The organism is Paenibacillus sp. BR1-192 (assembly GCF_029542445.1).
GTDB lineage: Bacteria > Bacillota > Bacilli > Paenibacillales > Paenibacillaceae > Paenibacillus_AQ > Paenibacillus_AQ lautus_A.
The window spans coordinates 4,785,904-5,016,589 of record NZ_CP120718.1; the positions used below are offsets into that span (position 1 = coordinate 4,785,904).

A 230,686-nucleotide genomic window follows, 5' to 3' on the forward strand; every position below is an offset into this window, starting at 1 on the left:
AAGGAGATGCCGGTTTCCTCTTTTAAGTACTTATAAATCGGCCAATTCTCCTTGTACGGCCAATTCGTATGGGAAAAGGTCATCATCTCTAACGTGATTTCCTTCCCAGTATCAGCGCTTTCATGATTCCCCTCGTTTGCCGCGTTATCTTTCGAGCAGCCGCTCAACAATGCGCCGGTCATGACGGCAGCCAATGCCGCCAGCCCCAGCTTTCGGTTCCAAATTTTCACGCAACCCTCTCCCTTATGTATGATTATGTAACGCTCGACGCTCAACCCGTCTTGACGTTTACGGATTTGATTGTACCTGCCGGAGCCGCTCATTGACCATTCACAATCCTTCCCGTTATTGGCCAGACCTCAGAATCTGAAAAAGTGGCAATCATCTGAAATACGGTACATTCATCGCCGAAACTCCGCATCCTGTCCAGGTTTCTGCCTGTAAGACGGGGCTTTTAGTATATGATCGCGAATTGACAGACAGGAGGGAAACTTTTACAATACGGACTAGAATCACCCAGCGAAAATGAGGAAGCACCCTTTTCGAATCTTGGATGTTCGTTCTTGTTACAATCCACTGATATCTGAAAAGAGGTGCTTTTCTTATGTACGGAAAACTTCATAGCGCCTGCTTGCACGGCATTGACGGCGTCATCATTCAAGTGGAGGTGGACCTCGCTAACGGGCTGCCGCAAACCGCCATCATCGGGCTGCCCGATTCCTCCATCCGCGAATCCGTCGAGCGAGTACGGGCGGCGATTAAAAACTGCGGTTTTACTTATCCACTGAAACGGGTGACCGTCAATCTTGCCCCTGCTGACCTGCGCAAGGAAGGTTCCTCCTTCGATCTGGCGATCGCCGTCGGCATTTTGCTGACAAGCGAGCAGTGGGCCTTCTCGAATGCCGATCGAATATTGATCATCGGCGAGCTTGCACTCGATGGCACGCTCAGGCCCGTGACGGGAGTTCTTCCGATGGTGGAGCAAGCCCAAAAAGAAGGGTATGCCGGCGTTCTTCTTCCGCGGGAAAACGCGGCGGAAGCTGCTTTAATCGGAGGAATCGAGGTCTATGGGCTCGGTCATTTGAATGAGCTCGTCCCGAATCCACCAGCAGAAACCACTCGCCGTAGTGATGCAGCAGGAGATGGCACTGTTACCGTTTCGCTCTCACAGCTCCGGTACGACCGATCGATGAATGCAAGCAGATCGCAAGAAAGCAGCGATCAGGGCAAACAGCTTGAAGACTATAGGGACGTGATCGGGCAGCAGCATATCAAACGCGCCCTGACCATCGCCGCGGCCGGCATGCACAATATCCTTCTCATCGGGCCCCCCGGTACCGGTAAAACGATGCTGATGAAGCGCCTTCCCACCATACTTCCGCCGCTGGCCGACCAAGAAGCGTTGACGACGACGAAAATATTCAGCGCTGCCGGGAAGCTAAAACCATCCGATGGGCTGATGAAAAGACGTCCCTTCCGGTCTCCCCATCATACCATCTCAGCCGGCGGCCTCATCGGAGGAGGAACCATTCCGAAGCCGGGAGAGGTCAGTCTGGCCCATAAAGGCATTCTGTTCCTGGATGAGCTTCCCGAGTTCTCAAGGCATGTGCTGGAGGTGCTGCGTCAGCCTCTGGAGGATCGTGAAGTGACCATAAGCAGAGCACGGGCGGTTTTTACCTTCCCGGCGCATTTCATGCTGGCTTGTTCGATGAATCCCTGTCCGTGCGGTTACTACGGCAGCGACCATCCTCATCAGCGATGCACCTGCAGCGTTTCGCGGATCGCCCAATACCGGGCGAAAATCTCGGGCCCCTTGATGGATCGGATCGACCTTCAAGTGGACGTGCCTCGCCCCAAGGAATGGCCGGGAAGCACGCCGCCCCTATCCTCCGAACACATGCGGGATCAGGTCTATGCGGCACAAGCAATTCAATTGAAACGCTATGACGGGCTGCCATTCGGCTGGAACAGCGAACTGTTCGGCAGCTTTCTGAGAAAACATGCGAGCCTGGACAAGGAGTCGGCAGAGCTCCTGCAAGCAACCATCGATACGCTGGGCCTGAGCATGCGCGCATATGACCGAATCCTGAAGCTGGCCCGAACCATCGCCGATCTCGAGGCATCCGACGGCATTCAAAGCCGGCATGTCGCCGAAGCGATTCAATACCGACAACTGGATCGCCAATATATAGCAACCGAAGAAACCCACCGTTTATGAAATGGAGTCGATACCCTATGATGATCAGACAGATGACCAATGAAGATCTAAATGTCCTTATCGAAATATGGCTGGCCGCTTCCAAAGAGGCGCATCATTTTATACCCGCCGAGTATTGGGAATCCAAGCAGGAGGACATGCGGGAGGTATACCTCCCGATGGCCGAAACTTATCTATTGGAGGAATCAGGTCAAGTCCGGGGCTTTGTCTCCCTTGTAGGCGAGGATTTAGCGGCATTGTTCATCGATCCAAGCCGCCAAAATCAAGGATGGGGGAAAGCCCTTCTTCGCTATGCCATGGACCTTCGAGATACGTTGAAGCTTCGGGTATATGCGAATAACCAAAGGGCACTCCGCTTCTACGCGAAGAACGGTTTTGAACGCCTTGAAGAAACCGTGGATCCCGATACAGGGCAACAAGAGCATATTATGATTTGGAGCAAGAAAAAAGCCGAGAGGAAGGATAGCATGAGCGTTTCCATATTTCAGCATATCGACACCGTCTTTGTCCCCACGAGGAATATAAAAGCTGCTAAAGAATGGTACACAGGCGTTCTTGGGGGCAGAATCGGCTGGGAGAGCGAGCAAGGGGAGTATCAATGCATTCTGTTCGGACAAACCTCCCTTACCCTTTTCTCAACAGAAGAAGAGAGATACTTTGAGCGCCGGCATGCCCTGTTTAATTTTTTCGTTCCGAACGTGGAGGACGCATATCGGCATCTGAGGAAACAAAACGTACGGGTCGATACCATCCTGGAATACGGCGCAACCTATTTTACATTCTATGACCTGGACGACAATTGTCTGGAAGTATGCTCGTATTAAAGAGAACGGCCATTATGCAGAAACAGGTGAGGGATCAAGGGGCCCTCACCTGTTTCTATGGTTATTCTTATCGATTCGGATCAGATCCAACTTAAAATGCATTCTCGATATGATCCATCGAATCTGCCGTCATGTCTTCCCGGAGCATAACCGAAATGACGTCGAAACGTATCGTCCGTTCGTAATAACGCTTCTGGTGAACATACTGCTGGGCCGTGTTACGGACCTGCATCACTTTGCGGGCGTTCACGGACTCGGAGGGCGTGCCGAAGCGGGTCGTACCGCTTCGGCTCCTTACCTCGATCACCACAAGAGTCTCCCCTGTTTCCGCCACGATGTCCAATTCTCCAAAACGGCAGCGCCAGTTCCGGTCCAGAATCCGGTATCCTTTTTTAATCAGGGCGGCGGCCGCCAATTCTTCGGCAGCCGCTCCTTTTTGCTTGCGGTTGTCCTTTTTTCCGGATGGCGAGGTCATGGCGGCATCATCCCTCCGTCCTTCGCTTGACGATCCGCACGATAAACATACGTCAGCACTTCCGCAACCAGCTGGTACAGCTCCTCCGGAATCTGCTGATCCAGATCCAGCTTGGAGAGAATCTCCACCAAGGCAGCATCTTCCTGCACGGGAACGCCATGCTCTTTGGCTTTATCCAATATAGACTCCGCCAGTTTGCCTTGTCCCTTGGCAACCACGACCGGCGCTTCGCTTTCGCCGGGCGTATATTTAAGCGCAACCGCCTTTTTCATGGCGGTGATTGACCCTTCCTCTTTCTCTAGCTTGCTCATATCCGCATGTCCACCCCTTTATAAACCTGAGGGGTGTATTCGGCTGCCGTTCCCTGCACGGAATCTTCTGCTGCCGGCAGCGAATCCAGGGGCAGCGGTTCTGTTTTGACGCTGAGCAATTGGTAGCCGATCGACGAAACGGCTTGTGCCAACTCCTGCTTGGTCCCTTCGAACAGCTCCGCGGCAAATGGCTGATCATTCCGAAAGTTAAGGCTGACGATCCGGTCAACAACCTGCACATCGATCAGGGTCTGCCCCAGAAACTTCATATCCAGGTCGAACAACAGCCTGCAGTTGGTTGCATCCAGCTCGCCTTTACGGCCTCTGCGGGATTGAATATGTACGGACGCGGTCTGTTCCCCGTCGGCGCCATGCAAAGGTATGAACAGCGTGATCTGAGCGAACGGCGCCGTTCGATCGGTATTCAGCAAGAGCTGCTGGCCCGTTAAATGCTGAATGACCTGCTGGGCCGCTTCCTTCAGCGCCGGAGGCGCATCCTGGCTGGACAGCACCTGAAGCAGCACCCCTTTCAGCGTATCCTGCAGGGCAAGCGACGAATCCCCCGATGGCCCTGAAGCCATAGCGGCCGGATGCACGCCTTGGGTTATTTGCTGCTGTACGGTTGGCGTTACCTGGTGCGTCAAGCCCGGCTGATTCGCGGCGCCGGTCTGAGCATTCGGAATACCCGGCGCCTGCTGGTTCGCGTTTGCCGCATTCCCTGGCGTGGCGGAGGCTCCTGGCATATTCGCTGCTGCGCCCCCGCTGCCAGAGGCAGGAGTGGCGGGCAGGGAAGCTTGGGCTGCCGCAGCAGCGGTTGGCTGCGCTGCGGCCGGAGCCGGTGCAGCCGCGCCTGCTGCCGTTGGAGCAGCTGCCGATGCGGTCACGGCCGCATTCGCTCCGGGCGCGGCGGCGCCGTGAGCCGTGCCCGCGGCCGTGCCGCTTCCGGGCGTCGCGGCAGGCTGCCCTGCTGGCGCTGCCGGCGCGGTGCTGCCACTGCGCGCCGCTTCACCCGCGGGGCCCGTCCCGGCCCCGCGCAGGGCCTGCTGCTCGTGCTCCGCACCGAGCAGCTTCAAGAGCCGCCCCACCCACGGCTCCGCGCCGGGGGTGGGCGGCTTTGGCGAAGGGCCTGCGGCCCCTTCGCCAAGAGCTGCCGCCGGCCCTGTGGGCACGGCGGCGGGTTGTCCGGCGGCAGGCGCTGCCGTGCCGCCGCTGGCCCATGGCTGCGCGAGCTCGCCGCGCAGCTGCTGCAGCAGGCCCTGCAGCTTGGTCAGCAGCGCCTGCTGACCTGAGCCGGCCTGCGCGGTACCTCCAGCAGTATGGTTCGCCGCTACTGCTTGCTGCTGCGCAGCAGCGGTGCCCTCTGCGCCAGCAGCCGTCGGAGGCGCAGCGGACGCTGCATTTTTCCCGGCAGCCGCTGCGCCTCCGATACCGTTGCTTAGAACGGACGTCAGCTGCTGCTCCAGCGACTGCAACAGCTGATGCAGCTGGGGTCCGAATACGGCCTGATGCAGTCCCTTTACGCTTTCAGGGCTAATCGGCAGTCCGCGGTGAAACGCGATCGCAGCCGACTCCGCCCATTCCGCGGCCGGGATCTGAGGAGGCTTTACGGCCAAAGCCTCTCGGAACATGGCAATATTGTCCTTCGTCAGGGGAACTCCCGCGTTCTGCATGCCCCGGATCATTTCGCGGTTTTCCTTCGTATCCGGTAGACCCGCAAAATCCAGCACCTCAGCCATGGATGAAGGGGACAACGGCTGTCCCGGCGTTTGGCTGAGAGGCTTAAGCACGGCTGTCCCTCCCTCTCCCGGCGGCTGAACCTGCAGCAGAGCCGTTTCCCCGGCTCGGAGCGGCGTTTCCAGCTTCGCTTTCACTTGAACGCCCTGGATCTGCACCACCGCTTCCTGCCCGTCCTCCGATACGTTCATAACGACACCGCGAACGACTTGACCCGGCTTAAGTTCCAACGTCTTGGCGTCTCCCGGCTTCTGCTCGCCCAGGAGTCCGCGAATCAACGATCCGATGTTCACGATAGTTCCTCCCACACCTTCTGTTTACCTTATATATCGGCAGCAGCCCGCCTTTTGACGAGGGCGGGCTGCATCGAAATCTAGAACAAGGACAATTGCTCAATCTCCATATTTTTCAAAAAGCTTCTTCTATGCATGGCGGTAGGTCCGTGCAGCTGCAGCTGTTCCCGGTGAAACTTGGTAGCATAGCCTTTATGTACGGCGATTCCGTATTCCGGATAACGCGCCTCCCATTCCCCCTCGCACAGCCTATCGCGGGTGACCTTGGCTATAATGGAAGCTGCCCCAATGGACTGGCTGTTGGCGTCCCCTTTAATGATGGCACGCTGGGGAATATCGCAATCCACCTTCTCGGCATCAACAAGCAGAAACTGTGGGGGAACCGCCAACTGCTCGATCGCCTTCTTCATCGCAAGTCTTGCCGCTTGTTTAATGTTAATGCGGTCAATCGTTTCCGCATCCACCAAACCGACGCCGACCGCCAGCGCCTGCTCCATGATAAGGTCGTATAGGGTTTCCCGCTTCTTGGCACTGAGTTTCTTCGAATCGTTAATTCCTTCAATGACCAGCCCCTCCGGCATAATGACCGCCGCAGCGACCACATCGCCGAACAAACAACCGCGGCCGACCTCGTCGATGCCTGCAATATGTATATAACGGCTCCAATACTCTCGCTCGTACATTAATAAATCTGTCATAGGTTTAACCCCTTTGGTTCCGAATTACCGTTTGTTGCCTATTCGTTCACACGGTGTATCGCATCTATTCTATCAATCTAGTAACTCTTCTAGAGTATCATACTCGCCAGGGAGCGTCACCCTTTTATCCCGTTCCGCATCCCGGCAGGAATGGGTTCGTCCATCGGCGAACCATCGGTTATACTCCCCGAAAAAAAGAGCCGCCGACAGCGGCAGCTCTTCCCTTTATTCGATTTATCGATCCTTGGCTTCAAAGCCCAAGCCGCCATCGCTGACGATCCGAAGCGGCATCCGGCTCATTCAATTCCAGCCCCGAACCGTCAGCCTTTACGGCAAGCGCCCGTCCATCGTGGACGGATCGGATGGTTACCGTATCATCTTCCTGACGTTCTACTCTCCACCGCTGATTGTTATAACCGAGATACGTGTATAACTGAATCCGGTTCAGCCCGGTATCCACATCCAAAGCCTTCCCTTCCGGCGTGCGAATGGAATACGTGCCTTCTTCTCCTGTCGGTACCCATACCCATAGCAGGTTGCCCGTACCCGTTGATTCCTTCACGGTAACGGGTTCGCCGTTTACGGATTTCTCGGTATGGATCGCCTTGTTCACGGCTTCGTTCGTGATGCTGGTTTTCGTCAGTCGAGCTTCGGACGAATGACGGACGTAGACATTTTGATAGGAAGCCTGTCCGCCGAACACATTGACCCCAAAATGTCCTTCGGCAAATGTCCCGTCCATCACATCGATTACCGTCTTCCCGTCCACGCCGACTTGAATATGCGGACCTTTCGCTTCAATCCTCAGGTGATAGGCTCTTCCCCCTTGGATAAAGCCGGGGACGCTGGCCAGGACTTGACGTTCCTCGAATCGACCTTCGACCATGTAGAAGAGCCGAATCGACTTCAAACCAGGATCCAAATTCAGATAATATCCGCTGCGGCCGTCCCCGCTTGCCCGAAACAGCATGGATCCGGCACCGCCTGCTTCCCCAAGCCGCATGTCTCCCTCGAACGTGAAGTCTCCTGCCCTCTCTTGCGCCATATAATTAGCATCACTCGAATGGCTGCCCCGGATTCCATGCTCGGTAAGGACCCACTTCGAGGCCTTAAGATCCGGTTTCCATCCCGTCAGATTCGTTTTGAATGTTCCGCTCGAGACCAACACGCGGGTGCTCGCCGATATTTTTCCGTTTGGGGTTGAGGCCGTAATGACGGCTTCTCCCGCATTCGCCGCTTTCAATACGGCATGGGTCTCATCGGATGAAATAATCCGGACCGTATCGGGATGACTGGATGTCCATACCAAAGGTTTCTTCCCGTTGCCCGGGACACGATCCATGGCAGCGTACAAAGATTCGGTCTGTCCCCGGGACAGGTCCAGCTCGTATGAATCCAACAGGATGCGGGAAGCAGGCTCCGATGGATCAAGAGGCCTCCACACAGAATCCAGCTCATGCACCTTCAGGGATTTCAGCTTTACTTGGCCGCCTAGAGTGTAAAAGCTCATCCCCCGTCTGGCCCGATCCGGAAAAATAACGTCCGAGAACACAATGTTTCCGTCATTGCCGAACACCTCGACGGAAGATTCATCGACATAAATACGCAGCTTGACAACTCCATCTACGGGGTGCAGCAAAGCTTTGTGTTCGGTCGAGAACAGGCTGGAGAAATCCGTGGTTCCCGATGCCGAACGGTCAATGAACATGTGATGCGCGGAGTTGTTATAACCGACCACCGTCTGTTGTCCGCCGCCTTCCCGCAGCCGGAAGCCGAATTCCAGCTCGCTGCTGTCTGTCGGAATCTCGACTTCCGCCTCGATTTCAAACGCGCCGGCCTGAATCCCCTTTAACACATTCTGCGAGGTCTCCGTCACTTGCCTGTTATTCACATGGATTACCGTATTCCGGAGGGTCTCTAGCTCAGAGATTGGAGACTGGTGCAGACGTATCCCCTCACTCGTCGTTCTGAGCGACAGCTCTCTAGGGATGGTCAGCTGACCTTTCCAGCCCGAAGTCGGAAAACTGAAGGGGTAATCCCAGTTCGTCATCCATGCCAGCATGATTCTTCGATTGTCCGGCAGGTCGGAGAAAGACATGGAGGCGTAGAATTCCTTGCCCCAATCCGTTCTCAGCACGGTCCCCGCCGTATGATCATTCATAAATTTGCCGTCTGGCGTCACATCGCCGATAAAATATTCCGCATCGGAGCCTTGGGTGTTCGGATTAGCGCCGCTGCTGATCATCAACACCCATTTGCGCTGACCGGAGCCGTCCACGGCAAGCTGAAACAGATCCGGGCATTCCCACACGCCTCCACGGATATATTCCCCATACCCGAAACGGTCCGTTAAGGTCCAATCGACCAGATTGTCGGAGGTAAAGAAACGGATATGATCTCCCCCTGATACCACCATGATCCAGCGGTTGTTGGCTTCATCCCGTACCACTTTAGGATCGCGAAAATCCCATCCTCCCGGATCCTCGCCCTGTTTGCCCGGGTTCTCGATGAGGATCGGCCGTTCTTTCGAATACGTCCAGGTCCGTCCGTGATCGGTGCTGTAAGCAAATCCGATCTTCTGATTCCCGCCCGGCCGATCAGGATTGAAGGATGTGTAGTAGGCAATGAGCCCTTTGCCTCCAGAATCCCCGAACAGGCCTGAAGCGTTCGTTGTATCGGCTACGGCAGAACCCGACCAGACATGTCCGAGATCGTTCCAAGGCAGTGCGATCGGCAGCCGGTTCCAATGCACCAGATCCCGGCTGACCGCATGCGCCCACTGGCCTCCGTCCTGATGGAAGAGATGATATTCCCCCTCAAAATAGACCAATCCGTTCGGATCGCTTGCCGAGCCTCGGATTGGGCTATAGTGATACTGCGGGCGATATTCCTCTGTATAATAATCCGCCATCGGGGTTACGTAAACGTCCTGAAAGTAAGCCGTTCCGGACTTTACCTTCATCCCGATCGATCCGCCCGCGTAACTTCCGTCGGATACGCGGATCGCAGCGGGTTCGTAACCATCTACAACCATTTGAATACTGTCTCCGGAGACGCGGATCTCCACATGATGCGCACTTGTTGGCAGGCTTGGATAGGTACGGCTCGATGCGCCAATCACCTTTCCATCCGAGGTTTCCAGCGTTACCCGGACCTGATCATCCTCTCTCCTGAATACGGCTTCGTATCCCTCCGTTCCTTGATCGTTCCCTCTCCAATAGAACCCGGCTTCAGCCTGTCCCCCTAAGGTGATATTGCCTTCCAGCACATAATCCGCAGCCGCATTCTTATAGATCCTGTAGGCTTCGAGCCCCTTCGATGCCGATCCCTTAAGCCCTTTGATGTCAGGCTGCCAGTCCCCGCTCGTATTTGCCGGTCCGAACAGGTTGCCTTTCCACTCGCTCACCTTGATATTTTGAAACAGGGCGGAACCGTCCCACACATGAAGACCCAGGTATCCTGTGGAATAAGCCGTATCATCGACTTCAATCATCGGTTCATATTGGCTTCCCCAATATACCTTGATATTGCTGCCTACCACCTTGACCTTAAGGTGAACGATGTCCCCCCGACTCAACGCGACCGCTTTTTCCACCTTCAATCTTCCATTCCCTTCGCGGGCATCCTTGAGGCGTACCAAGCCTGCGCTGGGCACGATTTGCAGCATATACGATGACCAGCCGTCAACGCTTGAACGAAAGACCAGCGAAGCATCTGCTTGCATATCCGTAATCATCACATCGGCTTCATAGACAAAATCATCCGCTCTGGTTGCGGAGATCGCCGCTGCGTTCTCACTTGAATCGGAACTAAGCCGTAAACCTTCTGCCGTTTGTTCCATCCTGCCGTTGCCCTTCAACTCCCACCCCTCGAGGTTGGTATTTACATTGGATGCGCTTTCAAAAATGTCGTTTTCTCCTTTCCCCTTCAAAGCTGCATTCTCTTCATGGATCGCTGACGCCGCCCATGCCGAATCCGGAACGACGCTTGTCGCCAGCAACAAGGTCATCGTGATCGTAGACATCGTGCGCAGCAACTTTGTATGTACACCTTGCGGTAATTTCATATATCCACCTCTTTTCGATTCTTTACCCCACGTTATATAGGTAGGAAGGAACAGCCCGAACAATCGGGCTGATCTCCTGATGACAGACCTGTTTAGGATTGCGAATCTTGCCATGCCCGGATTCCCAGAGCCAATGCTCCGCATAACCCGGACTGAGTGCCTAATACTGGGGGAACTATATAATGTTCGATATCATGTACAATTTCGTCGGCAAGCACATATCCGTTCAAATTGCGCCTCACCTCTGAACGAATGAGGGGATACAGCTGAGCCTGCTGCATAACGCCGCCGCCCAGTATGATCTTCTCCGGGGAATTCGTCAGAATCAGTCCGGTGATGGACTGCGCTATATAATAGGCTTCGATTTCCCAAGCGGGATGGTCGGCCGGCAGCAGATGTCCTTTCAACCCCCATCGGGCTTCAAGCGCCGGTCCAGCTGCCAATCCTTCCAAGCAATCGCCATGGTAAGGACAGGTTCCTCCAAAGGCATCTTCGGGATGGCGTTTCACGGGAACATGCCCGCCCTCCGGATGTACCAATCCATGAACCAGCCGGCCTTCGGAATAAAGGCCGATCCCAATACCTGTACCCACCGTATAATAAGCGCAGCTGTTCAGCCCCTTGGCCGCTCCCCAAGTCGCCTCGCCCAAAGCAGCTGCATTGACATCCGTATCCCAGCCAAAGGGAATATCCATATGCGACTTCATGTTACCGAGGACATTGATCTGCGACCAACCATGTTTCGGTGTTGACGTTACATACCCGTATGTCGGGCTCTCCGGCTTCAGATCGATGGGTCCAAACGATCCGATGCCAATGGCTTCCACCTCATGATCCTGGAAATAGGAAATGGCTCTGGATAATGTGCCCTCCGGCGGTCCTGTCGGAAAGCTGATGCGATCCTCGACGATTCCGTTTTCATTCCCGATACCGCAGACAAATTTGGTGCCGCCCGCTTCCACTGCTCCAATACGCATAACGCCGAATCTCCTTATTACTCATTCATCGTACTTTTACTGGCCACTAGATGAAGAAAACTCATAGACTTGCAGGGACTCTATCACCTTCCGGCCATCATCGGCAAATACGGTTATTCCCGTTGAAGCAGGATCAGGATAAATCAAATCCGTGATCACCGCCTGCCCGCGATCCGCGAACAGTTCCACGGACGAACGATCCACGAAAATCCGCATCTCCAGAATAGAGCCCGATGTCTGCAGCGGTGCCGAATGCTTGCCCGGGAAATCCTTATGGAAATCCGCCTGCCCTGAACGGCTGCGATCCACGTAAACCTCGGCAGCTCTTGCATCCCAGCCAACCAAGGTCTCTTGCCCTAATCCTGTCCTTACTTTCAAACCAAGCGAAAATGCAGCATCAAAGCGGACAAGGATCTCGCTGCTCTCCAACTGCAGATCGGCTAACCGGACAGCGGCTTCATCCACAGCGATACCATGCAAGGAAAGCAACTCGGTGCGGTGCGCTTCCATTTCTCGAACCGGCTGCTGCGTTAGCATGACTTCGCCTTCCAGCGTCTCCAGCTTGAGTTCCCGGACCAAGGTCATGGCTCCCCTCCAACCATCCGTTGGCGTCAGGTTTGCGTATTTCCAATTGCTCATCCAGCCGATGAACAGCCTTCTGCCATCCGCTGCCGGAATGTCCGACCAGCTGACCCCGGCATAATTATCTCTGCCGTAATCCAGCCACCGCACTTCACTTTTGGAGCGTTCATCCGGCATAAACGTTGTCCCGTCAAAATCTCCAATGAAATATTGCGTCCTGGAGCCCTCGACGAAGGCCGGATCATCCCCAATGCTGACAAGCATGACCCATCGCACTCCACTGTCTTCCGTTGCAAGGGGGAACAGGTCCGGACATTCCCAGACCCCATCATGAAATCCGATGCCCTCTCCAAACTCGCTGGCAAATACCCATTCCTTTAAGTTTGAAGATCGATAGAGACATACCGTCTGCCCGCATGCCACAATCATCACCCACTGCGACGACGGCTCATGCCAGAACACTTTGGGATCCCGAAAATCAACATAGCTGTCATGGCTAAGGACCGGATTGCCGTCATACTTCGTCCACGTTCTTCCTTCGTCCTTGCTGTACGCCAGGCTTTGGTACTGCATCATTTGCTGAGCGCCCGGCACATCATGATGGTGCGTGAAGATCGCCACAAGCCCGGGCTCTTCGTCGAAAAATCCGCTGGTATTGTCCCAGTCCACAACCGCACTGCCTGAGAAGATCGTGCCATGCTCATCCGGCGCTAACGCAATGGGGAGCTCTTTCCAGGAAACCAGATCCTTGCTGACCGCATGTCCCCAGTGCATGGGTCCCCATGTGGTGCCAAATGGGTGATGCTGATAAAACAAATGGTATTCCCCATTAAAATAGACCATGCCGTTAGGATCATTCATCCAGTTCTTCTGAGGTGAAAAATGGTAGGCATTCCGATAGTTTTGCTGTTCCGTGTTCGTCATTTGTGATCTCCTTCATTATCGTTATCATGGATTTACGACCGTACTTCAACGATATGCAGGAACGGCCGCTCGATTCCACTCGGTTACTTCATGTTTCTGTCGTATCCCGTTTGTTTGATCGTCAGCCACTCCTGAAGCCCAAGTCGATCCAATTCCTTCAGATAAGCATCCCATTCCTGATCTACTTTTCCATTCTGATACCATTCGGTGCGCATTCTTTCCACGTAAGGGAACAAGTCCGCTTCAATCGTGGATAAGCGATCCAACTCGTCGATGGAGAAGAATACTTTCGGGTATGTATTCTCCGCTTTCATGTGCGGTACCATGACGTCTTTCATGAGTTTGAGCCTCCACGCCGCATCATCCGGCATCGTGGTGTATTTTCCATAATACTCGTCTAGGATCGCAAGCGGCCCCGCGATGCTTGTTTTTTGTCTAAGCTCTACCGGAGCCGTGCCTTCAAGCGGAAGGTGCTTCAGCATCCCTTTGGCTTCATCCAGCTCAAAAATATTCTGCTGGGTATCGTCGCCGTAAGTTCCCCAGTTGTTCTGAACCGATTGGAGCGGTTCATACATGGCATCTATCCATTTTGCCGTTTCTTCCAGCTTCTTGTTGCTGCTGGTAATGACCAATCTTCCCCGGTCCAGTCCGATTCCGTTCGTCCTCGTTACATTGATCTCGCCGGTTGGCCCTGCAAGTGGCGGCATCAGATCATACGTATCATTCATGCCCGTGATGTTGGCTTTATCCCACGTAAAATACATGCCGTACCGATGGTCTTTTCCCTTGGCCAGGTAGGTATTCCAATCCTGCTGGAATGCTTCGATGTCGATTAATCCCTCTTCATACAATTCGTGAATGAATGCTATGGCTTCCTTATATCCTTCCTCTGCGGCGGTGAACACCACCTTGCCGTCATCCGTAACAACGGTGTGATCCCAGTTCTCGCCCAAGCCGAATGAAGCAAACAGGAATGTCAGATCTTCGCCGCCCGGCTTATTAATGAAGGAAAGCGGTATTTCGTCAGCCTGCCCGTTGCCGTTCGGATCTTGGGTTTTGAACGCCTTTAATACGGTTTTCAGCTCTTCCGTCGTAGTTGGCATATCCAACCCCAGGGCGTCGAGCCACTCCACGTTAATCCATGGGAAGTTATCCACCGATTGAATCCGCTCTTTCCCTGAGCCCAACTCCTCGATCCATGGAAAGGAATAAATATGCCCATCCGGCGCCGTAATCATGTTGACGTATTCCGGTGCTTCCTCCAGCACTTTTTTCAGATTGGGCATATGCTGTTCGATTAAATCCTCCACGGGAATGATGACTCCGTCCTTTGCCAGCTTCAGCAGATCGTAATCTCCGTACCCCGCATCGAAGATGGCATCGGGCAAATCTCCGCTCGCTACGGCCAGATTGCGTTTTTCCGCAAATACATCGCTTGTATAATTCTTCCACTGGATGTGAATGCCCGTTTTCTCCTCTAGGCGCTTGTTGATCAGCTTCTCGTTAGGGTCGGCAGGAGCCAGCGGCGAACTTTGCGTCAGGACGTTCAAGGTGACTTTACCGTCCGGCGACTCATTTGAGGCTTCCCCGCCCTTGCCGCACCCGGACAAGAGCAGCACGGCTGCCAGAGCTGTCAGGGTTACCGCTTTTTTACGGTTATGTTTCTTGGATCTCTTCGTATTCATATCAATGACCTCCCGAATCCTGTATTTGGATAACTATGTTGAAGCGGCCCGCTATTTGAGAGAGCCTACCATAACACCTTTCTCGAAGTACTTTTGGAAGAACGGATACATAATCAATAGCGGAAGGCTGGAGATCACGATCGCCGAATATTTAATCATTTCCGAGAGCCGTTTCAGTTCCGCCATCGCAAGCTGGTCGCTGATCATGCCCGGCGCAGCCTGGTTTTGAATGAGAATCGATCGTAGAACGAGCTGCAGCGGGTGCAGCTTGGGATCGTCCAGATAGATCATGGCATCGAAGAATGCGTTCCACTGGCCCACGAAGGCATACAGCGCGAGCACAAAGATAATGGGTTTGGATAGCGGCAGTACGATCCGGACAAAGATTTTCATATCGGAAGCCCCATCCACATTGGCGGCCTCTTTCAATTCATTCGGCACTCCTTTGAAGAAGGTTCGTGACAAAATGATGTTCCACACATTCACCGCGCCGGGGATGATCACGGCCCATACCGTATTGAGCATGCCAAGCTCCCTTACAAGCAAATACGTAGGGATTAGTCCGCCTCCGAAAAAAATGGTGATAATGAACAACGTCATGAAAAAATGGCGTCCGGCCAGCCGGTTCTCCGAAAGCGCGTATCCCGCACAGACCGAAACCGTTACCGTGAGAAGCGCAAATGCCGTCGAATACAAAACGGCATTGCCAAATCCGCGGAGCATCGCGGGATTGGACAGAATCATCTGATATCCTTCCAGGCTCCAATCGGAGATTTTAAAAGATAGTCCTTGATTCAGCAGCACGGTGGGATCCATGAACGAGGCCACCACAATGTAAACCAAGGGAACGACAACGACCAGTACGGCAAGCGTTAAAAAGATCGCGTTTAATGACAACAGAAAGCGGTCGAAGCGAGAATGTTTGACGGCCATGAGTATGACTCCTTTCCTAGTAGAGGCCTTCGCCTTCATTGAGTTTTCTGACAATAAAGTTCACCGTTACGAGCAAAATGACATTGATGACGGAGTTGAATAAACCAACGGCTGCCGAGTACGCATAATCGCCTGACTGTAAGCCGACCTTGTACACATAGGTAGCGATAATCTCCGAAGTAGGAAGATTCATCGAGGTTTGCATCAGATACGCCTTTTCAAAGCCTATGGACATAATGCCACCCGCCGCCAGTATGAAGACGATCGCCATAATCGGCCTAATCGTAGGCAGATCGATATGTCGGATGCGCTGGAGAAGGTTAGCTCCGTCCAGGCTGGCCGCGTTATGCAGCTCGGGGTCCACATTCGCAAGAGCAGCTACATAGATGATGGAGGCCCATCCGGCACCCTGCCATATATCTGATAGAATATAAATCCACCTGAAGTATTCCGGCTGCGACATAAACATCAGCGGACTTCCCGTCATCCAAATGACCAATTGATTGATCGGCCCCGTCGGGGACAAGAAGATAAACAGCATCCCGACAATGACGACCACCGAGATGAAATTGGGCGCGTACAGGAACAATTGAATATTTTTCTTGACTGCCGCTTTGCGAACCTGGTTTAACATGAGCGCAAGCAGGATCGGCACCGGAAAGCTAAAGATAAGACCAAAAAAACTCAATTTAAGCGTATTCATAAAAATGACGTCAAAATTTGGCGAGGCGATAAATTTTTCAAAATGCTTGAGCCCGACCCACTCGCTCCCGAGGATTCCTTTAATCGGGCTGAAATCCTTAAATGCGATAACGGCACCGTACATCGGAACGTACTTGAAAATAAGGGTCAATATAAGCGCCGGGGCCAGCAGTATGTACAGAAAATAGTTTTTCTTGATGAAAGTGAGCGTTCGACCTGCGGAGCTCCGTCCCCTGATTACCCCTGCCCCCTGATTGGCTGGTTCCACTGAATGTCTCAAACCTGTTCCCCCGTTCTTTCTAGAGAAGTTTACATATTGCTTACAGAAAAGGCTTTCATTTTTCACTTATGTTGAATGTCGCTTTTACAATTTATCAAATGATGTAACATCAGTCAATAGTATTTGTAAAATTTAATTTGTGCAATTGACAACATTATTTGTTCATTTATTTCCTCTTCCATTCATAAAAATGAGCAACAGAAGCTCTTTTCCTTATAAAGTTGGAAGGATTTATTATTTTTTTCCTTGTTAGATGATGTTTCAGCCAATATAAATAAATGGCAACCAGGAAAATGACAAAACCTCTTCTGTTTAAATGTTAAATAGATTGTGCATTTGTAAAGTCAAGGTTGCTATTTGGGCTAATCTATTATACATTTGATTTAAGATATTCAGAGGTCATAAGCGACTGGAAGAAACAGCGGACCTTCGCATGAACTTGATCATTTGAGGTGAAATCAGATACATGACGAAAGAAAAAGTCACAATTCAAGATATTGCCGATGCACTGGGGATCTCCAGAAACACGGCATCCAAGGCTCTGAACGGAAGCGAAAGTATTCCGGACGAGACGCGCAGCAAGGTTATCCGAAAAGCGATTGAACTGAAATACAAACAGTTTGCTTTTATGGAGACGGACAATCTGCTGACCAAAAACCCGGGAAACATCGCTCTTCTGACGGCGAATCTCCCAAGCACCTCCCATTTTGGCTCGCGATTAATCAGCGGGCTTGAGAAACGAATCAGCGCGGAAGGATATAACCTGTCCATTCATATTGTCCGTGACATCGATCGAAGCTCTCGGACGCTGCCTAACAATTTTGAATCCTCCAAAGTGGATGGCATCATATGTATCGAGTTATTTGATATGGACTACAGCAAGGAGCTCACAAGCCTGGGCCTGCCTACCGTATTTATCGATTGTGCCGCTGACATGTTCTACCCGGACTTGCAGGCGGATTTGCTTCTGATGGAGAATGAACACAGCACCTGTCATATGACCAAGCAGCTCATCGAGCAGGGCAACGCATCTTTGGGATTCATCGGGGACATCCGGCATTGCAAGAGCTTTAACGAACGCTGGGTGGGATTTAATCGGGCTTTGACCGAGATGGGGGTCCGGCTGGATCCGGAACAGTGTGTCCTAAACCCGGATCGTGAGTTTTTCTCCGAGTCCGACTGGATGGAGAAGCGGCTGAAACAGATGAAACAGTTGCCGTCCGCTTTTGTATGCGCCAATGATTTTATTGCGGTCAATGTGATGAAAGCCTTGAAGAATAGCCATATCGCCATCCCCGGCGACATTGCCGTATGCGGCTTTGATAATGCGCCTGAATCGCGCATCGTTGAACCCCATTTATCAACGGTACATATCTATAGCGATGAAATGGGAATTGCTGCGGCTAATATGCTGTTGTCCCGGGTGAAAGAACCGGCGCTGCCCTATCAAGTCACCCATATCCAAACCAAGCCGATCTTCAGGGCATCGACCGAAAAAACAGACTAGTTTTATCCTTTTTAAGAAAAAAGAACCGTTCTGCCGGTATTCGGCTGAACGGTTCTTTCGGTTTAATGGGGTGGGAGAGACAGTGCATTCTCCCTTAAACGAATCAATAAGGCGATTCCATGGAATACCGCCCAAGCTTCCCTGCGCGAAGCTCACGCAGGAATAAGCTTGAGGCTTTTTCCAGATCGACTCTTCCGCCGCTTACGATGCAGCCGCGTTTTCTTCCGATCGCCTCCATGACCGCGACGATTTCATCCGGGTTGTCCAGATCCGTCGGGCGCTCCTTCAGGTCAAAGCGCTCGCTCATCGTTTCCCAGTAATAGTTGGCGAAATATTTGATCGCAAAAAAGGCAATATCCTCTACGTTCAATATTTCCTCTTTGATGGCACCGGTTACCGCTAAGCGGTATCCTACATTCTGATCCTCGAACTTCGGCCACAGAATACCGGGGGTATCCAGCAATTCCATCTCACCGCCGGCCACCTTGATCCACTGCTGCCCTTTCGTGACGCCCGGACGGTCTCCCGTCTCCGCGATGTTACGACCGGCAAGCCGGTTAATCAGCGTGGATTTTCCAACATTCGGTATGCCGACAATCAACACGCGCATCGCTCGCGGGTTCATGCCCTTGGCGATTTGTTTGTCGATCTTCTCTTTCAGCAGCAGCTTAATCTGGTTCGGAATATCCTTAACGCCTGTCCCCGTGGATGCATCGACGGGAAAAGCCGTCAGTCCGTTTTCTTTAAAATAGGCCTGCCATTGCCTTGTAACCTCAGGATCGGCCAAATCGGCTTTATTCATAATAACGAGCCGCGGCTTGCCCTGCAAAATCTCGTCGATCATCGGATTTCGGCTTGAGAGCGGAAGCCTCGCATCGATCAGTTCTATAACGGCATCGATCAGCTTCAGCTTCTCCTGAATTTGACGGCGCGCTTTGGTCATATGTCCAGGAAACCATTGTATTGTCAAACGTCGTCACCTCTACTTTGCTCTGCAAACTTTCATCGTTTCTATAGCGCCATGCGGCTGGCTAATGGTTGATGAGCCCTATGTCTTTAATCGGCCAGAAAATCAAGTCTGCTCGACCGATAATATCCCCCAAAGGAACATATCCTATCATTCGGGAGTCGGTACTGTTGGAGCGGTTATCCCCCATCACGAACACATGGCCCTCAGGGACAACGCCGTCCTGAACAAACGAGTTCGGAAAATCCGTGTTATTGTATAATCGATTTTCAGCATGGGCTTGATCAATTGCTTCCTGTATGTAGGTTTCATTCACAGGTTCCCCGTTGACAAGCACTTTATCGCCTTCCACTTTAACCGTATCACCGGCAACCGCGATCACGCGTTTAATGAAATCCCTGCCCTCGTCAGGAACATGGAACACGATAACTTCGCCACGCTCGGGTTTGCGGATATCATATAAAATCTCGTTGACGATCAGCTTCTGATTCGAAACAAAGTTAGGTTCCATCGATGGTCCCTGCACAATAAACGGTTTAAAGAGAAGCCAGCGAATGAGAACGACGAGAACCAGCGCAATGAGAAGAGCCTTCAACCATTCTACAAGCTCGTTCTTAGCCTTTTTGGCCGGTTTCCCCACGTTGGTTTCAATGGCCTCCTGGTGTTGATCTTTCTCCATAATCCACCGTCCTTCCCTATAGATCGCTTTCGCATGATAACGATTTTTGGATATACAAAAGGGGCTTGTATATACGCACAAGCCCCTTTTACCGCCTTGTAATTAACGACGAATTTCTTTAATTCTCGCTGCTTTACCGCGCAGTTCACGAAGATAATAAAGCTTCGCACGACGCACTTTACCACGGCGAGCCACTTCGATTTTATCGATTTTAGGCGAGTTGATTGGGAAAGTTCTTTCCACACCAACACCGTAAGAAATTTTACGAACGGTAAAAGTCTCACTGATTCCGCCACCGCGACGTTTAATTACTACACCTTCAAACAACTGGATACGCTCACGAGTTCCCTCGATAACCTTAACGTGTACTTTTAAAGTATCACCAGGACGAAAGCTCGGAATATCTTTACGAAGTTGTTCTTGAGTAATCGCTTGAACGATATTCATCTAGGACTCCCTCCTCTCACACAGGTGTTCTTGCATCTTCCGGAAACTCTATGTATTTCCTTCATTATCCGCAGCGGACCACCGTATTCACAACAAAAGAAATAGTAACATATTTTGCTGACTGAATCAAGTATTTTATCTTTACACCCTCTCTGTAAATCCGATTAACGCTCACTGGTCTTGAAAAAACCACTTCCAGCATGAAGATCATGCCGGAAGCGGTTAGGCTGAACTTAATTTACGTTTTCTTTCGAGTCGTGCAAGCCTTTGTGACGCTTGCCATAGTACTCAAGAATGTCGTCTACCGTTTGGAATTGGACTTCTGTATGGTTTGTTTCTTCTATTTTTGCTTCCTGTTGTTGTCGATGTTCTGTCATGACAAGATGCCTCCCAGTCTCTCAAGTGTTTCTCCAGATACATATTACCCACCGAAGGCGACGATGCATCAACCATATTAAAAAAATTGACACTAAAGTATACAATACTGGGCTATGAGCCAATTCTAAAGATAGAAATTCTTGCACCGGTCTGAGGAGCTGTGATCGACTTGGTTGTTGGTGATAAATTATAAAGCCCAACGGTATTACCTGCACTTAAATTGATGACGGCAGATCCTGAAACTTCGGCGTTGGTTGAATTGGAGTTCATGTTCGCCGTATTTGTCGTATTACCGTTAACAACAATTCCGAAAGTATTAGGCGCCGTCGAACCCGTTTCAAGCGATATCTGCCAGTCAAAGTAGTAGAAGCCAGCTGTCACGATGGTCAGCGTCGTGGTACCGTTAAAGGTTACACCTTGAAGTGTGCTTGTTGAAAAAGTAACCGGTGAATTGGTAGCCACATTTTGAGCGACTCCATTGCTGGCATAGATCACACTACCTCCCACAAGGGTTGTGGAGCCGGTTGGACCCGTCGGGCCTGCCGGACCTGTTGCACCGGTTGCTCCCGTTGCTCCTGTTGCTCCTGTTACTCCCGTTACCCCCGTTGCTCCTGTTGCCCCTCTTTCTCCTGTTGCTCCTGTGGCTCCGGTTGCCCCTGTTACTCCCGTTGCTCCCGTTGCCCCAGTTACTCCTGTTGCTCCCGTGGCCCCCGTTGCTCCTCTTTCTCCTGTTACTCCTGTTGCTCCCGTTGCCCCTGATGCTCCTGTTACCCCCGTTGCTCCTGTTACCCCTGTTACTCCCGTGGCTCCGGTTGCTCCTCTTTCTCCTGTTGCTCCTGTGGCTCCGGTTGCCCCTGTTACTCCCGTTGCTCCCGTTGCTCCTGTGACTCCCGTTGCCCCCGTTGCTCCTGTTGCCCCTGATGCTCCTGTTACCCCCGTTGCTCCTGTTACCCCTGTTACTCCCGTGGCTCCGGTTACTTCTCTTTCTCCTGTTGCTCCGGTTGCACCCGTTGCACCAGTTACTCCTGTTGCTCCTGTTGCTCCGGTGGCTCCTGTTACCCCGGTTGCCCCTGTTACTCCAGTTGCACCTGTCGCTCCTGTTACCCCAGTTGCTCCTGTTGCTCCTGTTACTCCTGTTGCTCCTGTTGTTCCTGTTGTTCCTGTTGTTCCTGTTGTTCCTGTTGTTCCTGTTGCACCAGTTATTCCTGTTGCCCCGGTTGCCCCTGTTGCCCCGGTTGCCCCTGTTACTCCTGTGGCTCCCGTTGCTCCTGTTACCCCTGTTACTCCCGTGGCTCCGGTTACTCCTCTTTCTCCTGTTATTCCTGTGGCTCCGGTTGCCCCTGTTACTCCCGTTGCTCCCGTTGCCCCCGTTGCTCCTCTTTCTCCTGTTGCTCCCGTTGCTCCTGTTGCTCCCGTTGCTCCTGTTGCTCCCGTTGCTCCTCTTTCTCCTGTTGCTCCCGTTGCTCCTGTTGCTCCCGTTGCTCCTGTTGCTCCCGTTGCTCCTCTTTCTCCTGTTGCTCCCGTTGCTCCCGTTGCACCAGTTACTCCTGTTGCTCCGGTTCCTCCTGTTACCCCGGTTGCCCCTATTACTCCTGTTGCTCCCGTTGCTCCCGTTGCCCCTGTTACTCCAGTTGCTCCCGTTACCCCCGTTGCTCCGGTCGCCCCTGTTACTCCAGTTGCTCCCGTTACCCCCGTTGCTCCGGTCGCCCCTGTTACTCCTGTTGCTCCTGTTACCCCTGTTACTCCCGTGGCTCCGGTTGCTCCTGTTACCCCTGTTACTCCCGTGGCTCCGGTTGCTCCTGTTACTCCTGTTGCTCCTGTTGCACCCGTTTCTCCTGTTGTTCCGGTTGCTCCGGTTACCCCGGCTGCTCCTGTTGCACCAGTTTCTCCTGTTGCCCCTGTTACTCCTGTTGCTCCCGTTGCTCCGGTTGCGCCAGTTACTCCTGTTCCTCCGGTGGCTCCTGTGACTCCCGTTGCTCCTCTTTCTCCTGTGGCTCCTGTTGCACCAGTTATTCCTGTTGCCCCTGTTGCTCCGGTTTCACCAGTTACCCCAGTTGCTCCTGTCGCTCCTGTTGCTCCCGTGGCTCCTGTCTCTCCAGTTGCCCCCGTTACACCTGTCGCTCCCGTTTCACCTGTAGCTCCGGTAGCACCGGTTGCCCCTGTTCCCCCCGTTACTCCCGTTGCCCCAGTTTCTCCTGTTGCCCCTGTTACTCCTGTCGCTCCTGTAGCTCCTGTTGCTCCTGTCGCTCCTGTCGCTCCAGTTACCCCAGTTACTCCTGTATCTCCGGTTGCTCCCGTTGCACCCGTTGCTCCTGTTGTTCCTGTTGCTCCTGTTGCACCCGTTGCACCCGTTGCACCTATTGCACCCGTTGCTCCCGTAGCTCCTGTTACTCCTGCCATTCCTGTGGCTCCTGTTACCCCAGTTGCTCCCGTGGCTCCCGTTGCACCAGTTACTCCTGTCGCTCCTGTTACCCCAGTTGCTCCTGTCTCTCCGGTGGCTCCTGTTGCGCCAGTTTCTCCTGTTGCCCCCGTTGCTCCCGTGGCTCCGGTCGCTCCCGTTACACCGGTTGCTCCTGTTGCTCCGGTGGCTCCTGTCTCTCCGGTGGCTCCCGTTGCTCCTGCTGCACCAGTTTCTCCTGTTGCCCCTGTTGCCCCTGTTTCTCCCGTGGCTCCGGTTGCTCCCGTGGCTCCTGTTACTCCAGTTGCTCCCGTTGCTCCGGTTCCACCAGTTACTCCTGTTGCTCCTCTTTCTCCTGTTGCTCCTGCTGCTCCGGTTGCTCCTGTTACCCCCGTTGCACCTGTTGCACCAGTTTCACCTGTAGCTCCGGTTGCTCCCGTGGCTCCTGTCTCTCCGGTTGCTCCCGTGGCTCCTGTCTCTCCGGTTGCCCCCGTTTCTCCTGTCGCTCCCGTTTCACCTGTAGCTCCGGTAGCACCGGTTGCCCCTGTTCCCCCCGTTACTCCCGTGGCTCCCGTTGCCCCAGTTGCTCCGGTTGCCCCTGTTACTCCTGTCGCTCCTGTTGTTCCGGTTGCTCCTGTTGCCCCTGTTGCTCCTGTTACTCCTGTAGCTCCTGTTGCACCGGCTGCTCCCGTGACTCCTGTTACCCCCGTTGCTCCTGTTGCTCCCGTGGCTCCTGTCTCTCCGGTTGCCCCAGTTACACCTGTCGCTCCCGTTTCACCTGTAGCTCCGGTTGCTCCGGTTGCCCCTGTTGCCCCTGTTCCCCCTGTTACTCCTGCCGCTCCAGTTGCTCCGGTTGCCCCCGTTTCTCCTGTGGCTCCTGTTGCACCAGTTGCTCCGGTTGCTCCTGTTACCCCAGTTGCTCCAGTTGCTCCAGTTGCTCCTGTTGCACCCGTTGCACCTGTTGCACCAGTTTCACCTGTAGCTCCTGTTACTCCTGTAGCTCCTGTAGCTCCTGTTGCTCCTGTTGCTCCAGTTGCTCCTGTTACACCCGTTGCACCTGTTACTCCTGTCGCTCCCGTTTCACCTGTAGCTCCGGTTGCACCGGTTGCCCCTGTCGCCCCCGTTACACCCGTTGCTCCTGTTGTTCCGGTTGCTCCGGTTGCTCCCGTAGCTCCTGTTACTCCTGCCGCTCCTGTGGCTCCTGTCTCTCCGGTGACTCCCGTTGCACCCGTGGCTCCTGTTGCACCAGTTTCTCCGGTTGCTCCCGTGGCTCCTGTCGCTCCTGTTACCCCAGTTGCTCCTGTCTCTCCGGTGGCTCCTGTTGCGCCAGTTTCTCCTGTTGCTCCTGTGGCTCCGGTAGCACCGGTTGCCCCTGTCGCCCCCGTTACACCCGTTGCTCCTGTAGCTCCTGTAGCTCCTGTTGCTCCTGTTGCTCCTGTTGCTCCTGTTGCCCCTGTTACTCCTGCCGCTCCCGTTATTCCTGTCGCTCCTGTTACTCCTGTGGCTCCCGTTGCTCCGGTTGCACCAGTTACTCCTGTTACTCCGGTTGCCCCTGTTACTCCTGTTACTCCCGTCGCTCCTCTTTCCCCAGTTACACCTGTTGCTCCCGTGGCCCCCGTTGCTCCTCTTTCTCCTGTTGCTCCCGTTGCTCCTGTGGCTCCTGTCTCTCCGGTGACTCCCGTTGCACCCGTGGCTCCTGCCGCTCCCGTTGCTCCTGTCGCTCCTGTTACTCCTGTTGCCCCTGATGCTCCTGTTACCCCCGTTGCTCCTGTTACCCCTGTTACTCCCGTGGCTCCTGTTGCTCCCGTTGCTCCCGTTGCTCCCGTTGCTCCTCTTTCTCCTGTTGCTCCTGTGGCTCCGGTTGCTCCTGTTACTCCGGCTTCTCCTGTTGCCCCTGTTACTCCTGTGGCTCCCTTTTCACCTGTAGCTCCTGTTGCCCCTGTTACTCCTGCCGCTCCCGTGGCTCCTGTTTCACCAGTAGCTCCTGTTGCACCCGTTGCTCCTGCTGCACCAGTTTCTCCGGTTGCCCCTGTTGCTCCTGTTGCACCAGTTTCTCCTGTTGCACCAGTTTCTCCTGTTGCTCCCGTGGCTCCTGTTGCACCCGTGGCTCCGGTTGCTCCCTGTTGCTCCTGTTGTTCCGGTTGCTCCTCTTTCTCCCGTTGCCCCCGTTGCTCCTGTTGCACCGGCTGCTCCCGTTGACCCTCTTGCTCCTGCTGCCCCCGTCGCTCCTCTTGCGCCTGCTGCACCCGCCGCTCCTCTTGCACCTACCGCTCCTCTTGCTCCTCTTGCTCCTCTTGCTCCTCCTGCACCCGTCGCCCCTCTTTCTCCCGTCGCTCCCGTTGACCCCGCTGCCCCAGGGACACCCGGTACTCCTTGGGCACCTGTAGCTCCAGATTCGCCCGTCGGTCCCGTTAGATCTTGTACATTTTCAACGAAATCCTGCATCATCATACTTTGAACGCTCTCGGCACTTATTCTTGAAACAGATAACAAAGAAAACAACAACCCATTCCGATCAGTTGTCGGTATATCCAAAGTTGTTACCGTTTCTCCAAGCATATTGGTATAATTCATCAATCGATCATTCACTTGCATCGGAGACGCGCCTTCCACCAGTGATGCTATTACGTTCTGGGACGCTGTCTGCAGAGCTTCCCGCTGCGCTGCAGAAGCGCCCAAACGGGATACTTGTTGATTGATATCTTCAAAAACAACTCCTAATCTATTCGCGGATTCCATCCCTGGATTCGTCACTGCTTCCGCAATATATAACGGGAGATTATCGACCAAGTTGTGTAATGGGATCAAATCCATTCTTTCTTGTGCATAACCCCATCTGTTGAGCGAACTGCTAATTTCAAGAATGGATGATCTAATCAATCTTCCTATTCCGATGCGCTCGGCATAAGAAAGGATAAGTACTGCAAAAAAGTTTATTCGATCTATAATTTCTCTGCTATTGTTCATATTAGAAATAACTAATACTTGCTCAGCGGCCGTTCGGATAAATCGCTTTTCGCTTTTAGATAGTGACATATTGGAAGACAACAACATTTTTTGGATCCGTCGAACTTGTCTTTTTAGACGAATGAAGTTTTCATGTACCGGTTGCTCAATGAATATGCGGACAAGTGCTCTCAATTGGCGAAACGACCAAACCAGGCGACTCAACCAAAGCTCTCTTAACCTCGTTCGCCTGGGCGCTATTTTTCGTGAAGGCGTGCACTTCAATTTGCCGCGATTTCCTCTCCGTGGGGAATCCAATATGCTTCACTCCTCGTTCTGCTTCTCTACGACTCAGCAAACACCCATATCTGCAGATTATTCACTGGGCGAACAATAGGTTCGAAATCTTACAGTTGAGCCGCAACAAAAAAAGAGAAGGCCCATTTAAGAGAAGCCCTCTCTTTTCGTCATCCAAGTTATTAGTTTCATTTTGCCTTGCCGCTTTGGGCACGTAATTTCTCAAGATACGCCGTATCCTGTTTCGAAAGCTCCAGTCCCTCCAATAATTCAGGGCGTCTTTCCCATGTTCGTTTGAGCGCTTGTTCACGGCGCCATACATCGATATTCGCATGATGACCGCTTAGCAAAATATCCGGCACTTTCCAGCCGCGGAACTCCGCCGGACGTGTATAGTGCGGGTATTCCAGCAGGCCCGTACTGAATGAATCCGTCACCGCCGAGGTTTCATTCCCAAGTACACCCGGCAGCAATCGGACGACGGAATCGATGACCACCATGGCCGGCAGCTCTCCGCCGGTAAGCACGTAATCTCCGATGGATAACTCATCCGTCACGAGAAACTCGCGGATTCGTTCATCGTAACCTTCGTAATGCCCGCATATAAACACCAGATGCTCTTCTTGAGACAGCTCTTCCGCCTTCTTCTGCGTAAAAGTCTCTCCTTGCGGGCACATCAGAATGACTCGCGGAGGCTTGGCTGGGCCGGTGATATCAGCCGAAATCTCTCCGGCAGGATGAACTCCCTCCCCATGATTCGAAATCTCATTCGGATCCGAAGCGAGGATGTCCTCTACCGCAGCAAAAATCGGGTCCGGTTTTAACACCATTCCGCCACCCCCTCCATATGGAGTATCGTCGACCTGCCCATGCTTGTTCCCGGCATACTGGCGGAAGTTGATGGCATTCAGGTTCACGATTTCTTTCTCGGCCGCTTTACCCAGAATACTCGAATGGAACACGCCATCAAACATTTCGGGAAACAGCGTCAACACATCAATCCGCATGGACTATAACAACCCTTCCATAAGATGCACGCGGACAAGCTTCGATTCCTTGTCGACATCCAGTACGACATCCGGTATGGCCGGGAGTAGAATTTCTTTTCCCTTAGGCGTTTTGACAACCCATACGTCATTGGCGCCCGGCGTCAAAATCTCGGAAATCGTGCCAAGCTCCTCAGCCGGTTCCTCATCCGTTATCACCTTGCAACCAATGATCTCGTGGAAATAGTACTCGTTCTCCGGAAGCTCCTCCTGAAGATCCTCGGTAATTTTCAGCAGCGAGCCCTTATATTTTTCAGCCTCGTTAATCCCATGAAGCTCCTTGAATTTCAGGACATACATGTTTTTATGAAAGCGGGATGTTTCGACCGTTACTTCAATCTTATTCCCTTTGTCGGGAACGATATACAGCTTGCTCTTCGCGGCAAAACGCTGGTCGGCAAAATCCGTATGCGGCATGACCTTAACTTCGCCGCGAATGCCGTGCGTGTTCACGATTTTGCCTACGGTATACAACTTTTCAGACATGGTCTTCCTCCTGCATCACTTAATGAACGTTCTAAGCTGGTATGACCGGCTGATTTCTTCAGCATGTACGAAAAAGGGCTAGGACATGCATCCTAACCCCCTTTCGTATATTTTAAGAAATGATATCAACGGTCACCCGTTTATCCATTTTAACTGCCGCCGATGTAACGACTGTACGCAATGATTTGGCGATACGCCCTTGTTTGCCTATGACCTTCCCGACATCGTCAGGATGCACGTACAGTTCATATACAATCAAGTGCTCCTTCTCAACGGTTTTCACAGTCACATCTTCTGGATGATCCACTAAAGCCTTAGCAATAACGCGAACTAATTCTTCCATAGATAACCCTCGCGATCAGTCTTATTTCTGATGCTTCAGCTCATGAAACTTCTTCATTACGCCCGCTTTGCTAAGCAAGTTGCGAACCGTGTCAGATGCTTGCGCACCATTTTGAAGCCAGTTCAGTGCTTTCTCTTCATCGATCTTAACTTCAGCCGGTTGAGCAACCGGATTGTAATAACCGATTTCCTCGATAAAACGGCCGTCACGTGGGGAACGGGAATCAGAAACCACCACGCGGTAGAAAGGAGCCTTGTGAGCACCCATGCGTTTCAGACGAATACGTACTGCCATTTGAAAATTCACCTCCTTCAAAAAATGTCCATTCGATATAACCGGGGCTTAACGGAACGGAAACTTCATGCCTTTTCCGCCGGTCAGGCCCTTCAGCTGCTTCAAGGCCTTGTTCTTGCCGCCTTTAGGACCCATCATATCCGAGAACTGTTTCATCACGCGGCGCATTTCGTCAAACTGCTTGATGAGCCGGTTCACTTCAGCCAGCGAGGTTCCGCTGCCGGCCGCAATCCGTTTACGACGGTTGTGATTGATAATGTCAGGCTGCTGCTTCTCCGCCGTTGTCATGGAGTGGACGATAGCCTCGATGCGTCCCATCTGCTTCTCGTCAACCTTGAGATCCTTGGCTTGCTTCATCTTGCCCATGCCTGGAATCATATCCATCAGCTGATCCAGAGGACCGAGCTTCTTCACTTGATCCATTTGCTCCAAGAAATCCTCAAACGTAAATTCGGCATTGCGCATTTTACGTTCCATTTCCTTGGCCTTGTCCGCATCAATGTTCGATTGTGCTTTCTCGATAAGAGACAGCATATCGCCCATGCCGAGGATCCGCGATGCCATCCGTTCCGGATGGAACGGCTCGAGCGCATCAATCTTCTCCCCGAGCGCCGCAAATTTAATCGGACATCCGGTAACGGCCTTAACCGAGAGGGCAGCACCGCCTCGGGTGTCACCGTCCAGCTTTGTCAGCACGACGCCCGTGAGCGTCAGCTGCTGGTTGAAGCTTTCCGCGACATTCACCGCATCCTGACCCGTCATCGCATCAACGACAAGCAGGACTTCATCAGGATTCACCACGCTGTGGATCTGCTTCAATTCTTCCATCAGCTCTTCATCGACATGCAGCCGGCCGGCGGTATCGATAATGACATAATCGTGGCCGTTATCTTTGGCATGCTGCAGGCCCTGCTTCGCGATTTCAACCGGGCTTGTCTTGTCTCCTAAGGAGAATACCGGCACATTGATCTGATTGCCGAGCACTTCGAGCTGCTTGATCGCAGCGGGGCGATAGATGTCGCCTGCCACGAGCAGCGGTCGGCTGTTCTGCTTCTGAAGCAGCTTAGCCAGCTTGCCCGAGGTCGTTGTCTTACCGGCACCTTGCAAACCGGCCATCATAATGACCGTCGGCGGCTTATTGCTCTTCGCCAGCTTGGCTTGGCTTCCCCCATCAACTCCGTCAGCTCTTTGTTAACGATGTCGATGATCACCATGCCGGGCGTAAAGCTGTCCATCACTTCCTTGCCGATGGCCTTCTCTTTTACTTTGGATACGAAATCCTTAACCACTTTGAAGTTAACGTCGGCTTCCAGAAGCGCGAGTCTAACTTCACGCATGGCGGCTGTTACATCTTCTTCGGACACCTTGCCTTTACCACGAAGCTTGCTGAACACATTCTGTAGTCTGCTGGTCAATCCTTCAAACGCCATATCCGCCACCTCCGTTCATACTTAATCCCATACTTTTAATCGTTCGACCATATCGGTCATTACATGCTTATCTTGTTCGTCCAGGTCGCTAGTCTCCACCATTTCCCGGAACTTATCCAGCTCTCGGACACGCGCCTCATGCTTGCTCAGGAGTCCCAGCTTCTCTTCATAAGACTCGAGCACCTGCTCTGCGCGCTTAATATGCTCATAGACGGCCTGACGACTAATCTCAAATTCGCCGGCGATTTCGCCCAGGGAAAAATCGTCATGGAAATAATATTTCAAAAAGGTCTGCTGTTTCTCTGTCAGCAGCTGCTCATAGAAATCGAACAGCAAATTGATCCGGTTCGTCTTCTCGAGCCGATTCTCCTGACTCATTTAAGGGCACCCCCCTCGTCAAGGAAAAACACTTTACAGTTCGCTTAACGAACCTTATCATACAAAAAACGAAGAAGGATGTCAAGCCATTTCCCTTGTCATCCTTCATCATGCGCAGAAAGCCGTCTTCCCAGCGGTTCAACCGATAGGCAGAAGGTATATCAGTATCGCAAAAAAGTGGAGAATCGAGCCCGCCAGCACAAACAAATGCCAGATGGCATGATGGTACGGGAAGCCTCTCCATACATAGAAAATGGTACCCAGCGTGTACAGCACGCCGCCAAGAACTAGCAAATTCATGCCTTGAGGCGCGACTACCGCCGTTAACGGATTCCAGGCAATGACGATCAGCCAGCCCATCGCAATGTAGAAAATCGTGGAGAGGAACAGAAACTTTTTGACAAAAAACGCTTTAAATACGACGCCGAACAGCGCAATGCCCCATACGATTCCGAAGAGACTCCAGCCCAGCGGCCCCCGGATGGCGACCAACAGGAACGGCGTATAGGTCCCCGCGATAAACAAATAAATGGAAGAGTGGTCCATAAACTCAAAGAAATCCTTGGCTTTCCCGTCCCTCAAGCCGTGAACGAGCGTTGAGCTCAAGTATAGAAGAAGCATCGTGGATCCGTAGATCGTAAAGCTCACAACATGCCAGGCTGTGCCCTTCAAGCTTGAAAAAACGATCAGGAGCACCAGCGCGGCAACGCTTAGCGCCGCTCCTATGCCATGCGTTATTGCGTTCGCTATCTCTTCTCTGCGCGGATAAGTGTAAGTATTGGCCATAACAGGTATCCTTTCGCTCTGAAATCTTATAGAGGTTGTTCAAAAAGTCATCTTTTGATCACGCAGCAGCACATGAAGCGACTTTTTGAACCCAACTTATACTTCATTATAAGCTCTGCCTGCATGCAAAATCCAGCGGACGCCCATATCAGCTTCTTTGCGGTAGGAACGAGCTCCGAACGCAACAAGTACCTTCTTGGAATTCGCGAACCTTCACTCTCCCTCGTTTTATATGAAAAGACAGGACCGAAACGTCATATTGAAGGCAATATATGGAATTTAATAGATTCGTTCCGGCCAGGGGAAAGCCTGTAGAAATCAACCATTTTTCAGCGATTCGGCGCATTCGTCCAATTCTATGAAGCTAGCATTGCATATATTATCCGGAGTACAAAGAAAGGAGGAAACCTCTTGGCTGTCATCATTTATCCGAGAACGATGAACTGGTCGTACATGAAACAGAGACCGCAGCAGCTTATGGCGCAATTGGGCTCGCTTGGTCATCAGGTTTTCTTCGAAAACCTGGCCCCGCTCGATAAGGAGTTCAAAGAAATTGAACCGAATGTGTATCTGTTCACCGATACCAAAACGTTTCTGCACAAAAAGCTGCCTGCCCTCCGCAAAGAACATCCCATTGTCGTTTGGACCACCTGGTCTAAGCTCCGGACGCGCATTTCCACGCTTTTCAAGCCCGATATTACGATCTACGACTGCTGTGACGAATTTCCGCATTGGGCTAAATATGAACCGAAAATGATTGATGAGGCGGACCATGTCGTGTGTACCGCAGAGGTGATCCACACCCGGTTGTCCTTGGCTTATCCGGATAAACCGCTCACCCTGATCCCGAATGGAGCTGACTCTTCATTTTTTCATATTCCATTCAGCGAAAGACCCGCCGATCTCCCTCCGGGTCCTGTTGTTGCTTATATCGGAGCCTGGGCATATTGGGTGGACCATGAGCTGTTCGCTAAGGCCGCCCTTCGGTTTCCGAACGTCCAATTCGTTTCCATTGGTGCTCCTTACGGCAGCTCCGGCGATTATTCGAAGCTACCGAACGTGCATATTCTCGGGGAAAAGCCGCACCAGGAGCTGAAGCGTTACCTTACTCATATCGACGTTGCGTTGATTCCTTCCAATACCATCCGATTACGCTCGCTACCAATCCGGTCAAAGCATACGAGTATATGGCTTCCGGCGTCCGGGTGCTGTCGACGGCGCTGCCGGAATGCATAGCCATGGAGCCGCACGTCACCACAGCGACGACCCATGATGATTTCTTGGGCAAGCTGGCAGCCATGCTGGATCGCCCCGATTCAGCAGAGCACAAGCTCGCCCGCATAGCCTACGCCAGAGAGAACCGCTGGGTTGAACGCGGATTGAAAGCCGATCAAGTCATCCGGCAAGCCATCATGGACAAAAGCATGAATGCCCAGTGATCCCTTACGCCACGATCCGTACGCAGCCGTTCGGCTATAGGTCCACCGATGCCGCATCTTATCGTGAGCGGGTCATTCAGGAAGTATCAGGGACAGACCGCGAGTGGATTTTATGGAGCTGCAGCTTGTCGTTTACCCATCGGGGAACGTCGGCTCTGGTCCCAATGCCGCTTCATATACCGGACCATGTCGTCTGTATATGTAGGAGCGGTGCCCCGATCTATTGGAGAAGAGCCTGGCTGCTTGCCGCCCTCGCCCGCTGGAATGACAAGCTTCCCGCTGCCAGATTTCTGCCTTATGATCTCCTGCCAGTCGATTCCAGCCTAACGTTACATCTGAAAGCTGCGCATTACCCACCGTATCAGAAGGAGCTGGAGTATATTCTCCCCGTTCTGTCTGCAACACGGAGGCAAGATAGCGCCGCTGGCCCCGAAGGGGCTTTATCTTCCAAACCGCCTCAGCAGCCAGAAGTCTCCATTCTCATGAGCATTTATAACATGAAGGACACTTTAGGCTGGAGCATTCGTTCCGTATTGGCGCAAACGAACGAAAACTGGGAGCTCTTAATCGGCGATGACGGCTCGGAGGACGAAAGTCTGAAGGAAGCCTGCGCTTTTCATGACGGTCGAATAAGGGTGATAACACAATCGCGTAACCGAGGAAAGGCGATCATGATGAATCGCCTGCTTACGGAAGCAAAAGGTCACTATATTCTGGAATTGGATGGGGATGATTGGCTGGCACCCGAAACGGTTGCTCTCCTATCCGAGGCGCTTGACAAAAATCCGGACGGGCTGATCGCCACGGGCAGATACGGATGCTGGGAACGAACCCGGCAGCTCGGTCCGTTATGGAGAAGGAATGTTGACTCCGGCAAGCTATATTCGATATACTCTCCGTCCTTCAATCGATCGCATGAACACGACCACCCGCTCGTTCCCCGAATGTACCGCAAATCTTCCCTGGTCGCCGTTGACGGCTGGTGGAATCGCGAGGATCGTTTCGGACGCATCTTCGAAGATATCGATGTGACCGCACGCGTTCTTAAACAAAGTTCGCCGATCTGTGTGGATGCGCTGTTGTATCATCGCGTCGTTTATGGCGGCAGCACCAGCCAACGAAGCCGCAGCCTCTACGAAGCCTGGTATCAGCAAACCATGCAGGGTTAGCGATTGAAAAGGAGGTGATACGTCATGCATATTGCCGCTTCCGGCTACTATGGAATGGGAAACTTCGGCGATGATTTGTTTCTTCACACCCTTCGACAAGTATTCCACGAACACCACGTCTATCCTTGGAATTCCCGACTGGATCCCCGTCAGACGGATGCCTTTATCATCGGCGGTGGCGATTTGATTACACCTTACTCGTTCAATTCGTATTACTTCCCTCCGCAGCTCAAAGGACAGCCTACCTGGGTTTACGGCGTCGGCATCGTCGATGCCTACCCGGAACACACCTGGCCTGAAGAGCAGGTATCCGCCTACCGGGAGATGATCTCCCAGGCAAAACGCGCGGTGTTTCGGGATGAACGATCGTCGGCCATCGCCAAGCGGGCTGGCTTTCACCGAAACGTCGAAACGGCCCCAGATATGGTATTCGGCTACCGTCAGCCCGACATCCCGGTAAAACGATTCTCGAAGCGTCCAACGATTGGCGTTGTTGTGTTTTCCTATGAATCGTTCCCGATGGATAATATGACCAAATTGCTGGGTCATCTTGTCGCAGCAGGCTATCATGCCGTCCTAATTCCGGTCATTCATCATCCGGGGAACGCGTATTCCGATTACAGCACATGCCTCCAGTTACAGCAGAAGGTAAGGGAGCTAACGCCCGGCGCTTCCATTGAAACGCTGCCGTTTCTCATGGATATTGAGCTCACCTACAGTTTCATACAATCCGTGGACTATCTGATCTCGTTCAAGCTTCATCCTTCGCTGGCCGCTTTACGCGGAGGCAAACCCGTACTGGCGCTCAGCACCATGGGCAAAGTGCACAGCCTGCTGAGCTCTTTTCATCTCGGCCAATACTTTACGGATTACCGTCAGCCGCTTGATGCGCTGGTGGATAGAACCGAGAGCTTCCTTAAATACGGCCCTGGTCACGTGCAGCAGATGATGCCGCTGATCCGGGCAGCCGAGAAAAAAAGCACAGCCTCGCTCCTCGATTTAAAGAATCACATCGAAGAGCACAACCGTTGGTAATACAGAAAGGAGAATGAGTATGTGTTGCTTCCTGTTCTGCAGAAAGCTTGCCGGACGAGTAAAAAAACTAACGCGGCAGGTCGAGCTTCTAAGCCAGGAAACCAGTCAATTAACCGTTAGGGTGGAATCGCTGGAGAGCCAGGTGCTCACGGGGCTAACCATTAATCCGGAACTGACTCAGTATTTCGAAGTCCGCACCGGTCAACAGGTTAGAGTAAGCACAACGTTTGTCACCTTGGAGGGGATCGTTTTGGCCACCGCCGAAGACGGCGTTCAGCTTCGTGAAGCATCCGGTGACCTTGTGCTGATTCCATTCGCCAATATTACTTCCGTTCAGTAATCCCGCTTAGGGATGCTGAAGATCAGCTCCAAACATTCATTTACGGCAAGGAGGTTAACCGATATGCGCTACGTGGATTGGCTTCAAGGATTTATCGGCTCGGAAACCGAAGTAACCGTGTCGGGAGATGTCATCATCGGCACGCTGAACAAAGTGGGCGAGGGAACCATCACCTTAAAAGTACCGCCGATCATCTATGGCCCGCCAACCGATACCGCCATCATCCCGCTTCGCTCGATTGAATTCGTTCGAATCGTTTCTTCGTAAGAATAAGTATGCATGGCTCTTGGACCGAACTGAACACAAAAAAGGACCGAAAGTAAATCTTTCGGTCCTTTTTTTGTATACCTGCTCGTTTTCGCTAGACAAGGGTCTAGTCTTGTTGTTCTTCAGCATTCTCTTCTTCTTTAATCAAACCCGCAAAGAGAGCATGCACAAACTGCTCCGAATCGAAGGTCTGCAGATCACCCATCTTCTCCCCCAAGCCCACCAGCTTCACCGGCAAATTCAGCTCTTGACGGATCGCGATGACGATTCCGCCCTTAGCCGTACCATCGAGCTTGGTTAACACGAGGCCGGTCACGCCGCTCTTCTCGCCGAACAGCTTCGCCTGGCTCAGCGCATTCTGTCCCGTCGTCGCGTCAAGGACCATCAGCACCTCGTGCGGGGCACTTGGAATTTCGCGTTGAATGACGCGGAAGATTTTGTTCAGCTCTTCCATCAGATTCGTTTTGTTCTGAAGGCGTCCCGCCGTATCGCAGAGCAGGACATCCGCCTGCCGCTGCTTGGCGGCTTGAACCGCATCAAACATGACGGCTGCCGGGTCTGAGCCGGGCTGCTGTTTAATGACTTCAACGCCAACCCGCTCCCCCCATACCTCCAGCTGCTCGATCGCACCGGCCCGGAAGGTGTCTCCCGCTGCGAGCAAAACCTTCTTGCCCTCCTGCTTGTAACGATGCGCCAGCTTGCCAATCGTTGTTGTTTTGCCGACTCCGTTAACGCCCACGAACAAGATGACCGTAATCCCGTCCGGATTCTCCCGCAGCTCGTTGCTGCTGTCATCACGGAGAAGTCCCATCAGCTTCTCGGACAATACCGGCTGCAAATCGGCAGCGTCCTCGATCCGCCGTTTTTTCACCTCGGCACGAAGATCGTCCATCAGATCCATCACCGTATTGACGCCGACGTCAGCGCCAATCAGAATCTCTTCCAATTCCTCGTAGAACTCCTCATCGATCTTTTTCCGGCGAATCACCAGGTCCGATACTTTCTCGATAAACCCCTTCCGGGTTTTCTCCAATCCGTCGCGGAACTGTTTTGTTACGTTTTCCGTTTTGCTGGAAATGCTCTCTTTTAACCTCTTAAAAAAGCTCATACGTACCCTCCATGTCGTTATGTTAAATTAGGCAATCTCCGCTTCCTCATTCTCAAGCTTGACGGATACCAGCTTCGACACGCCGCCTTCCTCCATCGTGACGCCGTACAGCACGTCCGCCTCTTCCATCGTTCCTTTGCGGTGGGTGACCACAATAAACTGCGTTTGTTCAGAGAATTCGCGCAGATACTGGGCAAATCGTACCACGTTCGCTTCATCTAGCGCCGCTTCGACTTCATCAAGCACGCAGAACGGAACCGGCTTCACCTGCAAAATGGCAAACAGCAGCGCCATAGCCGTTAATGCACGTTCTCCGCCGGAGAGCAGCTGCAGATTCTGCAGCTTCTTGCCTGGAGGCTGGGCGACGATATCGATCCCCGTCTCAAGCAATCGTTCCGGATCGATCAGGATCAGGTCGGCTCGTCCTCCTCCGAACAGCTTCGTAAACACCGTGCCGAACTCGCGCCGGATGGCATCGAAGGTCTGCTTGAAGCGCTTGGACATTTCATCGTCCATTTCCTTAATGACTTGGTAGAGCGTCGTTTTCGCTTCTACCAGGTCCGCCTTCTGCTCGCTCAGGAAGAGGTATCTCTCATTGACGCGCTGGTATTCTTCAATGGCCCCGAGATTGACGTCCCCCAGGGAAGTGATGGACCGTTTCAAATCACGAACTTCGTTCTGAGCGGCCGTGATGTCTTCCGGAATCGGATACCGCTGCTTGGCAAGCTCGTAGCTCAGCTCATAGTCCTCGCTTAACTTCTTTAATATATTTTCAAGCTCGACATCGAGCCGGTTTACCCCAATCTCGGTCTGGCGCAGCTGATCATCCACGGACCGCAGCTGGGTGCGCTGTTCCTTGGTTTCGCTCTCTTCCAGCTCCAGCTTCCGGCTTAGCGCGCTGCGTGCCGCCCGTTTGAATTCGAGCTGCTGCGTGGCTTCTTCCTTCTTCAGCTTGTACTGGTTCAGATCCTCGATCTGCTTGACGCTCTCGCTTTCGTTCTGACTTAGGTCCGCTTGAACGGAGGCCAGCATCGTGCGGTTCTGCTTCTGTTCCTTCTCATGGTTGTCAACATCCGATTGCAGGCGTTTCAGCTGCTCCTCAAGCGAGAAGGTTTCCTGATCCAGCTTTCCTTCGCGAACCTTGAGGGTTGTCAGCTGGCTCTGAAGCTCTTCCTTGGCCGATTCATTTGCTTTTCGGGCAAACTCTGCCGCTTGGATGGCCAGATGGGTGGACTTCTCTTCTTCCTCCAGCTCAGACAGCAGCTTCTGCGCGCGTTCACGGCTTTGCTGAATTTCCTTGGCTTCCTTCTCTTGACTGCTCTTCTCTTCGCCTGCCAGCTCGGCTTGCTCGAGGACGTGCCGCAGCTCATGCTCAAGCTGCTTGCGGTCGCCCGCAGCCTGCTGTTCCTCGATCCGTTTGTCGTCTCCGGCTTTGCGAAGCTCGTCCAGCTTATCTTGAGATTCAATCATTTGATTCCGAACGCCTTCTATGCCCTGCTGGAGCTTCTCCAGCTGCTTCTCGGTTTCCGAAATTTCCTGATCGAGCTGCTCCAGCTGCCGTTTGCGTCCCAGCAGGCTGCTTGTCTTTTTATGCTGACTGCCGCCTGTCATGGAGCCGCCTGCATTGACGACGTCTCCCTCTAGGGTGACAACGCGGAATCGATAGGAGAATCGCGCCGCGATTTTATTCGCTTGCTCCAGGGTCTCGGCGATAACGACATTGCCAAGTAGACTGCCAACGATGTTGCTGTATCTGGAATCATACTTCACCAGCTCGGAGCCAAACCCTACGAACCCGGCCTCCCCTTCCGCCAAGTGCCGGTCGGATGCCGATACGTTCCTTGGACGAATAACGTCCAAAGGCAGAAATGTCGCACGGCCTAACTGGCGCTGTTTCAGGAAGGAAATCGCCTGCCTCGACACGGATTCGTTCTCCATGACGATATGCTGAACCGACGCGCCAAGGGCGGTCTCCATCGCAAGCTCTAGCTTTTCCGGCACGCGAATAAGCTCGGCCACCGCACCATGGACGCCATGGAGCACGGATTTGCGCGAAGCCTTCAACACTTCCTTAACGCCCAGCATAAATCCGTCAAAATCGTCCTGAAGCTCTTTCATGGTATCGCGACGGGATATTTGCGCTTCCCGCTTCTGCTCCCATTTCCGAAGGGCTCCCTGCGTCTCCTCCTGCAGTTTCTGCAAGGACTGATACCGCTCGCTTTCGCTGATGTAACCGCTGCGAAGGTCCGCAATTTCTTTGCCGAAACGTTCAATGCTTCGATCGATGCTATCTTTGCGACGAAGCAGATCTTCTTTCAGGGCTTCCCATTTGCCGGATTCCTCCTGCGCCCGGTTCATCCGCCGGTCGAGCGCTTCCTGCTGCTGGTCCGCATACCGGATTTCATTCCGCGCCTGCGCCATTTGGTTCATAAGCTCCAGCAAATTCCCCTTCAAGCTCTCTTCCTGCTGCTGGCTGATACCGCCGGTTACGCCAACCAGCTTCGCTTCTTCCGCCGACAGCTGATCCCGAACCAGGGTAAGCTCCTGCTGCAGATCCTGCAGCTTGCTCTTCATTCTCGCGAGCTCGCCTACACGCTCTTCCAGACGATGATCGCCCGAGTGCAAGCTTTCTTCCAGCTGCTCGCGCGTACGTTCCAGGTTGCGGCGGCGTTCCTTGAGCACCTCGCCATAACCCTCGCTCTTCTCGAACAGCTCACTGAATTGAAGCAGCTGACTTTGCAGATCCTCAACTTCCTGCTCCAGCTGGCGAAGGGCCGATCGGTCACTCTCCAGCTTGGCATCATGCGCGGATACTACGGTGGATAAGGCAAGCTGCTCTTCCTTCAGCTGTTCAAGCTTGGCATTAGCCTCGCTCCATGAGGTATGTATCTGTTCGATCTGATACACATACAGCGAAATTTCCTTGTGCTTCAGCTCCTCCCGGAGCTCCTTGTAGCGAATCGCCTTCTCGGACTGCTCTTTGAGCGGTCCGATCTGATCCTCCAGCTCGGTGACCAAATCATGGATGCGAAGCAGATTTTGCTCCGTTTCATCCAGCTTGCGCACAGACTCTTTTTTACGAGACTTATATTTAACGATCCCGGAAGCTTCCTCAAAAATCCCCCGGCGATCTTCTGATCGTGTACTCAGAATTTCTTCAATGCGGCCTTGTCCAATGATGGAATAGGCTTCTTTGCCGATCCCGGTGTCCATGAACAGCTCCGTAATATCCTTCAACCGGCAGGACTGCCTGTTAATGAAATACTCACTGTCCCCGCTGCGGTGCACCCGTCTGGTTACGGTCACCTCGTTAAAATCCAGCGGCAGCACATGGTCCTCATTGTCCAGCGTAAGGGAAACCTCCCCATAATTGACCGCTTTACGCGCATCGCTTCCGGCAAAGATAATGTCCTCCATCTTGCCTCCGCGGAGGGATTTAGCGCTTTGCTCGCCAAGCACCCAGCGGATCCCGTCGGAAATATTGCTCTTGCCGCTGCCATTCGGACCTACAACGGCCGTGATTCCCCGGACAAACTCCATCTCCGTCTTGTCGGCAAACGATTTAAATCCTGCTAACTCGATCCGTTTCAAAAACATATTCGAACTATCACCTCTCCTGCTATTGTACCACAAGTAGAATCGGCTTCACCGCCGTCTTTGGACGAGGCCCATCAACGTTATAAGCAGCTGTCCCCTTTAACAAAAGACAGACAACGAAAAGAGCAAAAAACAGTCATCCTATCCGGGTCCGGTTATCCGCTTGACTGCTCTTTGCTCTTTGTTTGTCATCACATCAGCGAAGCTTTAGGCATCCGCACGTTTCAGCTGCTTTAAGGCTACCGCCGCTGCCTGCTGCTCGGCTTCTTTCTTGGATCTGCCGCTTCCGCGTCCAAGACATTCGCTTCCCATGTATACCTCCGAGACAAACTCCCGCTCATGCGCCGGTCCTCGCTCTTCTACGATACGATATTCCAGTGCGCCCATGCCGTGATGCTGGGTCAGTTCCTGAAGCTCGGTCTTATAATCGCTCATCTGCGGTCGACCGTTGACGGTCACCGTAGGGAAGACGTGGTCGCTCAAAAACCGGCGAACCGCTTCCAATCCCTGATCCAAATAAAGCGCCCCCACAAATGATTCGAATACGTCCGCAAGAAGTGCCGGGCGGGTTCGACCGCCCGTCATTTCCTCTCCTTTGCCTAGCAGAACGTATCGTCCAAAGTCCAGACTTACAGCAAATTGCACCAGGGAGGGCTCGCATACGATAGCGGCCCGCAGCTTGGTTAATTCGCCTTCCGGACGGTCCGGAAAAAGGTTGTACAAGAATTCGCTGACCGTCAGTTCCAGAACGGCGTCTCCGAGAAATTCAAGTCGCTCGTTGTCCTGGCTCTGACTGAAGCGATGCTCGTTTACATAAGATGCGTGGGTAAAGGCCTGCTTCAGCAGCATTGCATTGCGAAACTGGATTTGAAGTTTATGCTGTAACTGCTTCAGATCTCCACTCAACACACTGTCCCCTTACTCGGCGTATTTTTTCAGGATAATCGTGGCATTATGCCCGCCAAACCCGAACGAATTGGACATCACGACATCCAAATCGGCTTTACGCGGGTGATTCGGCACGTAATCCAGATCGCACTCCGGATCCTGATCCTCCAGGTTAATCGTCGGTGCAATGGTCTGGTTCTTCAAGCTCAATCCGCAGATAACCGCCTCGACACCGCCGGCGGCCCCAAGCAAGTGACCTGTCATCGACTTGGTCGAGCTCACGGCCACTTTGTATGCATGGTCGCCAAGAGCCATCTTGACGGCCTTCGTTTCCGAGCGGTCACCCACCGGCGTAGATGTCCCGTGTGCATTAATGTAATCCACGTCTTCCGGCGCAATGCCTGCGTCGCGGATCGCCATCTTCATGCAGCGGGCTGCCCCGTCCGGATCCGGCTCGGTAATGTGATGGGCATCGGCGCTAAGGCCGTAACCAACCACCTCGGCGTAGATCTTGGCTCCGCGTTTCAACGCGTGCTCAAGGGATTCGATGACGAGCACGCCGGCACCTTCACCCATGACAAAACCGTCGCGGCCGGTATCGAATGGCCGGCTGGCCTTCTCCGGCTCGTCATTGCGGGTCGACATTGCGCGCATAGCGCAGAAACCAGCCATCCCCGTCGGACGAATGGTCGCCTCCGCCCCGCCGCAGATCATGACGTCGGCATCGCCGCGCTGAATCAGGCGATAGGAATCGCCGATCGAATGCGTTCCGGTAGCACAAGCCGTCACTTGGGTGGTGTTCGGCCCTTTGGCTCCCAGATTGATGGACATTTGGCCTGAGGCCATGTTGGCGATCATCATCGGAATAAAGAAGGGGCTTACACGTTTCGGGCCTTTTTCCAGCAGGATGTTATGCTGATCCTCCCAGGTTCCCAAACCGCCGATACCCGATCCGATGGAAACGCCGACCCGCTCTGCATCGGCATTTACGCCGATATCAAGACCGCTATCCTCCAGCGCCTTCGAACCAGCCGCCACAGCTAGCTGCACAAATCGGTCCATCTTGCGGGCTTCCTTGCGGTCCATGTAATCCTCCGGGTTGAAATCCTTCATGGACGCAGCGATCTGCGTGGTGTAATCACTCACGTCAAACGCTTCGATTCGGGATACGCCGGACTTGCCTTCCATCAAACTGTTCCAGAATGTATCAAGATCTTGACCAAGCGAGGTCATGACTCCCATTCCTGTTACAACGACTCTTTGTTTCAAACAGACTCACCTCTATGTGGACTGCCCGTCCATCTATGAAACCGCAAGGACTCAAAATGAACCAAGGCAGTAATAATCTATCACTTGTTAGAACTAAAGCTTTGATTGAATGTGGAGAAGTCCCGCCTTGCTAAAGAACGGGACTTAACTGTAATGACTTAGGTATGAGATTGTATGTAGTTTACAACTTCACCTACGGTCGTAATTTTCTCCGCATCTTCATCAGAGATCTCCATATCAAACTCATCTTCCAACTCCATCACCAATTCAACTACATCGAGAGAATCAGCTCCAAGGTCGTCTTTGAAAGATGCTTCTAATGTTACGTCGGCTTCGTCAACACCCAGGCGGTCGATAACGATGCGTTTTACGCGTTCCAATACATCGGACATCCGGCTCACCTCCTCTTGGTCATTATACGAGATATGACTTCAAATTGCCATAGAAGGCATTTGAAAACGATTTAGCGCCCGGCGCGTCAAGCGCCGGAACAGCAGCGGCTCTACATGTACATGCCGCCATCCACATGCAGCACCTGTCCAGTCATATAAGACGCGCTGGAAGATGCTAGAAAAGTCACCACGCCGGCAATCTCTTCCGGCTGGCCAAGACGGGCCAGCGGAATTCCGCCAAGCAGGCCTTCGCGCATGTCCTCGGGAAGTTCACGGGTCATGTCGGTATCGATAAATCCTGGCGCTACCGCATTTACCGTAATGCCACGGGAAGCCAGCTCCCTCGCGGCTGATTTGGTCAGACCGATGACGCCGGCTTTGGCCGCGACATAATTGGCCTGTCCCGGATTGCCAAGCGCTCCGACAACGGAGGATATGTTGATAATGCGTCCATAGCGCTGCTTCATCATGGGACGCGTCACCGCTTTGAGGCAATTGAATACCCCTTTCAGATTCGTTTCGATCACCTGATCGAACTCCTCTTCCTTCATGCGCATGATTAGATTATCTCTAGTAATCCCCGCATTATTCACCAAGATATCAATTCGACCAAAAGTCTCTAACACCTGCTTAACCATCGCATCGGCTTCCTCGGTCCGTCCGACGTTGGATTTAACCGCGATCGCCGAAACGCCCTTTGCGCGTATCGCCTCCACAACCTCGGTTGCGGCCGCTTCGCTTCCTGCATAATTGACAGCAACGTTCGCGCCCAGATCGGCAAGTGCGAGGGCAATGCTCCGGCCGATTCCTCGGGAAGCACCCGTAACAAGCGCAGTCTGTCCTTTTAGAGCTTCACTCATACCTGTTCCTCCTTTCCAGAGTGATCCGGTTGGCATCAAAAGCTGTTTAAACAACCGTCTCCAAACTATTGACGCTCTCCAGACTATTCACATTCATGACTTTGACGGATTTATCAATTTTCTTGATCAAACCGCTGAGAACGCTGCCGGGACCAATCTCAACGAAGGTGTCCACGCCTTGAGCGATCATCCACTCCACGCTGTCATGCCACAGCACAGGGGAATAGACCTGCTCCACCAGCAAACCGCGGATGGCAGCCGCATCTTCCACCGGACGCGCCGTCACGTTGGCAACCACCGGTACGGAAGGTGCGTTGAATGAAGCCTGCTCCAGTTTGCCGGCCAGACGCTCAGCCGCCTCCTTCATTAAGGAAGAATGGAAGGGGCCGCTGACTTCCAGCGGGATGGCCCGCTTGCCGCCGGCTTCCTTGACTCTTTCTGCAGCAGCTGCAACGCCTTGAGCCGAACCGGAAATGACGATTTGCCCCGGGCAGTTCATGTTCGCAAGCTCTACGACATGCCCCTCTGCCGATATGCCCTTGCACAGCTCGGCCAGGGCCTCCCGGTCTGCGCCGAGAACGGCTGCCATGGCGCCTTGTCCTCCGGGAACAGCAGCTTCCATGTATTCGCCGCGTGCTCTAACGATCGACACGGCTTCTTCGAACGAGAGCACGCCTGCGCACACAAGCGCACTGTACTCGCCCAGGGAATGGCCAGCAACGTAATCCGGCACGATTCCTTTGCCGCGAACGGCTTCCAGATAAGCCATGCTGGTTGCGAGCAGAGCCGGCTGCGTGTTGACGGTTTGCTTCAAATCTTCATCAGGGCCATTAAAAATAATGGAGCTGAGCGGAAATCCAAGCTGAGTATCCGCGGTTATAAATAAATCGCGTGCGGAAGGAACCGCATCATAGGCGTCTTTTCCCATTCCGACGGACTGAGCGCCCTGACCCGGAAATATAAATGCTGTTTTACCCAAAATCGTTGGCTCCCTTCTCTTCTTTCACTAGTCCTGTTAAATCCATTCGGTTTACCAGATGAGTACGGAGGAACCCCATGTCAATCCGCCGCCAAAACCAACCATCAGCACCTTGTCCCCTTCTTTCAGGCGGCCGGACTCCTGGGCTTCCACAAGCGCCAGCGGCACGGAAGCGGCCGAGGTGTTGGCATACTTGTCAACATTGATGACGACCTTCTCCTCCGGAAGCTCCAATCGCTCCATGGCCGACTTGATAATCCGGATGTTCGCTTGATGAGGAACGAATAAATCAATATCTTTCTTGTCGATGCCTGCTTTGGATAAGACGGCTTCCGTGGCAGTGCCCATGACCCGCACCGCAAACTTGAACACTTCGCGGCCGTTCATGTAAATGTAGTGTTTGTTGGTGTTAATCGTTTCAGCGGACGCCGGCAATCTCGAGCCGCCTGCCTCGATATACAGATGGGCCCCGCCCGCGCCTTCCGCGCCCAGATCAAACGCCTGGAAGCCGCGGCCTTCCGGCACTTCGCCGACGATCGCCGCTCCGGCGCCGTCACCGAACAGGACGCAGGTGTTGCGGTCGGTATAGTCGGTAATCCGGGACAAGCAGTCCACCCCGATGACCAGGGCGTTGTTGTACATGCCCGTTTTCACGAAGTTGGTGGCAGTGGCCAGGCCGTATACAAATCCCGAGCAGGCCGCGGACAGGTCAAATGCCGCTGCTTTCTTGGCTCCAAGCCGATCCTGGAGCAAACAAGCGGTCGATGGAAAGAACATATCCGGCGTAATGGTCGCCACAATAATCAATTCCAGATCCTCAGCCTGCATGCCGGCGGATTTCAACGCATTCACAGCAGCGTGATAAGCCAAATCCGAAGTCGCTTCGTTCGGCGCGGCAATATGCCGCTCGCGGATTCCCGTCATCGAGACGATCCATTCGTCGCTAGTATCTACCATTTTCTCTAAATCGCTATTGGATAAAATCTTTTCAGGCACGTATTTGCCTGTGCCAATAATACCGACCGGACGCAAATTGTTCATTTCCTCACTCACTTCCCGCTGATTTCATTCGAAATACTCTCTACCAACCGGTTCTGCAGCGCCGTACGCGCTTGACGAACCCCATTCTTGATGGCGTTCGCATCCGACGAACCGTGGCTCTTGACAACCAGGCCGCCCAGACCAAGCAGCGGCGCACCGCCGTGCTCCTTATAATCGAGCGTCGATTTCAAGCTGCGAAGCTCCGGCATCATCAGCGCGGCCGCCATCTTGGTCTTAAGGGACTTGCCGAACTGCTCCTTCAACAGCGAAAAGAGTGCACCGGCTGTTCCTTCAATCGATTTTAACAGAATATTGCCCGAGAACCCGTCGCAAACGAGCACGTCGCAAACGCCGTTCATGACATCGCGCGACTCCACATTGCCAACAAAATGAATAGGCAATTCCTCAAGCAACGGGTATGCGTGCTTCGTCAATTCATTGCCCTTGCCCGGCTCGGTACCGACATTTAACAGCCCGACGCGAGGTTTGGCGATACCGTGCACTTTCTCGCGATACAGGCTGCCCATCAGCGCATACTGCTGTAAATGCTCCGGCTTCGAGTCCATATTCGCTCCGAGGTCCAAGGCGAGCATCCCCTTGCCGTCGAGCGTCGGAATCATAGGGGCCAGCGCGGGGCGCTCAATCCCTTTCATCCTGCCCACGACGAGCAATCCCGTCGTCATGAGCGCTCCCGTGTTGCCCGCCGAGATCATGGCATCCGCTTCGCCTTCCCGAATCATCCGTCCCGCCACGACCATCGACGCATCCTTCTTCCGGCGCACGGCCTTAACGGGCTCATCCTCCGCTTCGATGACTTCGCTCGCATGAACCACCTTCAGATTGGACGGCTTGTCCTTCAGAAGGGCTCCAATCCGGGCCTCATCCCCGACGAGGATGATCTCGGTGTCGCTCCATTCCCGTGCGGCAATCAGCGCGCCGTCGACGTTGCTCTGGGGGGCATTGTCCCCGCCCATCGCATCAACCACAATTCTCATGCCAAATTTCCCCCTTCACTTATGTCATTCTCCTGCAGATCGGTAGATTACGAAATTTCCCTGAAACACCATTTCATCAGCGACATAAGTAAACACTTCCACCTTGGCCTTCCCCTTCTGGCCGGCAATGGACCTGACGTAGGCTTTGGCAATGCATTTCTCGCCGAGGCGCACCTGTCTCAAAAACCGTATATCCGCTGAAGACGTCAAAGCGATTTCTTCATTGATCACGGCAATGGCAAGCGAATTGGCCTGAGCGAACACATAATGTCCGCGGGCAATCCGCGTTTTGCTGAAAACATGTTCCTCACGGATTTCAAATATCGATATTCCGCTCTTGTCCAACTGCAGGTCAACGACATCCCCGATCACCTCTTCAAGCGACAAGGAACGAACCTGGTCATAGGAATGCTCCGCCATCTGCTTCATTCGCTCACGGAGCTCCGGGATGCCCAGTTCCATACGGTCGAGGCGTATCGTTTGAATGCTTACTTTAAGCTGGCGAGTCAACTCGCGGTCCGTAACAAAGGGATTCTCGTCGATCAGCTGAATCAGCCGCTGGTGACGGTCTTTCTTGGATAAACGATCGATGACGAAACAACTCCTTCTGCCGCTATGGTAGCCGCCAATCTTCAAACATACTTATATGTAAATTAGTCGCAAATATTAGAACCTGGTACTAATGTTAAGTATAAATCATGTCACGTTAAAAAGAAAGAGGGACTTGAGACAAAAAAAATAGCACCTCACCAAAGATGAAGTACTACTTATTTAGAAACTATTGTTTGATGATCTCTCTTGCTTTATACGTTCCGCACACTTTACATACGCGATGAGCAAGCTTCAATTCACCACATTGCTCGCATTTCACCATGCCTGGCACAGCCAGCTTAAAATGAGTACGACGCTTGTCACGACGTGTTTTGGACGTTCTACGTTGAGGTACTGCCATGTTCCCACCTCCTTATCAATTCAACCCGCTGAACACGGGTGCCATATCCATCATCATTTAAAGAAGTCCTTCAGTCCGGCTAGCCTAGGATCGATCACTTCCGTATCGCAGTCGCAGGCGCCTTCATTCAGGTCCTTGCCGCAATTCGGGCAGAGTCCCTTGCAGTCGGCTTTGCAAACCGGAGCTAGCGGCAGGTGGAGCAGAAATGCTTCTTCTACATAGGGAGTGAGATCCACACTCTCACCCTGCACGTATGTAGTATCGTCATCCTCATCCTGAACCACAGATTCAGGATCTTCCACCGGCTGGAACACTTCATGAAAAGGGATGTGCACGTGCTCGCTGATCGGCTTCAGGCAGCGGGAGCAATTCATCTCCAGCTCGCCTTCTAATCGTCCGCGAACATCCACCGAACCGGTAACCGACGGAGTTGCTTTCAAATCCACGTCTAATGGCTTAACCGCAACAATATCCTTCCGGTCCTTAATGGCATTGCTTACATCCACGGTTTGATGGAACTGTAACGGTTGATCGCTGGTTGTCAATTTACGAAATTGAATTAGCATATCCATCACTCCAAACAAACAAAGATTATTATACCGATTCCCAGAGAGTTTTGTCAACAGGATAACCCTAACAACCTCTATATTGTTACCCGATATTTCTCTTCATACTACCAGAATTATAACACTCCCGGGAGGGGCGCTTATGGTTGCAGGAACGTCATGCAATTATGTTATATTCTAATCAAGGAGTTGAAACGAATGAAAACGGTTGGCATAGTCGTTGAATATAATCCCTTACATAACGGTCATGTACTGCATTATCGCAGTTCCAAAGAAGTTTCGGAGGCAGATGCCGTCGTCGCGGTGATGAGCGGTCCGTTTCTCCAGCGAGGCGAACCTGCCATCGCTAGCAAGCGCGCTCGGGCGGAAATGGCCCTTGCCATGGGCGTTGACCTGTGCCTCGAGCTGCCGGTAACCTATGCCGTGCAGCCTGCGGAATGGTTCGCGTTCGGTGCGGTAGCCATTCTGGAAGCTACGGGGGTCGTGGATTGCCTTTCCTTCGGATCCGAAAGCGGGACGCTGGAGCAAATCCTGCCGTTGTCCCGTTCGCTCGCAAACGAATCCGGCGAGCTTCGATCCGAAATCGAAAAGCGCCTCCGGGAAGGCATGAACTTCCCATCTGCCTACGGCGCTGCCGCCGCTGTCCTTTTCGGTGAATCCGGTCCTGCAACGGCAACGACAGAGCTGCAAGAGCTGCTCACGCAGCCGAACAACTCCCTGGGGCTGCACTATCTGATCGCACTCCAGCGCCTCGGCAGCCGCATTACGCCCTATACCATTCCAAGAGTAAGCGCACATTACCACGATCCGCTGCCGGGAACGTCATCCATTGCCAGCGCAACCGCCATCCGGAACATTATTCTGTCACAAGGCTTGGAAGCGGCCAGACCCTATATGCCGGAATTCACGTACGACATCATGGAACGGGAAATCAAGAGCGGACTAGCTCCGGTCCATTGGGAGCAGTTTCGCCAGCCGCTGTTCCAAGCCCTGCTCACGCATACACCCGCTGAGCTTGAAAGCTTCCTCGAAGTAACCGAGGGCTTGGAGCATCGTGTTCAGCGCTCGCTATCGCAGCTGGAACAGCCGACGGTTGACGCCCTTCTGGAAGCCTTGAAGACCAAGCGCTATACGCGTACCAAGCTTCAACGCATGCTGATGCACATCATGCTGAATCATGACAAGGCATCGATGAATCGTGAAGAGCTCGCCAAAGGTCCGGGATATATCCGGGTCCTCGGCTTCAGCGAGACGGGGCGTTCGCTGCTGAAACGAATGAAGCGAAGCGCTTCACTCCCCGTCATTCATCAGCCGGCTAAGCTGGAGCATCCTCAGCTGGAGCGTGACCTGGCGGCAGCCGCCGTCTATGCTAACGGGCAACCTAGGCCCCAAATCGGAAACTACTACAGCGATTACCTGCTGCCGCCGCTCACCCCTTAGGCGGCAGCTCCTCCAAATAATCCACGGCATCCTGCAGGTCATCGACCGGGATCAGCTTCATATCCGTTTTAATCCGGTCCGCGCGCTTTTTGGCCTCATCGTAATTTTTTTGAGGCACAAAAAAGATATCGGCTTCCTTCCGGTCGGCAGCCACGATCTTGTGCTTCACGCCGCCAATGGGGCCTACGGCGCCTGATTTATCGATGGTACCCGTTCCGGCTACCCGGTAACCCTTGCTTAAATCCCCTTCGGTAAGCTGATTATAAATCTCAAGGGTGAAGATCAGTCCGGCTGACGGTCCTCCGATGTTGGTATTCGCAAAGTGAATGGTGTGATCGGGATCAGCCGGCTCCACGTTCTGCATCGTGGCAATCATGACGCCTAATCCCGGACGCTCCGCGCCGGTCTTCTCATCCTTTATACTTACAAGCTTCACCTGTTCCTTCACGGTTTTCCCCTTGCGTTCAAGCTCCACGGAAACCTCTTCTCCGATGCTTTTCCCGCTTAACAGGCTGGCAATCTTCTCATTATCCTCTGCAGGCTGACCATCGATCTTGATCAATTTATCGCCAGGCCGAAAATGCTCGGCATTGGCCGAATTCTCGGAGATCGACATCACGAAGACGTAAGCGGGCTCGATGCTGTAATCGATTCCGGCCTCCTGATAAGCGGCTTCCATCGCGGAAGACTGTGAAGAATTCATATAATACACTTGCGTGGCCGCATACTCGTCCTTGCTCTGATCGCCCATTTTTTCGGCCTTCTTCACGACCTCTGCATTAGGATTAAACGCGGACAGCATTAACAAAGCCATATTGGCATAGCTTGCCGACACGGTAGTCATCATGAACGTACCCTCTTCCGCCGGATCGCCCTTCTCGACATTGATCATGGGACGAACCTCTTCGGCACTCCCGGGCTGGTATACAAGATAAGGGGTCGGCATATAAACGACAACGTACAGCATGACCCCGACCAGCAACAAATACAGCGCAATTTTTAAGCCATTCGGTTTTACGGACTTCTTCATGGTTTTCCTTCCCTCCGCCTCATATATCCAGCCTTCCACCAAGTTTGGTCTGACGGTTGTCTCCTCTGCATAAAGTTGTACTAGCCATGTTTACGCCGAAAGGAGATTCCTTATGAATAAAGACAACGCCGTCAAGTCATCCAACGGACTGTGGAACACCATTCTTCTCGGTGCCGCCGCGTTCCTGCTTGTACTGGCCGTCGTCAGCGCGCCCGAACCCGCCTTCCAAGCCACCCTGCAAGCACTCAAGCTGTGGTGGAATATCGTATTTCCATCTTTGCTGCCTTTTCTCGTGCTGGTTGAAATACTCATCGCTTACGGCTGGGCCCACGGGGTTGGCGTACTGCTGGACCCTATGATGAAAAAAATATTCAAACTCCCCGGTACTGGCGGCTGGGTTCTTATAACAGGAATGACAGCCGGGTTCCCGGCAGGCGCTCAGGCCGCGGCCGGCATGCATAAACAAGGCGAGCTCCGTGCCGTTGACGCCGGCAGGCTTGCCGCTTTGGCCCATTTTTGCAATCCGATGACCATCCTCGTTGTCATCGGAACCGGCCTGCTGCATAAACCGGAAGCCGGTTATCTGCTGCTGATCGTCCACTGGATATCCGGCCTGCTGGCCGCATGGACATTCAGTCTATTCAGCAAATCGCCCTCTGCAGAAGCCGGGAAGCAGGGCGCACCCGTCGATAATGACCGGATGAACGAATGGGCGAAGCGTCCGATTCTTCGACGGGCAGCCTCCGCCGCGCTGGACGCCCATCGACGGGATGGGCGAAGCTTCGGCAAACTCCTTGGCGAATCCGTTACCCGTTCGGTGCAGACCTTAATGATGACGGGCGGCTTTATCTTGTTCTTCGCCGTTCTTACTAGAGTATTGACCGGCCAGCTGCTGCCCCAGCTTCCATCCTATCTTGTGCCAGGGATATTGGAAGCCCATCTGGCCGCCCAATCGATCAGCTCCTCGGTGTTTCAAGCAGGGGCTCTGCAGCTGGCAGTCCTGTCCGCCGCACTGGCATGGAGCGGAATCAGCGCCCATCTGCAAAGCCTGTCGCTGATGCGGGAAGCCGGTCTCTCCTGGCGTTACTTTATGGCAAAGCGATTCCTGCATTCGATACTCGCCTTTGTCATTACATTGGCCATATGGAAACCGGTCAGCACCCTTTCCGCTGGCATCGTGCCGGCATTCCGAACGGAACCGATCGATCATGCCGATACGGAACAATTCTTCAATTTTTGGAGCGGACTGCCTTCTTTCCTGCAGGTTCAAGGCATGATCTGCTTGTTATTAATAGCGGCTTTCTGGCTGTGCTCCCGTTTTATCGGGCGTGATCCCCGCTGAATTTGCGGCGCAACGCCGCATCGACCTCGGGGCTGACCAAATCAGTAGTGTCGCCGTTAAAATGCGCGATTTCCTTCACAAGACTGGAACTCAAGAACGAATATTTCGGATGCGTCATCATAAAGATGGTCTCCGCATCCGGATTCAGCTTATGGTTGGTGGATGCCAGCTGAAGCTCATATTCAAAGTCGGTCACGGTCCGGATCCCGCGTACGATGACCTGGGCGTTCTTCTGACGGATATAGTTCGCCAAAAGGTCGCGGAAGCTGTCGATTTCCACATTCGGCAGATGCGCGGTCGCCTGTCTCAGAAGGTCCTTACGCTCGTCCACCGTGAAGAGCGGGTTCTTGCTTAAATTATTGAGAACGGCCACGATCAGCAGATCAAACTGCTTCGAAGCACGTGTGATGATGTCCATGTGTCCCATGGTGACCGGATCAAAACTTCCCGGGTATACGGCAACGCGGTATGTACTAGTATTCTCATTTGTCATCGTGTAATTCCTCCTCATCAAGCTCCGTCGCTTGATCTTGCGCTGTGTCATAACGGTATATCGATATGGCGGTTTCGCCGTATTTCGCGGTTCGGATACAATGAAAATCGCCAAATTCCTCAGCATAATTGTAACTTGATTCGTATTCCAATACCACCAAGGCTGAATCCTGCAGCAGCCCTCGCTCGGCCATATCCAGCATCAGTTCATCGCCGTTCTTGAACCTGTACGGCGGGTCCAAGAAGACCAGATCGAAGCCATAGCCTCGCTTTTCAAGCGCTTTAAGCGCCCGTGCCGCATCGTTGCGATATACCTCTGCGCTTTCCTCAAGCCGGGCCGCTTTCAAATTATCCTTGATCGTGCTAATGCTTTTCGGTTCCACATCAACAAAAACAGCACGATCCATCCCCCGGCTTAACGCCTCAATGCCAAGGCCTCCCGTGCCTGCGAACAGGTCAAGCGCGATTCCTCCCTCAAAGTAAGGGCCGATCATACTGAATATGGATTCTTTCACTTTATCCGTCGTCGGACGGGTGCTTGTACCCGGCACGCTTTTGAGCGGCCGGCCTTTTGCACTTCCGGATACTACTCTCACTGCTTCATTCACCCGTTTCATTATCTATAAATTAGATGCCCAGACAACGCCATGGACAGTGATTATCGTAACACAATCATCCCATATATGAAAAATGAAACGTAACAGCTCCCAACTTTTTTTCAGAGCAAGGTATATTTCTGCACCAGCCGGGCATCCTTGAAATATCGACATCAATGAATGTCGTAGACAACCGCGGAGAAGACTTACGTTTCCCCATAAGCTCTTCGTCCGGTTTCTCCTCTCCCATGAGGGAGTCACTTCGGTGGCTCCCGAACAAAAGCCCTGTAATATCAACATTCTGTTACGGGGCTTTTGTTCTTTTTTTTATGTTCAGCCGCCAACCAAGTTGAGTGGCATTGTGTCATGTCAATCTGTTCCTTCCAGTCAGACGATGCACTTACCTGTGTAAAAAGCATAACCAATCCCTCTCAGCGAACGTTCTAACAATAAAGGGCATGGTGGGGGGAACACGTGATGAACCTGTTTTTATATGCAGGATTGGCTTGCCTGGCGATTGCAGGGCTTCTATCCGGAGCGTTTATTACTACGGATTACCAACAAAGAGACTACTTCTTTACTGAACCCCAGGACGACCGCGCATCCAGGGAGAAAGTATCCATGTGGTTCTTACTAGCGGGTTTCGTATTTCTTGCGGTCGCCGGTATTGTGTATTTGTTCCGCTAAGTTGACATTGTGAACATTTACTGCACTCTCAGTAAAGGCACAGAAGCATCTGTCTCTAGGGGAGGTTCTGATTCATGAATTTTTTTGTTAGCCATGATGATACAGGAGTAGAACGAACGAAAATGAAATATGCCTTGATCGCTTTAATCTCGGTTCTTACGTTCAGGAAACTCGCCAAAATCGAAACGTTGAAGAATGATTTATATGCGGCTCTATTGCTGTTGAAGGGAACTGATCTTACTTAATCTGGTTTCTGCCACCTATATTCCCCTCCGTAGCTCCCTTAACTAAACACCATTAGGTCGAGACAGTTCATCGAACTATCGCGAATTCAACCGGACAAGACGTCCCCGGATATCGGTGGGCGTTTTTTTGTTCCTTTTTAATCAACGCTCCCCTAAATCTTGCAGGAATAACGCCTATTTTGTCGAAAACAATGAGGTTGTTTGAAAATTATTCCTATTTGTACAGTGAAGAGAGGTCATGTAAGTGAAAAGAACGTTGTATGTTCTCCTGTTGTTCAGCATGCTGGCAGGGCTTGGTTTTGCGGGGACGACGCAAGACATCGCTTCTGCCGACGGGGCCGAGCTCCGGATCCAAGACATTGCCGGAAGAAACACCTATCTGATGAGCGACGGCTCCATGTGGTCCCTGATTGACGGGCGCCACGCCATTCGAACACCAGGTAACGTCGCAGCCATCAGCGGTTATGAATACGGCGGCATCGGCATGACGCAGGAGGGCCGCTTAGTAGAGTGGGACATCGGCAAGGGGCCCCAGGTCGTTCCGGGAACAAGCGGCGTGAAGCAGATAGCCGGTTCCTACTGGCTGAAGTCGGACGGTACCGTATGGGCCGGCGATGAAAAAGCGAAGAACCTCAGCGGCATATCGCTGATCTCCAATGCGGATCAGGAATTCGCTGCATTATCCTCCAATGGAGAGCTGCTGCTCCAGGATAACTACAAAAAGGGGCAGTTCAAAAAGCTCGGGATCGTGGAAAACCCGGCAGCCGTCAAATCCATGACGGTACACAGCGGACGCGTTGCCCTGCTGCATGACAACGGCGACGTTGTCGTGTACGAAACGTCCAACTTCGACGATAACGGGCGGATCATACCGGTTACCGTGGCCCAGAATGCAGCTCATATCGTCTATGCATCGAGTGAGCCGACGGATCTTCTCATTGTAACGCTCCAGGACGGAAGCGTATGGACTACCGGCGAGTATAAAGACCGCTGGAAACTCAAAGAGCAGATTACCGGACTTAGCGGGATCGTAAAAACATCCATCTATGGGGATGCAAAGGATTTGTCGGAAGGCTTTTATGCGCAGCGGAGTGATGGGAGCTGGGTACATCATAAGGAGGGACAGAATAAGAACATCGATGTACCGGTAGTCAAGAATTTGTCCGTTGCCATATCCGTTGCGACGCCTTATGTAGGAGAATCGCTGGAAGTGAGCATCCAGGAAACCTATACGAACGGGGCGAAAATCAAGGTACCGGTTAAAGACGCCGTCATCGATATCGAGAAGCCGTATTTGTTGAGTATGCAGAAGAATGGGATGCTGAAATCTGCCGGCGTTGGCAAAACGCAGATTACGGTAACCTCCGGAGGCCAGTCCAAATCGGTGACGGTATCGTCCAGCCTGCGCAACAATTTGAAATATGCAAAACAGGTCAACGGCAACGTCATGGTACCGGCTAAATCCGTCATCCAGGCACTGGGCGGCACCTACTCGGCTAAAAACGGAAGCGTGGAGGCGAAGTTCGGCCAGACCCTGCTTTCGTTCAAAGCAGGCAGCAACCAGGCCAAGCTGAATGAAAGCACCATCCGACTCAAAGCCGCACCCGTGAACGACAAGGGCGAGCTGCTCATTCCGGCCTCCGTGTTATCCGATGCTCTGGGAGCTAAAACCACCTGGGATGCCAAGTGGAAGCAAGCGCAAATCTCCCTCGGCGCGGATGCGGCCATGACCGTCGTCTCCAACGAAACGGCTGGATTGATCAAAAAAGCGATGCAGGGCAATTTGGTTAAGTATATCGGCCGAACGTATTGGGTGAACGAATTCGAAGATTTGGAACGCTTCTCGAAATTGACCGTTACCGACATTTTGCCTGACGACAAGGGCGAATTCAACGTAATCTTCAAATCGGCAACGGGGAAAACTATAAAAAGTTATCCCATGCGGTCTTCGGAAGTGACGCAGCTGTTTGCGGACCGTTCCTCGTTACTAACTTACGATCCCTATAAAAAACACAAATGGTCCGCTTCCGTCTGGAAGCAGATCAAAGCCGGGCAGGTTTCCCTCGGCATGACGAAAGAGCAGGTACAGCTTTCATGGGGGAACCCGGCTGCCAAAGACATTACCTCCGGCGGCGGAAAAACCATTGAAACTTGGGGGTACTCCAATTTCAATATCGTATCTTTCGTAAACGGGAAAGCCATATTGATCATGATGTAGCATGAAGGAGACACAAATTAATAAAGCTCGTTATTCATAAAAAAGACCGTCCTAAGAAGCAGCAATGCCTCTTAGGGACGGTCTTTCCTTGTGACTGCTCGTGGTGCCTGGTATTCACTTATTGATTCATTGGTTTTGTTCGCTCAAAAGATGGATTAGATAAATGCGCGAGTAATGATCACCAACAAGATGAACAATACCAAAATAGCACCTACAGAAGAGCCATATCCATAGCCGCCGCCGTAGCCTTCTCCTACTCCGCTCACAACAATCCCTCCTTTTTTGAACATACCACATGTTATGTCGTTTCCGCTAAAATGAACTGGGCTGCCGCCTGTTCGCGATAAGAATAGTGAACCCGCCCAAATGCGCGCATCTGCGGGTATCTATACGCCGATGTTCCATGATTCCCATATGAAAGAGGCGTGGTGGAACCGTCGTTCAACCACGCCTCACTATAATTACTGTATTTTCTGCAGCTGTGGAACCTGTACTTTCTCATTCCGTTCGTTGTCATGGTCTGGATGCACGATTCGTCTGCGGCGATCGACCAAGCCTTCTTCTCCCAGCTCCCGATATTTGCGCATCCACACTTTCAGCCGTCCGATGTCTGATATTTGTAAGGCGGATGCCACTTCTTTCTTCGTCATGCCTTCCAGCCGCATGGCGACTGCCTTTTTCTTTGTTTCGAAACTGTAATGATGGAATGTCTGTCCCTTTTTCGCCATGATTATCACCTCTTTACTACCTATATCGGTTATCACCTGGCTACTTTCAATACCTGCGACCTATTCCGACATGCGCATCCTTTTAAGGTCTATAGAACCGACTGCATTTCCCCCTAAATAAATCCATGATATGGTATAATTTGGGCTAATACATTACAAGGAAATAGAGGGATTTATTTGTTTAAACTCATTGTTTTCGGATTTTTGTTTTACATTTTCGGCAATCCGATAACGGCGATTCTAGTGCTGCTTCTTATCGTGTACGTGCTGGATCGCCGTTTTGTCGGGGTATTTCCCAGTGTGACGAAGCCGTTCAAGCGTGCAAGGGCTATATCCAAGCTGCGCAGACAGATTGCGGTCAGCCCCAGCGACGTATCATCCCGGCACGAGCTTGCCCGATTGCTGCTGGAGCGTCGCAAGTATGGAGAGGCCCTAAAGCTCCTGGAAACCATGGAATCCAGTTTAGAGGATTCCGCCGAATTCTGGGACGATATCGGAAGCGCGCGTCTGCATACCGGCAGCATCGCTCAGGGAGAGGCGGATATCGTCCGGGCCCTTCAAATCAATCCGAGGGTCAAATATGGCCGGCCTTACCTTAGGCTTGCCGAGGCGTTTCGGGATTCGGATCGTGAGAAGGCACTCCACTATTTGGAGCAGTTCCATGCCATCCACTCTTCCTCCAGCGAAGCCTTTTATTTGCTGGGGTATATGTATCAATCGCTGGGAAGGACCGAAGATGCCAAGAAATCCTATCAGGAATCGATGGACGTGTATCGCTCGCTGCCCAAATACAAAAAACGGCAGGAACGCAAATGGGCGGTTCGAAGTTGGTTCAGGAACTTATTCTAAGCGTTAATAATGGTTTAAACCAAAAGGACGTCCGTTAGAGGTCATGGGACCCGGGGACGTCCTTTTTTCATGAGAATTTCCGTTTCTTATGCAAGTGGCTTGTACCCAAGCCGGTTTAACTGTTCCGCGATCACCCGGTACCCTCGGCCATTCGGGTGTAAACCGTCCACCGACATCAGTTCCTTCTCTCGGCCAGAAAATTGTGCGTAAATATCCGCAACGCGAAAATAGCCGTCGCTGAGCCCCATCAAATGCCGATTGAACCGAATCACGTATTCCGTTGCCTCCGTCCAGGCCGGATATGGATTATACAGACCGATAGCGCGAATAAAATAAGGCTTGCTGGCCGGTGACTTTATTTTGCGGATATGTTTGACGATATTAGCCACATGGTTCTGGCATCGATACAAGGCGGTGTCCAGCACCTCCCGATTCGGTCGACCTCCCGTGGACTTCACCGCACGAATCAGGTCATTGCCGCCGATCGACATCGTGATAATCTGGGCCTGCTGCAAATGATAGCGATACGTTGGAAGCTGAACGACCCGATCGTATAATTCATCCGAGGTTAATCCATTGACCCCGAGATTCTCATGGGCCACGAATTGGCGAAGCTTCTCCTCCGCCATCCGACGGTATAACGGAACAAAACCGCTGCCAGGCATCGCCCCAAACCCAAAGGTCAAGGAATCGCCGACAGCGGTATAATGGTACACCAACATGTTCACCCCCTGCCCCGCTCGTTACGACATTATATGAGGAATGCCTCCGGTGCGAAACGGGTATATGAACTTGAATGGCAATTTTAATTCCAATCGGAGACGCAACATGCATCCATAGGAATGACTATTCTTCGGATTCCTCCACCTCATAAATGCAGCGGAATCTTTCAACGCCCGGGTACTTCTCTCCCAGGCTGTAAACCTCGAAACCGATACTGCGGTAGAAGTTCACGGCCTCTTCGTCCGTTTCCGCAATGACTCGTTCCGGTTTAGGCTGCACCTCGAGGAGCAGCTCCAAAATCAACCCGCGTCCGTATCCCTTCCCCCGATTCTCCGGCAGGACCGCTAAATGCCGGATGATAAGCTCGTCCTCCATCACATCAAAACCGATGACTCCCAGAAGAAGTCCGTCCTCCTCGTAGCCGAACAACCGGCTGTCGCCGCCCTGATAAAATGCAGCTGCCTCGTCCACCGCCTCCGGATCAGGGAAAACCGAGTAACTGAGTAGCTCCTTGATTTCGGGCTGCGACGCTTGCATCGTTATATCTTTAAGCATACCTATCTCCAATCTAAACTCATGTAGGACTACAGCATCTTCTCTGCGCTGATCCCCAGCTTGCGCAGCAGCATGGCCGCCTGCGCTCTTTCCTCGTCAGACAATCCGCTAAGCACCTTCACCATCAATTCCTGATGCTGAGGAAAGATGGCCTCGAAAAATTCCTTCCCCTCTGCGGTCAGCTCGGCATAGATCACGCGGCGGTCCTCAGCGGAAGCCCGGCGAACAAGCAGGTTTTTCTTCTGAAGCTTATCGACCACGTATGTAATGTTACCGCTGGAGATAAGCACCTTCTCCCCTATTTTTTGCAGCGGCTGCGGACCTTTGTGGTACAGCACATCCAATACCCCAAATTCGGTGGAATTCAAACCGTGGCTGTTGATGCTTCGATGCGAATGCGTCATCACTGCGTTATAAGCTCTGGCCAGGACTACCAGCAAATGCAGCGGGTAATCCTCGTGTTCTTGAAAATCCGACATACTTCACCCTCCGAAAGATATCATGTATTTAAGGTTAATGAACGCCGGATCAACTGTCAAATGTATTCTTGGCCTGCATGCTCGCGGAATGCAATATCCGTACCGAACCGTCCCGGCAGCCGATAATCGCTTGGTCGGCCATGCCGATGAACAGACCATGTTCAACCACGCCGGGTACAGTGCCTAAACGGGAGCTCAATTCCTCCGGCCCCGAGATTTCCTGGAACCGGCAATCAGCAATATAATTCCCGTTATCCGTTACATACAACCCTTCATCCGGCTGACGGCGCAATTGGACCGAACAACCAAGCTGTGCCAGGGACCGAATCGTCCACTCATAGGCAAAGGGGACAATCTCAACCGGCAGCGGAAAAGCACCCAATTGTGCTACCGCTTTTGCCTCATCCGCCACAATCACGAGCCGTTCGCTGTGATAAGCCGTGATCTTCTCGCGAAGAAGGGCTCCGCCTCCTCCCTTGATTAACCGCAGCTGATCATCCAGCTCGTCAGCCCCGTCGATCGTCAAATCCAGGCGATCGATCTGGTGTACGGGCGTCAGGGGTATTCCTTGTTCCATCGCCAGCTTCTCCGAAGCCTCAGAGGTAGCCACGGCCTGGATCGAGAGACCGGACCTGACCAGCTCCCCGATTTTGAGAATGGCGTAATAGGCGGTGGAGCCTGTGCCCAGACCGATCTTCATCCCGTCCTGAACATACTTGGCGGCATGCTCAGCCGCTATTTTCTTCATATTCATTTCACTCGTCATAGGACCCGCTCCTTCGTCTTAAGCTGAATCAAATGTTATAATATGGGGTACAGTGATCATTTTCATGCCAAAGGAAAGGATTATACCATGCGAACAGAGAACCAGATCAAATCCAAAATCAATGAACTTTCGATGCAAAAGAAAAAACTGCAAACCCGACTGGCAGCTCTCGAAGAGAACAGCCCTGAGCGCGCTTCCCTTCTCAATCAGGATGCCCGTCTTGACGACATGATTACCATGCTGGAATGGGTGCTGTTTGAACCAAGCGGTTCCTATCATATGTAATAAACGGCGAATAAACGGCAGGGGCGCACATTTGCGCCCCTGCTTTTTATTAAGGTTATAGAATACACCACCTTCCTGATATCGCAAGAAAAACGTCCTATACATGCGGTCTGTCTTCTCAGAATGTACGTCGATAGAGGTTTTTCTTTAGATCTCAGAAAGTATGAACTTCGAAGCGTGGGCCTTCCTGATATCGCAAGAAAAACGTCGTATACATGCGGTCTGTCTTCTCAGAATGTACGTCGATAGAGGTTTTTCTTATACTTGCGCCTCCTTCTCCTGCGTGAACCGCTCCAGCCAACGGACATAGAGCTCTTCATTCTCGGGAGAAAAGCAAACGAAATCAACCCGCTCCAGCCGGTTATCCGGCAGATCTTCCTCAAGAAGCTTCGTCACCGCCTTTAACGCCACGTCACATGCCGGAGCTTTAGGATACTCGTAGATACCCGTGCTTATATTAGGAAAGGCGATGCTTTTGGCACCGACCTCGATTGCAAGCAGGAGACTGTTGCGGTAGCATTCCGCCAGCGTATGCTCCTCGCGCCTTCCGCCGCCCTCCCAGATCGGGCCGACGGTATGAATGATATGCTGGGCAGGCAGCCGGCCTGCTCCTGTAATCACGGCGTTGCCTGGCGGGCAGCCGCCTTGCTGCTTGCGAATTTCCATGCACTGCTCCATGATCTCCGGCCCTCCGGCGCTATGAATCGCGCCATCCACGCCTTTTCCGCCCAGCAGTCCCGAATTTGCAGCATTGACGATAATGTCGCCCGTCCATGTCGTTATATCGCCTATAAAGACGGAGACCGATGTCCTTCCGATTTTAAATGTTTTCATTTCGGAAAATCTCCTTTCGGTCTTTTATTTCTCTATTACCCCGCAGGAGGGTGGATTGACCCGGTTCGACCTATTCTGTCCTCGCCTTTTTTTTCGCGGCTGCAGACAGACGGTCGGTTAAGCTCTTCTCCTCCGGCCCATTCAGCGCTTCCTCCAGGGTCCGATAAAACATCAGCGTGCCGGTGTCCCTGGCCTTGGTCAGATGATGAAGAAACACGTTGCCGGCTTGCTCCAGCTTCAAGTCTTCGGATTCATTTCTGACCCGGCAAAGATATACCTTCATCAAGCCTTGCGGATCGCGAAATTCCATGACGCCGATCGGACTCAGCGTCCTTTTGTCTTCCTCGGTGAATTGAGGCGTCATATAAACGGTATATTCCGAAGCAGGCGGAGGAATGTATGCTTCCCGCTTTTTATCCGCAATTAATTTGGAATTCATAAACGCGATGTAACCCGCTGCCGCGAACAATAGGATGCAGGCAGCGATTGCGATATTCTGCATGAATGTCTCTCCTTGTACATAATCAGTCCGTGAGGCATCAACCTAAAAATCTTCTGTTATATAAACACCCGCAATACGGCAATAGCCAGTAAATGCAGCGGATAAAACGAACGCCATACCCAGCGGCTCACACGGACGGACTCCAGTTTTCTCCATACATGAGGGCCATAAGCTATCACGGCCGTCGGGATCACGCTCCACATCTGCAGCTCCCAATCATTAAGGAACCAGAACAGCAGGTTCAATAACATATGAAGCGGAACGAGCCAGCCGGCCTGAGCATATCGGAAAATCAAGATCAACAGCAAGCCGTAGGCTCCGTAATCAAACGGAAACTCACTCATCAACGCACAGGCTGCAACAACCACCATCCATGATAGCAGCCGGGAATCCGATCGTTCCAGCACATAAAGAACCAAGGCTCCGGCCAACAAGGTTACGACCACGTTCAGCCCTTCGGGATCCAGCGCAAGCTGGTACGGAATTTGGGAGACCGCTGCAATAACGGCCAGCCGTGCGATATACTTGGGTCTCGATGAAGTGTAGCGGTGTCCCTGCACGAGAGCGTAAACATAGATTGGAAATGCGATGCGACCGATGATTCTCCACATCTCCTGATGCGGAAAAAACACAAGCCCGATATGATCAATCAGCATCGTCAGCATGGCGATCCACTGCATGATAACCCCCTCCTCGCACGGTAAGATGAACATTCGTTATGTATGTGGAATCGATATATCTATTATGGGTTGCAAACAGGGGACTTGCAAGCGGAGAAAAGATGAAGAATTGGGTATCCGGCATCCATGTCCGTTATCCTATATAATAAGAACAAAGGCAGCTTGAGGACGAAGGAAACGCTGGTTTGAATCCTAGTATCAACATCTTCTCAGATGGAGGTGACTGCCCGATGGAAAAGAAAAAAAACAACATGGCCTTAGGCATATGCATGGGGATCGGCGTGGGCGTGGCGATTGGAGTGGCAATGAATAATATTGCTATTGGCATAGCAATCGGTGTTGCCATCGGCATATCGTTCGGCTCCACCATGACAAACAAGAACAAAAGGCCGCCCCAAGAATAAACGAAAACGCCAAAGAACAAGGAATAGACCACCCGGCTAGAATCGGGTGGTCTATTCGGTTTCCGTCAAACTTACCTCATGACTGCAAGAATGGACCGGATGTTTCCGTTACGGACTTCATGGGCCCACTTGCCCGTAAGGAGGGGGCCATCAACCTCGAAGGTGTCTCCTCCCGCCGTCGTCAAGGTGAACCGCTGAATCGCAACGCCGTCCTGTCCGAACGTATTTGCCGCGCGCTCGCTGCGATACGTTACCTTGACGGAACCGAGGAAGGTGAACGACACCTCCTGCCGCTCGTCAAACAGCCAAGCCGGAAGCACCGGGTTCAGATGAAGCTGAAGCTCGTTGTCCTCATAACGGAATACTCTTTTTCCGGCCATCATCATAATCCACATGCTTAAGAATTCGGCCGTCGATCCGCTCAGCCTTGCCACAAAACCGCGTCCGTGCACATGGGGATCCGGATTGACGCTGCTGGCGATGAACGATGAATTTTCCAGGGTGCTGCGTCCATAAACGGCCGGGTCCAGAAATGGGATAAGCGATGTTTTGATTTCCGAGAAAAACTCGTCGTACAGTCCCGCTTTTAATAAGGAAAGCAAGTATTTATAGGTCATATGCAAAAATACGGATTCCCGCTCCAGCCAGCCGGCCGTGAATGCGCGGATGCGTCCGATTTCATCGCCTTCTCCTTCCAGGCTGACGGATGTCTTATACATCCCCAGCGCGGCATCATATAAATCGGAAGCCTTGATCCGATCATACATCGCTCTTGCCTGGCCTTCATTGGCGAGCTTCATTCCACGGGCCGGGGCTTCGAGAAAATGCGGAAGCGCATATGCTTTGAATTCCAACACTTTGGCGGCAGGCAAGCCATAGCGGGTGATGACCGGGCTGCCCTCCGCATCCCGGATTTCTTCGAACCGCTCCGCTTCAAAGCGGAAGTACGTTGGAACGATTCCGCCTCCCAGCTGCTCGGCACGCTGAATCCCTTCTTCAATCTTGTCCAGGAAAGCCGCGTATATCCTCTTTACGTGTTTCACCGGAATCTCGACCTCCAGGCCGCTGATGCCGTATCGGACGGATGCCCGATAAGACTCGCGCTGCCCAGCTACCCGATCCCAATATCGGAAGGAGTCCAAAACGCCGGTTTGATATTGCTGCACGGCATCATATACGCCCTCTAAATAAGAGGCGATTTCCTCCGGCACCATCACCGTATGATGACCGAACCGCTCGGCAGCCTCCACAATGAATGCCACCATACGCTTCAATTCCATCGTTTCGCTCATCCCGGAGCCGAACAGACCCGGCAATCCGTTCATCGCGTCATTCCAGCCCGGCTTGTTTGCCTCCATCTCAACGCCCATCCCGTAAGGATCGAGCGCTGCCATTTTATTGAGGGATAACGAGATCATTTTGACAAACAGATTCGTACGGTAAATGTCGCATTGTCCGCCATTCACCCGCAGCCATTCCGCCGCGTTCCGCTTTCTGCCGAGCTTATTCAGCTTCTCCTCGTCCTCCAGCAGCGCGCCGTACTGGCGAACCTTGCCCCGGCTGATCACGACCTTCTCGCTCCGTGGGAGCACATATACCGGGCTGTCAAAGAATGTATAGGCATTCTCGCCAAACAGCAGCTCTTCATATCGGTCGGGATAAATATCCAGGAAACCATCAACCAAGTCCATGTTATAGGTCCAGTGGTCCGACCAGAAGCCTTCGCCGAACGAAGCCGCAAAATGCTGTTCGGATATCGTCAGCAATCCCGATAAGAACCGTTCCTCGTCGATCGCCAGCCGAATGCCTTGATCCGATATCGCGTTAATGATTTTCCCCGGGGTGAAATCCCCGGCGCATGCCTTCGCGAGCTTATCGTAATCCTCCCGAGCCGCGGAGGCTTGCAGCAGCTCCTCCAATTCCCCCTCCATGCCTGGGGCTACTCGAAACCTCGTGCCTTCTACGCTAAGGGGATTATAACCGTCGGCTTGAATGAGGCTGAAGAACATCCGGATGTTGAACGTGCCCACCTTCGGATTGAAAAACACATCATTTCGGCGGTTCTGATTCATGTCCCGGAAATTGCCGTTCCCTTGTGAATAATATTCCGGGGCCAGCGAGAAAAAAGTTATAGTCCCGCTCCGGATCCCCATGCTTGCGGGAATAGAGGTGGACGACCGCGCCTTCTTTCCCGTTATCGAATATGAACGGATAACCGCCCCGCAGGAAATTGTCCAAATAGGACTGCCGGCTGTATTCATCAAATACAGGCAACCCTGTTTGGGTAGCTACGTCATCGGTTAATTCCCGGGTCAATGCCGATGCCTCCTTGCGTTTATCGAGGATATAGGCAGGCGAACACAAATCTTTCGAGCGTTTGTTGATTTTGCCGATATCGTTCACATGACCAACCAGCGTATACACCGTTGCCGTCTCCCCAGGCTCAAGCCGCGCCGATAATCCGCTGAAGCCGCATGGCACTTTGTTCACAGGATACGGCGTGGCTTGCGCCAAGGATTCGATCGAACCCGCGGCAAATCGATCGGGGTGGATCAATGAAGTGTTTCCGCCGAATATCAGCTCAAAATCTACGATCGGTTTGATCAAATTCCCGTGCTGATCAAACGACAGATAGAAATGGCCGTTCGTAACTTCGGTAACCTCCGCCTCATCATGCGTACTGGAGCGAACCTTATAGAATGGTATGCCCCGGTCCAGATTCTTCACTTCCATCCAGCTTCGCAGCAGATTGCCGACCTCCTTGTACCCGCTGTTCTCGACGCCGTAAGGCAGAATCTCCGGCATACCGTCCAGCAGTTCAAGCGATTCCGTCCGGGCCCCGATATTCGTCACGCTGACCTGGCGGACGAGCGCGGCAAAATCTTCACCGGGCAGCTGGAAATACGACACCGATGTTCGAAGCCCTTTATCTGCATGCTCCTCCTCGATGACCAGCTCATTCTGACGAATCAGCATCGTTCTCCGTGCCTTCGTGTCCGGCTGAAAGGATTGGAACGGCTCATATACGGCCGGCGTCCCGGCCATCTTGATAAACGTGCGGAAGCCGGTGGCGGATACGTTCTTATACGAGATATTGGCCGGCGAGAATTCCATGATCGGCGAATTCTTGTCGCGTATGCCGAAACTGCTTATCCCTTGGCCCCGATTGACGTAAAAGGTCCACATCGGTATCCCCTTCAATCCGGCAATCCCCGGCAGGAAGCTGGAAAACGGCTTGGCGAGATCATACTGCTCGATAACAAAGGCATCCTTCTCAAAACGATAATTGGACATGTTCAAATCCTCCTTAAATGAGTGCATCATTCGCTGAAATCAAGAAGCCGCCCATTTCGAAACCGGTTTCGAAACGGGTTAAAAATGAACCCTGCTCTTTAGGTTCACCTTAGGTGACCGGGCGGCAGGACTCCCGGATCATTAATTCGACTGGCAGCATAACCGACTTCACGGCGGTATCCCGCTCTTCGATTGAAGAAAGAAGGATCTCCGCGGCAACCTTGCCAAGCTGCTCCGTATCCTGGCGGACCGTCGTTAATGCAGGGGTAATGTAGCGGGACATTTCAATATCGTCAAAGCCGATGACCGACACGTCTCCCGGCACGCTCAGGCCATGGTCCAGCACGGCTCGAATCGCTCCAAGCGCGAGCAAATCCCCAGCGGCGTAAACGGCTGTCGGCCGATCCGCGAGCGCAAGCAGCCTCTTCATGGCTTCGTATCCGCTCTCGGTGGAGTAAAAATCGCTGCCGGTTATGTACTCTTCCCTTAAGTTCAGATCCAGCTCACGCAGCGCTGTTTCATAGCCATGTTGGCGCTGCTCGCCTGCAAACGTATTCAATCCGCCCGAAATATGGGCAATGCTGCGATGGCCAAGCGAGTGCAAATACCGGATTGCCAGCATGCTGCCTCCGATATTGTCGGAGTAAACCGAATGCACGTGCTCCGGTGACGAATCCAGAATGACGCACGGAATGCCGCTATCCAGCAGCTCCTGGAAATCGGGATCATCGTTGCTCGACAGGATGACCACAACGCCGTCGACGCCCCTGATTTTGCAATGCTCCACGTAACTGCTTCTTCGGCCGCCGACATCCTTGGAAATGAACATCAGGTCATACCCTTTGGATACGGAGATTTTCTTAAAGCTTTCGATGACGGCTCCAAAATAGGGATGCCGAATTCCGGCTCCCGTGGCTTCAACAAAAAGAATGCCGATAGTCCAGGATCGCTTGGTCGTAAGTGACCTGGCATTGGCGTTTGGAAGATACCCCATTTCCTTCGCGGTTTCCAGGATCTTGACCCTCGTCTTTTCCCGGACGTCCGGATAATTGTTGAAGACTTTGGATACCGTCGTAGGCGAATAACCTGTTTTCTTCGCAATATCGTAAATCGTTGTCAACCTTGGAATCAGCTCCTGCCCTTCGCCGACATAATCTAAAACCATCTCTCTGGTATTAAATTCTACCTGTGCCGGCAGGCACTCGTCAATGTTATTCCGCACATCCGGGCAGGAGCTAAAACTCCCGGTTTTCCGAATGACAACGGCTAGGACAAGCTGGCGGAGGCGTTCTGCGCTTTAGCGGAATGATCCGTTTCCTGATGACGAATCATCAGCATGCAGATCAGCGCAAGCAGCATGCTGCCGGCGGCGCAATAAAACAGGATCGAATACCCCATTCCGTCAATAAGCTTGCCCAGCAGAGGCGGCGACGATATCGCCGCCAGCGAAGATACCAAATAGTACATTCCTGTCCGCGTTCCGATGCTGTCCTCCGATCCGGTCGATACGATGAAAGGGTAAGAATTGATATTGATGCAGGCCCAAAACAATCCGCCAACGGTCAGCAGTACGCGAAGCAGCAGCAGCGATTCTACCCATGGGACGAGCGCAAAGACAATCAGCAGCCCGCTGACGCCGATCAGGATCAGCCGTTTCTTCCCGAATTTACCGCCAAGCCATCCGCTGGGAATCGCAAACAGAACGAAGGCGAGCGAAAAAAACGTCAAGGAAAAGGACGCCTGCGATTCCGTCAGCCCCATCTCATTCTTCCCGTACAGCGTAAACAGCGTCTCCACCCCTTGGTACGCCACGAACCAGAAGAATATGGCCGCCAGCAGCAGCACCGTCGTTCGATTGATTTGGCTTTTAAAGGAAATTTTGGCCCTGGCGGCCGTCTGGGCTTGATAGCCCGGAGCGTCGCGTTTCTCTTGGATGAACGTCTTCAGAATGAACAAAGAGACAAGCGTTACGCCGGCAGCTGCAATGAAAGGCAGCGACGCATGGGCGCTGTACAGCACCGAGCCCACGCCGAATGCCAATATGGACCCCAAGCCGCCCATGAAGTTGATGATGCCGTTGGCTCTGGTGCGCCGCTTCTCTTCCGTTATATCCGGCATCAATGAAACGGTTGGCGAACGGTACAGGCTCATGGCCAGGTTCATGAGGACCATGAACAGCAACAACGTCGCCATTCCGTTATGAAACGGAATCATGGCCGTAAACAAAGCGCCTAGCGGCATTCCGATAAGCAGGTAAGGCATTCTTCTGCCGTACCGGGTGTGGGTACGGTCGCTTCGGCTTCCAATCCATGGCTGCAAGAACAAGGCAAAGTAATTGTCGATCGTCATAAAAAAACCGATCCATGCGACACTGGATATGTAATCCTCCAGAAAGTAGGGCACAAACGCATTGTACAGCGCCCAGGTAATGCTAATGCTGAAAAAGCCGAATCCCAGCAGCCATGTTTTCCTCACAAAGTCACGCTCCCTTGGTTTGCAGCAGTCCGTTCAGCACATCCGGATAATCCGTAATGATGCCCGCAACGCCCGCATCCATCAACTCTTTCATCCGTCCCTCGTCATTCACGGTCCACGGATGATAGGCGACGCCATGCTGCTTCGCTTCCGTTACCCACTCCGGCAGAACCGCCCGATGGTATGCGTGCAGGGCATCCGCTTTAGCCAATTTGGCGTATTCCCACGGCTGGTACAGCCCTTCGCCGTACAGCAGCCCGGTACGAATTTCTGGATCAATAAGTTTGCATTCCACCAGGGAATAATGATTGAAGCTCGAAATGACGATTTGCTCCGCCATGTTGTAATGCCTTACAGCCTCAATCACGCGCTTTTCCAGCTCGGGATATTGGATCGTTCCGTTCTTCAGCTCGATATTAACAATCGTGCCGCGGTTTTGGGTCAATTCCAGCAGCTCTTCCAGCAGCGGAATCCGTTCGCCTTGGAAATCGGCACCAAACCATGAGCCTGCGTCCAGCTTGGCCAGCTCGTCGTATGTATAATCCTTGACAAGCCCCTCGGCCCCCGTCGTGCGGGCGACGCTCTCGTCATGGATCAATACCAGCTTTCCGTCCTTCGTCATTTGGACGTCGGTTTCGATCCCGGTAGCTCCCTGCTCCAAGCCTTTGGCAAAGGCAGCCATCGTATTCTCGGGGCATATGGCCGATGACCCGCGGTGCGCGAAATTGATCAATTGTGACATTTGTACTTCCTCCTGAGTGATTAAGTTTTGGTTTTGTACTATAAATATAGCTCGCAAATGTTAGAGCTATGTTATCATTCCATTTTTCATATTCCACATCGGTTGATGAAACCCTGTCATGTCCTAATTAATTTTTCAAATGATTGACCAATTTGCATGTCAGGCATATAATTGTTTAGACAAGTATTTTTGAAAACCTGAAATGAAAGGTGTGACTTTTTCTTGAAAATACCTAAACGCAACCCTTCCATCGGTTTTCATCTGGGTTACACCTATCGGCGCGCATCCCAATTGTTTGCCAATGCCCTGAAGCCCTATGACATCACCCCCGAGCAATGGCTGGTTCTGTACCACATCGGCGAGCACGAGGGCCTGAATCAGAAGGAAGTTGCCGCCAAAGCGGACAAAGACCAACCCACGACAACCCGTATTCTGGACCTGCTCGAGAAAAAAGGATACACTCGCAAAGCCGTATCGGTTAACGACCGGAGAGCTTTTCAGCTCTTTTTGACAGATACAGGCAAGGAACTGATTGAAGCGACCACAGCCATCGAAAGTCAATGCGGAAGCCAATTAATCGAGGGCATTGACGAGAAGCAATTGGAGATGTTCTGGGACACACTCTCGCGCATCAATGCCAACATACACAACTTACACAACAACAGGAGAGATGTTCCACATGAATGATATCAACACGAAACAACCGCTATGGACCAAAGAATTCATCACGTTGATGGTCAGCAACCTTTTTCTGTTCCTGACCCTGCAGATGATGCTGACCACGCTGCCCGCATACGCCAAGGAGGCGTTCACGGCAAGCCCCTTGCAGGTGAGCCTCATAACCAGCCTGTTCGCCTTCAGTGCGATCGCGTCCCGCTTCGTATCAAGCAAAGCGCTGGAAAAAGGAAAGCTGAGGCTGCTGCTGTACGTCGGGCTGCTGATTTCCCTGGCAGCCACGCTCGGTTATTACTGGGCGAGCGGCATAGCCTTCCTGCTGCTGATGCGCATATTGTTCGGCATCGGCTTTGGGATGACAAGCACCTCGTTTCCAACCATGGCATCGGATGTCATTCCAATCAAACGCTTGGGCGAGGGCATGGGGTATTTTGGGCTATCCACTACGCTTGCCATGTCGATCGGTCCCATGATCGGCTTGACGCTGCTGCAAAGCGGCGGTTTCACTCCGCTCGTGTTCATCACGGTCTTCATCAACCTTCTGATCTTCCCTCTCGCCTACCTCCTGACATCAAGAGCGGCTAAACGGAACGCGGAGCGCCCTGCAGCGGTTCAACCCCGAGTTGAGGATAAACCGAAGGGCTCCTTCAACAAAAAGCTGATCCTTCCCAGCGTCCTCAACTTTTTGATGTCGATTACGTACGGCGGATTGCTGAGCTTCATGGCATTGTTCGGAGCGGAGGCTCACCTCCGGAATCCCCAGTATTTTTTCTTGTTCAACGCCATTGCCATCATTCTCGTACGGCCGTTCTCCGGCAGAATTTATGACCGGTACGGACATAAGGCGCTTGTTATACCCTCTGCGATTCTGATGGTATCCGGCTTGCTCCTGCTTACCTTCGCCACATCGACGGGATCCATGCTGTTATCGGCACTTTGCTACGGCATAGGCTTTGGGGCGATGCAGCCGTCCATCCAGACCTGGATGATTCAGGAGGTTCATCCGCTGCAGCGCGGCATGGCCAACGGCATGTTCTTCAACTCCCTGGATTTCGGCGTGGCCATCGGCTCGATCGCGCTCGGCGCCATCGCCAAATCCACATCCTATGCCATCATGTACCGATACTCGGCGATTGCGCTCGTGCTGTTGATCCTGATTTATATCATCATGCAGGCAGCCGGCAAGTCGCGTTCCCAATCCACCACGGCAGTCGAGGACACCGAGGCTACCGCGGCAGGTTAACGAACAAAGCGATAACGAAAAAGCTTCGTCAGCCGGAATGCACGAAAACCGGGATGATGCTTGGCCACAAGGAAAGGGATCGGCCATCCAAACTGACCCGGCATATGAGAAAAGGTCTTGTCCATTATTTATGGACAAGACCTTTCTTTTTCAATCCTTGCGGTTTCTTGAAATCGACCCGGTATGAATTCCCTCCGGAATCGTCCTCTTTTGCCTCCGGCTTCACCGCGAACAACGTAAGCAGGCCGCCTACAGCCGCCACGGCTGCCAGCGTGCCAAACATCACCCAGTGGTTCGCGCCCAGCAGGAGAGAAACGACCGGCGGCCCCAGCGATACCCCGATAAAACGCATGCTGCTGTAAAGCGAGGTGATGGTGCCGCGCTGCTCCTTCTCCACGCCTTCCGTCAGCAGCGTATCCATGCACGGCAGCACCATGCCGATTCCGATACCGCCAAGCGTCATCATTCCGACGACAAAATAGATCTGTTCGTTAAAGCCGGTGACGATCAGGGAAGCCGTCAAAATAACCATGCCGGCGAAACCGGTCCACTTCTTTGCCGCTTTGTTTTTGCCCGTAAATTTACCGGCTAAATAAGAAGATAGGCATAATAAAGCCAGTGGAATTGCAAGCACCAATCCTTTTACTACGCCATGTAATTTGTAAGTGCTTTCCAGCGTCTCCGACAAATAAAAAAGAACGCCGAATACGCCAAACATTGCGATGCCGCCGATGGCGAATATCGCATACAACCATCTTCCCTTCTCATGCAAAACCCCCTTGGTCGTTTTCAAAAACTCACGCAGAGATTGTTTATCATTGTTATTCGACTTTGGCGTCTTCACGAGAAAAATGACGAGCACGAGTGAAATCAGGCATAGAACCGGAATCGATATGAAGGGCAAGAACCAGATGAAGCTTCCCAGCAGCGCACCCAATATCGGACTGACAACCTTACCGAACGTGTTGGAGGTTTCGATGATTCCCAGGCTTTTGCTAACCTCTTCTTCCTCTTTGAACATGTCGCCGACAAGCGGGATGACGATCGGGAAAGCCCCCGCTGCGCCGATTCCCTGTAGAAACCGGCCGGCTAATATGACATAATACGCCCCTGTCCCGCTTAGCAGCCAGGCAGCTACCGCGGACACAGCTCCGCATAACGCCGCAATAATCAAGCTCGGGATGATGATCTTCTTTCTTCCATACCGATCCGACAAATACCCGGCGATCGGAATCAGCAAGATGGCTACAACGGCATACACCGTTATCAGCATACTCACTTTAAAGGAGCTGATCCCTAAAACTTTGGAAATTTGCGGCAAAATGGGAATCAGCATGGAATTGCCTAACGTCATGATGAGTGGTATGGATGCTAGGGCAACCAGATCCCATTTCTTGTTTTCCATGAGAGAAGACCACCTTTGCGTTATCTGTCATCCATATTGTAGGTTCTTTCGCCCAGAATATGCATGACGGCAAGGTGGCCGTTTTTTCCCATATGCAATTTTTCCTTAATTATACTTTAAATCCGGACATCAACTGACGAAGCTTGCCAGACATCACGTTAAGATCTTCAACGGAATTTGTGATTTCTTCCATGGACGCCAGCTGCTCTTCCGTTGCGGCACTGACGCTTTGCGTACCGCCTGCCGTCGTCTCCGTGACCTCCTGGATTCGACGGATCGCGTGAACGAGCTCCCCGGCTCCCGAATTCATCTGTTCGGTTGCAGCGGTGACGCTTTGAATCTGCCCGTTCAATTCGCCGACCGACTGCTCGATTTCCTTAAAGGCTCGCTCGGCTCCTTGCGCCACGTTCATGCCTTCGGTTACTTCGCGGGTTCCCTGTTCCATCACGCCGGCCAGATTCACGATGTCTTGCTGCAGCTCGTGAACGAACTGTCTGATTTCGACGGAGGAGTTCGATGCCTGATCAGCCAAATTCCGGACCTCTGCGGCGACGACCGCAAAACCTCTGCCATGCTCGCCAGCCCGAGCGGCCTCAATGGAGGCATTCAAGGCAAGCAGTGAGGTCTGCTCCGCAATTTCGATGATGATCTGTCCCATCGCCCCGATGTTGGAGGCCTTCTCTCCGAGCGCACGCACGGATTGCGCAGATTGGTCCACGCTGGTACGGATGCCTTCCATCTGGGTTAGCGTATGTACAAGTGCCTGTTCCCCTTCAGCCGCAAGCTTGTTCGCCGCTGCCGCCAGCCCGGAAACGTCTTGGGCTGCAAGCGCGATATGCTTCATGCCTTCCGCCATATCCGTAACGGTCGCCGTCGTTTCCTCCGTATCCTGCAGCTGGTTCTCTACCCCGGCAGCCAGCTCTTCCATAATCCCGGACGTTTGGTGGGAGGCTTGACGGATTTCCTCTGTCGTCGAATGCAGCGTCGAAGCAGCGATACCCACTTTACCTGCAGTATCCTGCACTTGGACGACCAGCTCCCTGAAGCCATCGACCAATTTATTATAAGCATCGGCTACATCCCTGATTTCATCTTTCGTTGTAATGTGTAATCGGGTAACCAGATCACCCCCGCCTTCGGCAATCTTCAGAAGCTGACTGCTCATCTGGTTCAACGGACGGATCGAACGGGTCAGGAGATAGCCCTGTATGGCAAAATAAACGACGGCGGCCGCTCCGATCAGCATGATGGTCAAATTCTGAAACCGGCTGCTGGCCGCAATCTGATCAGCCTGCTTCGCCAGGGTTTCATTTTTATGTACCGTAAACTTTGCGATCAGCTCGCTAAATGACTTGCGCACTTCCCGCTCCTTGTTAAAGGCAGCTTCGTACACCCGGAAAGGGACCGCCTTGTAAAAACCGGTGTCATACCCCAATTTGTTCAATACCTCGGCAATGGCCTCGGAGTATACGACATAACCGGCTTCAATCTCGTTAAATACCTTCTGGTCTTCTTCTGCCGTCATTAAGCCTTTGGTTTCGGCCATGAGTTTGACGACGGACTCCTGTTTCGATTTCAATGAATCTGCAAAGGTCGAATCCCCGGTCAATAAGTAGCCCCGCTCATCATTGGAAACGCCAGTCAACAGGGTCTCCAATTGCGTCAGGTTATAAATGACCTTCTGGTCCTCTTCAATAATCTTGCTGAACCTCTTCTCCGTCATATTCGATGTGATAAACGCAATGATTACGATAACCGCCGTAACCGTCGCAAGTATCGTAGACGAAAGAATTAATTTTGTTTTTATCTTCATCCGCAAGCACCCGACCTTTGATATAAGTAATATACCCCCATTCCTTTTTTCGTCAAATTTGTGTCAAGAGTGAATAGGCAGGACTACCGTGAAATCGCTTAACTCGAAAATAATTGAAAAAAATTTATTAATCACCGGTCAAATGTTGATAAATTTTGGATAACTCCCTCCTTATGGTATAACAAATGCCATAAATTACTTACAATACTACATTCCATTTTTTACCTCCGCTATGAAAACGGGTTTGACTTTCATATAGTCATCATGCAAAAAAGAGGCCCGCCTGAGACGGGCTCAGGCAGACCTTTTTCCTTTAAGCTTGATCGGAGATAAAGTGACTCTTCTCCCCGATATGATAGACATGCAGTTTATGCATGGCACGAGTACATGCCGTGTAGAACAGCTTACGATCGCTTTCCCGGTGGTACACGTCCTCGGCGCCGTTATAGATAATCACCGCGTCAAACTCCACGCCTTTGGCCAAGTAGGCGGGAACCACCAGCGTTCCCTTTTCAAAGGCCGGCGTGGTTTTGGTGATTAAGCGGGCGGAGATATCCGCCGACAGCTGCTGATGTACGCGCCTGCTCTCCTCTTCTGTCCGGCAGATCACCGCAACGTATTGGAATCCCTGCTCATGAAGCTCGCGGATATCGGATACGATCGCGCCATGAAGTTCTTCTTCATCGTTCACCCGAACGACTCGAGGAGCTTCGCCTTGCCGGTTGAAAGGAACGATCCGCTCCCCGCCCGGTATCATTTGTCGCGTGAAGTTAACGATTTCATACGTCGACCGGTAGCTTTGGGTCAGATTAATGACCTCCGTATCCTCTTCGCCATACAGACTCACCAGATTCTCCAAGCTTCCGAGTGCCTCTCCATGAGCATAAATGGCTTGGTTGAGGTCCCCCAGCACCGTCATTTTGGCCCGCGGGAACAAACGCTTCAGGAACTCCAGCTGAAATGCGGAATAATCCTGAACTTCATCGACAATGACATGGCGTATCGACGTATTCGTACGGAACCCTTGCAGCAGTTCCTTCAAATAGAGAAACGGCGTGGCGTCTTCGTAAAGCAATGCTTTGTCGTCCAGGGACGCAACGGTAAGATTGCATATTTCATCCCAATGTTCAGGGAGCGTCTCCAAATTTCCCGCCGCCCGGCGGAATAAGGATTCGTCCGTGTACAATTTACGGTACATACCCTTGACGTCCACATACCGGAACCGCTTGATCCAACGTCGAAGCGGCTTGAGCCGGCTGCTGACCACCATTTTCGCAAGGACGTCTTTTTCCTTATCGAAATCGTCAAACGTGTCTGCCTTCCGGTTTTGCTTGCGTCTCATCGTTTGAAAGGCCCGTTGGTAATCTTCCGTATCCAGCAGCTGGATCTGCTCCTCTACCCACGAGGCATCTTTCTCGGTCTGGGCAAACTCCGACAGGCGCTTAAGCATCCATTCCTTCATCAGATCAATGCGGCCAGCGAGCTTAACCGCCGAATCATAGCCATAGAACTGCGATGCCATCTCCTCCGAGCTGACAATCACCTTCCCCTGGAATACGACCGGCTTAAAGAGCATGCCTCCCTTTTCCAGCAGCTCCTTGTATCGTCTGATGGTGTCCAGATAAGCCCCCGAGGATTTATACGATATGCTCTCCAAGCGTGCCCGGTAACGCGGCGAATCATCCGCGTTCAACAGGGTTTCCGTCTGAGTGAACACATCTTCGAGATCAAACTCCTTACCGAGCCGGTGCTCCAGATAGGACTGGAAGGTCGTCTGCTGCATATTGTCCTCGCCGAGCTCGGGAAGCACCGTGGACACATAGCTGTTGAACAGCGGATTCGGGGAGAACAGGATCATCTGGTCGGCCCGGAGCGTCTCCCGGTACTTGTACAGCAGATAAGCCACCCTTTGCAGTGCAGCCGAGGTCTTTCCGCTTCCGGCAGCCCCCTGCACAATCAGCATGCGGGTTTTGTCATTTCGGATGACCGCGTTTTGTTCCTTCTGAATCGTAGCCACGATACTCTTCATGCGGTCATCCGCGCTATGGCTGAGCACCTGCTGCAGCAGTTCATCTCCGATGGTCACGCCGGTATCGAACAGCACCTTGATCTCGCCGTTATGGATGACGAATTGGCGCTTAAGCAGCATTTCGCCCTTGACCGTACCCGAAGGCGTCTCATATTGGGCAGGGCCCGGCGCACCGTCGTAATACAGGCTAGAGATGGGTGCGCGCCAGTCGTAAACCAGAAACGTCTCCATCTTTTCGTCCAAAAAAGAACCTGTTCCCAAATAAATGGTTTCGGTCTCCGCAGTTCCATCCTCCTGAAAGTCAATGCGTCCGAAGTATGGGGATTCCACCAGCTTCCTGTACTTTTTAAGCAGCTTGCTGGACTGCAGATGAGCATGCTCGCGTTCGGCGAGCACCTGCGACTGCTGTCTCAGGTTGGTGGACGTTTCGCCCAAATCGTCCGGGTTGCTGAAGTTTACCGTAACTTCGTCCCAGAAGTCCTTCCGCATGTCAATGACGACTTCACGGATATCGCCGACGCTCGCTTCCAGCTGGGATATTTTATTTCCGATTTTTGCTGTTACTTCCGTTACCCGCGCCTGTTCCTCTTTCCAATCTTGATCGCTGATAGCCATTTGTTCATCCCCCTAATATACCGGTTGACAGCGTTAGTTAATCGTGATAAAATACAATTGTGATATTCTAACCACATATCAATAATTTAATGACAAAGCATTGTTAATTATAGCAAGCTGCCGTACATAATTCAACATGGAATTTCAGTAACCGACCCGCCGGGGCGGTTTTTTTTATGTTCATATACCATACCATTCCCGAGCCTCAAATGCCAAACTTGCTGCTTGCTGAGTAGTATAAAAACAGCCGATCAAATGTGAAATCTTGATCGGCATCCTCATGGCGAGCTCCCTTATTTTCGCAGCCACGAGAACATGGCATCCTCTTGCTCCTTATCATCCACGACTCGGCTGATTTGATCCGCCACCCGATTCAACCGGTCAAGCTGATAGCCGTAGTCGTACATGGAGGCGGCGACCACCGCCAGCCGAAGTCCGCCGGGATTTGAGCCGGGCCCGCACATCACCTGCTCCATGAAAGCTTCATTGTTCTCCGCCATGGTCTCGGCCTCATCCTCGTTCGGCTTAAGTTTATCTTCGAATTTCCACAAAATATGCTCATGGTACTTCATTAACCGCTCCAGATTGTGATCAAACTGTTCGTCGATTTCATCGGATCGATCCGCCTGGAAATAGTGGTTCTCCACCGCATCCAGCACTTCATACCCCTTGCGAAGGGATTGGAGCAGCTGCTTATACACCACGAGCTGTCTTGCTTGACTGTATTTCGCCCGCTTCAGCTTCTTCTGCTCTTCCTCAAACAAATTGTATTTGTCGGACAACGATTTGATGGCCGATTCCAGTTCTTTCTTCTCCGCACGGTAGACCGAATCCTTCATTTCATGGGAGATCGCCGTGCGCAGCAGCAGCGACATTTTGCCAAATACAATATGAATCCGCGTGATGTACTGTTCCTTCGGTTTCGGTGGAAACACAAGAATATTGATGAGGAATGCAGATATGATGCCGATAATCGTCAGAATAAAGCGATTGAGGGCAAAGTCCCATTGTCCGGAAGCTTCCATCACGGATATGACCGTAACAAGCGTAAGTCCGATGGTCTCGCCCATTTTCAGCTTCATGCAAATCATGATCACTAGAATACAGACCAAACCGACGGAAATCGGTTGATTCGATAAAAAATACCCTCCGAGCATGGCCAGAATCGCACCGAGCGTACTGGTCTGCAGCTGGTCCAGAAAATATCTCCACGACCTGTATATCGATGGCTGCATCGCGAAAATCGCGGCGATGGCGGCTACGACAGGTGATTTAAAGTCAAACAGCATGGCTAAATAAAGAGCCAGCGTCACGGCTAGGCCGGTTTTGAACATTCTTGCTCCAAACGCCACGGACAGCCCTCCTTACGCAACCCAATTTCACGTCTATGCCTACACACCATGATACATACTCCTCCGTTTGAACCGCTATTACATGAATTACCCTTACGCTTCCAATGTTATGCAGTCTCTTCATTGACATCATCCGGGTTGGCCCGCTTCCCCATCCTTTTCTCGTAAGATCGGATCATGAACCCAAGCCAAGCGCAAGAAGCCAGGTATCCGCCAACGATGTCGCTCGGGTAATGGACGCCGAGATAGATCCGACTAAGTCCGATGCTTAGAATCATCGCGATGGAAACGGCAATCAACGTCCCTCTCCCCGCTCTGCTGTCAATATGTCTCCACAACAAGTAAGCGAGCACGCTGTAGAACGAGAAGGCTCCCATCGAATGGCCGCTGGGATAGCTGTATCCCGTTATTTCGATCAGGCGGTTGATGTCCGGCCTTGCACGTTGAAACACCCATTTTAATAATAAATTCAGAATAGATGAACCGAAGACGACCACAATAAGGAGAAGAATCTCCTTGCGGTGGCCCAGAATCCAATATAGCACGGCGATCACGATCAGGCTTAACACGATCACCGGTCCGATGGAGCCTATGAATGACAGCCCGATGGCAATATCCGTAAGCAGCGGATGTTCAAGGGCTTGTACCGTCGTAATGATCGCCAAATCAAGCGCTGCCAGGCTTTCCCGCTTTACCAGCGCCGCCAGAATGACAAATCCGATGAAGCTGATCATCGAAATGAGGAATATCCAGCGTTGTCTTCCTGAAGCAGGGTATATCTTCTCTCCGCTCAACTCTCTGTTCTCCTTTGACCTTGTTTCGAAACCGTGCGATTTGGTGAAAACAAGATAATATCATTTTCCTGTCATAAAGGAAAGTCCCAAAGGGATTACATGACAAATATCCCGTAGTCTATGTCAAAATCGCAGGGATTACTCTTTACGAGAATATATACCCAAAAGAAAAGGAGCATGTCATGATGAAGGTCCTAGTGGCCGGCGCGAACGGCCAGATTGGCAAACAGCTTACGTTTCTCCTGCATGAGCATGATGCCTATAGCGTAAAAGCCATGGTTCGGAGGGAGGAGCAGGCAGCCTATTATCGAGAAGCGGGAATAGAGTGCGTTATCGCGAATTTGGAAGGATCGGTCAAGGAACTGGCGGAAGCAGCACGAGATTGCCAGGCAGTGGTATTCGCGGCTGGTTCTGGCGGAGCAACCGGATACGACAAAACGCTGCTGATCGATCTGGACGGAGCCGTCAAGATGGTGGAAGCTGCCGAAGAGGCGAAGGTCCCGCGCTTTGTGATGGTTAGCGCGATTGGGGCCCATCATCGAGAATCTTGGAACGGGGACATCAAACCGTATTATGCCGCCAAGCATTACGCGGATCGAATGCTTCGTCACAGCAGCCTCTCCTATACGATCATTCGTCCGGGAGGACTTTTGAATGAGCCTGGTACCGGCCGCATTACGGCTGCGGAGAATATCAAGGGCGGCTCGATTCCGCGCGAGGATGTGGCGAAAACGATCTTGTTGGCGCTGGACGAAGAACATACCTTCCGGCGTTCCTTCGACCTGATTTCAGGCGAAACGCCTATCTCGGAAGCTCTATCGTCACTCTAAGAGCATTTCATATTCAAAAGCAAAATCGCCCCTCAAGCAAAAGCGATACCTTCGTATCTGCTAATGCTTAAGGGGCGATCTATCGTTCTATTCGAATCAGGACCGGATCGCAAAATAAAGAGAAGACATAGTGGAACTCCTTCTCGTTACGCACTCAACCGATCCTGGCATTTACGCGCCTGTCTTGTGCAGCATTCGGCTTCGCAGTATGTCTTTTACGGCATCCACCGCTTCTTCTACCCGATCTACCGCCACAACGATAGGAGCGTTGTCCTCATATTGACTGAAGGAGTAATTATATTTGGGATCATAATAATGCTCAAGCAGCAGCTGTATTCCCTGAGCATACCTTCCCTCCTCCAAAGACTTGCCAATTTCCGCGGCGATCGGAGTGTGGATTCGGTTCTTGATTAATTGAAAGGCCGCCAAATATTGCTCTTTATAAGCCGCAGGGTTGTAATCCTCCAGTATCTGGCGAACACGCTCCGCCATCGGCAATTCCAATACGATGGCTGCCCCCGACTCCTTCTTCTTCATCAGGAAATCGGGAACGACGATTTTGCCGATCCGTTTGCTCTCGGCCTCAAATAACAAATAAGGCGAATTTTCCAATTGCTTCAGCCGTTCAACCAACTCCGCATCGAAAGTCTTCTGATTGTTGGACGGCAGTCCGATATGCCCGAAGATCGAGCCGCGGTGGCCTGCGAGCCCTTCCAGGTCCACGACGGGGTAGCCTTCCTGCTGAAGCTGCCTTAGCACTGCCGTCTTGCCCGTACCCGTCAATCCGTGAAGGACAAACGCTTCCGCATCCAGACTCTTCTGCTCAAGCGTATCCAGCACATACTTCCGGTAAGCCTTAATCCCGCCCGTAATCCGATTGACATGGATATCCATCAGGGACAGCACCGTTGCAGCCGTTCGGCTGCGCATGCCGCCGCGCCAGCAATAGACCGCCTTATCTCCTTCGATCTCTTTGAACTGCTTCACGAAGCTGGGTAGCTTGGCCGACATGATGGCGAGCCCCCGCTCTTTGGCCGCATCCACGCTCACCTGCTTGTAAATCGTCCCGATCTCCGCCCGTTCTTCATCATTGAAGACCGGAATGTTCAGACTCCCCGGAATGGTGGAGTCCTTGTATTCCGAAGGGGAACGGACATCAATCAAAGTAATCTTCTTGCTGTTTTGCAGTTCCAATAATTCTTTTACGGTGATGTCTTGAAACATGTCTGTTCGCTCCTTTATGGTTACACAAACAAAACCCGGCTCATGTTACGCCTCAACGACAATGCGATTCGGATGGTCATGTACGACTTCTCCGATTCTGCCGGCTTCCAGCCCGGCTTGGCGAAGCTCTGCCAGTAATGGTTCGGCCTGCGAGCCGTCAACGGCAATGAGGAGTCCCCCTGACGTCACGGCATCGCACAATATCCATTTATCGATCTGGTCCATGCCATCCGGGAAATCCACGTCGTCTTTCACGTGTTCATAATTGTTTTTGGTGCCGCCCGGAATGACGCCCCCGTCGGCCATTTCCCGAACCCGTTCCAGAACGGGAACGGAAGGCTTTGAAATCCGGATGCCCGTGCCGCTGCCTTTGGCCATTTCGAGCGCATGGCCAAGGAGACCGAACCCCGTCACGTCGGTGCAGGCATGCACATCGTAAGGCTCCATCGTCTCGGCAGCCGTTTTGTTCAGTGCCGCCATGACGGCAGTAACGCGGCGAATCTCATCTTCAGTTAACAGATCCTTCTTAATGGAGCTCGTCAGGATGCCCACGCCAATCGGCTTCGTCAGAATCAAGGCATCGCCCGGCTTGGCTCCGGCATTGGTTCTTACCCGGTCCGGGTGAACGGTCCCCGTTACGGCAAGGCCGAACTTCGGCTCTTTGTCATCGATGGAGTGTCCGCCAACCAGGGTAACCCCCGCTTCCTTCAATTTATCTCCTGCACCTCTCAAAATATCCGTCAAGACCTGCTTGTCCAGCGTCGAAATCGGGAATGCTACGATATTCAAGGCGGTCAGCGGTTTGCCGCCCATGGCATAGATATCGCTGATGGCATTCGCCGCGGCCACCTGACCGAAATCATAAGGGTCATCCACGATCGGCGTAAAGAAATCGACGGTCTGCACCATGGCCAGATCATCCGTGAGACGGTATACGCCCGCATCATCGCTGGTATCCAGACCAACCAATAAATTAGGATTCGGCTCGGCTTGCGGAAGCTTGCGGATGACCTGCGCCAGATCGGCAGGTCCGATCTTGCAGCCGCAGCCACCTTTGGAGGAATACGAGGTTAGTTTTATTTTGTCCGATTGACTCATCACGGATCTTCCCTTCGTCTTAAGAGTGATTTTAGGCAAAGCACATGCAACAACCCCGGCGTGGATGCTTGGATAACGTCTCATCTACACCGGGGATCATCTGATATTCATCCGTTTAGCTAACACTTGTTCAAGCACACAATATCTATATTATATGGAATCGGCTGCTTCAAGTCTAACGGTCTTCCTATTTCTTGCAATTACCGGGAATATCTTTCTGCAATCTGCCGACAATGTGATATACTGTTTGATTGGATATGTAAATAATTTCACGATACATCGGGGGAGTACAGATTATGAATCACTCAAGCGACGGTGGAAGGGCCTTGAATCATACGGATCGCAGAAGAACCGTCTGGCTCATCACCATCTTCATCATCATAGCAGCAACAGGCCTTACCTATGTGAAGTGGTGGCCTTACTACGATAAAGCGCTCAAAGCTATTATGGAACACAGCATCGGCTCTTCCATATTAGGCATGGATCCGGCCGATGCCGCCCCTTCTTGGCAGGCAGCCTGGAATTATGCGCTCACCTATTTTAAAGCGGTTTGGAAAGCGGCGGTGCTCGGCATTCTGCTCGGGACTCTGGTCCAGTCGCTGCTGCCATCCCAATGGCTGCTTCGGGTCCTTGGCAAAACGACCTTCGGCAGCACGGCGATTGGAGGAATCGCCTCCATTCCGGGCATGATGTGCTCCTGCTGCGCCGCACCGATCGCGATCGGTCTGCGCAAGAAAAAGGTGTCGGTCGGCTCTGCTCTCGCGTTCTGGATCGGCAATCCAACCATCAATCCGGCAACGCTCGTCTTCATGACGTTTGTTTTATCATGGAAATTCACCGTGCTGCGATTGATCTTCGGCATCCTGCTAACCTTCGGCATCAGCTACCTGGCAAACCGCTTCGCCAAGGAAGCGGATCCCGTGGAGATCGATGCGCCTCAGAGCACGGATCAAACCGATGAGCGTCCGCTGTGGAAACGCTGGTTAACCAGCATCGGGCAGATGCTGGTTCGGGTGGTCCCGGCTTACTTTATAGCCGTTCTGCTCCTTGGCGCCATGCAGGCATGGATGTTCCCGCATTTGGGAGCGGCAGCGGGGAACACGCTCTTGGCCGTCATCTTCTTCTCCGTGATGGGAATGCTGTTCGTCATTCCGACCGCGGCGGAAATCCCGATCATCCAGGCCTTTATGGCAGCGGGCCTGGGGGCGGGTCCGGCCGCGGCGCTGCTTCTGACGCTGCCGGCTGTCAGTCTTCCGTCTCTGCTTATGGTGAGGCGTTCATTCCCTAAAAGAGTTTTGTGGTTTGTTACTGCCTCCGTCGTCCTGCTTGGGATTCTTTGCGGCGTGGCGGGAATGCTGATTCTGTAGGCAGGAACCACTTTTCCGTTTATATTTTCAATTTTTATTTTTTCTTAAGGTAAACCATAGGCTTATCTGGTAAAGTGATAAAAGAATGAACAACTCATTATTATATGCAGTCGAAGGGAGTCAATCATTACATGAAAGATAACGATTTGCAGCCAAACCATCCGGGACAGCCCGAGGATGATCAGGGACAAGCCCAAGAGAAAGAGAATAACCAACAAGATCAAGGCGGCTTGCCTCATGAAGAAGAAAGAATAGATTCCACCTATCCGGAGTCCGACGAGCTGTACAAGGATGAGAACGAACACCCAGCCGTTATGCATTCGGGAGATCAACCGCATTACGATGAACAGCCACCTGCAGATGGCGGCGGCAACGGAAGCAAAGGTTGGATGATCGCGTCGCTGGTTTTGGCGGCTGCCTTAATCGTCGTCCTGATCGTACCTCCGTTTGCCAAGGGATCCGGCAATGAAGCTATAGCTAAAGTCAACGACGTTAACATTACCAAGGATAATCTGTACGATGAGCTTGTCAGCGTAGGCGGCAAACAAACGCTGAATTCCATGATCACAGAGGAATTGATCCAGCAGGAACTGAAGAACAAGTCCATTACGGTGACCGATGCCGATGTGAATAAAGAAGTGGATGCGCTGAAGGCCTCCTTCCCTTCCGAGGAACAATTCAATATGGCTCTGCAGCAAAACGGCATGACGCTCGACAACCTGAAGGAGCAGACCAAAACCCAGGTTGAGCTTAAAAAGCTGATGGCCGACAAAATCAAGGTAACCGACGAAGAAGTCAAAGAAGTGTATGACCAAAACAAAGAAAGCTTCACAACGCCTGAGCAGGTTCGCGCTTCCCACATCCTGGTTGAGACCAAGGAAGAAGCCGAAGCCATCGTGAAGCAGCTGAAGGAAGGCGCTGACTTCGCAACGATTGCTAAAGAGAAAAACCAGGATGCAACCAAGGATACCGGCGGCGACCTGAATTTCTTCGGACGCGGCGAAATGGACCCCGCATTTGAAGAAGTGGCGTTCAAACTGAAGAAAGATGAAATCAGCGAACCGGTGAAGAGCTCCTTCGGATACCACATCATCAAGGTTACCGATCGTAAGGAAGCAACGAATCCTACCTTGGAAGACAAGAAGGAAGAAATCCGCAGCCAGCTTGAGAACCAGAAGGTCTATGCCGAATCCACAGCCTACATTCAAGAGCTGAAGGATAAAGCTACCATCACGAATACCCTGGAAGAAGCTCCTGCTGAAGCTCCAGCAGAAGCACCGGCTGATGCTACAGAGACACCTTAACACCTGCTGCGCCTTGAACACCAGGCAAAGCCCCTACCCTCGCGGTACGGGGCTTTTTTTTCATGCAAAATAAAAAGTTCTTTAAACCCCAAGCAAAACATGTTAGAATGTAAGCGTTATCAAAAGTTGATCTTGGAAAAGGGGGAATCAGAATGATGAAGCACGTATCGGAATCCCGCAACATGTATGAGGACTTCGTGGTGGAGACAGACATTCTGTTCTTTAAAACCGGATCGCACGGTTTGGTCAGCTTTCACGGCAGGAACTATAATATTAAAAAGAGAATGACTGCCGAAAAAATCGCATCCCTGCTGTCCGGTAAACAGTTCTATCATGTCGGCGGCAACTGCTACGTCAACGTAGACAAAATAACTACGGTAGAGCAAGGCATCGTTTATTTCGGGGAAAAGGCGCCTTCCGCTAAACATCTTCGCATTCCCAGATGGAAGCAGGAATCGCTGAAGCGCCTGGTTGCTGAAGTCAAACAGCCGGTTTGAGCGAGCAGCGGCGTATACCTTGAATCTGGCGCAGGACAAGAGAAGATCCCGTATCCTTTACATTCGGAGGTGGGATCTTCTTGCGTTGGCATGATTTTAGCAGCCTTTTTGTTCTTGGCGTCTGTTCTACATAGATACGTTAGCGACGCGGACGATTTCCTTCCCCAACGCGCTTCGGGTATATATGAATAACCCACATTATGGTAATATCGAATGAAATCTTATGTACATTCAAAAAGGAGTGGTCATGCATCGAATCCTATTTTGATCCGCAATACCCGGAAGCGTTTGCTGCCTTTTCCGTTGAACATTGGATAGCCATTGGCATATGCATCATCCTTGGCCTGCTGCTGTACCTGTTCAGGACTGCCATCGCCTCCAAGCCTTCTCTGCAAAAGACCGTAAGATGGGGCTTGCTCGCTGCCCTTGCGTTGCCAGAAGCTTCCCTTCATGTCTGGTATGTGTCAACCGGAATATGGGATCCAGCCACTTCGCTTCCCTTGGAGTTGTGCAGTCTGACCCTGTTCCTCTCCATCGCCATCCTGCTTACGGATAAACGCCGCTTATACCCGCTGGTTTACTTTGCGGGAATCGGCGGAGCCCTGCAAGCTGTATTAACCCCTAATTTGGGATACCCTTTTCCGCACTTCCGGTTCTTTCATTTCTTTGTTGTCCATATCGCGATCATCATGACGGCATTGTATATGACATGGGTTCGGGGGTACCGTCCCACCTGGAAATCCATCGCCTGGACGATGGTCTTTCTTAACGTGTCCGCACTTTTAGTCGGTCTGGTCAACCTCGCTGTCGGTTCGAACTATATGTTCCTGATGCGCAAGCCGGATACGGCTTCGCTGCTCGATCTGCTGGGGCCGCATCCCGTTTATATTGTTGTAGAGGAACTTATCGCGCTATCGCTGTTTATCCTCATGCATCTCGCCTTCTTCGTCATCCCGGATCGGATGAGGCGCAGCCGCCGACGCAAACACGAGCGGGCTTCCTTGTCTTCGACAGGCGGTTGAACAAGGCATCATACAAACATAAAGCGTATGGATCGTTAACACCCCTGTCGTTTCGGGTGCTTCCATCCATACGCTTTTTTAAGCAAGGGGTCCTTCCCCTAATTCTTAAGATACAAACGGGAGCTTGCCTCCCAAATCTCGCCCGGCGCCAAGCCGAACAAACCGATCTCGTCCGCAGGCAAGTCCGTGTTCGGTGCATTAACCAGGTTGATCTGCGGTTCAGGACAGAAAAATTTGCGGGACGCTTTGCTGTTCCATACCATCCACTGCTTATACGAGTTGCCGACATCGTAAACGAATGTTTTGCCTAGCTTGGTATCCGTCAGCTCCATGCGGTTTCTGCCGTTTTGCGGAACGGCCGTATAATGGTTGTCCATCGAATCGAAATAGGGATTCACGCCGCTCGTGCGAAGCAGCTTTTCCTCTGCCGTCAGCGCTTGGAACTTGCCGGTCGGCAGCATCCGGTCGCTCATCTCCCACCGCTCGCCAATGGTGATTCTCACGACGCAATCATCCGCCGTGCTTTCCGGGGCAAAGGGAGCATTGATCGCCGTATGGAAGGCTAGCAGGCACGGCATGCTGCTGGTACCCTGATTCCGTATAAACACATGCTGAGCCAAGCCGTCCTGATTCAGCGTGTAGCGAAGCCGGAAGGTGAAGCGATGCGGAAGCATGGCGTACACCGGATGATGCTCGTCAACCGTGACGGAGACCACCACATAACTCTCGGTCTCGCTGCTGCCATAATCCTCGACACTCCAAGGGGTCGTATGTAAAAAACCATGGAGGTGATTGCCCGTCTCTTCTTCATTTACCGGGAATTGATAGGTTTGTCCGTTCCAAGGAAACCGTCCGTCCTCATATCGGTTAGGCGGAAACAGAACAGGAATGCCGTGAACGCCCGGACTGGCTTTGAACGCTTCCATTTCGTTCTCTTCCGGCTCGCGCAGGAACCGGTAACCGCTTACGTTATCCCTGAAAGCGATGAGATTGCCTCCGATTTCAGGCAATATCGCCGCTTCATAAGGGCCATGCTGGAGCCAAACCGCACGCTCTCCCTGATACGATCCTTCATACGCTTTGTGGTTCATCGGGTGATCTCTCCTCTCAAGTGTGAACGTATATAGATTATCATACCAGTGCCCTTACTTCTATATGTTCGGGGTAGATGGGCTGACCCATCCCCCTCTCACGGCCGGCCGGTTAAGACGAAAGTTTGGCCTTTGGAGCGTTTGGCGGAATCGGTGCCTGGGCCGGCGGTTCGTTAGCGGCCGGCTGCGCGGCCGAAGCCAGCTCCTCATCCAGTTCCCTGGTGTACTCGGTTCTCTGCTGTTCGCTCCAGCCCAGTACGGTAGCCATATAATTGATCACGGGTATCTTCCATTTTCTCGTCCAGTCGATATGAAACAAGAGAGACCCCGTGCGGCGGATAAAAAAGTCGGCCGGCTTCGATGCCATCTCATGCTCAATGGCATACATCAGCGGAACCAATACCGACACCGGAAGCGCCGATGCCTCCGCCTGATCGGAGCCTTCCTTGGCCAAGCGGAACAATTCCGCTGCGTTTGAGCCGTACATTCGCGCCCAGTGCTCGGCAAGCTTACGGTCAATTCCTTGCGCCGTGCCGAGCTCCGTCTGCTTGCGGACAAAATCCGGGAATTGGCTGGAACCGCCAACCTGACCGCCGGAAATCGGCAGATTTTTCGTTACGCTGGCGCCATATGCCTTCCCGCCGCTTTCTTGAATCCGTTTCGCTACCAGGTCAACGACGGTGTCCGCCATTTTCCGATACCCGGTCAGCTTCCCTCCCGCAATGGTGATCAGGCCGGAGGGGGATTCCCAAATTTCATCCTTGCGGGAAATTTCGGACGGGCTCTTGCCTTCCTCCAGAATCAGGGGCCGGACCCCGGCCCATCCCGATTCAACGTCTGCCGGACTTAGCTTTACGCCCGGAAACATGTAATGGATGGCCTTCAAAATATAATCCCGGTCTTCCACCGTGATCAAGGGACGTACGGGATCCGCCTTATAAACCGTGTCGGTTGTGCCGACATAGGTTTTCCCGTCCCGGGGAATGGCAAACACCATCCTGCCGTCGGGCGTATCGAAGTAGACCGCCTGGCGAAGCGGGAACCTGGATTGGTCGATGACCAGATGAACCCCTTTGGTCAGCTGAAGCATTTTTCCCTTCCTGGACTTATCCATTTCGCGCACTTGGTCCACCCAAGGCCCGGCCGCATTTACGATTTTGGTGCCGGAGACGGACTTCACAGCACCGCCGAGCATATCCCGTACCGTAACCCCGGTAATCCGCCCATTCGCATCATAATTCAGCGACTCCGCCTTGGCGTAGTTAAACAGAACCGCCCCTCTGGCGGCCGCCTCCTTCATGACCTCCAGCGTCAGCCTGGCGTCGTCCGTCCGGTATTCCACGTAATAGCCGCCGCCCTTCAGGCCCTCCTGCTTCAGAAGCGGCTCCCGTTTTAACGTCTCGGAGGCGGACAGCATGGATCGCCGTTCTCCCCGCTTCACGCCGGCCAGGAAATCATACACCATCAAACCGATGGAGGTACTAAACTTCCCGAAGGTGCCGCCCTGGTGTATCGGCAGCAGCATCCATTCCGGGGTCGTTACGTGCGGCCCGTTCTCGTACACCACGGCCCGTTCTTTGCCTACCTCGGCCACCATGCCGACTTCAAACTGCTTCAAATACCGCAGCCCGCCATGCACCAGCTTGGTGGAACGGCTGCTCGTTCCCGCGGCAAAATCCTGCATTTCCACCAGCAGCACCGACATGCCGCGCGTGACCGCATCCAGTGCAATCCCCGCTCCGGTGATTCCGCCGCCGATCACGATCAAATCGTAGGTGTCCTCTGCTATTCTTTGAAATCGATGCCCGCGGTCCAAACTTGAAAACGACTGTGACTGCTCCACATTGAATCCCTCCCAGTATGCTTTACCCTGTTTTTATCTATCGTTACCTTTCCCATGAAAAAAGACAGCAAAAAAGAGACCACGAAACACGCGGTAACAACCCCATAACATGAGGTATCCGCGCCTAGTGGTCTCTCCAAGTCTCCAGACATCTATTCACTTATTGATCATTATACCATATAAAATGCTAATGAAAAGCCATTGCCGCATAAACGGCTTTTTTCCAGCCGCTGTATAATTGCTCCCTTGCGCTTTCCTCCATGGTTGGTTTGAAGCTTTGCCCCATGCTCCACTTGCTGCATATCTCCTCCTGATCCTTCCAGAAGCCGACTGCGAGCCCTGCCAGGTAAGCTGCACCGAGCGCCGTTGTCTCCGTAATGTCCGGCACTTCCACCGGGACGTTCAGGATGTCGCTTTGGAATTCCATAAGAAAGGTGTTGGACACCGCTCCTCCGTCCACCCGCAGGGATTCGATATGAAAGCCCGAATCCTCTTCCATCACGGAGAGCACATCGCGCGTTTGATATGCAAGCGACTCGAGGGTTGCACGGATGAAATGCTCCTTCGACGTGCCTCGCGTCAGGCCGAAGACCGCCCCCCGCACATCGCTGTTCCAATACGGACTGCCAAGACCGACAAAAGCCGGCACCACATAGACGCCTTCGGTGGATTGGACCCGTCTTGCATAGGGCTCGCTGTCCTTGGCTTCGCGGAACATTCGAAGCCCGTCGCGCAGCCACTGTATCGCGGAGCCCGCCACGAAGACGCTGCCCTCAAGCGCGTATTGTACGCGGCCATCCAGTCCCCAGGCGATCGTGGTGATCAGCCCATGCTCGGATTGAACCGGCTTATCGCCGGTATTCATCAGCATAAAGCTGCCTGTTCCGTAGGTCGTCTTCACCATGCCTTCGGAGAAGCAGGTCTGGCCGAACAGCGCCGCTTGCTGATCGCCGGCCGCTCCGGCAATCGGAACCTCTCGCCCGAAGAAGTGATAGGATGCCGTATTGGAATATATTTCGGATGACGGCCTGACCTCAGGCAGCATGGCCTTGGGGATGTCCAGCAGCTGCAGCAGCTCCTCATCCCATTTCAATTCGTGGATGTTATAGAGCATCGTACGCGATGCGTTGGAATAATCGGTTACATGCACCTGGCCGCCCGACAGCTTCCAGATCAGCCAGGTGTCGATGGTCCCGAATATAATCTCTCCTCGCTTGGCCCGTTCGCGCGCACCGTCCACATGATCGAGGATCCATTTGATCTTCGTTCCCGAGAAATAGGGATCGATCAGAAGTCCCGTCTTCTCCCTAACCGTGGCGTCATGGCCTGCTGCAATGAGCTCCTCGCATATGCCGGCCGTCTGGCGAGATTGCCATACGATGGCGGGATAGATCGGTTCACCGCTCTTGCGGTCCCATACCACCGCGGTCTCCCGCTGATTCGTAATTCCGATGCCGGCAATCTGCTCCGTCTTCACGCCCGCTTCGGATAAGCAAGTCGCAATGACCGCCAGAATCGAGCCCCATATTTCGTTGGCATTCTGCTCCACCCAACCGGGCTTCGGAAAATACTGCGGAAATTCCCTTTGAGCGGAGTGAACGATTTGCCCTTCGCGGTTAAACAGGATCGCGCGCGAGCTTGTCGTTCCTTGGTCAAGCGCCAGAATGTACTTCTCCAAGCATCTTCTCCCCTTTCTGCTTATGCATTTAACCAAAGATAACGTGCAGATGGAAACGTTGTCAAATCCATTATTCCATCAAAGAGAAGCCCAGCAGGTCCTGCAGCAGGACCGAAGCCGCACCCATCAGCTTGTCCTCCTCGCCCAGGGAAGCCAAGCCGAAAACCATGTCTTCCTTCAGAATCGGCATCGCATGCCGGTCGATATATGCGCTGACCATGTCCAGCAATTCCGGATTACCATGCGCCAAATCCCCGCCTAATATCAACGCCTCGGGATTAAACATGTTCACCAGGTTGACGATGGCCGCCCCCAAGTGTTCGGCCACTTCTTCATTCAGATCCCTTGCCAGCTTGTCCCCCTTGCGAAGGGCTTCCTTGAATACGGACGGAACAATTTTACTGTAATCCCCTCCGCTCAGCTCCTGGATCAGCGTCGGCCTTCCCGTTGCGATTGCCGTAATAATGCGGGAATACACGGCAATCCAGCTGATATAGCTGTCGAGGCAGCCTGCATTGCCGCATTCGCAGCGGATTCCGCTGCGATTCACGCTCGTATGCCCGAACTCCCCGGCACCGCCATGCTTGCCTCTTAGGAGATGATCGTTAATCAATATACCGGAACCAAGCCCGTCCCCGATGGATATATAGATCAGATTCGCGAACGCGTAATCGCCGAACCGGCGTTCGGCAAGCACAACGGAATTCATGTCATTCTCAACCCAGGTCCGCATTCCGTAGCGGTCTTCAAATATCCGTTTCAATGGAACATTCGTCATCCGCAGTTTCGTGTTATAGTGCACGACGCCCTGGCTGTCGCTCACAATGCCGGGGACGTTAATGGAAATACCGACGCACCGTTCCAGATCCTCTTGACCTGCCATGAAATCATCCATCAGCTGCAGCAGCCGTTCGATAACCGCTTCTCCCTGGAGTCCGGCTATAGGGTGCGTTTCCTTCGCGAGCACCTTCGCCTCCAGATTCATCCGGGCCAGGATCATGACCGAATTCGTTATGCTTACGGCTAACAGGAAGTGATTATCCGGATTGAATTTAAGCAGTATGGGTTTTCTACCGCCGCTGGAGGAGCCTGTTCCAATTTCCGAAACGTAGCCTTCCCTGATCAGTTCTTGAACGGCCGATGCCACCGTGGAGGGACTCAGCTTGTTTTTTTTGGCCAGTTCGATTCTGGATATAGGGCCTTCCGTACGGATCTTGTTCAGCACCTTGGACCGGTTTAGCGCCTGGATCAGCTTGTGATTGCCTTTTTTCATATTGTTCAAGCAAGTTCAACCTTTCTATGGGTTCTTCATTGTAGTGCGACTTTCTGTATCGGAAAAATGAGGTTAGAACCACTATAACATTTTCAACAAGCGGTTATAAACTTATTCCATCTATCGAAATAACATACGGCGTAAGATTTGATAATGACTCTCTCATATTGTGAAAAAAAGAATTTAAAAGGATTTGAAATCGCTATCTTGAAAAATAAACAAGGTAATTATATAATCTTTCGCAATAGAAGCTGGTTATTCTGTCAAGATAGATAGCATATGGATGTTAACTTTTTTCGACGATTGGAATAACTATCGCTTTTTATACTCAAACACAAAGGGGGCGCTTTGGGGGATCGATTCACTTCGAACAAGCCACACGACCATCAACGCTTGATCAAAAACCATGTGAATTCAAGGAGGGTTATTTGATGAAAAAAAGAATGTCTGTCCTGATTTCGGTACTGTTCGTGTTCTCCGCCCTGCTGTCCGCCTGCGGGGGCGGCAATGCCTCCGGAGGAGATAATGGCAAGAAGGTCATCAACGTTGCCCTGTGGGACGAAAATGTGCGGGACACGCTGGACAAATCCATCAAAATTTTCAATGAGAAGCACCCCAATGTACAGGTGAAGGTGACCTACACCCCATGGGCGGATTATTGGACCAAGCTGAAAACCAGCCTCGCCGGCAACAGCGGTCCCGACGTCTACTGGATGAACGGACCCAACTTTCACTCGTATGCCTCCTCCGGTCTGATCAAAGACCTGTCCCCCCTGATCGAGCAAAGCGGGCTCGACACCTCGGTTTATACCGAAGCGCTCGTCGATATGTATACCTATCAAGGCAAGCTTCACGGACTTCCTTACTTCCAGGATTCCGTAGGACTATTCTACAACAAAGAATTGTTTGACAAGGCCGGGCTGCCCTATCCGGACGATACCTGGACCTGGGAAACGGTAGAAGAGAACGCAGCCAAGCTGACGGATAAATCGAACGGAATCTACGGCTACATTACGCCGATCGACAGTCAAATCGGTTATTACAACTATATTGCCCAGGCCGGCGGATTCGTGATATCCGACGATAAAAAAACGTCCGGTTACGATACGCCGGAAGCTCTTTCGGCATTCAAATGGCAGCAGAGCCTGATTGAAAAAGGCTACTCTCCGAATGCGCAGCAGCAGCTTGAAACCAAGTCGCGCCAGCTGTTCGGATCGGGCAAAGCCGCCATGTTCCCGGGAATCTCCGTCAACTCTCCGGAACTGCACAAGCTGCTTGGCGACAAGCTGGGCGTCGCGGTTCTGCCCGCCGGAAAGGAAAAGGCGTCCATCGTCCATGGGCTCAGCTGGGCCATCAACGGCAAAACCAAGGTCGAGCAGGAGTCCTGGGAATTGATTCAGATTCTATCCGGCAAGGAAGGACAGGAATTGCTGGCCGACTCGGGCTTCTCGATGCCTGCTTACAAAGGCACGGAGGGAGGATGGCTGAAATCCATTCCTTCGCTTGATCTGCAAGTGTTCGTCGACAGCCTGGAGTTTGCCGTCCCGTATCCCGTATCACAAAAAACCGCAGAGTGGCAGGACGCGGAAGTGAAGGAAATCCAGGCCGCTTTCCTCGGCAAGAAAACGTTTGAAGAGGCGTTGAAAAATGCGGGTGAGCAGATGAATGCCATCCTTGCGACGGAAACCAATTAACGAACAGCCCCTTCCAATACGGAACCTAAGAAAGGACGGTGCAGCCTGTGAGCTCTCCCATCACTGTGACCACGAAACCTCCTGAAACGACGGCCAAGCGAAAGGTCGGGAAACTTGCCTTTCACGAAGCCATGTGGGGATACATCTTCATTCTGCCTGTCGTGCTGGGCCTCGGTCTGTTCTACATGGCACCTTCCGCCGCCTCCCTGTTTCTGTCGTTCACTTCCTGGGACGGATTGACTGCCCCCCAATTCATCGGGCTCGATAACTTCGCGAATTTGATGAAGGACGACAAATTCACCGGCTCCATGCTGAACACGATGCTGTATACCATCGGTACGGTACCGTTATCCGTTGCACTGGCAACGGTGCTGGCGGTGCTGCTGAACCAGAAGATCAAGGGTATGGTCTTCTACCGCACGTTCTATTTCATTCCCGTCATCACCATGCCGATCGCGGTCGGCATGGTGTGGAAATGGTTGTACAATTCCGAATTCGGATTAATCAACCATGTGCTGGGCGTCATGAACCTGCCGCAGCCCAACTGGCTGTTTGACGAGAAATTCGCCTTGTTCTCCATCGTGCTTGTCAGCGTGTGGAGCAGCATCGGTTATAACGCCGTCATTCTGCTCTCGGGTCTGCAGGGCATCTCCGGCAGCTACTATGAAGCGGCTTCGCTTGACGGAGCGGGGACGCTGTATAAGTTCTTCCGGATTACGCTGCCTCTGCTCACGCCCAGTTTGTTCTTTGTTTTGGTCATGTCCTTCATCAATTCGTTCCAGGTGTTTGACCTGATCTTCATCATGATGGATCAGCAGACCACGATGCTCGAGTCCACCCGGACGGTGGTATACAGCATCTGGGAAGACGGATTCAAATACTTCAACATGGGGTACGCTTCGGCGCAAGCCTTCATTCTCTTCGTGGTCATTCTGATCATCACCATGGTTCAGATGTACATTCAGAAGCGCTGGGTCCATTACCAATAACAGGAGGTGCGTAGACGTGACTACTTCAACCCAAGCTGAAAAAGCAAGCCGCCTGGCGGTACACATCCTGTTAGCCGTCGGGGCGCTGCTCATGATCATGCCGTTTCTGTGGATGATCTCGACATCCTTCAAGTCCTTTGCCGACTCCATGTCCGTTCCGCCGAAATGGCTGCCTGTGGAATGGCATCCGGACAACTACCTTCGTGTCATCCAAACCATTGATTTCGGCACTTATTATTTGAACACCGTCATCGTGACGGTGGGTCGCACCGCGGGCCAGCTCATTCTGTGCTCGCTGGCAGCCTACGCATTCGCCAGCTTGAGGTTCCCGTTCAAGAATGCCATTTTTCTCGCCCTCCTGGCCGTATTGATGGTACCTTCCCAAGTCGTTATGATTCCGAGCTTTGTCATCATGCGCGAGTTCAACTGGCTCGACACGTTTTACGTGCTCATCGTACCCGGCATATTCAGCGCCTTCGGCACGTTCTTGCTAAGACAGTTCTTCATGACGCTGCCGAAGGATCTGGAGGAGGCTGCCAAAATCGACGGCTGCAGTTATTTCCGAATTTACTGGAATATCTACTTGCCGTTATCCAAGGCCGCACTCGTCTCGTTGGCGATTTTCACCATCTTAGCTTCATGGAACGATCTGCTGTGGCCGCTCATTATGACGAGCTCCGAGGAGATGCGCGTCCTTTCGATCGGGATATCCAGCTTCCAGGGGCAGCATTCCACCGATTATCCGCTGCTTATGGCCGGGGCCTTGATGGCCACCCTTCCCATCATCATCCTGTTCATCTTCCTTCAGCGGTATTTCATTGAAGGCATAGCCATGAATGGGATCAAAGGATAACGGCTGAATCAGCCCACCAAGTAAAAAAGGAGTGTACGATAAATGTTACACGTGTTAGTCGTTGGGGCAGGCGCCATGGGAAAAACCCATGCCGCCGCCTATGCTTCGATGCCGGGAGTGAAGCTTGCCGGCATCGCCGATATCCGGCTGGAGAAAGCGAGGCAGCTTGCGGACGAATATGAAGCAGGCGCCTATCGTTCGTTCGAAGCCGCGGTAGAGGATTTGGGTGCAGGGCAGATTGATGTCATCGACGTCTGCCTGCCAACACCGCTTCACAAGGACTACGTTGTCAAAGCGGCGGACATCGGCAAGCATGTCATATGCGAGAAACCGCTGGCAAGAACCGAAGAAGACGCGCGATTCATGATCAACTACTGCCGTGATAAGGGCGTGCGCTTGTTTGTCGGTCATGTGCTGCGCTTCTTCCCGGAATACGTGAAGGCCAAGTCGCTGCTCGATCAAGGCAGCATCGGGAAGCCTGCCGTCATCCGGGCTGGCCGCGGCGGCGGTTATCCGATCGGCTGGAACCATTGGTACAGCGATTTTGGAGCGAGCGGCGGCATTACGCTGGATGCGATGATCCATGATTTTGATTACCTGCGCTGGTGCTTCGGAGAAGTTGAGCGCGTCTATGCCAAGGGGCTGAACGGCCGCCTCCAGGCTCAGCTGGATTATTCGCTGGTGACCCTTCGCTTCCGCAGCGGCGTCATCGCTCATGTGGAGGGCACCTGGGCCCATGACGGCTTCTCCATGAATTTGGAGATGGCGGGCACCAGTGGCATCATTGACTACGATAGTGCCAAGGACAGCCCGCTTCTCTTCAAATCGCGGAGCAGTGCCGCGACGATTCCCGGCGTCGCCGTTCCGGAAAGTCCGCTTGAACGAAGTCCCTATTACCGGGAACTGGAACACTTTATGTCGTGCATCCGCGACGGCAGCGAACCGCTGGTTTCCGCCGAAGACGCATATGAAGCGCTTCGCATCGCACTTGCCGCTCTAGCCTCCATGGCTGCAGGCGAGCCGGTGGTTGTCGGGGACGCTGCGCTTACCCTCGCCTCGACATGAAATAAACGCGATCGATGTATTATCTGGAGAGCCCGCATCCTGCAGATTTTGTTGCTGGATAAGGAGGGCAAGCCTCTGCGGGATATACTTTCATATCACTAAACAAGGAGAGAAAGCCATGAAATTGGGAGTGATCAGCTTTGCGCATATGCATGCGTTCAGTTATGCCAAAGCCCTTCTCGGGATTGAAGGCGTGGAGCTTGCCGGCATCGCCGACCCTGTAGAGGAGCGCGGCCGGAAATACGCCGAGCATTTCGAAACCGCCTATTATCGGGATTATCGCGAGCTGCTGGACCAAGGCTTGGACGGCGTCATCGTGACGTCCGAGAACGCGCATCATAAGGAGCACGTGCTGGCCGCCGCTGCGGCCGGGGTTCATGTGCTCTGCGAAAAACCGCTCTCGACCAACATACAGGATGCACAGGACATGATTGATGCCTGCAAAGCAAACGGCGTGCTGCTGCAAACGGCGTTCCCGGTGCGTTACAATACGACGGTCGTGCGGGCCAAGCAGATGATCGATGAGGGAAAACTAGGCCGCATTCTGGCCATGAAGGGAACCAACCGCGGACGCAATCCCGGCGGTTGGTTCATCGATCCGGAGCTCTCCGGCGGAGGAGCCGTCATTGACCATACCGTGCACGTCGCCGATATTATGCGCTGGATCACCGGTGCCGAGGTCAAGGAAGTGTACGCCGAGGTCGACCATCTCATCTCGGAAGCTCCGATTGATGACAGCGGCATCCTGACCATGGAATTCGACAATGGCGTATTTGCTACGCTGGATTGCAGCTGGTCCCGCAACAAGGAGTTCCCGACCTGGGGCGACGTCACCTTGGAAATCGTCGGTTCCGCCGGGACCCTTAGCGTCAATGCCACCAGTCAGAAGCTGCACGTATACACCGATGAATCCGGATACCGCCATCAGGCTTGGGGTGACAGCATGGATGCCAGCCTGATCAGGGATTTCGTGGATGCCATCTCCTCCGGCGCCGCGGAGGCATCCGTTACCGGCGAGGACGGGCTTCATGCGCTGGCCGTGGCCGTAGCCGCCTACCGATCGTCCGCGGACAAGCGGACGATCGCGATGTCGGAGCTGTGATTCGATAACCGGCACAGAAGTCGTTTTCTCGTCGTATACGAGAAGGCCTTCTGTGCTTTTTCTCATAGCGGATCCGTGAATCCGGGCCCAAATGAATGCTTGAATAATATGGATGGCGGGGCTATAATCACGTGTGAGTAATCGAGTTACCGGAACTTGGAGCCAACATTTATACGATCGGGAGTGAAGCAATCTATGATTAAAGCAGGCGTGATGGGAGCGGGCGGCATGGGCGCCGTCCACATTAAAAATCTTCACGGGAACGAACATGTCCAGCTGGCCGCGATATGCGATACGAATGAAGCGTTAGCCAAACAGCAGGCCGAGCTTTACGGTGCGGCCTATTATACGGACGGCAGCACGATGCTGGAGCAGGAGCCGCTCGATGTGCTGTATGTCTGCATCCCGCCCTTCTGCCATGGCGACATTGAAGAGCAGGCAGCTGCCAAGGGCATTCACCTGATGGTGGAGAAGCCGCTGGGACTGGACGTCGAGTCCGTTCGCCATAAAGCCAAAGTCATTGCTGAAAGCGGAATCATCGCCGCCTCCGGTTACTGCCTGCGGTACCTGGATACGGTGGCGATCGCCAAGGATTTTCTCAAGGACAAAAAAATCGGCATGGTCCGCGCCCACTACATCACAACGCCTGTGCCGACTCCATGGTGGCGCAAAAAGGCATTGTCCGGCGGGCAGCTGGTTGAGCAATCCACGCATACCATGGACTTGGTCCGTTACCTGTGCGGCGACATCACCCGCCTGTATGCCGATATGAAACTGCTGCTGGTCAATGACATCCCGGATCTGGACATTCCGGATGTGGGCGCCATCCAATTCGTCCTGGATTCCGGAGCCGTCGGCCATATGCAAACCGGGTTTATCCAGTTCGATCACCGCAGCGGCATCGAGATTATGGGCCGGGATTTCCGGGTCGTCCTGGACGGAACCACGCTCTCCATCGTAGACAAGGAGAAGGAAGTGGTGTACCGCAGCAAGACGGACTTTTACAAAAATCTTACCAATGCCTTTATTGACGCCATTCGGAGCAATGACCCGAGCCTGGTGCTGGCATCCTACGAAGACGGCTTCAAGACGCTGGAAGTGACGCTGGCGGCCAATGAATCCGCCGAGACCGGCCAACCTGTAACGATTCAGCCATAATGCAATAAGGGCGTTCTCGCGGTCTGCAGACTTTGAGGACGCCCTTTTACTTTTCGTTTAACAACAAGTTTCGTTCTGTTCATGCAGCGCAGTAAGCTGCCGCTTCCCTGTCAGAGGCTTCTTTCCGCTTGCGCTATCACTGGGAGCGTGAAGATGCCGGGTTCCACTCTTATAATCCAAGCGAAATGTATTTTACCTCCAGGAACTCCTCCATTCCGTAATGTCCGCCTTCCCGGCCGAGCCCGCTCTCCTTAAAGCCGCCGAACGGCGCTTGCGCTGTCGAAGGCACCGGATCATTCACGCCTACAATCCCGTAATCCAACGATTCGGCAATGCGTACCGCTTCACCCAGATTTTGCGTAAATACATAGGCGGCCAAGCCATACGGACTGTTATTGGCACGCTGCACGGCTTCGTCTATCGTTTCGAAAGTGGTAATCGGCGCAAGGGGGCCGAAGGTCTCCTCGTTCATGCACTCCATGTCGTCCGTAGCGTTCATGATGACCGTGGGCTCCACATAATTGCGGCCGAGCTCGGGCAGGGCTTGACCGCCTGCCAAGACGATGCCGCCTTTCTCTTTCGCATCCTTGATCTGTCGTACGACTTTATCCACGGCTTCCCGATTAATCAAGGGACCGATATCGACCCCCTCCTCCATTCCGCTGCCCACCTTCAATTGCTTGACAAGCTCAGTAAACTTCGCAGCGAATTTCTCCGCGATCCCTGCCTGAACATAAACCCGGTTGGCACATACGCAGGTCTGTCCCCCGTTGCGGAACTTGGAAGAAATCAATCCCGCAGCCGCATGATCCAGGTCCGCCTGATCGGTCACGATAAACGGGGCATGGCCGCCAAGCTCCAGCGATATTTTCTTGACGTTGGCCGACGCGCCGGCCATCAGCTGCTTCCCTACTTCGGTGGATCCCGTAAAAGACAGCTTTCTAACCCGGCAGTCCTCTTGCCACACGCCGGAAATGTCGCTTGAAGACCCGGTTACGATGTTAATGACCCCGGCTGGAATGCCGGCTTGATCCGCTAGCTCCACCAGCTTGATCGCCGTGAACGGCGTCTCGCCGGATGGTTTGATCACCACGGTGCACCCCGCCGCCAAGGCCGGCGCTACCTTACGTGTAATCATGGAGGCCGGGAAATTCCATGGCGTGATGGCGGCAACGACGCCAACAGGCTGCTTCGTTACAATGATGCGCTGGCGGCTGGATGATCCGGGGATGGTCTCGCCGTAGATTCGCTTGCCTTCTTCCGCGTACCATGCCACGAAACTGTTGGCATATTGAATCTCGCCCGCCGCTTCCTTCAGCGGTTTCCCCTGCTCCGTGGTCATAATCCTTGCCAATTCGTCCGTATGTTCCGCGATCAGCTCATGCCAGCGGCGCAGCAGCTCTCCCCGCTCGTTCGCCGTTCTGCGGGACCATGCCGGAAAAGCATCGGCGGCCGCATCGACGGCAAGCCGGGCTTCCTTCTTCCCGCCTTTGGATACGGTACCGATAACCGTGCCGTCCGCCGGGTTATATACATCCATCTGCTCCTCGGTCTGAATCCATTTTCCAGCGATATAGATTTGATTTTGAAACATAAGAATGACCTCCTAATCGATTCTTCTAAGCTGCGATTATTCGATATCATGATTGACTAACATCTATTTAACGTTAGGGTCTGTCAGCCTATTATCCGATATCCACTTACCCTAATGCAAAAAAATAAAACACCGGAGCTTCGTCAAGAAACTCCAGTGCTTCCATATTCATAGCTTAGCGCCCGCCTATTTAACGGCTGCGTCTACTTCCGTGATCATTTCGGATACGGATGTCAATCCGCCGCCGGACAGATACCAGAAGTCAGGGTTCAAATACACGATGTTGCCCTCTTTCGCGGCATTGGTTGTGTTTACAAGTTCGTTCTCGACAACCGCTTTGGCGCCTGATTCTCCTTCACCCGTGGCTACCGCTGCACCGCGGTCCACAACAAAGAGATAATCCGGGTTCATCTCAACGATGTATTCATTGGAAATATCTTTACCATGCGTACTCACTTCAATGTTAGGATCGACGGCACCGAAACCGAACACGTCATGCAGAATGCCGAAACGGGAGCCTGGGCCGTATGCGCTGATTTTGCCTTCGTTCGCCAGAATGATCAGGGCTTTCTTGCCGGTTGCAGTAGCTTTCTCATTCAAAGCCTTGATGTTTTCGTCGATCGTGGCAAGCTCTTTTTCAACTTCGGCTTCTTTACCGAAAATTTGACCCAGCGTATTCATGTTCTCTTTGAAGGATTCCATGTATTTGCTTGTGTCCACGCCCAGGAAGATCGTCGGGGCAATTTTGCTGAGTTCCTCGTATGCATCCTGCTGTCTGCCGGAAATAATGATCAGATCCGGATCGATGCTGTTGATTTTCTCAAAGTCAGGCTCTTTCAGGCTGCCCACATTCTCATATTTCTTGTCTTCGAATTTGGACAGGTATGCCGGGATATTCGCTTGCGGAACGCCCAAAACCTCAACGCCCAATTTATCCACGGAATCCAGAATGCCAAAATCGAATACGACGACGCGGGAAGGATTTTTCTTGACAGGCGTTTCGCCCAGCTTATGGGTAATCGTGATTTCTTCGGACGAAGGCGGCGTTTCTCCCGCAGCGTCGCCTCCACCCGCACCGCTAGTTTTATCGTCCTGCCCACAAGCCGCGAGCACAAGCGTGAACATTGCTACCATAAATAAAGCCAACCATTTTTTCATTCCTAACACCCCATTTTTTATATTTAAAATCTTTATGATTCAACATATATTTGAATTTATGGTTGAATATGTAATTCAATTTGGACAGAGGAAACCATGCCGTCCTTTGACCAAGGCGGCCTAGTCCTTGTGCAGGGAGAAGCTCGCACGCTTCACCAGCATCTCCCGGAGTCCATATCATATTTTCGGATCTCGCTTATCGATTAACCGTAGTATACGCACACCCGATTGTCGTTAATCTCTTCGATCTCGATGTCCATGTCGTAGATGCCCCGAAGAACATTGCTCTGAATGATGTTCTCGGTTTTCCCTTCGCTTTCAATCGCTCCGTCCTTCAATGCCACGATGTAATCCGAATAGAAGGAAGCGAAGTTGATGTCATGAATCACGATCACGATCGTTTTGTTCAGGTCGGCGACAAGCTTTCGGAGAATCTTCATAATCTGTACGGAGTGTTTCATGTCCAGATTGTTCAGAGGTTCATCCAGCAGGATATACTCCGTGTTCTGGGCGATGACCATCGCGATATAAGCACGCTGGGTCTGACCGCCGCTGAGCTGATGAAGATATTTATGCTGCATATCCTCAAGCTCCATATAGGAGATGGCTTCATCCACGAATTTCTCGTCTTCCGCGTTCAATCGGCCTTGGGAGTATGGAAAACGCCCGAAGGATACAAGCTCGCGCACCGTCAGGCGGAGGCTGATATGGTTCGATTGCTTCAGAATCGAAACCTTCTTCGCCAGGTCCCCGCTTTTCCATTGGCTGACCTCTTTGCCGTCCACCGTAATTTGACCGCTGTCCTTGCCCGTTAGTCTGCTTATCATGGACAGCAAAGTACTCTTACCGGCGCCGTTCGGGCCGATAAAGGACGTAATTTGACCTTTCGGGATCGTAACCGACACGTTATCAACGACTTTTTTGCCGCCATAGACTTTCGATACGTTCGTAACCTGGATCATGCTTTACTCTCCTTTAGTAGCAGGTATATGAAGTAAACGCCGCCGATGAAGTTGATGATGACGCTTAGCGTAGTAGAGAACGTAAACACCCGCTCTACCACCAGTTGACCGCCCACCAAGGCGATAATGCTAATCAGAATGGACGCCGTGATTAAGTGTGAATGCCGGTATGTTTTCATGAATTCATAAGCGACGTTCACCACAAGCAGTCCAAGGAACGTGATCGGTCCTACCAATGCGGTGGCCACCGAAATGAGAACCGCGACAACGATCAGAAGCCTCTTCACAACGTTATCATAGTTTACGCCAAGGTTGATCGCCTGATCACGACCCAGCGACAGCACGTTCAAGTACTTGGCAAACCGGGCAAAATACAGCAGGGTCAGCGCAACGACAATGACGGACAGGATGAGAAGCTCGGTCTTCACATTGTTGAAGCTGGCAAACATCTTGTCGGACACGTACTGGAACTCGTTCGGATCGATCAGCACTTCCATAAAGGAAGACATGCTGGAGAACAGGGTTCCAAATATCATGCCGATCAGCAGCAGGAAGTAAATATTGTTTCCTTCCCTCTGAAACAAAATCTTATATAGGATCCCGGCGAACAGGATCATCGCGCCGACATTGATCAAAAAGTTAACATTGCTGCCCAGTTTATACAGCGTGAAGGAGCCGAAGACAAAGATCACGGTCGTCTGGATCAGGATGTACAAGGAATCCAATCCCATCACGCTTGGCGTCAGTATCCGGTTATTCGTGACCGTTTGAAACACCGTGGTAGACAGAGCGATCGCCCCGCCGGTCAGAATAATGGCAAGAACCTTCTTGATTCGTCTTGGAAGGGCGTAATCCCAATTGCCGCCAAGATCAATGAACAGAAAGACTGCCACCAGGATGATTGCCGCCGCGGCCAACAGGCCGAGTTTGGCTTTATAAGTCATAAGCCTTTCTCCTCATCAGTAAGAAAATGAATATACCGCTTCCGAGTACGCCCACGGTCAGACTAATCGGAATTTCATAGGGATAAATGATGATCCGGCCAAGGATGTCACAGAACAGTACGAACCCGGCCCCCAGCAGCGCGGTATGCGAAAGGCTTTTTTTCAAGTGGTCCCCTAAGTACAGACTGACAATATTAGGTATGATCAGACCAAGGAACGGAATCACGCCGACGGTCAGCACAACGGAAGCCGTAACCAGCGCAACGATGACCAATCCCAGGTTCACGACTCGCCGATAATGAAGTCCCAGGTTGGTTGCGAATTCCTCTCCCATTCCGGCTACCGTAAACTTGTTGGCAAACAGGTAAGCCAGAATCACAAGCGGGATACTGAGATACAGCATTTCATATTGGCCCTTCATGATCATGGAGAAATCGCCCTGCAGCCAAGCCGACATATTCTGTATAAGATCATATTTGTAGGCAAAGAAGGTCGCGACCGAGCTGACGATATTACCGAACATAAGCCCTACCAGCGGGATGAAGATCGCGTCCTTGTACTTGATCCGATCCAGTATCTTCATGAAGATAAAGGTTCCTGCCAGTGCGAATACGAATGCCACGAGCATTTTGATAAGCGGGCCGCTTGTCGTAAAGACGAGCATGGCAACCAAGATCCCCAATCTGGCGGAGTCCATAGTGCCCGCCGTCGTCGGCGATACGAACTTGTTGCGGCTGAGCTGCTGCATGATCAATCCGCAGATACTCATGCTGACTCCAGCCAAGATGAGGCTGACAAGCCGTGGAATCCGGCTTACAAGCATAATATGCTGTTGTTGTTCTGTCATCGAGAACAGTTCCAGTGGCGAGATATCTTTAACTCCAATAAATAACGAGATTATGGAGAGTACCACAACGGCTGCGAATAAGTATCTAATCTTCATGGTTCTTCCTTCTATGGCGTATGTCTGTCGAAACTCCGGCAGTCAGCAATTCCCCAACCATTCTCATTGAGATTGATTATCAATTGCGTTCTGATATGGATTATATCATTCTCATTCTCAGTCGACAAGTATAATTGAGAATCAAAATCATTTAATTTGTTCATCCAAGTATCATTTGTTCATGATTTGTTCATAATATGGAGTTTCGCAGAGATAAACTTTATATCACCGAGGCTGAGCCGCTTGGATTCGCGGTTCCCGAAATACATACGTATGTAGAAGCTGATTTAATTCTCAGTAACCGGGTATAAAAAATATAAATTAACTTTCCTTCGAAGCGTTGACAATCCCTCTAAGTTATATTAATATGCTAACATAATTATTATTTCTAACTAAACGTAAGTTAATGTGGAATGATAATTCAACGACAGCAATTCAACTCAACATGCATATTTGCTTGAATTAAAGGACATCTTTGTTATCAGGCTTATGCAAACATGATTACATCAGGAGGTTTTTTTCAATGTCTAAAGATTTTTCAGCAGCACTTAAGCATCGCCGTTCCCATTATGCCATCAGCAAAGACCCGGTCATTTCCGACGAACGCATCCAGGAGATAGTTAATGAAGCCGTTAAATATACTCCGTCTTCTTTCAACTCCCAAAGCGCACGCGTCGTTGTACTGCTTGGCGAACAGCATGACAAACTGTGGAACCTGACCGAAGGCATTCTGAAAGAGGTTGTCGGAGACGAAGAGGCTTTCAAATCCACAGCTGAAAAAATGGGTGCATTCCGCGCTGGATACGGCACTGTTCTCTTCTTCGAGGACAATAACGTAGTTGCCGACCTGCAGCAAAAGTTCGCGCTGTATGCCGACAATTTCCCGGTTTGGTCGAACCAATCCAACGGCATGCTGCAATTCGTGGTATGGACGTCCCTCGAGGCAGAAGGCCTGGGCGCATCCCTCCAGCATTACAACCCGTTGATCGACGAGAAAGTGAAGTCCGAATGGAACATTCCGGAAAACTGGAAGCTGATCGCTCAAATGCCTTTCGGCAAACCGGTTGCAGATCCGGGCGAAAAAGAATTTGCGCCGCTTGAAGATCGCGTGAAGGTATACAAGTAAGCCATAGCCGGCCTAAGCCGCCTACCCAAGCCCTGAGGATTGGAATAGGCGGCTTTTTTATGGTGCCCTGCCATTGAAAACCTGCCGGCAAAACGATACAATAACACAGGAAGCAGGCCTTCCGCCTTCTGATCTTCGGAAGTTCTTGGAGCCGGCTTGATACCAACTGCATATTTGATGTTTGGCTGTACTAGGGGTGCCATGTGCTGAGAGACGGCGGACCGCCGTTAACCCTTATCACCCGATCTAGATCATACTAGCGTGGGGAAGTGTAGCATTTATGTTTATTTCTTTGCGTAGGCATAACTGCACTTCTTCATGGGGTGCGGTTTTTTTGCGTGGACTTATACAATGGGGAGGAAAAAATTTATGAATGAGCTTGTATGCGGAACCAGCCGGATCGTGGGTTGCCGGTTCTCGGTATTTCCCATGACGGATCGGTTCGTTGAAGTGATCACGGAAGCGCTTCGTTCCGTGGATTCGGATAAGGTCTGGATCCAAACGGATGATGTAAGCACTTGTATTCGCGGCCGTGCGGAGCATGTGTTTGATGTGACGAGAGCAATATTCGCTTATGCCGCGGCTAGCGGCGTGCACACGGTGTTTAACGGTACTTATTCTATCGGCTGCCCAGGCGATACGGATGCCGATGCGTATATGAATGAGGATTCGACCCGCTTAAACCACGATATCGGGGAACGCGCCGATATCGAAACGGCCTGCCAATTCGCGCTTTACCCGATGGGTAGCGCCAATTACATGGATGTCATTTACGCAGAAGTGGATCGTGCGAAGGCAGCGGGCACATTCGGTGGAAGCGTACATTACGCCAGCCGATTGGACGGGGCGTTGTCCCGGGTGTTCGGATCACTCGAAGACGCGTTCCAACATGCGATTCAATCCGACAGCAGCCATCTGGTCATGACCGCGGTGGTTTCGGCCCACAGCCCATCCCCCAAAGCCAAAGCTTAAGGTCCTTTCCAACAGATAAAGGCCCGGCACGCGCCGGGCCTTTATCAATTGCAGGCAAGAATTTGACGGTGTTTAAACCCAAGCACTCAAGATGATTACGAGCAGGATAAAGAGAACCAATATAGTTCCTACTGAATTGCCCCATGCGCCGCCGTATGCTCCGCTCATGAAGATCCCTCCTGGATTTAAAAGAATGACGTGAGTTAATCACGTTATTATCTTATTGCTTATGGCGGGCGAGCGTCACGGCTAATGTACCCCCCTCTTTTTTATGCAGGGCTTATTTATTCCTCATAACCGACCAGCAGCCTGCCTCCGTACGGCCTGAGCGCTTCCTCCGTCACTGCAATAAGGTCCGCAGGATCGTCCTCCCGATAAATCGCCAGAAGCGCTGCCTCCAGTCGATCCCCCATAGCTGGGCTATAGCGGTTGAATAAACGAAACAGCATCTTCCCTTCACCCGTCCACTCCCGGTTTGCCCTCAGCACGAATTCGCATAGAGTCGACGCTATTTTGTGTACAGTAAACCATTTTTCGCCTTCCCTGCGGGGACTTGTCAAGTCCAGCAAAAACTCGGTCAGGATGTAGCGGTATTCGGCAATATCGCTCGACGACAAGGGCATGGGGCCGTAAATCAAATCATTCCGGGCATCCGCCCGCACCTCTTCTCCCTCAGGCAACGAACGCAGCACCGTACCTTCGGCGACCATCCGCTGCAAAGACGGATTCGCCGCCAGCACTCCCTCGTCGAAATATTCGCGATAGGAGGATAAAGACAATATGAATATTTCCGCGATCCAGCCATGCGCCTCGATCGTCTTCCTGCTGAAGTCATATCCGTCCCGTTCAATGACGATGATGTCCAGATCGGATTGTTCATTATATTCACCACTGCTCGCGCTGCCGCCAAGTACGGCAAGCAAGCAGTCGGGATAATTTCGTTGCATGACGCGTATCGCTGCCTCCGTCGGTTCCAGTCTCATGGCCGTTTTCCTCCAGTAATTCTCTCATCCGCCACAAAAAAGGGCTCAAAATATTAAATTCAACGAAAACCCCAAACGTACCTGAATCATATGGTAAATAAACGATTACCCGCATTGACGATAAGGAAGAAGGGATAGATGAGATGAATTACATTCACATGCTCTCCAGATTAGGCATGGGCAGTGCCCACCCGGGAGGATTCGAGGCAACCCTCAGAATGCTGAAGAATTATCCCATTCAACCGGGCAGCCGCATTTTGGAGGTAGGGTGCGGAACCGGCAGAACCGCCTGTCATCTTTCGGAGATGGGTTATCAAGTAACCGCCATTGACCTGAACGAAAATATGATCAAAAAAAGCCCGCGCAAGAGCCGAAGCCATGGGTATGGACGTGGAGTTCCTGCAGGCGGATGTATGCGCGCTGCCTTTTGAAGACAACCGGTTTGATCTGATCATGGCCGAGTCCGTCACCGTATTTACGGATACCTCGAAATCGCTGCCCGAATATTACCGCGTTCTGGATCGCGGAGGCGTCCTGCTGGACAGGGAACTGCTGCTGGATAAGCCGATGCCGGAGCCGAAGCTTAAGGAGCTGCTCGAATTCTTCGGCATTCCTAATCTGATGATGAGGGAAGAATGGGCGGGGTCCCTTTTGTCTTGCGGTTTTAAGCAGGCTGAATTTTTGGAGTACAACCACTTCAACGAGCAATTAAAGGAAGAGCAAACCCGTCATCTGGATGCGTTTGAGCAGCGCGATAAAGGACTCCTGTTCGATGCTGCGCTCTGGGAAACGCTGTTCAAGCATGACCGCATGATTCTGGATAATACGGATTATCTCGCTTCCGTCTTATTTCGTGCAGTGAAATAATCCGGCCTCATCTCTATGCATCAAGAGGGGATCTGCATATGGCTATGCTTCCCCTCACTCCCATCACACTCAGTTCTTTCGACCTAATTCAACACTTTTTGTCAATTCGTTATATCTAGTTTAGCCCGTCGATGCTATAATCATGGTAAATATATCCTATGTTGTTGAGGAGGACTCATTCTTATGGCATGGTTCAACAGACTCCCTATGTCTCAAAAAATCACCGCAGCCTGTTATCTCATTGCCGCTTTGTTTGCGGTACCCATGCTGCTTGCGTTTATTCTGATGGGTAAAGCAATCATTGGCGTGGTCATCGTCGTGGTACTAACCGGGCTTACTTTTCCTCTTTCTCGCCTCATTGAGAAAACGCTTACGAACTCCTTCGCGGAAATCTCCAGCGTTTCCGCCAAAATCGCCAAAGGCGACTTCACCTTCCAGGTGGAGGAGGTGGGAGGCATGAACGATCTGAGCAGAACCTTCAACAGCATGGTGGACAAGCTTCGCAAAATATTGCAGGAAACCTCGGATATCACCCGTCAGGTGATGACGTCAAGCTCAAGCATCTCGATTAAAAACCAGGAGCTTATTCAAGTGATGAATCAAGTCTCCCTTTCCTCCAACGAGCTGGCCGTCGGCGCCAACGAAATTTCGGAAGACGTATCCGAAATGACGCATTCCATCCGTGAGATCGAAGAGAAGGTCAGCAATTATACGCATTCGACTCAGGAAATGAATACCCGCTCGATCGAAACGCTGGGACTGGTTGAACAAGGAAGGGATTCGGTAGCCAAGCAGTCAGCAGGGATGCAGCGAAACATTGAAGCGACAGCCAAGGTTTCGGAATCCATCGATGCGTTGGCCCAAAGCGCCAGGGGAATCACGAAGATTACGGAGACGATCTCCGAGCTTGCCGATCAGACCAACCTGTTGTCCCTGAACGCATCCATCGAAGCGGCCAGAGCTGGCGAGCATGGCGCAGGCTTTGCCGTTGTCGCCCAGGAGGTGCGTAAACTGGCCGAAGAATCTACGTCTTCAACCCGGGAAGTATTCAATCTCGTTCGGAGCATCGAATCGGACATCAAACACGCGTCCCAAAACATCAAAATCAATGAGGAGGTCGTCAGGCAGCAGACCGAAATGATCCGCGAAGCAGAGCTTGTGTTTATGGAGATCGTAAACAGCGTGCAGTATATTTCGGAACAGATCGCCGCTTTCTCCAAGGAAAGCCAGTCCATGCTGGATAGCGCGCAGAGCATTTCTTCCGCGATTCAGAATATATCCGCGATCACGCAGCAATCCGCTGCCGGAACGGAGCAAGTGTCGGCCTCCATGAACGAAGGCATCTCGTCGATCCAGAAGATGGCCGAAGAAGCGGAAGCGATGAATAACGCCGTTTTCCGGCTGCAGAAAACCATCAATATTTTCAAATTTTAAGCAGCGAAGCAGTCTACATAAGCTCGCATTTATAGTAACTAAACTTAAAGGCCAAGAATCTATCGAGATTCTTGGCCTTTTTATCACCTTTCCTCTTGATGCTCGCTCCATAACCGCGCGAGGTTCACAAGCCGCCCTTCCTCAAATTCGGCGCGGTAAATATCAGGCAATGTGGTTCCCAGCCAAAAATGATAATCGAAGCGCTCATCATAATGCTGGAGCATGAGTGTCATGATATCGCCGTGCGTCCCGATCGCTACCCGCTTGCCTCCATATGCATTCAAAATTATCTCGAAGGCCCGGATCGCACGGCTTTGCGCGGCTTTACCGGATTCTCCTCCGGGGAAGGAGAAGGCCGAATCCTGGAACAGTTTCTTTTTGGCATCAAGGAAGGAATGTCCCTGCAAATCGCCGGCCATCCGTTCTCTTAAGTCCTCCTGCTCCGCAATCGGTAATCCTAAAGCGTCCGCCAATGGTTGGACCGTGTCCTTCGCTCGCTGATAAGGGCTCGACAGGATCGCGTCAATCCCTTCATCCAGCAGCATCTCTTTCACTCGCTCCGCAGCATGAGATCCCTGCGCCGACAATTCACGAGACCGTTCCTTCCCCTCGATAAATGGGGATTCCGCATGTCTCACAAAATATATCATCGTCATTCTTCGATCCCCGCTTCTGGATTCGTCTCTAATTCGGGCTCCATCATCATCTCGACAAACGGCGTTAACGGCAGCAATCCCAGTGTGTCAATCGGAATCCATTTGGCTCCCAAGGAGTCTTGACCGTCACCGTCCGTTTGGATTCTAGCTTGATCATCCAGCAGCTCGACATCATAAATAATGCCGATATGATGCAGCTCTTCCATCTGATTCGCTTCATACTGATACACGATCGTATAAGAGACGGCCGTCCGAATGCTTCCCTTTATTGAACCAAGTCCGGTCTCCTCCATAAATTCGCGCTGAAGGGTATGCTCCGGCTCTTCGCCGAATTCGATCGAGCCGCCCGGTAAATCCCACTTCCCCTTATGCGGCCCTCTCGCTTTCTGGATCAACAGGATATGATCATGCTGAACCAGTATTCCATAAACGCCGAGATGCGTATGTTTCACCATGGTCCATCCCCTCCCTTTCTCGCAGTGAAGGTCATCCATTGACTTCGGAAAAGAATGTCTCTCCCCTCCTTCACTTCTTGAATATCCTGCTGCACCTGCCGCCTCGTTAAGATTTCCCATTCCGAATACAGCTCATCAAGGATGGAAAAGGCCCTTTCGGTCGACAGATTCAACTCGATTAACCCCTTTTCCTCCAAACCAGTCTTCCGATCGATTTCCTTCACTTCCGTACTCATCATGATGCAGTGAATGCCCTGGTCCACGGTTCCAGCCTGCATTTGTTTGACCTTACATACGAAGGCTTCTTCCGAGCTCAAATGCTCCAGGCAGGAACAGGCAATAATGTAGTGATAAGTCGCCTCGGCAATTTCGTAATGCTCTACGTCTGCTGCAAGTGCCTCGATGCTTGAGCTTACGCCGTACAACGCGGCATACTGCACCAGCTTGTCGATAGCCGATGGCAGCAAATCCACGCAGATGACCTGCCCGTTCCCCGATTGGATCCGCTGCGCAACCGGGATACTGTTACGCCCGACGCCACATCCCAGATCCAGTACCCGCAGATCCGGAAACGGCAATAAGTCCAAAAAATCCAGAACGGTCTGAACGGGCTTGGCTAACCAGCTCCCAGGTTCAAACAATACGGCTTCTTCATACAATTTCTCGTGATACGACTTTTCCTTTTCACGCGCTCGGTCGAATATGTTCAATGTTATAACCCCTTGTTTCTGCCGTTATCAGCCGCTTTCTAACAAATTCCACATAAGAATGCCTAAATCCTTGCCGATCGTATCTCTTACTCGGCAAACTCTAATCTAATCCTCGATGATCGCTAAACGCGGCCACTGATCCTTCCATTGTTTCTTGCGTACCCGTTCCAAGTAATAGCCCCGTTTATCAAAGTTAGGACTTCTTCGAACCCGAAGCGCGAATAAATCATCCAATCCGTAAGGACAGCAAAGCTCAAGCTCCCCTGCGACGTTCAGTCTGGCCCCGACCGCGGTGGCCGTCTCCGGCCAATGGGTTAGCGCTGCATGGGTTGAATGATAGGGCTCGTCTCCATTCTTGGCATGCATTCTGGCCTGATTCTTGACCGACCATTTCGGGTTCGCCGTCGAGGTCCTTAAGTGCAACTCCAGGGCAGCATCCCGTTCTTCGGACACATCATCCGGATCGAAGTAAACGACATCGATATCGGTATGCCGGTCCGTCCCGTCTAATCCATGCAGGATGTCCCATACATAATTTCGAATGTAACCCGCGGCAATATAACATTGCGGCAGGGCTAAATCCCGAACGATGCCCAAATCCGCCATCAATGGCTTGTGCTGCCTTATGTATTCCTTTAACCGTTCCTCTAACATGCCTTCACCGCCCATGAATGGTTGATATGAATCCCAGCTTGCTTGTAATCGCGTCGTCTCCAGGTCCCTCACGTTTACGAACCCCGCCGAACATGCGCGAGTATGCCCCAGAGAACCTTGATCCGTGTAAAAAAGCATAGACCGCTTCACGAGGAAACCGGCCTATGCACGCTTAGATAAAACTATTATATTCCAAATAATCCCTGACTTCTAGTCCTTCCTTGGTATCGGGAAGCTGCTTACACAGCCGCATCCACCCGCTCCTGCGATGCCCCGTCGCAGCGCTTGCACACTTTCAGGGCAGTTCCGTCCGATTTGGTCCGAGGATACAACAGTTTGGTCCGGGTACTCTTGCACACCGGGCATGTGCCGCGCGCGCGAGTCGGTAAGTGCCATAAGGATTTGCCTCTTTTTTGTTTTGCCATTTGCCAGATCCCCCATTCCATAGATTCATTATCGTCACTCTTACATATATGAAAGGGTTCGGCATAACATGTCGGCAGCTCCCATGGAATCTTGCATTATACAACAAAAAGAGAAGGCATCCGTAAACGCCCTCTCTTTAGCAGCATGATTCATGTATTCATAAACGCCACAATCTCTTCCTTAGCCGGTATGGAGGATTGAGCACCCGGACGGGTCACCGTCAATGCAGCAGCTGCGGTCGCAAACCGCAGCGCTGCTTCCGTATCCAGCCCCTCCGTGCAAGCTGCCGCATAAGCACCGATGAAGGTATCCCCTGCCGCCGTGGTATCCACGGGTTTGACGCGGAAAGCCGGAACGTTAAAACGCTCTCCGCGCGCATTCCCATAGAAGCACCCTAACTCGCCAAGGGTGATGATCACGTTGGAGGTGCCTCTTCCGATGATCGATGCTGAAGCTGCCTCGGCCGAAGCTGCGTCCTCCACCCTCAGCCCGCTAACCACGCTTGCTTCCGTTTCGTTTACAATCAATGTATCCAGCAGCGGAAACACCTCGTGCGGAATCGTTCGCGCGGGGGCCGGATTCAGCCAGACGCGAACGCCTGCCTTGCTGGCCGATCGGATGACATGCTGTGTCGTCTGCCACGGAATTTCATTCTGCAGCAGCACCGCATATACGCCGTCCCAGTTCACTTCGGCGGCAACATCCTCTTCGGTCAGCCGCCCATTGGCTCCTTCCGAGAGCACGATATAGTTCTCGCCTTCTTCGTTGACCGTGATGATCGCGATTCCGGATGTGCCTGCCTTGGTGAGAACGGACGAGACGCCAACGCCGCGCTCCTCCAAGGAAGCAACCAAAGTGCTTCCAAAAGGATCCAGGCCCACGGCGCCGACCATGCTGCAATCGGCACCTGCCAAGGCTGCGGCCACAGCCTGATTCGCCCCTTTGCCTCCGGGAAAAAACTGTGCGTCCCTGCTGTGAATCGTTTCCCCCGGCTGGGGAAACTGCGCTACATTACTCACAACATCCATATTGATGCTTCCAATGACAACCAGCTTGCGCAAAGTTAACCCGCTCCCTTCTGTTAAACCGGCTTCGGCTCGAATGTACGGACGCGAACTTCCTTGATCTCGTTCTCGCCATCCTCCAGACAACCAAAACCGAACATGCCGTGAGCATAGGCGGTTTCCTTGCATTCCAGCACATTCTCTCCATTAATATACAAGATGAACCTGTCCTTCTCGGACACCAGCTTCAGGCGGTATTCTTTACCCAATGCCCAATCGTATTTTGCCGTAATCAAACGCTTGATCCCGAAATCCTGTTTGATAAACGATACGGAGTTCGGGCCGTCGAAGCCGGCCAGATAATGACGCATGACGCCTTGCGCCCTTGCAATAACACAATGGCTGGTACCGGATATCGGTTTGATGGTCGCCTCAATCTCCATATCTCCGGCATAATAATTGCCGGAAAAGGAGGAGGAATCCCCTTCTGAGGAACAATGCAGGGCACCGTCACGCAGCTCCCATTTCCCTCGATGATGCGAGAATGGGGTGACGGAAGCGAACTCTTTGGCCTGCTTGGCAAAATCGATCGTATAGTCTGAAGCCCCCGTGATGCGGAATTGCCCGATGAACAAACTTCCGATAGCACGGTTCAAGAGCGGCGACGGGCTCTCGAGTATCCAGCCGATCTCATCGATCATGGCACCATCCGTATCCGGGATGACGAATTGCACCGCGTTCCACTCTCCGCACATGGGAGTCAACGCAGCCAAACGCACGTCCTCCTGCGTATAGGTATTGCGCACATACGGAGTCAAGGTAACCGGTTCGCCTTCCCACTGATCCACATAAATGCGGGCGGATACGGTTTGTCCGCTATACGCCTGCGGCGCAAAGGTCGGCTTATACTTCTCATCGTTGAACTCGGCGCGCCGGTAGAACGGTTTGTAATAGATTTTGCTGCTGTCGCCTTCAACCAGTCTGTCAAAAACCACTTCCAGCGATCCTCTGCTGTCATAAACCTGTTTCGTCGAATGGCGAACGACCGGGGTTTTGAAGGAATGGCTCGTCCGGAAGCCATGCGTAGATCCCGGCAGGTCGAAATCGAAATACACCTCGCCCTGCTTCACCCGACGGAACAGCTCTTCAGGTGCTTTCTCTCCGTTAAGGCGATAGCCTAGCAGTGCAAGCTCTTTGGCGAATGTCGGAAAATCGACCAGATTCAAATAGCCGGACACGCTGGAAGCCACGATGAAGTCATTAATCGGCTTGCGGTAATGTTCCGGGATTCCCGCCAGACCTCTGTAAACACCGAGGATCGTTCCCACATTACCTGCGTTGCAATCGGTGTCCCAGCCGCACATCGAAGCGATCTCGACCGTGCGCGCATAATCTCCCTCGCCATACAGAAGGGCAAGCACGCACACACCCGCATTCGGGATAATGTGGCATACGCCCGTATATTTATCGTATCCCCAGTGGTCCTCCAAATACTGGCGGCAAGCGCGGAAATCGGAAGGCTGCTCCCGGTGGAAGTCCGTCACCGCATGGACTACGCGCGCATAGGTGGAGTCATCCGGAATCATGCGCAGGCCTTCCGCGATAATCTCATCCATGGATGAAGCATTAAAGGCTTTGGCTATGCAAGCAGCCATGAAGCGGGCGCCATATAGCCCGTTGCCGTCATGGGAGACGCTGGCCGCTTTTTCCGCGTAATCCGCCGCTTTCTCCGCTTGCCCCGGGAACAGCAGGCCCCAGGAATCGATGAAGATCTGGCCGCCGATCTGCTCCGCCATCTCCGTGCCGTTGACCTCGATCGAACCGGAACGAGGAGCCGGGATGCCTTTGCGCAGATTCACATAGGCGCGGTGCTCGGTACTGATATCCTCGCCGCCCCACCAGAACATGCCGATCCCTTCCCTAGCGTAATTGAGCCATGCCTTGCCCACGTCCTCCGGCGAAAGCTCACGGTCCGTCGCATCGTCATACAGCGCGCGAATAAAGAAAACCGGACCGTTTGCGTCATCGTCCGCGGCAAAGGTTTTGTACGGCTTCACGTAATCCCGGATATCGCCGTATACGTCCCGAATGCGTTCATACGTCCAAGCTACCGGTTCGATGGGAGCACCGAGCCTTATGCCAATGTTCATGCCGATGAATCCCGCATATACCGTCTCTACATAATGTTTAGGTATCATTTGCTCTCCCTCCTGTATCAACCATTCCTCTACATCCGCTGGGTTCCAATAGCTTGCAAAAAACTATGGGCTCACAATATTCTTCCGAGATTCATTGATGCGAAGATCCTCTTCGATGATCTTCGCGGCAATGCCGCTAAACCGGTCGGCGATGGCACACAGGTCCAAACGATTCACCTTATTCAGCTGCTTAATATCTTCCTTGCGGATGACCTCGCTGCCGTACATGGCGCCCAGGATCACCCCGGCCATGACGCCGATCGAGTCCGTATCCCGCCCGGAGTTAACCCCGTCCAGAATCGAACGGTAGTACTCTCCGTCATTGAGCACGATGAACGCCAGTGCCATCGGCAGCTCCTCAATCGACCATAAACGGCTTGGCGTATAATGGTTGCTCGGGATGCCGACCTTGTCGATATGGCGGCTCACGTCATCGCCCATCGGCGAATATTTAAGCATGATCGCTTGCAAGACCTCGATCACTTTGTCCATGTCATCCCGCTCCTGCCGCAGATCGCGCGCGGCTTGCGTCATCTCCACAATGGCAGCTTTCGTGCCGTCTTTCGCCAGGCTGATGGCGGTGCGGACAATATCGTCCACACTCACCCCTGGCTCAAAGGCCTTCGCCACGCAAGCGGCGAGCACGCCCGCGGCTTCCAGGCCGTAGCTGCTCTGATGACCCATCGCAAACAGGATGGCTTCATCATAGGCCGCCTTGGGATTGCCCGCATTGACGATCCCGATCGGGGCGATGTACATTGCCGCCCCGCAGTTCACCATATTCCCGATGCCGCCTTCTCTCGGATCGCAATTGGCCAGCACATGACGCATGAAGATGTATTTTTCCGGATAGAACAATCGGTCAATAATCAGCGTCTCCTCATTCAGCTCAGGGACAAACGTCTTGCGGAACGCAATCTCCTTCACGAACTCGTTGCCCATATCATAGGCATCCAGATGCCTGCCCTCGGTAAGATACACGTTCATGAGCGCAATGGTCATCAGCGTATCGTCCGTGACAATGCCATCGCCCCTTACCCGGCCAAGCCGGACGTCGGGGGGCAGGTCCATCTTATGCCATCTTGTCATGAGGGATTCCACGCGTCCGTACTTGGACTTGATCTCCCCGTACGTCAATTTCTCGATTGGAGCTCCCATTGCGTCTCCGAGCGCGGTGGATATCACCACGCCCCTCACCCGGTCACGAAACGAAGTCATAGTTATAGGCTCCTTACTTGATGTTTTCGTTGGCGTATTTCGTTATCTCTGCTCCGCCTGCAGCATTCCATGCTTCAACGAATTGGTCGAATTGGGACAAATCCTTCTTGCCTGTAATAAAGTCCGTCGAATATTCCTTGTACAGATTGTTCATCGCATCCCAGTTCGCAATGAATTGCTCAGGGATGATGAAATTATTGTCTTCCGTGTAGAAATCGCCAGCCATTTTCAACGATTCGGTTCCAGGCTCACCCAATAGCGGCGTTTTCAAAGGCGTTTCGGATTTGATCTCGGTCGGCTCCCAGAAACGCGCATACCATTCGCTGTAATATTTCTCATTCAGCTCGATCTCGCCGTCAACGACTTTATAATGCTCGCCTTCGAAACCGAGACGGTCCAGCATTTGCCCCTTCGGACTTGCAAGGTAATCAAAGACCTTGAACGCCACCTCTTTATTCGGTGACTGGGAAGAGATCGCAAGTCCTCTGGATTCCTTCGTTACATCGGTTGCCCCGAAGCCTTGAGCTTCACCCTTGGCAGGCGGCAGCACGATCAGGTTAGCGTCTTCTCCGCCAAGCTCCTGCATTCTTCCGTCATACAAATCGATGATTTTGCCGGCTGTGCCCGTAATAACGGCAGCTTCCCCTTTATAGAAGGCATCTTCCTTGGTATCCCACTGCTTCGTAATGAATTGCGGGTCCAGCAGCCCTTCCTTGTAGAGCTTGTTGTAGAACGTCAGCTTTTCTTTTTCATTCTGGGAAACCTTGGAGTACTCATAAGTGCCGTCTTCCTTCTTAAGCCAAGTCGTATCCAAACCGAAAGCCGTATTGAAAATGAAATTGATCTCGGCAATATCGCCTGCTGCCGTCAGCGCGTAGCTCGGCTTGCCTTCACCCGGCTTCTTCTCCACCAATTCCTTAAAGAAGGCGTAATAATTGTCGACGGTCGGATTCTCCATCAAGGCCTTGGAGCTATCCATGGCATTAAACCAGTCGGCCCGGATGACCGGTGTCTTCGGTGCGAGCGGTTTGATCCACAGCAGATACGGATAGCTTGCCATCCGCGTTTGGTTATGCGGCTCGATGATATCTTTAATGTAAGTGGATTTTTCAATGTAAGGCGTCAGATCCTCCAGCAGGCCTTGTTCGGCAATTTGCTGGTCGCCGCCTTGGAAGTAGATGATATCCGGAATGGTTCCGCCCAACAGCAGCAGATTCAGGTTCTCGGCATAACTGCCCTGTGCCAGATCCACTAGCTCGAATTTCACGTTTAAGCCTTCGTCTTCGGCCAGGGATTTCTCCAAGGTCTCGAAGAATTTAACGGAAACGGGATTCGCCGTTCCTTCATCCTTGTACACGATCTTCAGCGTAACCGGATCACCGCTTCCTTCAGGCTGCGCGGTCCCGGGCTCGGTCTGGCCCGCTCCCGGCGTCTTCGAATTCGATGTACATGCCGACATGACCATAACCAGCATGGCAACGATTAATAACAGGCTTAATTTTTTCATGTTCATCTTTCTCCCCTTTTTTGAATTTGAACATTCATGCCTTAAGTTAAGCTGCCTTCCTTAGCTTAATCCTTGACTCCGCCCTCCAGTTCGCCTTTGGCGTAATATTTCAAAATGAACGGATATAGGAATAACAGCGGCACAATCGCGATCATGATCGTACCTGCCTGCAGGGAAGCGAAATCAAAATTGATCGAGCTGTCGAACATGTTCTGGTTCCCGATCAGGGACGTATTGTCCTTACGGACAACAAACTGCCTGAGCACGACCTGCAGCGGCCATTTGGTCGGGTCCGAAATATAGAGCGTCGCCCGGAAATATTCATTCCAGTGATACACCCCGTAGAACAAGCCCAAGGTCGCCAGCCCCGGTTTGGAGAGCGGCAGGATGATGCGGCTGTACAAGCGGAAATGGCCTGCGCCGTCGATTCGGGATGCCTCCAAAATCTCCTCCGGAATGTCCTGAATGAACCGCATGAGAATAAAGAGATAGTATACGTTGATCGCTTTGTACAGGATCAGCGAAGTTAACGTATTCATCAGTCCGAGATCCTTCACGAGCAGGTATTCGGGAATCATGCCCGGCTCGAATACCATAATGACGATCAGGAAAAACAACACGACCTTTTTCCCGATAAACTCGGTTCTGGCCAGCACGTACGCTGCCATGGAGGTCAGCAGCAGATTCAGGAATGTGCCTGCCACGGTAATCCATACCGAATTCAGAATACTGCCCGTGATCAAGGGATTGGACAACAACAGCTGGTAGTTGATCGTTGAGAATCCCTTCGGTATGATGTCCAGACCGCCCATCAGATGGGCTTTGCCGGGGTCGGTCAGAGACAGCGCCAGCAGATTCAGGAGAGGAACCAAGACCATGAGCGTAAATACAAACAACATCAGATAAATGACGATTTTGGAAATTTCAAGCCGTCTCATCGTAAATCCCTCCTTTACCAGACGCCCTTGCCCGAGAAGCGCTTCGATATGAAATGCGTGCCCAGGATGAGAATGATGCCGATCACGCCCTTGAAGAGGCTCGCTGCGGTTGCATAAGCAAACTGCCCGTTTCCGATACCGATCCGGTACACATACGTGTCCAGAATATCGACCACGCTGATGATGGAATCGTTCATAAAGTTAAACACCTGATCGAAACCAGCATTCATGAAGAAGCCCAGATTCAGAATGAAGACGGTTACAACTGTGCTGTATAAATGAGGAAGCGTGATGTACCTCATCTGCTGCAGCCGGGTCGCCCCGTCGATCTTGGCTGCTTCATACAATCCTGGGCTGATCTTCATGATGGCTGCCAGATAAATGATTGAATCCCAACCCGCGCTTCGCCAGATTTCGGAGAATACGAGCACCCAGCGGATATGCTCCTTACTGGTCATGTAATCTACGGATGGCAGTTGGAAGAAATTCGCAATCAGATTGACTCCGCCTTCGGCTGGGTTCAAGAGACTAATCCAGATCCCGGCAATCACGACCCAAGATAGGAAATGCGGCAGATAAACCACGGATTGCACATATTTGCGGTATTTCGAGCTCCGAACTTCATTAATCAGAAGCGACAGCATGATCGGAATCGGAAACACGAATACGATTTTCATCAAACTGATGATGATGGTATTCTGCAGCACGCTCGTGAAGGCGGGGGAGCTGAACAACGTCTTGAAGTGCTTCCACCCGACCCACACATGATCCCCGAGAATCCGGTAATCCTGAAAGGCGAGTTTCATGCCGTACAGCGGAATGATGTGAAAAACAAAAAAGTAGAGCAGAGGCAGCGACAGCATCGCGTATAATACCCAATCCTGCCTTAAGCGTCTTAACACCTTCATGGCTTACCCCTCCTCCCCATGTTCGATGGATAACTTCATGAGGGGAGCATGCTGCTGGGCACCATACACGTCGCGGTCGCCGACGCTGCCCGACGATATGTCCCGCGACATCGTGATCTTGAAACCCAGCGCCTGGTCGAAAAACACCAGATGATGAATCTGCTCCTCCCGTATCTGATACAGCTCGCATATGGTCCGTTTCGATATGATGCCGGACTGTTTCACTCTGTCATATTGCTCCTTGGAATCAAACAACACGTCTAATGTAATTTCGAAGGGGCCCGAGTTTTTGCTTCGCAGCACCTTCGCCAAATCGCCGAGTTGAGTCATGGTTTGATCCTCCTTATCGATGCTCTATACGAAAAGCATTATTTTTCATTTCCATCAGGTGGTAGACGGAGAATTCATACACAGGACCGAACTCGATGTCGCTTGGCGCGAATGGAAAAGCGAGATTGCCCGCCGTTGATTTCCGGCCTTCGTAGCCATAGTGCAGGAAGGTGGAACGCACCGTCGCGCAAATGCTGTTTGCCAACTCCTGCGTTTTGGCCACCACTTCGAACATGACGCCGATCTCGTGCCCGTCGAACGACTCGGGCTCCTTGCTTCCGAGAACGCCGTTCTTGCCGTAGTTGTAGAATTGAATCCGATAATCCGATTCCGGAATTTCCCGGTAATATTCCCGCGCCTGGTTGCGCACATATTCTTCAACCTCTTCCAGCTTCCCGATCAGGATCGGGTCCCGGATCCCTGCGACCACAAAGGTCCGATACGCGACGCGTCTTGCGCCTTCCAGCTTGATGAAATATTTCTCCGCCGGAAGGAATCGGCTGCCCGTCACGCGAACGACGCCTTTTTCCACTTCCTCGAATCGGCAGTTCTCCAAATCAAGCGTGAATCCGGGACCATGCAGAATATACGGATGTTCCTTCTCATAGAAGGTATGGGCGGCAACGCTGGTCGGGCTGCACGTCCGGTTCGGGTTAAGCGATTGAACGGTAAACGAATCATCGCTTATCGTGCCAAGAATGCTGTCCTTGGTTGTGCCAGGTTCGGCGCACAGTGCGCCGCATTCCAATATTTTTCCCAGATGATAGGATAGCCCCGGGTCCTTGCCATGATAGATCCCGATGGCCGCGAATGGGGACGGATCATAAGCCCGGCCGCATACGATAATGTCCCCGCCTTGTTTAAGCGCTTCCACAATAGGCTCGTGTCCCATCTGAGCAACGATGCTGTTCGTGGAATCAATCCGCTCGCGGGTCAGTGGCGGAATGTTCGGGCTCAGTCCCTTGATTCTCCCTTCTTCGCTTGCCAAATGGATTTCCTCCTGCGTAAAATCCGCCCAGATAACGGACACCTTGGCCTGAAGACCCCGCTCATCCAAAATCTCATCAATGATATCCAGCGTCCAGTTCACATGGGTCCTTGCTCCCGAGCCGCCGGCCGATCCGATGATAATCGGAATTTTCCGAGGCAAACCCTGGGTGATCATGATGTCCAGGTCTTTCTTAACCGCGCGCTTGCTGACGATCGATACGCCGGCGCCCAGCTTATGCGGTCCGCCATCCGTAGATCCTGCATCCACGACGATGCCGTGCAGTTCAAACTCCAGTCCGTTCATAAAGGATTGTTCAGGAAAGCCATATCCCAGCATGCCGCAGGGTGATAGAATTCGAATGTCTGTATTCATCTGCAGTCCCTCTCTACCCACATATTCACCCATGACCATTGGATAATTGGATTATCCAATTTGTGCTAAAAGGGGTGCATTTTCCCCCCTCTTAAACATGAATGTGGTTTTTCTGTATGTTTTCTTTGACCCGGCTAAGATGGTTCAGCAAAGCCAGCTTCGCTTTTACCGGATCCCGTTCCTTAATGGCTTGCATAATAAGTAAATGTTCTTCGTAGACCTCGCTCTTTCGCCCCGGAATCTGCGCTGTTTTGCTCAGCGTCCGCTGAAGCAAATCCATATGCAGTTCAATCATATTGACAAGGACCACGTTATGCGTGGCTTTGGCGATCGACAGGTGAAATGCCTGATCCGGCTTCGAGCGATCCTCCGCGTTCTGATCGATCTCCCCCCACGTTGCGAAGGCTGCCTCAATCTCGGCAATATCTTCATCGGTTGCCCGCTTCGCCGCCAGTTCCACGATTCCCGTCTCGAACAATTCACGCGCCTCTAACAACTCGATGATGGTAGCGCGTTCAATGTTGTCCAGAATTCGGCTGCGATCCTCGGCAACGTCCAGGGCCTTGCTCAGGAAACGTCCGCCGCCCGGTCTGGCTTCAATCAATCCTTCGCGCTCCAGAATACGAAAGGCTTCCCGCAACGTTCCGCGGCTAATGCCGAAGGACTGGGCCAACTCCCGTTCTGTCGGCAGGACATCACCCGGAGCCAGATTCCCTTCCAGAATCAGATTCTTGATCTGTTCGATAACATCCTCGTACACCCGATGATATTTAATCTTCTTAATGGTCATATGACTACCCTCTCTATCCCTACTTGCGCAAACGATAATTGGGTGATCCAATTAACCGCACGTTTAGCATAAACGCATCTGAATAGGCTGTCAAGCATAAAAATAGCGCTTTCATCGATAAAATTACGGTAGTTTTGACCTATAAGGCAGTGGAAACCGGATAATTGGGTCATCCAATCATCCGATATATTGGGCGATTGAGCGCCTCTAGACGGCGATCCATGGAACGAAATAAATAACCCTGCCGTGGACGAAAATCCATGACAGGGTTTGTGCTCTAAGACTTCAAATTTATGACTGCGATCTCCGTTTGGTCCATTGCCATCTTATGTAACCATATAAGCCGCCCAATAGAACGAAGCCTCCGATCGCTGCTGCTGTTTGCCACCCGCTGCTCCGCTCCATCATTCCAAACGTTACCTGGGGCTGCAGGGTTTCCATCCGTTCATATTGCTTGGCCAGATCCAGATCCTGCGCATGTCTTTTTGTTAGCACCATCCCTTGCAGCATCATAAATGCAAAATAGCCTATATAGATCGCTGCGGCAAACAGCACGGATTCCATCGCCAGACGTTTACGCGTCATCATGATCCCCCTCCTCTCTCGTTCTTGTTTTCTAACCAATACCACCGTCTTTATATCCATTTCACAATCTCACTGATGACGTAAGCCGCCGGAATAATCACGAGCTGGGCCAGCATCGTTCCGAAAAACCGCGAAACCATCAGCATCGTATACACCTTGCCCAGCTGTTCCCTCGCTTCCTCATTACGGGTGGCTTTGTCCGTAATCAAACCAAGCTGGGGATCGATAAATATCGTTAAGATAATCGTTGCAATCCCGTTGATCAGTCCGGATGCTTGGGAGGCCATCGTGCTGTACTGGGGAACGAGATGCGCGGCATACAGGGATGCCAGGACACCTACCGTGTAAAAAGCCGTAACCACGATATTCAGCAAAATGAACCGTTTAGGTACGCCTAAGTAGCGAAACTGGCTCCACTTCAGATTCGGCTTCCTGATGTAATGCCGCGTATTCTTGAGCTGACCGATGGTCACGCTTGATACAAGCTTCGGAATGGATCCGGCGACCTCCAGTTTACTGATAATGCGGCTGAACAGATTGACGAAGGTAGGAAACAATGCAATCGCGACAATCGTTCCGATCGATGCAGCCAGCAATATCGCCCTGAAATAAGAGAGCACGTCAAACGAAGGATCCACTTTTGCATAATCCACGAATTTGCCCGTCAGCGGAGCTTGAACCAGGTTGGACGTCCGGGAAACCAGCACAATGATTCCGGTCAAGGATAACGCCACCGCAATTTTGTTCAATTTCACTCCGGCATATCTCGCAGAGTATGACAACGTCTCCGCCGTATGAATAATCATCGTCAGGACAAACACAACAATCAAGCTCTGTATCATAGAGGGTTCCTCCCCACCTGAGGTGCAGGCTAAGTCGTACCATATCATGTCACCGATTGAATCTGCAGTCTGTTTCTCCCTATATGTCTATCGCATTTACGGCCGGATTAGTACGTGCCCTCCCTGCTCTTGAAGCATGAATGCCGTCCGGTCATAGATATTCTGTAATTGCTGCCGAGTGATCAGGCTCGCGTTATGTTCAAACGTCACATGGAACCGTGAATTACGGGCGGCAACGTATTGCAAATAGGCATAGGCTTCGCCATAGTTCGCATCATGATCATGCTCCGGCAGCACCGGCAGATGATGCGTGAACTTGTCCTTCTCGTACCATACGTTACTGTAATGGACCAAATAAATCCGGGATGCCATCCGATCGAGAAATGGGTATGGGTCAAAACCTTGAAAGGCCCTGCGAGCAATATCAAGCCTGGCCGTATCCAGCACAAACCCGATGTCGGGATAAGCGTGAAAGCTATCGATCAGCACATCCCCGTAATCTCCAAAGAAATCATGCTCTAGCACAATGCGCTGCCCATAGCGAAGCTGGAGTTCACAGAGAAACTCAAATAACCGCTTCGACATTTCCCGGAATCTTTCTTTGCTCAATTGGCTGTAACTGTAACGCTCCTCGGGGCTAGGAAGTCTCGGGTACGGCGTGAAAGGCTCCTGAAAGACCGGATAAAACGGATAATGAAACAGCATATAATCTGCCCCCATACTGGAGGCTAACCGAACCTCGGCCGAGATTTGTTCAAGCGCTTCCCGAAAGACCTTGGGTTCGGGTGCATTGACTTGTGGCAACCGATATCCCGCTTCACGAAGAATCGGGGCATGAACACCGAACGCGATCCGCCGGTTACGGCAAAAATCGCTGACTTCAACCAACGCCTCCCGATTCGGAAAGCTGCATATTTCCATCCCGCTGATATGTTTGTCCGCAAGCCGTTCCCATCGCTCTTCCGTAAACTGATCCCACATGCCTATCTGTAAACGGCTTTGAGTCATGTGCTCAGCTTCTTTCGAATAAGACGAATTTGCCCGCGATGGTTGATCTCGTCCTCAAAGACGTGGAACCACATAAAATAGTAATTTGCGTGCCATCACCTTCGTTTCTTAGTTATGTACTTTCCTTACCGGGGCCGGCACGGAAATCACGACTCAGCCTTTATTCGCCCAAACTTATTTTAACATTATTTCCCTCCTGCGTATCCAGCAGCAACGGGTCTAGTAAGATTTTTTCGATGTTCCGAGCACTTGGCATAGTGATTCGAAGAATCATTCGTCCGTTTTGTAAAAAGATACGCAACCTTTTCCAGCTTTGCGGCGTTCCTTACATATAAGGAGCGATGCATATGAAAAAATACTTAACCGCCATTATTGTGCTGCCTCTATTCCTGCTTGCGGTCGGATGTACGCCAAGATACGAGGAGCCCGTCGACGGATACAAGCCTTCGTCCGTGGATGACTACTTTCCAATCCCGGAAAGTGCAGCGCTAATGCAGTCCATTCCGGAACCTCAGAACCCTAATATTGATAACGGCGCTAAATACGAGGTGAAGGGCATCGGCGGTGAACAGGGCTTGGCCACGCCTAAGCGCTACTTCGAAGAGATACAAGCCGCAGGCTGGACCCAATTGGAAGAAAAACAAATGGGCCATGTTCACTTTTTCCAAAAGGACGATACCGTGGTCGCACTGGAAGTTCGTGAGGATTCCCTGACTGTCTACGAAATGATCAAAGATGCCAAATTTTAAATCCCGTATAACCAACATGCAAAAAGGACCGTCCCGCGGTCCCTTTTTCGTCTATCGCCCTATATTCTTCTTCATCCCAATGGTGAATCGCTGAAAGCCCAGTTTCTCGTAATACGGTTCTAGTCCTTCCTCACACATCAGTTGCGGGAAGACACGGGACTTCTCGCAATGTTCAACCAATCGACCGAGGATCCGTCGGCCTATCCCTCTGGACTGATAATCCGGATGTACGCCTAATCCGCAAATAACGCCGGTGATCACCCCGTCGGAAATCACACGTCCCATGCCCACTAATTTCTGTCCTTCAAACGCATAGACGGCATACCAGCTATTCAAGCACATCATGTTCAATTCGGTAACGGATAGATGGATAGAATTCCAACCAAGCGAAGCGTACAAAGCCTCCAGTTGCTGAAAATCCTCTGGGTAAACACGGATTTGGTCCCTTCCGGACCCAGTCGGTTAAAATACTCCAGACTCAGCGCCGCCAAATCGACCAAGGGCACCTGCTCCTCCGCGGCCAGCTCCCGAACGGCCGTAATATAATCGCCATGCGTGTCCTCCAGCCTTCCCTTACCATCAAAGCAACGGCGGTGAACAGGGGTAACCAGGATCGGAGTTGCCTGTTTCTCCCGGCAAACGTCCACGTACCGTCTTAAAAACTCCCTGTATGTCGAGTTAGGTTCCGTATACCTCCCCTCGTCGCGCTTCTGATCGTTATGGCCAAACTGAATCAGCATATAATCATGGGGTTTCATCTTCTCCCGGATTTGCTCCAGGATTCCCTCCGCAATAAAGCTCTTGGAGCTTCGGCCGGAACGTGCATAATTGCTCACGGCCGCATCCGCTTTTATGAATGCGGGCAGCATTTGCCCCCACCCGGCATAGGGATAGCCGTCCGCAGGCTGGTTTGTTACCGTCGAATCCCCAGCCAGGAACACCTGGCACGCATGCGGTGCAGGCAGCACTTCCAGTGCGTTAATTCGGGGAGCCCGCCCAGAAAAGTACAATACGATTCTCCCTTGAACCGCTGGCACCGTCATACTGTAACGTTCAAAGTGGCCTGCCGGGATGAGTTTTCCTTCCAGCAGCATCTGTCCTTCCGTCCCCCGAATGGAGGTTTCCGTATCAAACCAGGCATCGCCCATCAACAAATGCAAAGTGTACAGGCCATCCGCCACATCGACCTGATACTCAGCATTCAGCGGTATGATAAAATCACCCGTTAATGCCTCTTCCCCCGCCCGATTCACGGCGGAGACGCTGGATAGGGAATGGAATCCGTAGCCAAGCTCAGGACTATATAAGGTCTCAGCGGTTATTTTGATATGTTCATGGCCTGGCGCTTCCGTACCGAAATCGAATTTATACATGGTTTGCAACGACCTTCACCTCTCCCGGTCGAAATTCATCTAAGTCCATTATGGAACGGTAACCGCCGAACATACATTCAAATAACCGTCCTCCATGTTCAAATAACCGACTAAATAAAGAAGAGCCGCACCGATTATCCCGGGTATTGGAATAACCTCGCATGTATTGACAGCGTTTACAACCCGGTACATAATGTGTACACAACATTTTAGGACCCGTGCAAGGAGACGTTGCCGTGCAAAAATGGATGACGATCTATAAAAATATGAAAATTAAAAATAAACTTTCCCTTCTTATCAGCCTAATCGTTGCCATGGCATTTGCGTTCGCCGTCATCGTCCAGCAGTATGCCTTCTCCATCTACGACGAGCAGCTGTACCTCAAATCATCCCAGGTCCTTCACCTGTCTTCCTCCGCGATTGAGTCAGAGCTCGAGCGGGTCGAACAGTTATCCTTTAATATCATTACGGATACCCAGATCCAGAATATATTGCGTTCCATCGCCGGGAGCGAATCCGATTATGACAGGCTCATCCTCCGGCAGCATTTGGTAGACCGCCTCCTGAATTATGTCGGTTCCGAGCCCATGCTCTACTCCATTCACCTGATCGATTCATATGACCATCAACAGGACGTCGGCAGCGTCGTCCCGATTGATCCTGCCAAGAAGGAACGGATTCTTCAGCTTGCCGGGGACGCGGATGGAGAAGAACGCTGGATATACCCGGACGAAAGTGATTCGGCCCTTCTACTTTCCCGGGAAATAAGATCCTATTCCGGCACATTATTCGATCTTAACTACTTGGGCACCATCATCATTCGCATCAATATAGACAAAATCGTCCGGAAATCCGCCGGCGGGGAAGGCGACCTGATCGTGACCTCGGGTGCGGATGTGATCTATCCCGCAACGCCGCACTTCGATCCGGCGGTCATTCAATCCTCCCTGTCAACCGGAAACGGGTACCTTACCCGGGAAATCGATGGCCACACCTACTTCATTGCACATAACCGATCGGGCAACACGGGCTGGACATACCTGAATGTCACGCCCTTTAACCAAACCTTCAAGCAAATCATATTCATTAAAGAGCTTGTCATCATCGTATTTACCGTTATTTTCGCGGTTGCGATTCTGCTCGGCATCAGGTTCAGCCGGGGGCTGACACGTCCTATCGAAGGTCTCATCACCCGGATGAAACTCGCGGAAAAAGGAAACTTCGCGGAAGCCAACGTGCTACCTCAGGACGCAGCCCCCGTCGCCATGAACGAGCTGGGACTGCTGCATCGCACATTCCGTCTCATGATCGAGCGAATCAACGCCCTCATTACCGAGAACTATTCAAACCGGCTGTTGATCAAAGAGACCGAGTTTAAAGCGCTGCAAGCGCAAATCAATCCTCACTTTCTGTATAACACGCTGGAATCCGTGAACTGGCTGGCGAAGATGAACAAACAGTCCCAAATCTCCGACATGGTGCAGGCATTAGCCTTCCTTCTCCGAAACTCCGTCAGTTTGAAAGAGCCCATTCTGACATTGGGGGAAGAATTGGAGATCGTCCGAAACTACGTCATCATACAAAAATTCCGGTTCGAAGACCGCTTACAATTTACGCTGGATGTACAAGAGCAGGATCTGCACCGCAAAATACCCAAGCTGTCCCTTCAGCCCCTGCTCGAAAACGCAATTCATTACGCACTGGAGCCATCCGTTGACCCTTGTCGAATTACGTTGTCCTGCAAGGAGACGCCTTCCGCATTCTGCGTCATCGTCGAGGATGACGGTCCCGGCATGGCGCCGGATACCCTGACACGTCTGCGAAGCGGCGATTTGGCCACCGGCGGTAACGGAATCGGACTGTTAAACATCGAAGAACGGATCAAGCTGGCTTTTGGCGACCATTACGGTTTATCCATCGACAGCGGACCGGGTCTTGGAACCCGCGTGATTCTGTCTTTACCCAAATAACGGAGGGATTCGAATGTACAAAGTACTTCTTGTGGACGATGAACGGATTATTCTGGACGGCATATCTCAGATGGTGGACTGGTCGGCATACCGAACCGAGCTGGCGGGTACCGCCCAGAACGGAATTCAAGCGTATGAAAAAATCGTCAGGGAGAGCCCGGATATCGTCGTGTGCGACATTCGCATGCCCGGACTCGACGGTCTGGAGCTCGTTGCCAAGACCCACGCCTCCCATCCTCATATCAAATTCGTGCTACTGTCCGGCTTCGGCGAATTCGAGTATGCTAACCGCGCCATGCAATACGGCGTGAAGCATTACCTGCTGAAGCCGACCGACGAGGACAAGATCGGTGGAGCGCTGAAAGAGGTCATCGACGAGCTGATCCAGAACCGGAACAAGGAAACGTTTGTCCAGGAGATGAAGGACCGGCTCCGGAAGGTGCTGCCCCATGTCAAAGAACAGGTGCTCAAGGAGTTCGTCACCAACAAGACCTATGGGCGCCATGATCTGGAGGAGTACCGGAGCCTGTTCGAATACGATTTCGATCAGCCTGTGCGTCTTCTGCTGTTCCAGCTGGAAGGCTCCGTCGAATTCGAGCATCAATTCGCCGTGAAGAACATCGCCGAGGATCTGCTGGACACGACGCTGCTGAGCACGACCATCGGGCAGCAGGTCCTGGTGCTGATCGAGGACCGTAACGATCAGCAGCGGCTTCATCAGCAGCTCCAGGATATCCGCTGCATTTTTAAGCAGTATTACAAAATGGACGTCACGATCGCGATCAGCGATCCCGGGCCTGTTACCCAGGCGCGGAGGCTGTACCGGGATACGCTGCAGTGCCTGAACTACCGATTCTACTTGGACGAAAGCGGAATGATCACAACCGAGGATACGCTGCACGGCAGCGGTATGGAAGGAAGCTTCGTCCTTGATGAGGAGCGGCTGTGCATGCCCGTCCGATCAGGCCATCGAAACGAAGCGGAGCATGCCCTGACCGAGTTCGTTCAGGAACTGAAGCGTGCGCAGCTGAGCATCGAGATGACCAAATCCTATATCATTCAGCAATACGTATCCCTCATCCGGCTGACCGATCCGGACCAGATGCAGGAACGTTACGCGCGAATCCCGGAAATCGCCGAGATGAGCACGCTCCAAGCGATTCAAGGCGTACTGGAAGAAACGGTTCGGGAAATCACGCTGCGAAACTTTGAACGGAACAAGGTCAAATACAACGCCATCGTGCGCAAGGTGGTGGAGATCATCGAGAACCAGCTGGGCAACTCGGAGCTTACCCTCAACCTGGTCGCAAACGACATGCTGTATATGAACGCCGACTATCTTGGCAAGCTGTTCAAAAAGGAGACCGGCGAGAAGTTCTCCAATTACGTGATGAAGCTTCGGATGAAACGCGCAACCGAAATGATGCTGAGCGATCCCGATATCAAAATTTTTGAAATGGCGGAGCGGCTCGGTTTTGGCGACAATCCTCAATATTTCAGCCAAGTGTTCAAGAAACAGATCGGCTGCACGCCCTCCGAATATATGAAAAAGAGCGATTAACTTGTACGTACATCTCTGCTTTTTAAACAAACTGCACGGTTTTTTTCCTTACTCTTTCTCCTCGAAAACTAGATAATTGGGAATGTAAGCACTAACATTTGAAACGATGATTCGTGGTCCATCAACAAAGGGGAGGAAATGGAATGAAAAAAGTGTTTAACGCGGTCCTGATGTTTTCCCTGATCGGAAGCTTGATCGGCTGTTCGGGCGGAGGCGCTGCCGAACAGCCGGCAAACGGCGGAACCGGAACGGAAACGCTGCCGGCTGCTGCAAGCGATAGCAAGGATCCGGTCAAGCTCCGCATTGCGTGGTGGGGCGGTCAGTCCCGGCATGATTATACCTTGAAGGTCATCGAAATGTATGAGTCCCAGAATCCGCATGTCACCATTGAACCGGAATATGCCCCATTCGATGACTATTGGAAGAAGCTTGCTCCCCAAGCGGTGGCCGGCGGACTTCCGGACATTATCCAAATGGACATCTCTTACCTGAATCAATATGCAGGCCGGAATCAGCTGGCGGATTTGAAGCCGTTCACCGAGAGCGGCGAGCTGGATGTCGCCGACGTCAGCGAGAATGCGCTGAGCGGCGGTGAGGTCAACGGCAAGCTGGTTGCCATGAACCTCGGCGTGAACGCACTCCAAACCACGTTTGACGTCGAGACGATGAAGAAGAACGGCATCGATATTCCGTCCAAGGAATGGACCTGGGACGACATGGACAAAATGGGGGCCCAAGCCAAAGAAAAAGGCCTGCAAATCGGAGGTTTTGCTTACCGGCATGACGTCTTCTTCCCGTACTATTTAAGAACCATCGGCCAGAAAATGTACAGCGCTGACGGCAAAACGATCGGGTACAGCGACGACCAGCCCTTTATCGATTACTTCACCCGCTACCAGAAATGGTACGACAACGGATATATCCTGTCTCTCGACAAGGAAGCCCAGAAGAAAGGCGTAGCGGAGGAGGATGAAATCGTCCTTGGCAATTCCATCTCGGGCACCGGCTGGTCCAACCAGTTCCTTGCCGTGGCCAATCTGGTAACCGACCGTTCGTTGGAGTTGAATCCGATGCCGGGTCCCGGAACGAAGGACGGTCTCTTCCTGAAACCTTCGATGTATTTCTCGGTCACCGAAACCTCGAAGCACAAGGAAGAAGCCGCCAAATTCATCAGCTTCTTCATCAACGACATCGAGGCCAACAAGCTGATCAAGGGCGAACGCGGCGTTCCCGTATCCGCCAAGGTAAAGGAAGCGCTGAAGCCGCTCCTCTCCGAGAACGAAGCCAAAATTTTCGACTATGTCACTTGGGCTGAGGCCAACAGCACGCCAGGAGATCCGCCTAACCCGATCGGTGCGGTAGAGATCGAGAAGCTGCTGCGAGATCTCAGCGAACGCATCCTGTTCAAGAAAATCTCGATCGAAGATGCCGCGGCCGAGTTCCGCAAGGAAGCGAATGCCATCTTGGCCAGATCTCAGCAATAACCAGGATACGGCTAGACAAGGCATCTCCCGCACGTCTTTCCCGTGCAAGAGATGCCTTTTTACATCAGTGACCCCTGCACGGGGCGCAACCAAATCTGAATCGTAGGGGTTGAAGTCTATGAAGAGGCTCCGCGAGAACGAGCACATCACCGGTTACGTGTTTTCAGCGCCGTTCGTTCTTGGTTTTCTCATCTTTACCTTATATCCAATCCTGTCGTCCCTGTATTATTCGTTCACCAATTACAATCTGATGGAAGCGCCGAGATGGCTGGGCCTCGGGAATTATGAGCGGTTGTTTCTGGAGGACGACAAGATCGGCAAGTCCTTTCAGGTCACATTCACCTATGTATTCGCCAGCGTTCCCCTGCGCCTCATTTTCGCCCTCTTCGTTGCCATGATTCTGAATACCGCAACCAAAGCCGTAGGGCTGTACCGCTCCGCCTTTTACCTGCCTTCCCTCATCGGGGGAAGCGTGGCCGTGGCCATCATGTGGCAGCAGATCTTCGGCGACAAGGGGCTCGTGAACTCTGCCCTGTCCCTCTTCGGAATCCATTCCACGACCTCTTGGATCGGGAATCCCAGCACGGCGCTTTGGACGCTCATCGCATTGTCCATCTGGCAGTTCGGCTCCTCGATGATCATTTTTCTGGCCGGCTTGAAAAATATACCGAAGGATTACTACGAAGCCGCCAGCGTGGACGGTGCCAATGCGGTCCATCGCTTTTTCAAGATTACGCTGCCTATGCTCAGTCCGATCATTCTCTTCAATCTGACGCTCCAGACGATCTCGGCGTTCCTGACCTTCACCCCCGCCTACATTATTTCGCGCGGCGAAGGCGGCCCGCTGGATCAAACGCTGCTTTATTCGCTCTATTTATACCGCAAGGCGTTCTCGCATTTTGAAATGGGTTACGCGTCGGCTCTTGCCTGGATCATGCTCATTATCGTCGGTGTCCTGACCTTGCTCATCTTCAGATCATCCACCCGCTGGGTTCATTACGAGACGAAAGGAGATTGACGGTTATGACCACATCCAGACGTGTTCTCTACCATACCCTGGTCGGATTGTTCGCCCTCGGTATGACCTATCCGATTCTGTGGCTGGTCGCCAGCTCGCTTAAGCCCAATCATGAAATATTCACGACGGCTTACAGCCTGATTCCGAGTCGGCTGGAATTCTCGAATTATGCTACAGGCTGGAAGGGTTTTGCCGGGACCACCTTCGGCACCTTCTTCAAGAACTCGTTCATCATTGTCATCATCTCCACCATCGGGGCCGTCGCCTCCTCGGCGCTTGTCGCCTTCGGATTGGCTCGGACCAAGTTCTTCGGACAGCAGTTCTGGTTCGCCTGCATGATGATTACGATGATGCTGCCTCATGATGTCGTGATCGTTCCGCAGTATGTGATGTTCGCCAAATTCGGCTGGCTGTCTTCCTTCAAGCCGTTAATCGTTCCCCAATTCTTCGGCATTCCGTTCTTCATCTTTCTGATCATGCAGTTCATCCGCACGATTCCGAAGGAACTGGACGAAGCCGCCAAGATTGACGGATGCAGCAAGTACGGGATTTTCTTCCGGGTCGTTGTGCCGCTGATCGTGCCCGCGCTCATTACATGTTCGATTTTCTCCTTCTACTGGAGATGGGACGATTTCATCAATCCGCTCATTTATTTGAATAATCCTGAGAAATATCCCGTGTCACTTGCCTTGAAGTTGTTCCTTGACGGGGAGTCGCTTAATAACTGGGGCGGCATGTTTGCCATGGCTACCTTATCGCTGCTGCCGGTCGTCATTGTCTTCTTTATCTTCCAGAAATACATCGTGGAAGGGATCAGCACGACGGGATTGAAAGGGTAATCCATACACTCAATTGAATATGAAGGGAGTTTCTCATCATGCCAGCACTTGTATTTGATGATCAACAAATTGAGAATGTCATAGACCGGGTGGTCGACCGGACCTTTCGCATGGATTTCAGCTGGGATTGGCCGGGCGGGGTCGCCTTTTACGGGGTATGCGAAGCCTACAAGGCCACCGGCAAAAAGGAATATCTGGAACAGCTGAAAGCCTGGGTCGACGAAAATATGGAAGAGGGGCTGCCGAAGCTGTCCGTCAACGGCGTCTCCATCGGCCACTCCCTCCTGACGTTGTACGAGGTTTATGAGGATGAGCGGTATATCGAAACGGCCAAGGAAATGGCCGAGTATCTTACTCATGATGCACTGCGTTTCGGCAACGGCATCTTTCAGCATACGGTGAACTCCGAAACGTATAACTTTCCGGAGCAGGCGTGGGTCGATACGATGTTCATGGCAGGCTACTTCCTGCTTCGGATCGGCGTGATGCTGGACCGGGAGGATTACTTCGAGGATGGTTTGAAGCAGTATCACGGCCATGAGGATTGCCTGCAGGATCCCGTCACGAATCTGTATTACCACGGCTGGGACAACATCGCCGGCAACCATATGTCAGGCGTCTTCTGGTGCCGGGGCAATGCCTGGGCCGCCATCACGATGGCTCGTGCCCTGGAGCTTGTGCCGGTCACGCATCCGTCCTTCATGATCATCGAAGGCTCGCTGCGCGACCAGCTCAGCGCCCTGGTCCGGCTGCAGCATGAATCCGGCCTGTGGCATACGATTACGACCGATCCGCAATCCCCGCTGGAAACGTCCGGCTCGGCCGGCATCGCCGCCGCCCTGTTGACCAAAGGACGCATCTATAATAAATACACGCAGAAATCGATTGACGGCATCTTGGCCAAAATCACCGAGGATGGTACCGTAACCGGCGTATCTGCAGGTACGGCCGTCATGAAGGACGCCGCAGGTTACAGAGGCGTGCCCGATAAGCGAATCCAGGGCTGGGGCCAAGGCCTAGCCTTGACCTTTCTCGCAGAAGTGCTGAAGATCAGGAGCAATCCTTATTGATTAAATAAGATACAAAAAAGGCAGGATGGAGAGGATCAAGTTCGCCTCTACAGCCTGCCTTTTCGTTATATGCGTTTCCACAAGCGAATGGTATTGATTAATAATGATGAACATGAACCGACTGCACCCGATATACTTTCATCCCATATCATTGGTTTAGTCTCCCCGTCTCCCATCGCTAATCTTCACGATTCCCCGTCTACGCTGTTTATTCATTGTCCCCTGTCTCGTCTTCTCCGTTATCCTTAGCTTGATCTTCGGTTTTCTTCGGATGCGGCGTTCCGTCAAGCCCGTAGATTTCGTCATAAGCGTCGAATATCTTCCTCGCAATCGGCGCGGCGCTTTGCGAGCCGAAGCCGCCTTCCGGTACAACGACGGCCACCGCCAGCTTCGGGTTGTCGCGCGGAGCGAAGGCGATGAAGACGCCGTTATCAATCTTCTGCCACTTCCCATTCACTTTAGCTTCCTGCTCGGAGGTTCCCGTTTTGCGGGCGAAGTCATATTTAAAATCATCAAAGGCTGCGAGACTCTGCGTATTCATCCCCCGCTTAATGGTCTGCCAGTACGTTTTGGGGAATTCGACCTCATTCAGGATCTCGCGCCCGAATTCCTTGACCACGTTGCCATCCTGGTCCGTGATTTTGCTGACCAGCTGCGGCTTGATGCGCTTGCCTTCATTCGCCAGCATGACGGTGTATTGAGCAAGCTGTAGAGGGGTGTATTTCCCCTGCTGACCGAAGGAAGCGTAGGCTAAAGCCGCCAGATTACTTCCCGCTGCTTTGGTATCGGTATAATTTTTCAGTCCTTTATGCTCGTTGGGCAAGCCGCTCCCCGTTACGACGCCAAGACCAAACTTCTCCATATACTGATCCCAGACCGTAACGCCCTTCTCCCCGCCATACTTGCTGACTAGCCTTTTGCCGATCATATCAATCATAAAAGCATTCGAGGATTGCTGAATCGCTAACTGCGGCTTGATGGGTCCGTTTCGATGACCGCTCGAGTTGGAAATTCTCGTTTCGCTTCCTTCCCGACCAATGGTGGCGTACCCTTGATCAGGATAAGTGTCATTAATGCCAAATAACCCCTCATTAAGCCCGATCAGCACCGTCAGCGGTTTAATGACGGAACCGAGAAAAATCATGGATTCAAAGCCGTTTCCCGATCTGCCCGATCCGTAGATCGTAATCGTGCCGTTTCCCGACGCGTCCACGACATCCTGCGTAATTTTGCCTCCGCTTTCCCATACATTCGGGTCGTAATCCGGCATGCTGGCCATCGCGACCACATGACCGGTATCCACCTCCATGGCCACGGCGTATCCGGTTACGGCATTCTTATGAAGCTTGCCCGATACCGGATGAGTATGGAGATATTGGAGCTGATCCATGATGGCCTGCTCCGTGGCAAGCTGAATGTCTTTATGAATCGTGGTGTGAATATTATGGCCTTTTTCAGGGGCGACCATCGTCGGTACGCCGTCCACCATATTCTGCGGATTGATTGGAATGCTGAGATACCCGCTCTTGCCGCGCAGTTCTTCCTGATACATCCGCTCCAATCCGTCATACCCCACCGATTCTTCTTCCGTGTAGATCATGCCGGGATTATCCTGATCCTTGTTGCTCTGATCAATTTCCTCATAAACTTTTACGGATTTAGAACCTTTGAACTTCCTTAAGTATCCGATCGTCTGAACAGCCACCGTATCCGGATCATAGTGCCTTACATTCTCCTCCACGATCTGGATGCCGGGAAACTTGGCGCGGTTCTCCATGAAATAAGCGATCTCTTCCTTTGTCAAATCGGATTTGATGCGTCTGGGCTCATAACCATGCTGCTTGATATACTCCAGGTCCAAGGCCTCAATCACTTTTTTTACGGTCATCGGTTCCAGGTTCGGATCCCCATACTTGTTAAACGCCTGGACAAGCCGCTTGGCCATCTCCTCCGCTTCCGGCCGGTTTTCTTTTCCTTTGTCCGTCTTCTTGCTGTAATCCTTCATGAGCGTGATATATAAAGAATTTGAAGCCGTAGAGTATGCAAGCTTGGTGCCGGACGCATCGATGATGGACCCCCGGATCGGCTGCAGCGGGAAATGCTTCTGCTCCCCCCCGGTTTCCTGGCTTGCCAGCTCCGGTCCCTCTACGAACTGTAATATGGCAAGGCGAACGATAATGACGCAAAAGATTAAAAATGCGCTGAAAAAGAAAATATTGATCCGTCCATGGAATTTACGCCTGGTTTCTGATTCATCCGGTACGTCTTTATAAGGTTTAAAGCCGATCACATTGTCTACGCTCCTTTGTTATATGGTTTAATCCAGCCAAGTCGGCAAATGCGGGTTGTTCTCGAATTCGAATATTCTCTTCAGCTGCTCCTTGGTATTCCGTTCTTCGGACAACGGCGGCAGTTCGTCCTGAGGGAAAAAACCGACCGCGGACGTTTCGGTGCCTACGCCTGCGGCTCCGCCCGTAATGTCGCACTGAATAAACATTTTGTACACGTGGAAGGCCGAAGGCGGATGGTTATGAAATTTCTTGTCCAATACGGCCAGCAGCCTCCCTGCACGCACGTCGTAACCGGCCTCTTCCTTCACTTCCTTCACCACGACCTCCGCAGGGGATAAGCCGATGTCCGCCCATCCTCCCGGCAGCGCCCAGGCCCCGTCGGCCTTTTCCTTCACCAGCAGCAGCTTTCCGTCTTGAAAAATAACGCCGCGGACATCCACCTTCGGCGTCTGGTATCCGGTTTCACTCGCAAACAGCGTACGGATCTTCTCTTCGCCTGCTTCGGTATACTCCTGCATGATCTGGATGCTGAGCTCCCTCAGCTGCTCAAACCGTTCTTTGTCGTAAACGTCCCTCGTATACTCCAGTCCGGCCTGGCTGATGGCCTGCATCTCCTTGGCCCACGCTAACCATTTTATTGTCATAGGTTTCATCCTCTTCAAAGAATCTCATAATATCTAACGCCTGTTATCCGTGATTGGTTTATAATGGAAGTGCTTGATTTCAAAATTATAACATATTTTCTAGCAAGTTATGAGACAAAGGATATAAAGGGGGGACAGCTGGACATGAAAAAAATGCGGCCGGTGTTATACATTGTTCTTCTAATCATGGTGTTCGGTACCGGGTACTACATCGGATCCAGGTCCGAGAACGTAACGCCGATCTCGAAGGAAAATGCCCGCAAAGCCGTTCAGACCCTGTGGGTGAAGGCCGCCGAACCTCCGCTGCCCAAGGTCAGCATTGACGGCACCGAGATCAATCTCCAACGTGGCGGTTATTCGTGGTGCAACGGGGATAACTGCGCGACGATGGATGCGGCCCGTCCCAGGCTCGAGGATATGACGCCGGTTGCGGTCCAAGGCGGTGCCGACATTCAATCGAAGCCGCCCGAAGGAATACAAGGCTTCACCATCCTCAACCTGACGGATTCAGGTAACGATGGATATACCGTGCCAGCGAAAGCCGGCTCGTACCTGTACGAAATTCACTGCACATGGCCTCTGGATCAAGGTGAAGCCCGCTTTTATTTTGCGGTGAAGGTTGAATAGACCTGCTCTGGATCGATTAACCAAGCATTTCCGCATTCGAAAAAGAAACAGCCCCGGCGCCAGGGCTGTTTCTTCGTTTCCATTATGAATTTGTTGTCTTCTTCTCTTCCCTTTGATTCGTTCGGATTAAAGCATACGCCAACTGTCCGACCATTCCGAGGAACAAGCCCGTCCCGACGACGATGTAAACCATGGTGAAGGTTTTTCCGAGCGGCGTCTGCGGCACGAATTCCGGATGCCCTACCGTGCTCAAGGTCACCACGCAGAAATAAAGGGCATCCAGCACCGACAAGCCTTCTTGCCTGGTATAAAACATCGTGCCCGATAACAGCATGATGACGATCAGCACAAACAGCGCCATGAAATACCGCTGCTTGAACGCTCGAAACAAACCGCTGAGGAGACGTTTTAACGTTAATAAAAAAGAGATCATCCGAGAACCGTCCTATTCTATATCTGGAGTAAATGTTGCATACATCACATACACCCTATTATATCAGCGTTTATGCTTCACGCCCATTCCGCTACGGTTGAACGGAAAGAATATTCCCTTCGGCATCGATGCTCCGAAATATGAAGCCGCCGGTCTGGTCGGCTGGCAGCTGTTCATAATGGATGGCGTAGCCTTGCTCCACGTCGATTTCCATGTAAATCCCGGCTAAAGCCTTCACCTGTTCCAGATCTTCGATCGGTTTATCGTCCCAAGGCTCATTGGTGACGATGATTTTCTTGCTTTCGGATTCCGACGTCTCCACCGCCACCAGGGTGTCATAGATGCCGTCACCACGATGACTGGCAGACCAGGTTCGTACAAAAGGTTCATCTTCGGACTTGGGTTCCAGCGCGACCCCGTTCGTAATTTTATGCAGCAGTCCCCATTTGCTCTCCAGGACGTTGACCGTCTTTACATTCCCATCTTGCCAGACGATCAGCTTATGATGATCCTCTGACTTTTCGTACAGCTTATCCCCGGTATACGCAGGGTGAACGCGCCGTATCGTCTGCTCTTCATTGTATGCATAGCCGTCCAGGAACAGTGGCAGGTAGCTGATGACGACCACAACGGCCGCCAGTATGAGAAACATGGCTTTTTTCAAAACAACAGCTCCTTGTATCCTTTGGAACGCGTATCATCTTATCCGGCCGATTAGCCCTGAAGGGCAAGCAGCTCCCGAATTTCCGCTTCGGACCAGCTTGAAAGCGACTCTTCCCCCGGCTGAACCAGCTCCTCGATCAGATCCTTTTTCTTCTGCTGCAGAGCCACCATTTTATCCTCGATCGTATCTTGAGCAACGAAGCGTATGACCTGCACAACCTTCTTCTGACCGATACGGTGCGCCCGGTCCATCGCCTGCTGCTCGACTGCCGGATTCCACCACAGGTCATACAGGATCACCGTATCGGCCCCGGTCAGATTGAGCCCCGTTCCGCCTGCCTTCAGCGATATCAGGAATACCTCGCGTTCCCCCTCGTTGAAGCGTTCGCACAGCTCCACCCGCTCCGATCCCGGCGTCTGTCCGTCCAGGTAAAAAAACGGAATCCCCCGATATCCCAGCTCCCCGGCGATCAGGTTCAGCATGCCTGTAAACTGGGAGAATACCAGCATCCGTCTCCCTGCAAGACGACATTCCTCGATCGTTTCCAGCAGCTGCTCAAGCTTGGCCGAACCGCCCTCGTAGCCTTCCACGAACAGAGCCGGGTGACAGCAGATCTGTCGCAAACGGGTAATGCCCGCCAGGATGCGGATCCGGTTCTTCTGGAAACCGTCCTGTGCCAAATGCTTAAGCGTCTCCTGCCGCAGTTTCGCAAGATAGGCGGTATACAGCTTCTTCTGTTCGATCAGCAGGCCTGAGGCCTGAATCGTCTCGATTTTCTCCGGCAGCTCCTTAAGCACGTCCGATTTCAGCCTGCGGAGCAGGAAAGGACGCACCCGTTTCACCACCGCTTCTTTAGGCAGTTCATGAAATGCTTTACGGTCACCGAAAAGAGCCGGGAAAACGGCATCGTAGATGGACCATAATTCCTCCAGGCGATTCTCGACCGGCGTGCCTGTCAACGCAAACCGATAACGGGCATGGAGCGTTTTTACGACTTGAGCCGTTTGCGTCGCGTAATTTTTGAAGGCTTGGGCTTCATCCAGAATCAAGGTTAAGAAAGGCAGTTTCGCATATCGCTGGATATCCCTGCGGAGCAGCGGGTAAGAAGTGATGACAACATCCGCTTTGCCTATATTCTGGATCACCTTCGCGCGCTCGGACAGCGTGCCATCGGCAATGACGGCCTTGATCTCCGGCGCAAACTTCTTAAGCTCGTTAAACCAGTTATAGAGCAGGGAGGCAGGAGCCACAATGAGCGCGGGTTCTTTGCGCTCCCGGATCTCAGGCAGCAGCGACAGCATGAAAGCGATGCTCTGAATGGTTTTGCCTAGTCCCATATCATCGGCCAAGATGCCGCCGAAGCGGTAATGGGCCATCGTCTTCATCCACTGGAAGCCGAACTTCTGATAATCCCGGAGAACCGTTTCCAGGCTGGCCGGCACGGCAAAGTCCAAATGATCCGGATTCTTCACATTCTGCAGCATCCGGCGCAGGGAACGGCCAAGCTGGACCGATGATCCCGAATCCTCCCAATCCAGCAGTTGAAGTCCTTGGACCGCCGGCAGTTTAAACCGCGTCCCCTCCCCTTCGTACAGCCAAGGTCCCACCCGGTTCATTAAAGCAACCATGGCCTGGAACTCCGCGCTTTCCAGCGGAAGCAGCGCTCCGTTTCGCAGCCGATGATATTTGCGCTTTTCTTCGAGCGATTTGACGATTTCCCGGATTTCGGCTTCGCGAATCCCCTCCATGTCAAACTTCAGTTCAAGCCAATCCGTCCGTTCATCGACCTCCACCCGAACCTTGGCTCCCATCGGTTCAGTGAGCACCCGCTCCTTCACCGCCGTCGTTGCATAAACAACCAGCAGCTTCTCCAGCTGCGGAATCGTATGATACAAAAATTCATATTCGGCATCCTCGTTATTCATGAAGAAACCGCCGTCAGTCCTGGCAAAAGAGGCGTTCTCCATGAGCTCCAGAATCCGCTGCTCCGTCTCTCCATCGCGTACAAGAATCGAGCTGCTGCTGCGTTTGGCGCGGTGTCCCTCCAGCGGATTGATGATGATGTCGCCGTATTGAAATTCGAGTCCGGCCAATAGACGGCCGCGGACACGGTCCAGAAACAGCTTCGCTTTTAAAGGCGTTTTGACGATACGGTCGGACACGGTCTGCGCCACATGCACGCTGCCCAGTTTCATCAGCCCCGGTACCACCCGCTCCATGATGGACTCCATCATCTCCGGCTGTATCCGAATATGCGGTGTGTTGGAAGGTTCAAGCAGCAGCTTCATCTCGGCGAGCCTTTTGCAAGCATCCATTTCAAGCTGTATCAGCCTGCCATCCGCAATGACGACCCCGTACCCCTCCAGCACGGTGATCCGCTCCAATCCGTCGATCTTCATCAGATATTGATCATCCGCAGCCTCATCGAACTCGAATTGCAGCGGGATCGGTTCCTGAGCGAACTCCAGCTTATCCGTCATGATTCCATCCATAGACAAGAGGGCTTGAACCGAAGAACCGAGCGCCTCCCGTACTTGAGGCCAAAAGGCAGGAGGAATGATCAGCATTCGGTCGCCGTTCCCCTTTTTGCCAGGCGAAGCGTAAATGTCCAGTGACTGTTGATACATGCTCTCATGATCGGAAATACGGATCAGCTCCTGCAGAAGCGCGTCATCCTCCTTTTTGAGGCTGTGCACCTCCGGATCGTAGGTGAAATTCTTCGTGAACACGCAGGCTGCGCCGCGTTTCACGCACGCTAAGAACTCCCGAATCCGCTGTACGATGTACAAGCGTTTGTTCCCTACTCGCAGCTCGACGCCGAACAGGTATTTCCGGTCCCCGTGCGGATATAGCTTGAAAATGCACTCCATCTCCAGAACCTCTCGGGTATCAAAGCGGGATGTCGCCGCAGCCCTCCGGCCGCCGGAATACGTGAACAATCCGAGCAGCTGGCTGCTGAGCAGCGCATCCCGTTCTCTTTCGCTCGAGCTTCTGCCATATTCCGGTGAGTGCCGGGGCGTTAACTGTCCTTCTTCCATGTTCACGTTGGCGGAAGGATGTAATAATGATGGAAAGGGGCGCATCGGAGCTTCAACCGTTTGTTCAATATCCCGTATGTTCAGGAGGAGAGCCGCAATATGCCTGCACCGCTTTCGGGAAAATCCGTAATCGATGCAGCTGCATTCCGTGTATACGTCCCCGTTCGAGTCAATCTCCGCATAGGCGATTCCCGACTCCTGATCTTTCACTTCAGCCTCGTATTTTCGAGCGTCCGGATCCTGCTTCAGCATCGATACATAACCATCTCTATATAAAACCCCGCCGCGGTCGTAGGAGGTTTTTCCGCATAACAGTTTGATCACCCGTTCAGTCAGCTGGTAACCCATAACCACATTCCTTTCTCTATTGCCTGTTAAAAAACAGTATACCATTTTCTCATATCTTCAAAAAAAAAGAACTCACCGCTACGGCAAGTTCCTGCGCTCTTTGTCATCGACCTTGGTCATCCTTTCATATCGCTTGTTATTCCCTTTCCATGCCCCGTTGGATACGATAAAGCCCACCGCGATATAAATGGGAAAATAATCTTAGATGCGCTTGTAATACAGCACCGTTCCGGCAAGCTCACCGTTAGAGGATATGGCATAATCGGGTATAACTCCAGCTTGGATGTAACCCAGAGACTGATACAGCTTGTTGGAAGGGTCCCCCTCCCGGGTATCCAAGACCAATAGGGTTCTGCCCTCTGCCTTGGCTTTCGGCTCCAGATGCAGCATCAGCGTTCTGCCGATGCCTCCGCGGCGGGAAGCCGGATCTACCATCAATTTCGCCACCTCGGCCCGATGTCTGCCATTCGCTTTCGTTGCGCACTGCAATTGAACCGTGCCGATCATCTTCCCATCCTGCATGGCTGCCCACAGGGTAACCCCTGGGCCAAGCGCATCCTTCCAGTAAGCGGAAGCTTCATCATAAGACAGCGGAGCTAAGAATCCCACCGAGGCCCCATCTTCTACAACCCGAATCAATAATTCCGTTAATTGATGATGCGTGTCGGTTTCTAATCGGTCGATCTCCACAATCGTAAACTCCTGATTCATGTTCGGACACCCCTCTCTCATCTATTAAACCCATTCTATCCGTTCTGTTGCCATATGTAATCATGTTCTGCAAAGTCAAGCCATGCCGCGCGCTCAGATTCCCTTATCGTTTCAAGATGTCTGCCAGCGCTTCATTCATCGTATCGTATGCAAAATGAAAACCTGCCTTGCAGAGTCGGTCCGGAATCACCCAGCGGCTCTTCAGCACGAGTTCCGTTTCCGTACGTATAAGCCTGGCCCCCAGCTCAAGCAGCCATTTAGGCGACGGCAATCCCATTCTGCGATTCAACGCAAACCGAAGCTGCTCCATCAGTTCCTTGTTCGTCACCGGATAAGGAGATGCACCATTAAAAACCCCGCTCAGCTCTTCCTTCTCCTGCAAAAACAGAATCATGCGATACAGATCCTCCACATGGATCCAGCTGAACCTTTGCTTACCCGTACCTTGGACGCCGCCGAGCCCGAATTTTACCAAGTTAACATAAGGCGTCATGACACCGCCGCCAGGTCCCAGCACAATGGCAATGCGCAGGGCGATTTGCCTCGTCTGAGGCAATCGGAATGAGAAGAAAGCGCGCTCCCATTCCTTGGCAACCTCGACGGAGAAGCCTTCGCCGATCTCGCCCTGCTCCTCCGTCATCGGCTTATCTTCGGCATGGCGATAAATCGTGGCCGTGCTGGAATTAAACCAGGTACGCGGAGGAATACGGCAGGCCTCAACGGCGCTGCCGAGTATGTTCGTTGTCTCTGTTCTCGATTTCAGAATAAGCTCCTTGTTGTTTTCATTGTAACGGCAATTAACGGATTTGCCCGCTAAATTAATGAGCATATCCGCACCCTCCAGGGCAGCGACGATGGCTTCGCGATCGTTCCAAGCGATATGACCCTGCCGTCGGGAGATCATAAGTACCTGTGCTTGCTGCTCATTCGTGAATTTTTTCGCAAGATAAGTTCCGATAAAACCAGTTCCACCAGCTAAAACGATCTTTTTCATAAAATAGAATCAGCTCATTTCTCTATGTTTTATCCACATCATATACTCCATTTGACCATCGTTTCTTCCAATATACCATTTTTTCAATAGAGAATAAAAAGAAAACACCCTCCTCATAGAAGGTGCTCCATTCATACGAAACCTACTTCCTTGGCATCGAAAACAAATACGTGGAGAAATCACGGTTAATGTAATCCTTAAAATGCCTCTTGTCAGCTACGGGAAAACGATCCAGTTCCTCTGTTGTCCACTCGCTCAGATGTGTCTCGAACTCATTGCCGTATTCAGCACCCTGCGGCCAGTCTGTTCCAATCGGAATATTAAGCAGGACAAAGCGGGATTTTTCAATGCAGGTCTGCAGCAGGACGAGCGCCCGCTCTTTTGTAAAATGCTCCAGAACGTCACCCAGAATGATCAAATCGAATTGTCCCGGCTGGACTTGCGTTTGCAGATGATCGTAAGCATCCGCAACGTGGATTTTATTATAGAAGCATTCGTGGTAGGTATCGATATTGACAGGGTAAATCTCGATTCCTTCGATCCGCGTGTTCCAGTACGCGCGAAATACGCGTCCTTCCCATACGTCCAAATACTCCCGGCAGATCATACCCCAGCGGCCAAAACCTACCCCGATATCCAGAACGGACTTGGGAGCTACATAGCGGATCAGATCCACGCAATACGATAAATTCTGCCAGTTTGACGTCCCCATTCCCATACCTCCATTCGGAATCTTAACGCCCCAAATTCACCATCATATTCAACATTCGATAACGCTTGATTCATGACGCTCCCCGGCTCTTCCTTTCCAACCTAATCCAGTGTATTCCTGGCCTTCCATTCCGGACTCGTCAGTTAACCATTTTCGTTGCCCACATTTCACTCATAAACAAAAAAAAGATCCCCGAAGGGATCTATCCTTTTAATAATGAGGTGATATGATTCTTCATGAACTGATAGCTGCCCTGATCATCCTTCTTCGCATAGAAACGAAGCCCGTCCAGCGCCCGAAATAGCTGATAGCACAGCAGCCTTTCTTCAAAATAAGGAATCTTCTCGCCTTGCTGCTCCATCGCTTCCTGCAGCCGCTTGGGAAATCCCAGCATCGGATACCACATATGAATAACGGAGACGTCCATCATGAAATCGCCGAACATGGCCATCTCCCAATCCACGATACCAGTTACGTTTTCGTTCTCTCCAAGCATGTTGCCCAAATGGAAATCACCATGGACAAGATAGCGCTCCGATGGCGAATAGCGAACTAGTTCGATCATCGTTTGGTAGATCTCTTCGAAAAACGCTTTTTCCAGAAAACTGTGCTCATACAGGCTCTGCCATCCATGGTAGAATCCTTCTTGCTCCGCATCGAATACAGACGTCAGGTGGTCCAGCCATGAACGATGAGCAGCCTTGCCTTCCGGAGTAATCCACCCGAAGCCCTCATGGGACTCTCCGATAGGGGTCTGAAGGGTCTGAAGGATCCGCATGAATTGCTGGACGATGTCGGGAACCAGCCCTCGAATTTGTGCCGGCTCAAGAGCGCTTATCGGCGTACCGGGTACTTTATCCGAGATCGAGTAATGGATATTCCCCACGCTTCCGATCTTATGGATTCGAGGAATGGGCAAGGATTGATCACCGTACATGCTGTAGATTTTGTTTACTTTATGAAGGCTGTCCCCATTATCTTTAAAATGAATGACATAATCGGCATCGCCCTTACGATAACTGAATACCTTGCTTAATTCTCCCATCTCGATGGGGGTGACATTCAGCACCGCTTCTCCTTCAATCTGCTGGAGATGGCTTACCGCCTTATCCAAAGTCATCTCCGGTTTGAATGTCTTCATAACACTTGCCCCTCCTTCGTCTCCGTATTCAGGTTCCTAGACGCATTCCATCTTCGATATAACAGAGGAAACAACTCATACAGATTACATGAGATACTTGATGCGGATATATGGATAGCAGAACCCGTCATGCCTTTATTCAAACTCATGAGCTTCCTTTTCCAGGCGGGATGCCTGGACATCAAAAGTTCAGGATCATATACATCGATCCCTATAAACTTCTCATTCTTAATCTGATAGATGTGAATGTTCTTGATTTCGCTCCACGCGACGGCTCCGGCGCTCGCATAGGAGGATCTATCGACGATTCCCTCCCGATGGATCAGGAGTGCCGGCTCCGATTGAACAAGCTTGACGATGGAAAACACCAGTCCCATGCCAAAAAACAACGCGCAAATGATTCCAACTAATACGATAAAGACGTTGTCCGAGGTTAACCCTCCGTACACTAACCCGCTGCCTACCAACACAAATGCCAGGGAACCCACCAGCATTTTGGTCATCTTGGGATAAATCTTGATTTCTTCTTGTTCCTGCATAGCTTGCACTCCCTGTTTCTATCTACAATATCTAGATGATATCATCCGATCGTTATGAATCATAGCTAACCTCGAATTCTTTAACGAATACAGCCGTACCGGAAATATAGACGTCCATGGTCTCTTCAAAGCGATTCACTTGAACATCGACTCTACCGTCTTTCCCCATTTCCTTGCCTTGTTCAACGATAAACCGTGCGGAGGGGGCCTCGGGATTCAAATAGGTTAAATAGTAAGCTCCCATTACGCCTGACGCGGTTCCGGTTACCGGATCCTCGACGGTGCCTGAGTACGGTGAAGAGAAATGTCTGGCATGCATGAACGATGACTCGTCGATCGTTTCCAGGCAAAAAGGGTGCAGAGAGGCTTTCGGATTGTCCGTTAATATATCCGGGAACATGGCATTATGAGGCACCATCCGCCCAAACGGCTCCAGCCCCTTAATCAGTACCAGCAATGTCCAAATCCCCGTGCTTCCATATACGATCGGCATTGCGAAATCCAAATCCTCGCGCTGCAGGCCCATGGATGATGCCAGGCGGTCAACATCTCCCTCAAAGGGCAGGAATTGAGGATGATCCTGCTTCATCTTCATGGTTAGCTTTCCCTGAGCATCCTGAAATTCGATCGGCAAATTGCCCACTCTTGTCTCAATCCACACGGTTTCTTTGTCAGGGAGCAGCCCCTTGGTCTTCAAGGCATACATCGATGCCATGGTGGCATGGCCGCACAAATTCATCTCATGTCCGGGCGTAAAATATCTTAATCGGACATCTGCTCGCTCCGATTTTACTATGAAGGTCGTTTCATTGAACCCTACGCTATGGGCGATGGCCTGCATCTCCTTGTCTGTCAGCTCGTCTGCGTTCAAGACCACGCCGGCAGGATTACCCATATTAGGCTGTATGGAGAATGCATCATAATGAAGTACGTTTATGGATTTCATGTCCTTAGATTCCTTCTTTCCAATAATGACTTAAACGGAGAACAAAATTTGAGAAGATTTTACCATTGGACATGGGTTAAATCCAGACCAAATTTACAATCAGCAACCTTCGCCCGCCAAACTTCGTTTCGCCAGTCCCTACTGTTCGACGAGGTGCAAGCCAAAAAACGGTCTATGTGACCGTTTTTTTGTCAGCCGCATTAAAAAACGAGCTTAAAGAAGCGATATTCGTCATTTTTTGATACGCACGGGTTCAATTTGGCGCTCGGCGGTTCATTTCGTACGCCGACCTGAATATATATCTGGCATATTCTTTGGAATGGACTATACGCGGGGGTGATGTATTGATCGCTATCAGCCTATGCATGATCGTAAAAAATGAGGAACATCATTTGAACCGCTGTCTGTCCCGGATTGCAGACATCGTGGATGAGATCGTCGTTGTGGATACAGGCTCCACCGATCGCACGAAAGAAATCGCCCGGGCCTTTCAGGCGGCCGTTTATGATTTTGAATGGATCGACGATTTTGCGGCTGCGCGAAACTTTGCTTTTAGCAAAGCCACCCAGGACTATATCCTGTGGCTCGATGCCGACGACGTGCTGCTTGAAGAAGACCGGCTGAAACTAATAGCGCTTAAAGAAAACCTTGCGCCCGACATCGATTCCGTGACCATGCTCTATCATTTGAGCTCGGATGAATTCGGCAATATCACCTTCCGTCTGCGGCGCAATCGTCTTGTCAAACGGAGCAGGGCCTTTCGATGGATCGGGCCCGTCCACGAATATTTGGAAGTCTACGGTCATGTTATGAATAGCGATATTGCCATTACCCATCTCAGCTCGAATCATGATCCGGACACCGGCCGGAATCTCAGAATCTATGTGCAGCGCGAGGCAGCCGGCGAATCGTTCACCCCGCGGGATCTGTTCTATTATGCGAATGAACTAAAGGATCACCGTCTTTTCGAGAAAGCGATCGATTATTACGAACGATTCTTACATACGGAAAAAGGCTGGATCGAGGATGTTCTCTCGGCCTGCAGCAGGCTGTCCGATTGCCATCACGAGCTCGGAAACGGGCAAGCCGCATTTGAATCCTCTCTCCGATCCCTGCAATATGCGCCGCCGCGGTCCGAATTCTGCTGCCGCATCGGTTACCATTTTCTCGAGAAAAACCAATATGATACGGCCATCTACTGGTATAAGCTGGCTACATGCTTGAGCTGCCTCCGGATTACATGGGATTTCATAACCCCTCCTTCTCCACATGGCTTCCCCATCTGCAATTGGCCGTTTGTTACGACCGAATCGGAGCTTATGCGATTGCCAATCAGCATAATGAGAAGGCGCTTGCCTACCGACCGGGCGATGAGACCATGCTGGCGAACCAAGAATATTTTCGAAACAAGCTGCAGGAGCTTCAGCGTGACGATGAGAGGCAGAGCTCATGACGACCCAGGGGCGCAGACGCGTTTTGATCGGGAGTCCTGTACGGCAGAAACCGGAGATTCTGGACCATTTCCTAACCTCATTGCTGCGGCTGGAGCAAAATTCCTTGGAGCTTTGCTACTTCTTTATCGATGACAACAACGATGAATTATCCAGCGCCAGATTGAGCCGATTTATGAAAGAAGTTAACCGGGTGGTTATCCACAGCGCCCATACGCCTGATGATCACAAATATATCCGCGACGAGACAACCCATTATTGGAACGATCGATTGATTTGGAAGGTAGCCGATTATAAGAACAAGATCATTCAATATGCGCTTGACTTACGGTTTGACTATCTGTTTCTGGTCGATTCGGATTTGCTGCTGGCACCGCAGACCCTGATTCACCTCATCGCCACCGACAAAGATATCATTTCGGAAATCTTCTGGACCCGTTGGCAGCCGGACTCACGCCCCCATCCCCAGGTGTGGCTCAAGGATGAATATACCCAATACGAACAACAGGCGGGCGAAACGTTGGACGAAGCCCAAAAGGAACATCGCTATCAACAATTCGTGAGCCGGTTAGCGGAGGCTGGCGTGTATGAAGTCGGCGGACTCGGAGCTTGCACTTTAATCAGCCGCCGGGCTCTTGTGCGCGGGGTTAACTATAAACCCATCTACAATTTGTCCTTCTGGGGAGAGGATCGGCATTTCAGCATTCGGGCGGCTGCGCTGGGGTTCACCTTGTATGTAGATACGCACTACCCGGCTTACCATATCTACCGTGAAAGCGATCTTCACCATGCCGGACTGTTCCTGAAGGCAACGGATAAGACTACATCCATCCCCGAGGTTACTCGAAGCTGCCTCGAGGAACGAGAAGAGGGCTGTCTCAGCCCCATTGATGCGAATCGCCGCACGGCCCGCCCATCGCTCACCCTGACGATGGTTCTGAAGAATGAAGGCCAACGCTATCTGCGGCAAGCGCTTGAACGGCATCGGGACTACATTGACTTAGCCGTTATTATCGATGATGCAAGTACGGATAACACGCTGGATGTATGTATGGAAGTTTTGAAGGGAATTCCGCTGCGTCTGATCAGCAACGAGGCATCCCTGTTTCACAACGAGGTTGAGCTGAGAAAGCAACAATGGCGCGAAACCTTGAACGTTCATCCCGAATGGATTCTGAATTTGGATGCGGACGAATGGTTTGAGTCTTCCTTTACGGCTGAGCTTCCTTCCATGCTGAAGCAAAACGAGTTCGATTTGTATTGCTTCCGGCTCTATGATTTTTGGAACGAAACCCATTACCGGGACGATGAATTCTGGAGCTCGCATAGAACCTATCGCCCTTTTCTTCTGCGTTACCGTCCCGAAATGAAGTATTGCTGGAAAGAGACGCCTCAGCACTGTGGAAGGTTCCCGGCGAATGTATTCGATCTTCCCCACCATCTTTCAGCCATTCGCCTTAAGCATTACGGGTGGGCCAAACCGGAATACAGGCTGGAGAAGCTCAGGCGTTATCGTCAGCTTGATCCTGAAGCAGAGTTCGGCTCGAAAGAACAATACGACTCCATTCTGGAGGAATCGCCTACGCTTGTTGAATGGATGGAATAACGAATAACCATAAGAGGAAGCGATGGAATTGAAGATCATTCATACCTTGCCCTTATTCATTCGGGAGAGCTCGCGCGAGAATGATTTACACATGGCCAGCCTGGCGTTAAGCAGTCTGCGGCGCTCCCGGGAGCATAGGACGGTTCTGTTTAATCAAGGATGCCTTACGAATGAAGAGCTGCAAGAATGGCTGCAAACGTTAGGCCTGTCCGGTGTTATTCTCGGGAACGGAGCGAATATCGGCATCGCCGCCGCCAGGCAAGCGTGTTTTGAATTCATATGGGAGCACTTCCCAGAAGCGGGGTACATCTCCGAAATTCATGTCGACATGCTCTTTCCTCCGGATTGGCACGAACCTCTTCTTCGTTATCTGGAATGTAACGACGAACCTATGGTATCGCCCGGCATCGTTACTTCAACCGGAGAACTGCAGCCCTTGGGTGAGTTCATTGTTCTTCCGAAAACACCGGGTGAGCTCAGCGAAACGCTCCAGCGGCTGTCAAGAGAAGGGATTGCGGATGGATTCGTGCATCCGGTCGTTCACCGTGCGGAAGCCCTTCGCCATATTGGAGGTTATGATACTCGATTCTTATCCGGCAAGCAGGGCTATGAGGATGACAGTCTGCTTCTGGGCATGCGGTATTATATGGGAACGCGCACGGCATGGAGGCCGAAATGCTGCCTGGCCTCCTGGGTATACCACGCAACCATGGCCCAACGCATGTCGATGCCGGACAAATACACCGAATTTTCCATGAACGAGGCTGGCCTGTTTCATCAATACGGGGCGTACGGATTGAGAGAACTGGCTGAGATTCACAACGGCTCCGGTGAGTTCCACCGGCTGTTTCGCAAGTACACGCCAGAACACAAAGGGGTGACCGAATGATATGCTGCCGGATGAACGCCAGAAGAAGATTTGGGATCAGCTATGGTCCCGGGAGATATCCTATCACTGGGATTCACTAAGCCAAACCATCTACGATAAGATCATGGAGGTTACAGGAGGCATCGAAGGGAAGCGAATACTCGAGGCCGGTTCCGGAACGGGCAAGATTTCGCTGCGCCTGGCTGCTGAGCATGCGGAAGTGACGCTGGTCGACTATTCCGAGAATGCGCTGTACAACAGCCGGAGCGCCTTTTACAGCGCCAAGGTTCCGGGCACCTTTGTTCTCTCCGATATTAGGGAGATGCGGCTTCCTGACCAGCACTTTGATCTAACCTGGAATGCGGGGGTGCTGGAGCATTTTGAGGAAGAAGAGCGGATCGCGATATTAAGGGAAATGAAACGGGTTACCAAGCCGGGAGGAACGATGCTGATCCTCACCCCTTTTGCGGAATGTTTGCCGTATCGTGCGGGAAAAGAAGCCGCCGAACAGCTGGGCACCTGGATGTATGGCACGGAGCATCCCGCCTCCACGCTCAGAAATCAATTTGAGCGGTGCGGTATAACGTTGATCGAGGAGAGCAGCATCGGCTTTTTGGACAGTTTGGATTTTCTTGATTTCATCCGGGATTCCCAGACCGTCAAGCATTGGCTGACAATGTGGTACCATAGACTCCCTGAATACGAGAAGCGCAATGTGCCCGGATACCTGCTCGTCAGCGTTGGAACGGTCGGACCGTTACCCGAGGCTGCCGAGCGGCAATGCAGGCAGCCTTTTGATGATGATCTATCGCCTGACGAGAAACTGTCCCGTGCCCAAACGATCATCTCTTCCTATCATGCCAAGCGGAATGGGAGCCACTATCTGTCTGTTTACAAGGATGAAGAAGCCAGCTACTGGTACCCGCTGCTTCCGATCCTGGACTCGTTGCTTGTGAACCGGGGCGCCAAGGTGCTAGATATCGGCGCTGCTTACGGTACGCTGCTAATGTACAGCGTATTGTCCGGAGCTCAAGCACACGGCTTGGATCACATGGCGGATTACTGGTCCGTGGAGCTGGAACAGGACTACGGGATCCGGTGGAGCCAGTGCAATGTGGAAGCCGAGGATATTCCGGGAAACGAACGGTACGATATCGTTCTCTTTACGGAAGTGCTCGAGCATATGAATTACAATCCGATACCGGTTCTCCGCAAAATCCATGACAAACTGATGCCTGGGGGAAGCCTGCTCATCTCAACGCCGTGGAAACGGCATTTTGCGCCTGCTCGTCAGGATCCTGATCTCCTCGATATGCCTTACTACCGGATAGGAGACGGTTTTGTTGATGCCGAGATGAAATATTATTCGATCGATGAAATGTATGTACTCGCCGAAACGACAAATTTTCAAGTGAAATCGATAGAGATCTATAACGGCCATCTGCTAGCCTGGTTTCTGAGAACGTAGCAGCCTGGAATTTTGACCTCATCACGCTTTACCCCAGAAAGATCCCATGTGAACAGACAACAGCCCGCTCATCTTTAGAGCCGGGCTGTTGCAGCATGTATTCTAACTATTTAACAGACACGGTAATGGTTACGGTCTTCGAATTGTACTGCCCCTTAATGCGGGCGGTTCCCTTTGCGATCGCTTCAATGCGTCCGTTCGTTACTTTGGCCACGCTGGAGTTGCTGGTTGTCCACACAGCGGTGTCCCCAACACTCGTTTTTGCGCCGGTATCATATTCGGCCGTAACCGTTACGGTTTTAACGTCACCGGGCTTCAAGTTCAGTTTCTTCTCGCTGGCAATCAATTTCGTCATCTTCGGAACCACGTTCACCTTAACGGTGACTTCTTTGCCTTGGTATGAACCCGTAATCGTTGCCTTACCCTCGGCAACCGCCTTAACGGAGGTTCTGGATACCGTTACAATCGCAGTGTCCGAAGAACTCCAATTCATCTTGGATGAGAGCGAAACCGTTTTGCCGTTGCTGTAGTAGCCTGTAACTTTAATCGATTTGGATTTCTTGATGTTGAGGTCGATATTCTCCGGCTCTACGACAATCTTAACGACTTCCTGTTCAACCACGACCGGAATCTTGACTTCTTTATTCAAGTAAGTACCTTTCAGCGTTGTCGAGCCTTTCGTTAAGCCCTTGATCGTACCGTCTTTAATGACAGCCGCAGATCCTGTCAGCGACCATTCAATGGAAGAGGTCACATCGCTCTCTTCGCCATCCTCGAATACGGCACTTACTTTCGGCAGCGCGTTGCTTCTGCCTATAACCAGCTGATACTCCTCTATATCCGGCAGCAGCACCAGCACTTTTTCGTTAACCGTAACCGGCAGCGTCGCTACTTCTCTGGAACCGATCTTACCGGTGATTGTTGCTGTACCGGCATCGATACCTTTGATTTTGCCGTCTTCGGTCGTTACCACGTTCTCATCGCTCGAAGTCCAGGTCACCGCGCTGCTGAAATCCTCTTCCTCGTCGTCCAGAAGGGTTCCCGTCACTTTAGGGAAGGATTTGGATTCGTCTTTCAGCACCTCTACCTTCGTGTCCTCTGTTTCAAACTTGGTTACCGTCGGATACACCTTAACGGTAAATTCTTTACTGATTCCGAGGTAGCTCACCTTGATGGTGGAGGTTCCCTTGGCTCTTGCCGTAATCACACCACCGTTGACGGATACCGCCAGCGGATTGGATGAGGTCCATTCCCCGGCCACGTCGATGGATTGGGAAGCCGCATTACGAACCTTGGCTTTTACCGTAATCGAATCGTTCATAAACAGAACCGGATTCTTGACGAAATCCGTCTGATCCAATATCAAAGCTTCATATGGATTGCGCACATACACATCCAGCTTGGCAGTCGAACCCAGATAGCTCACGCTGATCGTGGATTTACCCAATGCCACCGGCTTCAGCTTGCCATCCTCAACCGTTGCTACGGAAGTGTTGGACGATTTCAGCTCTACCTTGTCCGTTACGTCCGTACCCGCATCGGTCTCCGACTGCTTGGCGAATACTTTAAGATCCACAGGCGCATCACCGACTAGCAGCTCCTGATCCTCGCCCGGAACGATCGCAAGCTTTTGGTAAGGAGCGACGACTTTGACCGTAAAGGAAGCCTTGAGCCCTTTGTAATCCGCAGTCACGGTTGCGCTGCCCAGTCCTACGAGGGTCAGTTCCCCTTTGCTTACTTTCACTACGCTGTCATCGGAAGTGGTCCACTTCGCTTCCGTTGTCACGTCGTTCGTTCCGTCAGCCAGTGCTTTAACGGTCAAACCTTCCGTTCCAAGCTTATGCTCCACTTTATCCGGCTGATCCAGCTTGAACTCGTCGATGGCAAATTTGACGTCGACATCAATCGTTTTGATTGCGCCTTTGTATTTTGCCGTAATACGGGCCGTCCCCTTCTCCAGCGGAATAATAAGACCGCCGTCAACCTTTACGATTCTCGTGTTGGACGAAGTCCATGTCGTCTCGTTGGTTACGTCCTTCTTCGTGGAAGATCCTTCAATGTTAGCCAATACGCGAAGTTGTTCCGTTGTTTCATTAACGGTTAAGTAAATTTTGCTCTCGTTCGTATCAAATTCAATCGATGTTACGTCCCCGGAGGCGGCGAATACGCTGGTTGGAAAAACCATCGCCAACATCATCACAACGACAAGAAAAATCTTCGTTGTCTTTCTGTTTAAGCTCATTTATTTCTCTCCTTTGTACCTTCTGTCTCGCAGGCTTTTTTTCCAGTCTATCTGTATATCGACAGTCCCGGATTAAATCGTTACCTTCCGAGCCCAAAATGGGCACAAAGTAGGATATTTTCCCATCTGCGATTATTCATTAAAAATAAACTCCTCAGCTTAGTTGAATGAGTTTAACATTGTTCCACAGATAATGGATGCCTGAGTAAATCGTTAAGGCTACTGCCGCAAGCATGAGCATCTCGTCCACTCGAACCATCCTGATGAACGTAAACGGAGCGTTATCCAGCAATACCGCTGCTATGGCAGTGACTTGAAGGACCATTTTCAATTTGCCGAGCCTATCAGCAGACAATGCGATTCCCTGCTCGGAGGCGACCATCCGAAGTCCCGTGATGATGAATTCCCGGGCGATGATGGCAACGGCGATCCAAGTCGCAACCATGCCGGATTGAACCATCATGATTAAGGCGACCGATATGAGCAGTTTATCTGCGAGCGGGTCCAGCAATTTTCCAAGGTTCGTGATTTGATTCAATTTCCGTGCAATGTAACCGTCCAGCTTGTCCGTAGCCGATGCAAGAATGAACACGCCCAGCGCGATGTAGGTTCCATAAGCATGAATGAATCCGAAGAAGCGGCTGTTCTCGGTCAACCATAACGGATACTCGGCAAAAAATAAAATAAAGACGGGAATCAATAATATTCTGGCTATCGTTATGCGGTTGGCAAGGTTCATCGGCTCATCTCCTCGATCTGCAATTGAAATCGTTCCTTCCCCCAACTATTCGGTATCGTAAAAGGTCATGTGCTCTTTATCCGCTCGGTAATAGTCCAGCCTGTCCTGCAATCCGCCCGTATGAAACTCGAACATGTGGCCGTCCGGATCCAGGAAGTAAATCGACTTCTTATCCTTCTCGTCCCTTGCCCTACCCGGCAAAATCTCCACTTGGAGCGATTGAAGGCGAAGCAGCGTCGGTTCCACATCCTGCTCATCGATGGTAAATGCAATATGCGTATAGGTTCTGTTTGCCGTGCTTCGGTCCACGTCTTCTTCGTTTAGAGCAATCCACAGCCCGTTCAGATCGAAATAAGCCAGCTTTCGCCCTCTGACCAGAATCTTGGCTCCAAACACGTCCCTGTAAAAATCAATGGACCGTTCCAAGTGCGAAACCGAAAAGCAGAGATGGTTAATGGCCTGCAGATTCATTGTTCGGCGGCTCCCTTTCTATATAGATTCAATGATGTCCAGCACATGCAGCGGTTGACGGATCTTCTCATACCCGCTCTCCATAAACGTATTGTACCAATAGGCGTGATATGGCCTTAATCCGGCACTCCCCGCGCCTCTCAGCTCATCTGAACCGCCGTCCCCGATAAACAGGGCATCCTCCGGTCTTACGGATAAGCGCTCACAAGCCAAGCGATAGATTTCTGCATTCGGCTTGGCTACCCCAACCTGATAAGAGAAGATAACGTCATCGAAGTAGGGGGCCAATCCGCTCTGGCCAAAAGAAACCACCTCTTCTTCCGAGCAATTGCTGATCAAGCCCAGCCTCAGTCCCCGTTCACGCAGAAGTTCCAGCAGCCTGCAGATCTCCTTCGAGATTGTTTGGAAAGGAATTTTCTTCTCGCCGACTCTCGACTGATATAGGAATTCCACGTGTTCCTGAGGATAGGGCAAACTGCGAGAATCCAGAATGTCACGGATCACCGAATGATAGTCGGGAAAATGCCCATTCATTCTTCGCTCCGAACGAGTGCTCCACTCCTGTTTAAACTCCGCGTCCGAAAGCCCGAGTCTATCCATGTAGTCATAGGATCTCTTGGATACCCGCTTGCCGTCTGCGAACTCCGTGATTAACGTCTCATATAAATCGAAGAACACCGCCTTGACCGCCATGCCGCAACGCTCCCTTCGTTAATCGGCGAGACCTGCCGCCTGTGGTATTCTTGCAGGATACCGCCTGACCGTTTCCTCCAGAACGTGTCCTGTCTGCTCATCCCATATCTCGCTTAATTCAAATGTCCCCTCTTCGAAAAACAAAGGAAACCTTCGTTTAAACCAATCCTGCATGGGCAGTTTCAACGCCTCTTCGCGATCCACCCATAACAGCTCCCCTTCGGGAGGATGCTCCAGCAGCTCCCCTTCAAAGGAAGTGGCCAAATAATTAAATACCATGTACCGAAGCCCCGTATTCGGTTCACAGGATTCTTCAAGGCCTTTATAGATGATGTCCTTCACAATCAAGCCGGTTTCCTCCCGAACCTCCCGAATGGCTCCGTTTACAATGCTTTCCGGAAAATCCACCTTGCCGCCGGGGGCAATATATCCGGGGAATCCTTTGTCATCCGGTCTGTTCATCAGCAAAATTCTGCTTCCGTCTTGGATCATGCACATGGTGTACAGCTTCACTTCGGTCTGCAACCTCATCCCTCATTCCTGTCCGATCTGCTTGGTTATAGTATACATCCCCAAGGGCTGGAAGACGATACGATGGACGGAGATTCATGTATATCGGTTGTCCCTATTCACCGGTTGTTAATCCTCGTCAAAAAAGGCCGGAGCAGCTTCTGCTCCGGCCTTAACGGCAATGTATGATCCACCTGGTCGAATCTTCGCTTTACGCGGCCATTCGCATGTCGGCCGAATACCCGCCAAACATCATATAACTCGCGGTCGGCGATTGAACCTCCATCGGAGCCATGCTTCCAATGGCCGATGCCCCGCTGCTGTTCCATTGAATCAGCCTAACGACAGCTTCGACATCCCCGGATTGGTATGCCTCTGCCAATGCCTGAAGATTCAGGGTCATCTCTGCCTCTTCGGGCATAGCCAATCCAAGCTCCTCTTCCTCCGGGTTCAACGATTGCAGCACCTTTTGAGCTCGATGAAGGGCCGCTTTTACCGCTCCGTCCGTCGTTTGCAGCATATTCGCGGTTTCCGAAATGGAATATTCGTACACCTCACGGAGCAGCAGCACCGTTCGCTGCAGGGGCGACAAATGTTCCATCAGCCATTGAAAGGCGAACTCGATGTTCAGCTTGCCGTCCTCGTTCGAGGCTTCTTCTTTAGGCAATACGTGTTCCAGCTTCTCATCCAGAATTCGTCGGTAGGTCTGATCCCGGCGGACCCGGTCAATCCATGTATTCTTGGCGATCCGAAGCAGGAGAGCTTCGGGATTGGCATGGCTCCGCTGCCGCAAATGCTCCAGCGCCTTGATCCATGTGTCCTGCACCAGATCATCGGAATCCCATGAGGAGTTTGTAAGGGACAGACAATACCTGTGCAGGGCAGCATTCAGCTCCGCCAGGCCCTGGTCGGCCGCCGTGGTGGCGCTCGGTCGATAGATCGTCATCGGAATCCAACTCCTTTCCACATCTCGGTAGGATATCTTATAGGTAAACGAATGAAGCGTGCTTTTCGTTACTCGGTCATCAAAATTTATTTCATGGTTTCTTTCGTATCTTTTGCAGCGGTCTCTTCGTTTACTTGCTGAATCACGAAAACCTTATGAAGATGGAGGATGAAACCATGAATATTGTTCCTTATGTTGTTGAGCAAACCAACCGTGGCGAACGATCATACGATATTTATTCCCGACTGCTGAAGGATCGGATCGTCTTTGTGGGCGCAGCCATCGATGACGCCATCGCAAACAGCATTATCGCGCAGCTGTTGTTTCTTGCGGCCGAGGACCCTGAGAAGGATATCCACATGTACATCAACAGTCCGGGCGGCTCGGTATCCGCGGGCTTTGGCATTTACGATACCATGCAGATTATCAAACCTCAAGTCAACACCATCTGCACGGGATTCGCCGCGTCATACGGTGCGATCCTGCTGCTGGCCGGCGCCAAAGGCAAGCGCCTCGCTCTGCCGAACAGCGAAATTATGATCCATCAGCCGCTGGGCGGTGTACAGGGGCAGGCCACCGATATCGCCATTACGGCGAAACGCATCCTGAAAACCCGTGAGAAGCTGGCGCATATTATATCCGAGCGCACAGGTCAGTCCGTCGAACGCGTCGAAAAGGATATGGAGCGGGATTATTTTATGTCGGCGGAAGAAGCGAAGGAATACGGGATCATTGACGACATCGTCACCAAACTGTGACGCTATCCGATGTATGCCCATGATCCGTTTAGCCCCGATACTCTATTTTATTCAGAAGGAGTGAACCGTATATGCTGAAAAATTTGCTGAATCAGGAAGTGAGCATCTATTTTACGGATGGAAGTTATGTGCGGAACGGCACGCTGGAGGAAGTAGGCGAACAATTCATCCGATACAAAGATGAATACGAGATGCTGTATGTACCGTTAACCGCGATCCGCTACGTTTCGGTGAATACCAAGGAACGGGACAAACCGAGAGTGGGATTTGCGCCAACTTCTTGATAAGACAACAAGAACCGCATGGGCTCTTAAGCTCATGCGGTTCTGTTTGCATCATGCTTTATTTTGTCTACTATGAATGAAACCATGCGCTGTTTGCAGGCCTCGTTCCGCTCCCTCTGATGATGGCCGATAAAAGCCAGCGCATGTACGACGGAATAAAAATCAATCAGTGCCCGCTGTTCCCGGTCCGCTCCCCATTGCCTGCATAACGCCTCCACGTAGGCCATTCCCCGGTCTCCGATATCAGAGACCACCGCCGTTTGGGTGAGGGCGATCATGTACAGCGGATCTCCATAACAGACCCAATCGAAATCCACGATACCTTGCAGCGTGCCATCGGACACAATCACGTTCTTGATCGTGAGATCATCCAGGAAACAGACAGGCTCTATCCGGTCGAAATCAGGCTCGTATCGCCGCTTGATGTGCTGCAATTGAACGATGATGTCCGGGGCAACCTCACCGGTTATGTTGCCGATATGATCGCGGATATCACGATCGATGATCTCCGCCCAGGATGTAAAAGGCCCCTGCTCTCCGATCGGAACCCATCCGAACCCGGTGCCCAAGGGAAGCTCGGACACCTTGCGCTGGAAAACGATGATCTGTCCGGCGAGATCGTCCAATTGTTCATCCGTCATGCCCTCAAGCTCATATCGCAGATCACGGCCCGGAACATGCTCCAGCATCATGTATGCATAGGGGACCTTCTGAAGGGACACATCCGTTCGAATCACGCTCGGTACCGGCAAGCCCAGCGATGATAGGATCGCTATGTTGTTTGCAGTATGCTTCAGGACGTCGAGCTTGCGATTGGTTCGGAGAATGATTTGCCGGTCCGGAAATGTTACGCTGTACACCTGATTGGTATGGCCGAATGACATGGGCTCGACCTTAAGCGGCAGAATGCCGTATACCTCTGTCATCAACTCTTCGACGTTCAACATGAACACCTGCCTTAACGGTTATTGATTCGCCTCCCGGATACGTCCCAGCTGTCTGATATGCCGGGTCTCGTGTATCGCTATAAAATGGGCCCATTGTTCAGCATTCAGCTCGAATCCATACGGGTGAGGATCGTGCAGATCATTCGTATTTCGCTCAGCCAGCTTCGTTATGATCTGCTTCGTTGTTTCCCGTACTCGATTCAGCTTATCCATCGTTTCATCATAAGATAATATACCGGTGGGCATGGCTTGTTCAGGGGCTTTAAAAATAATGCTTCGATTCACACCTCTTCATAATGTTCTACAACAGGGAACGGATCGTAAAAGTGATGCAGCCGTTGTTTCCAGTCCTGATATTCCGCGGATTCCCGAAAACCTATCGTGTGATCCTCCAGGGTCTCCCATTTCACCAGCAGAATGTACTTATGATCATCTTCCAAGCAACGCTTCAGCTCATGATGGATGTAGCCCTTCATCTTCGAGATGATTCCTGACGCGACTTGGAAATTCCGTTCAAAATCCGACGTTTGTCCTTGCTTTACCTGCAGCATGGCGACTTCGAGTATCATACATGCCTCCTCCTTTGGATTATGTTAAGGTATGACGGCCTTTCTATCCTTTATACTCAAGCTCAGGAGAAGCCTGGAACGCAAAAGCGCCGTCCTTATCCGCCTCCAAACGATAAACCTTCCGGACCGCATTCAGGTTTAACCCGCCATAAATATGCGGATACAGCTGATTCAGCTCATATAAATCCTCAAATATGATCTCCGCGTCCACCTGATCTTCTTGAATCCCCAGAACGATCAGATCGGTTCTACCAGTGTACATTGTGTTAGCTACGCCGCTGACTTGCGCCTCGGTCGAGCAGTGAATAAATCGGTCCGTCTGCAGGCTTGGCGGCTCGTACATGTCCTTGCCTTGCGCTTCCATCCATGCTTGCTTCGAAATAATATGATAGATCATTCCGTCCAATCTCCTCCGTCTATTTTCCGTTTATCTTGACACACTTGCGATAGAAAAACCAGATCCCCGATACGTTATTTCAAGGTGACCTTCTTTTCGGATGAACGATAAAAGAAGACATCCTTCAAGATGTCCTCTTCACAATCGTATATCGGTCCTCGTCAAAATCCTCGTAGGTTACGGTGTAGACGGATTCCCCCAACGAGGACGCCAGCTGTCCATTGATAAAAACGGCGCATGCCTGCTCATCAATGCCGATGCCGTAACGCACTTTCCTTGTTTTCATTCCTTGCAGCAGGTTGGACTGGTCGTCCCACTCCGTATAATGAACGCTGATCAAGACATTCGAGAACAGCCCTACGCCTTGCTTAAACATCATGATGCCTTGTTCATTATCAAGCGGGGATATCAGGCATGTCTCCGGAAGAATTAGGGCACCTGCCGAATTGCCAGCAATCGGAACGCCGTTCTCGTAGCGGTCGATTAACAGCTTTTTAAAAGGCCCCGTCGCGTAATAGCGATGGTATTTCTCCGTGTTGCCCCCGCCAATAAATATTCCCGTGGCCCATGACAGCACCTGTTCAGCTTGTTCCATGTCTTGATTCCCGTCTTCATCGGGAACAATCACGCTCACGTTCTGGGTCATTCCCGCTTCAGTCCACATCTGCTGAAACAACGGAACATACTCCTCCCAGCCCGGCCGGTTCATGATGCATAACGCAATCCTGGCATGGGAACCGCCCGCTTGCTCTAGAAACCGTCGATTGGCTTCGGCTTGAAAGGAATGACCGCCAAGCAAAAATAGATATCGATCCTTCAAGATATCCCCCCTTACTTTTTCTTTCCCGAATCCCGTTTGTAAACAGAGTACAGCAGTACGGATATAAAATAGATCGGCAGCAGGATGATGCCAATCACGGCGCTTAACAGAACGATGGACAGTTGGCCGCGCTCAGCGATATCGTCATAATTCATATAACCGTATACAATCCAGACCAGCCAAACCAACGTAACCGCATAACCTATTTTATAAGGTAATCTCACAGCATCCATCACATCCTAGAAGTTGTTTGGAATTCGGGGGAGTTTGAGACCATCTGCTATGGAGTCAAGCTCGTAATCAGGCAGAATAATGAATCTCCGGCAGCTACCAACCGATCTATGGGCCTTGCTCCTCCCTATAATGACTGACATCCCCATGCAGGAGGATGGAAGGGACGTCATCGGTCAGCTCGATCTTGCTCAGGCATGTCGGATGGATGTAAGGCAGATCTCACAGTCGATCCTCCCTACCTAGTGAGTCATCGTCGATTACTCTAAGCGGTCACCTTGTCGTATGGTATATGCCAGCTTGTAAAGATCCGCGATATCCTGCCTGCCCGTCTCCTCCAATCGTCTTACGGCTACCTCCAGATCAACCGCCTCCACTGCGATGACCTGCTCCCCATCCACGGGATTCAGCGGCTCCCCAACGATGCGTACATCCCCGTACCCAACCAATCGGACAAATTGAGGATGGGGAATATGCGGCCGATAAGGCGTCTTGCTGCTGGACTCGCAGCGAAACTGGCCAAAGACCCGGTATGACTCGAGTTCTGCGCCAAGCTCCTCCCTTACTTCCCGCCGGAGTCCCTCGATATAAGACTCGCCAGGCTCCAAGGTTCCGCCAGGAAGCTCCCAGCTGCCGTTCGCTATCTGAAAAATAACGCAGCGTTCCCCGGCGAATGGAATAATCGTGACATTGCTGACCATCGATTCTTCGAAATCTTCGCCCAGGGCAAAACGGGCTCGCACCACGCCCCAATGGATATCGTTCGATAGGGCCGGATACAGGGTTAGATCCATGCTTTTTTTCATAAGCGTAATTCCTCCAGCCATGCAGATATTCATACAACCTATGTAGCGTTGTAGTCGCGGACCATAAGCACCTGCTCCATCGAGCTGGCGAACCCAAGCGCCTCCAGCACATCCACCAATTCCTTATGCGAAGCCCTGATATTGAATGCGGATCGCTTGCAAGTGGAACCAGACTGCATCATCTCGAGCGCGGCTGCCTTCAACACGGCTTGGGCTTCCCGGTAACCAGGAGCGGCTTCACAGCGGAACAGCGTGGTGGCCTGCAAACGGCCCGCAGCATCGAACGCCCGCTTAAACAAACCGTAGCCCACAAGTTCTTCCCCTTCATAAACAAGCACGCACTCGCCATCCTTGATACTGGCAGCGTCTGTCTGCCAGACTTCACCGGATCGATAGAAGTCTGCGGAGGCAGCCTCCGCGGCTAGGCCTCTGACCAACGTAAACGGAGTCGATGCATTCTGATGATCCTGCGTCTCTAACGATTGATCATTTGTCATGATGAGCAGCCGATCGATGATTTCATATCCGACGCTTTCATAAAGGCGAATCGCGGCCGCATTCGTGCTAATCGCCTCTAAATAGGCACGACGCACGCCTTGCTCCTTATAGAGGTCGTCGTTTTTCTCCATCATGGATTTGCCGATCCCTTTGCCCCGGAAATCCGGAGCTATTGCCGTCCCTCCGTTACGCGCAATGGATTCGCCGCGATCCAATCGAAAGCTGTTCATGACGATGCCGGCGGGTACGCCATCCACGTAACAAGCGAGTGAGCGCTCCAGACATAAAGCGTCATTCCCGATCCGGGCAATGAAGCGGTCCAGCGGCATGGAAGCGTTCACCATGTAGCCTTCAAACGAGAGATTCCAAAGCTCGGATACTTCCCGGATCGGAAGCTCGCTTAACGGTTTGTACGTAATCATGGTCTTTATTCCTCCTGGTTTATGGGCATTAAAAAGTGAGTCGCGTTTTGAGATGCTCACTATGAAAAACATGCAGGAAACACCTGAGTATGTACCCACTCGTGTGCTCCTGCATGTCTTTGCATAACTTATTTACGATTTAAAGAGCTGTATCGTCCACGCTGTCCAGCCAAGCTTCGATGCTGCCGATGACGGAAGTGACGCAGCCATCCTCGAATGGAGAGATCAGTCCTGCGACCTTCACCAATTCAGTGAAGGATTTGCTTCCGCCTTGACGGCACAGGTGCAGATAATCCGCCCATGCCGCGGATTGGTCCTCGTGCATCTTCTTCCAGAATTGGAATGCACAGATTTGAGCCAGCGTATAGTCGATATAATAGAACGGCGAATTGAAGATATGTCCTTGTTTATGCCAGAAGCCGCCTTGCTCCAGATACGCATTATCATCATAGTTCCGGTGCGGCAGATATTTCCGCTCGATCTCGCGCCATGCCTGTTTCCGTTCCGCCGGCGTAGCATCCGGATTTTCATAAACGAAGTGCTGGAATTCATCAACCGTCACCCCGTAAGGAATGAAGATGAGTCCGCTCGCCAGATGGTCGAAGCGGTATTTATCCGCCTCGTCCTCGAAGAAGCGGTCCATCCACGGCCAAGTGAAGAATTCCATACTCATGGAATGGATTTCGCATGCCTCATAAGTCGGAAATCCATACTCCGGCACCTCGAAACCTCTGCTCTCGTACACTTGGAACGCATGACCGGCTTCGTGCGTCAGCACGTCAATATCGCCGGAAGTCCCGTTGAAGTTGGAGAAGATAAACGGTGCGCCGTACTCGCTGATATAGGTACAGTATCCGCCGCTCTGCTTGCCTTTTTTGGCAACCAGGTCCATAAGGCCGTTCTCCTGCATGAAGGTGAAGAACTCGTGAGTTTCCGGAGACAATTCCTTGTACATCTTCGCGCCGTTGTTCACGATCCAATCCGGGTCGCCCTTCGGCGTGGCATTCCCCGATTTGAAGGAAAAATTCTCGTCGTAGTACAACAGTTGGTCCACATCGATCCGCTTCTGCTGACGTTCTTTCAGCTTGGACGCAACCGGAACAATATGCTCGAGCACCTGGTTACGGAAATTAGCCACCATCTCCGCATTGTAATCCGTGCGGGCCATGCGGGCATAACCCAGCTCTACGTAATTGTTGAAGCCAAGCTTCTTGGCAATCTTGGTTCTCACCTTGACCAGATCATCATAGATGCGGTCGAAGGTGGCTTCGTTCTCGGCCATGAAACCGCTGGAAGCCTCCATTGCGCGTTTGCGCATATCGCGATCCGTCGATTGCTGGAACGGAATCAGCTGCGACAGGGTGCGTTCTTCGCCTTCGAACTGGATTTTTGCAGAAGCGATCAGCTTCGCATATTCCGTGGTCAGCTTGTTCTCCTGCTGCAAATCCTCGATGATCTCAGGGCTGAAGGTTTTTAGCGATAACTCTGCCAGCTGGAACAGCTGCCGTCCCCATTTGTCCTCCAGCTGGGCTCTGAATTTCGAATCCACGAGGGCGCGGTAATAATCCGTTATGTATTCCTGGATGACCGGTCCGTTCTCGTCGAAGAAATCCTGCTCTGCCTTATAGAACTCGTCGTTCGTATCAATCGAGTGGCGGATGTACACCAGTTGGCTCAGGGTATCCATCTCGCTGCGAAGTTTGTTAATACGGGTCATCGCCTCATCCTGTTCCTCGTACGTGCCGGCGGAGGTGAAGGCGTTCAGTTGTTCCTTGAACTTTTGCTCAAAAGCTTTTACGTCGGGGCGTTCATAGCGATACTCGCTGAATTTCATAAGATACACCTGTCCTTTCCAAAATAAAAAATGCATCCTGGCGTTTGATTGCATAGCTTCAAATCACCAAACTATATGTAAATTCTATATACAAATCCGAATATCCTTCACAGTCTATGAAATTCTGTACGCCCCGACTGGTTACGTCATAATCTTAAGTCCGATGGCTGAAGCAAGAATCAAAGCGATGAAGAACATACGACGCCATTCCTTCGGTTCTCCGAACGCAAACATCCCCAGCAGCGTGCTGCCTGCCGTCCCCATTCCCGTCCAAATCGCGTAGGCGGTTCCCATGGAAATGAAATTCATCGCATACGTCAGCAGCAGGAAACTGGAGCCAAGCGAACAGGCTAAAAAAACGTAGGATCCCAAGCTGCGATGCAGGGTTACCCGTCTTAAGGCAATGACACCCAGTACCTCGCACAACCCGGCTGCAATCAGAGCGATCCATTCCATTAGACGCCACGCTCCTTCGCTTGACGATCCGTATCCTTCGTGACCAGCTTAAGCCCCAGCACGCCTGCGGCCAGCATTGCAATCAGTAGGAGCTTGACGGGATTCGCTTCCTCGCCAAACACGAGAATCTCCACCAGCACCGTGCCGGCTGTGCCGAGTCCCGTGAAGATCACATAGACCGTGCCGATGGGAAGCTTCGCCGCGGAGTCCAAAAAAACTTTAAAACTGAATACGATCGATGCGATGGTGATGACCCACTGCCACCATACATCAGAATGTTTTAAACCGGATACCCAGACAACCTCCAGCGCTCCCGCCAATAATAAGAGCCACCATGCCTTCTTCATCCTCCAACATCCCTTCCACTCTGTATTTGTTTAAATCGGTTTATGATATCGTTGTGATTGTAATCCAAATTTGGCATGCTGTATAATGATCATTAATAATGATGCCATCATTTTTAGTGATGTCTTAAGGAGAGGAGTGTTGGCATGGAGCTTACTGATCTAAGGGTTTTTCTCAGGATTGCGGAGGAAGGTAACATCACCCGCGCCGCGGAGCAGCTTGGGTATGTGCAGTCGAATGTAACGGCACGGGTCAAAAAACTGGAGAATGAATTGGGGGTTCCCTTGTTTAACAGGCACTCCAATGGAGTCACCTTGACGGAGAAAGGGCGTATGTTCCTGGACTATGCGTGTACCATCATCAACCTGACCGAAGAAGCAGTGAGAACCGTGCAGGAACAGCCGTATCCAAGCGGTTCATTAGCCATTGGCGTCGTGGACACGGTTCATTGCGGGCACTTCATTCAATCCTTGTCCGACTATCAAACCAAGTACCCTGACGTCACGCTGTCCCTATTGACCGGCAGCTCCTCGGAGCTGATTACTCAAGTTCTGAACTATCAGCTGGACGGGGCTTTTGTGACAGGAACCATTCCGCCGAAGCTGGTAGCCGATTATATAGAAGAGGATGAAGTCATGCTGTTGACCAAATCCAAAGAGCAGCCCTTTCCCGATCTTGCGGTAACCAAATGGGCCGTAGCCCCCGCGGGATGCCCGTTTCGAAGCGCCCTTGAAGCATGGTTGCTGAGCGAAGGCATTCCGCTAACCAATATGATCGAGGTCTCCTCGTTGGAAACCCAGCTCAGCATCGTGCGGTCAGGACTTGCGGCTGCGCTGCTCCCCAGCTCCGTCTTAAGCGGAGAATATGCCAATCTGGGCAGCTACTCGATCCCGGAAGCCTTCCGGCACACCTCGACAAGCCTGGTCCGGCGCAACGACCGGTTCAGGAACAAGGCGTTATCCGCTTTTGCCGAGCTGGTTAAGGTCAATTTTGAGATGAAGGGAAGATCATGAGTTAGGATGCTTGCCTATCGTGTTGATCCTCCCAGTGTGGTTATAATCGTATGCTCTCCCGCCAGTTCCATCTGCTGCTCGATATAATGCGCCACGCCATCCAGCTCATTCGAGTCGATAATATGATCAGCCAGCTGCTGGATTGTCTCGTGCGCATTCCGGACCGCGATCCGCGTCCCTCCGGCCTCGAACAAGCCGACATCATTGATGTGGTCGCCGAACACCACCGTGTTCTCCAGATCAATCCCCATGTGGGCGGACCATAATTGGAGGCCGTCTCTTTTGTTTGCTTGGGCATGGCTGAATTCGAGGAAATAGTGGTTGCGAATGTAATAATCCGGCATCATATGAGCATGAATCACGTCGCCGTATAATGCCGTGACCTCTTGCCGAATCGGCTCCAATTCTTCATGTAATCCGATGTAGGTAAGAGCCAACGTCCGGTAATCCGGTGGACAGTTCAAGTTCTTCACTTCCAGGAACCGCGGATCATGGGGGCGGCCGGCATAGAACGTCATCTCTCCCTCTCTGCGCAGCGTCTCATGCAGAACACGCTCCCGCTGGTCCTTATCGAGCGAGAAATAAAAGGGTGTAATGCCGTGCTTTTTCCCAACGCCGATAATCTCATTCGAAATGTCGCGCTCCAGCCAGTATCCATCCACAACGGTTTGATTCGACCCGTCATATATCAAAGCGCCGTTATATAGAATCACGGGGTATTTCCACGGGATATCCGAAACGACGCTTTGAGCGCTAATATAACCGCGGGCAGTCGCATACGTGACGATCAAGTCCCGCTCCAATGCATCCGTGACAACGTTCATCGTATAGGGTGATAAGGTTAGATCCGATCGCAGAAGCGTCCCGTCGAGATCCGTAATATATGCTCTTTTTTTCATAGTGAAGCAGTCCTCCTTCGCCGTCCGGTATGTGACAAAACCCAGCCTTAGAATAGCTCATGCCAAGACTGGGCCATACGTGTGAGTTAGACGTCTTCCATGATTATACAACTTCCGGGATGAAGATGGTAAAGCTTAATTGCTTATTTCGCTTCAATACGCGTTTATTTCTGAGCCAGGTCTGTTAGCGCAGCATCGGGAGTGCTTCACCGCTCGGAATGAAGGCCCCCCACCGGGCAAATGAAGCCGTTGAATCCTATTTGCTCGAGGAGCAGCGAATCGGGAGAGTATCGGAGTTTGTTAACCCGAGATCCGCTGCGGACATGCTGCTGGGAAGCTGCTATCAATATGCTTTTCAATTAAACTTCCTAGGCCTCCCCTTGTCCGATGAAGAGCAGAATGAGTATGTACATCGGGTGTTGGATACATTGTTTGCAGGCATTGGGAACGAATGAACGGAGAGCAGGCATGACTTGCCCTTTCTTTGGTAACCTTACACACCGAGAATCAGGTATCCCAGTGTCATGTATAGAAAAAGAAATAATAGCAGTACGGAATGCCCTACAACGGCTGTGATACCGGTTCGTGATAGTTCACCACGAGTCATGCTAATGAGTGCCAACAGAATCCCCACGGGCGACAACAGGAGTATCGACGCATACGACAGTCCCTGTAAGGGACTGCCTGCCTCCGGCGGAAACATGAAGCTGTACAGCGTGAACAAGGTGATGCAGATAAATAATGTCAGAGACACATCGGACAAATACCATCTCATCGCATAACCTCGGCCAGCATGCCCGACAGAATGCCGGCTCTGCGAACGACCTCAATCTTTTGAGGAATTTCCCTTATAAAACTCAGCATAGGGTTGGCACCTCCGAAAATTATTTAGTGATATGCGGCTGAAGATACCCCAAAACTTCTTGTATGTCCTGAATCTCGGCAAACGGAAAAACTCCCATGCGGTTCATTTTGGCGATGTCCCCACGATATGCGATAAACGGAATTCCGGCGCTCTCGGAGGCCTTGCCGTCCACCCAGGCATCTCCGACAGACAGCCATTCCTCCGGCGATGTATGGTGAAAATACCTCAGCACCGACATATATCCATCCGGTGCAGGCTTTAATAAGCCCATGGCTTCCCTGCCGATAATGAGATCGAAGTAATGAGCAATCCGGTTCTCTTCGAGTGCAGTCATCGCTGCTTCTACCGCGTTATTCGTCACGATAGCAAGATGCAGCTGTCCATGTAATTGCTGGACGAGCTCCATAGCTCCAGCTTCAAGTTTTGCTCCCGTCATCCCTTGGATCTCATGTTCCTTGGCGATATCCCACATCATGCAGCTCAGCTCCTCTGACAGCAGTCCCGTATTCATGGCTTCAGCGATGATGGTCGAGGTGGTATGGGTATCCATGGACAGGCCTGGGGGCAGAATGCTGTGACTACACAAAAAGGCATAGATGTCTCTTTTCATCGCTCCAAAATCAATGCTGGAATGCAGCAGCGTATTATCCATATCAAAGACAATCCCTTTTATTTTAAACTCGATATCTAATCAACTCCCGTCATGGTAACGCCATGAATGGCTGCTCCGCTAGGTAATCCTGATTTGCGTATGGCGACCAAGGATGTGACGCTTGCCTGGCCGGGGTAACCCTCTGTCCCATCATCCTCATAAGAAGATAAAGTGATGTATAGATGATTCTTTTGATCCCCTATCTTTTGGTCGGTCATCTTCAAGGATGCAATCCGAAAACCTTTTGCCGAAGGAAGCTGCCCCCCGCTGACCAACAGATAAATTTCCTGATCCGTTTCCTTAAGCACCCATCCTCCCGGAGCCCTATTTATGCCGTCATCATAAAGCTGTTGAATATCCGGATCAAGGTGCTCAACCGAACGGTGCTCCCAGGTGAATTCCGGAGCCGTTTTGGTATATAGGAGCTGCGTGTACGGAACTTGCATGTATTTGATCTCAGCGGCTTTGCGGGCTTCCTCCGTCAAAGTTTGTGCTTCATTGAAATCATTACTTCTCTGTCCATGGCACCCAGCCATCAATAACATGGTAGCAATCATGGTGAGCATTAGCCTTCCGCTGATACTTACTCGCATATCCTTGTTAACCCCTTCATTCCCTAATCATATACAACTTCCGTACCGGCGATAAAATCGTGCAGCGAACGCTTATCCTCGCGCAGCGCAACCATAAAGATGCTCACAATAAGCCCGATTCCTAACGTTAACGCGTATACGATACCCGCCACGAGATTCCGAAGCAGCATCGTCCCGAGGCCCGGCGGCTCAAGAAAATCGAATTTGCGGATACGAATGCCGCACATGCGCTTACCGATCGTATACCCATTCCAATACACCGGCACCAGGATACCGTATAAACCGAATATCAAGTTACTGATCGGCTCATTCTCATAATTCCCCGTGATAAGTCCAGCTATGATCGTTAGCGGAAGCGACACAATAAGTCCATCCAGAATGTTGGCCCCTAGCCTGATCCAAAAGCCGGCCACTTGGTTATCGGTCATCACGACTCCCCCTTGAATTCACTCCATACTCAAAAAAGACTTCCTGCCGACACTTCATTTGTTATTAGGCGGATCGAATTCCTTCCAGTTCTTCTTGATCTTATTCAAATCTTCCGAATTCCATTTGCCGATGCTCGGACCTAAGAAACACAAGATGCCGACAATCAGGCTGATCCAGCTTAATACCAGCGGGCCTTTGCCTACATAGGTCAACATCGAATCAAACATCTCTTTGCTCCACGACGTCAAGTTGGATCCGAATATGGCAGCTGCCAGATACCGGACAGCATACAAGAACACCGAAATGCAGATAAATATCATACCCATCACTTTATGGTTCATAGAACGCCTCTTTCCACACAACATTTTCCAAATCCCTGATATCATTGTAAGCTTAGGTTCCCGATCGAACAATAGTTTTTCCGCTTTTCCCCATTCCGTTATCATCAAACAGAGGAGTAAATAACCTTTACACGCAACAACATTCGCCACATAAAAGAAAGGAATGACTTCCTACGTTGTAGTGAAGCCATTCCTTTCTGCTTGATATACAATATTGTGCCGTTGGCCGGATTATGCAGCTATCCGCTCCTCCATTTCCTGACGACTCCCAGCAATTCACGAATATTTGTCCAAGACAAAATCCTCGATCATTTCAATATTTCTCCGATCCATAGCGTACTGTCTGATGTGTTTCTTAATATTCGGATACAAAATAATGTCGTCCAGCTGCTCGAGCGGTATCCATTTCACATCGGTTTGATTCGGATCTGGCACGGCCGGAAGCTTCGGAAATGACCCTTCAAGCGGATAACATTCGAACACGATGTATAACGTATGGATGCCCGATATGTTATCTCTGGACTGTTTATGCGGAGCATACTCGTACACGAATGCAACAGGCCCCACCTGCGCCTCCAGCGTGGTTTCCTCACGCAATTCCCTCAAGGCTCCCTCCACGATCGACTCCCCCGGTTCGGCCCCGCCCCCTGGCAAATTATAATGCAATCCGTTCTCATCTACATACTCGACTAATAACACAGACTCATCCCTCAGAACCAAGGCTGTCGGTCTCACCCGAATGTGATACGTCATCATAACCACCTCTCCCGGCTTACAAAAAACGGCCGAACGTACTTGATCTGTCTATCATACAATCAACGCGGCCGATATGGAAATATGATGCATCCTTTCCTCAGTATATCGCTAGTCAGTATATCCCGTGTTTGTTCTGCTATCATTCACTTCGATCGCTATCATCCAGTCTCACGTTTTCTCCCGTTACGCGGGAAACATTCGCCGCCTCCAGAAAACGAACGATCTCCAGCGTTTCGGATAAGGGAACATCGGAACCCCCGTCGTGAACATCTTCATGATCTGATCCAGCAGACTGGCATAATAGGGCTTGGGGTGCTTCATGATGTCCACGAAGCTGCTGGCCTCCGCGCGATGAACGGTCAACCCGAAGCGGTCGTTGCCTGCCCGATTGCCCCGTATCGTTCCGATCCTCCCGTCATTCCAAACCGCCGTTAACACCTCGTGCAGCTCCGTTGCGGCTACATGGACGCTTACGCATCCGGGTCCGAGAACACGGTACAGCATTTCAGCCGCATGAATGCCGTACCAGAAAAATCCCGGCTGCGTAGGTTGAAGGGGAAGCGGTCCTGCGCAATCCACGCCAATGATATTATCCGCCCCGCCCCGAGCCAATTCATCCTGTAATCCTTGCGCATACCGGAGAGACGAGCAACTCATAACGGTCACCTGATATTGCTCCGCCAATTCGGCAATTTCCCTTGCGTCCTTACTGCTCACCGCAAACGGCTTATCAATAAATACCTGTTTGCAATAAGGAGCAACCGCGCGAAATAAAGACAGATGCGACCTTCCGTCCACCGCTTCCAGCATGACGGCATCGACCTGTTTGGCCACGTCTTCCGGACTCTCCAATATCTCCGTTCCCCATGCCGCGAGTTCCTTTGTATATCCCTCCACTCGGTTTATGCTCAGCTCAAAGTCCGGCGACCCTCCGGGAAAAGCCGCCGTCACCCGTGCACCAGGAACGTGATATGCATGCGACTTGTCATGGAGCATTTTCGCGAAAATGGAAACATGGGATGTATCCAAACCAATCATACCGATCTTCATAGTCATAAGTTCATTCTCCTTTACCTTCAGCATTTTAGATGACCACGCTGATTTTCCACTCACTACATTACTGAGGATATCCAGCTGCCGGACATAGACTTTTCTTTCAACCATCATATCATCCTGTTCGACTAAAGGACGTGACTTTAAATCGTCTTTTATCCTGCACCTGGATCCAATACAAAAAGACCGCCTCCATCTGTGAACCAGATGAGGGGCAGCCTTTCGCATGAGCTTATAAATGTGTTATGCAATTGCATAATGCGCACTTTCAATATACTATGGCTGCATCCTCCACTTGATCACGAAGAAGCGGTTGGCCGTAGCCACGATAGCGAACACGATGGCAAAGGTTATTAAACCAGAGTCGATCAGGCAAGCAACCGCGGTCGCAAAAATGAAGAATTCAATAAGCAGCACGACGGCAAGCGGCAGCTTGACCCTTGCCTTCGGCGATATGGTCATGCCCCAAATGACGGCTGCCAGCAGCGGCAATCCGATCCCGAGAACTGCCTGTGCCAAGAGCCCAGTGCCATAATGGAAGCCCCAGTAACCTATCGAAAATAACAGAATCAATTCCAACATAAATCGGAGGGCGAGATTCAGTACTTTGAACATGGAGGGACACCTTCCGTTTCAGTCATGCGCTTATTTTTACCGTAGGCATCAAAGCTCGATTTGCTCCAAATGATGGATCAGGTGATCAACATAATCGTTAAACAACCACTCCAGCGTGACCTCCGTTTTATCGGGCAGCACGCATTTCTTCTGGAAGTCGGATGAATCGGCTCTTTGCATGACCCGCAGAATCATCCGGTTAACCTGCTGCCACAGTGCCAGGACATCCGATTGATCATATCGATTCTGGTAATCGTTCACCCGGACCCAATCGTTCTGAGCGTAACCTTGAATCGCGATAGGGTACTCCGACACCAATATTTTTACAAACCGGATATGGTTATTGACCGCCGAATCGCATAGATGGCCCAGGATCTCCTTCTTGGACCATTTATCAGGCGTAAGCTTCAGATTGAATTCCACCTCGTCGATTGCCGTTACAATCTCCGTTACTTCAGAGATCAAGGATTCCAGCTTCATAATGGATTCCATGCGTTATTCCTCCTTCTCGTTCATGATTCTATTCGTGTAATCGGCAGGCCCATGAAATCACTGTAATGTTTAGCCGCCTCCCGAAACGCCTCTTTTCGATCGCCAAGCGGCGAGAACAGGCTTAACGTGATTTCGATGCCGCTGCGCTTGATCTCCCGCTTCCAGATACCGACCACTTCTCCCCTGCGACCATGATGGGTTGGAAAACCCCGTTGCGAAAGGGAGCGATTTTGGCATCATGCTCTGACTCAATAATTGCGCTGCGATCCTTGTACCCCAAGTAATATTCAATCAAAACCCGGAAGCAGAACCGCCGAATCCGTATCAGCGGACGCGGATGGCCCAGTAACTGAGCTCCAGTATTCCATGCCGTTGACAAAATCTAAACGAAGATTGGATCGGACGGCCTCAAAGCCTCGTTTAGCTTCTGTCAGCGTTAATCCGACCCACCATGCAAAATCCTGGATCGTTGCAGGCCCATGACCTGTAAAATAACGGAGCGCAAGCTCCGCCAGCGATTCTTCGAGCGATAGCTCCCTTGGATTCGGGACCCACTCGTCGAGCAGCACGAAGCTTTGCTGTTTGCCTTCATGCAGTCCGAAACAGATCATGCCGGTCCGCCCCAAATATCCGAGAATGTAATAGCCGCGGCCATTCTTGGTGCTGATCCCTGCTTCCTCCAGCAGCTCCATCAGTCTGGGGCGGGATACAGGTGAACAGCCTCTCAGCGCGTTGCCAATGATCGTACGGCATTGATGGAGCGTACCTTCGTCAAGCTCAAGTTCGGCCTGCTTCTTCTTATCATTCGTGTGCAACCGCGATGCCGTCAGCTTCAGCATCCACTTGGCATCCTCCGCAGGCACGAAGAAAATCGTTCCACGCATCGGCCAAGTCAGCACGATTTTGCGATCGATCACGGCCTGCTCCACATCGGATATCTTGGCGGACTGCGTACGGAGACCGATTCCCCATACCGCTTGGTGGTAATCCTGTGCCTGAACAGCGCCTAATTCTCTTACTGCTTCTACCGGGCTCACATGCTTCATCCCTGTTATGCGCTGATTGTAGAGCCGTTGATTCGCTATGGTTTGGCTTAGCACATCTATCCACTCTCCCAGGCCATGAATATTGTCGGACGAAAAGCTATGATTTCAGGTCCGGTATGGACATCCAAGCCCGATCATTCTGCCAGCTCACCTCGACCGGCGTCTCAAAGAACGAGGTCAAATTGTCGCTGGTCAGCATGTCCCTGGAACGCCCCTTCCCGAAGACGGTGCCCCGGCGGATGAGCAAGGAGTGCGAGAAAATCGGCAGGATTTCTTCGATATGATGCGTAACGAACAGCAGGGTCGGCGCATCGGGCTTGGAAGCCAGTGCCGTAATACTGGACAGCAGCGCTTCCCTCGACAGAAAATCCAGTCCGTTACAGGCCTCGTCCAGTATCAACAGCCTTGGCGAAGCCATGAGGGCCCGGGCGATCAGCAGCTTCTGCTTCTCCCCTTGCGAACAAGTTTCGTATGTACGCCCCAGCAGATGAATACAATTAAAATCCTTCATCAGCTGCTCGGCCTGTTCCCGGTCTGCTTCATCCACCTTCTGATACAGTCCGATCGAGGCGTGTTTGCCGCTAATCACGACGTCCAGCGTGGATTCGCTCGGGCGGATTCTTTCCTGCAGCGAGGAGCTGACCCAGCCTATCGATTTACGCAGTTCTCTTAAATCCACCCTGCCAAAACGATGCCCGAGCACCGAAACCGTGCCGCTGGTCGGCCAGATGTAACCGTTAATCATATTCAAAATGGTTGTCTTCCCGGAGCCGTTCAGTCCGAGCACCGCCCAATGCTCCCCTTGCTGCACGGTCCAATCCACGCCTGTAAGAACGGTCTTTTGCTCCCGTCTCCAGGTTACGTCATTCAGTTCAATCATCGTGCTCATTGCCGCTCCCTCTCCTTCTTCAATCTGCTGCGCCATTTCGTTTCTCTTTTCAAGGATTATACCAGCAATTACATATTCCTCAATAGGGAGATGAAACCCCGCCTTGTGATCCGCCTACGACTTGGAATCATGCGAAGTATGCCAGGCAGGACATTTCATGCCTAAACGAGGATTTTAGTTTCATAAATTAAATATTGACAAATAATTATTTTTGTGTTATAATAAAATATTTTTCTGTTTACAAAGGTTTGTTGATTTGATAATCTACTTCTGCTCGTTCTTCTCTGGACATTGAATTTGGGAGAAGACATTCCAATATAGTGGAGGTATGTAAACATGCTACTAATCGATCAAGGCATTGCCATGCTGGAAATTTCCGCAGCCATGATGGGACGTACCGAAACGATCCACCCGACATTCCTCTGGGATCATCAGAATCGGGTGCTTGTCGATACTGGCTATCCCGGTCAGTTCCCGCTGATTCAGGAGCAGATATCGGACTGCGGCTTTTCCGTTCAGGATGTAAGCAAAATTATTATAACACACCAGGATTTGGATCATATCGGCAGTTTGCCAGCTATTATCCAGCACTGCAAACAAGCCCCGGAAGTGTTCGCCAGCGAAATCGAAAAGCCTTATATCGAAGGAGATACAAGGCTTGTCAAATTATCGCCCGAGGCTATCGCGCAAGCGCTGGCTTCGTTGCCGGATAACGTGCCGCCGGAGTGGAGGAACGCGTTTAAACACACGCTGGAGAACCCGCCCTCAGCACCCGTGAACCGCATGTTGCGCGACGGCGAAGAGCTGCCGTTTGGCGGCGGTATCATCGCGATCCATACGCCGGGCCATACCCCCGGCCACACCAGTTTATATCATATACCAAGCAAAACCCTGATTGCAGCGGATGCGCTGAACGTCAGAGAGGGGCAACTGATCGGGCCGGATCCGGCAACTACTTTTGATTTGGCGTTCGCCCGGCTCTCCTTGCAGAAGCTCACTCACTATGATATCCGCAACGTGATCTGTTACCACGGCGGATTATTTACGGACAATCCCAACCAGCGCATTCGTGAATTGGCTTATCCTTAAGCGATTGCCGGTCCACTGTCGATCAAGAAGACTTCACTTCGTTCTTCTGCCGTTAATCCAGCTAATCCCAAGGTACCACGTATACGTGCCGCCGGCCGGCACTTCGGCCGCTGCCTGACGATGCATCGCATGCGAGAGATCATCGAGCAGCCCCGTCGCAGGCTCAAGCGCAAGATGATACTGTCCCTGATAGCCGCCATAGTTCGCCCATATCGCTAGATAAGGCACCTGCTCTTTAGGAAACATCATACGTAGTCCTTCACCTGCAACCGGATCGTAAATGGAGGCTGTCCCCTCCGGCAGCTCACCAGCAAAATAAAACTTCTCCGCCGATGCTTCAAGCCTGCTGGCGGTACGATTCAAGCGGACATGGGGGTGTTCCTCCCATGGCTGCGGCCATTTCCGAAAATCGCCGGATTCTCCCAATCGACCGTTCGCCGAGTACGATACGATGATCTCCCTCAGCTCGTGTGGAACGATAATCTCTGCGCCTTCATCGATTTGAAACAACGGATGCGCAGCCCATAGGAAAGAGAATGGGAACGGACTCGCATTATGAACGGCATAATCGATCCGTAAGGTATCTTCACGGGGGAAGGAGTAGGTTTTGCGCAGCCGATAAGGAATTCGGATTCCCTGCACGCTGCAGTGAAGCTGTTCTTCCTCGCTGTGCGCCTTCCATGGAATGGACCATACCTCGCCATGATCCGGAAGCTCCGTTCCTTCCCATGGATGCGCGGGATACCGGCAGACATTGATCGTTGGAAACATTTCGTCCCAGCCGCTGCCGTCCCGCTTTCCGAAGGAGCTTGCATACCCGTTCTTTTCCAGAACTCCAGCAGGCTGCACCAGCCATTCCCGGCCTGTCATTCGATTGCGAAGCGAGATGACCCTGCTTCCGAGTTCAGGTACCACGACCATCTCCATCACCTCCGTGCGCCCTGTCCAAACCTCATATCCATCCAGCATCCCTTTGCTCCAGATCATCATCGTCATCCCCTCCGTTTAGTCAACGCATCACCCGGAATGCACAAATTCTCAAGGACCGTTCGTAACGGCCCTTGAGAATGAAGTGTAAATCTCTTACACCAACGTCTTGCAAAGCGCCAAATGCAGCGCAGCTCCTTGATGGTGAGACTCCAGCTGCAGCACCTCGCGGAACAGGGTTTCCGCGGACTGCCGGTCACCAAGTCCAAGATGACCGAGCCCCATCATATAGCGGCAATGAATTTCGTTCCTTCGGTTCAAATCTTCATCAAACACCAGGAAGTCCGGCAGCGATACGGCAAAGTAATCAATGCTCTGAGGCTCGAATATATGCTTCTCCCCGTAATCGATCAGCTTGTTAAACCGGCTGCGGGCTTCATTCTCCCGGCCCAGCCTATGCAGCGCGGCCCCTTGATAAAAAATCATGTGCGGCGGCTGATCGTTGTAATACATCGCGCTGGTCGGCTCATCCAGCCCCTCCGAAGCTTTCAGGAAGCACGCCTCCGCCTCTTCGGACAAGCTCAGCCCCTCGTATGCGCAGCCCAAGTAATAATCGATGTTATTCTCCTGCGCTCCCGTCAGCTTCCCTTCATTGATGTTGAGCGGATATTGCTTGGCAGCAAGCAGCTGCTCTACGGCTTCCTCATAGCGGCGATCCTGAAGCAGCTGCTTCGCTAGCTCCACGCGGGCCAATACATACTGGGCCGGCACCTTGCCCTCGCCGCCTTCCCAAGGGTGAAAGTTGCGTTTCAGAATCAATCCGAGCGCCTCTTCATAACGATTCAGCGTATTGTGCAGCGTCAAATATTCCAGATATACATCATCCCGCTGCTCGACCAGCTCCAAGTGCTCCTCCATCGCTTTCAAGCGATCAGCCGGAGCATGACCGAGCTTTTTATACAATTGGTCAAGCTCGTAGAAGATCCTGGCGTCCGCCGGATTCAGCGAGAAGGCGGTTTGCAGGGATGACAATGCTTTATCGTGGTCCTGCCTCTTGTTATAGTAAGCGAGCGCCAGATTCCGATGCGGCGTAGCGAAGCTGCCATCCAAAGCAACCGAAGCTTCCCAGCTGCTTATGGCCTCCTCGTAGCGCTTCTTGTCGTACAGCAGATTCCCTAAGTAGTACAACGCCTTCGCATCCTGCGGCTGTACGCTGAGCGCCTGCTTTAACGTCACGTAGTCATGCAGGGAATTCGGGAAGCAGTACGAGGGATCGGCCTCCGAAGCCAATCGGTAGCAAGCGGATGCCTCTTCCGTCCGGTTCATCTTCATGAGTGCACTGCCTTGGTAGTAATAAACCATCGGATAGACGGCAGATGCCGTAAGGCGTTCGATGCGCTGCAGCACATCCAAGGCGTCGCCATATTGGCCTGCATCCGCATAGTCCTGAGCTATGGCAATATAATGGTGCGGATTATCGCGCAGGCGCTGGACAAGCGATTCGTAGACATGCCGGCTCTTGTCCTCTTGCTTCAGTTCTTGATATACGGCTGCCTGCTCGTTCATCGCGCCCGCATCCATGGGATCCAGCTTGAGCGTTTCCTCAAGCCATGATGCCGCATCCGCCAAGCGTCCCAGCTTTCTTAAGACGATACTCTTGAGATGCCGCGCCTTATAATTACGGTACTGGGCAGCCAGGGATCGTTCGATCAGCTCGAACGCTTCCTCATATTCCCTCTTCTCACAGGCAATCTGGGCCAAAGCCAGATATCCCGCCCCTTGCCAGGCCCCCGACCAGACCGATTTGTACAGATAAGCGTACGCTTCATCCAAACGGCCCTGCCACTTCAAGGCTTTGCCTAAATGATAGAACGGTTCGCTGTCATAGGGCCGGGCGTTATGGCGGGTCAAGGTTTCGATCGCTTTTCTAAAATAAACCTCACTCTGCGTAAAGCACCCTCTGCGCAGCAGGAGCAAACCATAGGCATTGTTCAGCCTTGCATCTCCCGCATCGCGCCTTAGACCTTCCACATAATAGGCTTCCGGTTCATAGGTTGCGTGCCGGTACTGCTCCAGATGCTGCCCAGCCAAGAACAACGCTTCGGTATTCTTCAGTTCCTCCGGCTTGCCAATCGCCGTAGCCGGGGCCGGCGTTCGCTCCAAGGTACGCGGCTTGGGCTGGTAAGCGACCAGCTCTCTGCCGTCCGCAGCGAGTACCGCGACCCGTACATCTTCCTCCCTCATACCTGAGGCAAGTTCGATCTCGGCCTGGAAGATGTCGGCCGGCGACAGCTTGACCTTTCGATCCAAGCAGATGCTTCCCGCTCCGGTCACCAGAATGCGAGCCTCTTCGATAACCGAGGTTGCATAAGCATGTACGACGGCCTTGCGGCCGTGGACTTCGAGATTCACGGCGGCGTCAATGGACGCATTCTTCACGAGCCCAATGTCTTTATAGGGCATGAAGTACTGCTTGAAGCTTTTCTCCTCATACGGCGCCAGCCAGGTGAAATCGGGCTGGTTATCGGTATACACGCCGGTCATGAGCTCGATGTACGGACCGTCTTCGTCGGTCAGGTTGCGATCCCAGGCCTGGCCGAATTCGCCGTGCCCCCACGTCCACTGTTTTTTGCCGGGAGATATATGTTTATTGGCGACATGCAGAATCCCCGCTTTCAAGCCATGGTCATATCCGCCGACGAAATCGTAATCCGAATGATAAGCCATATAGGAGGTCGGAACGGGAATGTTGCGGTACATGGAAATATCGACGCCCGCCGAATAGTCCTGCTTATAGTACGTGCCGGTTGCGATCGGGAATTTGGACACGTCCCGCTTCCCATGATCGAACACCGCATGAACGTCCGGCGGAAATACGGATTGGGTATGATCGTTGACCGCTACGGCCGGATTCGCCCACCACAGAAAGGTCTGCGGCTCCGAAGTCCGATTGTACATTTGCGCGTGAATTTCAAGATACGCCTTGCCCGGATACAGCGTGAAGCCGGTAGACACCTTCGTGCCGTACATCCGGTCGATCTCGCCGACCCATACCGTCTTGCTGCCGTCCGGGTGATCCGTTAGACTCCACTCCACCTCGCCATAGGTGTTCGGACGGTGATGCTGCGGCCAGTTGAACTCGATTCCCCCGGATATCCATGGACCCGCAAGGCCAACCAAAGCCGGCTTGATCACTTGATTGTGGTATACAAAATCATAGTTGTTGGTTTTATCGATGGCCCGGTAGATCCGGCCGCCAATCTGCGGCATGATCTGAATCTGCACGTACTCATTTTCAAGGAAAATGATCCGGTAGGGCTTTAATACTTTCTCATCGTAAATTTTATCGATGACCGGCAGCGGATAGACACGCCCCGAGCTCCCCTGATACACCCGTTTCTCCAAAAACATCGGGTTCAGGTCCGGCTTCCCCACTTCATACGTGGGAATCTCCACGGTCTCTTCCCGTACGCTCACTTGCCGTTGTTTTGTCATGAGTCGTCATCCCTCCATTAGCATCCGCGTTGGCTGCGTTATGTCTCTATCTTATAAGCCGGCCTGCCGAAGAGCCATTGACGATATCATGTTGATGATGGATTATATTCTGATTATTGGGCGCTCCATCCGGTTGACAACAATTCCGTTCCGATTCATAGTAAAGCTATGGATACCATACGAAAACCAGACGGATTCGAGTCCCAGAAAATCATTGTCCTCCCGGATCATATTATGAAAGAGGCTGCCCGGCATCCGCTTGTGGAACGGCTGCACGTAACCGACGTCGGGTACTTTCCGCGTGCGCTTCACCACTACCGGGAACGCCCGGAAGGCAGCGGTGCGTACATCTTAATCTACTGCGTGGAGGGGGAAGGCTGGTACCGGTTGAACGGCGGCAAAACCTATTCTCTGCTCAAGGGGCAGGCGGTTGTCATTTCGCCGGATACGCCGCATGAATATGCTTCATCGGAGTTTCATCCCTGGAGCATTTACTGGTGGCATATGAAGGGGGCGCATGCAGGTTTATTGTTCGAGGGCTTTACCGGCGCAGCCGAACCCGCCATCGTTCCGGTCGACCAGTCAAGGAGCATCGTTGAGCTGTTTCAGGAGAGTTACGAGCTGCTGCAAAAAGGGTATACGCTGAACCATATCATCCATGTCTCGCAGCTCGCCGGCCACTTGGCGGCCGTCATCCGGCTCTCCCGGCTCCAACCGCAGCGAGGGCAACACCAGCACAACAAACATGACATGGAACAGACGCTTCGGTTCATGACCGAGCATCTGGAGGGCCATGTGAGCCTGAAGGAGCTGGCGGCCTACGCCAATCTGTCCATACCGCACTTCACCTTCCGGTTCAAGGAAGCGACGGGCTACTCCCCCATCGATTACTATCTGCGGCTCAAAATCCAGCGGTCCTGCCAGCATCTGGACCTGACCGGCGAGAGCGTCAAGGAGATCAGCCACCGTCTCGGCTTCCAGGATCCCTACTACTTCTCGCGACTGTTCAAAAAAATCATGGGGAAATCCCCTTCTGAATACCGAGATACCCGGAAAGGGTAGGATTTCCTGGTTATTTCCTTATACTGAACCCAACCTTTCGTTCGATTGAGCACACTATTTTTCGATTGGGAGGAAATCATGATTAACAAATTCATACCCTGTCTAGTCATGTTTGCCATTATTATTTGTGGATGCAGCAATAGCAGCAAAGAAAAAGACGAGCCTGTGAATAAATATGTAGGGTACGTCGTTCAAAAAGAAGAGGGTAGGATTTTGGTAACCCGTTATGATGAAAAATCAGATTTGAACGACGCAATATGGATCAGAACCAAAAGAAAAATAGAGTTAGGACAACAAGTTTCGATCGAAATTGACGGAGGTATCGAAACCTCCTATCCAGCTCAAGCTTCAGCTAAAGACATAGATATCCTGACAATCGAAAGTCCTAAATCTTCCAAATTCGGTCAACAAGAAGTAATCGTTATGACATTGGAGCATTTTGATCAAATTGAAGTACCTTTCATTAAGTCTATACGCTACTCCGATGTAAACAACGTTTGGACTGTCGTCATTCTTGACGGCATATCGGATTCCAAAAAGGAAATGAAATTTACGATAGAGGGCTAGCATGACAACAATAGAATATGGACCCATTTCCTAAAACAGAGAATCCAATATGGGTAATACTTATACATTGTATAGTTCAACCGTAAAGAGCGTCGTATCGCGAAAGGCAATACGACGCTCTTCTATTTCATCTCATCCCTGTCTCTGAATCCGGTACGCCAAGCTGTCGAAATCCCCGCGCAGCGGCAGCTCGATCCCGATGTTCATGAGCGCCCTGCCGCTCCATGTACCGGCCACCCCCTCAATGGCATACGATTGATCGGCTTGCAGCCCGGTCAGCCGCAGTCTCGGCAGCGGCTCGCCCAGCTTCTGGCTGTGCAGGAACGCAAACAGCACGTTGTCGCTGCCGTCTTCGCTGCCGTACTGCACGGCCGTTACGCCTTTATGCCGAAGTGAGTCCAGGCGATACTGACTGCCGAACTGAACCAGATGGCGAATGGATTTATACTGCTCCACATATTCGGCCGATTCCGCAATCCGCTCATCGCTCCACTCATTCAGGTTGGAGCCGATGCCGAGCGTTCCCATCATGGCGCTATGGAAGCGGTATTTCAGGGATACCTGTCTGCGATTCATCCCTGTCGGCGACTCCGTCACCCAGCAGGTCATCATCCGCGGAGCATACGTGTACGAGAAGCCCTCCTGAATGCTGAGGCGGTCAAAGGCATCGGTGTTATCGCTCGGCCAGGATTGGTCGGCATACCGGAAGATGCCAAGATCGATGCGCGCTCCGCCGCCGGCGCAGGTTTCAAACGCCACATGCGGGAATTTGCGCCGCAGCTCCACCCAAATCTCGTACAGGCTCTGAACATGGCGAATCCAGATCTCCTTCTGGCGGTGATGCGGATGGTCCTTCATGCCGGGTTCAGTTACGGTTCGATTCATGTCCCATTTAATGAACTTGATGTCATGCTTCTCCAGCAGGTCCGTCATAAACTGCAAAATGTAAGCCTTAACCTCCGGCTTCGAAATGTTCAGCAGCAGCTGATTGCGAAGCTCCGAGCGCTCCCGCGTCTCGAAATGGTACACCCAATCCGGGTGCTCCCGGTACAGGTCGCTGTCCGGATTGACGGCCTCCGGTTCCACCCAGATGCCGAAATCCATGCCGAGCTCATGCACCTTGTCAATCAGCTCGCCGAGACCGTTCCGGAACTTCTTCCGGTTCACGAACCAATCGCCAAGCCCGGCGCGATCATGGTTGCGCCCGCCGAACCACCCGTCGTCCACGACGAACAATTCCACGCCCAAACGCGCGGCTCTTTCGGCCAAAGCCATTTGATCCTTGGCATTGACATCGAAGTACGTTGCTTCCCAGGAGTTATACAAGACCGGTCTCGTTTCGCGGCCCGGCAGGACATCCGAATACTGATAGCGGTGCAGCCGCCGGCTCATCCCGCCAAAGCCGCCGCTGCTGTATCCCCCGACGAAGCCGGGCGTATCGAAGGCTTCTCCCGCTCCCAGCACCCACTCGCTGTCGAAATCATTGATGCCTCCGGTCACCCGAACATGATCGAACACCGTCCGCTCGGCCGTAATCTTCCAGTTCCCGCTCCAGGCCAGCGCCCCGAACCAGACCTGCCCCGCCGACTCCGTGGCATGTCCGTCATCCATCGCAAACCAAGGGTTGGCATGGCTGTCCGTAAAACCCCTGCGGGATTCCAGCACCTTCTTTCCTTCGGTGAGGAAGGTGCTGCGCAGCTGAAATTCGCCGGACCATTTTCCCGTCACGTGCGTGAGGCGGTAATCCGCCAGATAGGGGATGACCCATGCCGCGGATTGCGCGTTCTCCAGCACGATATCCGCCTCGCCGCGGTTGACGATCCGGGCCGAACGTTCGATCAGGTCGCACTCGGGAACCGCCCGGTAGGACAGCTCCACTTCAAGCGGGTACGCTTCGTCCTTCATAACGATGATCAGCGTCTCCCTGCCTTCCGTCTGCAGCGTGCGGTGCCCGGCATAACGAACCGCCAAATCGCGGACGCCATCTTGGATGCGGACCTTCAGGCTGGGCTCGCTGTATTTGACTCCGCCCCAGAAGCTGTATTCCTCCACCTCCGAATGGACTTCCGCGTCAAACGAGCTGTGCGATCTCGGCCGCAGCAGCGGCGCCGCGTCTTCGATCGCGATGGACTCTCCCCAGTATAGATGCTGCAGGTTGCCGCTATCGTTGATGCCGAACAGATAGGAGCTGTTATCGGTTTGTATCGCAAACACGCGAAACTGTTCTTGGTATTGAATGGTCACAGAATATCATCCTTCCGATTCGTGTTGATATGGTTTTTGCCTGTTCAAGAAAAAAAGGGGAGCCAAAAGACGAAGCATCTTTTGACTCCCTTTAGCCAGATTATTTGCCCCACAGCTCTTGACGTTTGTTGAAGTTGTCCGTATAAATCTTTTCCAGCTTGGCCAGGCCGGCCGCCTCGATCTCGGCCATCATCTGGTTATAGGATTCCACCACTTGGTCCTCGGACGGCGACAAGGCCATCTTCAGGAAATATTTATTGATGGTGTCGTTCACCTTCGTTTCCATAATGGCTTCCGGCGTTCCGCCAGCCGGACCCAGGTTATCGTACGGTGCCGTATCAAACGACGTATCGGCCAGGTTCTTGATCGCCAGATCCGTGACCGGATCGGTCTGGTAACGGCCCATCAGGTCATACGGGGTTCCGTCCTCGCCGGGACCGTTCTTGATCATCCAGGTCCACTTGCGAATGCCCGTCGTACGGGAAGCTTCGTCCCAATTCTTCTTGAAAGCGTCCAGCACTTCTTGTCTTGGCACATGCTTGCCGTCCTTCATGTCCCAATGCTCGCCCTCTACTCCCCACATCAGCAGATACTGGCCTTCCTCGCTGGCCAGGAAATCCAGCAGCTTCATCGTCCGGACCGGATCCTTGTTGGAGCGGCTGATGGCGACGCCGTCCCAGCCCAGGGAGCTCTTCGGTCCGTAAGTGGCCTCTTCCGGCTTCACGCCCGGAGCCAGCACTTTATATTGGTAGAACTGACGCTCTTCCTCCGTGGCCTTATCGGCTGCCTCGGTTTTGAGCAGCGCATTCGCATTGCCTACATTCCAGAGCGCTTCCGCCGTGGCAAACACGTTGCCGTTGCCGAGCTTCTGCTCGAACTGCTTGGTCTTCATCGTTGCCCATTCTTTATCGAGCAGGCCTTTGCGGTAAAGGGAATTCAGAAATTTGACCATTTCGAGATAGCGCGGATCGCGGACGTCCTTCTTCAGCTCTCCGTTCGTTTCATAATACGGCATCATGCCGTACATGCCCTTGAAGCTGCCGGTCACCGCTCCGACATTCTCGCCGTTGAGCGTCATCGGAATGCTTTCTTTTCCGTCGATGGCCTTATATTTCTCCTTGAACTTAACCAGCAGCTCTTCGAATTCCTCCGCGGTAAACGGCTCGCCGTTATTCACCTTATCGCCGACGCCCAGCTCCTTCATGATGTCCATGCGCATCATAAAGCCGAATACCGGGTACTGCTCCAAGCCGTACCAGTTGGAGAAATAATAATTGTTGCCGTCCTCGCTTCGCGTTTTGGCGAGCGTGTCGCCGTACATTTTTTGGATATTCGGTCCGTGCTCTTCAATCAGGTCATTCAGCGGGATCACCGCGCCCGAGGTAATATACTTGTTCATGATATCGCTTCCACGACTCATCAAAATAACGTCCGGAAGATCGCCGCTGGCCAACATCAGATTCAGCTTCTCGACCGGATTGCCCGTAGGCTGCTGGATCTCGACGGTCACGCCTGTTTTTTCCGTAATCACTTTAGCGACCGGATTGGTAAAGGCATCCCCCGTGTTTTGGTCAAACCAGGTTAACGTGATCGGCGCGCTGCTGTCCGCATTCGTACCGCTGTCTCCGCCCGATGCCGCCTTCTGGTTGCCGCCGCAAGCCGAAAGCGTTGTCATAACGAGCGCTGCTGCCAGAATCAATTTTAGTTTCTTCATTCCCTGAACCCCTTTCTAAGGTCGTCATATTCATGTGCTCGAATATATCTATCATTGTAAAAATCGGGAGTTCATTGATCTATAACGCAATCTTACAATCCATGATGCAAAATGTCTTTCATTCAGGGTAACGCCTGCTGCGGGTACTGTTCGTTTGCAGGATGCCTATCGGAGATTACAGGTATCCGAATGGTCACCGCGGTTCCGATGCCGAGCCGGCTGAAGATGCTGACGCCATATTCCTCTCCGTAGGTCAGTTTGATCCGGTCATTCACGTTTTTCACGCCATATCCAGACAGATTATCCGATTTGCTCAGCGCGCGATCGAGCTGTTCGGGGGTCATTCCGATGCCGTCGTCGATGACCTGGAGCAAGATGTCGTCTCCCTCCTGTCTGAGCTTCACGTTAATGTTGATTCCCGATTCGTCCCCAATGGCATGATTGATGCAGTTCTCGATGAACGGCTGCAGAATCAGCTTGATCGTTGTGTTCCCGAACAGCTGCTCATCCAGGTCGTAATGCATATGAAGCTTGTCCCGGAACCGGATCTTCTGGATCGCGACATAATTCTTCACCAGATTGATTTCCTGCTCCAGCAGAATGATGCGCTTTCCTTTATTCAGCGAAACTCGGTAATACTTGGCCAAATAATTGACCATCTGGTACACCTGCATAGCCCCTTCTTTGATCGCCAGGGAAGAGATCGAGGACAAGGTGTTGTATAGAAAATGGGGGTTGATCTGGGCCTGGAGTGTATTCAGCTCCGACTCCTTCCTTGCGATTTCCTTCACGTATACGTCATGGATCAGGGACTGTATCGTCGAGGCCATCTTATTGAACGCAAAAGACACCTGACCGATCTCGTCATGCCCCATCGGCTTAATCGACAGCCGGAAATCTCCGCGCTCCACCTTCCGGATCTGCTGCAGCAGCACCTCGATCCGCTTGGTCATGACCTTGGTCGTAAAATAGAGCAGCAGGATGGCAATGCCAATCGCCAGTACGGAGAACCAGATAACGTTCTTGGTCGCCTGATTCGCATTGGCCAGCAGCTCGTCGTAGGGCACGGTGATGACCGTGGACCAGCCGTTGCTGAGCTTTTTATACGTGAAAAAGCGCTCCTGGCCGTTAATCTTCATATCGAATGAGCCCGCATCCCGGGTCATCCGCTCCTGAATCGGAAACACGTCGAACAGCTGGTTCGATGGGAGGTTCTGATCCCCCGTGCTGATCACGCCGCCAAACTCGTCGATAATATAGACGCTTTTGTTGTCGTTCTCCATTTTGATTAGGGAGTAGAATTCGTTCGCGTTAATGTCCATGGTCAATATCCCGTACGGATGCTGCAGGCTGAAATAACTTAACGAACGGGCAATGGTGATATGTGCATCATCAGCCTTGAAATTCCCGGAATGGAAGTACACCGTATTGCCGGCGGCATCCAGCACCTGCTCCTCCATCGCCCGGGGCAGCTCTTCCGTATATTTGACGTATTGGCCGTCGGAATAGAGGGTATGGTTCCCCGTATAAATCGTGATGCCCAGAATGTTGGCATTCAGGGTCATCAGGGACGGCAGCGTCCGGTTGATATATTGGAAGGCATCCAGATAATAGTACGCCTGCTCATAATCGGTAGAGAGATAATTGCGGAGCTGGGCATCCATGTAGAGGATGTTCGACAGCTGATTGTAATACTCCAGCCGCTTCTCCACGTTGGTGTTAATCTGTGCCAGCGATCCGCCCAAGGCCGTATAGGTATGCTCCGTAATCGTGCTGCGGGTCGAAGAATACGAATAATAGATCAGCAGCGAGAACGGAAGGATGATCACGATCAGAAAGATGAAAAAGAACTTGTGCCGGAGCCGCCAATTGGTGTATGCGCGTAAGTGCGCGAACGGGAAAGCCCCTGCCAGCCGGCTCCACGGGCCGGACGGGCTAGATGTTTTTGCGGTATTCATTCGGCGTAACTCCTTGGCTTTTTAAGAATAAGGAAATGAAGTAGGATGTGCTCTCATAACCGACCCTTTGGGCGATGTCCTGCACTTTGAGCGAATCGTCGGCCAGCAGCTCCTTGGCTTTGTTCAGCCGGATTCTCGTTAGGTAATCATGGATCGTCATGCCGGTTTTCTCCTTAAAGATGGAACGCAGGTAGTTGGGAGACAGATACACCTGATCGGACAAGCTGTTGATCGTGATGGCCTGGTGATAGGTCTGGTCGATCGTCGTGCGCACCTGATGCACCAGCCTTGCATTTTTGTCCATGAACCGGTGTTCCAGCGTCCGAATCGCAAGCCCGGCAAAATCCATGATGATTGCTTCGATTTCGATAATGGTTCGGCACTGATAGATGGCATGGTAAAGCTCCGCCCGCTTGTGGCTCTCCGTGATCGGTTCGTGGATCCCCTCCAGCAGAGACTCCACCAGTCCGATGGCAAAGTCGCACACTTCGGTTTTTCGGATTCGCAGCATGACCAGCCGGTTGAAGTAATCCCGCAGCTTCTGCGCGGCCTGCTCGGACGCCAACTGATGAATATCCTCGAAATAGGCCGTTTCTTGGAAAGGAGGAATTTGCCGGCTCTCCAGCTGCCGCAGCACGTCCTTGGCATAGATGACTCTCCCGTTGCCGACGTAAAACATCTCCTCCAGCATCTGCCGCGTCTCCCGGTATATATCCTGGATGCGGGACAGCTCCTCCGGCTCCTCGTTCACGGCCGCAGTCATCGTAAAGCCCAGCGTATGCTGCATCTGCTTCAGCAGATCCTCCCACGTAAAGCGGCTCAGATGGCTGGCGGCATCCATGAAGATGCCCAGCTCGCCTTCCCGGCAGACGACCAGATCCGCCTCGAGTTTCTTGTCCGCTAGCCACTCCTCCATAAACGTCTGCAGGCGCGCCATGCCATCCTCGAGGGACGGTCCCGGCTGTGCAGCGTGCGGAGCATCGATGCCGAGCAGCGTAAGGGTATACGTTCTCGGCTCCGTATGGCGGGACAGCTTATGGTAGCTGGCAGCGAGGTTTCGGAATCGCTCCTCGTTCTGCTCGAATATCATCTCTCGTACAATATTGGATTTGGTCACGCGAATGGAGCGGTTCTTCATCCGCACTTCCTCGCAGCGCCGCTTGACTTTATCGATAACGCTTACAATTTCGCTCAGATCCAGCGGCTTCAATAAATAGCCGACGGCTCCCACGTTTAAGGCCGACTTCACATAATTGAATTCATCGTGTCCGGTCAGGAAGACGAACTGAATCCAGTCGAATAACTCACTCACCCGTTTCGCCATATCAAGCCCGTTCATGACGGGCATCTGGACGTCCGTCAGTACGATATCGGGCTGAATCACCTCGATCTTCTCCAGGGCATCCCTGCCGTTCAGGGCTGTTCCGGCTACATATATCCCCATCTCTTCCCAACGAATATAATCTCGGATCATCTCAAGCTCCAGCTCTTCGTCATCTACGAGAAAAATGCTATACATGCTCATACCCCCTGTGTCGGCTTTATCCCTTAATATTATAGCGATTTCGTTTTTTTAACTATGGGAATTCGCGATGTAAGTCATTTTCAAGCATCTTTCGTTACATTGTCATATCGACACTCATTTTTTCCGAGTCTTATAATTTGAGTTAACTTGAGATGCGAGGTGCCCCATATGAAACCTGCTACAACCTTACAGACGCGGAGTGACTTGAACTTAAGTCCTCATCGAAAAAGCCGCTGGGCCATGCTGAAGCAGCAGAAGTATCTATTCCTGATGATGCTGCCCGGATTGATCTGGGCCATTGTGTTTGCGTATACGCCCATGGTTGGCCTATACATGTCCTTCGTCAATTACCAGCCGACGCTCGGCGGCTTCTGGTCGACCCTATTCACGAGCGAGTTCGTCGGCCTGGAATGGTTCCGTTACTTCTTCAACAACGGCGACTTCTGGATCGTCATGCGAAATACGCTGGCTTCCACGCTGATCACGCTGCTCTTCTCCTTCCCGATGCCGATCCTGATCGCCATCGCGATTAATGAGATCAAGAACGTGAAGTTCAAAAAGACGGTGCAAACCGCCTCCTATCTTCCCTATTTCATATCCTGGGTTATTGCGGCCAACATCATCGTGACCCTGCTCTCCTCGGACGGCGCGATTAACGGCATATTGAAATTCCTACACATTACCGATGAAAGCGTTTTATTCCTGCAGAACGGCAAGTATTTCTGGTGGATCGTCGCGCTCGGCAATACGTGGAAGGATATGGGCTACAGCTCGATCATGTATTTGGCGGCCATCTCGTCGATTAACCAGGAGCTCTATGAAGCGGCCAAGGTCGACGGCGCCAACCGCTTTAAGCAGATCCGGTACATCACCCTGCCCCATCTGAAGCCAACGATTGTCATTTTGCTGATTCTGGCGCTTGGCGGCATCCTGAACGCGGGCTTCGACCAGCACTTCCTGCTCGGCAATGACCTGACGCGGGATTACTCCGACGTCCTGTCCACCTATTCGTTCCGCTACGGTATTCAGAACGGCATGTTCTCCTATGCGGCAGCCGTCGGCATGTTCAGTTCCGTGGTGGCGTTCATCATCGTGGTCATCGTCAACTATACGGCGAAGAAGCTGAACGGGCAGTCCCTATTCTAAACCATAAGGAGGTACATCCATGTTAAGCAAAAAAACCGTGCCCGAGCGTATCTTCGATGCCTCTTTATACCTGTTCCTGACCGGCATCTTTCTCGTGACCTTCTATCCGTTCTGGAACATTCTGGTCATCTCCTTGAACGATGCAACCGATACGATGCGGGGCAACCTGTACTTCTGGCCGCGCGTGCCAACCATCGAGAGCTACCTGACCATCTTCCGGAATCCGGAGATCTGGAGCGCCATCAAGATCACCGTGCTGCGTACCGTCGTCGGGACGGCGGCATCCATCTTCTTCATCACGCTGCTCGCCTATCCGCTCAGCAAGCGCAATCTGCTCGGCTGGAAATACTTCTCCTTCTTCTTTGTGTTCACGATGTATTTCGGCGGCGGGCTGATCCCGACGTATATGATCATCAAATCCCTGGGGCTGATCGACTCCTTCTGGGTTTACATCTTCCCTGGCTTAATCGGCGTGTTCCTGATGATTCTGGTGCGCACCTTCATGGAGCAGATCCCCGGCGAGATCGAGGAATCCTCCAAAATCGACGGCGCCAACGACCTGCAGACGTTCTTCCGCATCATCATGCCGCTGTGCGTGCCGGTGCTCGCCACGATCGGCCTGTTCCTGGCCATCGGCCATTGGAACTCCTGGTATGACTCCTATGTGTATACTTACAAGCCAGAGCTGAAGACCCTGCAGGCCGTCCTGGTCAAAATCCTGAACCAGTTCCAGACCGCCGGCATGATGTCCGACGCCCAGCAGCTGGCCCAGGGCTCCAAGCGGATCCCGGTCTCCAGCGAAAGCATCCGGATGGCGGTGACCATGGTTGCTACGCTGCCGATCATTATGGTGTATCCTTTTGTGCAAAGGTATTTTGTGAAGGGAATTATGATGGGGGCTATTAAGAGTTAGGAGTTGTTTGGGAAATGAAGAGAGCCCTTACCCAGGAGGGGTAAGGGCTCTCTTCGATTATGGATTTTATTTTATAAAGTTATAAGCATTCTCTAATAAATTCATTTTCAATCTCATAAATAATAGTTATTTCCGCCAATTGTTATAGCTGCTTCATTCTAATAAAAGCTGCATCACGTTATCAAGGAATTCCAATCTTATGGAAAAACTTTTGTACATCTATGATTATCTCAAGAACTCAACAATATTTAACTCTGACTCCTCCTAAATTCGCTTATTAGAATACCCATTAAAAATATTCGACATTATTCAACGCCATCCTTCCATATAAAGAACTCTAGCATCATGAAATTCAACAAGTAACTCAGCAGTATTTCGTTAGACAAAAAAGTTGTAATCGAAGGATTCTAGCTGTCTATTTTATCAGGGCAAGGTCTTGTGCCTAGCTTGGCTAGGCGAGCCATATAAAACTCCCGCCAATACCTTAGCAGAAGTCTATATAATAATTGATTCAAACGAACATCTCATCAATCCAGGTACGTGTGGGTCAATAACGTTAATTCTTATAATCTAATTTACCAGCCTTTATTTTTCCAGTATTTTCCCCAGGATCTGTTCCGTACATAATTGGACTGTCAACAGTAAATCAGACAACTTTTTTAAGGGCCTCTGCTTTGTACTGAACTGGCGTCATGTAGCCTAATGTGCCATGAACGCGATGCTTATTAAACCAGTTCACATAATCATATAATTCTAGTTTTAGATGATGAAGACTCTGGAAATTCATCTGGTTGATGAATTCTGTTTTCATCACTTTGTAAGTAGCTTCAGCAACGGCGTTGTCATAGGGGCAGCCTTTCATACTCAGGGAGCGACCAATCTTGAACGTCTCTAATAGATCGTCCATGGTTTGATTCCTAAACTCGCTTCCGCGATCCGTATGAAACCACTGAATGTCGCTTAAATCGCCTTCTACTGTGGCAAAGGCACGGGAAATCAGAGCAGCGTCCTTGTGTGGACCTGCACTGTGACCAATGATTTCTCGGTTAAATAAATCAATCAGCACGCAAATGTAATGCCACTTATGCTGGACTTTGACATAAGTGAGATCGCTGACTACAAATCGTTTAGATTCAGTTTGATCAAACTCACGTTTTAATTCATTCGCTGTTGTAGCTTCGTTACAAGCAGTCTTGTGCGGCTTATATTGCGCTATGGTGTACGTCGACACCAAACCCTGCTCTTTCATAATCCGTCCGATTCGGCGTCTTGAAACCGTGTAGCCTTGTTCCTGAAGTTTGACCTTCAATTTGCGCGTTCCATACGCTTTTCGGTTGGCATGAAAGATCTCTACGATAGCCGTCGTTATTTCGTCATCGTTGTCTTTTGCTCTCGTTTCATAGTAGAAGGTACTTCTGGAGATTTGCAGGACTTCGCACAATGCTGATACCGAGTATTTATCACTGTTTTGCTTAATGATCTTTACTTTCGTCCCATGATCAGCGCGGCCTGCTTTAAAATGTCATTCTCCATTTCAAGCCGCTGAACTCGCTTACGAAGAGCGATGAGTTCATTCTCTTCAGCAGTTCGGTTATCTTTTTCAGAAAACGAGCCTGACGTTTGCGCTTGCTTAATCCAGCGATCGAGGGCAGACGGACTAAGTTCATACTCTCTGGCAATCGCTGCCCTTGGCTTTCCATTTTCATATAATTGGACCATTTGTCTTTTAAAATCTGCTGTAAATGTACGTCTTTGTTTTGGCATAGTAGATCCGCTCCTAGTATTATTCTCTTCATTCTACTAGCCCTTATTTTTATTGTCCAACCCAGTGTAGCCGATCCACTCATACTACCTAAACGCTTTATTTCCAGTTCTGTGGCTGTACTATAGCCAATCCCTGCCTCCATCTCCCTCCCCCCATAAAACACCTTCACACTCCTACTCTCATTCCCCTTCACCCTCGCCTCAACCAACTTCCCATCTTCCCAGCTCATATCCACCTCAATGTTCCCTTTCGCCTTCAGCCCTTTCACGCTGCCTGTCGGCCATATCGCCGGCAGTGCAGGCAGAAGATAAATCTCGCCTTCGTGGCTCTGCAGCAGCATTTCCGCAATGGCGGCGGTGCCGCCGAAGTTGCCGTCGATGACAAAGATGTTCGCCTCCGCTCCGGCTACGCCGGGTTTGGAGTAGGTGAGCATATTATCGAAGCACAGCTCCCCGATTAGGTGGGCGATATGCTGCACGGCTTGGTTCCCGTCATGCAGTCGGGCGTAGAAGAGTCCGAACAGCGCCGCAGTAAATTCGATGTCCTCCAGGTCGGCCCGGCTGTTACGGTTCTCCAGTGTCACTCGGGCTGCCGCAGCGAGTTCCGGCGTACGATGCGGCGTGATTTGGCTGCCGGGATACAGGGCATATAGATGCGACAGATGGCGATGCTCCGGCTGCGCCTCCTCATAGTCCTCCAGCCATTCCTGCAGCTGCCCCTTCTTGCCGATCATCAGCGGAGGCAATTGATCCAGCGCCGTCTGCCACTTCTGCTGAAGCTCCTCATCCACGCCCAGCGTCTGTGCTGCCTTCACGCAGAACGCCAGCAGATCCCGAACCAGGACCTGATCCATGGTCGGGCCCATGGACAGCTGCTGATGCCCATCCTCCGGATGGCCGGTATAAAAGCTGTTCTCCGGCGAATTCGACGGACCTGTCACCAGCCAGCTATATTTCGGATGCATGGTCATGTAATCCATGAAAAAGGCTGCGGCCTCCTTCAGGACGGGATAAGCCAACTCCTCCAGAAAAGCCTGATCGCGGTTGTACGCGTAGTGCTCCATCATATGCGTCGCGATCCACAGTCCGCCCGTCACGTTCAGCCCCCAGGAGGTCCCCCACCCCGGTGACGCAAATCCCCAGGCATTGGAGAATACATGGGCCACCCAGCCTTCGGCATCATAATAATGGCGCGCCGCCGAGCGTCCAGCCACCGACAGCTGCTGGATATACCGCATGAGCGGCTCATGGCTCTCGCTCAGGTTCGCGGCCTCCGTCGGAAAATAGTTCATCTGGGTGTTCACGTCCAAGTGATAATCGCAGCTCCAGGCCATTTTGTTGGCTTCGCCGTCATTCCATATGCCTTGCAAATGCATGGGCAGGATGGAGTCTTGTCGTGACCCGCTAATGGTCAAGTACCGGCCGTATTGATAAAACAACGCAAACAACGCCGGATCGTCCCAGTTGCCCTGCTTAAACCTGCCAATCCGCTCGTCCGTAGGCAGACTGGCATGCTCGGAGCTTCCCAGCTCCAATCGTACACGGGCATACAGCGGCTGATAATCCGCCAGATGCTTGGCTCTCAGCGCGTCATATCCCAGCAGCACAGCCTGCTCCAGCTGCAACGCGCTTTTCTCCCGCCAGCTCTCACCTTCTTGACGGTAATCCGTATTCACCGCAAAATAAATCGCCGCCTCATCCGCTCCCGATACGTTTATGGTGCCATCCGTGCAGCTCACCTGCCCGCCTTCCGTTACGACGCGCAGCTGGCCTTGGCAGGACACCCCGCACTTCCCATTGCTATGTACGCTTTCCATCGCCTGCCCCTGGAATTCGATCGTATCCTTACTAGTAACGACAGCATGAAAAGGACCATTCTCCCCTCGAATCGAAATGCGGAATGACACGCCTAATGAGCCATGGCTGCTGCGGATTCGCGCAACAATGACCTGATCGGCATGGGAAGCAAAGACCTCTCGCGTCATCACCGCTCCATCGATCTCGCAAAAAGAACGTGCCACCGCCTCCTCCAGATCCAGTTCCCGATGGAACAGCGGCTCAGCTGCTGCATCTTGTCGCCCGCCTTCGGATAGCTTCACGTTATGATCAAACTCCAGAACGACTTGGCATAGTCCCAGATTGGTGCCAAAATTCAATTTTTCCGGCTCCAGGTGCTTCTTGGCTAGTCGATCCCCTTCGCGATAATTGCCCTGAAAGAAGTGCTTCCGCATCTGCTCCAAATCCGCTTTGCTGTTGCTTCGCCCTTGAGCCGGCTCCGGTTGGCCGGACCAATAGGTGGTTTCGGTGATATTCCATATTTCTCTGTCAGGAGTGGATACCACCACGTTCCCCATTCGGCCATTGCCGATCGGCAGTCCTTGCGACCAGCCCTGAGCCGGTTTTGTATACCAAAGCTTCATATCTGACATGTTGTTTTCTCCTCTTCACTTGATTTTCCAATATCGCGACAAGCACTACCCTTACAGCAAAAGCAAGAAATCGCGATCCCCGGATGAAGCCGGGAACCGCGATGAACTTGCAGATGTACATGATGAATCGATGATTTCTTGTTATGGATTAGGGACGATTTTATAAAGCTTGGATTCGGCCGCTTTTAGCGTCACATCCAGCGAAGAGCCAGACGCCGTCTGAGATTGGCCGCTCCAAACATCCGTCACCGTATAGGACGCCGCCCCTTCCGAAGCGATACCGGCACGAACGAGATCCACGGTGTGCTGTGCCGCATTTTGTGTATAGTTAAACACAGCTACGTAGTGGGTTCCCTGATCGTCCAGCACGAATACGTTCGCTGCCTGCGTGCCCGTATTGCCTTCTACCGGCCGGAACGCCTTGCCCTTCATCGCCAGCCCGTTCACTTCCGGGTTCGTCAGCAGCGTTTCCATGTACTGCCGTGCCGTCGCATCCGTGACGTCATCCGAATTCAGGAAGACCGTACCGGAGATCGCGGCCGCATTGACGCGCGACTGCGCGCCTTCCATCGATCCGCCTTTGGTTAAGTGCATATAGTCCGGATCGGTATAATGGTAGATCGTTCCGTTCTGCCACCAGCCGTACGTGAGATTGTTCAGCTGGTATTCCGTGCTGCCGATGCTGCCGTCGATATCGCAGGAGATGCGGCGGCTGTGCGCATATTGGCTAGGGAACAGCGGCGCGATGGAAGCGCTGATGAACATGGAGCCGTCCAGCACTTCATTCACGTAAGCCATCCCTTGGTTATAGGCCTGGATGCCGGTTTGAACGTTGGCATCATAATGCTTGCCTTCCATTGCCCCATGGCTCAGAAAATCGATTTTGATATATTCAAAGCCCTTGCTCTTGAACTTATTCATGTAATAATCGATCCGCTGCTTCACGCCCGGATGCGTCGGATCCACGGCATAAGCGCCATCCAGCGTCGGCAGCACGTTGCCGTCCATATCGCGCAGCACGATATCGCCGTATTTATATTTGCCGTTCGTCCCTTCGACTTCCTGCTCCATATTGTTGCCCCAGTACACGAACGGCGAATAATAGATGCCGGCCTTCTGTCCATTGCTGTGAATGAGCTGAACCAAATCCGTCAGCTGCTGATCCGTCATGTTATCCCAATAGGAATCGAGATTGATGTAGATATCGCCTTCATTGTTGAAGGAATGGTTCTGAATATGGTCTTTAACATAATTCGAGACCGAAACCGCCTTGTCAAAGCTTAAATCGCTGGCATACGCTCCCCAGCTGTTCCAGCCGACCGGAACGCCTTCAGGAATGTCCTCGCCAAAGGCTAACGGAGGCTGGATCGCTGCATTCACCTGGCCAAACGCTTCCAGTCCGGTCCGGTAATCCTCGAAAAAGCCGACCATGATTTTCGGCGAAGCAATCTGTTTGCCCGTTACCTTTCCATGCGGAATCGTGTCCCACGTGGAGGTGGATGACGTAAATCCGCCATATACGCGCAGATTGTTCAATTTGTCATTCGAGCCGCTCCAATAGATGCCGGTCTTCCACGTGTCATGCGTCACCGATCCGATGACGAGGCCGTTCCGGCTCGTATTGTCATAGATGGCCGTCAGCTCCGAGCTGATATACAGCCCGTTGTTGAGGCCGGTATTCATCGACTTCGCTTGGTATCTGGACCAAGCATCGTTGTCGAACGGAACGACGAGGACCCGGTTATCGTCATAGCTGCCGATGTCGATGCCGCCTCTCGCTTCCATCGCGATAGGTGCGATGTTCCCCGTAGAAATTGCGGAATGATGGGAAGCGACCGTTTCCGTAAGCAGATACGGCCCGTCTTCATAGACGTAATAGATTTGGCTGAGCGATGGCATTCCCCCATCCTCATTCACGACCGTCACCTTGATGCCCTTGCCGGTGGCATCCTGGAATGGGACCACTTGATTTTTATAGAATTTATGATGTTTATAATCTGTACTTGCAACCATCCGGTCGAGCTGGATCTCGCTGTATAACCCCTTGGCAACCGGTTTGCCGTTCCAATTGTATTGCGACAATCCGGTCGAGGTGTTGTACAGCAGCTCATACGTCGGATTGGATACCTTGAAGCCGTTGGCATATTCGGTTAAGGTGATGGAGCCATAGCTCGTGGCTTTCTTTTGCTTGCCTAAATCGCCAATGCTGCCATCCGGGCCTGATCCGTTTTCGCCGGCTGAATCAAAGGTCAGCTCAATTTTGTCAAAATCGGGCGAGTATCCGCCTGCATCATCGAACAGAATCGTGTTGCTGCCCTGATTCAAGTAAATTTGAATCTGGTAGGTGCCGATCGTGTTCCAATCCGCCGTTTTCGGAAAACTGAAATTCTCCTTCTCCGCTCCGTTCACGGAGATCGAAGCCGCGCGGGAATCCCCTGAGATGTAGAACATGTTCATATTGTAGATACCGGCCTTATCGACCTGAATCCCGTTGAACGTCAGCGTGGAACCGCCGTATAGATTGCCGGCTTTTTGCCCGCCTGAACAGAAGCTGCAATCGACCGCTCCTGCATTGCCGGTAAACGTGTTCTGAGATGCCTCGGCCTCGTAGGAAAAGATGCCTCCGGCCGCCTGACTCGGCTGCCGTTCTGCCGAAGCCAAGGAGCTGCCTAGCACAGACCCCGCTAACAGAATCGATAAGAGTAGCATGAATGGCTTTTGGAAGAATTTGAACGGATGAATACGCACTGAACCTCTCCTCCTTTTATTGATTTCGAATTAATTTCAAGATTTTCGATTCGGCTGGCGCCAGCTCGACCACAAGCGTGCCTTCCGATTGACCTGCCGTTCCTTCCCACACATCCAGAACCGTATAAGATGCGTGCGCCTCGAGGCCGCAGCGTCCCAAGGAAACCGTCTTCAGCACGGACTCGGCCCCGTCAAAGTTAAACACGGCAATATACGTCGTTCCCGCTTCGCTCGGATGGGTCAGCACAAACGTATCCGCAGCCTGTTTCCCGAGATTCCCCTCTACGGGCACAAAGGTTCTGCCCAGTCTCGCAATCTCGATGATTGCCTCATTTCCCAGCCAGTTCTTGGCGCGCCATGCCGCTTCCTCATGCCGGAAGTCATCGCCCAGCAGCAGCACCGTTCCCGAGATCACGGACGCGGTCAGACGGCTTCGCCCTTCATGGCGGGTCGTCGAATCCTGGTTGAAGCTTTTATAGATCACGGCATGGTCCGGATCGTTAAAACGGTACAGCGTATCGTTCATCCACCACCCGTGCGTCAGCGAGCTCAGCAAATATTCCGTATCCTGGATCGTTCCGAACACATCGCAGGAAATTCTGCGGCTGTGCGCATAGGAATAAGGGAACAGCGGGGCAATCGACAGGTTGATGAAGAACGGTCTGCCGATCCGCTCCGGGGAGAGTTTATCCGTCAGATACGACAATCCGTAATTGTATGCAGCGATCCCCGTCGTAATATCCGGGTCGTAATGCTTGCCTTCCAGAGCCCCGTGAGCCATGAAATCCAGCTTGATATACTCAAATCCCTCGGAGACGAATTTATCCATGAACCAATCGATTCGCGCCAGGTTCCCGGGATGCGTAGGATCAATCGCAAGTCCGCCGTCAACATCCGGCAAAATCTCGCCATCCTGGTCGCGAAGCAGAATATCGCCATAGGTGTACTTCCCATCGGTGCCCTCCACGGGGCTGCCGAACCCAGCCGGACTTCCCCAGAACGCAAACGGCGTCCAGTATGTACCGGGTTTGTGCCCGTTTTCGCGGACCCTTTTCAAGGCATCCTCCATCTCGGCATGCGTCAGGCGAAACCAAAACGCATCGAAATTCATGTACAGGGTATCCTCGTTGTGAAAGCCCTGCGGCTGAACCTCCCGCTTCAGAAAATCGCTCGTCGCCACATAGAGATCGTAATCCAGCGTGCTCATGGCGGCCGACCAGCTGTTCCAGCCGATCGGAACGCCGCCGTCCCAGCTCAGAGCAGGCGCTATCTTCGCATTCGCTTCCCCATACGCTTCGAGTCCTGTCCGGTAATCGTCGTAATCCCCTACCATAACCAGCGGCGATGCAACGCGAGTTCCTCTTACGTAGCCATGCGGCTGGGAATCTCGGGTCATGATGTCGGCCGCGCCAGCGTACAGTTCCAGTTCATCCAGCTTGCCAGCGGTTTCCCCTTTCACGCGAATGCCGGTCTTCCACACGTCATGACTGATCGATCCCAGGATCAATCCATTGCGGCTATCCGGCTGGAACAAGGCCGTCACTTCGTAGCTTTCCGTCTCCAGCGGGGCCGTCTCCGTCAGGTAGCGCACCCATTTGTCATTGTCATACGGCACGCGCAGCACATGCAGCGATTCTCCCGGAACCGTCTCGGTCCCGTTCGATACGCTATCGGTTTTCACCACCGCGATGCGGTTTACCTTTAATTCCTCTTGGCCGACAATGACGACCCGTGTGATGAAAGATGAAGTTCCCTCATAGACGTAAAAATGCTGTTCCAGGCCTGGGAGCAGATCGGATTCATGCTTAATCACGGCATGGATTCCCGTACCGAACGGATCTTGGATCTTCTCCGGCTGTCCCATCATATAGTGGCGGTCGTAATGTCCCGTATGGTATTCCCGGCCCTGCCATCGAAAGCCGCTTCGTACTTCTTGCAGAGCGAATCCCCTGCTGCCTGCGTAGGCGTAACCGCCTTTTTCCAAATCCACCTCAATGGCCACCAGGCCATTCGCCAAGCGAATGTGAGTTTCTGCATTCACCCCCACGTTCACCGCCGTATCGCTGCTTCCTAACATCTGTGGATTGCCTCCTTCTGCGTGCATCTATGCTGCATTCAGGCCGTTATAGCATCAAGCGCCTTTTACAGCTTGCTACCATTATAGAAGCGAGGGTAAAGCGCTTACTATACAACGATCTTCCGATCCATATCGGGATATAACGCATCTGGAGCGACCCATTTGTTAAAATGCAATATGGCCACTTTCCGCCGATCGCTGACAATAACCCGTTCAGAAAAAAAGGTTATCGCAGGGCGACTTAGCACCCCGGATAACCTGTTTCCGTATGGATTTTGATAGAGAGAACATCAAATTGCATTCCAATCACGCGCCGAAGCAGAGAACAGTTATGCATTCTCTGCATAAAAATCATAACTGCCCTGCCATGCGAACTTCTCTCCTTGCTTTAGTTCCGGTGTCGTCCCTTTGATCTGCAGGAAATAGGTCTTGCCGTATTCCTGCGTGAAGATGACAGGCATATGGTCAGCGAGATTTGCCAAAGCTCCTAGCCCATATTGTCGATCCAGTCTTACACGCAGTTTGTGCTGGAACCCACCCTGATCGCTAGAGCTAAGTAGATAGCTGTCGACATTCGGTTTCACGGCTTTCGCGCCCGAATCGCTATATATATTCGCAAGGCTTGAAGCAACTTCCTGATCGCCTGCGAAGTAGCGAACCGTATCGTTCCATGCGCCATTCACCGACTGAAGTCCGTAATACGTATCGAACGTGATGTCTTCCAGCGCCTCGATTTCATTATGGACCTGTATATGGCCGTTCGAGATCTCGTACGTAACGGTCTCCTTAAGCACAGGTCTTCCGGAACCATCCGCCTCTTTCGTGTTATAGGCTTGGATCAGATTGACCACTTCGATCTTCGTATAAACGCTCGCCGTCACGGTGCCGTCAGCTACTTCCACACCGTCCGCCCAAACGCGGAACGAATCCGTCGTTCCCGTAGGCGAACTGGTGCTGCCGCCATCATAGTTGTGGTTGCCTCCCGTGAAATCCCAAGCATTTCCGTTGCCGTTCGCATTCGCTCTAACCACGTAGGGCCCAATCCAGTCCGATACATCCGCCTGAAGAAGCGTCGATGGACGAGACATATCCGGATTCACAGTCGTTCCCGTATTCTCGGCCAGTCGCCACTCCTTAAGACCTTCCAGCTTATTCGCACCAAAACGGTCGAATACGATCCACATATCGCTTTGGTCATTGTATTTGTGAGCAATCGTAATTTCGGTGCCGCATTTCACGACGTATTGCGTCGCATCCGAAGCCACGGGACCTTCCGGCTGTTTAGAGCAAGGTTTTGGCTTCGCATACGTCCCTTTCACGAACTGAACCATGAGGTCGTAATTCTGACGAACCATCGGGTCCGTACTCTTGGCACTGCGGAGTAATGAAGCCGTATGGCCTTGATCGAATGCCAACAATGCTTGACTCATATAGCCATAGTCAATGCCTCCGTTCAGCAAATCGACGTATCGTGCCTGCTTATCAGTGTCGGTATTGATCTGTTCATCGAACTCCAGCTCGATTCCCATCTGATATTGCTTCGCTAAGACCGCGGCATCCTCTACTCGCTGCGGAATAGCGGAAGCGTAAGCGCCCGACTCTAGCAGCGCGGCGTCAAACCCCAAATACCTCCAATCATAATTCCGGTTGCCTTGGAAGCTTGGAATCCAGTAGAAGTTCATATCCTGCTTATGCACTTGCTTACTCGTTGCCTGGATTACATTCGTTTCGTTCAGATCGGTCATGCTAATGCCTTTGCCGCCCCAATAGATGCCGTTCAGCTTCAGATTTGAGTACTTCTCTTCCTTCCAACGCTGCTTGAGCTGCTGAATCCACCAGGTAACCGCCTTTTGCTTATTGGCGGAAGCCGCTTCGGCGCCAATGGCGGTGGAATTAAAATTCTCAGTCACACCATCGCCATCCACATCGCCGAAATCCGTCACGGTATCACCCGGGTTCGGCATCATCAACACGACGTTCACCTTATGACCCCGTTCTCCCAGTTTCCTGCCCGCTTCGGTCACCGCTTCGTTCAACTGCTGCAGATCGCCCTGATCCGCGAACATCTGGTCTAAATAACCCTTCCAATCGCCGAAGGTAGCAGTTCCTTTCGTGAAATCCTGTCCACTCGGTGACAACACGCTGTGGAACAGCACCCCCTCGAACAACCAATCCTCCGGTTCACCTTGTTCATTCACGTAACTGACGTAAGGGATTAGGTTATCTTTCGTCCACCTATCAGCCCCACTCGGACCATTCTCGTTATTCAATAGCACGAGATTACGCATTCCGCCTGTTGCTTTCCCAGGTTCGTGATATGCAAGCCGATCCGCAGATACCTGCTTGGCTTTGTTCAATTTGCCATCCGTCCCCCAGATCTCGATCTCATCCAAAAACACGAACACATCGGTGGTAAATGTAACTTTGACATATTGGGCATAGGCCATTGTCGCATTGGGGTGATGCTGAACCAACCCATCCTCGCTGCCGTCCCAGATATAGTTTTGAGCGCCTGCCGGAACTTCTGCCCATCTCACTTCACGGCTAGGGATGTGCGCGAGGGTTCCCCACTGCGAGCCATCGTTGGACGCATACATGGACACCGTGTTCGGATAGGCAATTCCGACCGAAGAATCTTGGAGGAAATGCGCTTGAATCCGAGCGATCGATTTCTTCTCCCCTAGGTCGAAGATGACGCTGCGCGTGGACTTGCGGAGATGTCCTGTCCATGCCGGATCCGTGAAGAGCGTCGAACCGTACTTCCCGTCCGTTAACTTATTCCCCGCATCCCCATAGCTTGGTTCCGGCTGCTCCGACCATGTGTACCCGATACCTGCAGCGAGGTTTCGCAATTCAGGCTGGTCTTTGGCCGCCTCGGCTGTCGGCAGCCATAACAGTACTATCCATATTGCAATAACTGCGGCAATCCCTTGCCTTCTGTTTCGTTTCATTCATTTCCCTCCCGACTTGGATACTGGTTCATGAATGCGGTTTCATATGTGACTTGGTAATACTGTGCCATACATAGCGTAATTCCCACCATCAGCCATTTGAACCAAATGAAAATTTTAGATTGCCGTCGAATCCTGTGGTTTTATGTGCATGATTGCAGATTAAAAAAGGACACCTGCTATAGGCGCCCTTCGTCAGACCTATTCATACCTAAAGTTACCTAGCCGTTATTCTTGACATAAGAAGACCAACCTTGCGGAATGACCCACGATAGCCACTGATCTAAAGCATTGCTAACTCATCGAAAGATCACGCCAATCACCTTCGCCACGACCACGCACTCCATGACGAAGATCAGTAAACAACAAAAATAGAAAACGGACAGCTTGAGCTCCCCGAACTGATCCTTCCAAAAACGTCTGCGGAACAAGGAGATAATATCCGGCGTTAACGAATACTTCACCGACTGCTTCAGATCATCCACGTCATCGAATATCCGTCTAAAGATCCACTTATAGATCGGAATATTCAGGATGAACAACGCGACATAGATTAGAAGCTCCACGTGGCCGCGTCACCTCCTAGTTAAACATGCTTCCACCAGACCCCCGCGCACTCCGGCACCGTTGACCATTGGTTCGCTATTAATTCTCCGCTGATGTTCCTTGTCTTCTGTTCATGATGTGCTGTATCAGTTTGTACATGAAGCACAGCAGCAGCGAGAAGGCAATCATCATGAAATACGTGTTCCAATTGAAGAATTGATTGTTCATATGTATCGAAAGGAGTCCGCCGGACGTTATCGATTCGATGTGTTCCCAGTCCGTTTGGCCCCACCTCAATTGGAAAGCCTCGGCTAGGATTTCTCTATAGATTTCGAGTCGATGAAGCTGATATGCATAACCCGCTGTGATATAGCCAGCCAGAGCTAAGATCACGAGGCTTAACCAGCTAAGAGGCATCTTCAGTTGTTTAAAAATACGAAACCATTGATAGACCAACATAAGAAAAAGAATGCTTAAAGGGATGAGCAGCAGGATGGCAGGATTGCCGTTTCCGGAGCTGCTGCCAGGTCGAGGCGTCATCATATTGCCGAATAGAACCATGCCTAGCAAGGCAAGCGCAATGATGATTAAAGCGGCAAAACGTCTCATTTTCATATCGGCACACCTCGCTCAAGCTTCCTTGCAAAAGCCTATAATCTCTTCATGAACGAGCTCCGGCATCTCATGGTTAATGGCGTGACCCGCCCCGTTAACGATGCGGTAGCGCATCCCGTTCGTCTCCAATCTGGCAACCGCTTTCGGATAATGACTAAGCAAATCCCGCTCGCCAATGACGAACAAGGACTTGCTGCGAATAGCCTGAATGTCGGCAGGCGAATGGATCGTAATCGCATGCTTCATCATGGAGCGATTGTTGAAGTACTTCAGCAAGTAGAACCAGTGCTGCATAAGCTCCGGGTTGTTCTCAAATGCATCTGCATGGGTACCGCACAGCTTACGAAGCAATGAACGCACATTCCGTTCCGAAGGGAATAAGGCTTCCGGCAGAAAAGCACGCATCATTTTGCTCATCACTTCAAACTGGCTTCCGGCAATGCTTCCAGCCAAACATACAATCTTGTTCACACGATCCGGTCTGACGATGGCGTAATGATAAGCCAGATAAGCTCCGTAGGATACGCCCGCGATATAGACAGCGTCCACGTTCATTGCCTCAAGGACCTCGTCCAACCATGTTGCCTGATTGAATTCGCGAGCATACTTGTCGTTCGGCTCGCTCTTCCCGGACCCTCCGATATTATCAACCGCGATGATATGAAAGTTACGGGATAGCTCCTCCACGTTATATATCCACATCATGGCGACGTTATCGCCCGTTCCATGCAGTAGCAGCAGCGGAGGAAGATCCGAAGAACCTACTGTTACAACGTGAGTCATACCGTAGGAAGTAGAAATATTATGCTGCTCGTACGGTACCGTCCACGCTGACAGCAGGCGGTCGTAGGATGCATAGACGAGCTTTTGTCCATGATTGCTTTTGAATCGCTTCAATACCTGCACCTCCAATGACATAAACTTTATCTTATGCACTTGCCTTCATGCTGTTCGGCATAGATAGGAATCAATTGTTCCAGCTTATGTATGGTCCTGTATGGCTTCACGTCCAAAGAGTCGTCCCATCTCCCGTCTCTTGTATACCAGATGGCTTTGATACCGCATTGTGCGGCCCCGATTACATCGTTATGCGGATGGTCTCCGACGTACCATGTCTCTGATGGCATCGCGTGAAGTCGGCTCAGAGCTCTCGTAAAGATTGCCGGATCCGGCTTTTTGACGCCAGCCTCTTCGGAGATCACGATAGAATCGAAGTATTCGCGAATCCCCAGCTGATGGATCTTGCCCTCTTGGACTTGAACGGTTCCATTGGTGATAATGCCAAGCTTAAGTCCCCAAGTCTTCAACTCGCGCAGGACGGAAACCAGCTGATCCATCGGCTGGATACAACTGGCGATTTCCCCTCTGAAAAATGACAGGTATTCATCCGCCTTCGGGGGATTCACCCACGGAAGCTGCTCGACCAGCATCTTATATACTTCGCGCTTATCCCGATAGCCGTTATGATCCGCTTCCTTGAATTGCTTGGCTATCATCATTTGGGCAGCTTCATCGGAGTCGGGAAAGTACCTGGCAATCAATCGCTTGATGAACGTGTTAATCGCTGCCCTTCTGTCCGTTAATGTCTCATCCAGATCGAAGATGATCGATTTTACTGTCATAGGCGCCTGCTTTCTATTAAAAATGGGCTCTCTCTCCATTTCCCTTGATGAAGATAGGTTCCGGATATTTCAAAGCCGTCTGTGGCCGCTGATCCTCCGGATAGAACGCCAGCTCCGCAAACTCGTCATTCTCCGGGTCCAGCTCACCGCTCACAACGCTGCACTCGAACACAATGGTCAGGTACTCCACTTGGTGCCCATTGCTGTATGTATATCGGCGTTCTTTTCCGCCATACACCCCAATGATTCGCTCAGGATTGATATCAAGCCCCGTCTCTTCCTTCGCCTCGCGAATCATCGCCTCCGCCGGCGACTCACCCAGCTCGATGGCACCTGCTACAAGGCCCCATAATTCTTCCTGATGCTTTCTTCCGAACAAAATATCATCCTGATCATTTCGGATAATGCCTGCAACGGACGGCATGAATATCAGCTGATCTCCGATCTTGTCTCTCAAATCTTTATAGTAATCCGACATTCCCATGGCTTTACGCTCCTTTGGTTTTGTTCTTCATGCTGACATGGAAGGCTTAGAATCTACCTTCTTCTGCCCTGGATCTCCGGCTCATATGGGCTCACTCCTTATGTAACTTCACAGTTTTGCGGTTCGCTATGGATCTAATCTGTGCGATATGATGCTGGTTGTGCCATACGAATCGCTGCAAGGCGATGTCCAGGGTAACGCTGCCGAGCACTTGGGTTCTCATGGTTCTTTTGAAATCCTCGGGATGTAGATCCTTAAGCAGGATAAGAAAACGAAAATGGAGTGTTTCCAGAAGCGAGAGCGAGTTCTCCACGGGAACTTCCGTGTAATCGCTCAGCTCAGCCCATAAATCCTCCCGGTACGAGCTTGCCAGCGGCTCATCCTCGGTCAATGCCCGTTTGAATCGCAAGTAAGCGTTCATGTCGTTATCGGCGAGGTGGTGCACGATTTGCTGAATTCTCCAGCCACCTTCACGGTATGGCATGTGCAGCTGGGAAAGAGGACACTTCATGATGATTTGCCGAAGCGTCGGTACGATTGAAGGGATCTGCTGCATAAACTTCTGTCTGTCCTCCAAAGTTGGCTCCACCAATGGCTCAAAGGAGCCCAGGGGATAACGGATGCTGACCACCACTTCCTTACCTCCTCAATACATCATCGTACCCTTCATATGTTTCTAGTCGCAGATAGATCGAATAAACAATACACCGGATAATACGGAAAGCAGCATGTGTATTTCCGGTTTCCCGAACATCTCAATAACAAACAGCCTTCCAAGTCCAAACCACTCGATCCAATAAACACCAGGAATAAAGACGATAACTGTAAGTATAGCAGCGGGCAATAACAGCCACCTTAATCGAACTTGCCCCTGAATTAAACTACCCAGTGCTCTCCACTCTATTAAAACTCCGAACAGGAATCCGTATAAACTCATCTTTAATAACGAGAATTGCTGGGGAGATAAATCTGTATAGGCCCTTTGAATTTCATTATGAGTTTCTGTCATCAGGTAGAGCAGCATGACCATACCGATCACAACAAATCCGCCGAAAGCCATTTTTTTAGGTTGGATCATCCCTCTTTCGCTCCTTTATTCGAAAAAATAATACGAAATATCCGCTAAGAATTATGATTATGCGATGCCCCCGAAGTTAGAAGCGTTAAGACGGATGAAACAGCGCAAGCGGGTGCTGTACGCCTTTTTCGAGGCTCTCCACAATCCGCCTCATAACTTCGGCATCCCGGAATATCATGCTGTCATCCGCGAAGATATCAGGCAGCGTGACCCAGCGGCAATCCTTGATCTCGTCAGCACCCAACTCAATCGATCCCCCCGTCACGATTCCGGTAAAATGAAACATGACGACATGGTAATTCAAACTGCTGATGAACTGATAAACCCCTGTTGTGCCCGTCAGTTGTACTTCATACCCTGTTTCTTCCTTCACTTCTCTAATAGCCGCCTCAAACATCGTTTCCCCAGGCTCGATGCGCCCTCCCGGGAAGTTCCAGGTATCCCGAACCGAAGGTTTATTTTCTTGGATAATAAACACTTGATCTCCCTGTACGAGGGTAACGCTGACCACAAGCACGATCCCATTTTCCGTCATATCCACAATCCTTTGCACATGATCTACATAAACAGAACCCGCCTTTGGCGTTAACCACGAGGAGGGTTCTTGGATGAAATATCTGGTAACTCCCCTTATTCTACCGTTAACGCACATAACACGCAATCGCACGACGTTGTTGAGCCTTCAACTCGAATGCCTCTCCTTCCCAAGCATTTGGCCCACCGCTGCTAGAAGTCTTTTTTAAAGATAGAGTCACGCGTCGGGTCAAGCTAATAAGGCAGAGAGTATATTAGTGAATACTGAATGCTCCAGAACATCGCCCCATGATCATGATGTCAAATTCTCCGGTTACCCTTCTGAATGCCAGTATTGCAAGAAGCAAGCATGTTCTACAGAACATTCTCATCGGAGATTTTTCTACCTATTTATTTTCTTCGAAATAAGGAAACTACGATAAATTGGAGGTTGAGCGATGTCCGGGTATGTAAATATTGATGTCCCGATCGAACTGCTGTTCACGGATCAGATTACGGAGGAAAGAAAAAAAGATATTCCCAACTACACCGATAGCTGGTACGAACATCATAAGCTTTCCGCTGATATGCCGATCATGCGTTTTGATTCGCACAAGAGCCTGTACCGATATTTCATGAACGAACAAGCCAGCCCGTCCAAGTACCTGGATTGGTATAAGAAGATCTTTCTCACCAGGGGAATCGACCCGCCTTTACAGGATGAAGAGGTCCTCTCCTTTAGGAAAAATCAGTATCACATGATGAAGGTGGATCTGTCGTCCAATAGCGCTTTTTTTCACCAAGACCCGCCTTTGGTGAAATTTAATCGCGCAGGAGGTTATTTTAACCTGAGGGACGGACATCACAGGTCGACTTTTTTGTATTGCCAAGGTAAACGGAGCATGAAAGTCAAAATGTCCAGCGAAGATTATATGGACTGGATGAATATCGAAGGGCTGTCAGAGGTTGCCGATTCTTTTCAGAGATATCAACGGAGCCTTATTTATACCCCCATACTGCACCCTTCCTATCTTCATTTGAAGAGCGAGCGCGATCAAGCCTATCCGACAAGACTTGATGTCATTATGGATTTCTTGGGTACACGTTCTCTTCTCGGCACGAAAGTGATCGATATCGGCTGCAATATCGGATATTACGCGCGGCATTTCTCCCGCCAAGGTGCGCACGTGACCGGACTGGAGCCGCTGGCTGAGCATTATGATCTGGCTTTGCGGCTGAATCGGCTGGAAAGGGTGAACTTTGACCTTCTTCCGGACCGCTTCGAATCTTCATCAAGACTTCAGCGGTATGAGATCGGCCTCCTGTTAACCGTTTTTTATCATCATATGGGAGACCAAGATATCCGTAACGCTTTTATGCGGAAAATCAATCAATGCATTACCGATATGCTCTTCTGGGAATCAGGCGGCGAGCCGGAAACGGAAAAATCGTTGCTGCTGCAAAATACGCATTTCACCCGGTATGTGAAGCTGGCGGCCACATCGGGCACAGGGAAAGTAAGGGAACTCGGCGTATTCTTAAAAACCTGAAATGGGTGGTTACAAAAAACTCGGGAGCCTGTGCTTCTTGAGGCGTTATTTACGTTCATGACGGTATTGAGGTCAAAGGGGCCTGCAGCTACAATGGTCTTCTTGGCCTCTTACTTGTGCCGTACCACCGCGGAGCCGGAAACAACCGGAGAGGCGGAGCTAGGTTTACATATTACGAACAGCCTGATGGACTTCATACCGCCATCATCTCTCCATATTAATATTCTCTTCTTTCCCGAGTGGCCTCTTCCAGCCATGACATAAGCCCCATTCTGCTAATGTAGATCTCATTCTGCACCACGATATAAGGAAATAATGTACCGCCCCCGGATCCATATTGCTCTCTTAAGGCATTCTCGGATGAGATCATATTCTTCACCTGATACTCGGTAAGGTTCAAGAACTCGGCCGTTTCTTCAAGCGTCATTAAAGGACGTTCCGATTGCACCATATTGGCTTCTTCCGTATTAGCCGAAATCGCTTTTGAACCCACCGTCCCCTGAAGTATAAAGCTTGCTGCAACGATGGACAGCCCAATGATCAAAGAACTGATCAATGTGTTGTAATTCAATGTTTTCAAATCATTTCACCTCGATCCTAAATGGTATATTCCGGATACCCTCATCCATTTCCTCCACGAATAACCAAAACAACAGCAACAACCTAAAAAAATGTAAATACGCAGCCCGCTAAAAATACGATATGATATGGGCAAATCAGGAAGGGAGGACAAGTGACCTGCTTAGCATCCATTAGGAATATATTCTTGCACATGACAAAGGAGGAATTTTTATGAGAATCCCCAAAATCACCAGCCTGTTCATGATGCTTACATTTCTGACGACGGCATCGCTATCCGCTTCCGGCGAAATGGGAAGCACCGCGGAAGCATCGTCGGGTCCTTTAAAGGTTATGAGCTTCAACCTGCGGTATGCCGCCAATGACAGTCAGCCATGGGAGAAACGCCGCCCAGTCACCAGAAACCTCATCCTGGAGCATCAACCGGACGTCATTGGAACGCAGGAAGGACTTCACCGGCAAATCGTGGATCTGGAGAATGATCTGCCGGGATATGATCGGATCGGAGTCGGACGTGAAGGCGGGAGCCTAGGGGAATATATGGCGATTTTTTATAATACGGAACGGCTGAGGCCACTGGAGCAGTCTCACTTTTGGCTGTCCGATACGCCCCAGACGATCAGCTCGGCCAGCTGGGGCAACCAAATTCCGCGGATGGCAACCTGGGTTCGCTTTCAGGATCTTCGAAACGGCAAAACCTTCTATATGGTGAACACGCATCTGGATCATCAATCCGAGGTTTCCCGGCAGAAGAGCGCTGCACTTATCGTTGATGAGATGAAGGCATTTGACCCGGATATCCCCGTTGTAATCACCGGCGATTTCAACACGCTTCCGGGGAGCGATACGTATTCGATTTTTACAAGCAACGGGTTGTCGGATGCGCATGTCACGGCCAAGAAGCGAACCAACGATGATCTGGGAACCTTCCATAACTACAAGGACCCTACGGGCGGCGGCAGCGGAAACCGCATCGACTGGATTCTGCACGGCCAAGGTTGGAATGTCCTGCACAGCGAGATTATCAACTACAAGGAAGACGGCCAATACCCTAGCGATCATTATCCCGTCATGATGGAGGGCACCCTGCAACAATCCAACAAAACCACCGGAGAAACGGTACCCAAGCAGCCCTTGACCACGGCTCTGCATATCACCGAAGTGGTCGCCAACTCGAACGAGCAAGGGAATTACAATTATGTGGAGATCTATAACCCCACGAACCGGGAAATCGACCTGGAAGGGTATCAAATCTACTATTATTACGACCCTGCCCTTCCGTTCGACAAATCCAAGTCCAACCGCTGGACCATTACGAAGGATCGCTACAGCACCAACACCCTTATCGGCCCGAATGAAACCATGGTGGTCTGGATCAAGAAGCAGCCTTGCTGTTATGACCTGAGCTTGGAGCAGTTCCTTGGCAACTATCATGCCGATGGGGATGAGCTCTTACCGTCTCAGATGCTTGCCGTCTTCACGCCGGGCAACAATCAGGGCCTGAACGGAACCTCCACCAGCGGACGTTCCTTGGGTATTTCATCGCCATCCGGCACGCATCTCGTAGGGGTCCAGTTTAATAACGGACAGCTGGATGCCGGTGTGAACGAATCGATCACATATCAGGAGCCTGCGCCGCTGATGAGCATTATGCAGAAAAAAGACACGTTTCAGCGCCCTTCCCCTGGTCAGCCGTAAGCTTCATACTCCAAAAAAACAGATAAACCTTCCACATGCCATGACTCAGGCTCATGGTGCGTGGAAGGTTTTTTAGGTATTCACCCTCAGAAATCTAGTTCTATGTAATTAATTTCATCTTTTTGTGTTATATAACATAACATAAATATTGTTAAACTTATCCTTCTCCATGTATAATGCTGCTAGATTGATAATATGCACAGGATATGGGGGAGATAATATGTCATCAGGGAAAAGAAATACTCGCTTTCATTCCATCACCGCAGCTTTATGTACGATTTCCTTGTTCGCCGCTGTACCCGCGCAAGCCGCTGCCCTCGATTCGTTTCCCATCCTGCAATCCACCAGCAATGAGCAACTCGGAGCCGATTATTATATCCCCAGCACCGTAGAGAATATCAGTTGGGGGCATCTACCGAATCGGGACAGCAAATCCATCATGACCGTCACCTCCGGCAGCACCGTCACGTTTGATACGCTATCCCATGAAGGCATCCTTGAAGACCAGGGAAGGGATCCGGAGAAGTACTTTGCTTCCTTCGGCATCCGGCCGGATCAAGTGCTAGATGACGCTAAAGCGGTTGCTGCCTCTGAGCTGCAGCATGATTTTGACAACGATGGACCGCATGTCGTTACGGGACCGATCGGAATCCAGGGAGCAGAACCTGGAGACGTGTTGAAGGTCGAGGTTCTTTCTCTCACCCCCCGGGTACCCTACGGCGTCATATCCAACCGGCATTATAAGGGTGCCCTTCCCGGCGAATATCCCGAGAATGAAGGGCGCAAGGAAGGAGCAAGCGCAGCAAATCCGGAGTTATACCAAAATATTTCCAAATTCACGCCGGTAGAAGAAATCAACGGTAAACTCTATGGCGTGCTTCCCGTTGAACAGGGCGGGCATGTCCGCTTCCCGCTCAAGCCTTTTATGGGACTTATGGGCGTCGCACCGGATACCAGTGAAAAAGTTAGCAGCGTCCCGCCGATCGAAACCGGAGGCAATATCGATATCAATGAGCTTGGCGTCGGATCTACGCTGTATCTTCCGATTCAGGTGAAAGGCGGACTCTTCTATACCGGCGATCCTCATTTTGCACAGGGAGACGGCGAGGTTGCCTTGACCGCAATGGAGGCCTCCCTTCGCGGCACCTTCCGGTTGACGGTGCTGAAAGCTGGCGATCCATCCTTGCCGCGTACAGAGCTCAAGCAGCCTTTTGCCGAAACGGAGGATTACTGGATTCCCGTCGGTCTCGATCCCGATCTGGATGAAGCCATGAAGGAAGCGGTGCGCGAAGCCCTTGGCTTCTTGAATGAGAAGCTGGGCATGGATCGCGCAACGGCTTACGCTTACATGAGTGCCGCTACGGACTACGAGGTCTCCCAAGTAGTGGACAAAACCAAAGGTATACATGCGCTGATTCATAAGCGGCATTTTATTAACAATCTTAAGCTGTCGATCGCCATCAACGGTTCGGCCCTGGGCTCCTCCATCATCGGGGATGAATTCTATGTTCCCCTCCGTCCGCTCGCTGAAGGTTTGGGATATGAAGTGGAGTGGGACCCTAAACGGCATGCGGCCTTAGCAACCGCCCCGGGCAAAAACTTAACCGTCCCGATCGGACAGTCAATCTATGAAATGGATGGCAAGGCGGTGTACAACAGCGAAGCGGCCATCATGAAGAATGGCATAACCATGATTCCCATCAAGACAATCCCTGCTCTGTTCGGAGCCCATGTGAACTGGACCACCAGCGGGAATGTGCTGAAAGCCAGCGTAACGCCTTCCCTGAATTAATCTTGTGCACTTGTCTATATAATTGTACCGAAAAAAGGCCCCTTTAGCTGGAAACGCCATCTAAGGGGGCTCGTTCATTAGATCGATGTGGTTTTATATTGAACCGTCAAACACTGCTTGGCGATATAAAAAATTTGACCCATATGCTCCGAATAATGCGTAGCGCACTGATGCAGGATGTCGAGATTGCTCCGTTCTTTTCCCCGGACCGATTGAACCTGTTCAAAGTCCTGACTCGACATGGATTTTACCGTATCGATCAGGAACTGGAACCGATTCTTCACAATCTGGATCAGATCATCCCTGCTGACAAATACCTGGGACAACTCCTGCTCCCGGTTTCGCGGGGCAACGTCTTGTTGCAATATCCCTTTCATGACCCGTTCTTGAATGTTGCCTTCGATGTGCCTGATCAACGTAGATATGCTCAGACTGGAATGATTGGGCCGCCAATTCACTTGCTCATCGTTTAACTGCACCAACGCTTTCAATATACGGCTGCGGATGTTTTCAAATTTGTCCTCCAGCCACTTCCGGTTGAACTCATGATCCATATCGCACACTCCTTATTCGGTATGATAAAAGATCCTTGATTCACGCCTTCATCGCTTTCCAGATATATTTGTGCTCGCGGACTCCAAGCCGGCCGTCGATCTGGTTCTCCCGAATCCTGGCCTCGAGCTCACCCTTCATTTCCGGTAAAGTATAATCGGGATTGCCTGGCGTATCCGACAGGTTTAATGCAAATTCGTGGGCATTCGGGAAATAAATAATCGCTTCATTATACTCCTCAATCTCGACATTCATGTAGCCATTCTCCGACAATCGCCTTCGAACGTGAGTCACATCGGTATGTATCCCGAAGATGGTGCCGCCTGAAGCTAATATCCTGGGATGTTCCAGGATGGAGGTAGGTCCTCTGCGGTCATAGATAAGGTCGAATTGCCCGTCTTGAAAAGGCATCTGTGTCTTCGTCGTGGCAAACACGAATTCCACATTCCGGGTTCCGCTGCTCTCGAGCAAGGATTGGGAGATTCGAATCATCTCCGCGGAATTGTCAAAGCCAATGATTTTCTCAGCATGTCTGGACATCCGAAGCGTGAACTCACCATGCCCGCAGCCTGCGTCCAGCACGGAATGATACTGCGGCAGCATCTCCACCAGCCGCTCCTCAAACACTTCTTCCGCCGATCTTCCGACTACGGTACACACCGCTCTTCCTCTATAACCGCCATTCCTGCGCGCGATCATATCATACCAGTCGATTCCCATGCGTTCCCCCCTCCGTGATAGGCTGTACTGCATTCACAATCCAAGATGGCACAACCCTGTCGTTACATGATCTTGTGCATGCCAACAGGTACCGAATCAACGAATCAACCGCTATTGCTAATGTCTTAAAATATTACCATTTTGTTCCGCAATGTCAACGGTTACATTTAAATTACCCGTCGAAATTCATCCACTTTCAATCGATTTCCCCGGCATTCGTCTTCGCGTCCAATACGCTTCGGATCAAAAACAATGCAAACCGACTCTTTTTTTCAATAGGTAAGGAGGACTAAAAAAGCATTGCTATTGTCATAATTTGTCGTCTACAATAGAGGAATATTCATCCAATCTATCGATACATACAGGAGGATTTCATGTTTTTAAGAAGGTGGCGTCAATTATTATCTTTAACCCTTATTTTATCGTTTTGCATGACATCCGTGGCAAGTGCGGCGGAATCTGGTCAAGCCAAGTATGCATGGGCCAATGAGTCCATTGACTTCCTTAGATCCCATGGAGTTTTTGAGAACATGGAGTATCGGACAAAAACGTTAGGCAGGATGGTGACCAAAGCCGATCTTACCCTTATGGTTCACCGGCTGTTTACCGATTTTCGAGTCGATGCCGATAAGAAGTTCAACATTCCCGGCGTCCCTAACGGGCACCCATCCTACCAGATTTTTAAGGATGTTTACGGCAGCATACCTTCGGCGCCGAACGGATTAATCGGAGCCGCAGACAGAATCAATTACGACGATGAAACCTTCAAGTATATACCGGAGAAAGTGTTAACACGCTGGGACTTGTTGATTACGCTGAATGCGCTGTTCGATGATATTGGTTATTCCTTGGAGTTATCGGACGCTGAGGAAATGGCGAGATTGCGGGCGATTAAAGACCTGCCCAAAAGATATTTCAATACCTACAAGGATTATGACAAATGGAAGTATGCCTATCAGCCACTGACACCCGAAATCGGATTGATGCAAGACAAAAAATACGGGCCTTCCTTAGCCTCCGATCTGGATTACGTCAAAGCCTATGCACTGCTCGGCTTTGCCGAGGCCGGCATCATGAAACCCGACGCCAAAGGCTATTTTCGCCCGAATCAAAAGGTAACGTTAGCCGAAACGGCGGTCGTCCTGCATCGAATTTACGACTATTTTGATGGCGGCAGCTATGTTCGGGAACCATCGCCGGATGATCTCATTCCGAATGGCACAAGAAACTTTATCTATGCGGGTTCCCCATCAGGACACGGACAAAGTCCGGTTTATGACTTTGCTTTGGTGAATTCCGATGCTCTGCCGGAATTCTATCTGGCCTTGAAGGCTTCGGAGAAAATCGACCTGCAGATCAACGTGAACGGGGAGCCATCCTATTATACTTACGAGCAGTTGAGCAACCCTAAGCAGCCTGTTCGAATCCCCTTGAATGGCGCATACTATGCGGAATTCATCCCCATTATCCGAAGCAAGGGTCAAAAAGCAACCGGCGAAAATAACAACATTGAAGTTATGTATTATTACGCTGATACGTTCCAGGACTTTACCCAAGCCGTATGGTATGAACCCAATCTCCAATTAAAATGACACAAGGGAGTGCATAACTGTTGCATACAGTATGCACTCCCTTTTTTGTCATGGTACAAACATATCAAGTTCTTAAAATGTTTGCCTTACCATTACGCAGATCCTCAAATACCGGTCTTTGTACAGAGCTGATATCCTCTAGATCGATCTCATGCAATGCTTTGAATTCCAGCTGCAACGACTCGTTGTTCTCATCGTGATAAATCAGTATTCTGCCTGTCTCCTCCGTCTTTCCTTGTAAATCCACCGTGGCGTTAAAAACAAACATGACAAACACGACTTCGTTTCCGTCCGGATATCGATACTGCATTCTGGATCCGCTATAGACCCCATAGAGTTCACTATCGCGTACGACCAGCCCCGTTTCTTCGAGCACTTCCCGTCTCATCGTCTCTTCAACGGATTCCCCTGCCTCCATACCGCCACCGGGAAGACCCCAATTGCCGTAATCCGAGCGTCGTTGGAGCAATATCCGCCCTCGATGATCCCGGATAATGGCGCCGCCTGTCACTATGATTTTCATTTCAGCATTATCCTCTCTCCATACTTGAAGGCTGAGGGTTTATAGCCCCAGCTTCGCTACGGATTCACCACCCGACCACGGCATAACGCCGATTTCCTCAAAACCCGCTTTGATGTACAGCTGTCTGGCCCGTTCGTTCTTCGGATCAAAACTTAGCATAAGGACATCTGTCCGGTCATGCTTGTTTCGGATTTCTTCAACGATGTATCGCAAAGCCTCTTTCCCGTAGCCCTTTCCTTGGAATTTCGCGTCGATCATGAAACGGTAAATCCAATAGTTGCCGTCATCGGCGTCCAAGCCATATAACGTGAACCCGACCATCGTCTGATCATCATAAATGGCCATCGCTTCAAAATGTTCAAGGAATTGATACTGGGCAATCGAATACAGATTGGAGGCAATGAAGCCTTCTTGCTCCGGTTTCGCTTTCAGTTTAATGCATTCGGTCCAATTATCCTTATCTACAGGCTGCAGTCTAATCATGTCAAGCTCCTTCGAATCGTTGATGATGTCACACTGGTTTACGCCAAATGTTTAACAAAATAATAGTGCTGATGACCCCTTGGGGCATCGTCAATGCGAGTTATCTCTTGAAATCCATGTTTACGGTAGAATGCCGGCGCCTGAAAGCTGAAGGTATTGAGCTTGATGAAGGTGCATTGCTTTTCTTTTGCGATCGTCTCAATCTCTTGTAGTAATCTTGAGCCATATCCCCGCCCTCGATATCGATCATCGATCCACAGAATATCGACCTCAATCCAATTCCAGCAAAATACACTGTTGATGCCGCCTGCGATCTCTCCATGCTCATCTTTTATATGTAAGTTGATCTCCTCGTAATTCTGCTGCAAATCTTCTGCGATAAACCGTGCATTAAATTGAATCAGTTTCGTCCGTACCGCAAGCGCTTCTTCCGGGCTGCTTCGATTGATGTTGATTTGCGACAATGGGTCACTCCCCCTTCTCTTAACCTCTTGCTTGGATTGAACATTCAGCTTCATAACTTCCTCATCGCCGAACCAGTTCCCCGTTTCAACAAAACCTAGATTGCTGTACAAATTTTTCGCTGTCCGGTTATCCTTATGCACGGTCAGGCGTATTTCCTCGCATTGCGGAAATTGGCTTTGGATCCATGCAATCATCTGGAGTAAAGCTGCTTTGCCATATCCCTTACCCTGTTCCCCCGCATCTATTAAAAAGCCGTTAATCCAATACATATCGGATGAATTCATCACATAGGCATGCATGATAAATCCAACCATTCGGTTCCCCACGTATATCGCAAAGGGAAGGTATTCGACTTCATCACCGTCCGGTTTGATGTGGATCTTGGCGAGAGATACGGCTACCGCCGGTACAAACCCCTGCTGTTGGACCGAAACCTGCATTGCCAATGCTTCTTCCCAGTTCTTTCGGTCAACCGGCTTCAACTCCATGTCCATATCGTAGTCCCCCCAAGCGAGCATGCATTAACCCAAATAATACCATATAAAGAAACCCTATTTCCGGGATTAAACGACTTTAGATAAACTTTTCCTAAATACTTCTAACCTTATCAACTATAATCTTCTATCACGGCGATCCTACCGTTTTTAAACGCGAATACGGACTTTCCCTTCATATGAATCTTCTCCCCGGCCTTCATACCGTTAGGTAGATCCTTAGCGAGGATACCCTCGTAGTCAATCTCAATCTGAACCTTGCCATCTTCAAACGAATAACCAACGATAGTCTGACAACGGTGGGAGAATAACGACTTGGACCGTTCGGCTATTTCCCGAAATTCCTCAATGCCTTTTGTCTCCACGTCCACCGATCCGCTAGAACTATTTCTGAATTCGACAACCCTGTTTTTGAAAAACTCCGCCTTTCGCTTTGCACATTTCTCATCAACTTGTCATTTAATATACGGACTCTACTATAGTATAAGAGGTGATTTGAATGGGTCGTATCACTGCTGTTCCTCAACCGGATTTAGTATTAATCAGCTGGTCAAGAAATCCTCTGGTTGCGGGTTCTCCTCGCAGAATTGTTGCTGCCCGCGTCATCGGCAATGCTTCACCTTGCCGGGCTGATTTGACGCCGAATGCATTGCTTAGAACCGCCTTGGCCTGCTTGCAGGATCATGATGTAGGTTTCAAAATCGTATTTCGTCAAAGAACATCCAACATTAGCGGATACCTGTTATTGCAGCGCAACTAATGAAACGATGGGAGGAGCAGCGTCTTGCTGCTTCTTTTTTATCTACGAGTTTCTAATATGAAAAAGCTCGCAGGCTATTCCGTTCACCCTGCAAGCTTCCTCGTAAGAACCTCTATTTCCTTTTTCATATCTGAAATATATCTCTATCACCTTAGAATTATCTCTATCTTTATTTCAATTGGGCAACGCTTACTGCAACCTTCTCCAGCTGCGCTTTGCTTAAGGAATGATCCGGAGAGCTGATCGTCACGAAGCGGTCATTGATCTGAAATCCCAGCAAATCCGTGTCATCCGGTGTATACCATTTCGCTTTAACCCCATTGGACAATGTAACCGGTTTGCTGTCATATCCATGAGAGTAGTCTCTTGGAGAGATGTACACCGTCATATGTTTGAAGACCATGTTCACGCCATCTGCCGATGCGCCCGTCTTTTGATACACATCGCCTTTTACCATCTGACTTGGAGCGTACGGCGTTTGGAAACCATCAAATTTGGCGAATGCGCTTTTGATCTCTTTTAGTTGGGTATCGCTGTATTTCACGTTGGTCAGCTCGATCGTCTGACCGTTTCCAGGATTACTTCCGATTAACACCTGGTTATTCTTCGCATCGTATCGCACAGGAACTTCCAGCACATCGGCAATCGCGCGTACCGGCAAGTACGTTGTATTCTGATACGTGATCGGAGTCAATTTCTTGCCCGTGTTATAGACGGTACCGTCCACTTTGATGCCGATGCTGTGATTCAGGTAAGCCGAGATTTTCTCCAGGTTGGCTCCCGCATAAACACCTGCCGCTCCCGTTAAGGTCATTCCCAGCACGGCAACCGCCGCGATTGATTTTTTCAACTGTTTCATTTCATTCATCCCTCTCGTTTGTCTCACCAACCTTCCAAGTCGATGAGTCATAGTATGAAGCGCAATAACTTTATTGAAAATCAATGACATGCGTCGCAATTAAAGCTTCTTTATCGTCAATCGTAATCCCCAGTCTTTTTCCAGATGGGCTCCAAGTCAGCGGGTAGACCGGATGGGCCGCAGGATGCACTGCTGAATAATAGGGCGCCATCCAGCTTACTTTCCCGGAAGCCGTATCAAACACATACACGCCGTTCATTCCGCTTTCATTCTCCGAGTACACATCAAAGGCTAATCTGGCAGAATCCGGCGACCAGGACGGGTAAGAAATCAGATTGCCTTTTCCGATTAGCGATCCTTGCAAGCTGCCGGCTGCGTCATAGATCAGTAAATTGCTGCCTGAGTTCCCTTCCGTGTTGGTTGCTGTGGAGACGGCAATGTACTCTCCATCCGGGGAGATGGTGAAACTCCATACATTTTCGATGAGCTGTACCGGCTTCGACTGCCCCGGTTCAACCACCTTAAGCACCTGATTCACATCGGTATAATAGATCCGGCCTTTACTCGCTCCGAATTGGTTGTAAACTTCAACGTCCTCATCCTCAATGGCGGTGGTGGTGTAAGTACCGTCCGTGGAAATGAGACGAATCTCTCCCTTGCCGCTCATGGAGCCTGCCGCAAGAACATAGGTATCCGCATCGAGCCAACCGCCAATTTCCATGTAGTTGTCCCCTTTTACCGGAATGCTCTTGCCGGTATTAAGATCCTTCATGAAATTGTCTGCCGTGTACTTATCCCTCCATTTCTGTACAAAGCTATATTTACCGTCCGGCGAGACCTCTTCCTTGACCAGATGTTGGCCTGGATGCGACGCTTCATGATTCGTGAGCTCACGCCGCTCGCCCGTGCTTACGTTCACCTCTTCGGTGGCGTACGCATATTTCGGTTCTTCCGTTGCGGTTGCTTCCTTGACCATTTTGGTGGTAGTGACCCTGACCATATCCTCCGATATCCACGTCTCGATGTTGGACGAGGCAATCCGGTGCGTCTGATTCACGACCACTTCCCGACCGGCCTGCCCGCTCGCCCCGTCAACGACCGTGAGCTTGCGCTCTCCCGGTGTCTTACCTCCTCCGGCATTCGATACAGGCGGCTGGCTGGTTTGGCTGCCCGGTTCCACGATCGTCAACCGATCCTGGGACTGGCAGGCCGCAAGGGCTGCAGCCACAGCAACGATAGACAGCAGCTTGATCCCATGCTTCCCAAATCTATGTTTCATAACAGGTTTCCTCCAATGCTTCTCCCCCAAGGAGCTTCGGCAGCTGCAACTCATGTGACTTGTCATGCCGCCTCTTTCCCTGTTGAACTCAGTATAGAATGCGAATATCTCGATACGATATCGAGCTTGTAACGAACTTGTAAACAAAGATGTACATTTTAAAAAGAGCCCAGACCTATTCCAAGTCTGAGCTTTCTTCCACCGAATGAACCTCCTGGGATTGCGGCCGTTCCATCGGCAAGGTGACCACAAACGTAGAACCGTTTGGGCTGGATTCCGCAACCTCCACATAACCGCGCTGCTTCTCCGCCAAATTGCGAACCAGGGATAATCCTAAGCCGGTACCGCCATGTACCCGGGAGCGGTCGCTGCTCACCGTATAAAACGGATCAAAGATCCGTTCCCGGGCTTCGTCCGGAATTCCGATTCCGGTATCGCTTACCTTAATGACCATGCGATCATTGCCTTGTGGATCCCGGTCCACTTCATTCGATAGCGTAACGGTCCCACCGGGCCTGTTATATTTAATGGCGTTATCCAGCAGATTCAAAATCATATGCATCAGATTCTCCGGATCGGCCCATACCTTGCCTTCGGATAATGAGGATCGCAGCGTTATGCCCGATTGCTCTGCTTTGGCCTCCAGCCGGGCTGCCGCCTCTTGCAGAATCGGCATGAGGTCTACGTGTTCCGCGTGGGTTTCGAATTCATATATATCCATGGACGATAACTGAAGCGCCTTTTCTACCAGGCGATATAGCCGCTGTGCTTCCTGGCTGATCTGTCCTCGGGCTTCCTCGAGCAGCGCGGGATCGTCGCGATACATCTCAAGCAGGTCCGCGTAGGCCAGTATGGAGGTCAGCGGCGTTTTCAACTCATGACTGATATTTCCGATAAACTGCTTCTGCTGCTGTTCCAGCTCCCGCAACCGATCAATGGCATCCAGCAGCTTCTGTTTCTCTTCCGTGAGCTGGTTCACCGACAAGGAAATTCGCCCGCTCATTTCATATATCCCTTGCGCCAGCTCGCCGAGCTCATCGTTTCGCTTCACCGTCGGCTCACGAAGATAGACGCCTTCGCCGATCCTCTGCGCAGCCTGGTTCAATCTGCTGATGACATGCACCTGCCGCCATACGTACAGAAAACCGATCAGGAAGCCGGCGGCCAGCACCGCAAGACCCGTCACGATAAACATTGTCTGGATCCGGTCATAGAACGCATGCTGCTCGGCCAGGGAGGCGTGGAATTGAATCGTTCCGATCGGCTGCTCCATATTCCGAAGCGGGGCAAGATATAACAGCTGGTCGCCCTCGGTAATATAGGCGGAACGCCCTTGCGCCGTGTGAGCAAGCGCGTCCTGTACATCCATTTTCGGCTGGAACGGAAGGGAAGTCCCCGTGAATGTACCATCTATCTTATACAGGGTCACCGGCATACCGCTCTGGGTTCCGAGATCGACGGCCAGCCGTTGGCCGACATTTTCCATAAAATCATCCGGCTGCGTTTGAGGATTCGTCAGTAATTCCTGATGAATCCTGAGATTGGCTGCTTCTGCTTCCTGGGCGAAGGTTTGCTCCAGGCGCACCCGCTGGTCCTCCCGTATCCCGGCAAGAACCAACGTGCTAAGAACAACCACAACGGCGATCAGCAGCAGAGCGAGAAGCAGTGCGACTTTCCACTTTAAGCCGAAACGCACTTTTCCTTTGTTCATGATGGAATCTCCGTGCTTTTATATCCGATGCCATACACGGTCTGGATCACTTCATGCTGGTTTCCCAGCTTTTTGCGCAATCGCTGGACGTGAATATCTACCGTACGCGTGCCGCCGGCAAAATCCATGTCCCATACCTGTTCAAGCAAGGCCTCTCGCGAATATACCCGCTCCGGATTCCGGGCCAGGAGAGCCATGAGGTCAAACTCTTTCGGCGTCAGTTCAAGAGGCTTGCCATCGGCATGAATGGTTCGATTTAACAGGTTAATGGTAAGTCCGGCTATCCGGATCACATGCGTTTCGGGGGCTTGCTTCCCGGCTGACTCAGGAGTACGGCTTCTTCGGGACAATGCCTTTACCCTGGCGATGATCTCCCGCATGTCAAAGGGCTTTGTCATATAATCATCGGCACCAAGCTCCAGCCCGAGCACCTTATCCACAATATCGTCCTTCACCGTCAACAGCAGAATGGCAGGACGCTGCCGATCCCCGAGCTTGCGACAAACATCGTACCCGCTAAGCTTCGGCATCATGACATCGAGCACCATCACGTCAGGATCAAACGATTCCACGCGCTCCAGCGCTTCCTGCCCGTCCCCTGCGGTCTCTACCGTATATCCTTCCCTTCGCAGCGCATAAGCAACTGCGCTTGAGATACTGCTCTCATCATCTACAACAAGTACCTTCGTCATCGCAGATACGACTCCTTTACTGGCCGATTACACATTTGCTAATTCCATGATGGTAACGTATCCGGCATCATATTTCAACAGCGCTCCCCTGCCGATTTCATTACAATTGTAACTATGAACGCTTTCGTCCGGTGGCCATAATAAAGCTAAGCACTCAAGCAAAGGAGGATTCGGATGACAATCGCTACCATGAACCATATCATTAAGCGCTATGGGCATCAACTTGTCCTGGACCATGTCCATTTAGAGATCAGGCAGGGAGAAATACTCGGCCTTCTTGGTCCGAATGGTGCAGGTAAAACCACATTGATCCATGCGTTATCCGGCTTAATTGGCATCGATTCCGGAAGCATCGAGCTGTTTGGGGAACGGCCAAGCGGCCCTATGCTGGAGGTTAAACGAAAGATCGGACTGGTTACGCAGGATATCACCGTCTTTGAGGATTTAACCGCTCACGAGAATCTCGCCTTTTTTGGCGGAATCTATGGGTTAAGGGGCACGGAATTGAGAAGGCAAATCACGGAAACGCTCCAGTTCGTCGGACTAACGGATCAAGCCCATAAACGTCCTTCCAAATTTTCCGGAGGAATGAAGCGGAGACTGAATATCGCCTGCTCTATTATTCACAGACCCAGGCTCCTGATCATGGACGAACCTACGGTTGGAATCGACCCCCAATCCAGAAATCACATCCTGGAATCGGTCCGCGAGCTGCAAAAAAGGGGGACGACCATTCTCTACACTACCCATTACATGGAAGAAGTGCAGTCCCTCGCATCCCGCGTCGTGATTATGGATCAAGGCCACGTCATCGCGCAGGGGACGATCGATGAGTTGGTAAAGAACATCCACCATGAAGAGAAGATCAAGCTGGAAGTCGTGGAGCTGACGAAGGATCTGATCGATAACATCAAACAGCTGGATGGAGTCAAGCACGTGGTTTTGAATGGAACGCAAATTCAGATCATATCACGGGCGGGTGCAGGAAATCTGGATCGCATCCTGTCGTTGGCCAAAAGCGCGGGGGGCGTCCTATCCATCCATGCGGAGAAACCTACGCTTGAAGACGTATTCCTTACGCTTACCGGCAAGCAACTACGTGACGCGGAGGGGACTTAACATGCTTGTATTCAGAATGACGTACTTCTCCTTGCTGCGCCTGATACGCGAACCCATCGGGCAGCTGCTGCTGCTGGGCCTGCCACTGGTCGTCATTACCGTGCTGGGCGTCGTTATTGGACCCTATGAAGGCATGAAGGGGGTTCCCCCGCTGGACTTGATGGCCGTTACGACCATTATGGGCGTTCAGTTTTTTGGCGGCACGTATTTGATGAGTTATTTGGATATCGATTTACTTAAAACCCGGAAATGGAGAATCTATTCGCTCCCTATTAACGTAGCGGTGTATTCAAGCTCTCTTATTCTTGCCTGCACGCTCTTCAGCACTTTGCAAGGATTGGTCTTGGTGCTATTCACAACCTGGGTGTTCGGGATCGCGTGGGGATCGCTCGGCTGGGTCTTGCTGGTATTTATTATTTATTCCTTCTTCGCGCAGTCCGTACATCTGCTGCTGACATTATCCATCCATAACATAAAATTGGCTGAAAGGGTATCTGAAGTCCTTGGAATCGGCTTCATCATCTTAACCGGATTAATGTTTCCTCTCCCGGATCACCGTTTCTTTGAGTTCATGTCGTCCTATGGGAATCCGGTATCCCTCGGAAAGATGGCCGTCCTGGAGATGCTTGTCGATGGCGGGCAAGGGACAGCGTACCTAAGCATACTATTGCTGTTAGCCTTAACCGTGATATGCATGATGATCAGCGCATGGCTTGGGAGGAGGAAGCTCGCTTGACGATATTTAACTTCGCGCTCATCCGGAGCGTACGCAGCTTGCCCAACCTTATCTTGCTGTTAGGCCTTCCCGCAGCCGTCGTTGTCCTCCCGGTGGGCGGTTGGCATGGCTTACCGCTGGGGTATCACTTCTATGGAATCCTGCTGTTATTCTGTGCCTCCAAACTCGTTCATATGATCATGGAGGATCGGAAGAATAAAATGATGACCCGGATCGGCGTTGCACCTGTGACCCACTTCAAGTATTTATCGCAGAATCTGCTTGCTTTCGCTCTGCTGCTCGTAGGACAAAGCGCCGTGGTCACATTCAGCGCCTGGTTGCTGCATGCCGATGTTTTTGGCAGTCTGATTCAACTCTTCTGCATGTTCAGCGTGTTCTCGGTCACCGCGATTAGCTTCTCTCTCGCGTGGTGCTCCATGTTCCGCCAGCCTGAATCTTCTACAGCCGTTATGCTGGGAATCATCTTGATCATGGCGGTGCTCGGAGGAACCTTATTTCCCATTCAGGCTATGCCTGCATCCCTGCAGAAAATCGCCATGTTATCCCCTACCTATTGGTTCCATGAGGGAATCATGCTTGCTAAGAACGGAGGCTTGTTCGCGGAGCAACTCACTCCGCTCGGGATCCTGCTGTTGTTTGCGATCGCTTTTATGCTGATTGGCAGCCGGAGGAAACTGGCTTGAAAAATATGTTACGATATGGGGAAAAGAGAACGTATGCCATGGGAGGTTTTCATGAGAAGCTATACCGATTCGTGGTCCCCAAGCATAGCGGTCGTGATTTGGAGAATGTTTGCCCTGCTGCTTCTGGCCGCTCTGTGGTTTATGGGAGATGCCGGGACCGAAGGGTTCGTCCTGGTCTTCGCCTTAGCGATCCTGGCAATAGCCCGATGGCGGTTTTCCCTTCCTTCATGGACAACACTGGTCGACCAGATTCTATGCATGTCCATCATTCCATTCTGGCCGGAGGCCGGCTTCGGACTGGCTCTGCCGTTATTTGAAACCATGCTTGCCGGTAAACCGCTGTTTTCCCTGCCCATCCTGGCAGCGCTTGTCATCGGCTATGTCGATCCGGACCTCCCGCTTCTTCTCATGCTCGTTCAAGCTTCATTTGCGGGGTGGATCGTTTTATGTTGGTCCAAGCAAATCCATCAGTATCGATTGGAGGCAGATCAGGAGCGTCGCGATCGCTACGAATTGGAAATATTGAAAGGTGAGCTGCTCATGGCCAATGTCCAAACGGCTCAGCTTGCTGAGCTGAGAGAGCGTCATCGAATCTCCCAGAAGCTGCACGATGAGGTCGGCCATGAATTAACAGCCGCGTTGTTAGCCTTTCAAGCTTTTGAAACATTATGGAGGGAGAATGACCCGCAAGCGGAAGACATGTTTGCTCAAGCCCAGATGCGTTTGTCGAGGAGCGCCCTGGAGCTGCGGGAAACGGTCCATAATATGCAGCCTGTCCAAGCGATCGGCATTCGGAGCCTGGAGGAGATCTGCCGCAATTTCAAAGCGATGCCTGTACAG

The 230,686-nt window shown here is 51.7% G+C and carries 218 protein-coding genes, 8 pseudogenes and 1 riboswitch (2 of these 227 running past the window's edge); of the genes and pseudogenes, 64 read left to right on the forward strand and 162 right to left on the reverse strand.

All coding sequences use genetic code 11. The features are described from left to right. Positions 1–230 carry the beginning of an ABC transporter substrate-binding protein gene (locus P0X86_RS21395; RefSeq protein ID WP_228468882.1) on the reverse strand. The gene continues 1,306 nt to the left of window position 1, outside the view, so 230 of the gene's 1,536 nt are visible here — the first part of the coding sequence; it begins with the start codon at positions 228–230; its stop codon lies beyond the left edge, outside the window. A gap of 374 nt (positions 231–604) precedes the next feature. Here P0X86_RS21395 and P0X86_RS21400 point away from each other — a divergent pair, with 374 nt between their 5' ends. Continuing rightward, a complete protein-coding gene (locus P0X86_RS21400; RefSeq protein ID WP_277746396.1) occupies positions 605–2,218 on the forward strand; it encodes a YifB family Mg chelatase-like AAA ATPase in 1,614 nt (537 codons plus the stop codon). 17 nt (positions 2,219–2,235) lie between these two features. After that, positions 2,236–3,042, forward strand: coding sequence for an N-acetyltransferase (locus P0X86_RS21405; RefSeq protein WP_277746397.1), 807 nt, complete (start codon positions 2,236–2,238; stop codon positions 3,040–3,042). A 91-nt stretch (positions 3,043–3,133) separates the two neighbouring features. Here the strand turns inward: P0X86_RS21405 and P0X86_RS21410 are convergent, their stop codons facing one another. The 10 genes from P0X86_RS21410 to P0X86_RS21455 all read right to left on the reverse strand — a co-directional run bounded on the left by P0X86_RS21410 (position 3,134) and on the right by P0X86_RS21455 (position 16,660). Continuing rightward, on the reverse strand, positions 3,134–3,517 hold the full coding sequence (locus tag P0X86_RS21410; RefSeq protein WP_192571266.1) for a YraN family protein: 384 nt from the start codon (positions 3,515–3,517) through the stop codon (positions 3,134–3,136). Further along, complete coding sequence (locus tag P0X86_RS21415) at positions 3,514–3,828, reverse strand: EscU/YscU/HrcU family type III secretion system export apparatus switch protein (RefSeq protein WP_277746398.1); 315 nt, start codon at positions 3,826–3,828, stop codon at positions 3,514–3,516. The genes P0X86_RS21410 and P0X86_RS21415 overlap by 4 nt, the downstream gene beginning before the upstream one ends. Then, positions 3,825–5,855 carry a hypothetical protein gene (locus tag P0X86_RS21420; RefSeq protein WP_277746399.1) on the reverse strand — a complete coding sequence of 677 codons (2,031 nt, stop codon included), beginning with the start codon at positions 5,853–5,855 and terminating at the stop codon, positions 3,825–3,827. The genes P0X86_RS21415 and P0X86_RS21420 overlap by 4 nt, the downstream gene beginning before the upstream one ends. A gap of 80 nt (positions 5,856–5,935) precedes the next feature. Further along, positions 5,936–6,553 carry a ribonuclease HII gene (locus P0X86_RS21425; protein ID WP_009590921.1) on the reverse strand — a complete coding sequence of 206 codons (618 nt, stop codon included), beginning with the start codon at positions 6,551–6,553 and terminating at the stop codon, positions 5,936–5,938. A 250-nt stretch (positions 6,554–6,803) separates the two neighbouring features. After that, a complete protein-coding gene (locus P0X86_RS21430) occupies positions 6,804–10,619 on the reverse strand; it encodes a GH32 C-terminal domain-containing protein (RefSeq protein WP_277746400.1) in 3,816 nt (1,271 codons plus the stop codon). A gap of 92 nt (positions 10,620–10,711) precedes the next feature. Beyond that, complete coding sequence (locus P0X86_RS21435; protein ID WP_192571263.1) at positions 10,712–11,596, reverse strand: ROK family protein; 885 nt, start codon at positions 11,594–11,596, stop codon at positions 10,712–10,714. A gap of 36 nt (positions 11,597–11,632) precedes the next feature. Beyond that, a complete protein-coding gene (locus P0X86_RS21440; protein ID WP_277746401.1) occupies positions 11,633–13,102 on the reverse strand; it encodes a glycoside hydrolase family 32 protein in 1,470 nt (489 codons plus the stop codon). A gap of 83 nt (positions 13,103–13,185) precedes the next feature. Continuing rightward, the gene (locus P0X86_RS21445; protein WP_192571261.1) at positions 13,186–14,787 is read right to left on the reverse strand and encodes an ABC transporter substrate-binding protein; all 1,602 of its coding nucleotides are present in this window, start codon (positions 14,785–14,787) and stop codon (positions 13,186–13,188) included. A 51-nt stretch (positions 14,788–14,838) separates the two neighbouring features. Continuing rightward, positions 14,839–15,720, reverse strand: coding sequence for a carbohydrate ABC transporter permease (locus P0X86_RS21450; RefSeq protein WP_009590918.1), 882 nt, complete (start codon positions 15,718–15,720; stop codon positions 14,839–14,841). Positions 15,721–15,736: 16 nt separating this feature from the next. Beyond that, on the reverse strand, positions 15,737–16,660 hold the full coding sequence (locus P0X86_RS21455; protein WP_254777959.1) for an ABC transporter permease: 924 nt from the start codon (positions 16,658–16,660) through the stop codon (positions 15,737–15,739). 508 nt (positions 16,661–17,168) lie between these two features. On the opposite strand from P0X86_RS21455, the gene P0X86_RS21460 reads away from it, so the two are divergent. Further along, positions 17,169–18,209, forward strand: a complete 1,041-nt coding sequence (locus P0X86_RS21460; protein WP_096774534.1) for a LacI family DNA-binding transcriptional regulator — start codon at positions 17,169–17,171, stop codon at positions 18,207–18,209. 103 nt (positions 18,210–18,312) lie between these two features. Here P0X86_RS21460 and ylqF read toward each other — a convergent pair whose 3' ends face one another. The 13 genes and pseudogenes from ylqF to trhA form a co-directional block, all read right to left on the reverse strand. Further along, entirely contained in the window at positions 18,313–19,179 is an 867-nt protein-coding gene (gene ylqF, locus P0X86_RS21465; protein ID WP_192571259.1) for a ribosome biogenesis GTPase YlqF, read from the reverse strand. 61 nt (positions 19,180–19,240) lie between these two features. After that, entirely contained in the window at positions 19,241–19,855 is a 615-nt protein-coding gene (gene lepB / locus P0X86_RS21470) for a signal peptidase I (RefSeq protein ID WP_036663956.1), read from the reverse strand. 102 nt (positions 19,856–19,957) lie between these two features. Beyond that, entirely contained in the window at positions 19,958–20,302 is a 345-nt protein-coding gene (gene rplS, locus P0X86_RS21475; RefSeq protein WP_015736355.1) for a 50S ribosomal protein L19, read from the reverse strand. 233 nt (positions 20,303–20,535) lie between these two features. Beyond that, the gene (locus tag P0X86_RS21480) at positions 20,536–20,679 is read right to left on the reverse strand and encodes a hypothetical protein (RefSeq protein ID WP_176502426.1); all 144 of its coding nucleotides are present in this window, start codon (positions 20,677–20,679) and stop codon (positions 20,536–20,538) included. Positions 20,680–20,791: 112 nt separating this feature from the next. Beyond that, positions 20,792–25,342: a collagen-like protein gene (locus P0X86_RS21485; protein ID WP_277746402.1), complete on the reverse strand. Its 4,551-nt coding sequence runs from the start codon at positions 25,340–25,342 to the stop codon at positions 20,792–20,794. A 622-nt stretch (positions 25,343–25,964) separates the two neighbouring features. Next, a pseudogene (locus tag P0X86_RS21490) lies at positions 25,965–26,342 on the reverse strand (collagen-like repeat preface domain-containing protein); the annotation flags it as partial. A 167-nt stretch (positions 26,343–26,509) separates the two neighbouring features. Next, positions 26,510–27,328: a tRNA (guanosine(37)-N1)-methyltransferase TrmD gene (gene trmD / locus P0X86_RS21495; protein WP_277746403.1), complete on the reverse strand. Its 819-nt coding sequence runs from the start codon at positions 27,326–27,328 to the stop codon at positions 26,510–26,512. Between the two features lie 3 nt (positions 27,329–27,331). Next, complete coding sequence (gene rimM, locus P0X86_RS21500) at positions 27,332–27,853, reverse strand: ribosome maturation factor RimM (RefSeq protein ID WP_277746404.1); 522 nt, start codon at positions 27,851–27,853, stop codon at positions 27,332–27,334. A 112-nt stretch (positions 27,854–27,965) separates the two neighbouring features. Continuing rightward, positions 27,966–28,196, reverse strand: coding sequence for a KH domain-containing protein (locus P0X86_RS21505; RefSeq protein ID WP_006211360.1), 231 nt, complete (start codon positions 28,194–28,196; stop codon positions 27,966–27,968). A 21-nt stretch (positions 28,197–28,217) separates the two neighbouring features. Continuing rightward, the gene (gene rpsP, locus P0X86_RS21510; protein WP_006211361.1) at positions 28,218–28,490 is read right to left on the reverse strand and encodes a 30S ribosomal protein S16; all 273 of its coding nucleotides are present in this window, start codon (positions 28,488–28,490) and stop codon (positions 28,218–28,220) included. A 48-nt stretch (positions 28,491–28,538) separates the two neighbouring features. Next, positions 28,539–29,920, reverse strand: a pseudogene (gene ffh / locus P0X86_RS21515) (signal recognition particle protein). A 21-nt stretch (positions 29,921–29,941) separates the two neighbouring features. Then, positions 29,942–30,298, reverse strand: a complete 357-nt coding sequence (locus P0X86_RS21520) for a putative DNA-binding protein (protein WP_096776717.1) — start codon at positions 30,296–30,298, stop codon at positions 29,942–29,944. A 138-nt stretch (positions 30,299–30,436) separates the two neighbouring features. After that, positions 30,437–31,084 carry a PAQR family membrane homeostasis protein TrhA gene (gene trhA / locus P0X86_RS21525; protein WP_015736361.1) on the reverse strand — a complete coding sequence of 216 codons (648 nt, stop codon included), beginning with the start codon at positions 31,082–31,084 and terminating at the stop codon, positions 30,437–30,439. Between the two features lie 411 nt (positions 31,085–31,495). Here trhA and P0X86_RS21530 point away from each other — a divergent pair, with 411 nt between their 5' ends. The 6 genes from P0X86_RS21530 to P0X86_RS21555 all read left to right on the forward strand — a co-directional run bounded on the left by P0X86_RS21530 (position 31,496) and on the right by P0X86_RS21555 (position 35,334). Beyond that, on the forward strand, positions 31,496–32,320 hold the full coding sequence (locus P0X86_RS21530) for a glycosyltransferase family protein (protein ID WP_277746405.1): 825 nt from the start codon (positions 31,496–31,498) through the stop codon (positions 32,318–32,320). Then, on the forward strand, positions 32,272–32,523 hold the full coding sequence (locus P0X86_RS21535; protein WP_277746406.1) for a glycosyltransferase family protein: 252 nt from the start codon (positions 32,272–32,274) through the stop codon (positions 32,521–32,523). The genes P0X86_RS21530 and P0X86_RS21535 overlap by 49 nt, the downstream gene beginning before the upstream one ends. After that, the gene (locus P0X86_RS21540) at positions 32,520–33,692 is read left to right on the forward strand and encodes a glycosyltransferase family 2 protein (RefSeq protein ID WP_277746407.1); all 1,173 of its coding nucleotides are present in this window, start codon (positions 32,520–32,522) and stop codon (positions 33,690–33,692) included. The genes P0X86_RS21535 and P0X86_RS21540 overlap by 4 nt, the downstream gene beginning before the upstream one ends. Positions 33,693–33,716: 24 nt before the next feature. Next, positions 33,717–34,727, forward strand: coding sequence for a polysaccharide pyruvyl transferase family protein (locus P0X86_RS21545; RefSeq protein ID WP_277746408.1), 1,011 nt, complete (start codon positions 33,717–33,719; stop codon positions 34,725–34,727). Positions 34,728–34,746: 19 nt separating this feature from the next. Next, complete coding sequence (locus P0X86_RS21550) at positions 34,747–35,067, forward strand: hypothetical protein (protein WP_096776721.1); 321 nt, start codon at positions 34,747–34,749, stop codon at positions 35,065–35,067. A 63-nt stretch (positions 35,068–35,130) separates the two neighbouring features. Continuing rightward, a complete protein-coding gene (locus tag P0X86_RS21555) occupies positions 35,131–35,334 on the forward strand; it encodes a hypothetical protein (RefSeq protein WP_015736366.1) in 204 nt (67 codons plus the stop codon). Between the two features lie 106 nt (positions 35,335–35,440). Here P0X86_RS21555 and ftsY read toward each other — a convergent pair whose 3' ends face one another. The 12 genes from ftsY to P0X86_RS21615 form a co-directional block, all read right to left on the reverse strand. Further along, positions 35,441–36,442: a signal recognition particle-docking protein FtsY gene (ftsY, locus tag P0X86_RS21560; protein ID WP_213579211.1), complete on the reverse strand. Its 1,002-nt coding sequence runs from the start codon at positions 36,440–36,442 to the stop codon at positions 35,441–35,443. 27 nt (positions 36,443–36,469) lie between these two features. Continuing rightward, positions 36,470–40,039, reverse strand: a complete 3,570-nt coding sequence (smc, locus tag P0X86_RS21565; protein WP_277746409.1) for a chromosome segregation protein SMC — start codon at positions 40,037–40,039, stop codon at positions 36,470–36,472. 207 nt (positions 40,040–40,246) lie between these two features. Further along, positions 40,247–40,945: a ribonuclease III gene (gene rnc, locus P0X86_RS21570; RefSeq protein WP_036663972.1), complete on the reverse strand. Its 699-nt coding sequence runs from the start codon at positions 40,943–40,945 to the stop codon at positions 40,247–40,249. A gap of 12 nt (positions 40,946–40,957) precedes the next feature. After that, complete coding sequence (gene fabF, locus P0X86_RS21575) at positions 40,958–42,196, reverse strand: beta-ketoacyl-ACP synthase II (RefSeq protein ID WP_015736369.1); 1,239 nt, start codon at positions 42,194–42,196, stop codon at positions 40,958–40,960. Positions 42,197–42,354: 158 nt separating this feature from the next. Then, positions 42,355–42,588 (reverse strand): acyl carrier protein, encoded by a 234-nt coding sequence (gene acpP / locus P0X86_RS21580; RefSeq protein ID WP_006211375.1) that lies wholly within the window; start codon positions 42,586–42,588, stop codon positions 42,355–42,357. 110 nt (positions 42,589–42,698) lie between these two features. Next, positions 42,699–43,448, reverse strand: coding sequence for a 3-oxoacyl-[acyl-carrier-protein] reductase (gene fabG / locus P0X86_RS21585; protein ID WP_009594984.1), 750 nt, complete (start codon positions 43,446–43,448; stop codon positions 42,699–42,701). Positions 43,449–43,494: 46 nt separating this feature from the next. After that, positions 43,495–44,427, reverse strand: a complete 933-nt coding sequence (gene fabD, locus P0X86_RS21590; RefSeq protein WP_277746410.1) for an ACP S-malonyltransferase — start codon at positions 44,425–44,427, stop codon at positions 43,495–43,497. Positions 44,428–44,478: 51 nt separating this feature from the next. Beyond that, positions 44,479–45,468 carry a beta-ketoacyl-ACP synthase III gene (locus P0X86_RS21595; RefSeq protein ID WP_009594985.1) on the reverse strand — a complete coding sequence of 330 codons (990 nt, stop codon included), beginning with the start codon at positions 45,466–45,468 and terminating at the stop codon, positions 44,479–44,481. 8 nt (positions 45,469–45,476) lie between these two features. Then, a complete protein-coding gene (plsX, locus tag P0X86_RS21600; protein WP_015736372.1) occupies positions 45,477–46,463 on the reverse strand; it encodes a phosphate acyltransferase PlsX in 987 nt (328 codons plus the stop codon). Between the two features lie 24 nt (positions 46,464–46,487). After that, a complete protein-coding gene (gene fapR, locus P0X86_RS21605; RefSeq protein WP_015736373.1) occupies positions 46,488–47,099 on the reverse strand; it encodes a transcription factor FapR in 612 nt (203 codons plus the stop codon). A 142-nt stretch (positions 47,100–47,241) separates the two neighbouring features. Continuing rightward, entirely contained in the window at positions 47,242–47,415 is a 174-nt protein-coding gene (rpmF, locus tag P0X86_RS21610) for a 50S ribosomal protein L32 (protein WP_006211382.1), read from the reverse strand. Positions 47,416–47,468: 53 nt separating this feature from the next. Then, on the reverse strand, positions 47,469–47,981 hold the full coding sequence (locus tag P0X86_RS21615) for a YceD family protein (protein WP_096776724.1): 513 nt from the start codon (positions 47,979–47,981) through the stop codon (positions 47,469–47,471). A gap of 198 nt (positions 47,982–48,179) precedes the next feature. On the opposite strand from P0X86_RS21615, the gene P0X86_RS21620 reads away from it, so the two are divergent. Continuing rightward, on the forward strand, positions 48,180–49,421 hold the full coding sequence (locus P0X86_RS21620) for a nucleotidyltransferase (protein WP_277746411.1): 1,242 nt from the start codon (positions 48,180–48,182) through the stop codon (positions 49,419–49,421). On the opposite strand, the gene P0X86_RS21625 is transcribed toward P0X86_RS21620, so the two are convergent. After that, entirely contained in the window at positions 49,411–50,451 is a 1,041-nt protein-coding gene (locus P0X86_RS21625) for a SepM family pheromone-processing serine protease (protein WP_036673913.1), read from the reverse strand. The genes P0X86_RS21620 and P0X86_RS21625 overlap by 11 nt on opposite strands. Before the next feature lie 112 nt (positions 50,452–50,563). Between P0X86_RS21625 and P0X86_RS21630 the strand changes: the two genes are divergently transcribed. After that, positions 50,564–51,793: a nucleoside recognition domain-containing protein gene (locus P0X86_RS21630; protein ID WP_192571251.1), complete on the forward strand. Its 1,230-nt coding sequence runs from the start codon at positions 50,564–50,566 to the stop codon at positions 51,791–51,793. Here P0X86_RS21630 and coaD read toward each other — a convergent pair. Together coaD and rsmD are read right to left on the reverse strand one after the other, a co-directional pair. Continuing rightward, positions 51,771–52,286, reverse strand: a complete 516-nt coding sequence (coaD, locus tag P0X86_RS21635) for a pantetheine-phosphate adenylyltransferase (protein WP_009595333.1) — start codon at positions 52,284–52,286, stop codon at positions 51,771–51,773. The two genes, P0X86_RS21630 and coaD, sit on opposite strands and share 23 nt — an antisense overlap. Next, a complete protein-coding gene (gene rsmD, locus P0X86_RS21640) occupies positions 52,276–52,881 on the reverse strand; it encodes a 16S rRNA (guanine(966)-N(2))-methyltransferase RsmD (RefSeq protein ID WP_096776727.1) in 606 nt (201 codons plus the stop codon). The genes coaD and rsmD overlap by 11 nt, the downstream gene beginning before the upstream one ends. A gap of 477 nt (positions 52,882–53,358) precedes the next feature. On the opposite strand from rsmD, the gene P0X86_RS21645 reads away from it, so the two are divergent. The 3 genes from P0X86_RS21645 to P0X86_RS21655 all read left to right on the forward strand — a co-directional run bounded on the left by P0X86_RS21645 (position 53,359) and on the right by P0X86_RS21655 (position 56,031). Beyond that, complete coding sequence (locus tag P0X86_RS21645) at positions 53,359–53,568, forward strand: DUF5316 family protein (RefSeq protein WP_277746412.1); 210 nt, start codon at positions 53,359–53,361, stop codon at positions 53,566–53,568. Between the two features lie 74 nt (positions 53,569–53,642). Then, positions 53,643–53,813 carry a hypothetical protein gene (locus P0X86_RS21650; protein WP_213579214.1) on the forward strand — a complete coding sequence of 57 codons (171 nt, stop codon included), beginning with the start codon at positions 53,643–53,645 and terminating at the stop codon, positions 53,811–53,813. Between the two features lie 244 nt (positions 53,814–54,057). Beyond that, positions 54,058–56,031: a stalk domain-containing protein gene (locus P0X86_RS21655; RefSeq protein ID WP_277746413.1), complete on the forward strand. Its 1,974-nt coding sequence runs from the start codon at positions 54,058–54,060 to the stop codon at positions 56,029–56,031. Positions 56,032–56,186: 155 nt separating this feature from the next. Here P0X86_RS21655 and P0X86_RS21660 read toward each other — a convergent pair whose 3' ends face one another. Both P0X86_RS21660 and P0X86_RS21665 read right to left on the reverse strand, forming a co-directional pair. Continuing rightward, complete coding sequence (locus P0X86_RS21660) at positions 56,187–56,297, reverse strand: hypothetical protein (protein WP_015736381.1); 111 nt, start codon at positions 56,295–56,297, stop codon at positions 56,187–56,189. 195 nt (positions 56,298–56,492) lie between these two features. Next, complete coding sequence (locus tag P0X86_RS21665) at positions 56,493–56,759, reverse strand: helix-turn-helix domain-containing protein (protein WP_015736382.1); 267 nt, start codon at positions 56,757–56,759, stop codon at positions 56,493–56,495. A 177-nt stretch (positions 56,760–56,936) separates the two neighbouring features. Here P0X86_RS21665 and P0X86_RS21670 point away from each other — a divergent pair, with 177 nt between their 5' ends. Next, positions 56,937–57,608, forward strand: a complete 672-nt coding sequence (locus tag P0X86_RS21670; protein WP_213579216.1) for a tetratricopeptide repeat protein — start codon at positions 56,937–56,939, stop codon at positions 57,606–57,608. Positions 57,609–57,694: 86 nt separating this feature from the next. Here P0X86_RS21670 and P0X86_RS21675 read toward each other — a convergent pair whose 3' ends face one another. The 4 genes from P0X86_RS21675 to rpiA form a co-directional block, all read right to left on the reverse strand. Beyond that, positions 57,695–58,330 (reverse strand): GDSL-type esterase/lipase family protein, encoded by a 636-nt coding sequence (locus P0X86_RS21675; RefSeq protein WP_009595336.1) that lies wholly within the window; start codon positions 58,328–58,330, stop codon positions 57,695–57,697. Positions 58,331–58,454: 124 nt separating this feature from the next. Beyond that, the gene (locus P0X86_RS21680) at positions 58,455–58,886 is read right to left on the reverse strand and encodes a GNAT family N-acetyltransferase (protein ID WP_090908142.1); all 432 of its coding nucleotides are present in this window, start codon (positions 58,884–58,886) and stop codon (positions 58,455–58,457) included. A 29-nt stretch (positions 58,887–58,915) separates the two neighbouring features. Then, the gene (locus P0X86_RS21685; protein WP_096776733.1) at positions 58,916–59,365 is read right to left on the reverse strand and encodes a MarR family winged helix-turn-helix transcriptional regulator; all 450 of its coding nucleotides are present in this window, start codon (positions 59,363–59,365) and stop codon (positions 58,916–58,918) included. Between the two features lie 49 nt (positions 59,366–59,414). After that, a complete protein-coding gene (rpiA, locus tag P0X86_RS21690) occupies positions 59,415–60,131 on the reverse strand; it encodes a ribose-5-phosphate isomerase RpiA (protein ID WP_277746414.1) in 717 nt (238 codons plus the stop codon). Between the two features lie 87 nt (positions 60,132–60,218). Here rpiA and P0X86_RS21695 point away from each other — a divergent pair, with 87 nt between their 5' ends. Further along, positions 60,219–60,416: a hypothetical protein gene (locus tag P0X86_RS21695; RefSeq protein ID WP_015736388.1), complete on the forward strand. Its 198-nt coding sequence runs from the start codon at positions 60,219–60,221 to the stop codon at positions 60,414–60,416. 258 nt (positions 60,417–60,674) lie between these two features. Here P0X86_RS21695 and P0X86_RS21700 read toward each other — a convergent pair whose 3' ends face one another. From P0X86_RS21700 to P0X86_RS21710, 3 genes are all read right to left on the reverse strand, one after another. Then, positions 60,675–61,250: a macro domain-containing protein gene (locus P0X86_RS21700; RefSeq protein ID WP_015736389.1), complete on the reverse strand. Its 576-nt coding sequence runs from the start codon at positions 61,248–61,250 to the stop codon at positions 60,675–60,677. 70 nt (positions 61,251–61,320) lie between these two features. Beyond that, a complete protein-coding gene (locus tag P0X86_RS21705; RefSeq protein WP_277746415.1) occupies positions 61,321–61,752 on the reverse strand; it encodes a hypothetical protein in 432 nt (143 codons plus the stop codon). 56 nt (positions 61,753–61,808) lie between these two features. Beyond that, on the reverse strand, positions 61,809–62,432 hold the full coding sequence (locus P0X86_RS21710) for a TraX family protein (RefSeq protein WP_009592213.1): 624 nt from the start codon (positions 62,430–62,432) through the stop codon (positions 61,809–61,811). Positions 62,433–62,662: 230 nt separating this feature from the next. Between P0X86_RS21710 and P0X86_RS21715 the strand changes: the two genes are divergently transcribed. After that, positions 62,663–62,836, forward strand: coding sequence for a glycine zipper domain-containing protein (locus P0X86_RS21715; protein ID WP_277746416.1), 174 nt, complete (start codon positions 62,663–62,665; stop codon positions 62,834–62,836). Positions 62,837–62,907: 71 nt separating this feature from the next. On the opposite strand, the gene P0X86_RS33180 is transcribed toward P0X86_RS21715, so the two are convergent. The 5 genes from P0X86_RS33180 to P0X86_RS21735 form a co-directional block, all read right to left on the reverse strand. After that, positions 62,908–64,908 (reverse strand): hypothetical protein, encoded by a 2,001-nt coding sequence (locus P0X86_RS33180; RefSeq protein ID WP_347177512.1) that lies wholly within the window; start codon positions 64,906–64,908, stop codon positions 62,908–62,910. After that, on the reverse strand, positions 64,886–66,130 hold the full coding sequence (locus tag P0X86_RS33185; RefSeq protein ID WP_347177513.1) for a hypothetical protein: 1,245 nt from the start codon (positions 66,128–66,130) through the stop codon (positions 64,886–64,888). The genes P0X86_RS33180 and P0X86_RS33185 overlap by 23 nt, the downstream gene beginning before the upstream one ends. A gap of 109 nt (positions 66,131–66,239) precedes the next feature. After that, the gene (locus P0X86_RS21725) at positions 66,240–67,250 is read right to left on the reverse strand and encodes a LacI family DNA-binding transcriptional regulator (RefSeq protein ID WP_015736394.1); all 1,011 of its coding nucleotides are present in this window, start codon (positions 67,248–67,250) and stop codon (positions 66,240–66,242) included. Between the two features lie 146 nt (positions 67,251–67,396). Further along, a complete protein-coding gene (locus tag P0X86_RS21730; RefSeq protein WP_096776737.1) occupies positions 67,397–68,605 on the reverse strand; it encodes an SLC45 family MFS transporter in 1,209 nt (402 codons plus the stop codon). 4 nt (positions 68,606–68,609) lie between these two features. Further along, positions 68,610–69,347 carry a glycerophosphodiester phosphodiesterase gene (locus P0X86_RS21735; RefSeq protein WP_096776738.1) on the reverse strand — a complete coding sequence of 246 codons (738 nt, stop codon included), beginning with the start codon at positions 69,345–69,347 and terminating at the stop codon, positions 68,610–68,612. Between the two features lie 222 nt (positions 69,348–69,569). Between P0X86_RS21735 and P0X86_RS21740 the strand changes: the two genes are divergently transcribed. After that, positions 69,570–70,034 carry a MarR family winged helix-turn-helix transcriptional regulator gene (locus P0X86_RS21740; RefSeq protein ID WP_036663997.1) on the forward strand — a complete coding sequence of 155 codons (465 nt, stop codon included), beginning with the start codon at positions 69,570–69,572 and terminating at the stop codon, positions 70,032–70,034. After that, positions 70,027–71,265 carry an MFS transporter gene (locus tag P0X86_RS21745; RefSeq protein ID WP_192571242.1) on the forward strand — a complete coding sequence of 413 codons (1,239 nt, stop codon included), beginning with the start codon at positions 70,027–70,029 and terminating at the stop codon, positions 71,263–71,265. The genes P0X86_RS21740 and P0X86_RS21745 overlap by 8 nt, the downstream gene beginning before the upstream one ends. A gap of 124 nt (positions 71,266–71,389) precedes the next feature. On the opposite strand, the gene bcbE is transcribed toward P0X86_RS21745, so the two are convergent. The 5 genes from bcbE to P0X86_RS21770 form a co-directional block, all read right to left on the reverse strand. Next, on the reverse strand, positions 71,390–72,694 hold the full coding sequence (bcbE, locus tag P0X86_RS21750; RefSeq protein WP_347177558.1) for a bacillibactin exporter BcbE: 1,305 nt from the start codon (positions 72,692–72,694) through the stop codon (positions 71,390–71,392). A gap of 85 nt (positions 72,695–72,779) precedes the next feature. Further along, a complete protein-coding gene (locus P0X86_RS21755; protein ID WP_277746418.1) occupies positions 72,780–74,483 on the reverse strand; it encodes a methyl-accepting chemotaxis protein in 1,704 nt (567 codons plus the stop codon). 313 nt (positions 74,484–74,796) lie between these two features. Beyond that, positions 74,797–77,127 (reverse strand): RNA polymerase recycling motor HelD, encoded by a 2,331-nt coding sequence (gene helD, locus P0X86_RS21760; RefSeq protein ID WP_277746419.1) that lies wholly within the window; start codon positions 77,125–77,127, stop codon positions 74,797–74,799. A 293-nt stretch (positions 77,128–77,420) separates the two neighbouring features. Next, on the reverse strand, positions 77,421–78,479 hold the full coding sequence (locus P0X86_RS21765; protein WP_015736402.1) for an FUSC family protein: 1,059 nt from the start codon (positions 78,477–78,479) through the stop codon (positions 77,421–77,423). 107 nt (positions 78,480–78,586) lie between these two features. Beyond that, positions 78,587–79,273: a phosphatase PAP2 family protein gene (locus P0X86_RS21770; protein WP_192571239.1), complete on the reverse strand. Its 687-nt coding sequence runs from the start codon at positions 79,271–79,273 to the stop codon at positions 78,587–78,589. 185 nt (positions 79,274–79,458) lie between these two features. Between P0X86_RS21770 and P0X86_RS21775 the strand changes: the two genes are divergently transcribed. Next, a complete protein-coding gene (locus tag P0X86_RS21775) occupies positions 79,459–80,103 on the forward strand; it encodes an SDR family oxidoreductase (protein WP_277749070.1) in 645 nt (214 codons plus the stop codon). Between the two features lie 171 nt (positions 80,104–80,274). On the opposite strand, the gene mnmH is transcribed toward P0X86_RS21775, so the two are convergent. Both mnmH and selD read right to left on the reverse strand, forming a co-directional pair. After that, on the reverse strand, positions 80,275–81,327 hold the full coding sequence (mnmH, locus tag P0X86_RS21780; protein ID WP_096776746.1) for a tRNA 2-selenouridine(34) synthase MnmH: 1,053 nt from the start codon (positions 81,325–81,327) through the stop codon (positions 80,275–80,277). A 45-nt stretch (positions 81,328–81,372) separates the two neighbouring features. After that, positions 81,373–82,425, reverse strand: coding sequence for a selenide, water dikinase SelD (gene selD / locus P0X86_RS21785; RefSeq protein ID WP_277746420.1), 1,053 nt, complete (start codon positions 82,423–82,425; stop codon positions 81,373–81,375). A 296-nt stretch (positions 82,426–82,721) separates the two neighbouring features. Here selD and P0X86_RS21790 point away from each other — a divergent pair, with 296 nt between their 5' ends. The 4 genes from P0X86_RS21790 to P0X86_RS21805 all read left to right on the forward strand — a co-directional run bounded on the left by P0X86_RS21790 (position 82,722) and on the right by P0X86_RS21805 (position 86,615). Next, positions 82,722–83,792, forward strand: a complete 1,071-nt coding sequence (locus P0X86_RS21790; protein WP_213579227.1) for a permease — start codon at positions 82,722–82,724, stop codon at positions 83,790–83,792. Positions 83,793–83,923: 131 nt separating this feature from the next. Continuing rightward, positions 83,924–85,096, forward strand: a complete 1,173-nt coding sequence (locus P0X86_RS21795) for a peptidyl-prolyl cis-trans isomerase (RefSeq protein ID WP_277746421.1) — start codon at positions 83,924–83,926, stop codon at positions 85,094–85,096. Positions 85,097–85,248: 152 nt separating this feature from the next. Further along, on the forward strand, positions 85,249–85,593 hold the full coding sequence (locus P0X86_RS21800) for a LytTR family transcriptional regulator DNA-binding domain-containing protein (protein WP_009590070.1): 345 nt from the start codon (positions 85,249–85,251) through the stop codon (positions 85,591–85,593). Between the two features lie 200 nt (positions 85,594–85,793). Then, a complete protein-coding gene (locus P0X86_RS21805) occupies positions 85,794–86,615 on the forward strand; it encodes a YwaF family protein (RefSeq protein ID WP_277746422.1) in 822 nt (273 codons plus the stop codon). A 98-nt stretch (positions 86,616–86,713) separates the two neighbouring features. Here P0X86_RS21805 and P0X86_RS21810 read toward each other — a convergent pair whose 3' ends face one another. The 4 genes from P0X86_RS21810 to P0X86_RS21825 all read right to left on the reverse strand — a co-directional run bounded on the left by P0X86_RS21810 (position 86,714) and on the right by P0X86_RS21825 (position 92,500). Further along, entirely contained in the window at positions 86,714–87,706 is a 993-nt protein-coding gene (locus tag P0X86_RS21810; protein ID WP_277746423.1) for an aldose 1-epimerase, read from the reverse strand. Positions 87,707–87,818: 112 nt separating this feature from the next. Beyond that, positions 87,819–89,549 (reverse strand): glycerol-3-phosphate dehydrogenase/oxidase, encoded by a 1,731-nt coding sequence (locus tag P0X86_RS21815; protein WP_277746424.1) that lies wholly within the window; start codon positions 89,547–89,549, stop codon positions 87,819–87,821. Between the two features lie 187 nt (positions 89,550–89,736). Continuing rightward, positions 89,737–91,227: a glycerol kinase GlpK gene (gene glpK / locus P0X86_RS21820; RefSeq protein WP_096776752.1), complete on the reverse strand. Its 1,491-nt coding sequence runs from the start codon at positions 91,225–91,227 to the stop codon at positions 89,737–89,739. 70 nt (positions 91,228–91,297) lie between these two features. After that, positions 91,298–92,500, reverse strand: a complete 1,203-nt coding sequence (locus P0X86_RS21825) for an ROK family transcriptional regulator (RefSeq protein ID WP_277749071.1) — start codon at positions 92,498–92,500, stop codon at positions 91,298–91,300. Between the two features lie 431 nt (positions 92,501–92,931). On the opposite strand from P0X86_RS21825, the gene P0X86_RS21830 reads away from it, so the two are divergent. The 6 genes from P0X86_RS21830 to P0X86_RS21855 all read left to right on the forward strand — a co-directional run bounded on the left by P0X86_RS21830 (position 92,932) and on the right by P0X86_RS21855 (position 99,361). Next, positions 92,932–94,194, forward strand: a complete 1,263-nt coding sequence (locus P0X86_RS21830; protein ID WP_015736414.1) for an ABC transporter substrate-binding protein — start codon at positions 92,932–92,934, stop codon at positions 94,192–94,194. 47 nt (positions 94,195–94,241) lie between these two features. After that, on the forward strand, positions 94,242–95,183 hold the full coding sequence (locus P0X86_RS21835) for a carbohydrate ABC transporter permease (protein ID WP_090908115.1): 942 nt from the start codon (positions 94,242–94,244) through the stop codon (positions 95,181–95,183). 16 nt (positions 95,184–95,199) lie between these two features. Then, on the forward strand, positions 95,200–96,036 hold the full coding sequence (locus tag P0X86_RS21840; protein ID WP_009589889.1) for a carbohydrate ABC transporter permease: 837 nt from the start codon (positions 95,200–95,202) through the stop codon (positions 96,034–96,036). 42 nt (positions 96,037–96,078) lie between these two features. Next, positions 96,079–97,101 (forward strand): Gfo/Idh/MocA family protein, encoded by a 1,023-nt coding sequence (locus P0X86_RS21845; RefSeq protein WP_277746425.1) that lies wholly within the window; start codon positions 96,079–96,081, stop codon positions 97,099–97,101. Between the two features lie 118 nt (positions 97,102–97,219). Then, a complete protein-coding gene (locus P0X86_RS21850; RefSeq protein ID WP_096776756.1) occupies positions 97,220–98,203 on the forward strand; it encodes a Gfo/Idh/MocA family protein in 984 nt (327 codons plus the stop codon). A 195-nt stretch (positions 98,204–98,398) separates the two neighbouring features. Beyond that, a complete protein-coding gene (locus P0X86_RS21855; RefSeq protein WP_009590016.1) occupies positions 98,399–99,361 on the forward strand; it encodes a Gfo/Idh/MocA family protein in 963 nt (320 codons plus the stop codon). Between the two features lie 169 nt (positions 99,362–99,530). On the opposite strand, the gene P0X86_RS21860 is transcribed toward P0X86_RS21855, so the two are convergent. The 5 genes from P0X86_RS21860 to P0X86_RS21880 all read right to left on the reverse strand — a co-directional run bounded on the left by P0X86_RS21860 (position 99,531) and on the right by P0X86_RS21880 (position 104,962). Continuing rightward, the gene (locus tag P0X86_RS21860) at positions 99,531–100,955 is read right to left on the reverse strand and encodes an NAD-dependent succinate-semialdehyde dehydrogenase (RefSeq protein ID WP_277746426.1); all 1,425 of its coding nucleotides are present in this window, start codon (positions 100,953–100,955) and stop codon (positions 99,531–99,533) included. A gap of 186 nt (positions 100,956–101,141) precedes the next feature. After that, entirely contained in the window at positions 101,142–102,113 is a 972-nt protein-coding gene (locus P0X86_RS21865) for a siderophore ABC transporter substrate-binding protein (RefSeq protein WP_096776758.1), read from the reverse strand. A 203-nt stretch (positions 102,114–102,316) separates the two neighbouring features. Then, positions 102,317–103,075: an iron ABC transporter ATP-binding protein gene (locus P0X86_RS21870; protein WP_009589818.1), complete on the reverse strand. Its 759-nt coding sequence runs from the start codon at positions 103,073–103,075 to the stop codon at positions 102,317–102,319. Continuing rightward, complete coding sequence (locus tag P0X86_RS21875) at positions 103,072–104,019, reverse strand: iron chelate uptake ABC transporter family permease subunit (protein ID WP_277746427.1); 948 nt, start codon at positions 104,017–104,019, stop codon at positions 103,072–103,074. The genes P0X86_RS21870 and P0X86_RS21875 overlap by 4 nt, the downstream gene beginning before the upstream one ends. Next, complete coding sequence (locus P0X86_RS21880) at positions 104,009–104,962, reverse strand: ABC transporter permease (protein WP_277746428.1); 954 nt, start codon at positions 104,960–104,962, stop codon at positions 104,009–104,011. Before P0X86_RS21880 ends, P0X86_RS21875 begins: the two co-directional genes overlap by 11 nt. A gap of 523 nt (positions 104,963–105,485) precedes the next feature. Between P0X86_RS21880 and P0X86_RS21885 the strand changes: the two genes are divergently transcribed. Both P0X86_RS21885 and P0X86_RS21890 read left to right on the forward strand, forming a co-directional pair. Further along, the gene (locus P0X86_RS21885) at positions 105,486–106,088 is read left to right on the forward strand and encodes a nitroreductase family protein (RefSeq protein WP_009589776.1); all 603 of its coding nucleotides are present in this window, start codon (positions 105,486–105,488) and stop codon (positions 106,086–106,088) included. A 182-nt stretch (positions 106,089–106,270) separates the two neighbouring features. Beyond that, a riboswitch (TPP riboswitch) is annotated at positions 106,271–106,373 on the forward strand. Between the two features lie 84 nt (positions 106,374–106,457). After that, positions 106,458–107,060 (forward strand): YkoF family thiamine/hydroxymethylpyrimidine-binding protein, encoded by a 603-nt coding sequence (locus tag P0X86_RS21890; RefSeq protein WP_213579235.1) that lies wholly within the window; start codon positions 106,458–106,460, stop codon positions 107,058–107,060. A gap of 72 nt (positions 107,061–107,132) precedes the next feature. Here P0X86_RS21890 and P0X86_RS21895 read toward each other — a convergent pair whose 3' ends face one another. Together P0X86_RS21895 and P0X86_RS21900 are read right to left on the reverse strand one after the other, a co-directional pair. After that, complete coding sequence (locus tag P0X86_RS21895) at positions 107,133–107,228, reverse strand: hypothetical protein (RefSeq protein ID WP_015736424.1); 96 nt, start codon at positions 107,226–107,228, stop codon at positions 107,133–107,135. 116 nt (positions 107,229–107,344) lie between these two features. Further along, complete coding sequence (locus tag P0X86_RS21900; RefSeq protein WP_213579236.1) at positions 107,345–108,043, reverse strand: nucleotidyltransferase domain-containing protein; 699 nt, start codon at positions 108,041–108,043, stop codon at positions 107,345–107,347. 269 nt (positions 108,044–108,312) lie between these two features. Here P0X86_RS21900 and P0X86_RS21905 point away from each other — a divergent pair. Together P0X86_RS21905 and P0X86_RS21910 are read left to right on the forward strand one after the other, a co-directional pair. After that, positions 108,313–108,910: pseudogene (locus tag P0X86_RS21905) on the forward strand (class I SAM-dependent methyltransferase); the annotation flags it as partial. Between the two features lie 183 nt (positions 108,911–109,093). Beyond that, positions 109,094–110,344, forward strand: a complete 1,251-nt coding sequence (locus P0X86_RS21910) for a methyl-accepting chemotaxis protein (protein ID WP_015736427.1) — start codon at positions 109,094–109,096, stop codon at positions 110,342–110,344. A gap of 83 nt (positions 110,345–110,427) precedes the next feature. Here P0X86_RS21910 and P0X86_RS21915 read toward each other — a convergent pair whose 3' ends face one another. From P0X86_RS21915 to P0X86_RS22000, 18 genes and pseudogenes are all read right to left on the reverse strand, one after another. Beyond that, positions 110,428–111,000, reverse strand: coding sequence for a histidine phosphatase family protein (locus P0X86_RS21915; protein WP_277746429.1), 573 nt, complete (start codon positions 110,998–111,000; stop codon positions 110,428–110,430). After that, entirely contained in the window at positions 110,997–111,455 is a 459-nt protein-coding gene (locus P0X86_RS21920) for an NUDIX hydrolase (protein WP_096776764.1), read from the reverse strand. Before P0X86_RS21920 ends, P0X86_RS21915 begins: the two co-directional genes overlap by 4 nt. Beyond that, complete coding sequence (locus P0X86_RS21925) at positions 111,449–112,165, reverse strand: class I SAM-dependent methyltransferase (protein WP_213579238.1); 717 nt, start codon at positions 112,163–112,165, stop codon at positions 111,449–111,451. Before P0X86_RS21925 ends, P0X86_RS21920 begins: the two co-directional genes overlap by 7 nt. 105 nt (positions 112,166–112,270) lie before the next feature. Beyond that, the gene (locus P0X86_RS21930; RefSeq protein ID WP_096776843.1) at positions 112,271–112,819 is read right to left on the reverse strand and encodes a nucleotidyltransferase family protein; all 549 of its coding nucleotides are present in this window, start codon (positions 112,817–112,819) and stop codon (positions 112,271–112,273) included. Between the two features lie 239 nt (positions 112,820–113,058). Further along, positions 113,059–113,244, reverse strand: coding sequence for a hypothetical protein (locus P0X86_RS21935; RefSeq protein WP_081746334.1), 186 nt, complete (start codon positions 113,242–113,244; stop codon positions 113,059–113,061). A gap of 150 nt (positions 113,245–113,394) precedes the next feature. After that, positions 113,395–114,306 (reverse strand): ribokinase, encoded by a 912-nt coding sequence (gene rbsK, locus P0X86_RS21940; protein ID WP_096776766.1) that lies wholly within the window; start codon positions 114,304–114,306, stop codon positions 113,395–113,397. Between the two features lie 20 nt (positions 114,307–114,326). Continuing rightward, positions 114,327–116,447: an ADP-ribosylglycohydrolase family protein gene (locus tag P0X86_RS21945; protein WP_277746430.1), complete on the reverse strand. Its 2,121-nt coding sequence runs from the start codon at positions 116,445–116,447 to the stop codon at positions 114,327–114,329. Positions 116,448–116,510: 63 nt separating this feature from the next. After that, positions 116,511–117,665, reverse strand: coding sequence for an ADP-ribosylglycohydrolase family protein (locus tag P0X86_RS21950; RefSeq protein WP_213579240.1), 1,155 nt, complete (start codon positions 117,663–117,665; stop codon positions 116,511–116,513). 13 nt (positions 117,666–117,678) lie between these two features. Continuing rightward, a complete protein-coding gene (locus tag P0X86_RS21955) occupies positions 117,679–119,172 on the reverse strand; it encodes an extracellular solute-binding protein (RefSeq protein ID WP_213579241.1) in 1,494 nt (497 codons plus the stop codon). Between the two features lie 65 nt (positions 119,173–119,237). After that, the gene (locus P0X86_RS21960; RefSeq protein ID WP_009589953.1) at positions 119,238–120,110 is read right to left on the reverse strand and encodes a carbohydrate ABC transporter permease; all 873 of its coding nucleotides are present in this window, start codon (positions 120,108–120,110) and stop codon (positions 119,238–119,240) included. Positions 120,111–120,124: 14 nt separating this feature from the next. Further along, on the reverse strand, positions 120,125–121,018 hold the full coding sequence (locus P0X86_RS21965) for an ABC transporter permease (RefSeq protein WP_009589957.1): 894 nt from the start codon (positions 121,016–121,018) through the stop codon (positions 120,125–120,127). Between the two features lie 3 nt (positions 121,019–121,021). Continuing rightward, positions 121,022–121,348: a DUF4387 domain-containing protein gene (locus tag P0X86_RS21970; RefSeq protein ID WP_009589826.1), complete on the reverse strand. Its 327-nt coding sequence runs from the start codon at positions 121,346–121,348 to the stop codon at positions 121,022–121,024. 13 nt (positions 121,349–121,361) lie between these two features. Then, positions 121,362–122,711 (reverse strand): acyclic terpene utilization AtuA family protein, encoded by a 1,350-nt coding sequence (locus P0X86_RS21975; RefSeq protein ID WP_277746431.1) that lies wholly within the window; start codon positions 122,709–122,711, stop codon positions 121,362–121,364. Between the two features lie 91 nt (positions 122,712–122,802). Further along, positions 122,803–123,501, reverse strand: coding sequence for a FadR/GntR family transcriptional regulator (locus P0X86_RS21980; protein WP_015736438.1), 699 nt, complete (start codon positions 123,499–123,501; stop codon positions 122,803–122,805). Between the two features lie 291 nt (positions 123,502–123,792). Further along, complete coding sequence (locus P0X86_RS21985; RefSeq protein WP_277746432.1) at positions 123,793–124,089, reverse strand: hypothetical protein; 297 nt, start codon at positions 124,087–124,089, stop codon at positions 123,793–123,795. 47 nt (positions 124,090–124,136) lie between these two features. After that, positions 124,137–124,928, reverse strand: coding sequence for a lipid II flippase Amj family protein (locus P0X86_RS21990; RefSeq protein ID WP_015736440.1), 792 nt, complete (start codon positions 124,926–124,928; stop codon positions 124,137–124,139). A gap of 96 nt (positions 124,929–125,024) precedes the next feature. Further along, a complete protein-coding gene (locus P0X86_RS21995) occupies positions 125,025–125,936 on the reverse strand; it encodes a sugar phosphate isomerase/epimerase family protein (protein WP_277746433.1) in 912 nt (303 codons plus the stop codon). Next, positions 125,933–126,031, reverse strand: a pseudogene (locus P0X86_RS22000) (DinB family protein); the annotation flags it as partial. The gene P0X86_RS21995 and the pseudogene P0X86_RS22000, both read right to left, overlap by 4 nt. A 252-nt stretch (positions 126,032–126,283) precedes the next feature. Here P0X86_RS22000 and P0X86_RS22005 point away from each other — a divergent pair. Beyond that, positions 126,284–126,685, forward strand: coding sequence for a hypothetical protein (locus P0X86_RS22005; protein WP_277746434.1), 402 nt, complete (start codon positions 126,284–126,286; stop codon positions 126,683–126,685). A gap of 51 nt (positions 126,686–126,736) precedes the next feature. Here the strand turns inward: P0X86_RS22005 and P0X86_RS22010 are convergent, their stop codons facing one another. Next, positions 126,737–127,123 carry a GNAT family N-acetyltransferase gene (locus tag P0X86_RS22010; protein WP_277749072.1) on the reverse strand — a complete coding sequence of 129 codons (387 nt, stop codon included), beginning with the start codon at positions 127,121–127,123 and terminating at the stop codon, positions 126,737–126,739. Then, positions 127,033–128,058 (reverse strand): rhamnogalacturonan acetylesterase, encoded by a 1,026-nt coding sequence (locus tag P0X86_RS22015; RefSeq protein ID WP_277749073.1) that lies wholly within the window; start codon positions 128,056–128,058, stop codon positions 127,033–127,035. The genes P0X86_RS22010 and P0X86_RS22015 overlap by 91 nt, the downstream gene beginning before the upstream one ends. Positions 128,059–128,294: 236 nt before the next feature. Between P0X86_RS22015 and P0X86_RS22020 the strand changes: the two genes are divergently transcribed. The 6 genes from P0X86_RS22020 (at position 128,295) to P0X86_RS22045 (ending at position 136,000) form a co-directional block, all read left to right on the forward strand. Next, positions 128,295–130,028 (forward strand): sensor histidine kinase, encoded by a 1,734-nt coding sequence (locus tag P0X86_RS22020; RefSeq protein ID WP_277746435.1) that lies wholly within the window; start codon positions 128,295–128,297, stop codon positions 130,026–130,028. A 13-nt stretch (positions 130,029–130,041) separates the two neighbouring features. Beyond that, entirely contained in the window at positions 130,042–131,589 is a 1,548-nt protein-coding gene (locus tag P0X86_RS22025) for a response regulator transcription factor (RefSeq protein WP_277746436.1), read from the forward strand. Positions 131,590–131,732: 143 nt separating this feature from the next. Beyond that, positions 131,733–133,073 (forward strand): ABC transporter substrate-binding protein, encoded by a 1,341-nt coding sequence (locus P0X86_RS22030; RefSeq protein ID WP_277746437.1) that lies wholly within the window; start codon positions 131,733–131,735, stop codon positions 133,071–133,073. A gap of 118 nt (positions 133,074–133,191) precedes the next feature. Then, positions 133,192–134,091 (forward strand): carbohydrate ABC transporter permease, encoded by a 900-nt coding sequence (locus P0X86_RS22035; protein WP_096776784.1) that lies wholly within the window; start codon positions 133,192–133,194, stop codon positions 134,089–134,091. Positions 134,092–134,096: 5 nt separating this feature from the next. Then, positions 134,097–134,930, forward strand: coding sequence for a carbohydrate ABC transporter permease (locus P0X86_RS22040; RefSeq protein WP_096776785.1), 834 nt, complete (start codon positions 134,097–134,099; stop codon positions 134,928–134,930). 38 nt (positions 134,931–134,968) lie between these two features. Further along, positions 134,969–136,000 (forward strand): glycoside hydrolase family 88/105 protein, encoded by a 1,032-nt coding sequence (locus P0X86_RS22045; protein WP_015736451.1) that lies wholly within the window; start codon positions 134,969–134,971, stop codon positions 135,998–136,000. Positions 136,001–136,208: 208 nt separating this feature from the next. Here P0X86_RS22045 and P0X86_RS22050 read toward each other — a convergent pair whose 3' ends face one another. Continuing rightward, positions 136,209–138,290 (reverse strand): peptidoglycan D,D-transpeptidase FtsI family protein, encoded by a 2,082-nt coding sequence (locus tag P0X86_RS22050; RefSeq protein WP_277746438.1) that lies wholly within the window; start codon positions 138,288–138,290, stop codon positions 136,209–136,211. Positions 138,291–138,317: 27 nt separating this feature from the next. Continuing rightward, positions 138,318–138,935, reverse strand: a complete 618-nt coding sequence (locus P0X86_RS22055; protein WP_220684516.1) for an NUDIX hydrolase — start codon at positions 138,933–138,935, stop codon at positions 138,318–138,320. A gap of 144 nt (positions 138,936–139,079) precedes the next feature. On the opposite strand from P0X86_RS22055, the gene P0X86_RS22060 reads away from it, so the two are divergent. After that, complete coding sequence (locus P0X86_RS22060) at positions 139,080–139,562, forward strand: hypothetical protein (protein WP_277746439.1); 483 nt, start codon at positions 139,080–139,082, stop codon at positions 139,560–139,562. A gap of 82 nt (positions 139,563–139,644) precedes the next feature. Here P0X86_RS22060 and P0X86_RS22065 read toward each other — a convergent pair whose 3' ends face one another. The 9 genes from P0X86_RS22065 to P0X86_RS22105 all read right to left on the reverse strand — a co-directional run bounded on the left by P0X86_RS22065 (position 139,645) and on the right by P0X86_RS22105 (position 149,088). Beyond that, the gene (locus P0X86_RS22065; protein ID WP_015736455.1) at positions 139,645–139,995 is read right to left on the reverse strand and encodes a potassium channel family protein; all 351 of its coding nucleotides are present in this window, start codon (positions 139,993–139,995) and stop codon (positions 139,645–139,647) included. A 91-nt stretch (positions 139,996–140,086) separates the two neighbouring features. After that, positions 140,087–140,659 carry a hypothetical protein gene (locus P0X86_RS22070; protein WP_096776790.1) on the reverse strand — a complete coding sequence of 191 codons (573 nt, stop codon included), beginning with the start codon at positions 140,657–140,659 and terminating at the stop codon, positions 140,087–140,089. Between the two features lie 50 nt (positions 140,660–140,709). Continuing rightward, positions 140,710–144,045, reverse strand: a complete 3,336-nt coding sequence (locus P0X86_RS22075) for a DEAD/DEAH box helicase (protein ID WP_277746440.1) — start codon at positions 144,043–144,045, stop codon at positions 140,710–140,712. Positions 144,046–144,246: 201 nt separating this feature from the next. Beyond that, on the reverse strand, positions 144,247–144,756 hold the full coding sequence (locus tag P0X86_RS22080; RefSeq protein WP_277746441.1) for a GNAT family N-acetyltransferase: 510 nt from the start codon (positions 144,754–144,756) through the stop codon (positions 144,247–144,249). A 103-nt stretch (positions 144,757–144,859) separates the two neighbouring features. After that, on the reverse strand, positions 144,860–145,750 hold the full coding sequence (locus P0X86_RS22085) for a TIGR01777 family oxidoreductase (protein ID WP_277746442.1): 891 nt from the start codon (positions 145,748–145,750) through the stop codon (positions 144,860–144,862). A gap of 142 nt (positions 145,751–145,892) precedes the next feature. Then, positions 145,893–146,462: a methyltransferase domain-containing protein gene (locus tag P0X86_RS22090; RefSeq protein ID WP_009589841.1), complete on the reverse strand. Its 570-nt coding sequence runs from the start codon at positions 146,460–146,462 to the stop codon at positions 145,893–145,895. A 202-nt stretch (positions 146,463–146,664) separates the two neighbouring features. Continuing rightward, complete coding sequence (locus tag P0X86_RS22095) at positions 146,665–147,603, reverse strand: phosphotransferase family protein (protein WP_277746443.1); 939 nt, start codon at positions 147,601–147,603, stop codon at positions 146,665–146,667. Continuing rightward, complete coding sequence (locus P0X86_RS22100; protein WP_277746444.1) at positions 147,600–148,142, reverse strand: STM3941 family protein; 543 nt, start codon at positions 148,140–148,142, stop codon at positions 147,600–147,602. Before P0X86_RS22100 ends, P0X86_RS22095 begins: the two co-directional genes overlap by 4 nt. Before the next feature lie 52 nt (positions 148,143–148,194). Then, on the reverse strand, positions 148,195–149,088 hold the full coding sequence (locus tag P0X86_RS22105) for a PhzF family phenazine biosynthesis isomerase (protein ID WP_277746445.1): 894 nt from the start codon (positions 149,086–149,088) through the stop codon (positions 148,195–148,197). Between the two features lie 344 nt (positions 149,089–149,432). Between P0X86_RS22105 and P0X86_RS22110 the strand changes: the two are divergent. The 4 genes and pseudogenes from P0X86_RS22110 to P0X86_RS22125 all read left to right on the forward strand — a co-directional run bounded on the left by P0X86_RS22110 (position 149,433) and on the right by P0X86_RS22125 (position 154,481). After that, positions 149,433–150,541: pseudogene (locus P0X86_RS22110) on the forward strand (glycosyltransferase). Then, positions 150,538–152,145: a glycosyltransferase gene (locus P0X86_RS22115; protein ID WP_277746446.1), complete on the forward strand. Its 1,608-nt coding sequence runs from the start codon at positions 150,538–150,540 to the stop codon at positions 152,143–152,145. Before P0X86_RS22110 ends, P0X86_RS22115 begins: the two are co-directional and overlap by 4 nt. Positions 152,146–152,167: 22 nt before the next feature. Next, the gene (locus P0X86_RS22120; protein WP_277746447.1) at positions 152,168–153,034 is read left to right on the forward strand and encodes a hypothetical protein; all 867 of its coding nucleotides are present in this window, start codon (positions 152,168–152,170) and stop codon (positions 153,032–153,034) included. Position 153,035: 1 nt separating this feature from the next. Beyond that, entirely contained in the window at positions 153,036–154,481 is a 1,446-nt protein-coding gene (locus P0X86_RS22125) for a methyltransferase domain-containing protein (RefSeq protein ID WP_277746448.1), read from the forward strand. A 106-nt stretch (positions 154,482–154,587) separates the two neighbouring features. Here P0X86_RS22125 and P0X86_RS22130 read toward each other — a convergent pair whose 3' ends face one another. The 6 genes from P0X86_RS22130 to P0X86_RS22155 all read right to left on the reverse strand — a co-directional run bounded on the left by P0X86_RS22130 (position 154,588) and on the right by P0X86_RS22155 (position 160,082). Further along, a complete protein-coding gene (locus P0X86_RS22130) occupies positions 154,588–156,723 on the reverse strand; it encodes an Ig-like domain-containing protein (protein ID WP_277746449.1) in 2,136 nt (711 codons plus the stop codon). Positions 156,724–156,877: 154 nt separating this feature from the next. Beyond that, entirely contained in the window at positions 156,878–157,462 is a 585-nt protein-coding gene (pgsA, locus tag P0X86_RS22135) for a CDP-diacylglycerol--glycerol-3-phosphate 3-phosphatidyltransferase (RefSeq protein ID WP_277746450.1), read from the reverse strand. 45 nt (positions 157,463–157,507) lie between these two features. Beyond that, positions 157,508–157,933, reverse strand: a complete 426-nt coding sequence (gene fosB / locus P0X86_RS22140) for a metallothiol transferase FosB (protein WP_277746451.1) — start codon at positions 157,931–157,933, stop codon at positions 157,508–157,510. Positions 157,934–157,951: 18 nt separating this feature from the next. After that, the gene (locus tag P0X86_RS22145) at positions 157,952–158,626 is read right to left on the reverse strand and encodes an HAD family hydrolase (RefSeq protein WP_277746452.1); all 675 of its coding nucleotides are present in this window, start codon (positions 158,624–158,626) and stop codon (positions 157,952–157,954) included. Positions 158,627–158,644: 18 nt separating this feature from the next. Further along, positions 158,645–159,157 carry an 8-oxo-dGTP diphosphatase gene (locus P0X86_RS22150; RefSeq protein ID WP_277746453.1) on the reverse strand — a complete coding sequence of 171 codons (513 nt, stop codon included), beginning with the start codon at positions 159,155–159,157 and terminating at the stop codon, positions 158,645–158,647. A gap of 190 nt (positions 159,158–159,347) precedes the next feature. Then, positions 159,348–160,082 (reverse strand): RNA polymerase sigma factor, encoded by a 735-nt coding sequence (locus tag P0X86_RS22155; RefSeq protein ID WP_277746454.1) that lies wholly within the window; start codon positions 160,080–160,082, stop codon positions 159,348–159,350. A 161-nt stretch (positions 160,083–160,243) separates the two neighbouring features. Here P0X86_RS22155 and clpP point away from each other — a divergent pair, with 161 nt between their 5' ends. Beyond that, entirely contained in the window at positions 160,244–160,840 is a 597-nt protein-coding gene (clpP, locus tag P0X86_RS22160) for an ATP-dependent Clp endopeptidase proteolytic subunit ClpP (protein ID WP_015736473.1), read from the forward strand. Positions 160,841–160,911: 71 nt separating this feature from the next. Further along, positions 160,912–161,124: a hypothetical protein gene (locus P0X86_RS22165; RefSeq protein ID WP_009590043.1), complete on the forward strand. Its 213-nt coding sequence runs from the start codon at positions 160,912–160,914 to the stop codon at positions 161,122–161,124. A 32-nt stretch (positions 161,125–161,156) separates the two neighbouring features. Here the strand turns inward: P0X86_RS22165 and P0X86_RS22170 are convergent, their stop codons facing one another. The 11 genes from P0X86_RS22170 to P0X86_RS22220 form a co-directional block, all read right to left on the reverse strand. Then, positions 161,157–162,071 carry a phosphotransferase family protein gene (locus tag P0X86_RS22170; RefSeq protein ID WP_277746455.1) on the reverse strand — a complete coding sequence of 305 codons (915 nt, stop codon included), beginning with the start codon at positions 162,069–162,071 and terminating at the stop codon, positions 161,157–161,159. Between the two features lie 18 nt (positions 162,072–162,089). After that, a complete protein-coding gene (locus P0X86_RS22175; protein ID WP_277746456.1) occupies positions 162,090–162,356 on the reverse strand; it encodes a DinB family protein in 267 nt (88 codons plus the stop codon). Beyond that, positions 162,353–162,640: an antibiotic biosynthesis monooxygenase family protein gene (locus P0X86_RS22180; RefSeq protein ID WP_096776807.1), complete on the reverse strand. Its 288-nt coding sequence runs from the start codon at positions 162,638–162,640 to the stop codon at positions 162,353–162,355. Before P0X86_RS22180 ends, P0X86_RS22175 begins: the two co-directional genes overlap by 4 nt. A 43-nt stretch (positions 162,641–162,683) precedes the next feature. Further along, on the reverse strand, positions 162,684–163,037 hold the full coding sequence (locus P0X86_RS22185; protein ID WP_192571190.1) for a DUF952 domain-containing protein: 354 nt from the start codon (positions 163,035–163,037) through the stop codon (positions 162,684–162,686). 124 nt (positions 163,038–163,161) lie between these two features. Next, positions 163,162–163,857, reverse strand: coding sequence for a cyanophycinase (locus P0X86_RS22190; protein WP_277746457.1), 696 nt, complete (start codon positions 163,855–163,857; stop codon positions 163,162–163,164). Positions 163,858–163,868: 11 nt separating this feature from the next. Beyond that, the gene (locus tag P0X86_RS22195) at positions 163,869–164,090 is read right to left on the reverse strand and encodes a hypothetical protein (RefSeq protein ID WP_015736480.1); all 222 of its coding nucleotides are present in this window, start codon (positions 164,088–164,090) and stop codon (positions 163,869–163,871) included. 258 nt (positions 164,091–164,348) lie between these two features. After that, complete coding sequence (locus P0X86_RS22200; protein WP_277746458.1) at positions 164,349–164,894, reverse strand: NUDIX hydrolase; 546 nt, start codon at positions 164,892–164,894, stop codon at positions 164,349–164,351. 38 nt (positions 164,895–164,932) lie between these two features. Beyond that, positions 164,933–165,814 (reverse strand): GNAT family N-acetyltransferase, encoded by an 882-nt coding sequence (locus P0X86_RS22205; protein WP_277746459.1) that lies wholly within the window; start codon positions 165,812–165,814, stop codon positions 164,933–164,935. 139 nt (positions 165,815–165,953) lie between these two features. Next, positions 165,954–167,648 carry a M3 family oligoendopeptidase gene (locus P0X86_RS22210; RefSeq protein ID WP_277746460.1) on the reverse strand — a complete coding sequence of 565 codons (1,695 nt, stop codon included), beginning with the start codon at positions 167,646–167,648 and terminating at the stop codon, positions 165,954–165,956. 141 nt (positions 167,649–167,789) lie between these two features. Further along, the gene (locus P0X86_RS22215) at positions 167,790–168,104 is read right to left on the reverse strand and encodes a DMT family transporter (RefSeq protein ID WP_009589782.1); all 315 of its coding nucleotides are present in this window, start codon (positions 168,102–168,104) and stop codon (positions 167,790–167,792) included. Then, positions 168,104–168,451: a DMT family transporter gene (locus P0X86_RS22220; protein ID WP_277746461.1), complete on the reverse strand. Its 348-nt coding sequence runs from the start codon at positions 168,449–168,451 to the stop codon at positions 168,104–168,106. Before P0X86_RS22220 ends, P0X86_RS22215 begins: the two co-directional genes overlap by 1 nt. Positions 168,452–168,595: 144 nt before the next feature. On the opposite strand from P0X86_RS22220, the gene P0X86_RS22225 reads away from it, so the two are divergent. Then, positions 168,596–169,462, forward strand: a complete 867-nt coding sequence (locus tag P0X86_RS22225) for a LysR family transcriptional regulator (RefSeq protein WP_192571183.1) — start codon at positions 168,596–168,598, stop codon at positions 169,460–169,462. 14 nt (positions 169,463–169,476) lie between these two features. On the opposite strand, the gene P0X86_RS22230 is transcribed toward P0X86_RS22225, so the two are convergent. Beyond that, complete coding sequence (locus P0X86_RS22230) at positions 169,477–170,361, reverse strand: HAD family hydrolase (RefSeq protein WP_277746462.1); 885 nt, start codon at positions 170,359–170,361, stop codon at positions 169,477–169,479. Positions 170,362–170,579: 218 nt separating this feature from the next. Between P0X86_RS22230 and P0X86_RS22235 the strand changes: the two genes are divergently transcribed. Beyond that, positions 170,580–170,816: a TetR/AcrR family transcriptional regulator C-terminal domain-containing protein gene (locus P0X86_RS22235; RefSeq protein ID WP_277746463.1), complete on the forward strand. Its 237-nt coding sequence runs from the start codon at positions 170,580–170,582 to the stop codon at positions 170,814–170,816. Between the two features lie 38 nt (positions 170,817–170,854). Here P0X86_RS22235 and P0X86_RS22240 read toward each other — a convergent pair whose 3' ends face one another. The 12 genes and pseudogenes from P0X86_RS22240 to P0X86_RS22295 form a co-directional block, all read right to left on the reverse strand. Next, positions 170,855–171,136 (reverse strand): hypothetical protein, encoded by a 282-nt coding sequence (locus P0X86_RS22240; RefSeq protein WP_277746464.1) that lies wholly within the window; start codon positions 171,134–171,136, stop codon positions 170,855–170,857. A 109-nt stretch (positions 171,137–171,245) separates the two neighbouring features. After that, positions 171,246–171,911, reverse strand: coding sequence for an HAD family hydrolase (locus P0X86_RS22245; RefSeq protein ID WP_347177559.1), 666 nt, complete (start codon positions 171,909–171,911; stop codon positions 171,246–171,248). Positions 171,912–171,913: 2 nt separating this feature from the next. Further along, positions 171,914–172,471 carry a hypothetical protein gene (locus tag P0X86_RS22250; protein ID WP_277746465.1) on the reverse strand — a complete coding sequence of 186 codons (558 nt, stop codon included), beginning with the start codon at positions 172,469–172,471 and terminating at the stop codon, positions 171,914–171,916. Between the two features lie 23 nt (positions 172,472–172,494). After that, complete coding sequence (locus tag P0X86_RS22255) at positions 172,495–172,899, reverse strand: RDD family protein (RefSeq protein ID WP_090908012.1); 405 nt, start codon at positions 172,897–172,899, stop codon at positions 172,495–172,497. A gap of 54 nt (positions 172,900–172,953) precedes the next feature. Further along, complete coding sequence (locus tag P0X86_RS22260; protein ID WP_277746466.1) at positions 172,954–173,241, reverse strand: hypothetical protein; 288 nt, start codon at positions 173,239–173,241, stop codon at positions 172,954–172,956. A gap of 276 nt (positions 173,242–173,517) precedes the next feature. Further along, entirely contained in the window at positions 173,518–173,994 is a 477-nt protein-coding gene (locus P0X86_RS22265) for an NUDIX domain-containing protein (RefSeq protein WP_096776849.1), read from the reverse strand. A gap of 142 nt (positions 173,995–174,136) precedes the next feature. Then, positions 174,137–175,053: pseudogene (locus P0X86_RS22270) on the reverse strand (Gfo/Idh/MocA family protein). A gap of 273 nt (positions 175,054–175,326) precedes the next feature. Next, the gene (locus P0X86_RS22275) at positions 175,327–175,665 is read right to left on the reverse strand and encodes a YrdB family protein (RefSeq protein WP_096776821.1); all 339 of its coding nucleotides are present in this window, start codon (positions 175,663–175,665) and stop codon (positions 175,327–175,329) included. Between the two features lie 48 nt (positions 175,666–175,713). Further along, a complete protein-coding gene (locus tag P0X86_RS22280) occupies positions 175,714–176,157 on the reverse strand; it encodes a DinB family protein (protein WP_096776822.1) in 444 nt (147 codons plus the stop codon). A gap of 20 nt (positions 176,158–176,177) precedes the next feature. After that, positions 176,178–176,333, reverse strand: a complete 156-nt coding sequence (locus P0X86_RS22285; protein WP_277746467.1) for a hypothetical protein — start codon at positions 176,331–176,333, stop codon at positions 176,178–176,180. Between the two features lie 111 nt (positions 176,334–176,444). Further along, positions 176,445–177,257, reverse strand: coding sequence for a winged helix DNA-binding domain-containing protein (locus tag P0X86_RS22290; protein WP_277746468.1), 813 nt, complete (start codon positions 177,255–177,257; stop codon positions 176,445–176,447). Between the two features lie 43 nt (positions 177,258–177,300). After that, positions 177,301–178,092 (reverse strand): ABC transporter ATP-binding protein, encoded by a 792-nt coding sequence (locus P0X86_RS22295; RefSeq protein ID WP_277746469.1) that lies wholly within the window; start codon positions 178,090–178,092, stop codon positions 177,301–177,303. A gap of 336 nt (positions 178,093–178,428) precedes the next feature. Between P0X86_RS22295 and P0X86_RS22300 the strand changes: the two genes are divergently transcribed. Next, on the forward strand, positions 178,429–179,181 hold the full coding sequence (locus P0X86_RS22300; RefSeq protein ID WP_277746470.1) for an MBL fold metallo-hydrolase: 753 nt from the start codon (positions 178,429–178,431) through the stop codon (positions 179,179–179,181). 33 nt (positions 179,182–179,214) lie between these two features. Here P0X86_RS22300 and P0X86_RS22305 read toward each other — a convergent pair whose 3' ends face one another. After that, on the reverse strand, positions 179,215–180,168 hold the full coding sequence (locus P0X86_RS22305) for an aldose epimerase family protein (RefSeq protein WP_277749075.1): 954 nt from the start codon (positions 180,166–180,168) through the stop codon (positions 179,215–179,217). A gap of 96 nt (positions 180,169–180,264) precedes the next feature. Then, positions 180,265–183,603 (reverse strand): tetratricopeptide repeat protein, encoded by a 3,339-nt coding sequence (locus tag P0X86_RS22310; protein ID WP_277746471.1) that lies wholly within the window; start codon positions 183,601–183,603, stop codon positions 180,265–180,267. Positions 183,604–183,771: 168 nt separating this feature from the next. On the opposite strand from P0X86_RS22310, the gene P0X86_RS22315 reads away from it, so the two are divergent. Then, positions 183,772–184,665, forward strand: a complete 894-nt coding sequence (locus P0X86_RS22315) for an AraC family transcriptional regulator (protein ID WP_277746472.1) — start codon at positions 183,772–183,774, stop codon at positions 184,663–184,665. A gap of 78 nt (positions 184,666–184,743) precedes the next feature. Beyond that, positions 184,744–185,232 (forward strand): DUF3221 domain-containing protein, encoded by a 489-nt coding sequence (locus P0X86_RS22320; RefSeq protein WP_277746473.1) that lies wholly within the window; start codon positions 184,744–184,746, stop codon positions 185,230–185,232. Between the two features lie 132 nt (positions 185,233–185,364). On the opposite strand, the gene P0X86_RS22325 is transcribed toward P0X86_RS22320, so the two are convergent. The 4 genes from P0X86_RS22325 to P0X86_RS22340 form a co-directional block, all read right to left on the reverse strand. Continuing rightward, positions 185,365–187,476: an alpha-galactosidase gene (locus tag P0X86_RS22325; protein WP_277746474.1), complete on the reverse strand. Its 2,112-nt coding sequence runs from the start codon at positions 187,474–187,476 to the stop codon at positions 185,365–185,367. A 100-nt stretch (positions 187,477–187,576) separates the two neighbouring features. Further along, positions 187,577–189,190, reverse strand: coding sequence for an ABC transporter substrate-binding protein (locus tag P0X86_RS22330; protein WP_096776838.1), 1,614 nt, complete (start codon positions 189,188–189,190; stop codon positions 187,577–187,579). Positions 189,191–189,312: 122 nt separating this feature from the next. Then, positions 189,313–191,148: a cache domain-containing sensor histidine kinase gene (locus P0X86_RS22335; RefSeq protein WP_277746475.1), complete on the reverse strand. Its 1,836-nt coding sequence runs from the start codon at positions 191,146–191,148 to the stop codon at positions 189,313–189,315. Next, entirely contained in the window at positions 191,126–192,667 is a 1,542-nt protein-coding gene (locus tag P0X86_RS22340) for a response regulator (RefSeq protein WP_277746476.1), read from the reverse strand. Before P0X86_RS22340 ends, P0X86_RS22335 begins: the two co-directional genes overlap by 23 nt. Positions 192,668–192,841: 174 nt before the next feature. On the opposite strand from P0X86_RS22340, the gene P0X86_RS22345 reads away from it, so the two are divergent. Continuing rightward, positions 192,842–193,819, forward strand: coding sequence for an ABC transporter permease (locus P0X86_RS22345; protein WP_076325175.1), 978 nt, complete (start codon positions 192,842–192,844; stop codon positions 193,817–193,819). Positions 193,820–193,838: 19 nt separating this feature from the next. Then, a complete protein-coding gene (locus P0X86_RS22350; protein ID WP_096776841.1) occupies positions 193,839–194,732 on the forward strand; it encodes a carbohydrate ABC transporter permease in 894 nt (297 codons plus the stop codon). A 646-nt stretch (positions 194,733–195,378) separates the two neighbouring features. On the opposite strand, the gene P0X86_RS22355 is transcribed toward P0X86_RS22350, so the two are convergent. From P0X86_RS22355 to P0X86_RS22415, 13 genes and pseudogenes are all read right to left on the reverse strand, one after another. Next, a protein-coding gene (locus tag P0X86_RS22355; protein WP_277745861.1) for an IS3 family transposase occupies positions 195,379–196,496 on the reverse strand; the annotation gives its coding sequence in 2 pieces (ribosomal slippage) (positions 195,379–196,250 and positions 196,250–196,496; 1,119 coding nt in all). A gap of 128 nt (positions 196,497–196,624) precedes the next feature. After that, positions 196,625–198,925: pseudogene (locus P0X86_RS22360) on the reverse strand (glycoside hydrolase family 95 protein); the annotation flags it as partial. 141 nt (positions 198,926–199,066) lie between these two features. Beyond that, entirely contained in the window at positions 199,067–201,673 is a 2,607-nt protein-coding gene (locus tag P0X86_RS22365; protein ID WP_277746478.1) for a carbohydrate-binding protein, read from the reverse strand. Positions 201,674–201,689: 16 nt separating this feature from the next. After that, the gene (locus tag P0X86_RS22370) at positions 201,690–203,750 is read right to left on the reverse strand and encodes an alpha-galactosidase (RefSeq protein WP_277746479.1); all 2,061 of its coding nucleotides are present in this window, start codon (positions 203,748–203,750) and stop codon (positions 201,690–201,692) included. Between the two features lie 329 nt (positions 203,751–204,079). Beyond that, entirely contained in the window at positions 204,080–206,701 is a 2,622-nt protein-coding gene (locus P0X86_RS22375) for a DUF4855 domain-containing protein (protein WP_277746480.1), read from the reverse strand. A 299-nt stretch (positions 206,702–207,000) separates the two neighbouring features. After that, positions 207,001–207,267, reverse strand: coding sequence for a hypothetical protein (locus P0X86_RS22380; protein ID WP_096775901.1), 267 nt, complete (start codon positions 207,265–207,267; stop codon positions 207,001–207,003). 79 nt (positions 207,268–207,346) lie between these two features. Continuing rightward, on the reverse strand, positions 207,347–207,862 hold the full coding sequence (locus P0X86_RS22385; protein WP_277746481.1) for a hypothetical protein: 516 nt from the start codon (positions 207,860–207,862) through the stop codon (positions 207,347–207,349). Between the two features lie 15 nt (positions 207,863–207,877). Further along, positions 207,878–208,759 carry an alpha/beta fold hydrolase gene (locus P0X86_RS22390; RefSeq protein ID WP_277746482.1) on the reverse strand — a complete coding sequence of 294 codons (882 nt, stop codon included), beginning with the start codon at positions 208,757–208,759 and terminating at the stop codon, positions 207,878–207,880. 26 nt (positions 208,760–208,785) lie between these two features. Further along, on the reverse strand, positions 208,786–209,484 hold the full coding sequence (locus P0X86_RS22395; protein WP_277746483.1) for an HAD family hydrolase: 699 nt from the start codon (positions 209,482–209,484) through the stop codon (positions 208,786–208,788). 16 nt (positions 209,485–209,500) lie between these two features. Then, a complete protein-coding gene (locus tag P0X86_RS22400; protein ID WP_096775906.1) occupies positions 209,501–209,968 on the reverse strand; it encodes an NUDIX domain-containing protein in 468 nt (155 codons plus the stop codon). 91 nt (positions 209,969–210,059) lie between these two features. Then, the gene (locus tag P0X86_RS22405; protein WP_277746484.1) at positions 210,060–210,602 is read right to left on the reverse strand and encodes a YfiT family bacillithiol transferase; all 543 of its coding nucleotides are present in this window, start codon (positions 210,600–210,602) and stop codon (positions 210,060–210,062) included. Positions 210,603–210,644: 42 nt separating this feature from the next. Next, positions 210,645–211,046, reverse strand: coding sequence for a hypothetical protein (locus P0X86_RS22410; RefSeq protein WP_277746485.1), 402 nt, complete (start codon positions 211,044–211,046; stop codon positions 210,645–210,647). An 85-nt stretch (positions 211,047–211,131) separates the two neighbouring features. Beyond that, positions 211,132–211,581, reverse strand: a complete 450-nt coding sequence (locus P0X86_RS22415) for an NUDIX hydrolase (protein ID WP_277746486.1) — start codon at positions 211,579–211,581, stop codon at positions 211,132–211,134. A gap of 436 nt (positions 211,582–212,017) precedes the next feature. Here P0X86_RS22415 and P0X86_RS22420 point away from each other — a divergent pair, with 436 nt between their 5' ends. Beyond that, on the forward strand, positions 212,018–213,109 hold the full coding sequence (locus P0X86_RS22420) for a class I SAM-dependent methyltransferase (protein WP_277746487.1): 1,092 nt from the start codon (positions 212,018–212,020) through the stop codon (positions 213,107–213,109). Between the two features lie 217 nt (positions 213,110–213,326). Here P0X86_RS22420 and P0X86_RS22425 read toward each other — a convergent pair whose 3' ends face one another. After that, positions 213,327–213,689 (reverse strand): hypothetical protein, encoded by a 363-nt coding sequence (locus tag P0X86_RS22425; protein ID WP_176502512.1) that lies wholly within the window; start codon positions 213,687–213,689, stop codon positions 213,327–213,329. A gap of 212 nt (positions 213,690–213,901) precedes the next feature. Between P0X86_RS22425 and P0X86_RS22430 the strand changes: the two genes are divergently transcribed. Further along, positions 213,902–215,386 carry an endonuclease/exonuclease/phosphatase family protein gene (locus P0X86_RS22430; protein WP_277746488.1) on the forward strand — a complete coding sequence of 495 codons (1,485 nt, stop codon included), beginning with the start codon at positions 213,902–213,904 and terminating at the stop codon, positions 215,384–215,386. A gap of 220 nt (positions 215,387–215,606) precedes the next feature. Further along, entirely contained in the window at positions 215,607–217,178 is a 1,572-nt protein-coding gene (locus tag P0X86_RS22435; protein WP_277746489.1) for an acetamidase/formamidase family protein, read from the forward strand. Positions 217,179–217,255: 77 nt separating this feature from the next. Here the strand turns inward: P0X86_RS22435 and P0X86_RS22440 are convergent, their stop codons facing one another. Then, the gene (locus P0X86_RS22440; RefSeq protein WP_192571153.1) at positions 217,256–217,732 is read right to left on the reverse strand and encodes a DinB family protein; all 477 of its coding nucleotides are present in this window, start codon (positions 217,730–217,732) and stop codon (positions 217,256–217,258) included. Positions 217,733–217,772: 40 nt separating this feature from the next. Then, positions 217,773–218,450: a class I SAM-dependent methyltransferase gene (locus P0X86_RS22445; protein ID WP_277746490.1), complete on the reverse strand. Its 678-nt coding sequence runs from the start codon at positions 218,448–218,450 to the stop codon at positions 217,773–217,775. Between the two features lie 530 nt (positions 218,451–218,980). Here P0X86_RS22445 and P0X86_RS22450 point away from each other — a divergent pair. Beyond that, on the forward strand, positions 218,981–220,042 hold the full coding sequence (locus P0X86_RS22450) for an S-layer homology domain-containing protein (protein WP_277746491.1): 1,062 nt from the start codon (positions 218,981–218,983) through the stop codon (positions 220,040–220,042). A gap of 64 nt (positions 220,043–220,106) precedes the next feature. Here P0X86_RS22450 and P0X86_RS22455 read toward each other — a convergent pair whose 3' ends face one another. The 4 genes and pseudogenes from P0X86_RS22455 to P0X86_RS22470 form a co-directional block, all read right to left on the reverse strand. After that, positions 220,107–220,565 (reverse strand): NUDIX domain-containing protein, encoded by a 459-nt coding sequence (locus P0X86_RS22455; protein WP_277746492.1) that lies wholly within the window; start codon positions 220,563–220,565, stop codon positions 220,107–220,109. 39 nt (positions 220,566–220,604) lie between these two features. Continuing rightward, on the reverse strand, positions 220,605–221,048 hold the full coding sequence (locus P0X86_RS22460; RefSeq protein WP_277746493.1) for a GNAT family N-acetyltransferase: 444 nt from the start codon (positions 221,046–221,048) through the stop codon (positions 220,605–220,607). Positions 221,049–221,086: 38 nt separating this feature from the next. After that, positions 221,087–221,512 carry a GNAT family N-acetyltransferase gene (locus P0X86_RS22465; RefSeq protein WP_277749076.1) on the reverse strand — a complete coding sequence of 142 codons (426 nt, stop codon included), beginning with the start codon at positions 221,510–221,512 and terminating at the stop codon, positions 221,087–221,089. Between the two features lie 45 nt (positions 221,513–221,557). After that, a pseudogene (locus P0X86_RS22470) lies at positions 221,558–222,007 on the reverse strand (GNAT family N-acetyltransferase); the annotation flags it as partial. Positions 222,008–222,506: 499 nt separating this feature from the next. Between P0X86_RS22470 and P0X86_RS22475 the strand changes: the two are divergent. Then, the gene (locus tag P0X86_RS22475; RefSeq protein ID WP_096775918.1) at positions 222,507–222,767 is read left to right on the forward strand and encodes a hypothetical protein; all 261 of its coding nucleotides are present in this window, start codon (positions 222,507–222,509) and stop codon (positions 222,765–222,767) included. Between the two features lie 169 nt (positions 222,768–222,936). On the opposite strand, the gene P0X86_RS22480 is transcribed toward P0X86_RS22475, so the two are convergent. From P0X86_RS22480 to P0X86_RS22495, 4 genes are all read right to left on the reverse strand, one after another. Continuing rightward, positions 222,937–223,626 carry a stalk domain-containing protein gene (locus P0X86_RS22480; protein ID WP_277746494.1) on the reverse strand — a complete coding sequence of 230 codons (690 nt, stop codon included), beginning with the start codon at positions 223,624–223,626 and terminating at the stop codon, positions 222,937–222,939. 70 nt (positions 223,627–223,696) lie between these two features. Further along, complete coding sequence (locus P0X86_RS22485) at positions 223,697–224,905, reverse strand: TolB-like translocation protein (RefSeq protein WP_213579285.1); 1,209 nt, start codon at positions 224,903–224,905, stop codon at positions 223,697–223,699. 175 nt (positions 224,906–225,080) lie between these two features. Continuing rightward, complete coding sequence (locus P0X86_RS22490; protein ID WP_277746495.1) at positions 225,081–226,616, reverse strand: sensor histidine kinase; 1,536 nt, start codon at positions 226,614–226,616, stop codon at positions 225,081–225,083. Continuing rightward, positions 226,613–227,308 carry a response regulator transcription factor gene (locus tag P0X86_RS22495; protein ID WP_277746496.1) on the reverse strand — a complete coding sequence of 232 codons (696 nt, stop codon included), beginning with the start codon at positions 227,306–227,308 and terminating at the stop codon, positions 226,613–226,615. Before P0X86_RS22495 ends, P0X86_RS22490 begins: the two co-directional genes overlap by 4 nt. A 174-nt stretch (positions 227,309–227,482) precedes the next feature. Between P0X86_RS22495 and P0X86_RS22500 the strand changes: the two genes are divergently transcribed. The 4 genes in view from P0X86_RS22500 to P0X86_RS22515 are tightly spaced (at most 51 nt apart) and all read left to right on the forward strand, a layout consistent with a single transcriptional unit that may run on beyond the window. Next, the gene (locus tag P0X86_RS22500; protein ID WP_213579288.1) at positions 227,483–228,427 is read left to right on the forward strand and encodes an ABC transporter ATP-binding protein; all 945 of its coding nucleotides are present in this window, start codon (positions 227,483–227,485) and stop codon (positions 228,425–228,427) included. A 1-nt stretch (position 228,428) separates the two neighbouring features. Further along, the gene (locus P0X86_RS22505) at positions 228,429–229,163 is read left to right on the forward strand and encodes an ABC transporter permease (protein ID WP_277746497.1); all 735 of its coding nucleotides are present in this window, start codon (positions 228,429–228,431) and stop codon (positions 229,161–229,163) included. Then, positions 229,160–229,846, forward strand: coding sequence for an ABC transporter permease (locus P0X86_RS22510; RefSeq protein ID WP_277746498.1), 687 nt, complete (start codon positions 229,160–229,162; stop codon positions 229,844–229,846). Before P0X86_RS22505 ends, P0X86_RS22510 begins: the two co-directional genes overlap by 4 nt. A 51-nt stretch (positions 229,847–229,897) precedes the next feature. Next, positions 229,898–230,686, forward strand: the 5' portion of a protein-coding gene (locus P0X86_RS22515; RefSeq protein WP_277746499.1) for a sensor histidine kinase. It continues 318 nt past the right edge of the window; only the first 789 of its 1,107 coding nucleotides appear in the window; it begins with the start codon at positions 229,898–229,900; its stop codon lies beyond the right edge, outside the window.

What these genes read in the sequence shown, in the direction of transcription:
- rpmF (WP_006211382.1), bottom strand. Translation starts at nt 47,415, where the DNA reads ATGGCAGTACCTCAACGTAGAACGTCCAAAACACGTCGTGACAAGCGT.
- plsX (WP_015736372.1), bottom strand. Translation starts at nt 46,463, where the DNA reads ATGAGAATTGTGGTTGATGCGATGGGCGGGGACAATGCCCCCCAGAGC.
- pgsA (WP_277746450.1), bottom strand. Translation starts at nt 157,462, where the DNA reads ATGAACCTTGCCAACCGCATAACGATAGCCAGAATATTATTGATTCCC.
- P0X86_RS22165 (WP_009590043.1), top strand. Translation starts at nt 160,912, where the DNA reads ATGCTGAAAAATTTGCTGAATCAGGAAGTGAGCATCTATTTTACGGAT.
- P0X86_RS21680 (WP_090908142.1), bottom strand. Translation starts at nt 58,886, where the DNA reads ATGCTTAAAGATATAACGATGCAAGCGTCGCAGCCCGAAATCAAGGAG.
- P0X86_RS21535 (WP_277746406.1), top strand. Translation starts at nt 32,272, where the DNA reads ATGGCTTCCGGCGTCCGGGTGCTGTCGACGGCGCTGCCGGAATGCATA.
- P0X86_RS22040 (WP_096776785.1), top strand. Translation starts at nt 134,097, where the DNA reads ATGACCACATCCAGACGTGTTCTCTACCATACCCTGGTCGGATTGTTC.
- rplS (WP_015736355.1), bottom strand. Translation starts at nt 20,302, where the DNA reads ATGAATATCGTTCAAGCGATTACTCAAGAACAACTTCGTAAAGATATT.
- P0X86_RS22235 (WP_277746463.1), top strand. Translation starts at nt 170,580, where the DNA reads ATGAAGGCCCCCCACCGGGCAAATGAAGCCGTTGAATCCTATTTGCTC.
- P0X86_RS21865 (WP_096776758.1), bottom strand. Translation starts at nt 102,113, where the DNA reads ATGAAAAAATGGTTGGCTTTATTTATGGTAGCAATGTTCACGCTTGTG.
- P0X86_RS21450 (WP_009590918.1), bottom strand. Translation starts at nt 15,720, where the DNA reads ATGGCCGTCAAACATTCTCGCTTCGACCGCTTTCTGTTGTCATTAAAC.
- P0X86_RS22125 (WP_277746448.1), top strand. Translation starts at nt 153,036, where the DNA reads ATGCTGCCGGATGAACGCCAGAAGAAGATTTGGGATCAGCTATGGTCC.
- P0X86_RS21860 (WP_277746426.1), bottom strand. Translation starts at nt 100,955, where the DNA reads ATGTTTCAAAATCAAATCTATATCGCTGGAAAATGGATTCAGACCGAG.
- P0X86_RS22060 (WP_277746439.1), top strand. Translation starts at nt 139,080, where the DNA reads ATGAAAAAAATGCGGCCGGTGTTATACATTGTTCTTCTAATCATGGTG.
- P0X86_RS21665 (WP_015736382.1), bottom strand. Translation starts at nt 56,759, where the DNA reads ATGGCGAAAAAGGGACAGACATTCCATCATTACAGTTTCGAAACAAAG.
- P0X86_RS21855 (WP_009590016.1), top strand. Translation starts at nt 98,399, where the DNA reads ATGATTAAAGCAGGCGTGATGGGAGCGGGCGGCATGGGCGCCGTCCAC.
- P0X86_RS21620 (WP_277746411.1), top strand. Translation starts at nt 48,180, where the DNA reads ATGAAAACGGTTGGCATAGTCGTTGAATATAATCCCTTACATAACGGT.
- P0X86_RS22205 (WP_277746459.1), bottom strand. Translation starts at nt 165,814, where the DNA reads ATGATTACGTACAAACCGTTAAGCGAGCTTCCGATCCGGGAAGTATCC.
- P0X86_RS21460 (WP_096774534.1), top strand. Translation starts at nt 17,169, where the DNA reads ATGACGAAAGAAAAAGTCACAATTCAAGATATTGCCGATGCACTGGGG.
- P0X86_RS21960 (WP_009589953.1), bottom strand. Translation starts at nt 120,110, where the DNA reads ATGAGACGGCTTGAAATTTCCAAAATCGTCATTTATCTGATGTTGTTT.
- P0X86_RS22455 (WP_277746492.1), bottom strand. Translation starts at nt 220,565, where the DNA reads ATGAAAATCATAGTGACAGGCGGCGCCATTATCCGGGATCATCGAGGG.
- P0X86_RS22250 (WP_277746465.1), bottom strand. Translation starts at nt 172,471, where the DNA reads ATGCGAGTAAGTATCAGCGGAAGGCTAATGCTCACCATGATTGCTACC.
- P0X86_RS21435 (WP_192571263.1), bottom strand. Translation starts at nt 11,596, where the DNA reads ATGCGTATTGGAGCAGTGGAAGCGGGCGGCACCAAATTTGTCTGCGGT.
- fabG (WP_009594984.1), bottom strand. Translation starts at nt 43,448, where the DNA reads ATGAGTGAAGCTCTAAAAGGACAGACTGCGCTTGTTACGGGTGCTTCC.
- P0X86_RS22030 (WP_277746437.1), top strand. Translation starts at nt 131,733, where the DNA reads ATGAAAAAAGTGTTTAACGCGGTCCTGATGTTTTCCCTGATCGGAAGC.
- P0X86_RS22475 (WP_096775918.1), top strand. Translation starts at nt 222,507, where the DNA reads ATGGGTCGTATCACTGCTGTTCCTCAACCGGATTTAGTATTAATCAGC.
- P0X86_RS21595 (WP_009594985.1), bottom strand. Translation starts at nt 45,468, where the DNA reads ATGAACAATTTGCGTCCGGTCGGTATTATTGGCACAGGCAAATACGTG.
- P0X86_RS22345 (WP_076325175.1), top strand. Translation starts at nt 192,842, where the DNA reads ATGAAACCTGCTACAACCTTACAGACGCGGAGTGACTTGAACTTAAGT.
- P0X86_RS21430 (WP_277746400.1), bottom strand. Translation starts at nt 10,619, where the DNA reads ATGAAATTACCGCAAGGTGTACATACAAAGTTGCTGCGCACGATGTCT.
- P0X86_RS22215 (WP_009589782.1), bottom strand. Translation starts at nt 168,104, where the DNA reads ATGGAATGGATCGCTCTGATTGCAGCCGGGTTGTGCGAGGTACTGGGT.
- P0X86_RS22130 (WP_277746449.1), bottom strand. Translation starts at nt 156,723, where the DNA reads ATGAGCTTAAACAGAAAGACAACGAAGATTTTTCTTGTCGTTGTGATG.
- P0X86_RS21875 (WP_277746427.1), bottom strand. Translation starts at nt 104,019, where the DNA reads ATGACTTATAAAGCCAAACTCGGCCTGTTGGCCGCGGCGGCAATCATC.
- fosB (WP_277746451.1), bottom strand. Translation starts at nt 157,933, where the DNA reads ATGAATCTGCAGGCCATTAACCATCTCTGCTTTTCGGTTTCGCACTTG.
- P0X86_RS22400 (WP_096775906.1), bottom strand. Translation starts at nt 209,968, where the DNA reads ATGGGAATGTCGGATTACTATAAAGATTTGAGAGACAAGATCGGAGAT.
- P0X86_RS22225 (WP_192571183.1), top strand. Translation starts at nt 168,596, where the DNA reads ATGGAGCTTACTGATCTAAGGGTTTTTCTCAGGATTGCGGAGGAAGGT.
- P0X86_RS22005 (WP_277746434.1), top strand. Translation starts at nt 126,284, where the DNA reads ATGAAAAAATACTTAACCGCCATTATTGTGCTGCCTCTATTCCTGCTT.
- P0X86_RS22255 (WP_090908012.1), bottom strand. Translation starts at nt 172,899, where the DNA reads ATGACCGATAACCAAGTGGCCGGCTTTTGGATCAGGCTAGGGGCCAAC.
- P0X86_RS21405 (WP_277746397.1), top strand. Translation starts at nt 2,236, where the DNA reads ATGATGATCAGACAGATGACCAATGAAGATCTAAATGTCCTTATCGAA.
- P0X86_RS21775 (WP_277749070.1), top strand. Translation starts at nt 79,459, where the DNA reads ATGAAGGTCCTAGTGGCCGGCGCGAACGGCCAGATTGGCAAACAGCTT.
- P0X86_RS21985 (WP_277746432.1), bottom strand. Translation starts at nt 124,089, where the DNA reads ATGATGACGCGTAAACGTCTGGCGATGGAATCCGTGCTGTTTGCCGCA.
- P0X86_RS22430 (WP_277746488.1), top strand. Translation starts at nt 213,902, where the DNA reads ATGAGAATCCCCAAAATCACCAGCCTGTTCATGATGCTTACATTTCTG.
- P0X86_RS21870 (WP_009589818.1), bottom strand. Translation starts at nt 103,075, where the DNA reads ATGATCCAGGTTACGAACGTATCGAAAGTCTATGGCGGCAAAAAAGTC.
- P0X86_RS21480 (WP_176502426.1), bottom strand. Translation starts at nt 20,679, where the DNA reads ATGACAGAACATCGACAACAACAGGAAGCAAAAATAGAAGAAACAAAC.
- P0X86_RS22420 (WP_277746487.1), top strand. Translation starts at nt 212,018, where the DNA reads ATGTCCGGGTATGTAAATATTGATGTCCCGATCGAACTGCTGTTCACG.
- P0X86_RS21910 (WP_015736427.1), top strand. Translation starts at nt 109,094, where the DNA reads ATGGCATGGTTCAACAGACTCCCTATGTCTCAAAAAATCACCGCAGCC.
- P0X86_RS22275 (WP_096776821.1), bottom strand. Translation starts at nt 175,665, where the DNA reads ATGTTCAAAGTACTGAATCTCGCCCTCCGATTTATGTTGGAATTGATT.
- P0X86_RS21845 (WP_277746425.1), top strand. Translation starts at nt 96,079, where the DNA reads ATGTTACACGTGTTAGTCGTTGGGGCAGGCGCCATGGGAAAAACCCAT.
- P0X86_RS21970 (WP_009589826.1), bottom strand. Translation starts at nt 121,348, where the DNA reads ATGACTCAACTCGGCGATTTGGCGAAGGTGCTGCGAAGCAAAAACTCG.
- P0X86_RS21885 (WP_009589776.1), top strand. Translation starts at nt 105,486, where the DNA reads ATGTCTAAAGATTTTTCAGCAGCACTTAAGCATCGCCGTTCCCATTAT.
- P0X86_RS21675 (WP_009595336.1), bottom strand. Translation starts at nt 58,330, where the DNA reads ATGTTGGTGTACCATTATACCGCTGTCGGCGATTCCTTGACCTTTGGG.
- P0X86_RS21920 (WP_096776764.1), bottom strand. Translation starts at nt 111,455, where the DNA reads ATGGTGAAACATACGCATCTCGGCGTTTATGGAATACTGGTTCAGCAT.
- P0X86_RS21895 (WP_015736424.1), bottom strand. Translation starts at nt 107,228, where the DNA reads ATGAGCGGAGCATACGGCGGCGCATGGGGCAATTCAGTAGGAACTATA.
- P0X86_RS21965 (WP_009589957.1), bottom strand. Translation starts at nt 121,018, where the DNA reads ATGAAGGTGTTAAGACGCTTAAGGCAGGATTGGGTATTATACGCGATG.
- helD (WP_277746419.1), bottom strand. Translation starts at nt 77,127, where the DNA reads ATGGCTATCAGCGATCAAGATTGGAAAGAGGAACAGGCGCGGGTAACG.
- P0X86_RS21700 (WP_015736389.1), bottom strand. Translation starts at nt 61,250, where the DNA reads ATGAAAACATTTAAAATCGGAAGGACATCGGTCTCCGTCTTTATAGGC.
- smc (WP_277746409.1), bottom strand. Translation starts at nt 40,039, where the DNA reads ATGTTTTTGAAACGGATCGAGTTAGCAGGATTTAAATCGTTTGCCGAC.
- P0X86_RS21415 (WP_277746398.1), bottom strand. Translation starts at nt 3,828, where the DNA reads ATGAGCAAGCTAGAGAAAGAGGAAGGGTCAATCACCGCCATGAAAAAG.
- P0X86_RS21830 (WP_015736414.1), top strand. Translation starts at nt 92,932, where the DNA reads ATGAAAAAAAGAATGTCTGTCCTGATTTCGGTACTGTTCGTGTTCTCC.
- P0X86_RS22280 (WP_096776822.1), bottom strand. Translation starts at nt 176,157, where the DNA reads ATGGAATCCATTATGAAGCTGGAATCCTTGATCTCTGAAGTAACGGAG.
- P0X86_RS21410 (WP_192571266.1), bottom strand. Translation starts at nt 3,517, where the DNA reads ATGACCTCGCCATCCGGAAAAAAGGACAACCGCAAGCAAAAAGGAGCG.
- P0X86_RS22035 (WP_096776784.1), top strand. Translation starts at nt 133,192, where the DNA reads ATGAAGAGGCTCCGCGAGAACGAGCACATCACCGGTTACGTGTTTTCA.
- P0X86_RS22315 (WP_277746472.1), top strand. Translation starts at nt 183,772, where the DNA reads ATGGATACCATACGAAAACCAGACGGATTCGAGTCCCAGAAAATCATT.
- coaD (WP_009595333.1), bottom strand. Translation starts at nt 52,286, where the DNA reads ATGACAAATGAGAATACTAGTACATACCGCGTTGCCGTATACCCGGGA.
- P0X86_RS22300 (WP_277746470.1), top strand. Translation starts at nt 178,429, where the DNA reads ATGCTACTAATCGATCAAGGCATTGCCATGCTGGAAATTTCCGCAGCC.
- P0X86_RS22025 (WP_277746436.1), top strand. Translation starts at nt 130,042, where the DNA reads ATGTACAAAGTACTTCTTGTGGACGATGAACGGATTATTCTGGACGGC.
- P0X86_RS21520 (WP_096776717.1), bottom strand. Translation starts at nt 30,298, where the DNA reads ATGAGTCAGGAGAATCGGCTCGAGAAGACGAACCGGATCAATTTGCTG.
- P0X86_RS22065 (WP_015736455.1), bottom strand. Translation starts at nt 139,995, where the DNA reads ATGATCTCTTTTTTATTAACGTTAAAACGTCTCCTCAGCGGTTTGTTT.
- P0X86_RS22435 (WP_277746489.1), top strand. Translation starts at nt 215,607, where the DNA reads ATGTCATCAGGGAAAAGAAATACTCGCTTTCATTCCATCACCGCAGCT.
- P0X86_RS21745 (WP_192571242.1), top strand. Translation starts at nt 70,027, where the DNA reads ATGAATGATATCAACACGAAACAACCGCTATGGACCAAAGAATTCATC.
- P0X86_RS22480 (WP_277746494.1), bottom strand. Translation starts at nt 223,626, where the DNA reads ATGAAACAGTTGAAAAAATCAATCGCGGCGGTTGCCGTGCTGGGAATG.
- ftsY (WP_213579211.1), bottom strand. Translation starts at nt 36,442, where the DNA reads ATGAGCTTTTTTAAGAGGTTAAAAGAGAGCATTTCCAGCAAAACGGAA.
- P0X86_RS22145 (WP_277746452.1), bottom strand. Translation starts at nt 158,626, where the DNA reads ATGGCGGTCAAGGCGGTGTTCTTCGATTTATATGAGACGTTAATCACG.
- P0X86_RS22170 (WP_277746455.1), bottom strand. Translation starts at nt 162,071, where the DNA reads ATGTTGAACGTCGAAGAGTTGATGACAGAGGTATACGGCATTCTGCCG.
- acpP (WP_006211375.1), bottom strand. Translation starts at nt 42,588, where the DNA reads ATGTCCGATGTATTGGAACGCGTAAAACGCATCGTTATCGACCGCCTG.
- P0X86_RS21880 (WP_277746428.1), bottom strand. Translation starts at nt 104,962, where the DNA reads ATGAAGATTAGATACTTATTCGCAGCCGTTGTGGTACTCTCCATAATC.
- P0X86_RS21990 (WP_015736440.1), bottom strand. Translation starts at nt 124,928, where the DNA reads ATGATACAGAGCTTGATTGTTGTGTTTGTCCTGACGATGATTATTCAT.
- rpiA (WP_277746414.1), bottom strand. Translation starts at nt 60,131, where the DNA reads ATGACGAGTGAAATGAATATGAAGAAAATAGCGGCTGAGCATGCCGCC.
- P0X86_RS21685 (WP_096776733.1), bottom strand. Translation starts at nt 59,365, where the DNA reads ATGTCGGATTTTCAAGAACACGAGGATTACCCGCTGCATTTGCTGGTA.
- P0X86_RS21805 (WP_277746422.1), top strand. Translation starts at nt 85,794, where the DNA reads ATGGTAATATCGAATGAAATCTTATGTACATTCAAAAAGGAGTGGTCA.
- P0X86_RS21625 (WP_036673913.1), bottom strand. Translation starts at nt 50,451, where the DNA reads ATGAAGAAGTCCGTAAAACCGAATGGCTTAAAAATTGCGCTGTATTTG.
- P0X86_RS22265 (WP_096776849.1), bottom strand. Translation starts at nt 173,994, where the DNA reads ATGACGTATCACATTCGGGTGAGACCGACAGCCTTGGTTCTGAGGGAT.
- P0X86_RS21980 (WP_015736438.1), bottom strand. Translation starts at nt 123,501, where the DNA reads ATGACCATTAAGAAGATTAAATATCATCGGGTGTACGAGGATGTTATC.
- P0X86_RS22230 (WP_277746462.1), bottom strand. Translation starts at nt 170,361, where the DNA reads ATGAAAAAAAGAGCATATATTACGGATCTCGACGGGACGCTTCTGCGA.
- P0X86_RS21935 (WP_081746334.1), bottom strand. Translation starts at nt 113,244, where the DNA reads ATGGCAAAACAAAAAAGAGGCAAATCCTTATGGCACTTACCGACTCGC.
- P0X86_RS21735 (WP_096776738.1), bottom strand. Translation starts at nt 69,347, where the DNA reads ATGTCACAATTGATCAATTTCGCGCACCGCGGGTCATCGGCCATATGC.
- P0X86_RS22330 (WP_096776838.1), bottom strand. Translation starts at nt 189,190, where the DNA reads ATGAAGAAACTAAAATTGATTCTGGCAGCAGCGCTCGTTATGACAACG.
- P0X86_RS21505 (WP_006211360.1), bottom strand. Translation starts at nt 28,196, where the DNA reads ATGGAAGAATTAGTTCGCGTTATTGCTAAGGCTTTAGTGGATCATCCA.
- clpP (WP_015736473.1), top strand. Translation starts at nt 160,244, where the DNA reads ATGGAGGATGAAACCATGAATATTGTTCCTTATGTTGTTGAGCAAACC.
- P0X86_RS22075 (WP_277746440.1), bottom strand. Translation starts at nt 144,045, where the DNA reads ATGGGTTACCAGCTGACTGAACGGGTGATCAAACTGTTATGCGGAAAA.
- P0X86_RS21790 (WP_213579227.1), top strand. Translation starts at nt 82,722, where the DNA reads ATGAATCACTCAAGCGACGGTGGAAGGGCCTTGAATCATACGGATCGC.
- P0X86_RS22200 (WP_277746458.1), bottom strand. Translation starts at nt 164,894, where the DNA reads ATGAAAAAAAGCATGGATCTAACCCTGTATCCGGCCCTATCGAACGAT.
- P0X86_RS22080 (WP_277746441.1), bottom strand. Translation starts at nt 144,756, where the DNA reads ATGAATCAGGAGTTTACGATTGTGGAGATCGACCGATTAGAAACCGAC.
- P0X86_RS21615 (WP_096776724.1), bottom strand. Translation starts at nt 47,981, where the DNA reads ATGCTAATTCAATTTCGTAAATTGACAACCAGCGATCAACCGTTACAG.
- selD (WP_277746420.1), bottom strand. Translation starts at nt 82,425, where the DNA reads ATGAGTCAATCGGACAAAATAAAACTAACCTCGTATTCCTCCAAAGGT.
- P0X86_RS22440 (WP_192571153.1), bottom strand. Translation starts at nt 217,732, where the DNA reads ATGGATCATGAGTTCAACCGGAAGTGGCTGGAGGACAAATTTGAAAAC.
- P0X86_RS22450 (WP_277746491.1), top strand. Translation starts at nt 218,981, where the DNA reads ATGGAGTATCGGACAAAAACGTTAGGCAGGATGGTGACCAAAGCCGAT.
- P0X86_RS22340 (WP_277746476.1), bottom strand. Translation starts at nt 192,667, where the DNA reads ATGTATAGCATTTTTCTCGTAGATGACGAAGAGCTGGAGCTTGAGATG.
- P0X86_RS22240 (WP_277746464.1), bottom strand. Translation starts at nt 171,136, where the DNA reads ATGAGATGGTATTTGTCCGATGTGTCTCTGACATTATTTATCTGCATC.
- P0X86_RS22180 (WP_096776807.1), bottom strand. Translation starts at nt 162,640, where the DNA reads ATGATACTCGAAGTCGCCATGCTGCAGGTAAAGCAAGGACAAACGTCG.
- P0X86_RS21890 (WP_213579235.1), top strand. Translation starts at nt 106,458, where the DNA reads ATGAATGAGCTTGTATGCGGAACCAGCCGGATCGTGGGTTGCCGGTTC.
- P0X86_RS21425 (WP_009590921.1), bottom strand. Translation starts at nt 6,553, where the DNA reads ATGACAGATTTATTAATGTACGAGCGAGAGTATTGGAGCCGTTATATA.
- P0X86_RS22385 (WP_277746481.1), bottom strand. Translation starts at nt 207,862, where the DNA reads ATGAAAATGAGACGTTTTGCCGCTTTAATCATCATTGCGCTTGCCTTG.
- P0X86_RS22085 (WP_277746442.1), bottom strand. Translation starts at nt 145,750, where the DNA reads ATGAAAAAGATCGTTTTAGCTGGTGGAACTGGTTTTATCGGAACTTAT.
- P0X86_RS22115 (WP_277746446.1), top strand. Translation starts at nt 150,538, where the DNA reads ATGACGACCCAGGGGCGCAGACGCGTTTTGATCGGGAGTCCTGTACGG.
- P0X86_RS21755 (WP_277746418.1), bottom strand. Translation starts at nt 74,483, where the DNA reads ATGAAGATAAAAACAAAATTAATTCTTTCGTCTACGATACTTGCGACG.
- P0X86_RS21975 (WP_277746431.1), bottom strand. Translation starts at nt 122,711, where the DNA reads ATGAATACAGACATTCGAATTCTATCACCCTGCGGCATGCTGGGATAT.
- P0X86_RS21900 (WP_213579236.1), bottom strand. Translation starts at nt 108,043, where the DNA reads ATGAGACTGGAACCGACGGAGGCAGCGATACGCGTCATGCAACGAAAT.
- P0X86_RS21950 (WP_213579240.1), bottom strand. Translation starts at nt 117,665, where the DNA reads ATGACTTCGTTTCGTGACCGGGTGAGGGGCGTGGTGATATCCACCGCG.
- P0X86_RS22495 (WP_277746496.1), bottom strand. Translation starts at nt 227,308, where the DNA reads ATGACGAAGGTACTTGTTGTAGATGATGAGAGCAGTATCTCAAGCGCA.
- P0X86_RS21800 (WP_009590070.1), top strand. Translation starts at nt 85,249, where the DNA reads ATGATGAAGCACGTATCGGAATCCCGCAACATGTATGAGGACTTCGTG.
- P0X86_RS22260 (WP_277746466.1), bottom strand. Translation starts at nt 173,241, where the DNA reads ATGAACCATAAAGTGATGGGTATGATATTTATCTGCATTTCGGTGTTC.
- P0X86_RS21555 (WP_015736366.1), top strand. Translation starts at nt 35,131, where the DNA reads ATGCGCTACGTGGATTGGCTTCAAGGATTTATCGGCTCGGAAACCGAA.
- P0X86_RS21930 (WP_096776843.1), bottom strand. Translation starts at nt 112,819, where the DNA reads ATGTTAGAGGAACGGTTAAAGGAATACATAAGGCAGCACAAGCCATTG.
- P0X86_RS22375 (WP_277746480.1), bottom strand. Translation starts at nt 206,701, where the DNA reads ATGAAACGAAACAGAAGGCAAGGGATTGCCGCAGTTATTGCAATATGG.
- P0X86_RS21945 (WP_277746430.1), bottom strand. Translation starts at nt 116,447, where the DNA reads ATGATACCTAAACATTATGTAGAGACGGTATATGCGGGATTCATCGGC.
- P0X86_RS21810 (WP_277746423.1), bottom strand. Translation starts at nt 87,706, where the DNA reads ATGAACCACAAAGCGTATGAAGGATCGTATCAGGGAGAGCGTGCGGTT.
- P0X86_RS21795 (WP_277746421.1), top strand. Translation starts at nt 83,924, where the DNA reads ATGAAAGATAACGATTTGCAGCCAAACCATCCGGGACAGCCCGAGGAT.
- P0X86_RS22320 (WP_277746473.1), top strand. Translation starts at nt 184,744, where the DNA reads ATGATTAACAAATTCATACCCTGTCTAGTCATGTTTGCCATTATTATT.
- P0X86_RS22310 (WP_277746471.1), bottom strand. Translation starts at nt 183,603, where the DNA reads ATGACAAAACAACGGCAAGTGAGCGTACGGGAAGAGACCGTGGAGATT.
- trmD (WP_277746403.1), bottom strand. Translation starts at nt 27,328, where the DNA reads ATGCGGATTGATGTGTTGACGCTGTTTCCCGAAATGTTTGATGGCGTG.
- P0X86_RS22220 (WP_277746461.1), bottom strand. Translation starts at nt 168,451, where the DNA reads ATGAAGAAGGCATGGTGGCTCTTATTATTGGCGGGAGCGCTGGAGGTT.
- rpsP (WP_006211361.1), bottom strand. Translation starts at nt 28,490, where the DNA reads ATGGCAGTACGTATTCGTCTGAAACGCATGGGTGCTCACAAGGCTCCT.
- P0X86_RS21400 (WP_277746396.1), top strand. Translation starts at nt 605, where the DNA reads ATGTACGGAAAACTTCATAGCGCCTGCTTGCACGGCATTGACGGCGTC.
- P0X86_RS33180 (WP_347177512.1), bottom strand. Translation starts at nt 64,908, where the DNA reads ATGAATCAGAACCGCCGAAATGATGTGTTTTTCAATCCGAAGGTGGGC.
- P0X86_RS22490 (WP_277746495.1), bottom strand. Translation starts at nt 226,616, where the DNA reads ATGAACAAAGGAAAAGTGCGTTTCGGCTTAAAGTGGAAAGTCGCACTG.
- P0X86_RS21440 (WP_277746401.1), bottom strand. Translation starts at nt 13,102, where the DNA reads ATGACGAACACGGAACAGCAAAACTATCGGAATGCCTACCATTTTTCA.
- P0X86_RS21445 (WP_192571261.1), bottom strand. Translation starts at nt 14,787, where the DNA reads ATGAATACGAAGAGATCCAAGAAACATAACCGTAAAAAAGCGGTAACC.
- P0X86_RS22155 (WP_277746454.1), bottom strand. Translation starts at nt 160,082, where the DNA reads ATGACGATCTATCGACCGAGCGCCACCACGGCGGCCGACCAGGGCCTG.
- trhA (WP_015736361.1), bottom strand. Translation starts at nt 31,084, where the DNA reads ATGGCCAATACTTACACTTATCCGCGCAGAGAAGAGATAGCGAACGCA.
- P0X86_RS21645 (WP_277746412.1), top strand. Translation starts at nt 53,359, where the DNA reads ATGAACCTGTTTTTATATGCAGGATTGGCTTGCCTGGCGATTGCAGGG.
- P0X86_RS21715 (WP_277746416.1), top strand. Translation starts at nt 62,663, where the DNA reads ATGGAAAAGAAAAAAAACAACATGGCCTTAGGCATATGCATGGGGATC.
- P0X86_RS22370 (WP_277746479.1), bottom strand. Translation starts at nt 203,750, where the DNA reads ATGTTAGGAAGCAGCGATACGGCGGTGAACGTGGGGGTGAATGCAGAA.
- P0X86_RS21850 (WP_096776756.1), top strand. Translation starts at nt 97,220, where the DNA reads ATGAAATTGGGAGTGATCAGCTTTGCGCATATGCATGCGTTCAGTTAT.
- P0X86_RS22445 (WP_277746490.1), bottom strand. Translation starts at nt 218,450, where the DNA reads ATGGGAATCGACTGGTATGATATGATCGCGCGCAGGAATGGCGGTTAT.
- P0X86_RS22045 (WP_015736451.1), top strand. Translation starts at nt 134,969, where the DNA reads ATGCCAGCACTTGTATTTGATGATCAACAAATTGAGAATGTCATAGAC.
- P0X86_RS22335 (WP_277746475.1), bottom strand. Translation starts at nt 191,148, where the DNA reads ATGAATACCGCAAAAACATCTAGCCCGTCCGGCCCGTGGAGCCGGCTG.
- P0X86_RS21695 (WP_015736388.1), top strand. Translation starts at nt 60,219, where the DNA reads ATGCGAACAGAGAACCAGATCAAATCCAAAATCAATGAACTTTCGATG.
- P0X86_RS22055 (WP_220684516.1), bottom strand. Translation starts at nt 138,935, where the DNA reads ATGACAATAAAATGGTTAGCGTGGGCCAAGGAGATGCAGGCCATCAGC.
- rimM (WP_277746404.1), bottom strand. Translation starts at nt 27,853, where the DNA reads ATGTCTGAAAAGTTGTATACCGTAGGCAAAATCGTGAACACGCACGGC.
- P0X86_RS22485 (WP_213579285.1), bottom strand. Translation starts at nt 224,905, where the DNA reads ATGAAACATAGATTTGGGAAGCATGGGATCAAGCTGCTGTCTATCGTT.
- P0X86_RS21650 (WP_213579214.1), top strand. Translation starts at nt 53,643, where the DNA reads ATGAATTTTTTTGTTAGCCATGATGATACAGGAGTAGAACGAACGAAA.
- P0X86_RS22095 (WP_277746443.1), bottom strand. Translation starts at nt 147,603, where the DNA reads ATGAAGACATTCAAACCGGAGATGACTTTGGATAAGGCGGTAAGCCAT.
- P0X86_RS22015 (WP_277749073.1), bottom strand. Translation starts at nt 128,058, where the DNA reads ATGTATAAATTCGATTTCGGTACGGAAGCGCCAGGCCATGAACATATC.
- P0X86_RS21955 (WP_213579241.1), bottom strand. Translation starts at nt 119,172, where the DNA reads ATGAAAAAATTAAGCCTGTTATTAATCGTTGCCATGCTGGTTATGGTC.
- P0X86_RS33185 (WP_347177513.1), bottom strand. Translation starts at nt 66,130, where the DNA reads ATGTCCAATTATCGTTTTGAGAAGGATGCCTTTGTTATCGAGCAGTAT.
- P0X86_RS21995 (WP_277746433.1), bottom strand. Translation starts at nt 125,936, where the DNA reads ATGACTCAAAGCCGTTTACAGATAGGCATGTGGGATCAGTTTACGGAA.
- P0X86_RS21705 (WP_277746415.1), bottom strand. Translation starts at nt 61,752, where the DNA reads ATGCAGAATATCGCAATCGCTGCCTGCATCCTATTGTTCGCGGCAGCG.
- P0X86_RS22105 (WP_277746445.1), bottom strand. Translation starts at nt 149,088, where the DNA reads ATGAAATCCATAAACGTACTTCATTATGATGCATTCTCCATACAGCCT.
- P0X86_RS22210 (WP_277746460.1), bottom strand. Translation starts at nt 167,648, where the DNA reads ATGAAATTCAGCGAGTATCGCTATGAACGCCCCGACGTAAAAGCTTTT.
- P0X86_RS21710 (WP_009592213.1), bottom strand. Translation starts at nt 62,432, where the DNA reads ATGCAGTGGATCGCCATGCTGACGATGCTGATTGATCATATCGGGCTT.
- P0X86_RS22150 (WP_277746453.1), bottom strand. Translation starts at nt 159,157, where the DNA reads ATGAGGTTGCAGACCGAAGTGAAGCTGTACACCATGTGCATGATCCAA.
- P0X86_RS22410 (WP_277746485.1), bottom strand. Translation starts at nt 211,046, where the DNA reads ATGATCCAACCTAAAAAAATGGCTTTCGGCGGATTTGTTGTGATCGGT.
- P0X86_RS22500 (WP_213579288.1), top strand. Translation starts at nt 227,483, where the DNA reads ATGACAATCGCTACCATGAACCATATCATTAAGCGCTATGGGCATCAA.
- mnmH (WP_096776746.1), bottom strand. Translation starts at nt 81,327, where the DNA reads ATGTTTCAAGACATCACCGTAAAAGAATTATTGGAACTGCAAAACAGC.
- P0X86_RS22120 (WP_277746447.1), top strand. Translation starts at nt 152,168, where the DNA reads ATGGAATTGAAGATCATTCATACCTTGCCCTTATTCATTCGGGAGAGC.
- P0X86_RS22295 (WP_277746469.1), bottom strand. Translation starts at nt 178,092, where the DNA reads ATGAGCACGATGATTGAACTGAATGACGTAACCTGGAGACGGGAGCAA.
- P0X86_RS22460 (WP_277746493.1), bottom strand. Translation starts at nt 221,048, where the DNA reads ATGATTAGACTGCAGCCTGTAGATAAGGATAATTGGACCGAATGCATT.
- P0X86_RS22195 (WP_015736480.1), bottom strand. Translation starts at nt 164,090, where the DNA reads ATGGATGCTGTGAGATTACCTTATAAAATAGGTTATGCGGTTACGTTG.
- P0X86_RS21825 (WP_277749071.1), bottom strand. Translation starts at nt 92,500, where the DNA reads ATGAAAAAAGGCAATCACAAGCTGATCCAGGCGCTAAACCGGTCCAAG.
- P0X86_RS22100 (WP_277746444.1), bottom strand. Translation starts at nt 148,142, where the DNA reads ATGCAGGAACAAGAAGAAATCAAGATTTATCCCAAGATGACCAAAATG.
- P0X86_RS22090 (WP_009589841.1), bottom strand. Translation starts at nt 146,462, where the DNA reads ATGGGGACGTCAAACTGGCAGAATTTATCGTATTGCGTGGATCTGATC.
- P0X86_RS21915 (WP_277746429.1), bottom strand. Translation starts at nt 111,000, where the DNA reads ATGACGATGATATATTTTGTGAGACATGCGGAATCCCCATTTATCGAG.
- P0X86_RS21545 (WP_277746408.1), top strand. Translation starts at nt 33,717, where the DNA reads ATGCATATTGCCGCTTCCGGCTACTATGGAATGGGAAACTTCGGCGAT.
- P0X86_RS21550 (WP_096776721.1), top strand. Translation starts at nt 34,747, where the DNA reads ATGTGTTGCTTCCTGTTCTGCAGAAAGCTTGCCGGACGAGTAAAAAAA.
- P0X86_RS22185 (WP_192571190.1), bottom strand. Translation starts at nt 163,037, where the DNA reads ATGATCTATCATATTATTTCGAAGCAAGCATGGATGGAAGCGCAAGGC.
- lepB (WP_036663956.1), bottom strand. Translation starts at nt 19,855, where the DNA reads ATGGAGAAAGATCAACACCAGGAGGCCATTGAAACCAACGTGGGGAAA.
- P0X86_RS22350 (WP_096776841.1), top strand. Translation starts at nt 193,839, where the DNA reads ATGTTAAGCAAAAAAACCGTGCCCGAGCGTATCTTCGATGCCTCTTTA.
- P0X86_RS21630 (WP_192571251.1), top strand. Translation starts at nt 50,564, where the DNA reads ATGAATAAAGACAACGCCGTCAAGTCATCCAACGGACTGTGGAACACC.
- P0X86_RS22415 (WP_277746486.1), bottom strand. Translation starts at nt 211,581, where the DNA reads ATGACGGAAAATGGGATCGTGCTTGTGGTCAGCGTTACCCTCGTACAG.
- P0X86_RS22505 (WP_277746497.1), top strand. Translation starts at nt 228,429, where the DNA reads ATGCTTGTATTCAGAATGACGTACTTCTCCTTGCTGCGCCTGATACGC.
- P0X86_RS22395 (WP_277746483.1), bottom strand. Translation starts at nt 209,484, where the DNA reads ATGACAGTAAAATCGATCATCTTCGATCTGGATGAGACATTAACGGAC.
- P0X86_RS22305 (WP_277749075.1), bottom strand. Translation starts at nt 180,168, where the DNA reads ATGATCTGGAGCAAAGGGATGCTGGATGGATATGAGGTTTGGACAGGG.